212 protein-coding genes, 2 tRNA genes and 2 pseudogenes (2 of these 216 running past the window's edge) are annotated in these 224,476 nt (G+C 61.1%); 87 read left to right on the top strand and 129 right to left on the bottom strand.

The window, feature by feature from the left end; genetic code table 11:
- From zwf to ROSMUCSMR3_RS13965, 8 genes are all read right to left on the bottom strand, one after another.
- Window positions 1-379, bottom strand: partial view of a glucose-6-phosphate dehydrogenase gene (gene zwf, locus ROSMUCSMR3_RS14005; protein WP_081507689.1) — the start only. Its footprint begins 1,085 nt before the window's first position; the window shows 379 of its 1,464 coding nt (coding positions 1-379); it begins with the start codon at window positions 377-379; its stop codon lies beyond the left edge, outside the window.
- A gap of 598 nt (window positions 380-977) precedes the next feature.
- Window positions 978-2,597, bottom strand: coding sequence for a dihydroxyacetone kinase subunit DhaK (locus ROSMUCSMR3_RS13995; RefSeq protein ID WP_081507687.1), 1,620 nt, complete (start codon window positions 2,595-2,597; stop codon window positions 978-980).
- Between the two features lie 10 nt (window positions 2,598-2,607).
- Window positions 2,608-3,603 (bottom strand): ABC transporter ATP-binding protein, encoded by a 996-nt coding sequence (locus tag ROSMUCSMR3_RS13990; RefSeq protein ID WP_081507686.1) that lies wholly within the window; start codon window positions 3,601-3,603, stop codon window positions 2,608-2,610.
- Window positions 3,596-4,693 carry an ABC transporter ATP-binding protein gene (locus ROSMUCSMR3_RS13985; RefSeq protein ID WP_081507685.1) on the bottom strand — a complete coding sequence of 366 codons (1,098 nt, stop codon included), beginning with the start codon at window positions 4,691-4,693 and terminating at the stop codon, window positions 3,596-3,598. Before ROSMUCSMR3_RS13985 ends, ROSMUCSMR3_RS13990 begins: the two co-directional genes overlap by 8 nt.
- 2 nt (window positions 4,694-4,695) lie before the next feature.
- Window positions 4,696-4,884 (bottom strand): hypothetical protein, encoded by a 189-nt coding sequence (locus ROSMUCSMR3_RS13980; RefSeq protein WP_081507684.1) that lies wholly within the window; start codon window positions 4,882-4,884, stop codon window positions 4,696-4,698.
- Entirely contained in the window at window positions 4,881-5,819 is a 939-nt protein-coding gene (locus tag ROSMUCSMR3_RS13975; RefSeq protein WP_008281709.1) for a carbohydrate ABC transporter permease, read from the bottom strand. The genes ROSMUCSMR3_RS13980 and ROSMUCSMR3_RS13975 overlap by 4 nt, the downstream gene beginning before the upstream one ends.
- Window positions 5,816-6,763, bottom strand: a complete 948-nt coding sequence (locus tag ROSMUCSMR3_RS13970) for a carbohydrate ABC transporter permease (RefSeq protein WP_008281708.1) — start codon at window positions 6,761-6,763, stop codon at window positions 5,816-5,818. The genes ROSMUCSMR3_RS13975 and ROSMUCSMR3_RS13970 overlap by 4 nt, the downstream gene beginning before the upstream one ends.
- 128 nt (window positions 6,764-6,891) lie before the next feature.
- Entirely contained in the window at window positions 6,892-8,214 is a 1,323-nt protein-coding gene (locus tag ROSMUCSMR3_RS13965; protein WP_081507683.1) for an ABC transporter substrate-binding protein, read from the bottom strand.
- A 123-nt stretch (window positions 8,215-8,337) separates the two neighbouring features.
- Here ROSMUCSMR3_RS13965 and ROSMUCSMR3_RS13960 point away from each other — a divergent pair, with 123 nt between their 5' ends.
- Window positions 8,338-9,456: a LacI family DNA-binding transcriptional regulator gene (locus ROSMUCSMR3_RS13960; protein WP_081507682.1), complete on the top strand. Its 1,119-nt coding sequence runs from the start codon at window positions 8,338-8,340 to the stop codon at window positions 9,454-9,456.
- A 537-nt stretch (window positions 9,457-9,993) separates the two neighbouring features.
- On the opposite strand, the gene ROSMUCSMR3_RS13955 is transcribed toward ROSMUCSMR3_RS13960, so the two are convergent.
- The 5 genes from ROSMUCSMR3_RS13955 to ROSMUCSMR3_RS13935 form a co-directional block, all read right to left on the bottom strand.
- Entirely contained in the window at window positions 9,994-10,299 is a 306-nt protein-coding gene (locus tag ROSMUCSMR3_RS13955; protein ID WP_008281705.1) for a DUF6958 family protein, read from the bottom strand.
- The gene (locus ROSMUCSMR3_RS13950) at window positions 10,292-10,828 is read right to left on the bottom strand and encodes a GFA family protein (RefSeq protein WP_081507681.1); all 537 of its coding nucleotides are present in this window, start codon (window positions 10,826-10,828) and stop codon (window positions 10,292-10,294) included. The genes ROSMUCSMR3_RS13955 and ROSMUCSMR3_RS13950 overlap by 8 nt, the downstream gene beginning before the upstream one ends.
- Window positions 10,821-11,303: a VOC family protein gene (locus ROSMUCSMR3_RS13945; RefSeq protein ID WP_081507680.1), complete on the bottom strand. Its 483-nt coding sequence runs from the start codon at window positions 11,301-11,303 to the stop codon at window positions 10,821-10,823. Before ROSMUCSMR3_RS13945 ends, ROSMUCSMR3_RS13950 begins: the two co-directional genes overlap by 8 nt.
- Before the next feature lie 64 nt (window positions 11,304-11,367).
- Entirely contained in the window at window positions 11,368-11,790 is a 423-nt protein-coding gene (locus ROSMUCSMR3_RS13940; RefSeq protein WP_081507679.1) for an SRPBCC family protein, read from the bottom strand.
- Window positions 11,787-12,446, bottom strand: a complete 660-nt coding sequence (locus ROSMUCSMR3_RS13935; protein WP_081507678.1) for a TetR/AcrR family transcriptional regulator — start codon at window positions 12,444-12,446, stop codon at window positions 11,787-11,789. Before ROSMUCSMR3_RS13935 ends, ROSMUCSMR3_RS13940 begins: the two co-directional genes overlap by 4 nt.
- A 40-nt stretch (window positions 12,447-12,486) precedes the next feature.
- Between ROSMUCSMR3_RS13935 and ROSMUCSMR3_RS21685 the strand changes: the two genes are divergently transcribed.
- The 3 genes from ROSMUCSMR3_RS21685 to ROSMUCSMR3_RS13920 all read left to right on the top strand — a co-directional run bounded on the left by ROSMUCSMR3_RS21685 (window position 12,487) and on the right by ROSMUCSMR3_RS13920 (window position 15,196).
- Window positions 12,487-12,918, top strand: a complete 432-nt coding sequence (locus tag ROSMUCSMR3_RS21685; RefSeq protein ID WP_237183452.1) for a hypothetical protein — start codon at window positions 12,487-12,489, stop codon at window positions 12,916-12,918.
- A 295-nt stretch (window positions 12,919-13,213) separates the two neighbouring features.
- Complete coding sequence (locus ROSMUCSMR3_RS13925; RefSeq protein WP_157667304.1) at window positions 13,214-14,167, top strand: hypothetical protein; 954 nt, start codon at window positions 13,214-13,216, stop codon at window positions 14,165-14,167.
- A gap of 48 nt (window positions 14,168-14,215) precedes the next feature.
- Window positions 14,216-15,196: a calcium-binding protein gene (locus ROSMUCSMR3_RS13920; RefSeq protein WP_198385527.1), complete on the top strand. Its 981-nt coding sequence runs from the start codon at window positions 14,216-14,218 to the stop codon at window positions 15,194-15,196.
- 50 nt (window positions 15,197-15,246) lie between these two features.
- Here the strand turns inward: ROSMUCSMR3_RS13920 and ROSMUCSMR3_RS13915 are convergent, their stop codons facing one another.
- Window positions 15,247-16,257: a calcium-binding protein gene (locus ROSMUCSMR3_RS13915; protein WP_081507676.1), complete on the bottom strand. Its 1,011-nt coding sequence runs from the start codon at window positions 16,255-16,257 to the stop codon at window positions 15,247-15,249.
- A gap of 182 nt (window positions 16,258-16,439) precedes the next feature.
- Window positions 16,440-17,984: an IS3 family transposase gene (locus ROSMUCSMR3_RS13910; protein ID WP_081507675.1), complete on the bottom strand. Its 1,545-nt coding sequence runs from the start codon at window positions 17,982-17,984 to the stop codon at window positions 16,440-16,442.
- A 460-nt stretch (window positions 17,985-18,444) separates the two neighbouring features.
- On the opposite strand from ROSMUCSMR3_RS13910, the gene istA reads away from it, so the two are divergent.
- The 4 genes from istA to ROSMUCSMR3_RS13890 all read left to right on the top strand — a co-directional run bounded on the left by istA (window position 18,445) and on the right by ROSMUCSMR3_RS13890 (window position 22,829).
- Window positions 18,445-19,983: an IS21 family transposase gene (gene istA, locus ROSMUCSMR3_RS13905; protein ID WP_081508579.1), complete on the top strand. Its 1,539-nt coding sequence runs from the start codon at window positions 18,445-18,447 to the stop codon at window positions 19,981-19,983.
- On the top strand, window positions 19,973-20,764 hold the full coding sequence (istB, locus tag ROSMUCSMR3_RS13900) for an IS21-like element helper ATPase IstB (protein ID WP_081507008.1): 792 nt from the start codon (window positions 19,973-19,975) through the stop codon (window positions 20,762-20,764). The genes istA and istB overlap by 11 nt, the downstream gene beginning before the upstream one ends.
- Window positions 20,765-21,350: 586 nt before the next feature.
- Window positions 21,351-21,893, top strand: a complete 543-nt coding sequence (locus ROSMUCSMR3_RS13895; RefSeq protein ID WP_081507674.1) for a hypothetical protein — start codon at window positions 21,351-21,353, stop codon at window positions 21,891-21,893.
- A gap of 87 nt (window positions 21,894-21,980) precedes the next feature.
- A complete protein-coding gene (locus ROSMUCSMR3_RS13890; RefSeq protein WP_081507673.1) occupies window positions 21,981-22,829 on the top strand; it encodes a nuclease-related domain-containing protein in 849 nt (282 codons plus the stop codon).
- A 159-nt stretch (window positions 22,830-22,988) separates the two neighbouring features.
- On the opposite strand, the gene ROSMUCSMR3_RS13885 is transcribed toward ROSMUCSMR3_RS13890, so the two are convergent.
- The 4 genes from ROSMUCSMR3_RS13885 to ROSMUCSMR3_RS13870 all read right to left on the bottom strand — a co-directional run bounded on the left by ROSMUCSMR3_RS13885 (window position 22,989) and on the right by ROSMUCSMR3_RS13870 (window position 26,653).
- A complete protein-coding gene (locus ROSMUCSMR3_RS13885; protein ID WP_198385526.1) occupies window positions 22,989-23,783 on the bottom strand; it encodes a PhzF family phenazine biosynthesis protein in 795 nt (264 codons plus the stop codon).
- Between the two features lie 164 nt (window positions 23,784-23,947).
- A complete protein-coding gene (locus ROSMUCSMR3_RS13880; RefSeq protein WP_081507671.1) occupies window positions 23,948-25,117 on the bottom strand; it encodes an aminotransferase class V-fold PLP-dependent enzyme in 1,170 nt (389 codons plus the stop codon).
- 62 nt (window positions 25,118-25,179) lie between these two features.
- Window positions 25,180-25,887, bottom strand: a complete 708-nt coding sequence (locus ROSMUCSMR3_RS13875; RefSeq protein WP_081507670.1) for an HAD-IA family hydrolase — start codon at window positions 25,885-25,887, stop codon at window positions 25,180-25,182.
- 10 nt (window positions 25,888-25,897) lie between these two features.
- On the bottom strand, window positions 25,898-26,653 hold the full coding sequence (locus tag ROSMUCSMR3_RS13870) for a class II aldolase/adducin family protein (protein ID WP_157667302.1): 756 nt from the start codon (window positions 26,651-26,653) through the stop codon (window positions 25,898-25,900).
- 108 nt (window positions 26,654-26,761) lie between these two features.
- Here ROSMUCSMR3_RS13870 and ROSMUCSMR3_RS13865 point away from each other — a divergent pair, with 108 nt between their 5' ends.
- From ROSMUCSMR3_RS13865 to metG, 3 genes are all read left to right on the top strand, one after another.
- The gene (locus ROSMUCSMR3_RS13865) at window positions 26,762-27,649 is read left to right on the top strand and encodes a LysR substrate-binding domain-containing protein (RefSeq protein ID WP_081507668.1); all 888 of its coding nucleotides are present in this window, start codon (window positions 26,762-26,764) and stop codon (window positions 27,647-27,649) included.
- Between the two features lie 319 nt (window positions 27,650-27,968).
- A complete protein-coding gene (locus ROSMUCSMR3_RS13860; RefSeq protein WP_081507667.1) occupies window positions 27,969-29,204 on the top strand; it encodes an MFS transporter in 1,236 nt (411 codons plus the stop codon).
- 55 nt (window positions 29,205-29,259) lie between these two features.
- The gene (gene metG, locus ROSMUCSMR3_RS13855) at window positions 29,260-30,978 is read left to right on the top strand and encodes a methionine--tRNA ligase (protein WP_081507666.1); all 1,719 of its coding nucleotides are present in this window, start codon (window positions 29,260-29,262) and stop codon (window positions 30,976-30,978) included.
- Between the two features lie 67 nt (window positions 30,979-31,045).
- Here metG and ROSMUCSMR3_RS13850 read toward each other — a convergent pair whose 3' ends face one another.
- Together ROSMUCSMR3_RS13850 and ROSMUCSMR3_RS13845 are read right to left on the bottom strand one after the other, a co-directional pair.
- On the bottom strand, window positions 31,046-31,282 hold the full coding sequence (locus ROSMUCSMR3_RS13850) for a YdcH family protein (RefSeq protein ID WP_008279141.1): 237 nt from the start codon (window positions 31,280-31,282) through the stop codon (window positions 31,046-31,048).
- 109 nt (window positions 31,283-31,391) lie between these two features.
- Entirely contained in the window at window positions 31,392-32,198 is an 807-nt protein-coding gene (locus ROSMUCSMR3_RS13845; protein ID WP_008279142.1) for a pseudouridine synthase, read from the bottom strand.
- 62 nt (window positions 32,199-32,260) lie between these two features.
- On the opposite strand from ROSMUCSMR3_RS13845, the gene ROSMUCSMR3_RS13840 reads away from it, so the two are divergent.
- Window positions 32,261-32,722: a nucleoside deaminase gene (locus ROSMUCSMR3_RS13840; RefSeq protein WP_008279143.1), complete on the top strand. Its 462-nt coding sequence runs from the start codon at window positions 32,261-32,263 to the stop codon at window positions 32,720-32,722.
- Here ROSMUCSMR3_RS13840 and ROSMUCSMR3_RS13835 read toward each other — a convergent pair.
- The 4 genes from ROSMUCSMR3_RS13835 to ROSMUCSMR3_RS13820 form a co-directional block, all read right to left on the bottom strand.
- Complete coding sequence (locus tag ROSMUCSMR3_RS13835) at window positions 32,714-33,679, bottom strand: LysR family transcriptional regulator (RefSeq protein ID WP_008279144.1); 966 nt, start codon at window positions 33,677-33,679, stop codon at window positions 32,714-32,716. The genes ROSMUCSMR3_RS13840 and ROSMUCSMR3_RS13835 overlap by 9 nt on opposite strands.
- A gap of 6 nt (window positions 33,680-33,685) precedes the next feature.
- Window positions 33,686-34,243, bottom strand: coding sequence for a polyhydroxyalkanoate synthesis repressor PhaR (gene phaR / locus ROSMUCSMR3_RS13830; protein ID WP_008279145.1), 558 nt, complete (start codon window positions 34,241-34,243; stop codon window positions 33,686-33,688).
- Between the two features lie 138 nt (window positions 34,244-34,381).
- Window positions 34,382-34,831: a hypothetical protein gene (locus ROSMUCSMR3_RS13825; RefSeq protein WP_008279146.1), complete on the bottom strand. Its 450-nt coding sequence runs from the start codon at window positions 34,829-34,831 to the stop codon at window positions 34,382-34,384.
- A gap of 140 nt (window positions 34,832-34,971) precedes the next feature.
- A complete protein-coding gene (locus ROSMUCSMR3_RS13820) occupies window positions 34,972-36,774 on the bottom strand; it encodes a PHA/PHB synthase family protein (RefSeq protein WP_008279148.1) in 1,803 nt (600 codons plus the stop codon).
- A gap of 108 nt (window positions 36,775-36,882) precedes the next feature.
- Between ROSMUCSMR3_RS13820 and phaZ the strand changes: the two genes are divergently transcribed.
- The gene (gene phaZ / locus ROSMUCSMR3_RS13815) at window positions 36,883-38,157 is read left to right on the top strand and encodes a polyhydroxyalkanoate depolymerase (protein ID WP_037296657.1); all 1,275 of its coding nucleotides are present in this window, start codon (window positions 36,883-36,885) and stop codon (window positions 38,155-38,157) included.
- Between the two features lie 36 nt (window positions 38,158-38,193).
- Here phaZ and ROSMUCSMR3_RS13810 read toward each other — a convergent pair whose 3' ends face one another.
- The 3 genes from ROSMUCSMR3_RS13810 to ROSMUCSMR3_RS13800 form a co-directional block, all read right to left on the bottom strand.
- Complete coding sequence (locus tag ROSMUCSMR3_RS13810) at window positions 38,194-38,922, bottom strand: alpha/beta fold hydrolase (RefSeq protein ID WP_008279150.1); 729 nt, start codon at window positions 38,920-38,922, stop codon at window positions 38,194-38,196.
- An 83-nt stretch (window positions 38,923-39,005) separates the two neighbouring features.
- Window positions 39,006-39,749 (bottom strand): alpha/beta fold hydrolase, encoded by a 744-nt coding sequence (locus ROSMUCSMR3_RS13805; RefSeq protein WP_081507665.1) that lies wholly within the window; start codon window positions 39,747-39,749, stop codon window positions 39,006-39,008.
- Window positions 39,750-39,836: 87 nt separating this feature from the next.
- The gene (locus ROSMUCSMR3_RS13800; protein ID WP_008279152.1) at window positions 39,837-40,061 is read right to left on the bottom strand and encodes a hypothetical protein; all 225 of its coding nucleotides are present in this window, start codon (window positions 40,059-40,061) and stop codon (window positions 39,837-39,839) included.
- 249 nt (window positions 40,062-40,310) lie between these two features.
- On the opposite strand from ROSMUCSMR3_RS13800, the gene thrS reads away from it, so the two are divergent.
- Complete coding sequence (thrS, locus tag ROSMUCSMR3_RS13795) at window positions 40,311-42,257, top strand: threonine--tRNA ligase (protein ID WP_081507664.1); 1,947 nt, start codon at window positions 40,311-40,313, stop codon at window positions 42,255-42,257.
- A gap of 12 nt (window positions 42,258-42,269) precedes the next feature.
- Here the strand turns inward: thrS and ROSMUCSMR3_RS13790 are convergent, their stop codons facing one another.
- Entirely contained in the window at window positions 42,270-42,986 is a 717-nt protein-coding gene (locus ROSMUCSMR3_RS13790; protein ID WP_081507663.1) for a GNAT family N-acetyltransferase, read from the bottom strand.
- Window positions 42,987-43,053: 67 nt separating this feature from the next.
- Window positions 43,054-44,835 carry an aspartate--tRNA ligase gene (gene aspS, locus ROSMUCSMR3_RS13785; RefSeq protein ID WP_081507662.1) on the bottom strand — a complete coding sequence of 594 codons (1,782 nt, stop codon included), beginning with the start codon at window positions 44,833-44,835 and terminating at the stop codon, window positions 43,054-43,056.
- Window positions 44,836-45,072: 237 nt separating this feature from the next.
- Here aspS and ROSMUCSMR3_RS13780 point away from each other — a divergent pair, with 237 nt between their 5' ends.
- Window positions 45,073-46,299, top strand: a complete 1,227-nt coding sequence (locus ROSMUCSMR3_RS13780) for an SAM-dependent methyltransferase (RefSeq protein ID WP_081507661.1) — start codon at window positions 45,073-45,075, stop codon at window positions 46,297-46,299.
- 6 nt (window positions 46,300-46,305) lie between these two features.
- On the opposite strand, the gene ROSMUCSMR3_RS13775 is transcribed toward ROSMUCSMR3_RS13780, so the two are convergent.
- Window positions 46,306-47,430, bottom strand: a complete 1,125-nt coding sequence (locus ROSMUCSMR3_RS13775) for an aminodeoxychorismate synthase component I (RefSeq protein WP_081507660.1) — start codon at window positions 47,428-47,430, stop codon at window positions 46,306-46,308.
- A gap of 422 nt (window positions 47,431-47,852) precedes the next feature.
- On the opposite strand from ROSMUCSMR3_RS13775, the gene carB reads away from it, so the two are divergent.
- From carB to ROSMUCSMR3_RS13750, 5 genes are all read left to right on the top strand, one after another.
- On the top strand, window positions 47,853-51,152 hold the full coding sequence (carB, locus tag ROSMUCSMR3_RS13770) for a carbamoyl-phosphate synthase large subunit (protein ID WP_037296663.1): 3,300 nt from the start codon (window positions 47,853-47,855) through the stop codon (window positions 51,150-51,152).
- A gap of 148 nt (window positions 51,153-51,300) precedes the next feature.
- On the top strand, window positions 51,301-51,567 hold the full coding sequence (locus ROSMUCSMR3_RS13765) for a hypothetical protein (RefSeq protein WP_008279161.1): 267 nt from the start codon (window positions 51,301-51,303) through the stop codon (window positions 51,565-51,567).
- Window positions 51,568-51,658: 91 nt separating this feature from the next.
- Entirely contained in the window at window positions 51,659-52,039 is a 381-nt protein-coding gene (locus ROSMUCSMR3_RS13760) for a helix-hairpin-helix domain-containing protein (RefSeq protein ID WP_081507659.1), read from the top strand.
- A gap of 598 nt (window positions 52,040-52,637) precedes the next feature.
- On the top strand, window positions 52,638-52,976 hold the full coding sequence (locus ROSMUCSMR3_RS13755; RefSeq protein ID WP_081507658.1) for a hypothetical protein: 339 nt from the start codon (window positions 52,638-52,640) through the stop codon (window positions 52,974-52,976).
- A gap of 234 nt (window positions 52,977-53,210) precedes the next feature.
- Window positions 53,211-54,899: a type I secretion protein gene (locus tag ROSMUCSMR3_RS13750; RefSeq protein ID WP_081507657.1), complete on the top strand. Its 1,689-nt coding sequence runs from the start codon at window positions 53,211-53,213 to the stop codon at window positions 54,897-54,899.
- A gap of 13 nt (window positions 54,900-54,912) precedes the next feature.
- Here ROSMUCSMR3_RS13750 and ROSMUCSMR3_RS13745 read toward each other — a convergent pair whose 3' ends face one another.
- Window positions 54,913-55,698 (bottom strand): ABC transporter permease, encoded by a 786-nt coding sequence (locus ROSMUCSMR3_RS13745; RefSeq protein ID WP_087148904.1) that lies wholly within the window; start codon window positions 55,696-55,698, stop codon window positions 54,913-54,915.
- A 223-nt stretch (window positions 55,699-55,921) separates the two neighbouring features.
- Between ROSMUCSMR3_RS13745 and ROSMUCSMR3_RS13740 the strand changes: the two genes are divergently transcribed.
- A complete protein-coding gene (locus ROSMUCSMR3_RS13740) occupies window positions 55,922-56,524 on the top strand; it encodes a GcrA family cell cycle regulator (protein WP_008279166.1) in 603 nt (200 codons plus the stop codon).
- A gap of 18 nt (window positions 56,525-56,542) precedes the next feature.
- Here the strand turns inward: ROSMUCSMR3_RS13740 and ROSMUCSMR3_RS13735 are convergent.
- Together ROSMUCSMR3_RS13735 and dapE are read right to left on the bottom strand one after the other, a co-directional pair.
- Window positions 56,543-57,125: pseudogene (locus ROSMUCSMR3_RS13735) on the bottom strand (TIGR04282 family arsenosugar biosynthesis glycosyltransferase).
- Window positions 57,125-58,276, bottom strand: coding sequence for a succinyl-diaminopimelate desuccinylase (dapE, locus tag ROSMUCSMR3_RS13730; RefSeq protein WP_081507655.1), 1,152 nt, complete (start codon window positions 58,274-58,276; stop codon window positions 57,125-57,127). Before dapE ends, ROSMUCSMR3_RS13735 begins: the two are co-directional and overlap by 1 nt.
- Before the next feature lie 354 nt (window positions 58,277-58,630).
- Between dapE and ROSMUCSMR3_RS13725 the strand changes: the two genes are divergently transcribed.
- Together ROSMUCSMR3_RS13725 and ROSMUCSMR3_RS13720 are read left to right on the top strand one after the other, a co-directional pair.
- The gene (locus ROSMUCSMR3_RS13725; RefSeq protein ID WP_008279169.1) at window positions 58,631-60,211 is read left to right on the top strand and encodes a Hint domain-containing protein; all 1,581 of its coding nucleotides are present in this window, start codon (window positions 58,631-58,633) and stop codon (window positions 60,209-60,211) included.
- A 3-nt stretch (window positions 60,212-60,214) separates the two neighbouring features.
- A complete protein-coding gene (locus tag ROSMUCSMR3_RS13720; protein WP_081507654.1) occupies window positions 60,215-61,303 on the top strand; it encodes a Hint domain-containing protein in 1,089 nt (362 codons plus the stop codon).
- Here the strand turns inward: ROSMUCSMR3_RS13720 and ROSMUCSMR3_RS13715 are convergent.
- Both ROSMUCSMR3_RS13715 and ROSMUCSMR3_RS13710 read right to left on the bottom strand, forming a co-directional pair.
- Window positions 61,275-62,582 (bottom strand): sensor histidine kinase, encoded by a 1,308-nt coding sequence (locus ROSMUCSMR3_RS13715; RefSeq protein WP_237183451.1) that lies wholly within the window; start codon window positions 62,580-62,582, stop codon window positions 61,275-61,277. The genes ROSMUCSMR3_RS13720 and ROSMUCSMR3_RS13715 overlap by 29 nt on opposite strands.
- Window positions 62,583-62,915: 333 nt before the next feature.
- Entirely contained in the window at window positions 62,916-63,248 is a 333-nt protein-coding gene (locus ROSMUCSMR3_RS13710; RefSeq protein WP_008279172.1) for a hypothetical protein, read from the bottom strand.
- A 130-nt stretch (window positions 63,249-63,378) separates the two neighbouring features.
- Between ROSMUCSMR3_RS13710 and ROSMUCSMR3_RS13705 the strand changes: the two genes are divergently transcribed.
- Both ROSMUCSMR3_RS13705 and ROSMUCSMR3_RS13700 read left to right on the top strand, forming a co-directional pair.
- A complete protein-coding gene (locus tag ROSMUCSMR3_RS13705) occupies window positions 63,379-63,771 on the top strand; it encodes a rhodanese-like domain-containing protein (protein ID WP_008279173.1) in 393 nt (130 codons plus the stop codon).
- Window positions 63,772-63,837: 66 nt separating this feature from the next.
- Window positions 63,838-65,076, top strand: a complete 1,239-nt coding sequence (locus ROSMUCSMR3_RS13700; protein WP_081507652.1) for an NAD(P)/FAD-dependent oxidoreductase — start codon at window positions 63,838-63,840, stop codon at window positions 65,074-65,076.
- Between the two features lie 33 nt (window positions 65,077-65,109).
- Here ROSMUCSMR3_RS13700 and ROSMUCSMR3_RS13695 read toward each other — a convergent pair whose 3' ends face one another.
- The 9 genes from ROSMUCSMR3_RS13695 to ROSMUCSMR3_RS13655 all read right to left on the bottom strand — a co-directional run bounded on the left by ROSMUCSMR3_RS13695 (window position 65,110) and on the right by ROSMUCSMR3_RS13655 (window position 74,348).
- Window positions 65,110-66,330, bottom strand: a complete 1,221-nt coding sequence (locus tag ROSMUCSMR3_RS13695; protein ID WP_081507651.1) for a phenylacetate--CoA ligase family protein — start codon at window positions 66,328-66,330, stop codon at window positions 65,110-65,112.
- 41 nt (window positions 66,331-66,371) lie between these two features.
- Window positions 66,372-67,196: an ABC transporter ATP-binding protein gene (locus tag ROSMUCSMR3_RS13690; RefSeq protein ID WP_081507650.1), complete on the bottom strand. Its 825-nt coding sequence runs from the start codon at window positions 67,194-67,196 to the stop codon at window positions 66,372-66,374.
- 106 nt (window positions 67,197-67,302) lie between these two features.
- On the bottom strand, window positions 67,303-68,589 hold the full coding sequence (locus ROSMUCSMR3_RS13685; RefSeq protein WP_037296671.1) for an ABC transporter substrate-binding protein: 1,287 nt from the start codon (window positions 68,587-68,589) through the stop codon (window positions 67,303-67,305).
- A gap of 100 nt (window positions 68,590-68,689) precedes the next feature.
- A complete protein-coding gene (locus ROSMUCSMR3_RS13680; RefSeq protein ID WP_081507649.1) occupies window positions 68,690-69,766 on the bottom strand; it encodes a branched-chain amino acid ABC transporter permease in 1,077 nt (358 codons plus the stop codon).
- Complete coding sequence (locus tag ROSMUCSMR3_RS13675) at window positions 69,767-70,018, bottom strand: hypothetical protein (protein WP_008279179.1); 252 nt, start codon at window positions 70,016-70,018, stop codon at window positions 69,767-69,769.
- Between the two features lies 1 nt (window position 70,019).
- Window positions 70,020-71,006: a branched-chain amino acid ABC transporter permease gene (locus ROSMUCSMR3_RS13670; protein ID WP_081507648.1), complete on the bottom strand. Its 987-nt coding sequence runs from the start codon at window positions 71,004-71,006 to the stop codon at window positions 70,020-70,022.
- The gene (locus tag ROSMUCSMR3_RS13665; RefSeq protein ID WP_157667301.1) at window positions 71,006-71,563 is read right to left on the bottom strand and encodes a hypothetical protein; all 558 of its coding nucleotides are present in this window, start codon (window positions 71,561-71,563) and stop codon (window positions 71,006-71,008) included. The genes ROSMUCSMR3_RS13670 and ROSMUCSMR3_RS13665 overlap by 1 nt, the downstream gene beginning before the upstream one ends.
- The gene (locus ROSMUCSMR3_RS13660; RefSeq protein ID WP_081507646.1) at window positions 71,556-72,374 is read right to left on the bottom strand and encodes an ABC transporter ATP-binding protein; all 819 of its coding nucleotides are present in this window, start codon (window positions 72,372-72,374) and stop codon (window positions 71,556-71,558) included. The genes ROSMUCSMR3_RS13665 and ROSMUCSMR3_RS13660 overlap by 8 nt, the downstream gene beginning before the upstream one ends.
- A gap of 27 nt (window positions 72,375-72,401) precedes the next feature.
- Complete coding sequence (locus tag ROSMUCSMR3_RS13655; protein ID WP_081507645.1) at window positions 72,402-74,348, bottom strand: AMP-binding protein; 1,947 nt, start codon at window positions 74,346-74,348, stop codon at window positions 72,402-72,404.
- A gap of 229 nt (window positions 74,349-74,577) precedes the next feature.
- On the opposite strand from ROSMUCSMR3_RS13655, the gene ROSMUCSMR3_RS13650 reads away from it, so the two are divergent.
- Together ROSMUCSMR3_RS13650 and ROSMUCSMR3_RS13645 are read left to right on the top strand one after the other, a co-directional pair.
- The gene (locus ROSMUCSMR3_RS13650; RefSeq protein WP_008279183.1) at window positions 74,578-76,485 is read left to right on the top strand and encodes a PAS-domain containing protein; all 1,908 of its coding nucleotides are present in this window, start codon (window positions 74,578-74,580) and stop codon (window positions 76,483-76,485) included.
- Complete coding sequence (locus ROSMUCSMR3_RS13645) at window positions 76,482-77,183, top strand: response regulator transcription factor (RefSeq protein WP_008279184.1); 702 nt, start codon at window positions 76,482-76,484, stop codon at window positions 77,181-77,183. The genes ROSMUCSMR3_RS13650 and ROSMUCSMR3_RS13645 overlap by 4 nt, the downstream gene beginning before the upstream one ends.
- Window positions 77,184-77,190: 7 nt before the next feature.
- On the opposite strand, the gene ROSMUCSMR3_RS13640 is transcribed toward ROSMUCSMR3_RS13645, so the two are convergent.
- Together ROSMUCSMR3_RS13640 and ROSMUCSMR3_RS13635 are read right to left on the bottom strand one after the other, a co-directional pair.
- Entirely contained in the window at window positions 77,191-77,844 is a 654-nt protein-coding gene (locus ROSMUCSMR3_RS13640) for an alternative oxidase (RefSeq protein ID WP_008279185.1), read from the bottom strand.
- A gap of 90 nt (window positions 77,845-77,934) precedes the next feature.
- The gene (locus ROSMUCSMR3_RS13635) at window positions 77,935-78,252 is read right to left on the bottom strand and encodes a 4Fe-4S dicluster domain-containing protein (RefSeq protein WP_008279186.1); all 318 of its coding nucleotides are present in this window, start codon (window positions 78,250-78,252) and stop codon (window positions 77,935-77,937) included.
- Window positions 78,253-78,654: 402 nt separating this feature from the next.
- Here ROSMUCSMR3_RS13635 and ROSMUCSMR3_RS21785 point away from each other — a divergent pair, with 402 nt between their 5' ends.
- Window positions 78,655-78,789, top strand: a complete 135-nt coding sequence (locus ROSMUCSMR3_RS21785; protein ID WP_257788534.1) for a hypothetical protein — start codon at window positions 78,655-78,657, stop codon at window positions 78,787-78,789.
- 77 nt (window positions 78,790-78,866) lie between these two features.
- Window positions 78,867-79,577, top strand: a complete 711-nt coding sequence (locus tag ROSMUCSMR3_RS21895) for a calcium-binding protein (protein ID WP_420541233.1) — start codon at window positions 78,867-78,869, stop codon at window positions 79,575-79,577.
- Here the strand turns inward: ROSMUCSMR3_RS21895 and ROSMUCSMR3_RS13630 are convergent.
- Window positions 79,530-79,604: transfer RNA gene (locus ROSMUCSMR3_RS13630), tRNA-Thr, on the bottom strand. The two genes, ROSMUCSMR3_RS21895 and ROSMUCSMR3_RS13630, sit on opposite strands and share 48 nt — an antisense overlap.
- Before the next feature lie 85 nt (window positions 79,605-79,689).
- Between ROSMUCSMR3_RS13630 and ROSMUCSMR3_RS21475 the strand changes: the two genes are divergently transcribed.
- The 10 genes from ROSMUCSMR3_RS21475 (at window position 79,690) to ROSMUCSMR3_RS13585 (ending at window position 89,690) form a co-directional block, all read left to right on the top strand.
- Window positions 79,690-79,857, top strand: a complete 168-nt coding sequence (locus ROSMUCSMR3_RS21475; protein WP_008279228.1) for a hypothetical protein — start codon at window positions 79,690-79,692, stop codon at window positions 79,855-79,857.
- Window positions 79,858-79,862: 5 nt separating this feature from the next.
- Window positions 79,863-81,131: a UDP-N-acetylglucosamine 1-carboxyvinyltransferase gene (gene murA, locus ROSMUCSMR3_RS13625; RefSeq protein WP_008279229.1), complete on the top strand. Its 1,269-nt coding sequence runs from the start codon at window positions 79,863-79,865 to the stop codon at window positions 81,129-81,131.
- A complete protein-coding gene (locus tag ROSMUCSMR3_RS13620) occupies window positions 81,128-81,598 on the top strand; it encodes a DUF2948 family protein (protein WP_008279230.1) in 471 nt (156 codons plus the stop codon). Before murA ends, ROSMUCSMR3_RS13620 begins: the two co-directional genes overlap by 4 nt.
- 103 nt (window positions 81,599-81,701) lie before the next feature.
- Entirely contained in the window at window positions 81,702-83,003 is a 1,302-nt protein-coding gene (hisD, locus tag ROSMUCSMR3_RS13615; RefSeq protein WP_081507644.1) for a histidinol dehydrogenase, read from the top strand.
- Between the two features lie 133 nt (window positions 83,004-83,136).
- The gene (locus ROSMUCSMR3_RS13610; RefSeq protein WP_037245879.1) at window positions 83,137-84,183 is read left to right on the top strand and encodes a rod shape-determining protein; all 1,047 of its coding nucleotides are present in this window, start codon (window positions 83,137-83,139) and stop codon (window positions 84,181-84,183) included.
- A gap of 31 nt (window positions 84,184-84,214) precedes the next feature.
- Window positions 84,215-85,144: a rod shape-determining protein MreC gene (gene mreC / locus ROSMUCSMR3_RS13605; RefSeq protein WP_008279233.1), complete on the top strand. Its 930-nt coding sequence runs from the start codon at window positions 84,215-84,217 to the stop codon at window positions 85,142-85,144.
- A complete protein-coding gene (locus tag ROSMUCSMR3_RS13600; RefSeq protein ID WP_198385524.1) occupies window positions 85,137-85,676 on the top strand; it encodes a rod shape-determining protein MreD in 540 nt (179 codons plus the stop codon). Before mreC ends, ROSMUCSMR3_RS13600 begins: the two co-directional genes overlap by 8 nt.
- Window positions 85,673-87,616: a penicillin-binding protein 2 gene (mrdA, locus tag ROSMUCSMR3_RS13595; RefSeq protein WP_008279235.1), complete on the top strand. Its 1,944-nt coding sequence runs from the start codon at window positions 85,673-85,675 to the stop codon at window positions 87,614-87,616. Before ROSMUCSMR3_RS13600 ends, mrdA begins: the two co-directional genes overlap by 4 nt.
- Complete coding sequence (gene rodA / locus ROSMUCSMR3_RS13590; protein WP_008279236.1) at window positions 87,613-88,752, top strand: rod shape-determining protein RodA; 1,140 nt, start codon at window positions 87,613-87,615, stop codon at window positions 88,750-88,752. Before mrdA ends, rodA begins: the two co-directional genes overlap by 4 nt.
- A gap of 5 nt (window positions 88,753-88,757) precedes the next feature.
- Window positions 88,758-89,690, top strand: coding sequence for a 2-hydroxyacid dehydrogenase (locus ROSMUCSMR3_RS13585; protein WP_081507643.1), 933 nt, complete (start codon window positions 88,758-88,760; stop codon window positions 89,688-89,690).
- Between the two features lie 10 nt (window positions 89,691-89,700).
- Here the strand turns inward: ROSMUCSMR3_RS13585 and ROSMUCSMR3_RS13580 are convergent, their stop codons facing one another.
- Genes ROSMUCSMR3_RS13580 through pncA form a run of 3 tightly spaced genes read right to left on the bottom strand, consistent with a single transcriptional unit; the run spans window position 89,701 to window position 91,706 of the window.
- Entirely contained in the window at window positions 89,701-90,486 is a 786-nt protein-coding gene (locus ROSMUCSMR3_RS13580) for an SseB family protein (RefSeq protein ID WP_081507642.1), read from the bottom strand.
- Window positions 90,479-91,066 carry a uracil-DNA glycosylase family protein gene (locus ROSMUCSMR3_RS13575; protein ID WP_081507641.1) on the bottom strand — a complete coding sequence of 196 codons (588 nt, stop codon included), beginning with the start codon at window positions 91,064-91,066 and terminating at the stop codon, window positions 90,479-90,481. The genes ROSMUCSMR3_RS13580 and ROSMUCSMR3_RS13575 overlap by 8 nt, the downstream gene beginning before the upstream one ends.
- 43 nt (window positions 91,067-91,109) lie before the next feature.
- Window positions 91,110-91,706 carry a bifunctional nicotinamidase/pyrazinamidase gene (pncA, locus tag ROSMUCSMR3_RS13570; RefSeq protein WP_081507640.1) on the bottom strand — a complete coding sequence of 199 codons (597 nt, stop codon included), beginning with the start codon at window positions 91,704-91,706 and terminating at the stop codon, window positions 91,110-91,112.
- 175 nt (window positions 91,707-91,881) lie between these two features.
- Between pncA and ROSMUCSMR3_RS13565 the strand changes: the two genes are divergently transcribed.
- Together ROSMUCSMR3_RS13565 and ROSMUCSMR3_RS13560 are read left to right on the top strand one after the other, a co-directional pair.
- Window positions 91,882-92,271: a hypothetical protein gene (locus ROSMUCSMR3_RS13565; protein ID WP_237183450.1), complete on the top strand. Its 390-nt coding sequence runs from the start codon at window positions 91,882-91,884 to the stop codon at window positions 92,269-92,271.
- Between the two features lie 75 nt (window positions 92,272-92,346).
- Window positions 92,347-93,261: a rhodanese-related sulfurtransferase gene (locus tag ROSMUCSMR3_RS13560; protein ID WP_081507639.1), complete on the top strand. Its 915-nt coding sequence runs from the start codon at window positions 92,347-92,349 to the stop codon at window positions 93,259-93,261.
- A 274-nt stretch (window positions 93,262-93,535) separates the two neighbouring features.
- Here ROSMUCSMR3_RS13560 and plsY read toward each other — a convergent pair whose 3' ends face one another.
- The 6 genes from plsY to ROSMUCSMR3_RS13530 form a co-directional block, all read right to left on the bottom strand.
- Window positions 93,536-94,144: a glycerol-3-phosphate 1-O-acyltransferase PlsY gene (plsY, locus tag ROSMUCSMR3_RS13555; protein WP_081507638.1), complete on the bottom strand. Its 609-nt coding sequence runs from the start codon at window positions 94,142-94,144 to the stop codon at window positions 93,536-93,538.
- Window positions 94,135-95,421, bottom strand: a complete 1,287-nt coding sequence (gene pyrC / locus ROSMUCSMR3_RS13550; protein ID WP_081507637.1) for a dihydroorotase — start codon at window positions 95,419-95,421, stop codon at window positions 94,135-94,137. The genes plsY and pyrC overlap by 10 nt, the downstream gene beginning before the upstream one ends.
- Window positions 95,418-95,849 (bottom strand): hypothetical protein, encoded by a 432-nt coding sequence (locus tag ROSMUCSMR3_RS13545; protein WP_217521276.1) that lies wholly within the window; start codon window positions 95,847-95,849, stop codon window positions 95,418-95,420. Before ROSMUCSMR3_RS13545 ends, pyrC begins: the two co-directional genes overlap by 4 nt.
- A gap of 158 nt (window positions 95,850-96,007) precedes the next feature.
- Entirely contained in the window at window positions 96,008-96,427 is a 420-nt protein-coding gene (locus ROSMUCSMR3_RS13540) for a hypothetical protein (protein ID WP_050775721.1), read from the bottom strand.
- A gap of 20 nt (window positions 96,428-96,447) precedes the next feature.
- Window positions 96,448-96,978, bottom strand: coding sequence for a hypothetical protein (locus ROSMUCSMR3_RS13535; protein ID WP_081507635.1), 531 nt, complete (start codon window positions 96,976-96,978; stop codon window positions 96,448-96,450).
- Entirely contained in the window at window positions 96,975-97,919 is a 945-nt protein-coding gene (locus ROSMUCSMR3_RS13530; protein ID WP_037296930.1) for an aspartate carbamoyltransferase catalytic subunit, read from the bottom strand. Before ROSMUCSMR3_RS13530 ends, ROSMUCSMR3_RS13535 begins: the two co-directional genes overlap by 4 nt.
- A gap of 179 nt (window positions 97,920-98,098) precedes the next feature.
- Here ROSMUCSMR3_RS13530 and ROSMUCSMR3_RS13525 point away from each other — a divergent pair, with 179 nt between their 5' ends.
- The 8 genes from ROSMUCSMR3_RS13525 to ROSMUCSMR3_RS13490 all read left to right on the top strand — a co-directional run bounded on the left by ROSMUCSMR3_RS13525 (window position 98,099) and on the right by ROSMUCSMR3_RS13490 (window position 107,473).
- Window positions 98,099-98,902, top strand: coding sequence for a uracil-DNA glycosylase (locus ROSMUCSMR3_RS13525; protein WP_081507634.1), 804 nt, complete (start codon window positions 98,099-98,101; stop codon window positions 98,900-98,902).
- A complete protein-coding gene (locus ROSMUCSMR3_RS13520) occupies window positions 98,902-99,519 on the top strand; it encodes a LysE family translocator (RefSeq protein WP_198385618.1) in 618 nt (205 codons plus the stop codon). The genes ROSMUCSMR3_RS13525 and ROSMUCSMR3_RS13520 overlap by 1 nt, the downstream gene beginning before the upstream one ends.
- Window positions 99,520-99,523: 4 nt before the next feature.
- Window positions 99,524-100,066, top strand: coding sequence for a molybdenum cofactor biosynthesis protein B (gene moaB, locus ROSMUCSMR3_RS13515; protein WP_008279251.1), 543 nt, complete (start codon window positions 99,524-99,526; stop codon window positions 100,064-100,066).
- Between the two features lie 105 nt (window positions 100,067-100,171).
- On the top strand, window positions 100,172-101,623 hold the full coding sequence (locus tag ROSMUCSMR3_RS13510; RefSeq protein ID WP_081507632.1) for an efflux RND transporter periplasmic adaptor subunit: 1,452 nt from the start codon (window positions 100,172-100,174) through the stop codon (window positions 101,621-101,623).
- A gap of 5 nt (window positions 101,624-101,628) precedes the next feature.
- Complete coding sequence (locus ROSMUCSMR3_RS13505; protein ID WP_081507631.1) at window positions 101,629-104,979, top strand: efflux RND transporter permease subunit; 3,351 nt, start codon at window positions 101,629-101,631, stop codon at window positions 104,977-104,979.
- A 42-nt stretch (window positions 104,980-105,021) separates the two neighbouring features.
- Window positions 105,022-105,960 (top strand): bifunctional riboflavin kinase/FAD synthetase, encoded by a 939-nt coding sequence (locus tag ROSMUCSMR3_RS13500; protein ID WP_081507630.1) that lies wholly within the window; start codon window positions 105,022-105,024, stop codon window positions 105,958-105,960.
- A complete protein-coding gene (locus ROSMUCSMR3_RS13495; RefSeq protein ID WP_008279255.1) occupies window positions 105,957-106,427 on the top strand; it encodes a YcgN family cysteine cluster protein in 471 nt (156 codons plus the stop codon). Before ROSMUCSMR3_RS13500 ends, ROSMUCSMR3_RS13495 begins: the two co-directional genes overlap by 4 nt.
- Entirely contained in the window at window positions 106,427-107,473 is a 1,047-nt protein-coding gene (locus ROSMUCSMR3_RS13490; RefSeq protein WP_081507629.1) for a threonine aldolase family protein, read from the top strand. Before ROSMUCSMR3_RS13495 ends, ROSMUCSMR3_RS13490 begins: the two co-directional genes overlap by 1 nt.
- Window positions 107,474-107,603: 130 nt before the next feature.
- Here the strand turns inward: ROSMUCSMR3_RS13490 and ROSMUCSMR3_RS13485 are convergent, their stop codons facing one another.
- The 8 genes from ROSMUCSMR3_RS13485 to ROSMUCSMR3_RS13450 all read right to left on the bottom strand — a co-directional run bounded on the left by ROSMUCSMR3_RS13485 (window position 107,604) and on the right by ROSMUCSMR3_RS13450 (window position 114,874).
- Complete coding sequence (locus tag ROSMUCSMR3_RS13485) at window positions 107,604-108,152, bottom strand: fasciclin domain-containing protein (RefSeq protein WP_081507628.1); 549 nt, start codon at window positions 108,150-108,152, stop codon at window positions 107,604-107,606.
- A 372-nt stretch (window positions 108,153-108,524) separates the two neighbouring features.
- Window positions 108,525-108,600, bottom strand: a tRNA-Val gene (locus tag ROSMUCSMR3_RS13480).
- 97 nt (window positions 108,601-108,697) lie between these two features.
- Window positions 108,698-110,140, bottom strand: coding sequence for an NCS1 family nucleobase:cation symporter-1 (locus ROSMUCSMR3_RS13475; protein WP_081507627.1), 1,443 nt, complete (start codon window positions 110,138-110,140; stop codon window positions 108,698-108,700).
- A 92-nt stretch (window positions 110,141-110,232) separates the two neighbouring features.
- Window positions 110,233-111,051 (bottom strand): bifunctional allantoicase/(S)-ureidoglycine aminohydrolase, encoded by an 819-nt coding sequence (locus tag ROSMUCSMR3_RS13470; RefSeq protein ID WP_081507626.1) that lies wholly within the window; start codon window positions 111,049-111,051, stop codon window positions 110,233-110,235.
- Window positions 111,048-111,545, bottom strand: a complete 498-nt coding sequence (locus tag ROSMUCSMR3_RS13465; RefSeq protein ID WP_081507625.1) for an ureidoglycolate lyase — start codon at window positions 111,543-111,545, stop codon at window positions 111,048-111,050. Before ROSMUCSMR3_RS13465 ends, ROSMUCSMR3_RS13470 begins: the two co-directional genes overlap by 4 nt.
- Window positions 111,542-112,696, bottom strand: a complete 1,155-nt coding sequence (gene puuE / locus ROSMUCSMR3_RS13460) for an allantoinase PuuE (RefSeq protein WP_081507624.1) — start codon at window positions 112,694-112,696, stop codon at window positions 111,542-111,544. The genes ROSMUCSMR3_RS13465 and puuE overlap by 4 nt, the downstream gene beginning before the upstream one ends.
- A gap of 81 nt (window positions 112,697-112,777) precedes the next feature.
- A complete protein-coding gene (locus ROSMUCSMR3_RS13455; RefSeq protein ID WP_232279147.1) occupies window positions 112,778-114,154 on the bottom strand; it encodes an NCS1 family transporter in 1,377 nt (458 codons plus the stop codon).
- A gap of 21 nt (window positions 114,155-114,175) precedes the next feature.
- Window positions 114,176-114,874: an aspartate/glutamate racemase family protein gene (locus tag ROSMUCSMR3_RS13450; RefSeq protein WP_008279263.1), complete on the bottom strand. Its 699-nt coding sequence runs from the start codon at window positions 114,872-114,874 to the stop codon at window positions 114,176-114,178.
- Window positions 114,875-115,000: 126 nt separating this feature from the next.
- On the opposite strand from ROSMUCSMR3_RS13450, the gene ROSMUCSMR3_RS13445 reads away from it, so the two are divergent.
- Window positions 115,001-115,687 carry a GntR family transcriptional regulator gene (locus ROSMUCSMR3_RS13445; protein WP_081507623.1) on the top strand — a complete coding sequence of 229 codons (687 nt, stop codon included), beginning with the start codon at window positions 115,001-115,003 and terminating at the stop codon, window positions 115,685-115,687.
- Window positions 115,688-115,699: 12 nt separating this feature from the next.
- Here ROSMUCSMR3_RS13445 and modC read toward each other — a convergent pair whose 3' ends face one another.
- The 5 genes from modC to ROSMUCSMR3_RS13420 all read right to left on the bottom strand — a co-directional run bounded on the left by modC (window position 115,700) and on the right by ROSMUCSMR3_RS13420 (window position 119,679).
- Entirely contained in the window at window positions 115,700-116,782 is a 1,083-nt protein-coding gene (modC, locus tag ROSMUCSMR3_RS13440) for a molybdenum ABC transporter ATP-binding protein (protein WP_081507622.1), read from the bottom strand.
- Window positions 116,782-117,477 carry a molybdate ABC transporter permease subunit gene (gene modB / locus ROSMUCSMR3_RS13435; RefSeq protein WP_081507621.1) on the bottom strand — a complete coding sequence of 232 codons (696 nt, stop codon included), beginning with the start codon at window positions 117,475-117,477 and terminating at the stop codon, window positions 116,782-116,784. The genes modC and modB overlap by 1 nt, the downstream gene beginning before the upstream one ends.
- Window positions 117,478-117,480: 3 nt before the next feature.
- The gene (gene modA / locus ROSMUCSMR3_RS13430; RefSeq protein WP_081507620.1) at window positions 117,481-118,257 is read right to left on the bottom strand and encodes a molybdate ABC transporter substrate-binding protein; all 777 of its coding nucleotides are present in this window, start codon (window positions 118,255-118,257) and stop codon (window positions 117,481-117,483) included.
- A 65-nt stretch (window positions 118,258-118,322) separates the two neighbouring features.
- Window positions 118,323-118,691 carry a winged helix-turn-helix domain-containing protein gene (locus ROSMUCSMR3_RS13425; RefSeq protein WP_037296936.1) on the bottom strand — a complete coding sequence of 123 codons (369 nt, stop codon included), beginning with the start codon at window positions 118,689-118,691 and terminating at the stop codon, window positions 118,323-118,325.
- A 79-nt stretch (window positions 118,692-118,770) separates the two neighbouring features.
- On the bottom strand, window positions 118,771-119,679 hold the full coding sequence (locus ROSMUCSMR3_RS13420) for a hypothetical protein (protein WP_081507619.1): 909 nt from the start codon (window positions 119,677-119,679) through the stop codon (window positions 118,771-118,773).
- Window positions 119,680-119,934: 255 nt separating this feature from the next.
- Between ROSMUCSMR3_RS13420 and ROSMUCSMR3_RS13415 the strand changes: the two genes are divergently transcribed.
- Window positions 119,935-120,981, top strand: a complete 1,047-nt coding sequence (locus ROSMUCSMR3_RS13415; protein WP_081507618.1) for a DMT family transporter — start codon at window positions 119,935-119,937, stop codon at window positions 120,979-120,981.
- 72 nt (window positions 120,982-121,053) lie between these two features.
- Here the strand turns inward: ROSMUCSMR3_RS13415 and ROSMUCSMR3_RS13410 are convergent, their stop codons facing one another.
- The 9 genes from ROSMUCSMR3_RS13410 to glpD form a co-directional block, all read right to left on the bottom strand.
- The gene (locus ROSMUCSMR3_RS13410) at window positions 121,054-122,283 is read right to left on the bottom strand and encodes a glycosyltransferase (protein ID WP_081507617.1); all 1,230 of its coding nucleotides are present in this window, start codon (window positions 122,281-122,283) and stop codon (window positions 121,054-121,056) included.
- A gap of 137 nt (window positions 122,284-122,420) precedes the next feature.
- Entirely contained in the window at window positions 122,421-123,908 is a 1,488-nt protein-coding gene (gene glpK / locus ROSMUCSMR3_RS13405) for a glycerol kinase GlpK (RefSeq protein WP_081507616.1), read from the bottom strand.
- Between the two features lie 134 nt (window positions 123,909-124,042).
- Entirely contained in the window at window positions 124,043-125,761 is a 1,719-nt protein-coding gene (locus tag ROSMUCSMR3_RS13400; RefSeq protein WP_198133554.1) for an ABC transporter substrate-binding protein, read from the bottom strand.
- 43 nt (window positions 125,762-125,804) lie between these two features.
- Window positions 125,805-126,077, bottom strand: a complete 273-nt coding sequence (locus ROSMUCSMR3_RS13395; RefSeq protein WP_008279274.1) for a DUF2160 domain-containing protein — start codon at window positions 126,075-126,077, stop codon at window positions 125,805-125,807.
- 13 nt (window positions 126,078-126,090) lie between these two features.
- Window positions 126,091-126,933: a carbohydrate ABC transporter permease gene (locus ROSMUCSMR3_RS13390; protein WP_008279275.1), complete on the bottom strand. Its 843-nt coding sequence runs from the start codon at window positions 126,931-126,933 to the stop codon at window positions 126,091-126,093.
- Window positions 126,933-127,805: a carbohydrate ABC transporter permease gene (locus tag ROSMUCSMR3_RS13385; RefSeq protein ID WP_008279276.1), complete on the bottom strand. Its 873-nt coding sequence runs from the start codon at window positions 127,803-127,805 to the stop codon at window positions 126,933-126,935. Before ROSMUCSMR3_RS13385 ends, ROSMUCSMR3_RS13390 begins: the two co-directional genes overlap by 1 nt.
- Entirely contained in the window at window positions 127,805-128,899 is a 1,095-nt protein-coding gene (locus tag ROSMUCSMR3_RS13380) for an ABC transporter ATP-binding protein (RefSeq protein WP_081507615.1), read from the bottom strand. The genes ROSMUCSMR3_RS13385 and ROSMUCSMR3_RS13380 overlap by 1 nt, the downstream gene beginning before the upstream one ends.
- A 9-nt stretch (window positions 128,900-128,908) precedes the next feature.
- A complete protein-coding gene (locus ROSMUCSMR3_RS13375) occupies window positions 128,909-129,997 on the bottom strand; it encodes an ABC transporter ATP-binding protein (RefSeq protein ID WP_081507614.1) in 1,089 nt (362 codons plus the stop codon).
- A gap of 16 nt (window positions 129,998-130,013) precedes the next feature.
- Complete coding sequence (gene glpD, locus ROSMUCSMR3_RS13370) at window positions 130,014-131,675, bottom strand: glycerol-3-phosphate dehydrogenase (RefSeq protein WP_081507613.1); 1,662 nt, start codon at window positions 131,673-131,675, stop codon at window positions 130,014-130,016.
- Window positions 131,676-131,913: 238 nt separating this feature from the next.
- Between glpD and ROSMUCSMR3_RS13365 the strand changes: the two genes are divergently transcribed.
- Window positions 131,914-132,699, top strand: a complete 786-nt coding sequence (locus ROSMUCSMR3_RS13365) for a DeoR/GlpR family DNA-binding transcription regulator (protein WP_008279280.1) — start codon at window positions 131,914-131,916, stop codon at window positions 132,697-132,699.
- Here ROSMUCSMR3_RS13365 and ROSMUCSMR3_RS13360 read toward each other — a convergent pair.
- Window positions 132,687-132,941, bottom strand: a complete 255-nt coding sequence (locus ROSMUCSMR3_RS13360; RefSeq protein ID WP_081508633.1) for a DUF167 domain-containing protein — start codon at window positions 132,939-132,941, stop codon at window positions 132,687-132,689. The two genes, ROSMUCSMR3_RS13365 and ROSMUCSMR3_RS13360, sit on opposite strands and share 13 nt — an antisense overlap.
- 113 nt (window positions 132,942-133,054) lie before the next feature.
- On the opposite strand from ROSMUCSMR3_RS13360, the gene ROSMUCSMR3_RS13355 reads away from it, so the two are divergent.
- On the top strand, window positions 133,055-133,633 hold the full coding sequence (locus ROSMUCSMR3_RS13355; RefSeq protein WP_081507612.1) for a nitroreductase family protein: 579 nt from the start codon (window positions 133,055-133,057) through the stop codon (window positions 133,631-133,633).
- Window positions 133,630-134,337 carry an EI24 domain-containing protein gene (locus ROSMUCSMR3_RS13350; RefSeq protein WP_081507611.1) on the top strand — a complete coding sequence of 236 codons (708 nt, stop codon included), beginning with the start codon at window positions 133,630-133,632 and terminating at the stop codon, window positions 134,335-134,337. The genes ROSMUCSMR3_RS13355 and ROSMUCSMR3_RS13350 overlap by 4 nt, the downstream gene beginning before the upstream one ends.
- On the opposite strand, the gene ROSMUCSMR3_RS13345 is transcribed toward ROSMUCSMR3_RS13350, so the two are convergent.
- Together ROSMUCSMR3_RS13345 and mce are read right to left on the bottom strand one after the other, a co-directional pair.
- Window positions 134,303-134,587 carry a DUF1467 family protein gene (locus ROSMUCSMR3_RS13345; protein WP_008279284.1) on the bottom strand — a complete coding sequence of 95 codons (285 nt, stop codon included), beginning with the start codon at window positions 134,585-134,587 and terminating at the stop codon, window positions 134,303-134,305. The genes ROSMUCSMR3_RS13350 and ROSMUCSMR3_RS13345 overlap by 35 nt on opposite strands.
- Complete coding sequence (mce, locus tag ROSMUCSMR3_RS13340; RefSeq protein WP_008279285.1) at window positions 134,587-134,991, bottom strand: methylmalonyl-CoA epimerase; 405 nt, start codon at window positions 134,989-134,991, stop codon at window positions 134,587-134,589. Before mce ends, ROSMUCSMR3_RS13345 begins: the two co-directional genes overlap by 1 nt.
- Before the next feature lie 147 nt (window positions 134,992-135,138).
- On the opposite strand from mce, the gene ROSMUCSMR3_RS13335 reads away from it, so the two are divergent.
- From ROSMUCSMR3_RS13335 to pdeM, 3 genes are read left to right on the top strand one after another with little or no spacing between them, the layout of a single operon-like run.
- On the top strand, window positions 135,139-135,840 hold the full coding sequence (locus ROSMUCSMR3_RS13335) for a response regulator (RefSeq protein ID WP_081507610.1): 702 nt from the start codon (window positions 135,139-135,141) through the stop codon (window positions 135,838-135,840).
- A gap of 44 nt (window positions 135,841-135,884) precedes the next feature.
- A complete protein-coding gene (locus ROSMUCSMR3_RS13330; protein WP_081507609.1) occupies window positions 135,885-138,293 on the top strand; it encodes a ligase-associated DNA damage response DEXH box helicase in 2,409 nt (802 codons plus the stop codon).
- 43 nt (window positions 138,294-138,336) lie between these two features.
- A complete protein-coding gene (gene pdeM, locus ROSMUCSMR3_RS13325; RefSeq protein WP_008279288.1) occupies window positions 138,337-139,014 on the top strand; it encodes a ligase-associated DNA damage response endonuclease PdeM in 678 nt (225 codons plus the stop codon).
- Here the strand turns inward: pdeM and ROSMUCSMR3_RS13320 are convergent.
- Window positions 139,002-139,868, bottom strand: coding sequence for a LytTR family DNA-binding domain-containing protein (locus ROSMUCSMR3_RS13320; protein ID WP_081507608.1), 867 nt, complete (start codon window positions 139,866-139,868; stop codon window positions 139,002-139,004). The two genes, pdeM and ROSMUCSMR3_RS13320, sit on opposite strands and share 13 nt — an antisense overlap.
- Before the next feature lie 90 nt (window positions 139,869-139,958).
- Here ROSMUCSMR3_RS13320 and ROSMUCSMR3_RS13315 point away from each other — a divergent pair, with 90 nt between their 5' ends.
- Window positions 139,959-140,372 (top strand): PaaI family thioesterase, encoded by a 414-nt coding sequence (locus tag ROSMUCSMR3_RS13315; protein WP_081507607.1) that lies wholly within the window; start codon window positions 139,959-139,961, stop codon window positions 140,370-140,372.
- Between the two features lie 27 nt (window positions 140,373-140,399).
- Here ROSMUCSMR3_RS13315 and ROSMUCSMR3_RS13310 read toward each other — a convergent pair whose 3' ends face one another.
- Window positions 140,400-141,086: a class I SAM-dependent methyltransferase gene (locus ROSMUCSMR3_RS13310; protein WP_081507606.1), complete on the bottom strand. Its 687-nt coding sequence runs from the start codon at window positions 141,084-141,086 to the stop codon at window positions 140,400-140,402.
- 91 nt (window positions 141,087-141,177) lie between these two features.
- On the opposite strand from ROSMUCSMR3_RS13310, the gene aat reads away from it, so the two are divergent.
- Window positions 141,178-141,819, top strand: coding sequence for a leucyl/phenylalanyl-tRNA--protein transferase (gene aat / locus ROSMUCSMR3_RS13305; RefSeq protein ID WP_008279292.1), 642 nt, complete (start codon window positions 141,178-141,180; stop codon window positions 141,817-141,819).
- Here the strand turns inward: aat and ROSMUCSMR3_RS13300 are convergent.
- The 5 genes from ROSMUCSMR3_RS13300 to ROSMUCSMR3_RS13280 all read right to left on the bottom strand — a co-directional run bounded on the left by ROSMUCSMR3_RS13300 (window position 141,786) and on the right by ROSMUCSMR3_RS13280 (window position 145,204).
- Window positions 141,786-142,145 (bottom strand): DUF2155 domain-containing protein, encoded by a 360-nt coding sequence (locus tag ROSMUCSMR3_RS13300; RefSeq protein WP_037296714.1) that lies wholly within the window; start codon window positions 142,143-142,145, stop codon window positions 141,786-141,788. The two genes, aat and ROSMUCSMR3_RS13300, sit on opposite strands and share 34 nt — an antisense overlap.
- A complete protein-coding gene (mlaD, locus tag ROSMUCSMR3_RS13295; RefSeq protein WP_008279294.1) occupies window positions 142,142-142,603 on the bottom strand; it encodes an outer membrane lipid asymmetry maintenance protein MlaD in 462 nt (153 codons plus the stop codon). The genes ROSMUCSMR3_RS13300 and mlaD overlap by 4 nt, the downstream gene beginning before the upstream one ends.
- Before the next feature lie 10 nt (window positions 142,604-142,613).
- Window positions 142,614-142,997, bottom strand: a complete 384-nt coding sequence (locus tag ROSMUCSMR3_RS13290; protein WP_008279295.1) for an NADH:ubiquinone oxidoreductase subunit NDUFA12 — start codon at window positions 142,995-142,997, stop codon at window positions 142,614-142,616.
- Window positions 142,998-143,156: 159 nt separating this feature from the next.
- Window positions 143,157-144,425, bottom strand: a complete 1,269-nt coding sequence (clpX, locus tag ROSMUCSMR3_RS13285) for an ATP-dependent Clp protease ATP-binding subunit ClpX (protein ID WP_008279296.1) — start codon at window positions 144,423-144,425, stop codon at window positions 143,157-143,159.
- Window positions 144,426-144,571: 146 nt separating this feature from the next.
- Window positions 144,572-145,204 carry an ATP-dependent Clp protease proteolytic subunit gene (locus tag ROSMUCSMR3_RS13280; RefSeq protein WP_008279297.1) on the bottom strand — a complete coding sequence of 211 codons (633 nt, stop codon included), beginning with the start codon at window positions 145,202-145,204 and terminating at the stop codon, window positions 144,572-144,574.
- Between the two features lie 262 nt (window positions 145,205-145,466).
- Here ROSMUCSMR3_RS13280 and ROSMUCSMR3_RS13275 point away from each other — a divergent pair, with 262 nt between their 5' ends.
- Window positions 145,467-145,805 carry an ArsR/SmtB family transcription factor gene (locus tag ROSMUCSMR3_RS13275; protein ID WP_008279298.1) on the top strand — a complete coding sequence of 113 codons (339 nt, stop codon included), beginning with the start codon at window positions 145,467-145,469 and terminating at the stop codon, window positions 145,803-145,805.
- A 21-nt stretch (window positions 145,806-145,826) separates the two neighbouring features.
- Here ROSMUCSMR3_RS13275 and ROSMUCSMR3_RS13270 read toward each other — a convergent pair whose 3' ends face one another.
- The 7 genes from ROSMUCSMR3_RS13270 to ROSMUCSMR3_RS13240 form a co-directional block, all read right to left on the bottom strand.
- Window positions 145,827-147,062 (bottom strand): acyl-CoA dehydrogenase family protein, encoded by a 1,236-nt coding sequence (locus tag ROSMUCSMR3_RS13270; RefSeq protein ID WP_081507605.1) that lies wholly within the window; start codon window positions 147,060-147,062, stop codon window positions 145,827-145,829.
- A 70-nt stretch (window positions 147,063-147,132) separates the two neighbouring features.
- Window positions 147,133-148,161 (bottom strand): GlxA family transcriptional regulator, encoded by a 1,029-nt coding sequence (locus ROSMUCSMR3_RS13265; protein ID WP_081507604.1) that lies wholly within the window; start codon window positions 148,159-148,161, stop codon window positions 147,133-147,135.
- Complete coding sequence (locus ROSMUCSMR3_RS13260) at window positions 148,142-149,248, bottom strand: ABC transporter ATP-binding protein (RefSeq protein ID WP_081507603.1); 1,107 nt, start codon at window positions 149,246-149,248, stop codon at window positions 148,142-148,144. The genes ROSMUCSMR3_RS13265 and ROSMUCSMR3_RS13260 overlap by 20 nt, the downstream gene beginning before the upstream one ends.
- The gene (locus tag ROSMUCSMR3_RS13255) at window positions 149,245-150,045 is read right to left on the bottom strand and encodes an ABC transporter permease (RefSeq protein ID WP_081507602.1); all 801 of its coding nucleotides are present in this window, start codon (window positions 150,043-150,045) and stop codon (window positions 149,245-149,247) included. Before ROSMUCSMR3_RS13255 ends, ROSMUCSMR3_RS13260 begins: the two co-directional genes overlap by 4 nt.
- On the bottom strand, window positions 150,042-150,884 hold the full coding sequence (locus ROSMUCSMR3_RS13250; protein WP_081507601.1) for an ABC transporter permease: 843 nt from the start codon (window positions 150,882-150,884) through the stop codon (window positions 150,042-150,044). Before ROSMUCSMR3_RS13250 ends, ROSMUCSMR3_RS13255 begins: the two co-directional genes overlap by 4 nt.
- 73 nt (window positions 150,885-150,957) lie before the next feature.
- Window positions 150,958-152,070 (bottom strand): polyamine ABC transporter substrate-binding protein, encoded by a 1,113-nt coding sequence (locus tag ROSMUCSMR3_RS13245; protein WP_375552930.1) that lies wholly within the window; start codon window positions 152,068-152,070, stop codon window positions 150,958-150,960.
- A 46-nt stretch (window positions 152,071-152,116) separates the two neighbouring features.
- Window positions 152,117-152,917: a creatininase gene (locus tag ROSMUCSMR3_RS13240; RefSeq protein ID WP_008279305.1), complete on the bottom strand. Its 801-nt coding sequence runs from the start codon at window positions 152,915-152,917 to the stop codon at window positions 152,117-152,119.
- Window positions 152,918-153,011: 94 nt separating this feature from the next.
- Between ROSMUCSMR3_RS13240 and ROSMUCSMR3_RS13235 the strand changes: the two genes are divergently transcribed.
- Window positions 153,012-153,902 carry a LysR substrate-binding domain-containing protein gene (locus ROSMUCSMR3_RS13235; RefSeq protein WP_008279306.1) on the top strand — a complete coding sequence of 297 codons (891 nt, stop codon included), beginning with the start codon at window positions 153,012-153,014 and terminating at the stop codon, window positions 153,900-153,902.
- A gap of 102 nt (window positions 153,903-154,004) precedes the next feature.
- Window positions 154,005-155,222: a M24 family metallopeptidase gene (locus ROSMUCSMR3_RS13230; RefSeq protein ID WP_081507599.1), complete on the top strand. Its 1,218-nt coding sequence runs from the start codon at window positions 154,005-154,007 to the stop codon at window positions 155,220-155,222.
- A gap of 131 nt (window positions 155,223-155,353) precedes the next feature.
- Here the strand turns inward: ROSMUCSMR3_RS13230 and ROSMUCSMR3_RS13225 are convergent, their stop codons facing one another.
- Window positions 155,354-156,268: a serine/threonine dehydratase gene (locus ROSMUCSMR3_RS13225; protein ID WP_081507598.1), complete on the bottom strand. Its 915-nt coding sequence runs from the start codon at window positions 156,266-156,268 to the stop codon at window positions 155,354-155,356.
- 80 nt (window positions 156,269-156,348) lie between these two features.
- On the opposite strand from ROSMUCSMR3_RS13225, the gene ROSMUCSMR3_RS13220 reads away from it, so the two are divergent.
- Window positions 156,349-157,164 carry an LOG family protein gene (locus ROSMUCSMR3_RS13220; protein ID WP_008279310.1) on the top strand — a complete coding sequence of 272 codons (816 nt, stop codon included), beginning with the start codon at window positions 156,349-156,351 and terminating at the stop codon, window positions 157,162-157,164.
- 78 nt (window positions 157,165-157,242) lie between these two features.
- Here ROSMUCSMR3_RS13220 and ROSMUCSMR3_RS13215 read toward each other — a convergent pair whose 3' ends face one another.
- Window positions 157,243-158,277, bottom strand: a complete 1,035-nt coding sequence (locus tag ROSMUCSMR3_RS13215; protein WP_008279311.1) for a succinylglutamate desuccinylase/aspartoacylase family protein — start codon at window positions 158,275-158,277, stop codon at window positions 157,243-157,245.
- A gap of 114 nt (window positions 158,278-158,391) precedes the next feature.
- Here ROSMUCSMR3_RS13215 and ROSMUCSMR3_RS13210 point away from each other — a divergent pair, with 114 nt between their 5' ends.
- Entirely contained in the window at window positions 158,392-159,024 is a 633-nt protein-coding gene (locus tag ROSMUCSMR3_RS13210; protein ID WP_237183449.1) for a methyltransferase, read from the top strand.
- Between the two features lie 239 nt (window positions 159,025-159,263).
- Here the strand turns inward: ROSMUCSMR3_RS13210 and ROSMUCSMR3_RS13205 are convergent, their stop codons facing one another.
- Window positions 159,264-159,917 (bottom strand): peroxiredoxin, encoded by a 654-nt coding sequence (locus tag ROSMUCSMR3_RS13205; protein ID WP_008279313.1) that lies wholly within the window; start codon window positions 159,915-159,917, stop codon window positions 159,264-159,266.
- 132 nt (window positions 159,918-160,049) lie between these two features.
- Here ROSMUCSMR3_RS13205 and ROSMUCSMR3_RS13200 point away from each other — a divergent pair, with 132 nt between their 5' ends.
- Both ROSMUCSMR3_RS13200 and ROSMUCSMR3_RS13195 read left to right on the top strand, forming a co-directional pair.
- A complete protein-coding gene (locus ROSMUCSMR3_RS13200; RefSeq protein ID WP_008279314.1) occupies window positions 160,050-161,492 on the top strand; it encodes an aldehyde dehydrogenase family protein in 1,443 nt (480 codons plus the stop codon).
- Window positions 161,493-161,496: 4 nt separating this feature from the next.
- Window positions 161,497-162,219, top strand: coding sequence for a glycosyltransferase family 25 protein (locus ROSMUCSMR3_RS13195; protein WP_081507596.1), 723 nt, complete (start codon window positions 161,497-161,499; stop codon window positions 162,217-162,219).
- Between the two features lie 4 nt (window positions 162,220-162,223).
- Here ROSMUCSMR3_RS13195 and preA read toward each other — a convergent pair whose 3' ends face one another.
- The 4 genes from preA to mnmD all read right to left on the bottom strand — a co-directional run bounded on the left by preA (window position 162,224) and on the right by mnmD (window position 166,576).
- The gene (gene preA / locus ROSMUCSMR3_RS13190) at window positions 162,224-163,528 is read right to left on the bottom strand and encodes an NAD-dependent dihydropyrimidine dehydrogenase subunit PreA (RefSeq protein ID WP_008279316.1); all 1,305 of its coding nucleotides are present in this window, start codon (window positions 163,526-163,528) and stop codon (window positions 162,224-162,226) included.
- Between the two features lie 3 nt (window positions 163,529-163,531).
- Window positions 163,532-164,860 (bottom strand): NAD(P)-dependent oxidoreductase, encoded by a 1,329-nt coding sequence (locus ROSMUCSMR3_RS13185; protein WP_081507595.1) that lies wholly within the window; start codon window positions 164,858-164,860, stop codon window positions 163,532-163,534.
- Window positions 164,861-165,021: 161 nt separating this feature from the next.
- Window positions 165,022-165,888 carry a DMT family transporter gene (locus ROSMUCSMR3_RS13180; RefSeq protein WP_008279319.1) on the bottom strand — a complete coding sequence of 289 codons (867 nt, stop codon included), beginning with the start codon at window positions 165,886-165,888 and terminating at the stop codon, window positions 165,022-165,024.
- A 10-nt stretch (window positions 165,889-165,898) separates the two neighbouring features.
- Window positions 165,899-166,576: a tRNA (5-methylaminomethyl-2-thiouridine)(34)-methyltransferase MnmD gene (gene mnmD, locus ROSMUCSMR3_RS13175; protein ID WP_081507594.1), complete on the bottom strand. Its 678-nt coding sequence runs from the start codon at window positions 166,574-166,576 to the stop codon at window positions 165,899-165,901.
- A 64-nt stretch (window positions 166,577-166,640) separates the two neighbouring features.
- Between mnmD and ROSMUCSMR3_RS13170 the strand changes: the two genes are divergently transcribed.
- Both ROSMUCSMR3_RS13170 and ROSMUCSMR3_RS13165 read left to right on the top strand, forming a co-directional pair.
- A complete protein-coding gene (locus tag ROSMUCSMR3_RS13170) occupies window positions 166,641-167,669 on the top strand; it encodes an NAD(P)/FAD-dependent oxidoreductase (RefSeq protein WP_081507593.1) in 1,029 nt (342 codons plus the stop codon).
- A complete protein-coding gene (locus ROSMUCSMR3_RS13165; RefSeq protein ID WP_081507592.1) occupies window positions 167,666-168,079 on the top strand; it encodes a VOC family protein in 414 nt (137 codons plus the stop codon). The genes ROSMUCSMR3_RS13170 and ROSMUCSMR3_RS13165 overlap by 4 nt, the downstream gene beginning before the upstream one ends.
- Before the next feature lie 4 nt (window positions 168,080-168,083).
- Here the strand turns inward: ROSMUCSMR3_RS13165 and ROSMUCSMR3_RS21780 are convergent, their stop codons facing one another.
- The 4 genes from ROSMUCSMR3_RS21780 to lgt form a co-directional block, all read right to left on the bottom strand.
- Window positions 168,084-168,215, bottom strand: coding sequence for a hypothetical protein (locus tag ROSMUCSMR3_RS21780; protein ID WP_257788533.1), 132 nt, complete (start codon window positions 168,213-168,215; stop codon window positions 168,084-168,086).
- A gap of 244 nt (window positions 168,216-168,459) precedes the next feature.
- Window positions 168,460-169,215: a peptidoglycan editing factor PgeF gene (gene pgeF, locus ROSMUCSMR3_RS13160; RefSeq protein WP_008279324.1), complete on the bottom strand. Its 756-nt coding sequence runs from the start codon at window positions 169,213-169,215 to the stop codon at window positions 168,460-168,462.
- A complete protein-coding gene (locus tag ROSMUCSMR3_RS13155; RefSeq protein WP_081507591.1) occupies window positions 169,212-170,273 on the bottom strand; it encodes a class I SAM-dependent methyltransferase in 1,062 nt (353 codons plus the stop codon). The genes pgeF and ROSMUCSMR3_RS13155 overlap by 4 nt, the downstream gene beginning before the upstream one ends.
- Complete coding sequence (gene lgt / locus ROSMUCSMR3_RS13150; protein WP_081507590.1) at window positions 170,270-171,160, bottom strand: prolipoprotein diacylglyceryl transferase; 891 nt, start codon at window positions 171,158-171,160, stop codon at window positions 170,270-170,272. The genes ROSMUCSMR3_RS13155 and lgt overlap by 4 nt, the downstream gene beginning before the upstream one ends.
- A gap of 95 nt (window positions 171,161-171,255) precedes the next feature.
- Here lgt and ROSMUCSMR3_RS13145 point away from each other — a divergent pair, with 95 nt between their 5' ends.
- On the top strand, window positions 171,256-171,513 hold the full coding sequence (locus ROSMUCSMR3_RS13145; RefSeq protein ID WP_008279327.1) for an accessory factor UbiK family protein: 258 nt from the start codon (window positions 171,256-171,258) through the stop codon (window positions 171,511-171,513).
- Here ROSMUCSMR3_RS13145 and epsE read toward each other — a convergent pair.
- On the bottom strand, window positions 171,498-172,715 hold the full coding sequence (gene epsE / locus ROSMUCSMR3_RS13140) for an exopolysaccharide biosynthesis GT4 family glycosyltransferase EpsE (RefSeq protein WP_081507589.1): 1,218 nt from the start codon (window positions 172,713-172,715) through the stop codon (window positions 171,498-171,500). The genes ROSMUCSMR3_RS13145 and epsE overlap by 16 nt on opposite strands.
- A gap of 92 nt (window positions 172,716-172,807) precedes the next feature.
- On the opposite strand from epsE, the gene ROSMUCSMR3_RS13135 reads away from it, so the two are divergent.
- The 7 genes from ROSMUCSMR3_RS13135 to ROSMUCSMR3_RS13105 all read left to right on the top strand — a co-directional run bounded on the left by ROSMUCSMR3_RS13135 (window position 172,808) and on the right by ROSMUCSMR3_RS13105 (window position 189,218).
- A complete protein-coding gene (locus tag ROSMUCSMR3_RS13135) occupies window positions 172,808-173,650 on the top strand; it encodes a glycosyltransferase family 2 protein (protein ID WP_081507588.1) in 843 nt (280 codons plus the stop codon).
- 78 nt (window positions 173,651-173,728) lie between these two features.
- Complete coding sequence (locus ROSMUCSMR3_RS13130; protein WP_081507587.1) at window positions 173,729-175,096, top strand: oligosaccharide flippase family protein; 1,368 nt, start codon at window positions 173,729-173,731, stop codon at window positions 175,094-175,096.
- A 104-nt stretch (window positions 175,097-175,200) separates the two neighbouring features.
- The gene (locus ROSMUCSMR3_RS13125) at window positions 175,201-181,590 is read left to right on the top strand and encodes a type I polyketide synthase (RefSeq protein WP_237183448.1); all 6,390 of its coding nucleotides are present in this window, start codon (window positions 175,201-175,203) and stop codon (window positions 181,588-181,590) included.
- The gene (locus tag ROSMUCSMR3_RS13120; RefSeq protein ID WP_081507585.1) at window positions 181,587-182,549 is read left to right on the top strand and encodes a glycosyltransferase; all 963 of its coding nucleotides are present in this window, start codon (window positions 181,587-181,589) and stop codon (window positions 182,547-182,549) included. The genes ROSMUCSMR3_RS13125 and ROSMUCSMR3_RS13120 overlap by 4 nt, the downstream gene beginning before the upstream one ends.
- On the top strand, window positions 182,546-187,036 hold the full coding sequence (locus ROSMUCSMR3_RS13115; RefSeq protein ID WP_081507584.1) for a MupA/Atu3671 family FMN-dependent luciferase-like monooxygenase: 4,491 nt from the start codon (window positions 182,546-182,548) through the stop codon (window positions 187,034-187,036). The genes ROSMUCSMR3_RS13120 and ROSMUCSMR3_RS13115 overlap by 4 nt, the downstream gene beginning before the upstream one ends.
- On the top strand, window positions 187,033-187,692 hold the full coding sequence (locus ROSMUCSMR3_RS13110; RefSeq protein WP_081507583.1) for a 4'-phosphopantetheinyl transferase family protein: 660 nt from the start codon (window positions 187,033-187,035) through the stop codon (window positions 187,690-187,692). The genes ROSMUCSMR3_RS13115 and ROSMUCSMR3_RS13110 overlap by 4 nt, the downstream gene beginning before the upstream one ends.
- Window positions 187,693-187,919: 227 nt before the next feature.
- Window positions 187,920-189,218, top strand: coding sequence for a Wzz/FepE/Etk N-terminal domain-containing protein (locus ROSMUCSMR3_RS13105; RefSeq protein ID WP_081507582.1), 1,299 nt, complete (start codon window positions 187,920-187,922; stop codon window positions 189,216-189,218).
- Between the two features lie 6 nt (window positions 189,219-189,224).
- On the opposite strand, the gene ROSMUCSMR3_RS13100 is transcribed toward ROSMUCSMR3_RS13105, so the two are convergent.
- From ROSMUCSMR3_RS13100 to ROSMUCSMR3_RS13040, 13 genes are all read right to left on the bottom strand, one after another.
- Complete coding sequence (locus ROSMUCSMR3_RS13100; protein ID WP_081507581.1) at window positions 189,225-189,698, bottom strand: CoA-binding protein; 474 nt, start codon at window positions 189,696-189,698, stop codon at window positions 189,225-189,227.
- Between the two features lie 201 nt (window positions 189,699-189,899).
- Entirely contained in the window at window positions 189,900-190,199 is a 300-nt protein-coding gene (locus ROSMUCSMR3_RS13095) for a hypothetical protein (RefSeq protein WP_081507580.1), read from the bottom strand.
- Window positions 190,200-190,269: 70 nt separating this feature from the next.
- Window positions 190,270-192,336, bottom strand: coding sequence for an exonuclease domain-containing protein (locus ROSMUCSMR3_RS13090; protein WP_081507579.1), 2,067 nt, complete (start codon window positions 192,334-192,336; stop codon window positions 190,270-190,272).
- On the bottom strand, window positions 192,329-192,712 hold the full coding sequence (locus tag ROSMUCSMR3_RS13085) for a response regulator transcription factor (RefSeq protein WP_008279339.1): 384 nt from the start codon (window positions 192,710-192,712) through the stop codon (window positions 192,329-192,331). The genes ROSMUCSMR3_RS13090 and ROSMUCSMR3_RS13085 overlap by 8 nt, the downstream gene beginning before the upstream one ends.
- A gap of 30 nt (window positions 192,713-192,742) precedes the next feature.
- Complete coding sequence (locus ROSMUCSMR3_RS13080; RefSeq protein WP_081507578.1) at window positions 192,743-193,249, bottom strand: hypothetical protein; 507 nt, start codon at window positions 193,247-193,249, stop codon at window positions 192,743-192,745.
- Between the two features lie 3 nt (window positions 193,250-193,252).
- Window positions 193,253-195,091, bottom strand: coding sequence for a DUF294 nucleotidyltransferase-like domain-containing protein (locus ROSMUCSMR3_RS13075; RefSeq protein WP_008279341.1), 1,839 nt, complete (start codon window positions 195,089-195,091; stop codon window positions 193,253-193,255).
- Window positions 195,092-195,209: 118 nt separating this feature from the next.
- Window positions 195,210-196,973, bottom strand: a complete 1,764-nt coding sequence (locus ROSMUCSMR3_RS13070) for a sodium:solute symporter family protein (protein ID WP_008279342.1) — start codon at window positions 196,971-196,973, stop codon at window positions 195,210-195,212.
- A 15-nt stretch (window positions 196,974-196,988) separates the two neighbouring features.
- Window positions 196,989-197,249 carry a DUF4212 domain-containing protein gene (locus ROSMUCSMR3_RS13065; RefSeq protein WP_081507577.1) on the bottom strand — a complete coding sequence of 87 codons (261 nt, stop codon included), beginning with the start codon at window positions 197,247-197,249 and terminating at the stop codon, window positions 196,989-196,991.
- A gap of 68 nt (window positions 197,250-197,317) precedes the next feature.
- Window positions 197,318-198,004: an adenylate kinase gene (locus ROSMUCSMR3_RS13060; RefSeq protein WP_081507576.1), complete on the bottom strand. Its 687-nt coding sequence runs from the start codon at window positions 198,002-198,004 to the stop codon at window positions 197,318-197,320.
- A 13-nt stretch (window positions 198,005-198,017) separates the two neighbouring features.
- Window positions 198,018-199,958 carry an acetate--CoA ligase gene (gene acs, locus ROSMUCSMR3_RS13055; RefSeq protein ID WP_008279345.1) on the bottom strand — a complete coding sequence of 647 codons (1,941 nt, stop codon included), beginning with the start codon at window positions 199,956-199,958 and terminating at the stop codon, window positions 198,018-198,020.
- A 318-nt stretch (window positions 199,959-200,276) separates the two neighbouring features.
- Window positions 200,277-200,567 carry a DUF6525 family protein gene (locus ROSMUCSMR3_RS13050; RefSeq protein WP_081507575.1) on the bottom strand — a complete coding sequence of 97 codons (291 nt, stop codon included), beginning with the start codon at window positions 200,565-200,567 and terminating at the stop codon, window positions 200,277-200,279.
- Window positions 200,557-201,168 (bottom strand): DUF1826 domain-containing protein, encoded by a 612-nt coding sequence (locus ROSMUCSMR3_RS13045; RefSeq protein WP_237183446.1) that lies wholly within the window; start codon window positions 201,166-201,168, stop codon window positions 200,557-200,559. The genes ROSMUCSMR3_RS13050 and ROSMUCSMR3_RS13045 overlap by 11 nt, the downstream gene beginning before the upstream one ends.
- A gap of 18 nt (window positions 201,169-201,186) precedes the next feature.
- Entirely contained in the window at window positions 201,187-202,404 is a 1,218-nt protein-coding gene (locus tag ROSMUCSMR3_RS13040) for a GTP-binding protein (protein ID WP_081508632.1), read from the bottom strand.
- Between the two features lie 128 nt (window positions 202,405-202,532).
- Here ROSMUCSMR3_RS13040 and uvrB point away from each other — a divergent pair, with 128 nt between their 5' ends.
- Together uvrB and ROSMUCSMR3_RS13030 are read left to right on the top strand one after the other, a co-directional pair.
- On the top strand, window positions 202,533-204,731 hold the full coding sequence (gene uvrB, locus ROSMUCSMR3_RS13035; protein ID WP_081508631.1) for an excinuclease ABC subunit UvrB: 2,199 nt from the start codon (window positions 202,533-202,535) through the stop codon (window positions 204,729-204,731).
- Between the two features lie 265 nt (window positions 204,732-204,996).
- Window positions 204,997-205,368: a CopM family metallochaperone gene (locus ROSMUCSMR3_RS13030; protein WP_008279352.1), complete on the top strand. Its 372-nt coding sequence runs from the start codon at window positions 204,997-204,999 to the stop codon at window positions 205,366-205,368.
- Window positions 205,369-205,462: 94 nt separating this feature from the next.
- Here the strand turns inward: ROSMUCSMR3_RS13030 and ROSMUCSMR3_RS13025 are convergent, their stop codons facing one another.
- Window positions 205,463-206,203 carry a YebC/PmpR family DNA-binding transcriptional regulator gene (locus ROSMUCSMR3_RS13025; protein ID WP_008279353.1) on the bottom strand — a complete coding sequence of 247 codons (741 nt, stop codon included), beginning with the start codon at window positions 206,201-206,203 and terminating at the stop codon, window positions 205,463-205,465.
- 154 nt (window positions 206,204-206,357) lie between these two features.
- Between ROSMUCSMR3_RS13025 and bchE the strand changes: the two genes are divergently transcribed.
- Together bchE and bchJ are read left to right on the top strand one after the other, a co-directional pair.
- On the top strand, window positions 206,358-208,019 hold the full coding sequence (bchE, locus tag ROSMUCSMR3_RS13020) for a magnesium-protoporphyrin IX monomethyl ester anaerobic oxidative cyclase (RefSeq protein ID WP_081507573.1): 1,662 nt from the start codon (window positions 206,358-206,360) through the stop codon (window positions 208,017-208,019).
- Window positions 208,012-208,608 (top strand): bacteriochlorophyll 4-vinyl reductase, encoded by a 597-nt coding sequence (gene bchJ / locus ROSMUCSMR3_RS13015; RefSeq protein WP_081507572.1) that lies wholly within the window; start codon window positions 208,012-208,014, stop codon window positions 208,606-208,608. Before bchE ends, bchJ begins: the two co-directional genes overlap by 8 nt.
- 3 nt (window positions 208,609-208,611) lie before the next feature.
- On the opposite strand, the gene ROSMUCSMR3_RS13010 is transcribed toward bchJ, so the two are convergent.
- The 3 genes from ROSMUCSMR3_RS13010 to uraH all read right to left on the bottom strand — a co-directional run bounded on the left by ROSMUCSMR3_RS13010 (window position 208,612) and on the right by uraH (window position 211,748).
- Window positions 208,612-210,384 carry an SLC13 family permease gene (locus ROSMUCSMR3_RS13010; RefSeq protein WP_081508630.1) on the bottom strand — a complete coding sequence of 591 codons (1,773 nt, stop codon included), beginning with the start codon at window positions 210,382-210,384 and terminating at the stop codon, window positions 208,612-208,614.
- Between the two features lie 152 nt (window positions 210,385-210,536).
- Window positions 210,537-211,349 (bottom strand): TIGR00282 family metallophosphoesterase, encoded by an 813-nt coding sequence (locus ROSMUCSMR3_RS13005; protein WP_008279357.1) that lies wholly within the window; start codon window positions 211,347-211,349, stop codon window positions 210,537-210,539.
- Between the two features lie 54 nt (window positions 211,350-211,403).
- Complete coding sequence (gene uraH / locus ROSMUCSMR3_RS13000; RefSeq protein ID WP_081507571.1) at window positions 211,404-211,748, bottom strand: hydroxyisourate hydrolase; 345 nt, start codon at window positions 211,746-211,748, stop codon at window positions 211,404-211,406.
- Between the two features lie 112 nt (window positions 211,749-211,860).
- On the opposite strand from uraH, the pseudogene uraD reads away from it, so the two are divergent.
- Window positions 211,861-212,367 (top strand): annotated as a pseudogene (gene uraD, locus ROSMUCSMR3_RS12995) (2-oxo-4-hydroxy-4-carboxy-5-ureidoimidazoline decarboxylase); the annotation flags it as partial.
- A gap of 38 nt (window positions 212,368-212,405) precedes the next feature.
- On the opposite strand, the gene ROSMUCSMR3_RS12990 reads toward uraD, so the two are convergent.
- Window positions 212,406-213,443, bottom strand: coding sequence for a hypothetical protein (locus tag ROSMUCSMR3_RS12990; protein ID WP_008279360.1), 1,038 nt, complete (start codon window positions 213,441-213,443; stop codon window positions 212,406-212,408).
- Window positions 213,444-213,765: 322 nt separating this feature from the next.
- On the opposite strand from ROSMUCSMR3_RS12990, the gene hutG reads away from it, so the two are divergent.
- From hutG to ROSMUCSMR3_RS12960, 6 genes are all read left to right on the top strand, one after another.
- Window positions 213,766-214,512, top strand: coding sequence for an N-formylglutamate deformylase (hutG, locus tag ROSMUCSMR3_RS12985; protein ID WP_050775724.1), 747 nt, complete (start codon window positions 213,766-213,768; stop codon window positions 214,510-214,512).
- 128 nt (window positions 214,513-214,640) lie between these two features.
- Complete coding sequence (locus tag ROSMUCSMR3_RS12980; protein WP_081507569.1) at window positions 214,641-215,654, top strand: TAXI family TRAP transporter solute-binding subunit; 1,014 nt, start codon at window positions 214,641-214,643, stop codon at window positions 215,652-215,654.
- A gap of 84 nt (window positions 215,655-215,738) precedes the next feature.
- On the top strand, window positions 215,739-217,772 hold the full coding sequence (locus tag ROSMUCSMR3_RS12975; RefSeq protein ID WP_081507568.1) for a TRAP transporter permease: 2,034 nt from the start codon (window positions 215,739-215,741) through the stop codon (window positions 217,770-217,772).
- On the top strand, window positions 217,769-218,440 hold the full coding sequence (locus ROSMUCSMR3_RS12970) for a class I SAM-dependent methyltransferase (protein ID WP_081507567.1): 672 nt from the start codon (window positions 217,769-217,771) through the stop codon (window positions 218,438-218,440). Before ROSMUCSMR3_RS12975 ends, ROSMUCSMR3_RS12970 begins: the two co-directional genes overlap by 4 nt.
- Before the next feature lie 76 nt (window positions 218,441-218,516).
- Window positions 218,517-219,224 (top strand): DUF484 family protein, encoded by a 708-nt coding sequence (locus tag ROSMUCSMR3_RS12965; RefSeq protein ID WP_081507566.1) that lies wholly within the window; start codon window positions 218,517-218,519, stop codon window positions 219,222-219,224.
- Window positions 219,221-220,141, top strand: coding sequence for a tyrosine recombinase XerC (locus ROSMUCSMR3_RS12960; RefSeq protein WP_081507565.1), 921 nt, complete (start codon window positions 219,221-219,223; stop codon window positions 220,139-220,141). Before ROSMUCSMR3_RS12965 ends, ROSMUCSMR3_RS12960 begins: the two co-directional genes overlap by 4 nt.
- A gap of 22 nt (window positions 220,142-220,163) precedes the next feature.
- On the opposite strand, the gene ROSMUCSMR3_RS12955 is transcribed toward ROSMUCSMR3_RS12960, so the two are convergent.
- The 3 genes from ROSMUCSMR3_RS12955 to ROSMUCSMR3_RS12940 form a co-directional block, all read right to left on the bottom strand.
- Window positions 220,164-220,886, bottom strand: coding sequence for a CpsD/CapB family tyrosine-protein kinase (locus ROSMUCSMR3_RS12955; RefSeq protein WP_198385522.1), 723 nt, complete (start codon window positions 220,884-220,886; stop codon window positions 220,164-220,166).
- 555 nt (window positions 220,887-221,441) lie between these two features.
- On the bottom strand, window positions 221,442-223,547 hold the full coding sequence (locus ROSMUCSMR3_RS12945; protein WP_081507563.1) for an NAD-dependent epimerase/dehydratase family protein: 2,106 nt from the start codon (window positions 223,545-223,547) through the stop codon (window positions 221,442-221,444).
- Window positions 223,548-223,558: 11 nt separating this feature from the next.
- Window positions 223,559-224,476 carry the 3' portion of a glycosyltransferase gene (locus ROSMUCSMR3_RS12940; RefSeq protein WP_081507562.1) on the bottom strand. It continues 42 nt past the right edge of the window, so 918 of the gene's 960 nt are visible here — the last part of the coding sequence; its start codon lies off the right edge, out of view; its stop codon occupies window positions 223,559-223,561.

Raw genomic sequence — 224,476 nt, 5'->3', positions numbered from 1 at the left:
TGCCGAAAAGGGATGTGGAGACCGACAGATAGAAGGCGCGCACCGCTGATCTGCGCAGCAATCCGACCAATTCGGACCAGCCTTCTTGGCTCATTACATCAAGATGAATGTACACAATCGTCGCAAGGAACTGGTCCAGCATTTCCGCATCGCCCGAAATGCATGGCGCAAACTCGGCGAGGCTTGTCCTGAGATCAGCCCGGAACATGTCCGTATCAATTTCTGACCGAGCCGTGGCAATGATGCGCGCGTCTCTCGGCATCTGGCCAACTGAAAAGCGGCGGAAAAGACCCGGCAGGATCTTGCGCTGTGCCAGATCGCCAGTGGCCCCGAAAATGACCAGATCAAAGGATGATACTGGGATGACGCGAGAGACCATTCCCTCAGCTCGCCAACTTCAGGGGACGGCCATGTATCAAGACGCGTAGGACACAACGTCCAATCCGCCCAAATCCGTTGATTGCGAGTCTGGTGGCCATGCTTTTCTCCCTCCCTATTTCTGGTAAATGTTAGCGCTAACATCGCTTTGAGACAAGCTACCTTTTGGGGCTCTGCCTCAATCCGTGTGGTGCCACTATCCTGAGACAGGAAAATTCAGGACGGATAGCCGTGAATTCGAAAAGCACTGGTCGCACGGGCGCGAAGTTTCGGTTCAAACCAGTGAGCGAAATGTTTCTGGCGGCGGATTGTATCCGGCAGCTTGACGCCAATCGGCATCTACCCAGACTGTGAATTCCAGTCTCCACGACGTCACGGCTGGCGATGTCGGCGGCTGCAGGATTATCCCGCGCATGGAGACGAGGTAACGGTGGATCTCGCGGTTTGCTCACCGCATCGCCTGAATCAACGAAGAAGTCGTTGCGGGTGCCGCACAGACTCTCGTCATCGGAAACGCCAATTACCGATCAAAAACCCCGCCACATAGCGATCAAGCTCCCAAACGGGCGAGGTAATTGCTCGGCGTGATGTCGCCCTTTTCAGCTGGCCAGATGCTCGAACAAACGGGCGACAGCCTCGGCACCCGGATCGATATGGCCCTCCAGTTGCTCGGCATTGATATAGCTCGCACGGCCAGCCTTTGCCGATGTCAGCGTCGCGGTGTATTTCGCCCCCTTGCGCGCCGCAGCAGCCGCTTGCGGCAAACCAGCACTCAGTGCATTCAGCGCGGGCAGCAAGGCATCGACCATCGTCCGGTCGCCAGGGTTGGCACCACCGATCTGGCGCATCCGGTCAAGGCCCGCCATCAGCGCATCCCGCATCGTCATCCCCGACGATGACGCATCCCCCGCTGCCGCAAAGAAAATCGCAAGCAGCACCCCCGACGATCCGCCCATGGTCTGGCTCAGCTCCAGCCCGATCGCACGGTAAAGCTGCGTGTGATCGGCCAAGGGCAGCCGGTCCATCGCATCAATCAACGCCCTTGCCGCACCAGCCAGAGTCGAGCCTGTATCCCCATCCCCGGATTTCGCATCGAGAAGGTTCAGATCGTTCTCGGCCGCGATCAGCACCTTGCAGCAATCGGTCAGAAATTCCCGTGTCGGCGCATGTGCTGACGCCGGCGCGCGGATCGGGGTCAAGCCATCCGGCAGCGGTAAAACGGCAGGCGTAGTCACGCTGTTACACCCCGGCCAGCCCGTCACCTTGGCAGGCGCTTTCAGGAACCCTTCGTCTCCGTCCGCGAGTTCGCATAGCGAAATCGAAAATCCGTGCATATCGAGCGCCGTCATCATCGCGCTGGGACCAACGACCAGCCGAATATACTGGCCAATCTCCGAGCCAAGCAGATTGTTGGTCAGAATCGCCATTTCAAGGCAGGACGCCCCGCCAAGGTTGTTGATCAGCGCCACATGTGGCGTCCTTGGCATATCCGCAACAAGAGCCTCAATCATCTTGGCAATCGCATCCGCTGCGCCCGCGGAGGCGACTTGCGCCACACCAGCTTCGCCATGAATACCCAGCCCAAGCTCGGCCATGCCAAATGGAATACGGTCTTCTTTCAGCGATCCGGGAACCGAACAGGTATCAAGCGAAAGCCCGATACTGCGCGAGCCTGCAATCACCCGCTTGGCGGCAATCGTGCAGGCCTCTAGGTTGGCCCCCCCTTCGGCCATCGCCCCCACGATCTTGTGGACAAACAACGTCCCCGCAAGACCGCGCGCCTGTGGCAGGTTCGGCAAGGCGACATCATCATCCACGATCACCACGCTGACCTTGTGGCCAAAGGCCCGCGCCCGCTCCGCCGCCAGACCAAAGTTCAGCCGGTCGCCCGTGTAATTCTTGACGATAAGCAGACACCCCGCCGGCCCGGTCACCGCAAGGATCGCCGCCAGAACAGCATCCACCGAAGGCGAGGCAAACACGTCGCCGCAGACCGCTGCCGTCAACATGCCCTCGCCCACAAAGCCCGCGTGGGCAGGTTCGTGGCCCGAACCGCCGCCCGAAACCAGCGCAACCTTGGATTTGTCCCAATCGGACCGCACCACCACGCGGATATGCGGATAGCCATCCAACCGCGTCAGCTTGCCCCCCGAAGCCGCAATCGTGCCGTCGATCGCTTCGGTCACCATGTCGTGCTTTTCATTGATAAAATGTTTCATGGTGGATCTCCTAGGATATGCGAGCGCCAGAGGCGTCAAAAAAGAAGGGGTTGTTCGGGCGGATCTGGATGATGTCGCCTTCCTTGAGCGTCGTATGGGCATCCGTAACCGTGATCAGGTCGTGCGACTTGAACTTCAGATGCAGGCGCGTCTGGTCACCAAGGTGCTCAACCCGCTGCACAAAACTGTCCTCGCCCTCGCCCTGCAAGATCTGCTCGGGGCGCAGACCGATCTGGGCCGCCCCGCGCGGAGCCCCACCGAACACGTCTGACGGCAACACATTGATGCGCGGCTGACCCAGACGGCTGGCGGCATACACGCTCACGGGGTTTTCATATATCTCGCGCGGGCTACCGAATTGGACCAGCTTGCCGCTGTCCAGTACCCCCACATGCGTGGCCATGGTCATGGCTTCGGTTTGGTCATGGGTCACATAAAGCATGGTTGCACCTGAATCGGCCTGAATGCTTTTCAACTCGATACGCAGGTCAGAACGCAGTTTCGCATCAAGCGAACTTAGCGGCTCGTCCATCAGATAGACCGACGGTTCCCGAACCAACGCCCGCCCAATCGAAACGCGCTGCATCTCGCCCCCCGACAAGGCGGTGGCCTTGTTGTCAAGCTTGTGACTGATTTGCAGGACCTCCGCGACCGCGCCTACCTTGCGGTCAATCTCTGCCTGAGGGGTCTTTAGGATCGGAGACTTCAAAGGAAACTCAAGGTTCTGGCGCACCGTCAGATGCGGATAGAGCGAATACTGCTGGAACACCATCGCCACATCCCGCTGGGCAGGCGTGAGCGTGGTCACATCGCGGCCCCCGATGGTCACCGATCCGCTGTCAGGCTTGTCCAGACCAGAGACCATCCGCAGCGTCGTCGTCTTGCCTGCGCCGGTTGGCCCGAGCAGTACCACAAAGGCTCCGTCTGGAATGGTCATGGTCACTTCATCAAGGGCCATTTGGGCGCCAAAGGATTTGGAAATCCCCTTTAGGATCACTTCAGCCACGGAACAGCACTCCTTGATTGGCTTGCGAGCGCAGCGCGGCACCGGTGTCTGCATTAAACAGCGTGATCGTGCGCGCATCGAACGCCAGTCCGGTCTGGTCGCCCACGCCGATCCGGTCCGAACTGGCCACGCGGGCTTTGACCTCTCCGTTGGCGGTCTCCAAGGTGACGATCTGGGTGGTGCCGAGGTATTCGGTTGTCTTGACGCGCGCGCGGTAAGGGGCTGCATCGTCCAGTCTCACATGCTCGGGACGCACCCCGAACGTCAGTGCGCCATTGGCACCGTCAAGGCTGGCGGGCACAGCCAGAGCCACATCATTCAGCCGAACCTCGGTTCCGCCCTTGCCGACCATTCCGTTGAATTCGAGGAAGTTCATCGGTGGCGATCCGATAAACGCTGCCACGAACTTTGTCGCGGGCCAGTCGTAGATATCTTGCGGTACGCCGAACTGTTCAACAACACCGTGGTTCATCACCACAATCTTGTCACCCATCTGCATGGCTTCAAGCTGGTCATGCGTCACATAAACCGTGGTCGCACTCATCCGGTCATGTAGGGCGCGCAATTCCTTGGACATATGCTCGCGAAACTCTGCATCCAGTGCGCCCAACGGTTCGTCCATGAAGAACGCCTTTGGATCGCGGACGATCGCCCGCCCAAGCGCCACCCGCTGCCGGTCGCCACCGGACAAACCGCCGACAGGCTTGTTCAGAATGTCCGTAATGCCGAGGATCTCGGCAATCTCGTCAACCTTCTTCTTTATCTGGGCCTTGGGCATCCCTTGGGACTTTAGCGGATAGCTGATGTTCTTACCGACGTTCATATGCGGATAGAGCGCGAACATCTGGAACACAAAGGCGATATCGCGCTGGGACGCGGGCTTCATCCCGACCTCTTCATTGTCGATGTAAATCTCGCCAGAGGTCGGCAGCTCAAGTCCCGCCATCATCCGCAGCGTCGTGGTCTTGCCACAGCCCGAGGGCCCCAGCAGCATAAAGAACTCGCCGTCCTCGATGGTGAATGTTGACGACTTTACAGCATTGAACGCTCCGAAGTCCTTGCGCACGTTTTCTATTCGTATCTGTGCCATGATTACTCCGGGAAATGGCTGACGATGATGAACATCACCGTGCCGACAAGGGTGACAATGAACGAATAGCTATAAAGGCCAATCGCGAAGGGCTGCATCAGCATGATGACCCCAAGTGCAATCAGAATGGTTGCCAGCATTTCCCAGGGGCCACGGCGAAACCGCAGCAGGCGGTAGATGATGTTCATCATTTGCGGACCGCTCCGAATGTGATCCCGCGCAGCAGGTGCTTGCGCAACAGGATGGTGAAGACCATGACCGGCACGAGAAAGATCGTCGCCCCCGCCGCAACGGCAGGCCAGTCCTTGCCACTTGTCCCGATGATGGTCGGAATGAACGGTGGCGCGGTTTGCGCAGTGCCCGAGGTCAGCAGAACCGCAAAGGCATATTCATTCCACGCAAAGATCAGACAGAAGATCGCCGTTGATGCGATGCCTGTGGCCGCCTGCGGCAGCACCACCTTGTAGAATGCCTGAAACCTTGTGTAGCCGTCGATCAGGGCTGCTTCTTCGTATTCGATAGGAATTTCATCAATGAAGCCCTTGAGCAGCCAGACCGACAGCGAAAGGTTGACCGCTGTATAAAGCAGGATCATTCCAAGATGCGTGTCATTCAGCCCCAGCGTCCGAAACATCAGAAAAATCGGGATCGCGACCGCAATGGGCGGCATCATCCGCGTTGAGAGGATAAAGAACAGCAGATCATCCTTCAGCGGCACCTTGAACCGGCTGAATGCATAGGCCGCCATCGTGCCAAGGATCATGCACAGCGCGGTCGAGCCGAACCCGATGATGACCGAATTCAGAAACCGCTCACCATAGCGCGACGGGCCGGAAATAACCGTGCCACGATCCCGCGCAATCTGGTCATACCATGTCTCGGCAGGACCAGCAGCTTCAAGCATATCCTCGGTAGCGCGGGTCCGGTCGGTGAACAGGTTGACATATCCTTCCAGCGTCGGCTCGAACACCACGACCGGCGGATAGGCGATTGAATCCGTGGGCGATTTGAAACCCGTCGCAATGATCCAAAGCAGCGGAACGAGGGTGATGCAGGCATAGGTAACGACCAGAATTCCGGCGAACCACTTGGTGCCCTTTGTCGGTTCTGTGACGGAAAAGCTCATCTTTCTTTCACCTTGTTCAGGGCTTTGACATAGATGCTGGCAAGGCCGAAGACGGTCACGAACAGGATCACCGCATAGGCCGAGGAATAGCCCGTGCGCCATTTCTCAAAGGCTTCCCGTTTCAGATCAATCGAGGTCAGCGTGGTCGTATTTCCCGGCCCGCCGCCTGTAAGCTGCACCACCAGATCGAACATCTTGAAATTCTCGATCCCGCGGAACAGAACGGCCAGCATCAGGAACGGCAAGGCCATCGGCAGGGTTATGGTCCAAAACTGCCGCCATTTGCTCGCGCGGTCGCACTCGGCTGCCTCATAGATACTGTCGGGAATGGATCGCAACCCCGCCAGACAGATCAGCATCACAAAGGGTGTCCACATCCATGTGTCGGCAATAATGATCGCCCAAGGGGCCAGATTGACATCGCCGATCATCGAAAAACTGGCCGGATCAGCACCGGTAAAGAACGCGACCACGTAATTGAACAAACCGATCTGCGGCTGATAAAGGAACGTCCAGAAATTGCCGACCACAGCGGGCGACAGCATCATCGGGAATACGATGATCGTCGTCCACATGTCGTTACCCCTGAACTTCTTGTTGATCAGATAGGCGAGGGTAAAGCCGATCAGTACCTGTAGCGCGATCGTCCAGATCAGGAAATGCGCCGTCGCCTGCATCGTGTTCCAGACGTCAGGGTCGCTCAGAATGCGCTCGTAATTGCGCAAGCCGACCCACTCCACATCGTTATTGGGGCGGTTGACGCGAAAATCGGTAAAGCTCAGCCGGATCGTCCAGATCAGCGGAAAGATATTGACGGCCAGCAATAGAAAAATCGTAGGCGCCACGAAGATCCAGGCGATGGTCCGGTCAGACAGGCCGCGAATGCGTTTCGCGATGCCGTCGGGCGTTTTTGCCGCCGCTCTTTCCATGGGGGGAAGTGTCATGGTGTGTGTCCTTTTCGCGAGGTGAACCCCCTCGCAAATGTCCATGAAGGGTGGTCCAGCCAATCCGCAGATCGGCTGGAGCATACGTCGTCCACCCCCTCAGGAAGGGCGCCCGACAGAGAGGAGGATTACAGCTTGCCTTCGTCCTCGAACACTTCGGTCCAGTCACGCACCAGGCCGTCAAGCGCCTCTTGCGCTGTGCCTTCGCCGGCAATGACGTAGTTGTGCATCCGCTCCTGCATCGGGATCAGCAGGTCCGCATAGGCAGGTTCGGCCCAGAAATCCTTGACGATGGCCATGCTGTCCAGAAACGCCTGTGCATAGGGCTGGCTGGCCGCAAAGCCCTCGGCCTCAACGACCGCGCGCAGTGCTGGTGCGCCGCCCAGATCCCACCAGCGCTGCTGGATTTCAGGCTGTGCGAACCACTTGATGTATTCCAGCGCGGCGTCCTGTTTCTGGGAATACGCCACCACCGAAATGCCCTGCCCGCCCAACTGCGCGAACTGGCCCGCTGGCCCTGCGGGGTTCGGGAAATAGCCTGATTTGCCTCCGCCCACGTTTTCATCCGCTTCAACACCCGGCCAGATGAAAGCAAAGTTCATCTGCATCGCGACCTGCCCCGAGCGATAGGCGTCGATGTTCTCGCCCATATACCAGTTCGACGATCCCGGAGGGGTGCCTGTGTCGTAAATTTCTTTGTAAAGCTCCAGACCGGCGACCGCCCCTGCCGAGTTCACGAACCCCTCGAGGTCATAGGGCTTTTCTGGGTTTTCATATTCGAACCCGTAGTTATAGAGCACATTCGTCACGCCCATCGTGATCCCTTCGGACCCACGCTCGGTGTAGATCGCAGCGCCGTAAACGGTCGTGCCGTCAATCTCGCGCCCCTGAAAGAATGCGGCGATGTCGCGCAATTCCTCAAGCGAGGCCGGAACATCCAGTGCGCGGCCGTGTTTTTCCATGAATTCAGCCTGAAGCTCGGGACGCTCGAACCAGTCCTTGCGATAGGTCCAGCCCACAACGTCTGCATAAGCAGGCAGCGCATAGTAGTTCGGCGTGCCCTTGGGCCATTCGGCATAGCCCGTCACGGTGGCCGGCAAGAAATCATCCATGCTGATCCCGTTGGCCTCAAAGAAATCGTTGAGCTTGACGTAATGGCCGTTCTCGGCACCGCCGCCGATCCACTGGCTGTCACCGATCATCAGATCACACAGCTGCCCGCCCGAGTTCAGCTCGTTCAACATACGATCAGCAAAGCTGGTCCATGGCACGAATTCAAAGCTCATGGTGTGGCCGGATTGCGCCTCGAAATCCTTGGACAGCTCGATAAGCGCATTCGCAGGGTCCCATGCGGCCCAACACAGGGTCAGGTCCTCGGCCATAGCGGTTGTCGCCACACCGGATGCAACAATTGCACCCGCCGCAGCCGTGGTGAACAGGGTCTTTCTCATCGGGTAACTCCTCCCAGTTATGGCGGGCGCGGCTCCCCGCCACGACTCTCGCTCGCAATATTGCTAAATGAGACACGTGCCTCACTGCAAGATATTTTTGAGACACCTGCCTCATTTTGAGCTATGCAGTACTTTGAAGCGTTGTCGAAAGCCGCTATTGTGGCAGAACAAGGGTCTGATAAGTTCATGAAATTCGCGCTGATCAACGCCAAGGACATCATGCAAAGACCGACGACAAAAGATCTCGCCAAGGCTGCCGGGGTTAGTCGCGCGACCGTTGATCGGGTACTCAACAATCGCGAGGGCGTCAAAAAGCACACCGTCGATCGCGTAAACAAGGCGATCGAAGAACTCGGATTCGTCCGGAATATCCAAGCTGCCAATCTCGCGCGATCACAACGCTACCGGTTCGTGTTTGCCCTGCCCCGCTCTGGCGATCTGTTCCTAGAAGAGATCATTCGCCACATCAACGAAGCCAACGAAACCTTCGCCGCCGACCTCATCTGGTGCGACGCCGAGCATATCAACGAAAACGACCCCCATAGCATTTCCGCGTTCCTCGCAACCCTTGATGCAAGCGAGACAACCGGCGTAGCGATCATGGCGCCGGAATCCCCTCAGGTTCGCGATGCGATCTACCGGCTGCAACAGCGCGGCGTCGCGGCCCTGCCCTTCATCGCCGACCAGTCCAGCATGGAAGAACACTGGGTCGGCACCAACCACACCGCCGCAGGTGCCACAGCGGCAACGCTCATCGGTCGGTTCAGTGCTCGTGCCCATGGCGCAGTTCTCGTAATCTCGGAAAGCATGCGATCGCGGGACAGCCTCGAGCGGCGTATTGGGTTTGACGCAGAACTCAACCGGTATTTCCCAAATCTCACCGCGCTCCCTTCGCTAGAGACCTACGGGGATGAAGCCCGCGCCGAGCAGGTCATCCAGAACGCGCTCAAGAACAACCCCGATCTGGTGGGCGTCTACATCTTGTCATCCGAGGCGCGCATCCCGTTGACGATCCTCAACGGGATTGGCGGCACATCGAGCCTCATCAAGATTGTCCATGAAAGAACACCATTTACCGAGACCGCACTGCGAGAAGGCAAACTGGACGCAGTTATTGCACAGGATCCGGGGCACCTTGTGCGAAGTGCGGTCCGGAAACTCAAGGCCATCACCGACAAGCGCGTCGCAAAAGGTTCCCAAGAGCGGATCCGTGTCGAGGTCTTGATGCGGACGAACATTTAGTTGAATCTATGCTCGTCGGACTGGCCGCACGGATTTTCGTCGCAGGCGCTACGAAATCTCATCCTACGTCTTCGCACCGCCCGATAACCTGGGCATTCGGCCTGTTCGATTGCCGGCCTGGTACGCACTTGCAAAGACACCAGAGGAAGAGACGACAGTAAGCGCCGCAGCAGTACGGCTCGAGGGCAAAGCTCTCTTTCGTCATGTAGACGCGTTGCATGACCCGATGGGTGATCCGCCGTTTGAGGGGCCCGAGATTTGCAGGCGCTTCGCTTGGTAGTTTTGGAACCAAGATGAGTCCACGCCGAGTCCCGAATGACCGCCTCGGCAACCCCGCGCCGCAGTGCCGACGAGGACAGCGCGTGTCAGTTCAGGGACGTTTGTGGCGGTTCCAACCTCGCTTTAGCGGGTAATAATGCCCGGCAGAGAATGACGGCATGGGCGCGACGTCACGGATGCTGCACGTCGCAGCAATGTCGGGTTTGGCGATGTCGCTTTGGGCATGGCGACCATGCGCGATGTCCAATCGCATCTGGCTCATTTGCCCGTTCTGACCAACCGCACCGGCCTCTTGCCGTCACGCGCGATCACGCCCTTGGCCTCAAGATCGAGCTGCACGGCCTTCAGCCACCAGCCTGCCTTCTCACCGCCGGGAAACAACTCCTGCGACAGGTTTGGCAGCAAGGCGGCTTTCGCCTCGGCGACAGTCATGCCGGGGCCCTCGGACGGCAACACCGGAAGCAAGGCGTCGCGCATGGCCATGAATTTCGCCTTGTTCACCCGTTGGACGTGGTTCGGCGATGTGATGCTCTCGATTTCGATCTTCTCGTCGGTGTCAGACATTGATCTCTCCCGTATTGGACATTTTCGGGCTACGGAACCCCATGGCGACCCAAGCCCCGAAGAGCTTGGCGAAGAAGCCAAGGCTATGCTTCTTGGCGTTGGGGATGTCGTTTGGCAGAGTGCTACCTTCCGGCAGATCCGAGGTCATCGTACGCATCGTGGGCGCAGGCTTTGTGCCGACCGGCCAAAGTCCACTGTAGAAGCTCAGCCAATGACCGCCTTTGAACTCCAAATAGACTGGCGTGTTGCAGCAGGTAGCGATCACCCGCCTGCTTGAGGCCTCAGGCGACAAGCGGAACCCGGCCAAGGTGTTGGCCCCCGCAAGAAAACGCACGCGATCCTTGCGATACATGACGAAGGGCGTCGTGCCGTGATCCGTCACGGTTCTGGGCGCGCCCTCAAGGCGCTGCATCCTGTCTGCTGCTTCGCGGCAAGATGTGCAGCAGCATTCGACGCTTTTGATGGGCTTGCCCTCGACTTCAAGGCGGGTCTGGCCGCATTTGCAAGCGATGCGTGTTGTCTCACCCATGAGCTGGCCCCTTCGCGGCAGCAGCATCGAGGGCGGCAATGTCGATCTTGCCCATCCGCATCATGGCCTCGCTCACACGGACCACCACAGCCGGATCGTCGCTGGCCAACAGGTCTGGCATCCGCTTCGGCACGATCTGCCAGGACACACCAAAGCGATCCACGAGCCAACCGCAAGGCCCGGCCTCGCCTCCATTTCCAGTCAGGGCACCCCAAAGCCGGTCTGTCTCGTCCTGATCCTCGGTCAACACGCTGATCGAGACAGCGGGCGTCAATTTGTGGTGAGGCCCTGCCGTCAGAATCATCATTGGCGCACCGGCCAGCGTGAACTCGACAATCATCGGATCGTTCGGCTGGCCGTTCTCGCGCACGGCTTCGATCCGACTATCTGGCACGAGCGCAACGTATTCCTGCGCGGCATCATGTCCGCCCTTCTCGAACCAGAGGCAGGTTCGAACTTTCGAGGCATGTTCCATTGTTCTGTTCTCCCGTGTAGTGGTTTGGGGTGCAGCATCAAAGCCAGACCGCCCCGCACGCAATTCAGCCCTCCTTACCGTCTACGTGGGCCTTGAAATTGTTCAGGATTGCCTGCCACCCGTCGCGCTGCATGTCGGTTGGGTTCTGTGTCTCGGCGTCGAACGTGGTAGCGACCTTGGTCGTGTCACTATTCTCGGTAAAGGTCGTGCGGGACTTGCGGCCGTCATCGAGAACAAGTGAGAGTTCCTTGTGTAGCTCGATCTTCTCGTAGGTTCCCTGGAAGTCGAAACCCATGCTGCCGTCCTTCGCCTCCATGCGTGCGATATACTTGCCGCCGGGGCGCAGATCGCTTTCGACGCGCGGGCAGCACCAGTCGTCGTTTGCGAAATTCCACTGTGTGATGTCATCCGGGGTCGTATAGGCACTCCAGGCCTCTTCCAAAGAAACGGAAACGGTCGTTTCCACGGTGATCTGCTGGCGGGTCATGATGATCTCTCCCCCTTGCTGATTTCGGATGTATTTGGCCCCAGCCCGAACAGGCCGCGCACATAGCGGACCAGGTGGTCGACGCTCTCACGGGCCAGGTCCGAGTCTCCGGTGGCCTTGGCGAGGATGAAGCCGCCCTGAAGGACCGCCTGTGTGTGGCGGGCAAGGCTGGCGGCAGTCCAGTCCGCGTCAATCCCGCGCTTTGCTCTGGCCGCTTCGATGTCGGCCTCCAGCGTGGCGGCATGGCCAAAAATGCTGGCGGCGCAGGCATCCCGGATCGCGGGCGCGCTGTCATGCACCTCCTGCGTCATGGTCCCCACGAGGCAGGTGTATTCAAAGGTCTCGCCGCCAATGATGGCTCTGCGGAAATCCAGATAGGCCAGAACCCTGTCCAGCGGATCGTCTGGCTCATGGTAAGGGGCGCTCGCAAATAGTGCGCTGGTTGTCTCGGCCCAGAAATTCGCTGCCGCCACACCGAGCGCGTCCTTCGTCTTGAAGTGATGGAAGAACGCACCCTTCGTGACACCGGCCGACTGGCACAGGTCATCGACTGAGGTTGCGGCAAAGCCCTTACGGCGGATCACGTCGCGCGCGGCTTCCAGAAGGCGGGTACGCGCATCGCCGCGCTCGGGGTATTGCTTGGTTGGTCTTGGCATAGTCGATACATACCATACAGTTGGTATTTATTCAACACGATTGAAAAAAGCCACCTACCGCGCCACCGGAGGCACCAAGGCTGGCACCTGCGTATTTGAGGAGCGATACCACGCGTTCAATCGGAAGCAGCTTATTCAACTCTCGTGCAGATCGACATTGCGCCCGGATGGCTTCGCCTTGAGCCCCCGCCATTGCGCCGCCTGGGAACACATGCTGGAGGCCAAAGAGGCGATCCGTGGCCTGATCGACAAGATCGTGATCACGCCTGTCCCCACGGGCGGCAAGCGCATGGAGCCGCAGCTGGACCTGCACGGCGCACTTGCGGGCATTCTGGCATTGAGCCTTGGGGGTGCGGGGAAGTCCGGACAGCAAAAAACCTCCCTTGAACAGGAGGTTATGCAAAGTATAGTATTTATGGTTGCGGGAGGACGCAACCGCCGTAGCCTACCTAATCTTCGTTGCATGATTTGACAAAGTATCTACGTCGTGGGGTCGTTCCGGACCCGCAAAGCGCGCACTAACAACCAGTTATCGCCGAGAGAGTGGCATGGCCTCCGGATAAATACCTGTTAGCCCTTGATATGTGCCGGATAGAAACATCCGCGTCACCCAAGCCGAGCACTTGACTGTCTTCACAAGGAAATTCTACCATAAGTCGTGCGGTGATATTAGATTCAATTATGAGAAATTCCCATCGCATGAACAGTCATTCGAGAGAATGACAGGTAGGTATGATTGAAAGGGTTTTGTCATGCCAAACGTGCAAATGACACTCACCAACTTTACTCTTACAAATCAAATGGCCACAGCTGAACTATTTGGCGGTAACGCGGTCATCGGTCCCAACACCAACACAGGGACTCCAACCTCTGAATTCACGAGTGCGCAAACAGCTATAGGCATTACAAATGTTCGCTTTCCAGGTGGGGATACGCAGAGCCTGTATCAGAACGGGCTGCTCAAACCCAATGGAGAACTGATTGACGAAGTCACCAATTTCCTAAACTGGGCGCAGGCGAACGGCAAGAAAGTATCACTCGTTACACCTATACAAAACGGCATCTTCCCGCAAAATATTCAGGACCTGACAGATTTCGTTGAACTTGTGCTGCAGAACTATGGCGATGTGATCGCGCAGTTTGAAATCGGCAATGAATTCTGGGGCGAAATGGGCGAAACTCTATATGGCCAGCGAGCCAACGCGTCAATCATTGCAATCCAGAATGGCATAACGGGGTCTGGTCATGATCCTGACATCCTAATTCAGATGGCAAATGTCACGGCATCCAACTCCGAATTCCCCCGCCCAGACGGCCCTTCAGACAACTTCGAACCCCGCACTGAAAGCGCGAACCAAACGATCATCAACCAACTCTCTCCCGCTGCCAGAGGCGCGCTGGATGGCGTCATCGAGCATTACTACTTCAAGGATGACGGAGATATTACCTTCGATGGCAGCAGTCGAGAAATGGGTTGGATCGATAAATCCATGACGCGGTGGAACGCAACATTCGGCTCCGATTTTGGTTTGCACATAACGGAGTGGAATATCAACCGAGACTCAAACCACCTAAATGGCATCCGTGCTGCATCGACCATTCTTGAACAATTCGAATACATGTTAGACCTCGGTGTTGACAGCGCCTACGTTTGGCCCGTCCAGATGAACACACGAACCGACCTCGCCGGTCATCCGGGAGACAATCTTGTGATAGACTAGGCCACGGGCATCCTGCTCAACACCGTGCGTGGGGCCATATTCGACATGATGACCAATAGTATCATCGGGATGGAAAGGGTCGAAGCTGACTTTTCAAATGATAACGGTTCCATTGAGATCAACACCTTTCAATCCAACGAGAAGGTGGTTTTCTATGTTTCTTCCCGATCTTTAGAAAAGCAAACAGTCGATCTCGACTTCAGTCAGATGATCGGTGCCTACGATAGCGTGTCGGGAATACAGTTGGGATATGATCCAGCCTCGTCGAACGGTCAGCATTGGAATGGTGATACCAATATTGCATCTGAATTCGTGACCATTGATGGCACGCGCTATTATTGGAATGAACACGACGTTCGAGCGAAAATAACCCAGTTGAACGAGACCCAACTTGGGGGCGGAACAGATCTGACGGTGACATTCAAGCCCTACGAAGTGATTGAAATCACTTATGAGTTGTCACAAGTCAATATCGTCAACGGGACGAATGGAAACGACGTGGCGCTTGTGGGGACGAATGGCGTTGATAAGATTTTCGGATTTGCAGGGGCCGACACGCTTGACGGCCGCGATGGCGATGACGAGCTTCAGGGAGGGCTTGGCAATGATAAACTCTATGGCAGGGCGGGCGCTGACACGCTTTTCGGGGGTGATGGCCAAGACGTCCTGTATGGTGGCAATGATAATGATCAGATCTTTGGCGAAACGGGAAATGACAAACTGATTGGCGGGAGAGGTCGCGACACGGTCACGGGGGGAGCCGGCGCGGATACTTTTATATTCTTGCAATCAGAAATGGTGGCCGACGAGCGGATCACAGATTTTGAACCGGGAACAGACCTGATTAAACTCGATGTCGACGGCGTCAACAGCCGAAGCGATCTGAAAATTTACCTCGTGGGCGGCGATGTCGATGGTTATAAAATCTCGTTCAGCAAAGTTGGGCAGAGCTTCTCAATTTTACTGGAAGATACCAGTCAATATTCTTGGAGCGAGATTGCAAATAGCGATAATTTTATCTTTGTCTGATGGTCAGACCTCTCCGCCATAATGGCGGGGAGGCCCACAAGATTACGAGTTCAAAGCGGCTCCAATTCATCAAGGCGAAAGTTGGCGATCCATATGTCGCTACTCAAGACTCTGCTCAGGGTCGTGTCTTGCAGAAAGACCACTGGCTGATTATTGACCAGAACCATGGTTCCGTCACCCTGCTCAAAGAAATTGATACCATTGGGTCCGCTCAGCGCATCGGCCGATAGGAAATTTCCATCCGGGTTGGAGAAAATGACCCGACCGTTCTCTGGGAAGATTCCCACACCCTCGGGCCTCGTCCCGAAGAGATCGGTGATCACCACAGGCTCGGTAGCTGCCGGATCGACAATCACTTCGAACACATCAAACCCTTCATCGCCGTTGAGCGTGTCGCCAGCGTCGCCGCGCAACCGGTCGTCGCCCAAGCCACCAAAGAGGGTATCGGGCGCATCCGTCGCGCCGTCCATGGCATCGAGGGTATCATTTCCATCGCCACCAGACAGGAAGTCCGCGCCCTGATTGTCACGAACGAAATCATCGCCGGCCTGCCCGAACAACATATCCGCGCCCTGCCCGCCGGTTAGCGTATCATCATCATCGCCACCAAAGATTTCGTCGTCTCCGAAACCACCATCGAGATCGTCCGCACCGCGCCAGCCCCCAATGCTGTCATCACCCAGTCCGCCTTGCACCGTATCGTCCCCAGTGCCAGCGCGCAGCGTGTCATCTCCATCATTCCCCTGGATCAAATCGTTCCCGCCAAACGCCTCGACGCTGTCATTCCCGTCATCGCCCCGGATGACATCGTCACCAGCAGCCGTCACGATTGTGTCGTCGCCGCCTCGCCCCTCGATTGTATCATTGCCGCCCTGGCCATCAATCGACTGCGCGCTCGGACCACCGAAAATGATCTCATTCAAGGAGGTGCCGACAATCTCGCTCGCATCATCGGGCTCCGGCTGACTTTCCTGGCGAGCGTCCGAGTCTTCGTCATCGTCGAAAAGTTCGTATAGGCTGACCCCCACCAAAGCAGCCGCTGCCAGCGCAATCAACAACATATGAAACACCCTTCTATGACACACGCCACGACAATGTTGAAAAAATACAAGAACCGAATAAGTTGCGCCATACATAAACTTCGCCTTTTCTTGTAAGGCTTGTTGACGTTTGAGTGTTGATTTTCGTGTCGGATTGATTCGGCGGGGTGCGAGCGGGGTGCGGACAAAAGCTTGGACTGTTTTTACGTCATAAGTCCTAGGCTTTTACGGTATTCGATTGGGCTTCGACCACCAAGGGACATCTTGATGCGCGTTTCGTTATACCAGCGGATGTAGGCGTCAACCTCGTCAATGAACTGGGCCGCGGTGAAAGCCCGCCAATCACGAGGATAGAAGAACTCAGTCTTCAAGCGCCCGAAGAAGCCTTCACATGCGGCATTGTCTTGGGAGCTCGCCTTTCGTGACATCGAACGAACGAGCTTTGCTGCATCTACACGTTCCAGCCAGCCAGGCCAGCGATAGTGGCCTCCGCGATCGCTGTGGATTATGGGCCGCGTTTCGCTGTCCGCGATGGTCTCGACTGCTGCATCAAGCATGGTGTTCACCAAATTAGCATCCGGCTTGGTCCCGATGGCCCAACTAATGACAAGGCCATCGAAGCAGTCGATGATGGGCGAAAGATAAACCTTACCAGCGCGGATGTGGAATTCGGTGATGTCAGTCAGCCATTTCTCATTTGGCGCGGCCGCCTGGAATTCTCGGTTGATGATATTCTCCGGCGCAAGGCTAATCTCCCCCAGATATGAGCTGTAACGCTGCCGCTTGGGCTTTGGGACGACCAAAGCTTCCTGTTTCATCAGGCGCCGCACCACTTTTTCGGAGATCAAGATAGAGTGCCGTGTCATATAAGCTCTGAGGCGCCGGTAGCCATAGCAGTGATGGTTGCTTTCAAAGGCCTCCTTCATGGCGTGGCGAACGGGAAGATACTTATCTTCCAGTGTGATACGAGCGCGATGGTAGAAGTAAGAACTGCGCGCGAGACCCAGCCGGGCCAATAGTGCCGGTGCCTTATACCGATTTTTTAGGGCGACGATCAGCATGGTTTTTTCCCGATTGCTCAGGCCCTGCAGATCGCCGCCAAGATCCTTTTTTATCAGTTCACTCGCTGTCTTCAGCAGGTCATGCTCAATCTGAAGTTCGCGGATGTCGCGTTGCAGGGCTTCACGCTGACGTTCCAATTCTTCGATCTCTGGATCCAAGGAAGCATTTTTCTTGCGTTTCATCGTGGCAGGAGCCTCCGAGCCAAGGAGCTGGTTTTTCCAAGCATACAGCGTCGGCCTGCTAACTCCGACCTTTTCTGCCAAAGCCTGCGCACTTTCTTGACGACTATAAAGCCCAACCACGCCGGCCTGCTCCACAGCGTCAGAGTAAGTTCCACGGCCTCGGGCACGGGCACCGACCGTAACCGTTCTGGTTTCGGGAAATGCCTCGCGCACCCAAGCAGTCAGCGTCGCCCGACCAGGATAGCCTAAGGCACGCAGCGTCCATGAAATGCAGCGCCCCTGGCTGGCATAATGATCTAACGCCATCTGCTTCTGTGCCGCCGAAAACTTGGGCGGGCGCGGCATTGAACGTGTCGGCAAATCCTGCCGACGCTCATATTCTCCATACCAGACCTTCAAGGCATTCTTCGTTGGATATCCCAACTCACGGATGGTGGCACGCAAGCGTTTGCCGAGCTTGATATAAAGCTCAACCGCGCGCATTCGCTCTTCGTAGCTATACATGAACTATCTCCAAGACAGTCCAACTTTTCGTCCGCACCCCCCTTTGCCGGGTCAATTCTCAGTGGCAATCAACACTGAATAGGGAATTTTCACAGCGCGGCTGCTGAGTTTTTGTCAGATTGTTAACGCAAAGGGCGGAGGCTGTGTAAAAACAAGGTCGACCATGGTTGGTCGCGGAAGAACGTTCTCCCCAACGCACGGCGGGCAGATGTTTTTCCAGGCTGGACCGCCACCGGCGACTTCCCAAGGAAAACGTTCTTCGCAGGTTGTCGAGATTTGAGGTTTCACACAGTCTCGGCCGAAAGCGACCGGTGAGACTGCCGCACTGCAAACGCAGCAACACTGGTTGTTGATTGCCACTGAGAATTGACCCGGCAAAGGCTAAAATTGTCACTGAGAATTGACCCATGTGCAACCTTGCCCCGGCTTGAACCAGCTGGGGGCATTTGGAGTGATCGACATGGGATTTTTGAAGGTTATCAGGACATGGGCGCTGCGAGACAAGATGCCCATTCGCGAGATTGCTCGGCGCACGGGCATATCGCGTAACACAATCAAGAAGTATTTGCGGGAGGGGATTGTTGAGCCTGCGTTTCAGACGCCGGATCGTCCGAGCAAGCTGGATCCCTATGCCAAGCAACTGACAGCATGGCTCACGACCGACCAGCGCAAATCACGCAAAGAACGCCGGACGGCGAAGCTGATGCACGCCGATCTGGTAAAGCTTGGATATGACGGCTCCTACGAGCGCGTTGCAGCCTTCGTTCGCCAATGGAAAGGCGAACGGCAGCGCGCGCATCACACGACGGATCGGGGAACTTTCGTGCCGCTGGTGTTTGCACCTGGCGAGGCGTTCCAATTCGACTGGAGCGAGGACTGGGCCTATGTCGGGGCTGAGCGCATCAAACTACAGGTCGCGCATATCAAGCTATCCCACAGCCGCGCCTTTCTGGTTCGGGCGTATTTGCTGCAAACACATGAGATGCTGTTTGACGCGCATTGGCATGCGTTCCGCGTCTTCGAAGGCGTCCCGGGCCGCGGCATCTATGACAATATGAAGACCGCCGTCGACAAAGTTGGACTTGGTAAGAAGCGCGATGTGAATGCGCGGTTCACGGCGATGACCAGTCATTATGTCTTCGATCCCGAGTTCTGTAACCCGGCCGCAGGATGGGAGAAAGGGCAGGTCGAGAAGAATGTGCGCGACGCGCGCCATCGCATGTGGCAGCTGATGCCGACCTTTCCGGATCTGGGCGCGCTGAATGACTGGCTGGAAGAGCGCTGCAAGCTGCTGTGGGCTGAGACGGCCCATGGCAGGTTGCCTGGAAGCATCGCCGATGTGTGGGAGGCTGAGAAGCCTGCGCTTATGCCGCTCCCCACAATGTTCGATGGTTTTGTCGAGGAAAGAAAGCGCGTCTCGCCGACCTGCCTGATCACCTTTGATCGCACCCGTTATTCTGTGCCCGCCAGTTTTGCGAACCGCCCTGTCAGTCTGCGCATTTACCCTGAGCGGTTGATAGTTGTCGCCGAGGGGCATGTGATTTGCACGCATGAGCGCATCATCGACCGGTCGCACCGCCAGCCTGGGCGCGTCATCTATGACTGGCGCCATTATCTGGCCGTGGTCCAGCGCAAACCCGGGGCGCTGCGCAATGGGGCACCCTTTGCCGAGATGCCAGAGGCCTTCCGCAAGTTGCAGGGACAGATGCTGCGCAGGCCTGGTGGGGACCGTGAGATGGTCGATATTTTGTCGCTTGTTCTGCACCATGACGAGCAGTCTGTGCTTCGCGCAGTGGAAATGGCTCTGGAGGCCGGCGTGCCCACAAAGACCCATGTGCTGAACCTGCTCCACAGGTTGGTAGACGGAAAACCGACCGACCAGCCCGATATAACGCCGCCGTCGGCCCTCTCTCTGAGCAAGGAACCTGAGGCCAATGTTGCACGCTATGACGGACTGCGACAGGCTCAGAATAAGGGAGGCACGCGCCATGCGTCATGATCCCGCCGGAGCAGCCATCGTCATCATGCTGCGTAGCCTCAAAATGCCCGGGATGGCGCAGGCCGTGGGCGATCTCATCGAGCAAGGGTCGCCCGCGTTCGTGTCCGCCATGCCGATCCTGTCGCAACTGCTCAAGGCCGAAATGGCCGAGCGGGAGGTGCGCTCGATCGCCTATCACATGAAGGCTGCCCGCTTCCCGGCATACAAGGACTTGTCCGCCTTCGACTTCGCGGCCAGTGAAATGCGGGAAGCTCTGGTCCGCCAGCTCCATCGATGCGAGTTCATGGATGCCGCTGAAAATGTGGTCCTGATCGGCGGTCCCGGCACGGGGAAATCGCATGTGGCTACGGCCCTCGGCATCCAAGCCATCGAACATCACCGCAAGCGCGTGCGCTTCTTCTCAACGGTCGAGTTGGTTAATGCCCTGGAGCAGGAAAAGGCTCAGGGCAAGGCCGGAAAGATTGCCGAGGCGCTGGTCAAAACCGACCTCGTGATCCTCGATGAGTTGGGATATTTGCCGTTCAGTGCCTCCGGCGGGGCCTTGCTCTTCCATCTTCTGAGCAAACTCTACGAGCGCACCAGCGTCATCATAACCACCAACCTGAGCTTCGCCGAGTGGGCTACGGTCTTTGGTGACGCCAAAATGACCACCGCGCTGCTCGATCGCCTCACCCACCGCTGCCACATTCTGGAGACCGGCAATGACAGCTACCGCTTCAAGGCCAGCTCAGAAACAGCGAAAAAGAAACGGAAGGAAACACCAGCATTGACGCCATCATGATACGCAGAACATAACCACTGGGCGGGTCAGTTCTCGGTGACAATGCCGGGTCAATTCTCAGTGGCAATCAACATCCCAAGCGACCTGGCGGGTGTTACTACCATTCCCTACAGCTATCAGGCCGGCAAAGATGCTGCAGCACTTATGGCACCGGCATGCAATGCACTCCGCTCCCACATCAAAGAATTAGGTCCATTTAACGGGTGAGGTAACGCTGCATATCAACGATAGCGTGAATGTGGAAAACACACCCGGCGTCTTGTTCGTTCGCAGTGCAGAAACTCCGCCAGCCAAAGCTTTACGCCAAGCCTCAAGCCACCGCTTTCGGAAAGCAGCAACGCAACGTCTGAGAGGATCGAATGCTTGCGTTCCGCCCTTCTCGAAGGCAAACTGCAGGTGGGCGCGCCCGACCAAAATCGTTAAAGGGAACACACCAGTTGCGTGATGGCTTCTCTATACAAGGCATTGGGGATCGCTGCGAAAAGATCAAAAAAGAAAAGATTGGTGTGATAGTTAGCTAAGACGTCCATCTTGCGTCGGCTGCTTCACGCGTCATAAACTTGGAAATTTAAGAAGAGTAAAAAGCGTGGCGCAGTATTTCACCGTTTATTGCAAACAAGACATAGATGAGCATCTGGGCGCTATTCACTCCTCTGCTGAACTGTCTTACAATTGGATCAAGCAGCATTCTGGCAGCCCAATGGAGCTGCTTCGAGCAATCAAGTTCGATGCTGTGGGATTTCACCCATTAGCAGGCCACGCGCTTAACTTAATCGAACAGGTCAATCAGACTGCAACTTACATCGTCGCCTTAGAAGGTGCACGACTGTTGTTTGATCTCCATCCGGGAGAGCCAGGATACGTGATTGCACCAGGCGCATATATGTCGCACCCTCTCGACATCATGAGCATCAACGAGGGGCAAGTTGGCGCTGAGACCTTTGCCGCAGTCGATCCGCGTAACAATAATAAGCTGAAAAAAGATTTGGTGAAGTTGTCGACCAGAACAGAGGGCAGCCGATACGTCTTCTTCTCATCGCCACGCTATCCCGAAACCAAGCGTAGAATAGAACTTGAGACTAATGGAATCCATGTTTGGTCCATAGCAACAAGTTTGTCGGTGCGATGACAAAAGCAAACCGTCTCGGCCCCTAAGCAGCCAGTCGAGCGCTGTTGGAGCTGCGCTGCGGCCTCCTCCAAAGCGGACACGCAACTGTTGCTTCAGCCAGATGCGACCTTGTGTCTTGTATTTATCAAACGCTCCAAATCGAATACTGCTCAACGGATTAGACACAAGGCAGAGAACTGGACGCAATTGGAAATACTGTGGATTCTTTTCGCGCTCGGCGTCGGGGTTCTATACTTCTATCTGAAGTCCCCATCGGTGATCGGCGCTGCCGGCGAGAGACGTGTGAATGCAACGCTTAGCCAAAAGCTGGATGAACAGGACTACACCCTCATCGAAGATCTCACCTTGCCGACACTGCAAGGAACGACACAAATCGATCACATCGTTCTGTCACGCTTCGGCGTATTCGTGATCGAAACCAAGAATATGTCAGGTTGGATCTTCGGAGGGGAAGACCAAGTGAGTTGGACGCAGGTTATGCGTCGCCACAAGTCACGGTTTCAGAACCCATTGCGCCAGAACTACCTTCACGTGCGGGTTGTGCAAGACCTACTTGGTATTCGGCTTGATCAACTTGAAAATCTCGTCGTGTTCGTCGGCTCCGCTGAGCCAAAAACCGAAATGCCGTGGAATGTGTTTTGGAGCCGAGGCGATCTATACAACTATGTTGCATCGCAACGGACCGTTCAGTTCACTGACGCCGAAGTGCGTGAGTTTGCCCACCAGTTGCGAAACAGCACCTTGCAGGCGAGCAAGGAACAAAGACGCGCCCACGTCCAGCACGTCAAAGAAAAGGTCAGCAAAAAGGAAACTGACCTTACAGTATGCCCTCGATGTGGAGAGAAGATGATTGAACGAACTAGTCGTAAGACAGGACAAACATTTTTCGGCTGTTCGCGCTACCCGAAATGCCAAGGCACACGAAAAGTGAAGTGATCCATCGCGCCGGTAAACGCCGCTTGTCCCGGCCCATTCCTGCCTTTCACCGACCATACAAGATGCTGCGGTCGCAGCCCGCTTTGCGGTCATTCGCTGCAAGCGCGATATCTGGACGAGGCTGAACTCAAACTGTGCGGGACGAAGCGGACGGTCAAATTACACGGTGTCCGGTAGGAAAATCGTAGCCTCCATGAATGTCACCGCATCGCCAGCCAGTAGGACGCGCTTTTCGGTCAGTTCACAGTCAAGCCAGCCACCGCGCATCGAAGCTTGACAGGCCATGAGCCTGTTGCGGCCTAGCTTCTCAGCCCAATAGGGCACCAGAGTTGCGTGAATAGAGCCCGTGACCGGATCTTCAGGAATGCCCGCACCGGGTGCGAAATAGCGGGACACGAAATCCGCCCGCGCTTCCTCGGTATCAGCCCCCGTCACCACAAGACCGACAGGGCCGAGCTTCGCAATTGCCGCGAAATCGGGTTCGAAGCTGCGGACGGCGTCGGCACTGCCGAGGTCTACGAAAAAATTCTCGAAGTTGCGAAAGATGCTACTGGGCGGTGCCGGAAAAATGTCCGCGAATTCATTAGGCAGGCTCTCGACGGCTTCGGGAACCAAGCGGGGAATATCGAGCCGGTATCCCTGCGCTTCCTTCGACACTTTTAACTCACCGACGCGGGTATGAAAAACAAGATCGGAAGCGGCCCCTTGCTTCGTCAACAAGATATGCGCCGTTGCCAGGGTGGCGTGCCCGCAAAAATTCACCTCATGCGCAGGGGCGAACCAGCGTAAATCCCACGCGCCATCCGGACGCGGTTTGACAAAGGCCGTCTCGGCGAGGTTGTTTTCCTGCGTGATCGCCAGCATCAGGTCGTCAGGAAGCCAGTCTTCAAGGACTAAAACAGCAGCCGGATTGCCCGCGAAAAGCTGATCGGTAAACGCATCGACCTGATACATTCGCATGGATAGACCTCACATTGGACGGCATTTCCTGATGGTATAGCGGGAATCAACGGCCGTCCGCAAAGGGCTCTTCACGTCCAAGCAAGTGCGCCGCCCTGGCGACAGCTATGCGGGACGAAGTGTGAATTCGCTGCGTGTACACCAATGTCAACTTGCGCTTAGGCCTGCTTGAGAACGTTGGCAAATCGGTCGGTTTCGTCGTCCGTGTTGAAGTAGTGAACGGACGCCCGCACCATTGCCGGTAATTTGCGCGCTTCGAAATCAAGACGGGCGGCGGTGATGGGAGCGACAGAAACATTGATCCCCAGATCACGACAGGTTTCCGCGATCACCCTGGAGTCGATGCCGTCTTTCGTGAATGTGACAATCCCGGATTTTTTGCAGCCGAGGTCATGCACTTCGACGCCTGCAATCTCTGAAAGGGCTTCGCGAAGGCTCGCCGCGAGTTGAGCCACACGGGCCTCGATCTGAGCAAGCCCTACCTTGCGAGCATATCGCACAGCTTCCATCAGACCAACGCGACCCGCGATGTAGCTCTCCCAGTTCTGGAACCGTCTCGCGCCATCCGCCAGTTCATATCCGTTTGCCTCGGTCCACGTCGCGGAGTGCAGGTCGACAAATGGCGGGTCGATTTGATCGAGGATTTCTTTTCGGACATAGAGAAACCCCGTTCCTCTGGGGCCCCGCAGAAACTTGCGCCCGGTGCCGGAAAGAATGTCGCAACCGATCTCTACGACATCTACGTCAATCTGTCCGACGGACTGGCAGGCATCCAGCATATAGAGGACGCCATGTTTCTTCGCGACTTTCCCCGCTTCGGCGGCAGGGTTAATCAAACCGCCTTGTGTTGGAACATGGGTAATCGCGATCAGCTTTGTCTTTGGTCCTATCATGTTGTCCAATGCCGCGACGTCGATCTGGCCGAACTCATCGGAGGGCACCAGGTCAATTTCAAATCCGAGACGCCGTGACTGTTGCAGAAACGCGAGATAATTGGACGCATATTCTGACTCGTGGGTAATTACCCTGTCCCCCGGCCTCAAATCCAGCCCATAGAAGGCCATATCCCAGGCGCGCGTTGCGTTCTCGATGTAGGCAATTTCGTCCGGGTTGGCGTTCAGCAGCCCCGCAAATTCGGTGTAGAACGCTTGAATGTCATCCTGAGCGCGCCGCTCCGCCTCATATCCACCAACCTCGTTTTCGTCGCGCAGAACACGTTGCAGCGCATCGAAAACCGGCGTGGGCATCAGCGATGACCCCGCATTGTTAAAGTGAAGCACGCGCTGGCAGCCGGGGGTTTCCGCGCGAATTTTTTCAATATCAATCATGGATTACCTGTTTTGAGTGTGTTGATAGGCGCTTGGCCCGAAAAAAGGGGGTAAGCACGGCACTATGTCGCCATGCCGGACTGAGCGGCTTCAACAATCTCCATAAGACTGGGTGCTTTGGCATGTGGCGTGGCGTTGCTGCCGTCATCCGACCGCGATGACCGTTCCACCCAGATGCTCTTCATGCCCAACGACTTTGCGGGTTGGGCTTCGCCAAGCCCTTCAGCGATGTGGATGATCCTGTCTGGCGCTTCATCCAGTTTGCGAATGGTCACCTCGAAGATCGGCATGTCAGGCTTGTAGCACCCTGCCTGCTGCGATGTGACAACTTCGGCAAAGGTCGCGTCGATGCCCGTTAGGGTCGTCGAGATAAGATCGTCGTCGACATTTGAAATAACCGCCAGACGAAAGTGCTTCGCCAGATGTGCCAGAGCCTCATTTGTTTCAGCGAAGACAGGCCAAGTTGGGAGTGATTGCGAAAAAGCCTTGCTCAGTTCAGGGTCTGCTTTGCCAAGTAGCTTGTCGGCGATCTGATCGGCAACACTCTGCAAGACAGCGCTGTAGGGAAAGATGTCTTTGCGGATTTCAGCCGCGTCCAGCGCCAGAAACATGTCGATCAGTGCGGCATCAGAAACGAGCTGATCCGAAAAACCATAGAATCTGCGCAGCGCTTTGGCTGCTCCACCCTCCCAATCCACAAGCGTTCCGTAGCAGTCGAACGTAAGTGTCGTTGGCCTGTTCTCAGAAAACAGTCTCAGCAAATCATCCATGTGACACGTCCTATTCTTTAAAATTTGGTTGAGTCCGTTCAAGCAGGCGCTTCATGCCGTCCAGATAGTCCGGCTCGCCGTTGCACTCTTCGCGGGCCAGCAATTCAGCGTGTTCCTCGCTCATCGGTTCGGTTTCTGCGCCGGTCGCCGCCGCCAGGAGCTGAATTCGAGAAGCCCGTTCGAGCTGGTAGGCTGACACGGATGCGTCTGCCAGGGACGAAGCAGCGATCAACACGCCGTGGTTCTTCATGAAAAGAACCTTCTTGTCGCCGAGCGCATGAGCCATTTCCTCGCCTTCCTCAGTATTGGTGCGCGGTACGGCGTAGGTGTCGAGGTAAGATACCTTCCCATGGAAATAGGCCGCAGTTTGGCTCAGGCGGGTGTCAAAACGTATCTGTTTAAACACGGTCAGCGCGGTCGCATGTGGAGAGTGGAAGTGCAGGATGCAGTTCACATCTGACCGAGCTTCATAAATCGGAAGGTGGATAGGCAGCGCATCATGGTTCGCTTGGCCATTGCCGGAAATCAGTTCTCCATCTCGGCCATACAGAAGCAGAGAGCTTGCGCTCACCATTGAAAAATGGGTGGAGCCGGGCGTCACCAAATATTGCACGCCATTCCCGATCTTGCAGCTGAAATGGTTCCACGTGCCTTCGTTCAAACCCTCCATCGCAAGTATCCGATGGACGGATGCTAGGTCCAGCCGAGCTTCTGCCTCATTCATTTTCTGTTCTCCCCAGTCTTGGCGCACTTTGGCTTTTTCCATTGATCGGGCACAGCGTACGCTACCGATATGGACCCGTGTTAACGCCCTTCCGATCATAGCGGAAACGAATTACACTTGTCATGTTGATGAGCATAGGGAATATGTGAGATGCATCGTGATCTGGAAATTGCCCTGTTGCGGTCGTTCATGGCGGTTGCAGCCCACCTGAGTTTCACAAAGGCAGCACATTCGGTGTCGCGGACGCAATCCGCTGTCAGCCTTCAGATAAAGCGCCTGGAGGAGATCGTAGGAAAACCGTTGTTCGAGCGGACGCGCCAATCCGTCTCGATCACGCCGACCGGCGAAGCATTGAAGGTCTTCGCGAAGCGCATACTGATAGCGAACGATACTGCGCTGTCGCAGATACGGCACCCCGAGGCAGAAGGACGCGTTCGCATCGGTGCGCCGGACGATTACGCTACACTCGTTTTGCCAATATTGCTGTCGATCATAAATGCAGAACACCCGCGACTTCAGATCGAGGTCGTCTGCGAAAACACACCCGACTTGCTCCGTATGATTGATAGTGGGGACCTGGATGTCGCCGTCGGGGTCCACACGCCAGAGTCAGTGTCGGGGCAGATCATCTGCTATGAGCCACTGCATTGGGTTGCCTCACCAGGCTATACGGATGACCCCGAGACCGCTCTGTCATTGGTTCTGTGGCCGCCAGACTGCGCGAGCCGTGTCGTCGCACTGGACGCACTAAAGCAGACAGAAAGAAAGTGGCGCATTGCGTATTCAACCAGAAGCATGGCCTTGATCGAAGGTGCGCTTCTCAACGGTTCCGGGATCGGGGTCATGGAAGCCTCCTGCATTCCGGCGTCGTTGCAAATTGTTGATGGGCAGATCGGTTTGCCGCCGCTACCTGATATCGCGATTTCTATTCATTGTTCGAACGATAACGAGCCGAACAATGACCTCGTTTCAAGAATCATCAAGGGTTCATTCGCCTCATCTTTGCGCCAGGATGCTAGGAGGCTTCAGCGCAGCTGACGCGGAAGCCGACATTCGTGCGCCGTGCAGCATCTGGAAAAATGGGCTCGAACCAGACATTCGCCGCACGGGGCACGAAAGGCCTCTATCGGGAAACGACACCACCTTTGCATATCCCGTTTCCCGCGCCTTGCTGCCATTCGCATAGACTACAACCACAGATCAGACACGCGTCCCTCCAAGTGGCCCCATTCCCACCGCCCCCCAATCCCCATCCTTCCCCCACCTCTCCCCCATTCGCACCCCCCTGCCCGAAACCGACGCGGGATGTCGAAAACATCTGGTCCCTCATCCTTCGTCCTGCCATGGTAGCCCCACCATGCGCCTGCTCATTTCCTTCGCCGCCCTCTTTCTCTCGGTCGTGCTCCTGCAACTCTCGACAGGCGGCGTGGGGCCACTTGATGCGCTCTCAGGTCTGGCACTGGATTTCACCACGGCCCAGATCGGACTCCTCGGCTCGGCGCATTTCGTGGGTTTCTTCATCGGCTGCTGGTTCGCCCCTCGCCTGATGGGCACCATCGGGCATAGCCGCGCCTTCGCCGCCTTCACCTCGGCGGGGGCCATCGGCCTTCTGGCACATATGCTGGTGATCGACCCCTACGCTTGGGCGCTGATGCGCGTGGCCTCTGGCCTCTGCGTGGCGGGCTGTTACACTGTGATCGAGGCTTGGCTTCAGGCCAAGGTCACGAATGAAACACGCGGGCGCGCCATGGGCATTTACCGCGTGGTCGACATGGGCGCATCTCTCGCCGCCCAATTGCTGATTTCTGTTTTAGCACCGGCCTCTTACGTCTCTTACAACCTGCTGGCGCTCCTGTGCTGTGCTGCGCTTTTGCCGCTCACCCTGTCGCGCCTGCGCGAACCCGAAACGCCAGACGCCCCCCGCCTGCGCCCCATGCTGCTCATCGCCTGCTCGCCACTGGCGGCGGCGGGCGTGCTGGTCGCGGCCCTCTCCAGTGCCTCGTTCCGCATGGTCGGCCCCTTGTACGGCCAGCAGGTGGGTCTAGCCGTGGACCAGATCGCAGGCTTTCTCGCCGTCTTCGTTCTGGGCGGCGCGGTCGCGCAATACCCGGTCGGCTGGCTCGCGGATCGCTATGACCGCCGCTGGGTCCTGATCGGACTCTCGATCGCGGCGATCCTGTCCTCGGTCGCCACCGCCATGACCGAAAATCTCGACACCTTCGGCATCCTGATGACCGCCTTCTTCTTTGGCATGACCACCTTTCCCATCTATTCGGTCAGTGCCGCCCACGCCCATGACTTCGCCGAGGCGCATGAACGTGTGGAACTTTCCGCCGCCCTCATGTTCTTTTTCGCCGTGGGCGCCATCGCGGCCCCCCTCATGGCCTCCACCCTGATCGAGGCCTACGGCCCCCCCGCCATGTTCGTGATGATCGCCGCTGGTCACGCCCTCCTTGTCGTCTTTGGCCTTGTTCGCATGCGCGCCCGCCCAGTCGCCGAACGCCGCACCGCCTATGTCTGGTCGCCGCGCACCTCCTTCCTGATCGGTCGCCTCACCGGGCGCAGCCGCGACAAAGACGGGAACGAACGCTAGAACTGCCTGCAAAACCAAGCTAAACGGGGCCAAACCGTCAAGGAACAGGCGCGATATGGCACGGCATCTCATCACCTCGGCGATCCCCTACATCAACGGGATCAAGCACCTCGGCAATCTCGTGGGCTCGCAACTTCCCGCCGATCTCTTTGCCCGCTACTGCCGCGCCCGCGGCCACGAGGTGCTGTTTCTCTGCGCCACAGACGAGCATGGCACCCCCGCTGAATTGGCAGCCGCCAAGGCAGGCCAGCCAGTCGCGGACTATTGCGCCGAAATGCACGCCGTTCAGGCCGAAATCGCGCGCGGTTTTCGCCTCAGCTTTGACCATTTCGGGCGCTCCTCCTCATCCCAGAACCGCCGCCTGACCCAGAATTTCGCCAAGCGCCTGCATGATCAGGGGCTGATCCGCGAAGTCTCGGAAACGCAGATGTATTCGCCCACCGACGGGCGCTACCTGCCTGACCGCTATATCGAGGGCACCTGCCCAAATTGCGGCTACGAGAGCGCGCGGGGCGACCAATGCGACAACTGCACCAAGCAGCTTGACCCGGTCGATCTGATCAACCCGCGCTCAGCGGTGTCGGGCGCCACCGATCTCGAGATGCGCGAGACCAAGCATCTCTACCTGCGCCAGTCACAGATGAAAGACGCGCTTGAGGCTTGGATCGACAGCAAGACCGACTGGCCAATCCTCACCACCTCTATTGCCAAGAAATGGCTCAATGACGGCGATGGCTTGCAGGATCGCGGCATCACCCGCGATCTTGACTGGGGCATTCCGGTGCAGTTCGACGATGCCCCGTGGCAGGGGATGGACGGCAAGGTTTTCTACGTTTGGTTCGATGCCCCGATCGAATACATCGCCTGTGGGGCCGAATGGGCCGAGGCGCATGGGCTTGAGGCCTCCGCTTGGGAACGCTGGTGGCGCACCGACAAGGGGGCTGACGATGTCCGCTATACGCAATTCATGGGCAAGGACAATGTGCCCTTCCACACGCTCAGCTTTCCCGCCACGATCCTGGGTTCCGCAGAGCCGTGGAAGCTGGTCGACTACATCAAATCCTTCAACTACCTCAACTACGACGGTGGCCAGTTCAGCACGTCGCGCGGGCGCGGCGTCTTCATGGATCAGGCGCTCGAAATCCTGCCCGCCGATTACTGGCGCTGGTGGTTGCTCAGCCATGCACCCGAAAGCTCGGACAGCGAGTTTACATGGGAAAACTTCCAGGCATCAGTGAACAAGGACCTTGCCGACGTTCTGGGCAATTTCGTGTCCCGCGTGACCAAATTCTGCCGCTCGAAATTCGGCGAGGTGGTGCCAACGGGCGGCGCTTATGGCGCGCAGGAAACAGCGCTGATCGAGCGGCTCACAACCCGCATCCGCGAATATGAAGCCCATATGCAGGCGATGGAGGTGCGCAAATCCGCAAGCGCCTTGCGCGCCATCTGGGTTGAGGGCAACGAGTACCTGCAAGAAGCAGCCCCTTGGTCTACCTTCAAAGCAGACCCCGAGCGCGCCGCCATGCAAACGCGCCTCGCGCTCAACCTCATCCGCCTTTACGCGGTCCTCAGCGCGCCATTCATCCCCGATGCCGCCGCCGCCATGCTGACCGCGATGCAGACGGATGATGACAATTGGCCCGACGATGTGCCCGCCGCCCTCGAAATGCTCGGCCCCAACCACGCCTTCACAACCCCCGATGTGCTCTTTTCCAAGATCACCGACGAGGCCCGCGAAGATTGGCAAACCCGGTTTTCGGGGATACGCACCTAAGCCGCGAAAAGCAAAACGCGCAAGACGGGCCCACCGCCTTGCGCGCTATCTTCACCGAAGTGCCGTCTCAGGCCGTCAGCATCCGGTATAGCTCATCCTTCAGCGCCGCGCGCTTCTTGCGCATCTCGACTTCGGTCAGCTCCTCCACCGGTTCGACCAGCGTTTCGGCCCGGTGAACCGCGCGGTTCAGCGCGTGATATTCCTCGGCCAACTTGGCAAAATGCGCATCCGACTGCTTGAGTTCGCTGATCTTGTCAGCCAGTTGCGGAAATTCTTCCAGCAGTTCGTGGGGGGTGTTGGACATCGCGCATCTCTCCTTCTTGATTGCTCGCCCCTGACCCTAGGCGTCAAGAGCCGACCGATCCTTGATCCGGATCAACACACACGAATTACGCAATCCTCTTGGAGCGTTCTCAGCGCCGCCGTCGCTGTGGCTTGGGGCGGGCGGGCTTGGCGGGTTCGGCCTCGGGCTCTTGCGGCATGCCCAACTGATCGCGCATCACGCGCGGCCGAATCTCTTCCACCGCACCGGGCTTCAACTGACCCAGTTGAAACGGGCCATAGGACAGCCGGATCAGCCGGTTCACCACCAGCCCCACCGCCTCCATCGCGCGCCTGATTTCACGGTTCTTGCCCTCACGAATGGCCACCGTGATCCAGGCATTGGCCCCCTGCTGACGATCAAGACTGACGATCATCGGCTGAAACGCCTCGCCATCCACCACCAACCCTTTGCGCAATGGCTCAAAACTGGCATCCGTGGGCCGTCCATTCACCCGCACCCGGTAACGGCGCAGCCAGCCGGTCGAGGGCAGTTCAAGCTTGCGCTTCAACTCGCCGTCATTGGTCAAGAGCAGCAGCCCTTCGGAATTAAGGTCAAGCCGACCCACACTCATCACGCGCGGCATGTCCTCGGGAAGATCGTCATAGATCGTGCGGCGCCCCTTCTCGTCGCGCGTCGTCGTCACAAGGCCCGTGGGCTTGTGATACAGCCAAAGCCGCGCCGGCTCTGCTGCCTCAAGCGCGCGCCCGTTCACCACCACCTTGTCAGCGGGGGTGACATTAAGCGCAGCGCGCAGCACCTTTTGCCCGTTGACCGTGACGCGCCCCTCTTCGATCAATCGCTCAGCCTCGCGGCGGCTGGCAATCCCGGCGCGGGCGATGACTTTGGCGATACGCTCGCCCTCGGGGGGCTTTTTCTCTGGGGTTTTGTTGTTCATGCGCCGCGCATAGCGCAATTGCAGCGCTTGCGAAAGCGTCTTGCACGCGGCACAAGCGGCACATGACATTTCGCAGCTATATGGATATCGCTCTCGACGAGGCCCGCGCCGCCGCCGCGCGGGGAGAGGTGCCAGTGGGCGCGGTCATCGTCACCCCGTCAGGTGCCATTGCGGCACGTGCAGGCAATCGCACCCGCGAATTGAGCGATCCAACTGCCCATGCCGAAATACTGGCTATTCGCGCCGCCTGCGCCGCCCTTGGCTCGGAACGTCTGCCGGGGCATGATCTCTACGTGACACTCGAGCCCTGCGCCATGTGCGCCAGTGCCATCGCAGCCACCCGCATTGCCCGGCTCTATTACGGTGCCGCCGATCCGAAATCTGGCGGCGTGGCCATGGGCGCGCGGGTGTTCAGCCATCCGCAATGCCACCATGTGCCCGAAATCTATGACGGCATCGCCGCGACAGAGGCCGAGACCCTGCTCAAGACCTTCTTTCGCGACCGCCGCAGCGGCTCAGAATAGCGACAGACCGTCACCCAGAAACGGATGCCGCGCCACAATCGGCGTGACAATCGTATCACGCAGAATGGGTTTCAGCTTTTCCGCCAAGGTCGCGGGCATGTCCTGCAAAATCCCCTTGCGGGCCGTCACGCTGATCGTACGTGTCAGAGGGGCCATCGGCAATTCGAACACATCAATCTGATCGGCAAAGCGCCGCGCCCGCATCAGCGCCAAAGGCGTCAGGATCGACCACCCCGCCCCCTGCCCCACAAGGGCCAGAATGGAATGATAGCTGTCCAACTCAAACCGGTGTGGAATACTTAGATTCTGCCGCGCCAGATGGGACGATATCAGCCGCCCCATATAATGCCGCTGCGTGTATTGAATGAGCGGCAGGCGTTTAAGCTGCCGCAAAACATCGCGCTCGGGTCGGATCACGCCACGCGGGGCCACCACAGCAAAGCCTTCGCGCAGCACCGGATGCACCTCTACCCAATCCGCCTCACCGCCCAGTTCCGCCGCAACGATCACGTCTAGCGCGCGCGCATCAAGCTGATCATAAAGATGATGGCTGGCCCCAGTCTCCAGCAGAAACTGACAGCCTTTCAACTCACCCGCCATATGGGTCAAAAGCTGCGGCGTCACATCTGCCTCCAGATCCTCGATCATGCCCAGCCGGAACCGCGTCAGCGTCGACAGATGCGACATCGCCAGCTCTGCCCGCGCCTGCGCCGCCTCGTTGAGAATGGCCAAGGCACGCCGATGCATGATCTCGCCCGCAGGCGTCAGGCGGATGGGCCGCGCGTTGCGCTGCAACAGCGTGGCCCCGACCGCCCCTTCGAGATTGGTCAACTGCTGGCTCACCGCCGAAGGGCTTGCCCCCAACCGCCGCGCCGCAGCGGAAATAGAGCGCTCATCAGCCGCCGCCATGAACACTTCGATCCCCCACAGGGTTATCCGCCCCGGGCTCTCAACCATGTCGGCTTATTTGCCCAGCTTCGACAGTTTGTCCTGCAATTCGGCGAGCTGTTTCTTGATGTCATCCAGCCCCTCCTTGCTCTCACCTGCGGGCGTTTCGGACTGGGGCGCACTTGTGCCCATGCCCTTGAACCCACCTGTCATCGCTTTCATAAAGGCCTCTTGCTGCGCGCGCATCGCCTCCATGCCCGGCATCGAAGCCAGAGGATTCGCCTTGGTCATATTCTCAAGGATCTTGGATTGCCCGTCGCGCAGCATCTCGAAACTGGCGGCAAGGAACTCGGGCACAACGCTGGTCGCCTGCGTGGTATAGCTGCGCACCAGATCATTCAGCACATTGATCGGCAGCACGCTTTCACCCCGGCTTTCGTGTTCGGCAATGATCTGAAGAAGGTATTGCCGCGTCAGATCATCCCCGGATTTGAGGTCGATGATCTGCACCTCACGCCCTTCCCGGATGAATTCCGAGATATCCTCAAGGGTCACGTAATCGGATGTCTCGGTATTGTAGAGCCGCCTGCTGGCGTAGCGTTTGATCAGCAGCGGTTTTTTGGAGTCGGCCAAGGGGTATCCTCCCGGAGAATGCAGCGCTGCAGCACAGCTTAGACACAAGCGCCACAAAAAGAAAGGGCGAGCCGCATGGCTCGCCCTTCGCAGTCCATACCCCTCAAGGGAGGGGATCAGGGTATGGGTCTGCTAACCTTACTTGGCCGCTGCGGTTGCCTTCTGGGTCGCTGCGGTCACGTCGTCTGCGGCTTTCTTGACAACCTTGGTGGCGTCTTCCTGCATGGTCTTGCCAGCAGCAAGCATCAGCTCAACGGTTTCCATCTGAACTTTCTTCGCCACTTCGGCAAAGGCTGCCATGTTTTCGGCGGCCACTTCGGCATTGGCCGATGCGAAATCGGTCATCGCCTTGGCGTAATCAGCGGGCTCAGCTTTGGCTTTGGACATTTCGCTCAGCTTGGCGAGCGTGTCTTTGGTCCACTTGTTCGAAATCTCTGCCGACTTCTCGGCAGCGGTCAGAGCCACACCCGAGAGCTTCTCGCTCAGGGTTGCTTGGTTCTTGAACGCGTCTTCCAGAGCTTTGGTGTCAACCGGGAATGTGCCCATGACATCTTTGAACATCGCGGTGAAATCTTGTGCTTTTGCCATTGGTTCGGTCCTTTCGGCTAGGGCGGATCAGTCCGCCGGTTCTGTAACTGCACTTAGATATACATGCTGCACTGCAGCATTTCAAGCTTTTTCTGCACTGCAGCATTTTCACCGGGAGCTTAATAAAAAAGCGTAAAAGATCAAAGCGTTGCCTTTTTACGCACATAGGTGCCAGGGGCCGGGGCCAATGCCGGATGCTCCGAATCGCCCGGTTCACGTGCCGAAATCATCTTGCCAGATCGCTTGGCCAACCACGATTCCCACCGCGGCCACCACGATCCGGCGGTATATTCCGCCCCTTCCATCCACGCCTCGGCATCGGCGCTCAGATCCGGATTGGTGTAATGGCCATACTTCTTCTTGGTGGGCGGATTTACAATTCCGGCGATATGGCCCGACTCCGAAACAATGAATGTCCGGTCCTTGGCCCCAGTCTGCTGGAACCCGCGATAGCAATCTTTCCACGCGGCGATGTGATCGGTCTCGCAGGTGATCGACATCAGCGGCACTTTGACATCGCGGATATGCAACCGCTCGCCGCAAATCTCGAATCCATCGGTCACAAAGTGGTTGCCCTGACACAGACCACGCAAATATTGCACCGTCATCTTGCCCGGCAGGTTCGCCCCATCGCCATTCCAATACAGCAGATCAAACGCGGGCGGGGCCTCGCCCATCATATAGCTGCGCACGGCGGGCTGATAAATCAGATCACGCGACCGCAGAAAAGACATGGTCCGCCCCATGATAAAGGATCGCAGCACGCCCTGCTGTGTCACCTCATCCTCGATCCCGTCGATGAAATCATCCTGCAGGAAGGGCGTAAATTCCCCCTGCTCCGAAAAATCCGTGAGCGCGGTAAAGAACGTCGCGGACTTGACCGACTTATCCCCGCGCTTGGCCATCAACGCCAGAGTCATATGCAGGGTGGTGCCCGCGATGCAGTAGCCGACGGCGTTCACCTCTTTTTGGCCCGTGATCGCCTTGGCCTCGCGAATCGCAGTCAGAAAGCCCTCTTCGATATAATCTTCCATGCCCACCTCGGCATGGCTCGTATCGGCATTCACCCAACTCACGACAAACAGCGTGTAACCCTGATCAACCACCCATTTGATCATGCTGTTGTCAGGCTTGAGATCGAGAATATAGAATTTGTTGATCCACGGCGGAAAGATCACAACCGGAATCTCATGCACCTGCTCGGTCGTGGGGCTGTATTGGATCAGCTCCATCATGCGGTTGCGGTAAACAACCTCGCCCTGCGTGGTGCCGATATTCTCGCCCAGCTTGAACGCCTTGTCATCGGCCAGCCGCACCACCAATTCGCCGCTGTTGGCCTCTAGGTCCGCGATCAGGTTTTCCAGCCCCTTGACCAGGCTTTCGCCCTCAGTCGCCACGGCCCGTTCCAGGGCATCGGGATTGGTGCCCAGAAAATTGGTGGGCGACATCATGTCGATGATCTGATGCGCGAAATAGTCCAGCCGCCGCTTGTCCTTAGGCGGCAGGTCCTCGACATCGCCCACCGCATTTTCGATGGCCTGTGCGTTCAGCGCGTATTGCTGTTTGATGTAACGGAAATAGGGGTGCGTGTTCCACAGCGGGTTGGAAAACCGCTTGTCGCCCGCCAAGGGATCGGGCTCTGCTTCCTCTGCCACCGGTTCGCCCCGCAGCATGACCTGCTGCGCCTCTAGAAAATGGCGCACCGACTTGCCCCAATATTCCAGCTGCTGCTCATAGATCTTGCCGGGATTCTCAACCGCCTCGGCCCAATAGGATTTTGCCGCCTTGGCAAAAAGCTCTTGATTGGGGCCGTTCAAAGTGGGGTTGGCAGGATTACGCGCAGCAAGTGCTTGAATCAGCCGCTGAGAAAGCTGCTCGACCTTGGCAAGGTTCTCGTTGAGTTTTTCCAGATTCTGCCCTGCGACATCGTCTTGCGTTGCCATTTTGACTATTTCCCCTTAACATTTTCTGCTATGCAGCATAGCGTCATATTGATCGGAGGGGATCATACGACGAGCAAACCGGGCCACCCGCCCGAACAGGAGACGAACATGCGCTACATGGCCACATACGACCTGATGGAATCCCTCCGAAATACCAATCAATGGCTGGGTGCCTCCGCCCTCTCACTCGCATCCTATCCGCTTTTCAGTATGGTGCCAAACCCTGCTTTGCAATGGATGGCAGCTTGGGGTGAAGTAACAGAACGCAGCTTCAAGCGTATGGTGTCCAAGCCTGACTGGGGCATTCGCACCTTTACCCATGAGGATGGCCGCGATCACCTCGTGAACATTGAAACCGTCGTTTCGCGCCCTTTTGGCGATCTCATCCACTTCAACGTCTCGGGCCGCCCGGAACAACCGCGCAAGATCTTGCTGGTCGCGCCGATGTCGGGCCATTACGCCACGCTTCTGCGCTCGACGGTGAAATCGCTCATCGTGAATTGCGAGGTCTATGTCACCGACTGGCATAACGCGCGCGATATTCCCGTGTCCGAAGGCAAATTCGATATCGAGGATTACACCCTCTATCTTGTCGATTTCATGAAGGCACTGGGCCCAGACGTCAATGTGATCGCCGTCTGCCAGCCCGCGCCGCTGACACTGGCCGCCACCGCCTATCTGGCGGAACTGGACCCAGACGCACAGCCCAGCACGCTGACCTTGATCGGCGGGCCGATCAACCCCGATGCCACCCCAACCGATGTGACAGACTTTGGCCGCCGCGTCACCATGGGCCAGCTAGAGGAAACCATGATCCAACGGGTCGGGTTCAAGTATAAAGGCGTCGGCCGTCAGGTGTATCCTGGCCTGCTGCAACTTGCCTCGTTCATGTCAATGAATGCCGAACGCCACTCCACGGCCTTTTCGGATCAGATCATGCGTGTCGCGGGCGGCGAAGCCTCTGACAACGACGCCCACAACCGCTTTTACGATGAATATCTGGCCGTCATGGACATGACCGCCGAATTCTACCTCTCCACGGTAGAGCGTATTTTCAAAGGCTTGGAAATCGCGCAAAACCGGTTTGTCGTGAACGGGCACAAGGTGGATTTGGGCAAGATCACCCGCGTCGCCGTCAAGACCGTCGAAGGCGGCAAGGATGACATCTCGGCCCCCGGTCAATGCGTCGCGGCGCTGGATCTGTGCACCGGCCTGCCCGACAGCCTCAAGGCCAGCTATCTGGAACCCGAGGCCGGGCATTACGGCATCTTCGCGGGCCGCTCCTGGCGCAACAACATCCGGCCCTTGGTGCTCGATTTCATCGACGCCAACGCGCGCAAAGATCCCAAGCCGGCGAATAAGAACGCCCGCGCAACCGGCTAAAACATAAGGCGGCGGGTTCACCCGCCGCCACTTTCCTCACGCATCCACCCGCCGTTGCAGCACCAGCGGCTGCCGCAGCCACCCTCGCAACGCCGCCGTCGTCGTCTCGGGCTGCTCCAGCACCGGCAAATGCCCCGCCCCCGGCACCACCACCAGATTGGCATAGGGGATGAGATCGGCCATGAACCGATGCCGTTTGACCGGCGTCAGCCCATCCTCTTCTCCGCACAGCACCAGCACCGGCACCTGACACCGCCGCAGCACCGCCTGATAATCGCGCCGGCGCTGCAACGCCCGCGTCTGCCGGATAATCACCTCCGGCCCAATCGCCTCGGCCATCCGCACCACCTCGGCCATCACCTCCGCCCGCCGTGGCCCGGATGCCAGATACTCTGGCCGCAGCAACATTTGCGCCGCCGCGGCCACCGCCCCGGTTCTCAGCTTGATGATGAACGGCTCATAGGCCGTGGCCGATTGCGGCGTCTCGGCCAGCGCATTGGTATCCATCAGCGCCAGCCGCGTCACACGATCCGGCGCGCGGCGTAAAATCTCCATCGCCACGATCCCACCCATCGACAACCCCGCAAGCGCAAACCGGCGCGGCAGCACATCAAGCAGGTCCGAAGCGATTTCCTCGATCCGGTCCCCGCCCGTGATTGGCGCAACGGTCACGGCCATATCCGGGCTCAACGCGGTTATCTGCGGCGCGAAAAGCCGTGCGTCGCACATCATTCCGGGCAAGAACACGACTGGTTCACTGCTCATCCGTCATCCTTGTCTCTGACCCGTCACATATGGAAACACACTGACGCCAGCATGACACCAGATAGGCACCCCCGACAAGGGGCTCACCCGCTCACCTCTGCCACGGTCGCGCCAATCAGCGCCAAACACTCTGGATCGGAAAACCGGTGATCCGCTCCCTTGACCAGACACAGCCGCATATCCGGCCCCGTGGCATGGTCCAACAGCCGCATAGCCACCGACATATCCACATCCCTATCGCAGGTGCCTTGCAGAAATCGAACCGGAAAGGGCAAATTGAGCGGGCTGCGCAACACCAGATTGTTGCGCCCCTCCTCGATCAGCCGCCTTGTGACAATATAGGGCTCGCCATAGTCTGACGGCAACGCAACCTGCCCGTCTTCGATCAGCGCATGCCGTTGGTCGGCGTCAAAACTGCCCCACATTCCGTCTTCTGTGAAATCGGGCGCGGCGGCAATTGTGACCAAGCCTGCAACCCGCTCTGGCATCGCCCGCGCCAGCAAAAGCGAAATCCAGCCCCCCATAGAGGACCCGACCAGAATTTGTGGCCCCTCCGTCAGGGCTTCGATGACCGCCCGCGCATCCGTCGCCCAATCGCCAATCGCGCCGTCTTCGAAACGGCCTGAGGATTGCCCATGCCCGGAATAGTCAAACCGCAGGAAGGCCCGCCCCTTTGCGCGCGCCCAGTCTTCCAACCACAGCGCCTTGGTGCCCTGCATGTCCGACTTGAACCCACCAAGGAACACCACACCCGGACCGCTCCCTGCGCTCCGGTGATAGGCCAGATTGCGGCCCTCTGGACCAGCCAAATAGTCAGGGTCCGCCATCGCGCCCTCCGTTTCTGCAACGGCACAATCATGCACGCTGCAACACAGAGGCGCAAACCGGAATTACCGCAGGCGTGGCACCCGGGATCAGCCGCCGATATAGGCGCCGCGACGTGGCCGGTAGAACACTTTTTGATTGTGGAGCCGCCCCAGCAGATCGTGGATCTTGCGCAGGGTCTCATCCGCGCAGGCCAATCCGTCGGCCATACGGTCAGGTTGTGTCGTTAGATCCGCCTTGGTCTTGAGCAAGGCACTTTCGATCAGCTCCATGTCTGCGACCGACAACTCAAAATTCGAATTATACTTCGGCATGTCAGGCCCCCTTCTGGTTGCGCACGCAAGAATCTTGCGTGTCCGATATACGGCATTTAGGGCCTCATATCCGACATGTCCATAGATTTTTTCTGCACTGCGACAAAAGGAGAAACGTATGCTTTTGCATGCAAAATTCCGTGCGAAAAAGCCCTCCTATTGACCTTGCCCGCCTGAACGGGCATGTGACGCGTATCAAACCCGCAACCGGGCGTTCCGTGGGCGCCAAACCGACGAGGAGCCAAGAAAATGGCCCAGATTTCCCTCAGCTTTCCCGATGGCAATGCGCGCGAATACAGCGCAGGCGTAACCCCCGCAGAGGTGGCCGCCAGCATCTCGCCGTCACTGGCCAAGCGCGCCATTTCCGCCCATGTGGACGGCGCACATTGGGACCTGCAATGGCCCATTGATCGCGACGCAGCCATCAGCATCAACACGATCAAGGATGACGCGCCCGCGCTCGAACTCATCCGCCACGACCTTGCCCATATCATGGCCCGCGCGGTGCAGGAAATCTGGCCAGATGTGAAGGTCACGATCGGTCCGGTCATCGCGAATGGCTGGTATTACGATTTTGACCGCACAGCCCCCTTCACCCCCGAAGATCTCGGCCTCATCGAGAAAAAGATGAAAGAGATCATCAACCTGCGTGATCCGGTGCGCACCGAAATCTGGGAGCGCGAACGCGCGATCCAGCATTACCGCGACACAGGTGAGCCCTATAAGGTCGAGTTGATCGAGGCGATCCCCGGCTCTGAACCGCTGCGCATGTATTGGCACGGCGACTGGCAGGATCTCTGCCGGGGTCCGCATTTGCAAAACACCGGGCAGGTGCCCGCCGACGCCTTCAAACTCATGAGCGTGGCCGGCGCCTATTGGCGTGGCGACAGCACCCGGCCAATGCTGCAACGCATCTATGGTGTCGCGTTCCAGAACCGCGACGCACTCAAGGATTACCTGAACTTCCTTGAAGAGGCCGACCGCCGCGACCACCGCAAATTGGGCCGCGAAATGGACCTTTTCCACATGCAGGAAGAGGCCCCCGGTCAGGTGTTTTGGCACCCCAACGGCTGGACCGTCTACACCACGCTTCAGGATTACATGCGCCGCCAGCAACGCCGCGGCGGCTATGTCGAGGTGAACACGCCCCAAGTGGTCGACCGCAAGCTGTGGGAAAGATCCGGCCATTGGGAAAAATATCAGGAAAATATGTTCATCGTCGAAGTCGACGAGGATCACGCCCGCGAAAAAGCCGTGAACGCATTGAAGCCGATGAATTGCCCCTGCCATGTGCAGATTTTCAATCAGGGCCTCAAATCCTACCGCGACCTGCCCCTGCGCATGGCTGAATTCGGCTCGTGCAACCGCTACGAACCCTCGGGTGCGCTGCATGGCATCATGCGCGTGCGGGGCTTCACGCAGGATGACGCGCATATCTTCTGCACCGAGGATCAGATCGAATCGGAAACCGCACGCTTCATCACCTTTCTGTCGGGTATCTACACCGATCTGGGCTTTCCGAATTTCGAAGTTCTCTTTTCCACCCGCCCCGATGTGCGCGCCGGATCAGACGAGGTCTGGGACAAGGCCGAAGCCGCCCTTCTATCCGCCACCCGCGCCGCAGGCATCGAACCCAAGGTTAACCCGGGCGAAGGCGCGTTCTACGGGCCCAAGCTCGAATTCACCCTGACCGATGCCATCGGGCGCAAATGGCAATGCGGCACGCATCAGGTGGATTTCGTTCTGCCCGAACGGCTGGATGCAAATTACATCGGCACCGACGGGGCCAAACACCGTCCCGTGATGCTGCACCGTGCGGTTCTGGGCAGCTTCGAGCGCTTCATCGGTATCCTGATCGAAGAGCACGCAGGCCGCCTGCCCTTCTGGTTGGCCCCCCGTCAGGTGGTGGTCGCCTCCATCGTGTCTGAGGCCGACGACTACGTTACAAAAGTCGCCCAAAACCTTACAGACCTTAACATCCGCGCCGAGGCCGACACCCGCAACGAAAAGATCAATTACAAGGTCCGCGAGCATTCCTTGGGCAAGGTTCCTGTGATCCTCGCCTGCGGCCCGCGCGAGGTCGAGGATGGCACCGTATCCCTGCGCCGCTTGGGTGAAAAGGACAGCCGCATCGTGCCTTTGGATCAGGTTGCCGCAGAACTGGCACGAGAGGCCACACCGCCTGACCTTTTGTAATATAAGGGAAATTCAGCGCTGCGCCGGATCAGAGGCCACCCGAACCAACCGCGTGAGGCTGCCAAGGCTCTCGCGCTGTTGGCCCTGAGCGTCAAAATTTGACGGGTCCAGCCAAAGCGTAAAGGCCTCTTTCAACGCAGGCCATTCGGCGTCAATCGCGGCAAACCACGCCGTGTCGCGATTGCGCCCCTTGACCACCGTCGCCTGCCGGAAAACCCCCTCGTAACTCAGCCCAAACCTCTGCGCCGCCCGTCGCGAAGGCATGTTAAGCGCATCGCATTTCCATTCGAACCGGCGATAGCCCGCTTCAAAAGCCCATTGAATCAAAAGGAAAATCGCCTCGGTTGCGGCACGGGTGCGCTGAAGAGAGGCGGCAAAATTGATATGCCCCACCTCAATTGTGCCCGCCTGCGGCGTGATCCGCAAATAGCTGGCAACGCCCCCCAAATGCCCGCTGTCGAGGTCGGTAATGGCATAAAACAGCGGATCACTCCCCGCCGCCATCTCCCGCGCCCACCGGTGCAACTGCGCCGAGGACGAAAACGGCCCATAGGGCAGATAGTCCCAAATTGCATCATCCACCGAAAACGCGCGGTGCAGATCTGCCGCGTGGCGATCCGAATCCAGCCTGTCCAACCGTGCATATCGCCCAACAAGCGGCGCACCATCCGGCGCGGGCGGCGGGGTCCAATTCACCAGCTTTGGCCCAACTGGCCTATTTTGCGTCATTTTTTCGGGCCTTGCACAGTTCCTTGGCGCGACATTGCCCGAATATCACGCCAAGGGAAAGCCCCGCCTAGTCTTGTGGAATGATCCGCAATCCCAGCTCCATCAACTGATCCGAGGTTGGATCAGAGGGCGCATTCATCATCAGGTCTTCGGCCCGCTGGTTCATCGGGAACATGATAACCTCACGGATATTCGACGTACCCGCCAGCAACATCACGATCCGGTCAATGCCCGCAGCACAGCCGCCATGCGGCGGGGCGCCGTATTGAAACGCGTTGACCATCCCGCCAAACCGCTTGCGCACCTCTTCCTCGCCATACCCCGCCAGCTCAAATGCCTTGATCATGATGTCGAGCTTGTGGTTTCGGATCGCGCCCGACACCAGCTCATAGCCGTTGCAGGCCAGATCATATTGATATCCCAAGACTTTGAGAGGATCACCGCTCAGCGCGTCAATCCCACCCTGCGGCATCGAAAACGGGTTATGCGAGAAATCGACCTTGCCGGTGGTCTCATCGGCCTCATACATCGGGAAATCGACGATCCAGGCAAAGGCAAAGCGGTTCTGATCCGTCAGCCCCAATTCATCGCCAATCACCGTGCGCGCCTTGCCCGCCACCCGCTCGAAGGCCTGCGGCTTGCCGCCAAGGAAAAACGCGGCATCGCCCACACCAAGCCCAAGCTGCTGGCGGATCGCTTCGGTGCGTTCCGGGCCGATATTCTTGGCAAGGGGGCCTGCGGCCTCCATCGCGCCATCGGCCTCGCGCCAGAAAATATACCCCATCCCCGGCAGGCCCTCTTTCTGGGCAAAGGCGTTCATGCGGTCGCAGAACTTGCGGCTGCCGCCCGTGGGCGCGGGAATGGCGCGAATTTCTGTGCCGTCTTGCTCCAACAGTTTGGCGAAGATCGCAAAACCGGACCCCAGGAAATGCTCGGAGACATCCTGCATCTTGATCGGGTTGCGCAGGTCGGGCTTGTCGGTGCCATACCAGAGCGCTGAATCCGCATAGGAAATCTGCGGCCAGGCCTCGGGCGCATCCACCGTCTTGTCGCCACCGAACTCTTGGAACACACCTGCGATCACCGGCGCGATGGTGTCAAAGACATCCTGCTGCTCGACAAAGCTCATCTCAAGGTCGAGTTGGTAGAAATCCGTGGGCGAACGGTCGGCGCGCGGGTCTTCATCCCGGAAACAGGGCGCGATCTGAAAATACTTGTCGAAGCCCGACACCATGATCAGCTGCTTGAACTGCTGCGGTGCCTGTGGCAGCGCATAGAACTTGCCCGGATGCAAACGCGACGGCACCAGAAAGTCGCGCGCGCCTTCAGGGCTGCTGGCCGTAATGATCGGTGTCTGAAACTCGCGGAATCCCTTGTCCCACATGCGACGGCGCATCGCGGCCACCACATCCGAGCGCAGCACCATATTGCGCTGCATCGCCTCACGGCGCAGGTCAAGATAGCGATAGCGCAGACGTGTTTCCTCTGGGTATTCCTGATCGCCGAACACCTGCAGCGGCAATTCAGCGGCAGAGCCCAGAATCTCCATGTCGCGGATGAACACCTCGATCTCGCCAGTCGGGATCTTTGCGTTGATCAACCCAGCATCGCGCGCTTTGACCGCCCCATCGATTCGGATGCAATATTCGCTGCGCAGCTTTTCCACTTGCGCAAAAACCGGGCTATCGGGGTCACAAATGAGCTGAGTTACGCCGTAATGATCGCGCAGGTCGATAAAAAGAACCCCGCCATGATCGCGGATACGGTGCACCCAACCGGCAAGGCGCACATCCGCGCCCACGTCCGTTTTTGTCAGGTCTGCGCAGGAATGGCTGCGATATGCGTGCATGTTGGCTCTCCGGTCCCAAGTCTGGGCTGTCGTTTCGGGTTCGGGCCGATACACCTTGGCGGGGCGGCAAAGTCAAGGGCGTGGGGCCGTGCACGCCGCAAAACCGTTTACACAAAAGGCAATCTGCGCGAAAATACCCGCCACATGAGCAGGCAGGCCCAGAGAACTCGGGCCGAGGGACAAGTTTGGTACGCCGTTGAACTGCGCCGGGTTAGGCGCGCGGACATGGGGTGTGACATGTGGACAAGGGCTCTGGACGGGTTGCTGACCCATCTTTTCAAGCAAGGACATCTAAGCGTGACTTACCCCGACGGGGTCACGCGGCACTATGGCGAGCAGGGCGACGGCATTGCGGTGACGCTGCATGATCCCACGTTGCCCCGGCGCATCGTGCTCTCGCCGGATATGGCGGCGGGCGAAGGCTATATGGATGGGACGCTGACGATCGCGGGCGATGATCTTTACGGCTTTCTCAGCCTCGCGATCACCAATATCGCGGCGCAGGGGCAGCCATGGTTCCGGCGTCCTATGGAAACGCTGCGCTGGCTCAAGCGGCGTCTGGATCAGTTCAACCCGGCGGCGCGGTCGCGCGCCAATGTAGCGCATCATTACGATCTGTCTGGCGCGCTATACGATCTCTTTCTCGATGCCGACCGGCAGTATTCCTGCGCCTATTTCGCCCGCCCCGACATGACACTGGAAGAGGCGCAGGCCGCCAAAAAGGCGCATATCGCCGCCAAGCTGCTGATCCGTCCGGGCATGCGCGTGCTCGACATCGGCTGTGGCTGGGGCGGCATGGGGTTGACGCTTGCGCGCGATTTTGGCGCGCAGGTGACGGGCGTGACCCTATCGCAGGAACAGCATGCGGTGGCCAATCAGCGTGCGCAACAGGCGGGGCTGGCGGACAAGGTGCGGTTCCACCTCATGGATTACCGCGATGTGAAGGGGCAGTTTGACCGCATCGTATCCGTGGGCATGTTCGAGCATGTGGGCGTGCCCCATTACGATGCCTATTTCGCCACGGTTCAACGGCTGCTGGCCCCCGATGGCATAGCTCTTATCCATACCATCGGGCGGGCGGGGCCGCCGGGTGCAACAAGCCCCTGGATCACGAAATACATCTTTCCGGGGGGCTATTGCCCGGCCATGTCCGAGGCGGTGGCCGCCGTGGAACGGCACGGGCTGGTGACGACGGATGTTGAGGTGTGGCGCCTGCACTATGCGGAAACGCTGCGCCATTGGCGCGACCGGTTCGAGGCAAATCTCGACAAAGTCCGCACGCTCTATGATGAGCGCTTTTGTCGGATGTGGCGCTATTACCTGATCGCCAGCGAGCTTACCTTTCGCCTTAACAATCAGGTGGTGTTCCAGTTCCAACTGACACCGAAACAGGATGCCGTGCCACTGACCCGCGATTACCTATACAGCAACAGGGCTAACGGCCTGCGACACGCTGCCGAATAGGCCCTATCAGGCAGGAACAGGCGCAAGCGCACGGGCGAACCGCGCCTTCCACAGCGCCTCTTCATATTCGCCCCAGGCCGTGCTGTCATAGACCACGCCGCCCCCCACGTTGAGGGTTGCGCGCCCATCCTCGAGCATCAGCGTGCGAATGGCCACATTGAATTCGGCCCGTCCATCCGGTGCGGCCCAACCGATAGCGCCGCAATAGATATCGCGGGCGTGGTGCTCCAACTCGGCCAAGATTTGCATCGCGCGCAGTTTCGGCGCGCCAGTGATCGAGCCACAGGGAAAAAGCGCGCGCAAAATATCCGACAGTCCCATATCGGGCATGAGATCAGCGGTGATGAGCGAGGTCATCTGATGCAGCGTCTCATAGGTCTCGACCGAGAATAGCTCGGGCACGCGCACGCTGCCGGGCAGGCTGACCCGGCTGATGTCATTGCGCAATAGGTCCACGATCATCAGGTTTTCGGCGCGGTTTTTGGCGTCCGATTGCAGGAAAAACCGACGCCGCGCATCCTCGGCCGCGTCGGTGCTGCGGGGCTGCGTGCCCTTCATGGGCCGGGTTTCGATCCGCCCATCGGCATGGGTGCGAAAGAACAACTCGGGCGAACGCGACAGGATCGCGGGCAGGCCTGCCGCCTCGATCAACGCGCCATACCGCACCGGTTGAATGGCGCAGAGCGCGGCATAAAGCGCCTGCGGCGTGCCTTGGGCCGTCATGCGCAGCGGAAAGGTCAAATTGGCCTGATAGATATCACCCGCACAGATATACTCATGCACCGCCTGAAAGGCCCGCGCATAGCGGGCCTGATCCCAGTCAGGCACCAGATCGCCAAGCGAGGCCTGCCCCGCCTTGAGCGGCGCGGCTTTGATGGGGGCGGCATAGGTTCCAAATTGCAACAGCGGCAAACGACGGGATGCGGGCATGGACGAGGCCAACCGTGGCTCCAGCGCATGACCAAGTTCATAACTTGCAAAGCCCGCCAGCCAAAAGCCCTCTGCCCGCGCCTCGTCAAGCACTGCAAGTGCGGCGGGCACCTCTTCGGGCGTCTGCGCCACGATCAGGCGTTCGGGCTGAGCAAACTGGCAGGCGTCGGTGTTGGGCCCATGATCGAAACGAATCTGCACGTCGCATCCTCTTGGCAAGTGGGATGTATTTAGGCGCGTGATCCACAAAGCACACCCTTAAATACGTCGGTTTGAACCAGTTTTGCGGTCACAGGCGCCCTTGGCTGCGCTTCAAGTCGGGGAAACGCTGGATAAAGGCGTTTTCAGGGGGCTCAGCAAGCGCGCAAAAGGGCGGCGGCGGCTTGATCAGTGTCTGGTGTTCTGTCGCACCGGTGCAAGTTGGGCAAGTGTTGATGGACGTCAAGGAGAGCGCGAAAGGCGCGCTCGACCGGGTCTTTCTAAAGGATGCGGCAGAGTTGCCCGAAACCTCCTGAGCATGGCACGGGTTTGCCCCTTGCACCCCGGCCCGTGATGGCTATAACCCCACCAATTTGCGCAGGTGGGCCAGCCCCTCCTGCCCTTCCAGCTGCCCGGGGACCGATATGCCGAAAAGAACCGATATTTCATCCATCATGATCATCGGAGCGGGGCCAATCATCATCGGACAGGCCTGTGAATTCGACTATTCCGGCGCTCAGGCCTGCAAGGCATTACGCGAAGAAGGGTATCGGGTGATCCTCGTCAACTCGAACCCGGCCACGATCATGACCGACCCAGAATTGGCCGATGCGACCTATATCGAGCCGATAACCCCCGAAGTGGTCGCCCGTATCATCGAAAAGGAACGCCCCGACGCGCTCTTGCCAACGATGGGTGGGCAAACCGGGTTGAACACCGCCCTTGCGGTGGCGGATATGGGCGTGCTCGAAAAATTCGGCGTGGAACTGATCGGGGCCAACCGTCAGGCCATTGAAATGGCCGAAGATCGCAAGCTTTTCCGCGAGGCGATGGACCGGCTCGGGATCGAGAATCCCAAGGCGACCATTGCCAACAACATGGATGAATGTATGGCGGCGATTGATTACGTCGGCCTGCCCGCGATCATCCGCCCCGCCTTTACCCTTGGTGGCACCGGCGGCGGCGTGGCGTATAATCGCGACGATTATATCCACTTCTGCAAGACCGGCCTTGATGCCTCCCCCGTAAGCCAGATCCTGATCGACGAAAGCCTTCTGGGATGGAAGGAATTCGAGATGGAGGTGGTCCGCGACAAGGCGGACAACGCAATCATCGTCTGTGCTATCGAAAACATCGACCCGATGGGTGTGCATACGGGCGATTCGATCACCGTGGCCCCTGCGCTGACCCTCACCGACAAGGAATACCAGATCATGCGCAACGGCAGCATTGCCGTGCTGCGCGAGATCGGGGTGGAAACCGGCGGCTCCAACGTGCAATGGGCGGTGAACCCCGAAGATGGCCGCATGGTGGTGATCGAGATGAACCCGCGCGTGTCGCGGTCGTCGGCGCTGGCAAGCAAGGCCACGGGATTTCCGATTGCCAAAATCGCGGCCAAACTGGCGGTAGGCTATACGCTCGATGAGTTGGACAATGACATCACCAAGGTGACACCGGCCAGCTTCGAGCCGACCATCGACTATGTCGTCACCAAGATTCCGCGCTTTGCCTTTGAAAAATTCCCCGGTGCCAAGCCGCATCTGACCACCGCGATGAAATCGGTGGGCGAAGCGATGGCGATTGGGCGCACCATCCACGAGAGCCTGCAAAAGGCGTTGGCGTCGATGGAAACCGGCCTCACCGGCTTTGACGAGGTCGAGATCGAGGGGGCCCCTGACAAGGCCGCCGTGATCCGCGCGCTCTCGGTTGCCACCCCAGACCGTATGCGCACCATCGCACAGGCTATGCGCCACGGCCTGAGCGACGACGAAATCAACGCCGCAACCGCGTTCGATCCGTGGTTCCTTGCCCGTATCCGAGAGATCGTTGACGCCGAAGAGCGCATCCGGCGCGACGGCCTGCCGCTGACTGAGAATGGCCTACGCCAGCTTAAGATGCTGGGCTTTACCGATGCACGTCTGGCCAAGCTGACGGGTCGCGATGAAGGTCAGGTGCGCCGTGCCCGCGTCAATTTGGGGGTGCGTGCCGTGTTCAAGCGGATCGACACATGCGCCGCCGAGTTTGAGGCACAGACGCCCTACATGTATTCCACCTACGAGGCCCCGATGATGGGCGAGGTCGAATGCGAGGCGCGCCCATCCGGCGCCAAAAAGGTGGTCATTCTGGGGGGCGGCCCCAACCGGATCGGTCAGGGGATCGAGTTCGACTATTGCTGCTGCCATGCCTGCTTTGCCCTGTCCAAGACCGGGTATGAGACAATCATGATCAACTGCAACCCCGAGACAGTCTCGACCGACTATGACACGTCAGACCGCCTCTATTTCGAGCCTCTGACGTTCGAGCATGTGATGGAAATCCTGACCAAAGAGCAGGAAAACGGCACGCTTCATGGGGTCATCGTGCAGTTTGGCGGGCAAACGCCGCTCAAACTTGCCCGTGCGCTTGAAGCTGAGGGAATTCCAATCCTTGGCACCACCCCCGACGCGATTGATCTGGCCGAAGACCGGGAACGGTTTCAGACGCTTGTCACCAAACTTGGCCTCAAACAGCCGCATAATGGCATCGCCAGCACCGGGGCGCAGGCCCTTGCGATTGCCGAAGACATCGGTTTTCCATTGGTCATCCGCCCCTCCTATGTCTTGGGTGGCCGCGCAATGGAGATCGTGCGCGACATGGCGCATCTGGAACGCTACATCAACGAGGCGGTCGTGGTGTCGGGCGATAGCCCCGTGCTGCTCGACAGCTATCTCTCTGGTGCCATCGAATGTGACGTAGACGCGCTCTGCGATGGCAGCCGCGTTCATGTGGCGGGCATCATGCAACATATCGAAGAAGCGGGCGTGCATTCAGGCGACTCCGCCTGCTCATTGCCCCCCTATTCGCTGAGCGATGCAACCATTGCCGAGATCAAGAAGCAGACCGAAGCCCTAGCGCTCGCGCTCAACGTTGTAGGGCTGATGAATGTGCAATTCGCGGTCAAGGGCGACGACATCTATCTGATCGAGGTCAACCCCCGCGCAAGCCGCACCGTGCCTTTCGTGGCCAAGGCGACCGACAGCGCCATTGCATCAATCGCCGCGCGCCTCATGGCGGGTGAAACGCTCGACGCATTTCCCTTCCGCGGCCCCTACCCCAAAGATACCAAGCCCGGCACATTGCCAATGGCCGATCAGATGACGCTGGCTGATCCCAATATGCCGTGGTTCTCTGTCAAAGAGGCGGTTCTTCCCTTTGCCCGCTTCCCCGGTGTGGACACGATCCTTGGTCCGGAAATGCGCTCGACCGGCGAGGTAATGGGCTGGGATGTGTCCTTCCCGCGCGCCTTCCTCAAGGCGCAGATGGGCGCGGGCGTGGACCTTCCTGAAAGCGGGCGTGTGTTCATATCGATCAAGGATATGGACAAGCAACCGCAGATGATCGAAGCGGCACAAGTACTGGTCGACCTTGGGTTCGAGATCATCGCCACGCGCGGCACAGCGGCCTTTTTGTCAGAAGCAGGCATTGCGTGCGAAATCGTGAACAAGGTCTATGAGGGACGCCCCAATATCGTCGATCTGCTCAAGGATGGTCAGATAGCGCTTGTGATGAACACAACCGAAGGCACGCAGGCAGTCGAGGACAGTCGCGAAATCCGCTCGGTCGCGCTTTACGACAAGATCCCCTATTACACGACCATGGCCGGCTCTCATGCCGCCGCCCTTGCTATCAAGGCGCGGCAAGAGGGGGAATTGACGGTGCTACCGTTGCAGGGCGGCACCGCCTGACCCGGCAGGCTTACTATCCTTCAAGACAAGCAAGCGGCGCGCCAATGGCGGGCCGTTTTTTATTGGCGAACGCTCGGGGTCACATTAAGAATGTATATACATTGCATAGGCATTGTGTTACTTTTCGGGCATTTAAGGACGCCGCCACATGGCAGATGGACCACTCAACAAGAAAGACCGCAAGGACAGCCAGCTCATTCTGCGTATCAACGGCAAGGAACGTGATGACTTCATTGCGCTTTGCGAAGCCTTGGATACGAGTGCGGCACGCGAGATCCGCGCTTTCATACGTGGCTTTGTCAAATCCCATGAAACACAGGCGTCGCCCCCAATTCCGACACCTACCATCCCGAATGACATAGCTGAGACCCAAGAGAAAAAGCGCAAAGCCAAACGAGATAAAAAGCGGAAATGACGACCCTCAAATACTGAAACAGCCCATATATAAAGACCTCACAGACCCGCATTCATTCAACTGCAACTCACGACTTCACAGGACAAAATCCATGTCAGATCTCAACGACATCCCCGGCGTCGGCCCCGCTATCGCCCTTGGCCTTGCCAATATCGGCATCACGACCACCGAACACCTGAGCAAAGCCAATGTGGCGACACTCATCCAAGTGCGCGGCATCTCAGAGGCGCGCGCCGAGCGGTTCATCGCCGTGGCCAATATGGTTCTCGCCGCCCCAGAGCTGCCCAAAGCGGCCCCGGTCAATGCAAAAAAGACCGCAGAGACCAAACCATCTGAGGACAAGCCAAAGTCCAAGAAAGGCGGGGGCAAAAAGGATAAGAAGCCCAAGAAAGACAAAAAGAAAGATAAGAAGAAGAAGGGCGACAAATCCGGCTCCGATAAGAAGTCCAAAAAAGGCAAGAAGAAGAAATAGCGCCGAGCTCGTGGACCGAACGGCAGGTTGGAGCGTCAATCTGCCGGTGTCCGATGAGCCAGGCGCATGCCCGCACTTCGAACCTTCGTCCCGATGGGCCACAGACCGACAATGCACAAGACTAGAGGCTGTCCACCGTGATGCGGCAGTCTTTCGCGCTTGGCACGTGGCTGACATCTGTGCCGCAGCCCCTGCTTTCTGGATCACCAGCGACTTCTCCCGCCGCCCGGTGCCTGTGCGGATAGGCGCAAACGCAGTTCTGTACGACCAAGAATGGCGCGCAAGACAGGCGTGGCGCGATACGGCTAAACCTTTGCTCCGCCATGGGAAAGGCGGAGAAGAACACGCGGAATAGACATCCCATTCATCGCAAAAATCTTAGGCGATACCAATACCGCCATTGGCCTCCTAGGGATACTTTGGGGATCGGGAAAAGCAGGCTATAGAAATACACTCTGCTCAGTCGGCTTAGAGACCTTGTGTTAACTATCGTGGGCCAGAGCATTGTTGCGAATTGAAGAATCTCGGTAATTCAGGCAAACATTCCGAATAACAAAGCCCACAACCGGGCGGACCAAACGAGCAAGAGGCGCGGGCTATGAAGCATTGGGTGATGTTGGGTGCGGTTCTGGCACTTGCAGGATGTGGCGGGGGTGATGGCGGTCGTGGGACCAGCGGTGCCACGCCGATGGCCAGCGGCCCGATCAGCTCAGCGTGCATGCAATCCGACCGCAAGGCGCGCTCACGTGCCCTATGCGGCTGCATTCAGGCCGTTGCCAATGATACACTCAGCAGTGCTCAGCAACGCCGCGCTGTCCGGTTCTACCGCGACCCGCAAGTGGCGCAAGATATCCGTCAATCCAAACGCCCCGGCGACGAGCGATTTTGGGACGCCTACAGCGCCTATGCGCAACGCGCCGAGCGGGTCTGTCGCTAAGCCCTGCCAATCCAGATCATAACCTAAACAGCATCGCGCCTATGGCTGCGGCCAAAGGCGCTATCGCAACCCCTCAGACTTGGCTTATCAGCCCCGCCAAGAGGCGGCTTAGACCTTGCAATACAACGATAATCACTTTAAAGTTGTATTGTGATTATTGATTTATCCCTTAAATAGTATCTTCAGGCGAAACAATGCTGTGTCGGTTCGTTTCAGACACATTGGAGCCGTGGGATGCCGTTCATTCTGTCGATCGAGGACGTCGGGGGTCCGTCTTTTACTGCCGCGCATTTTGGGGGCAACCTGCTTGCGACACGCGATGTCGTCGGCACCAATGGCACCTTTGCGGACACCGCTGCAACACTCGGAATGGCGCATCTGCGTTATCCCGGTGGCGCATTGACAGAAAATTGCGCCTGCATTTATGAGGCGGATCGTCTGTCAGAGCCGCCGCGCACCACTGACGAACCGGTCCAGACCTCCGTGACCGAGATGTTCAGCTATGCCACCCAAGCGGGCATTGCGCTGACCCTTGTTCTGCCGACCCGTGACTTTCTGACTGATGTCAGCGATGAAAATGGCCATCGTTTTGCGGATGTTGACGAGACGGCCGTCCGACAATTCATCGCGGATATCGCCGAGGGCAACTTCGGCACTGCACCCGTCATTCAGGCCTTTGAAATCGGCAATGAATATTGGGGCAGCGGTGAGATGAACACTGTCGAATATGGGCGTCTGGCCTCTGAAATGGCGCTGATCGTCGAGGAAGAGATGTCACGGCATCCCGCAAGCCCGCAATTTGCGGATACTGATATTCTCGTGCAGATGGGAACGAACCACGGGGTATCGGACTTGTCCGGCCTCTTTGACGGCACAGGCTCAGAACAGCTTGCCGCTGCGAACCAGATGTTTGGCCTGTCCCTGTCCGAGGAGGGATACATCTACTCGTCCGGCGAGGTCGCATGGTCCAAGGTGAACAACGCAATCCTCATGGACCAGTTCGATACCGACGCAGAGCGCGCGGCAGTGGATGGGATCGTCGCACATATCTACTCGCGCGGTGAGGATGTACCGGGTAGCCGCTACTTTGAATTATCCCAAATCGGGGATACCTGGCTCGAGGAAATGCCAGACCTCAAGGTCTATGCCACAGAGTGGAACCTCAAGCGCACGGTCGGGGACACCCGTGAAGAAGAATTTGGCCTGAAACAGGCCCATGAAATGCTCAACATCGTCGAAGCGTTTCATTGGGGCGGGGTTGATGCCGCGCATGCCTGGGCGCTTCAGCTGAACAGCCGCACCGCCCTAGCCGAGGTTGAGGGAGACGCCGAAATGCGCGTCGCCGGAGAGATGTTTCGGCTGATGAACGAGGTTCTTCCGGGCACACGACCCCTGGCGCTTGTTGGCAGCGCAGGACGAGAAACCGAATTGCAAGGCACCACTGCCGATGTGCACAGCTTTTATGCCCAAGACCGGCTCGTGACCTTCATCGCCTCAACCTCTGATGGGCAGAGCGAGCAGATTGTCGACTTCAACAATCTGGTGACGCAGAGCGGCGAGGTCTCAATCACACGGCTCGGCGTGGCCGAGGGGGAAAATCCTACTTTCACATCAGCAGAACCACAGATCACCCACGAAGACGCGAGTGCGCTTTTGGCGGATGGTATTCTGATCGCGGATCTGGCCCCTCGGGAAATCCTGATGATCGAGATGTCCAACCCCACCTATACCGACGCGGTGCGAGAGATCGCAGCACAGGATGTGCCGGCTGATGATCCGGTCCTGCCCATGCTGCCCCCCGAAGCCCCGCCACAAGACCAAAACAACCCACCAGATCAGCAAGCTGAAGATGAGGGCAAAGATGACGGCGGATTCGTGTCCACGTTGCTCGGCGTGCTCCCCCTCTTGTTCTTTGCAGGGTAGCCGATATTGCCCCTCAAGCCTTGAGCCGATATCCCGTGGCCAGCATTCGCCAAGCCGTCAGGCAGATCACGAGGGTCGCCGTAGCGCCCACCGACAGCCCAAGCAGCGGATCGCTGTCCGACACGCCGATCACCCCATAGCGCGCGCCGTCGATCAGGTAGAAAATCGGGTTAAAATGCGTGACCGTGTAGAGCACAGGGGGCAGTGCCTCGACCGAATAAAAGGTGCCCGACAGAAATGCCAGCGGCGTCACGATGAAATTGGTGATCGCCGCCATCTGATCGAATTTATTGGCAAAAATCCCTGCGACAATGCCAATCCCACTCAGAAATGCCGCGCCAAGCAGCACAAAGCAGAGCGCCCACATCGGATGCGCAAGCCCGATCCCAAGAAAAACCCACAGCCCAAGCCAGATCGCAACAGCCACCAGCAGGCCGCGCCCCACGCCCCCCGCAAGATAGCCAAGCACCAACTCCCCCGCTGAGAGCGGCGGCATCAAAGTATCCACAATATTGCCCTGCACCTTCGAGATGACGATGGACGAAGAGGTATTGGCAAATGCGTTCTGAATGACCGTCATCATCAGAATGCCCGGCGCGATAAAGGTGGTAAAAGGCACGCCCATCACATCGCCCCGTGTCGGACCAATGGCGATGCTGAAAATCAGCAGAAAAAGACCCGCCGTCACCAAAGGCGCCATAATGGTCTGTGTCCAAACTGCCATGAAGCGGCGTGTTTCACGCTCTGCCAGCGTGGCCAGCCCCAACCAATTGACGCGCCCGAACCGCCGCGATCCCATTGCCGCCGTGACGGGCGATCCCTCGTGTCGTGCGTGATCTGTCATTTATCGCTCCTTGCCTGCGTGGTCTGGCTCTTTTGGGCGCGTTTCCACCACGATGTGCTGCCTGCCCGCGATTCGATGCCTTGTAACTCACACGCCAGTGACTAGAATAGAGGCTTGATCAGATTTGCAAGGCGGCGGGCCCGGGGCCCGGTCCGCCTTTTGACCGAAGGAAGCCCCGATGTCCTGGAACGACGAACGCGTTGAAATGCTAAAGAAGATGTGGGGAGAAGGTCAGTCCGCGAGCCAGATCGCCAAGGAGTTGGGCGGCGTGACCCGCAATGCGGTGATTGGCAAGGTGCATCGCCTTGGCCTGTCCAATCGCAATGGCACCGGGCCCACAGGGGCCCCTGCCCCCAGCACCCCAGACCCCAAGGCCAAACCCGCTGCGGCCAAGACCGCCGAAGCGCCTGCGCCCAAGCCTGCACCCAAGCCCGCAGCACGGGCCGAGGAACAGCCGGAACCCGCGAATGAACCGGTCGCCGTGGCCCCCATCAGCCGGATCAAGGCGATCATTCCTGCGGGCCAGCCGCTGCCACCGCAGCCTTCGGCCAACGAAATCGACCCCGCAGCCTTGGCCAAGGTCAGCGAGATCGAAAAGAAGGCCAAAAAGCTCACGCTGATGGAATTGACCGAACGCACCTGCAAATGGCCGGTGGGTGATCCCGCCACGCCAGATTTCTGGTTCTGCGGACTGCCGGTTCAATCCGGCAAACCCTATTGCGAGGCGCATGTGGGCGTCGCGTTCCAACCGATGAGCAGCCGCCGCGACCGCAAGCGCTGAGCAGGATGATCCGCGCGGCTACCGGCGCGGACCCAGATCACTCACCGTGTCTACATCGCGCAGGATATCGACCTGCGCGATGCGCGCGCCCGGCAGTGTTTTCATTGTGTCGCTCAAGGCATGTTCGGTTGACCAACGCACGCCATGAAAGAGCGTAGACGGGACAGCCTGAACCCGTTTCAGACCGACAAGCCAATAGCCCCCATCAACCGCAGGGCCAAATACGGCATCGCAGCGTCCAAGCGCTGCAAAGGCACGGGCGATACTTGCCGGGGTGATCCCCGGAACATCCGCACCAATGATGCAGACGGGACCGGGTGGCATACCGCGCAACAGCCGCCCCATCCGGTCGCCCAGATCGCCCCGGCCCCTGCGCCACGCGGGGCAAATGATCTGGCCAGACGCCGCTTTTGAAGCCCGCATGGTCAGGAGCCACCGCAAGAACCACCTGCCAACGGGGATCGTCAAGCTGCCGCAAAAGGCGCGCAACCTGATGCCGGAACCACCATGCCGCCGCGACCATGCCGATGTCACGACCCAGACGGGTTTTAACCCGTCCGGGGCGCGGTTCCTTGACCATGACGATCAAATAGCGGCGCATTATTCGAAATAGTCGCGCAAAACACGCCCGTAAATCGCCTTGAGCTGATGGATCTGCGCCACTTCGACCCGCTCATCGACCTGATGCATCGTCTGGCCAACAAGGCCGAACTCCACCACCGGGCAGTGATCCTTGACAAAGCGGGCATCCGAGGTGCCGCCGGTGGTCGAGAGTGTGGGCACCACGCCGGTTTCCGCCGCAACCGCGCGCGCAACCAGGTCCGAGAGCGGCCCCGGCGGGGTCAGGAAACTCTCGCCAGACACCTTGACGCGCATCTCGCCGGTGATCTCGAAATCGCCGCAAACGCGATCCAACTCTGCCTGCATCCATTTGATCAGATCCGTGCTGTGATGGGCGTCATTGAAACGGATATTGACCGTCGCACGGCATTGCGCGGGGATCACATTGGTTGCGGGATTACCTGTGTCGATCGTCACGACTGCGAGGGTCGAGGGATCAAAATGTGCCGTTCCCGTATCAAGCTGGTGCGAGGCCAGCCGATCCATCAAACGCGCCATTGCGGGGAGCGGATTGCGGGCGCGGTGCGGATAGGCGGAATGGCCCTGCACCCCTGTCAGCGTGAACCACGCCGAAAGCGAGCCGCGCCGCCCGATCTTGATCATCTCGCCCATCCGCTCGGGGCAGGTCGGCTCTCCGACAAGACAAGCGGTCATAGCCTCGCCATGGGCGGTCATCCAATCGAGCAGGGCGACCGTGCCATCCACGGCATCGCCCTCCTCATCTCCGGTGATCGCCAAGATAACAGCCCCGTCGGGGGGCGTGTCTCGCACGAAATCCACCGCCGCAGCAGCAAAGGCAGCCACGCCCGATTTCATATCTGTGGCTCCGCGCCCCCAGATCATTCCGTCTTTCTCGACCCCGCCAAAAGGCGGCACTGACCACGCCGCCAGATCCCCCACCGGCACCACATCCGTATGCCCGTTAAAGCCAAAGCTGCGCGCTGCTCCCTTCGGTCCCCACCGGGCAAAGAGATTGGGCACCTCTCCTCGATCCACACGGACACATGAAAATCCGGCATCTGTCAAAACCTGCTCCAGCAGGCGCAGTGCCCCCCCCTCTTCGGGCGTGACCGACGCACAGCGAATGAGGTCGGCCGTCAGCTGGGCGGGATCGAGCGGGGTGTGAGGCATGAAAAGCGTCCTGTGCGGCAGTTTTGTCCGAGGCCTAGCGTGGATCGCGCACAAAGGCAAATCGCGCCGCAACCAAGGCTATCGGGCCACAGATTCCACGCACCTCTAGCCAAAGGCGATTAAACCTTAACAACGCGGGAATTGTTTGCTATCCAAAAGGATATAATAAACCCGAGGCAGGGCAAACATACCACGTCAGGGCCACCAGATCCGCAAAGGACAGACTGGCCCGCGACATTCGAGCAGCACGGCGCAGCACAGGCAAAGTTATGCGCCGTCGCATCCCGGATCGGGCAGTCTGATAGACTGCGCGTGCGCGTGTCGGCGCTGCCTCTACAAGGGGCAGGCAGTGATATGGTGGCAGGCGTCGAACTTCCGATCAATCTGAACGCATCCGCGAATCAGATGGCGCAGACAATCTTTGGTGACGGCGTTCAGGTGGTCAACGCCTCCTACACCGGAGACCGCGATTCGTCGGGCATCTACAGCAATGGCAATGCTATATCCCCCGGCGTGGTGCCAAGCGATAGTGGCGTCCTGTTCTCGACCGGCGATTTGCGCGGCTTCACCAATAGCAACTTCTTTCAATCAAACCTGAGCGCAAGCACAACCACCACATCAAGCGGGCCGAATGGCGTGGCGGATTTCAATGCCGCTGCCGGCGCTCAGACCTTTGACGCCTCATATCTCGATGTGGATTTCATCCCTACCGGCGATGTGATGACCATGCAATTCGTCTTCGCCTCCGAGGAATACCCAGAATTCGCCGTCGGGGCGTTTCAGGATTTCTTTGGCGTTTGGGTCAATGGCAGCCTTGTGCCGCTCAGCGTGGGGGATGGCGATATTGACCCCAACAACCTCAACTCGGGGTCTAACGGCAACCTTTTCATCGACAACACCCAAGATCAGTTCAACACCGAGATGGACGGGTTTACCGTTACTTTGACCCTGACCATCCCAGTCAACTCCGGCGAGGTGAATTCCATCCGCATCGGCATTGCGGATGTGACAGATGCCAACTACGACTCGACCGTTCTGATTGCGGCGGACAGCGTGCAAACCACGCTTGTTGCGATGAATGATACAACCACGCTCTTTCCTGATGGCACCCGCATTCTCGACCTGCTTAGCAATGATGTGAATAACACCGCGGGCACGTTGACGATCACCCATATCAACGGCAAGGCCGTTGTCGCTGGCGGCATCGTCACCCTGAATTCCGGCCAGCAAATCCTCCTGAATGCGGACGGCACTATCGAGATAATCGGTGATGGTGATACCGAAGTTTTCAATTTCACCTACGAGGTCCAAAGCAGCACCGGCCAAACCGATATCGGGTTTGTCACCGTCAATTCGGTGCCCTGCTTTGTCGCAGGCACGATGATCCGCACGCCCAAGGGTGAAGTGCCCGTAGACAGGCTGCAACCCGGCGATCTGGTGGTGACACAAGATGACGGCGCACAGCCCTTGCGCTGGATCGGGCGTCGACGGGTGGCAGCTGTCGGCGATTTCGCCCCTATTCGTATCGCATCGGATACCTTTGGACGGCACCGGGCGCTGTTGCTCTCGCCCTTGCACCGGGTTCTGATCCGCGACTCTCTGGCAGAGTTGCTCTTTGGCGAGCGTGAGGTTCTGATTGCCGCGCGCGATCTGGTCAATGGCCGTTCCGTGCAGAGGATCGAAGGAGGAGAGGTAGAATACGTTCACATCCTTTTTGACCGCCATCAGGTGGTATTTTCCGAGGGCCTGCCAACCGAGAGCTTTTTACCCGGCCCACAAACCACCCGCAGCTTTGAATCCGAGATCGTCGCAGAGATTTGCGCACTTTTCCCGGAAATCGACCCCGAGACCGGCGCAGGCTATAGCCCCGCCGCCCGTCGCATGCTCAAGAGTTATGAGGCGCGACTCTTGGTGGCTCAGGGCGTGGCGGCCTAAAGGATGGGGTGGATCGGGATATCCGATCAGGAGGGCGGGCGGTTCGCCGTGAACGGGCTTGACGCGCCGCAAGCCGTGTCTGCCCCGCCGGATGAAACCGCCTTGCTGACACGTGGCACGTTGATGATCGAAACCCGACTGTCCACCGAAGGGCGGCCGCAAACCCTGCTGGCCTTTCGTCGCAGCCATCCTTGGAGCGGCGGCTTTTCGATCCAGGCGCTACCGGGTGGGGGGATTGTCCTGATCGAGACGCAGGCCGGGGATGTACGCCATGCCACCCTGCCCTATCAGGCCGATGACCGCACGGATACATTGCGCCTGACCTATGCTTGGGATGCTCCCGCCCGGTGGGGGCGGCTGTCGCTTGAGCGCCCGGAAATGGACCGCGTGCACAGCATTGCGCTGCCGCCGCCGCATCCCATGCCGCTTGCGGATCTGCGCACGCTGCTGACCGATCCCAGGCAACGCCAGATGGACCCCGACGTTATCTTTGTCGCCCTGTCAAACCGGATCGAACCCATCGGCCCGATGCCGGGATTGACTGCGAACGTGCCGGTCTGCACGCCAAGCGGCTATGTGCCCGCGGGGCAACTCAAACGCGGGCATCTGATAGATACCGACGAAGGGCAGATTGTCCCTGTGCTTCAGACAGTCTCGCGGCGGGTGCCTGCCATGGGCAGTTTCCGCCCGGTCCGGCTGCGCGCACCCTATTTCGGCCTGCGCCGCGATGTCGTTGTCTCACCACAACAGAGGCTTGTGATCCGGGGGTCCGAAGTGGAATACCTCTTTGGATGCGAGGCCGTTTTGGTTCCAGCGCGGCATCTGATCAACGGGTTTTCGGCGCTCTATGCTCAGACAGGTGATATCGTCAGCTATCATCACGTGCTGTTGCCCGGCCACGAAGAGATCATCGTCGCAGGCACGCGCACAGAGAGCCTCTATATCGGGCGGCTCCGGCGCAATCCTGACCTGTTGGGTGCCAGCGTTCTGGCCGGATTCGACCGTGCCCGCCTGCCAGAACACCCTCGACCAATCTGGCCGGTGCTCAAGCCCTATGAGGCGATCACGCTTGCAATGAACCGCGCGGCTTAGGAGCGGTCCGGGTTGCTCCCTCGTCAAAAAACGCCGGCAATTCGATCCAGACGCGCGCCCCTTTTGGCACGTCAAAATCTATCCCAACACTGCCAGACATCGCTTCGGCCTTGATCCGCGCAAGAGCAAGCCCCATCCCCGCGCCAAAGGTCGTGCCGGTCGCATGGGCCAAGCGTTCAAAGGGCGCAAAGGCCAATGCAGGATCGACCGCACCGAACCCCGGCCCGTTATCCGTCACCGTGATCCGGTGATACCCTGACCGTTCGCCAGCGACCGCGACCTTGACGCAGCCCCCGGCACCGCAATACCGCACACCATTTTCCACCAACTGCGCCAACGCCTCTTGGAAGAGGGTTGCATCCGCAAGAACAAGCGTGCCGGTTTGCTCAGCCAAGATCGTGACATCCCGTTGTGCAGCCTCGTCGCGATAGGCCTCCAAGACCAACTCAACCACATCCGCAACGGCCACCGGCTCCAGCGTCACCGCGGAACGACGTGCCGCGATATCGGCGAAATGCATGGTCTTTTCCACAGTCGCCAAGAGCGTCTCGCCAGATTGCATGATGCGACTGGCAAAATCGGCCTGCTGCGCATCGCCTTTGGTCACGCCATCTTCCCGCAAGAGCTCGGCAAGACCGATGACCGCGTTCAGAGGTGTGCGCATTTCGTGGCTGATGCCCGAGAGCAACACGGTTTTGGCACGGCTTGATTGTTCGGCGTCTTGCCGGGCGCGCTTGATTTCGGTCGAATGCTGCGCCGAAACGATGGCAAAGTAGAAAACCGGATAGACGATGATACTAAACGCGGTCAGCGCAGACATTGGCGCATAAAATCGCACGGCCGTTGCCTGATCAATGATCGGGTTCCAGTCTTCGTGCCAGAAAAACCACGTGGCCCAGAGAATGATCGGCAAGGCCACCATAGCGGCGATGTGAAACCTGTCCCGATAGATCGAGAAGACAGCAAAGGGAAAACCCACCATCGGAACCAGCATGATGTCGATATGCCCATCAACGTGCACGACACAGGCGCCAAGAAAGATCGCGACATTGGTCGATGTCAGCCAGCAGGTATTCACCCAGACCAGCGGCAACTGGTTTTTGAGCACGCGCACAAGGGCAAAGCCGGAAAAGGCGAGCGCCCCGACAAGGAAAACCTCAAGCTCACCACTCAGCCCGGTAAGCACCATCCAGACAGACGTGAACAAAAGCCCAAGCCAGACAAAGGCAAAAGACAACTTGCGACGGCGCGCGCCCGCCTCAAGTCGGCTGTCCATCATGGCCTGTTCTCTCATTGGAACTGCTGCCTCTTCGTCACTTTTCACAACAAACCCTAGCACAGGTCGTGCCATCCCAATCGCGCTTTGCGATATGGTTTCACCCACGCGTTTTTTAGTTTACGCTTTAATACGTTCCCAACGATCATTGTGAAATGGAATTTTACTCCAGGTCCCACGCTCGTTCGCGTCCTTGACACACTGGCAGCCAGTCGCACCCCGATAGATTGCACGAGGCCCTGCTGGCCCCAACGTTCCGCAATCGTAGATAGAGTTTACCTAACGGAATTCCACCCCTGTTGCGCTGCTAGGTCGCAGGCAAAAATTCAGACATGATCAGTCAAAGAACGGGGTCATCTGCGCGACGATCACAGAATTCTCATCCAAGGCACGCTGCATCAACGCCCGCTCCTCGTCCGAGATGTCGTGGCCTTCGGCCTCGCGTTCCGCCAACGTACCGTAACCCGACACATCCAGAGGCGCGCAATCGGCCTGTTTCAGGATCGCCACCGTTTCGCGCACAGCCTCTGCCTCGTCGACGCCCGAGGCATAGATCATCAGCGCAGCGCCCGTCGCCTTGTCCGGCAAACCATCGCCGGTCTTGCGCCCGATTTCGACCAAGAGCGTGTAGACCTGCTGCCGATTGGGTTTCTTTTGCGTGTCGCTCATGTCCGGCTCTCCAACGGCCTTTCGTCGCGCGCAGCCCTGAGCCAAGGCGCACGCAAAGTCAAGCACAGCCGCTTTCCTTCCGTCTTTGCGAGCGTTAGCTTACTGCGGAAACACCAAGGGAGGGAACTGAATGAAACACATCAAAGACATGGTGGCAGAGGCAAACGCAGTGGTCAGCCACGCGCCCGCAGCCGAGATGTTGGATAGGCACGGAACCGATGACGTAATCTTTGTCGATCTGCGCGACCCGCGCGAGTTAGAGCGCGACGGCATGATCCCGGGCGCGTTTCATTGCCCGCGCGGGATGCTGGAATTCTGGATCGACCCCGAAAGCCCCTATGCCAAACCCCAATTCCAAAGCGGCAAGCGGTTTGTGTTCTACTGCGCCTCCGGCTGGCGTTCGGCCCTGTCAGCGCGCACCGCGCAGGACATGGGACTAGAGGGCGTAAGCCATATCAGCGACGGGTTCAAAGGCTGGCAAGCAGCAGGTGGCCCGGTCGGGGAAAAGCCCACCAAGGGCTGATCACGCCTCTTGCATCCGCCGCGCGCATTGCGCAACGTGGCGCGCAATCCAAAGAGGGCGCAAGTCATGTCGAGCAGGATCATTGTCATCGGCGCGGGCATCTGCGGGCTGAGTGCCGCCATCTGGCTGCGCCGCGCGGGCCATGATGTGACCCTGCTCGACAAGGATAGGCCGGGGGCCGGGGCGTCTTTTGGCAATGCCGGGCTCTTGGCGCAATGGGCCATCGTACCAGTCAACACGCCCGGCGTTCTGACGACAGGGCTGAAATACGCCCTCAACCCCAACAAGCCGCTTTTCCTGCAATGGTCCTATTTTCCACGCCTGATCCCGTGGTTGATGAAATTTGCGGCCAACGCCAATGATCGCGATACGCGGCGGATGGTGGCGGGGATCACAGGCATTGTCGCAGACAGCCTCGACCAGCATCTCGCCCTGACGCGGGGCACGCGCGCAGAAAAATGGGTGGCCTCCAGCGATTTCTCCTATGCCTATGAAAGCCGCGCCGATTTTGAGGCAGATGCCTATGGCTGGGCGCTGAAACGTGCAGCAGGCTATATCCCCGAGGTCTTGGAAGGCGGCGCAGTGCAAGAGGCAGAGCCAATTCTTGGTCCCGCCATCCGCTGCCTTGCAACACTCAAGGGGCATGGCCACATCCTCAATCCCGGCGCCTATATGGCCGATCTCGCAGCCGTGTTGCTGGACGAGGGCGGGCACTATGTGCAGGCCGAAGTACAATACATCACCCTGACCGATGGGCGGGTGAGCGCCGTCGAAACAGATCGCGGCACGATGCCCTGCGATGCGGCAGTGTTGGCGGCGGGCATCTGGTCTAAGCCGTTGATGCGAAAACTGGGCCTCAAGGTGCCACTAGAGGCCGAGCGCGGCTATCACCTTCATTTCACGGCCCCCTCTCAGATGCCACGCAATCCGATGATGATCACGACCGGAAAATTCGCGGTCAACCCGATGGCGCATGGGCTGCGCTGCGCGGGCACGGTGGAATTGGGCGGGATCACCAAAGGACCATCGCGCGCGCCCTTGGATCTCATCCGGCGCGGTGCGGCGCGTGCCTTTCCAGACCTGACCTATGAGGGGGTTGAGGAATGGATGGGCTTTCGCCCTTCCACCCCAGACAGCCTGCCGCTTATTGGCGAGATCGGGGGAACGGGCGTACATGCGGCGTTTGGGCATCAACATGTTGGCCTGACAGCCGGGCCCAAGACAGGGCGGATCGTGGCCGACCTTCTCAGCGGCAAGCGCCCGAATATCGACCTTGCACCTTATGACGCAAACAGATTTTCCTGACTGTGCCGCGATCTTTTCAACACTTCGTTGGCGTCACTCGTAGCTGCGCAAGTCTTCGATCACCTTGCCGTCATTGGGCAGGCTACCGGGCGGTACAATCTCGATCCGTCCCTTGAGCTTGAGCGTTTCAATCACTGATCCCGCAAAATGCTCGGCCTCACCGCCCGCAGTCTCGATGCGCACCGTCATCACATCCGCCTCACCTTCGCGGCTGGCAATCACGCGGGCGCGCGCAATACTGTCGTGTCGCGCCACAAGGGCGGCCACCTGTTCGGGACGCACGAACATGCCCTTGATCTTGGTTGTTTGATCGGCACGTCCCATCCAGCCCTTGATACGCAGGTTGGTGCGCCCACAGGGGCTTTCCCCCTCCATCACGGCGCTGAGATCGCCGGTGGCGAAACGGATGAGCGGGTAATCGGGATTAAGCGTCGTCACCACAACTTCGCCCACGTCGCCGGGGGCAACCGGATTGCCGGTGCCGGGCGTCACAATCTCGACGATCACCCCCTCATCCACAATCATCCCCTCCATCGCGGCGCTTTCATAGGCGATATTGCCCAAATCGGCGGTCGCATAGCATTGCAGACAGGCGATACCGCGCGCCGCATACTCCGCGCGCAGCGACGGGAAAAGCGCACCACCACCGACCGCAGCCTTGGTGATCCTGAGGGGCAAACCCATCTCGTCGGCCTTGTCGAGAATGACTTTGAGATAGTCGGGCGTACCGGCGTAGGCGGTAACGCCCACGTCATGCGCGGCGCGCGCCTGCAACTCGGTCTGGCCCGTCCCGGCAGGCAGCACCGCCGCCCCCACCGCCCGTGCGCCATTTTCAAAGATCATGCCGGCAGGGGTCAGGTGATAGCCAAAACAGTTCTGCACGATATCGCCGCGGCCCACGCCACAGGCATGCAGAAAGCGGCCCATCCGCCACCAGTCATGGCCAACGCCGCCCGGCTCATAAATCGGGCCGGGGGATTGAAAGATATGGGCAAACCCGGCAGCAGGCAGGCTGGTCAGCCCGCCAAACGGTGCCGCTGCCCCCTGCGCACGGCCCAGATCGGATTTGCGCAGGACCGGCAGGCGTGCCAAATCCGCGATCTCAGTAATCTGCGATGCGGCGACCCCATCAAGCGAACCACCATAACCGGGCAAAGCCTGCGCGCGGGCAATCTGTTCCGGCAGAGCGCGAGCTAAGGCCTCGGCGCGCGCCTCGGGACTGCGGGTTTCAAGAGGGTCGAAATACTGGGTCATGCCATTATCCTTGGGGGCGGTGTCTTGGTGCGAAGAATAGGTCACGCCAGCCAACGCTTGCGGCGCCGATAGCTGCGCACATCGCGAAAGCTCTTGCGCCCCTCGTCGGACATCCCGAGGTAGAATTCCTTGACGTCCGGGTTCTCGCGCAGACTGCGGGCGTCACCATCCATCACCACACGCCCCGACTCGAGGATATAGCCGTAATGCGCGAACCTGAGCGCGACATTGGTGTTCTGCTCGGCAAGCAAAAACGTATAGCCCTGCTCTTCGTTGAGCGATTTCACAATGCCGAAAATCTGCTCGACCAGTTGCGGCGCCAGCCCCATCGACGGCTCATCCAAAAGGATTGTCTCGGGGCGGCTCATCAGGGCGCGGCCAATGGCGCACATCTGCTGCTCACCGCCCGATGTATAGCCTGCTTGGCTCTTGCGTCGCTCCTTGAGGCGCGGAAAATAATCATAGACCATGTTGAGATCGGCATCAATTTCACCCCGGCTGGAACTGCGGGTGTACGCGCCGGTCAAAAGGTTCTCTTCGACTGTCAGATGCTCAAAACAGTGCCGCCCCTCCATCACCTGCACCACGCCCTTTTTAACCAGATCCGAGGGCATCAGATCCTGAACGCGCTCGCCGCGATAGGTGATCGTGCCCTTGGTCACTTCGCCACGTTCGGATTTGAGCAGGTTTGAAATCGCCTTGAGCGTTGTTGTCTTGCCCGCGCCATTCCCCCCCAACAGCGCGGTAATCCCGCCCTTGGGCACAGTCAGGCTGACGCCCTTGAGAACAAGTATGACGTGATTGTAGATCACCTCGATGTTGTTGACCTCAAGCAGGGTCTCGTCGCGTGGGGTGGCATCCAGCATCGCAATTCTCCGTCCCGGAAAGGCGGGCACGCCCGTCCTGATATTGCCAATAAATCCAAGGTGCCCCGGCCGCAGCACATACTGCGGCCGGGACAGGGTCACAGGCTTAGCAGCCCGGTGTGATCCCGCTTTCGGCAGCGAAGGCCGCGCTATCCTCAGCCACAAGCGCCGAGATGATCTCTTGATCCGACTGGAAGTAGTCAGTGATCAGCTTGAAATCACCCGCTGCGGCATCCCATTGCGACACGGCACCATAGCCGTTCCCGCCGTGGTTCTGACAGCTGACCTTGAACTCGGGGCCAAAGTTGGGCAGGCCCAACGCGGTCATCTTGGCCTCGGTCATCTCGAGGTTCTCCATGCCATCCCGCATCTGTGCCGCATTGATCGCGGTCACGCCATGCATCTCCTGCGCGGTCTTGATCGCCTCTGCAGCCAGCATCGCGGCATACATGCCCCGGTTATAGAGCACGCTGCCCACCTGATCGCCCGCACCTGCAGCCTTGCCAGCATCAACGACATGCTTGCGCAGATCGTCATAGAGCGGATAGTCATCGCCGAGGTTGTGGAAGGTCAGCGCCTTATAGCCATTGGCCGCATCGCCGGCAGGTTTCACGTCATTCTCAGAGCCAGACCACCAGATGCCGATAAAATTCTCCATCGGGAAACGGATATTCACCGCCTCTTGGATCGCGACCTGATTCATCACGCCCCAGCCCCACATCAGCACATAGTCAGGACGGTCGCGGCGGATTTGCAGCCACTGCGATTTCTGTTCTTGGCCGGGATGATCGACCGGCAGAAGGATCAGTTCAAACCCGTGCTTCTTGCTCAGCTCTTCCAGGGTGCGGATGGGCTCTTTGCCGTAGGCAGAGTTGTGGTAGACAAGCGAGACTTTCTTGCCGCTGATGTCGCCACCGTTCTGGTCAAGGATATGGGTGATCGCGTGGCTGGCACCATCCCAGTAGTTTGCGGGATAGTTGAACACCCATTTGAACACTTCGCCATTCTTGGCAGAGGTCCGGCCATAGCCCATGGTGTGCATCGGGATGCCATCAGATGTCACCTTGGGGATCAGCTGATAGGTGATGCCAGTGCTGAGCGGCTGATAAATCAGCGCGCCATTGCCTGCGGATTTGGTGGCTTCATAGCATTCCACACCCTTTTCGGTGTTATAGCCGGTCTCGCATTCCACCAGATTGATCTTTTCGCCGCCGATGCCACCATCACGCTCGTTCAGCAGGGTAAAGTAATCTTGGTAGCCGTCCGAGAACGGGATGCCATTCGCGCCATATGGCCCGGTGCGATAGCTGGTGTCGATGATCGTCAGCTCGGCGAGAGCCGGGCTTGCGACCAGCATGGCGGCGGTCAGGGCCGTCATCAGTCTCTGTCTCATCGGTTTATTCCTCCCTTGGTTTTTCCGATGTTTCGTCTTGAACGCGATGTCTTGCGCCCAACCTCCTAGGGTGGGTTTTCAGCCCACCAATGGCCCGCCCCTAATGTGGAAAGGGCCAAAGTCTGAGTTTTTCCTTGGCGACGCGCCAGAGCTGCGCCAGCCCATGTGGCTCGGCGATCAGGAAAATGATGATCAGCGCCCCCACGATGATGAACTCCAGATGCGCCGCAAGATCCGTGGGCCAGCCCAAACCGCCCACCAGCGTATTCTTGAGCAACACAGGCAGCAGCACGAGAAACGCCGCCCCCGCAAAACTGCCAAAGATAGACCCAAGCCCGCCGATAATCACCATGAAGAGCACGAGAAACGACTTGTTGATACCGAACGCCTCGCCCACCTCGACCGCGCCCAGATAGACAGCAAAGAAAAGCGCGCCAGAGATACCCACGAAGAACCCCGAAACCGCAAAGGCCGTGAGCTTCGCCTTGAGTGGGTTTACCCCGATGATCTCGGCGGCAATATCCATATCGCGAATGGCCATCCATTTGCGCCCCGCCATGCCGCGCGTCAGGTTGCGGGCGATGATCGCGGCCGCCACGGTAAAGACGAGGCAAAAGAGATAGGCCGACCAAGGCGGATTATTGGCACCGGTGACGGCAATCCCGAATACCGTCCGCTCAGGCGCAGTAATCTGGCCAGACGCCGAGTAGTTGTAGAACCAGCCCACACGGTTGAACAGCCACACCAAAAAGAACTGCGCCGCCAAGGTCGCCACCGCGAGGTAAAACCCCTTGATCCGGAGCGAGGGCAGGCCAAAGAGCACGCAGACAATCGAGGTGATGCCCCCCGCAAGGATGATGTGAAAGAAGATGCTGACCTCTGGAAAGGCAGTCATCAGCTTGTAGCTGGCATAGGCCCCAACCGCCATGAAACCGCCCGTCCCAAGCGACACCTGCCCGCAATATCCCACAAGGATATTGAGACCGATGGCCGCGATGGAATAAATGAGGAACGGCAGAAAGACCGCGTTGACCCAGTAGTCGTTGATGACAAACGGCACCACGGCAAAGGCCGCGACCAGCACTGCGTAATAACGATACCGATCAAACCGGATCGGAAAGGTCTGGCTGTCCTGCTCGTAGGAGGTCTTGAAATCCCCTGCTTCCCGGTAAAACATCTAGAGAACCTCCCCATGAATATCATCCTCGCGCTTGATCGCGCGATTGGCTGGCCGGGCATAGCCCGTCGCCTCGGTGTGGCGCACCAGCCAGAGATAGGCGAGCATGCCCACGCCCCCGCCCATGGCGGCCAAAAGCGCCGCTATGACCATCTGCCCGGTGTTCTCTACCTGTGCCGAGAGAGCCAGATAGCCAAACGACCAGAACCCGGCCCAAGCGATCACATTGACGATGGCAATCAGCTTTTGCATCTTACACCCTCTCGATGATCTTTTCGCCGAACAGGCCCTGTGGCCGGAACACGAGGAACAGAAGCGCCAGCACATAGGCGAACCAGTTTTCAGTGGCCCCGCCCACCAGCGGACCGACGGTGAACTCGAACAGCTTTTCGCCGACACCGATGATCAAACCGCCCACAATCGCGCCGGGGATCGACGTAAAGCCGCCCAGCATCAGCACTGGCAGCGCCTTGAGGGCAATCAGCGAGAGCGAGAATTGCACGCCCGATTTGGTGCCCCACATGATCCCCGCCACAAGCGCCACAAAGCCCGCCAGCGACCAGACCATGACCCAGATGAAATTGAGAGAGATACCAACCGACAGCGCCGCCTGATGGTCATCCGCCACCGCACGCATGGCGCGCCCCTGTTTGGAGTATTGCGCGAAGATAACCAGCGCGATCACCAGAAGCGCCGCAACACCGGTCGCCACCAGATCTAGATTGTCGATAAAGAACCCATAGCCAAAGATGTTGAACGTGGTCTCGTCAATGATCAGGTTGATGCCTTGCGGCAGTCCAACATCCAGCTTCTTGATGTCGCTGCCCCACATCATATCCCCGAAACCTTCAAGGAAATAGGCCAGACCAATCGTCGCCATAAAGAGAATGATCGGTTCTTGGTTCACCAGATGCCGGAAAATCAATTGGTTCACGATCCAGGCGAGCGCCACCATCACGACCATGGTCAAGAGGATCGCCGCCAGCCCCGGCAGGTGCCAGCCGAAGTGATGGATCTCGGTTCCGAAAATCGCGTTGATAAGATGGCTGAAGGGCACACGCCCTTCCATCATCCCCACCAGCGTCATCGCCGCAAAGAGCGCCATCACCCCTTGGGCATAGTTGAAAATGCCCGAGGCCTTGTAGATGAGCACAAAACCAAGAGCGACCAGCGCATAGAGCACCCCGGCCATGAGGCCGTTCAAAACGACCTCCATCCCGAAAATCAACTGATCAGGCATTAGCGGCACTCCTCTGGGAAAAGATTGCAGGCGAATTCGGTTTCGACGACGTGAAACGCGACAACGCTCGTGAAGCTCAACGATGGGTTGCCCGCAAAGTTCATCATGACGTGGACAAAGTTTTTTTCAGTCGTGTGAATGGCCCCGGACGCCGCGCCAAAATCCTCGATCTTCGTCCCGGCGAGCGGAGCGGTGGTCAATTCTGCCGTACCCCGCAGACCCTCATAGCGACTGATCCGGTCCCAAATCTGAATTGCATCCTCGGTCGAAGCTCTGAAGCTAAAGACCCTACAGGCATCACCGCCCTGTCGAATACCTAGAACATGCTGCGCCTGCGCATCGGTCCACAGCGTCCAGCTTTCAAAAGACTCGCCGATATTGCGGCCAAGCTGTTCGGACTGCTCCGAGGTGAACTGTGTTAGATCGGCAGTCACAGGCGTGGTCGCATCCTTGATCGGGGCGAGGCAGCGCTCTTCCAGAAATGTAGCGAACTGATCCGATGGCGCGGCATTGGCTGCGATTGGCAGCATGCCGGCCATCACCAATGCCCTAATCATGCGCCACCCCCAGATAGGCGCCGATCACGTCTTGATTGCTGCGCACTTCGTCGGGGGTGCCGTCGCCGATTTTCTTGCCATAATCCATCACGACCACCCGGTCGCTCAGGTCCATGACCACGCCCATGTCATGCTCGATGAGGGCAATCGTGGTGCCGAATTCGTCGTTCACATCGAGGATGAAGCGGCTCATATCCTCTTTCTCTTCGACGTTCATGCCCGCCATCGGCTCATCTAGCAGAAGGATCGACGGCTCTGCCGCAAGCGCGCGCGCCAGTTCCACCCGCTTTTTCAGACCATAGGGCAAACGGCCCACCGGGGTCTTGCGGATATGTTGGATTTCAAGAAAGTCGATAACCTTTTCAACGACTTCACGGTTAGCAACCTCTTCCCGCTCGGCCCGACCCTTCCAGATCGCTTGCGCAAAAAGCCCCGCCTTCATCTCTCGGATGCGGCCCGTCATCACGTTGTCGAGCACGGTCATGCCTTCAAAGAGCGCGATGTTCTGGAATGTGCGGGCAATGCCTTGTTGTGCCACCTGATAGGGCTTCATCGGCGGTCGCCGCGCGCCCTGATACCAGACCTCGCCTTCTTGCGGGTGGTAAAAGCCGCTGATCACGTTCAGCATCGAGGATTTACCAGCCCCGTTCGGCCCGATGATGGCGCGGATTTCGCCCTGACGGATGTCAAAGCTGATGTCCTTGATCGCAACCACACCGCCGAACCGCAGGGTGATGTTCTTCATCTCCATCACCACGCCGCCGATCTTGCGACCGTCCTCGGTGGTGTAGCCTTCGCTTGCGTCAAGCATGACAGCCCCCTTGTTGCACCGGCCCGCTCATTCTGCCGCCACCCTTTGCATCGTCGCCACCGAGGCCACCTTGGCATCGACGATCTTGAGCGTCGCGCTGATCGCCCCCTTGCGGCCATCCTCATAGGTCACTTCAGTGGTGGTGTAGATTTCAGGCGACCCGTCATAGAGCGCGGTCAGCAGGTCATCGAATTTCTCAGAGATCACACCACGCCGCACCTTGCGAGTGCGCGTCATCTCGCCATCGTCGGCATCCAGTTCCTTGTGTAGCACGAGGAAGCGATGCACCTGGCAATGCGACAGCATGGGATCATCCGCGAGGCTGCGATTGACCTCTTCCACATGGGATTTGATCGTCTCCAACACCTTGGGATGCCCGGCCAATTCCTGATAGGACGCATAGCCGATATTGTTCCGCTCGGCCCAATTTCCGACTGCCGTGAGGTCGATGTTGATAAAGGCGGTGCAGGCGTTGCGCCCGTTGCCAAAGACGACCGCCTCGAGAATATTGGGATAGAACTTGAGCTTGTTTTCCACATATTTGGGCGCGAACATCCGGCCATCAGCCATCTTGCCCACATCCTTGGCGCGGTCGATGATCCGTAGATGCCCACTGCCTTCCTCGAAAAATCCGGCATCACCGGTGGCGACCCAGCCTTCGGAGTCTTTGGTTGAGGCCGTGCTTTCAGGATTCTTGTAGTAATATTCAAACGTGCCCGCTGAACGATAGAACACCTCGCCGGTGTCGCTGATACGGATTTCCACGCCGGGGGCAGGCACGCCCACGGTATCGGAGCGCACTTCGCCATCGGGTTGCAGGGTGATAAACACCGAAGCTTCGGTTTGCCCGTAGAGTTGTTTGAGGTTGATGCCAAGCGAGCGGTAGAAATCGAAAATCTCCGGCCCAATCGCCTCACCCGCAGTATAGCCCACGCGCACGCGACCAAGGCCAAGCGTGTCCTTGAGTGGACCATAGATAAAGAGATTCCCAAGCCGGTATTTGAGGCGGTCCAGACCGCTGACCGGCTTACCATCGAGGATCGCAGGGCCGACGCGGCGGGCATGGGACATGAAATGGTCAAAGAGCCATTTCTTGACACGGCCCGCATCCTCCATCCGGATCATCACATTGGTCAACTGCGTCTCGAACACGCGGGGCGGCGCAAAGAAATAGGTGGGCCCAATTTCACGCAGGTCGGTCTGCATGGTCTCTGGGCTCTCAGGACAGTTGACACAAAACCCGCACCAATAGGCCTGCCCGATGGAGAAAATGAAATCGCCCACCCAAGCCATCGGCAGATAGGCCAGCACCTCTTCGTCCTTGGTCAGATGGTCAAACTCGGAAGACGATTTGGACGCCTCGATGATGTTGCGATTGCTCAGCACCACGCCCTTGGGCTTGCCCGTGGTGCCCGAGGTGTAAAGCATGACGCAAACGCTGTCATAGGTCAGTTTCGCGCGTCGCGCCTTAAGATCTTCGATCCATTCGTAATAGGCGGCGCGGCCCTGCTCCTGAATGTCGATGAAGCGGTGCAACTTGTGGTGATCATATTTGCGCAAGCCGCGCGGATCGACATAGATCATATGCTCCAGTTGGTGCAGCCCCTCCTGCACCTCGATCAGCTTGTCGACCTGTTCTTGATCCTGAACGATGGCAAAGCGTGCCCCACAATGCTCCATCACATAGGCCATCTCGGGGGCGGCAGCATCTTGGTAGAGCGGAACGGGGATTGCACCGACAGATTGCGCGGCGACCATGGACCAGTAGAAATGCGGACGGTTGCGGCCGATGACGGCGACGAAATCGCCCTCATTCACACCAAGATTGATGAGCCCGAGCGCAAGCGCCTCGATCTCCTTCTCGGCCTCGGCCCATGTCCAGCACTGCCAGATCCCATATTCCTTTTCGCGATAGGCCGGTCTATCGGCAAATCGCGTGGCGTTACGTTGCAAGAGCGCCGGAACGGAATCCATCCCGTCCGTCGCTTGTGACGGCTGTGCCAAGTTATATCCTCCCTTTGCTCGCCTGCGCGAACATCCGACCACCTAGGGGCGATTCTTCTTCCCCCAGAGGGTGCGAGGATCACACTCGCCGTCAACTTTTTCCTGAACATTTCGCAATCCTTACGAATTGTAACAGGCCCAAGATTGGCCTTTGCGGACCGGTTTTCCGGTGTTAGCCAAGATGCGGGAGGAGACTGTAATGGGTACAAGCCGCGCCGATCATGACGCCATGACGATGGCCGGCCTGAACCTCATTCAGCAGGCGCTTACGATCTATGACCGGGATTTGCGCCTTGCGGTCTGCAACCGACGGTTTCAAGAAATGTTTGCCCTGCCTGATGTGCTGGTGACACCGGGCGCCGATTTCGCGGATACGATCCGCTATCTGGCAACGCGCGGCGATTATGGCGACGTGGGCGATGTGGAAGGGTTCGTAACGACCCGCGTCGATATCGCCCGCGCGTTCGAGCCGCATTACATGGAGCGCACGCGCGCCAATGGCCGCACCATCAGCGTCGAGGGCACGCCGCTGCCGCAGGGGGGATGGGTCACGGTCTATACCGACATCACCCGTGCCAAACGACAAGAGGCGTTGTTGCGCGCCCGTTCAGAAGAGTTGTCCGATCAATTGGTCGGTTATTCAGAAGAGCTGTCTGCCACCAACCGACAGTTAGAGGCCACAATCACGGCCCTCGAAGAGGCCAAGCGCCAGATTTCCGAGGCCGAGGCCCGCACCAGAATGACCGCCGAGATGATGCCCGCCCATATTGCGCATGTCGGTCCAGACCGTTGCTATACCTATTCCAACCGGCGGCTTACCTCGGTCATGCCCGGATCACGCGCCGATCTGATCGGGGTGCACGCGGCGCAGGTTCTCGGGCCACAGCCGTGGTCGATTATAGGTCCCGAACTGGACAAGGCCTATGCCGGACAGGCTTCGGTGTTCGAATTCACCCATGAGCCCAGTTCACGGCGTATCCGGGTGGCGCTGACCCCGGATCACACCAGTGGCGGGGTTTACATCCTGTCGATGGACATCACCGAAGAAAGCCAGACACGCGCCGCCCTGCAACAGACGCGGCGGCGGGAAATGGCGGCACAACTCACTTCGGGCCTTGCGCATGATTTCTCAAACCTCTTGACGATCATCCTTGGGATGCAGTCGCGCCTTGGCCGCATGGGCCTAAAGCCCGAGGCGCAGGAATTGATCAACGCCACCCTCGCGGCGGCGCGGCGAGGTGGCGGGCTGCTCAATCGCATCGCCGACATGACCGGCCCGCGCGAGCATGAACCCGTGCCCACCGATCTTGCCGCCTTTCTCGACGATCTAGAGACACTGGCGCGCTCGGCCCTGCCCACGGGTATCGCTTTTGAGATCATCTGCGTCGGCCTTGCGGATCGCTATCTGCTGGATCCCGGCATGTTGCAGGACTCGCTGCTCAATCTGGTGCTGAACGCCCGCGATGCCTGCGCAGGAAGTGGCGCAATCACCCTTACAGCCCAGCCGGTGCAGGATACATGGCTCGAGCTTGCCGTGGACGACACCGGGCCCGGGTTCAGCCCCGAGGCGCTCAAACATGCGCTTGATCCGTTTTTCACCACGAAGGGTGGCGAGGGATCGGGGCTTGGCCTGCCCATGGTCTATGACATGACCAAGCTGGCGGGCGGGCGTATCCTAATGGGCAATACCGACACAGGCGGGCGCGTGGCGCTGCGCTTGCCCCTGCGCCGCGCGGCGGCGGCGCGTCCTCCGGGCCTTGTTCTTTTGGTCGAAGACAGCCCCGATCTGCGCTCTACCCTGCGCGATATGTTGCGGGGCGCAGGCCATAGCGTGATTGAGGCCGCCAGCGTGGACGAGGCCGCAGCGCTGATCGCCAATCTGCCGGAAATCTCGGCCGTTCTGTCGGATATCGTGCTTGAGGGCAACCGCACCGGAATTGATCTGGCGCGACTGCCCCGACGCGGTGATTGCGCGCTCGTGCTGATGACCTCGTTGCCCCCAGACGATCCGCTACACCGGCAAGCGGCAGACCTTGCCCCGGTGCTGCGCAAACCCTTTTCCGCCGCACAGCTTGACGCGGCCCTCAACACCGGAGCGCAGCCATGACAGCGCCGCTTGTGGCCATTCTTGATGATGAACCGGCGATCCGTTCAATGCTGGCGCAGGCGCTTTCCGAGGCGGGATTTCGCACCATGGCCTTTGGCCGCGCCACAGAGTTCGAGGCCGCCTTGCGCAGCACCACGCCCGATGTTTGCCTTGTCGATCTGTCGCTGCCAGATCGTGACGGGCTGAGCCTTGTGCATCGGTTGGCATTGGAGCAGGGGGCAACGGTGATCATCATCTCGGGCCGCGCACAGGTGCAGGACAGGGTGACAGGGCTGGAACTGGGCGCGGATGACTATATCATCAAACCGTTCGATCCCGCCGAAGTGGTGGCACGCGTCCGCGCCCGACTGCGCCGGGGCATTCCCAGTACACAAACCGGCGAGGTGGCGCGGTTCAACGGCTGGGTCGCACATTTTGACCGCTACATGCTTGAAGATGATACGGGAACGGAAACGCCCTTTTCCCATGCCGAAGGAGAGGTGCTGCGCCTCTTTCTGGAACGTCCCAAGCGCTTGATCTCCCGCCAAACGATGCAAGAGACGCTTGGCGGCGCGGCAGGTGAAAGCTTTGACCGCGCCATGGATGTGCGCATCTCGCGCCTGCGCACCAAACTGCGCGAAGACCCCAAGAACCCGCGCCTGATCAAAACGATCTATGGCGCAGGCTATATTTTTCTGGGGGATGTAAGTTGGGGCTAAGGCTCCGTTACGGGTGCCGCCCTTCCATGATCTGATTGGCAAAGCCGTGGTTTGTGTCACGGTGATGCGCCTCATCAGCGCGCACAGCGATGACGACGTCGCGCAAGCGCGCATCTTGGGACAGCTTCCAGTAGTCGATCGCGATTTGCGGTGCCGGCACATTATCCTGCCGTCCGGCATCAATCTCTGCCAGATATTGCGTATAGCTGACCACCGCCTCTTCCTCGAGATAGCCCACAATCCGATGCGCCGTGCGCGGAGCAAGGAGGTAGGTGAAGAAGAACACGTTATAGAAAATCGCCTGCGCTATCATGATCAACCACCGCTCGCCGCGTGACGGCTGCGCGATTTGGACAAAGGTCATCAAATGCATGCGCTCATTCTCGGCCTCATCTAGCAATTCGCGGATCCAACCCTGATCTTCGCGGATGTGCCGTAATGATTTGAGATGCTGCAAGAGCCCCCCCACCATCCCCGGCACGGCAGCCACAGTTTCAAGCACCACAGCACGATGCCCGTAGCGCTTTGAGAAAAAGGCGTCGGCAAAAACCCGCATGATTTTCACAATCCGCAGCGCGATCCGATCATGGATATCGCGCGGACTATGGTGAACCTCCAGTGTTGCGGTCTCGTCGGTCTCAAATTGCCTTTCGGGTCTCATCTTTCACTCCATTCATGGCTAAGTGTCAGATGGGGATGAAAGATGACTCTTGAATGCGACATATCGTGCCGCCCACAAACGCGTCAAACGTCAGCCAGCGCGCTGCCCTAGGCCGTCGCCCTTCAGAATGCGTTCCAGCCCAAGCCGCGTTTCCTTTGTCAATTCGATGGCACCACGGGTGCAGACATCGGCGCAGAGGCCACATCGGCCGCAAGCGTCAATCGCGGTCACAACTGGCAAAACCTCTTTATCAAGGGCGACAATCGCCTTTGGGCACACCGCAACGCAATCGCCGCACCCCGTGCACATATCGGCCAGCCGCCATTCCCGCACCGTTCCGGGCGGGCGCGGCAAGACAGCATGACCTTCGGAACTTGGCAGGGAACGATCCCGCAATTCGTACCACATGGCCTCCAGCCTCCTCCGTCCGGACCGTCAAACCTCTCAACCTCGTAAAAATGAAAAAACAGGACGACCGACTCGCCCATGATGTAGATCAATCCATACTGCGGAAAAAATTTGATCTGTCACGCGGCGGCGCGGCGTTTGCGATACCACCGGGCGTATAGCGCTTGGATGTTCCTAACCTTTGCCGCCTGCGTTAGGTAAACTAAAGTCTTTTCAGGGTCAGAGAGGCGTTGTGATGGATGATTTTGCGAGCGATGTCAGCACCACCGGACGTATTGAACCGGGGGAAGCGTAACCGGCACCATTGACAACCAAGACGACCGCGATTGGTTCGCCATTAGCCTGCAAGAAGGCACCGCCTACAGGTTTGGTCTCAAAGGCGCGCTTTCGGGGCAAGGAACATTGCTCGATCCTTTTCTGGGGCTGTACGATGCGGATGGCCACCCGCTTGTCCAACCGCTCGCAGCCGTCAATTTGATCGGCAGCGATGATGCCGAGACGCTGACAGACGGTTTGGGGGATGATGCGTTGTCGTGACTTGGCGGCGATGGGGTGACGGTATCCGCGCCGGGCAGGGCAATGATTTCGGATCAGGCGGAGAAGGCGCAGATCGTATGTCTGGCGGCGCAGGCCGGGATATTGTCTTGGGTGGCTACGGCAACGACATGATCGGTGCCGGTTTTGACGCTGATCTTGTCTATGCCGGACGTGGTAACGACAGCGTTGGCGGCGGTTCCGGGGGTAACATCCTGTTTTTGATCGCGGGCAATGACACCCTCACCGGTGGCCAGTCTTCTGATGTGTTTGTCGTCAATACCTTCACTGCGGGCGGAATCGACACGATTGCGGATTTCAATCCAATCGCATTTAAAACCAGTGCTTTCTTTACTCCGCCATCAAGCAGGTTGCAGTTTCATATCGGCGTCGATCCTGACGAACTTGATCCGTTGACCGCATTCGCCAGTCTTGACACCAGCGACGCGGACACAGGCGCGACGATTACGATCGCGGAACATACAGTTGTTTTTGAGGGCGTTTTTGCCGCCGACATTTCGGTCGGAGATTTCATCTTTTTATCGGGTCCGATGGACGCTGGCATTTTGGAAAAACCCATGCTCCGGGTGCCAGCCCCGAACGTGGCGGATGTTGGGACTCACATGGTTTTCAGAGCCGGGGGAAACATCCGCTTTCGGGACGCCAGTTTTGGCGTTCATTGCCGTAACCATTCACTGCCCCTGCGGGCAAGTGGCATGATCGCGGTATTTACAAGATTTAACTGGTGCTGCTGGGGAGGATTGAACTCCCGACCTCGTCATTACCAATGACGCGCTCTACCACTGAGCTACAGCAGCACGTGTGGCGCGCTGATTAGACGCTAATCGCTGATGGCGCAAGGGGTAACTGGACGGTTTTTCACACCTCCTGTAAGAGAGAGCCATGAGCAAAAAACAAACACCGGATAAAGGCGCGAAACAGAGCCCAAGCCGCGAGGACAGGCTGAAATCGGCGTTGAAGGCCAATCTCGCACGGCGTAAGGCGCAGGTACGCGCCAAGGCGGACGGCCTGTCCACGCCAAAGCCAACCGGTACAAAGGATGAGGGGTAGAGCAGATGGATTCGATCGTCGTCACAGGCAATGGGCCGCTTGAAGGACAAATTCCCATCGCGGGGGCCAAGAATGCCTGTCTGACGCTGATGCCCGCCACATTGCTAAGCGATGAGCCGTTGACCCTGACCAATGCGCCGCGTCTGTCGGATATCAAGACAATGACAACGCTGCTGCAATCCTTGGGCGCAGAGGTGGTGCAGATGCAGGGTGGGCAAGTTTTGGCGCTGTCGTCGCATAATCTGAACAACCACGTCGCCGACTATGACATCGTGCGCAAGATGCGGGCCTCGATCCTCGTGCTGGGGCCAATGCTGGCGCGGGATGGTCATGCTGTGGTCTCGCTGCCGGGCGGATGCGCCATCGGAGCGCGGCCCGTTGATCTGCATTTGCGCGCATTGGAGGCGATGGGTGCCGAACTTGACCTGCGCGAGGGCTATGTACATGCCAAGGCCCCCGGCGGCCTGAAGGGGGGAATGTTCGAATTCCCCATCGTCTCGGTCGGGGCCACGGAAAACGCCCTGATGGCGGCGACCTTGGCCAAAGGTACGACCGTGCTCAAGAATGCTGCGCGCGAGCCTGAGATCGTTGATCTGGCCCACTGCCTGCGCCGCATGGGCGCGCAAATCGAAGGCGAAGGCACAGGCACGATTACCATTCAGGGGGTAGACCGGCTTGGAGGTGCGACGCATCCCGTGGTGGTCGACCGGATCGAGCTTGGGACCTATATGCTGGCCCCGGCGATCTGCGGAGGTGAGGTAGAATGCCTCGGCGGACGGCGGGATCTTGTGGGCGCTTTTTGTGACAAACTTGAAGAGGCGGGCATCAGCGTCACCGAAACTGACGCGGGTCTCAAGGTCAGCCGCAAGAATGGCAAAGTGCGCGCTGTCGATGTAGTGACAGAGCCGTTTCCGGGCTTCCCCACAGACCTGCAAGCGCAGATGATGGCGCTGATGTGCACCGCCGAAGGCACCTCGGTACTGGAAGAGCGTATCTTTGAAAATCGCTTCATGCATGCACCGGAACTGATGCGAATGGGTGCGAAAATCGACGTGCATGGCGGCACCGCCACCGTAACCGGCATTGATCGCCTCAAGGGCGCGCCGGTGATGGCCACCGATCTGCGCGCCTCGGTGTCGCTCATTCTTGCGGGGCTGGCGGCAGAAGGCGAAACCATCGTCAACCGGGTGTATCACCTTGATCGCGGCTACGAGCGGGTCGAGGAAAAGCTGGGCAACGTCGGCGCCAAGATCGAAAGGATCAGTGGCAAATGACCGAAGACGCCAAATTCGAAGACGGGCGCGAAGCCCCTCTTAATCTGGGCGCGATAGAAGAGGACGACCTAAAGGTCATCTCATCGCTCGCACAAGACGCGGTCTTTCCCATCACCGAGATGACGTGGCGACCGGGCCAGCGGCGCTTTGGCCTTTTGCTCAACCGCTTTCGTTGGGAAGATCAGGGGCTTAAGCGACATGGGCCGGAGCGGGTGCAGGCGCTCTTGGTGGTGGACAATGTGCTGCGCGTGGCCAGCCAAGGCATCAACCGGCATGACAAAGACACGATCCTGTCGTTGCTCGCGATCACCTTTGAGCCGGGGTCGGAGGGGGCGGGTCATGTGCTTTTGACGCTGGCGGGTGACGGCGCGTTGCGCCTAGAGGTCGAGGCGCTCGAAGTCACGCTCAAAGATGTGACGCGGCCCTACCGCGCGCCATCAGGCAAGGTGCCGCACCACGAGAGCTGAGACGCTTGGCATAGCGCAGAATTTGAGTATTTGGACCAAGAAGAAGACCGGGGCTTGAGACAGTGGCCACGCACCGCTATGTCCCCCGGCGAAAGGAACCGCAATGCCAATCACGCTTGACGCCACCGCGCCCGATTTCGAAGCCCGCTTTGCGGAGTTGCTCAGCGCCAAGCGCGAAGACAGTCCCGATGTAGACGATATCGTCGCGGGCATCATCGCGGATGTGCGGCAACGGGGGGATGCAGCAGTGATTGCATTGACCGAGCGCTTCGACCGTGTCGCGCTGACACCTGAAACGCTGCGCTTCTCGCCCGAGGAAATCGTGCAGCTTATTGGCGAAGTGCCCCCCGCTGAGCGGGACGCGCTGGAACTTGCGGCAGAGCGCATCCGCGCCTATCACGCGCGGCAGATGCCCGAGGATGCCAGCTGGACCGAAGAGAGCGGCGCCATGCTGGGCTGGCGTTGGACACCGGTCTCGGCGGCGGGGCTTTATGTTCCCGGTGGCTTGGCCTCTTATCCTTCCTCCGTGCTGATGAACGCCATTCCCGCCAAGGTGGCTGGGGTGGAACGGCTGGCGATCGTCGTTCCCACGCCAGATGGCAAGGCGAACCCGCTGGTGCTTTTGGCCGCGCAGATCGCGGGCGTAGATGAAATATACCGCATTGGCGGCGCACAGGCGATTGCAGCGCTTGCCTATGGCACCGAGAGCATTGCCCCGGTGGACAAGATCACCGGACCCGGTAATGCCTTTGTCGCCGCCGCCAAGCGCCGGGTGTTTGGCAAAGTGGGCATCGACATGATCGCTGGTCCCTCTGAAATCCTTGTGATTGCGGACAGGGGGCAGAACCCAGACTGGATCGCGCTCGACATGCTGAGCCAAGCTGAACATGACGAAAGCGCGCAAGCCATCCTGATCACGGACGATGCCGAGTTGGCCGAAGCGGTCAGCGCCGCCATTAACCGCCACCTCGAAACGCTGGAACGGCGCGCCATCGCAGGGGCAAGCTGGCGCGACTACGGCGCGATTGTTCTGGTGCCCGACATGGCCACCGCAGCCACCCTCTCGAACCGCATTGCGCCAGAGCATTTGGAGCTGTGCGTGAGCGATCCTGACGCCTTGTCGGCGCAAATCACTCATGCCGGAGCGATCTTTCTCGGGGCGTGGACGCCTGAGGCGATCGGCGATTACGTCGGTGGCCCCAATCACGTTTTGCCGACTGCGCGCTCGGCCCGGTTCTCGTCTGGTCTGTCGGTCATGGATTTCCTAAAGCGCACCACTTTGGCCCGGATGACACCGGAAGCCCTGCGCGCCATTGGCCCCGCCGCCGAAACCCTGGCCATCTCCGAGAGCCTTGAGGCGCATGGCCTATCGGTGCGGGCAAGATTGGACCATCTCAACGGCTGAAACGGCGATTTGACGCCGGTTGGTCCGAAACTGCCCCTTTCGCCCCTGCGGCACGCCCACTATAAGGACAGATGCCCCGGACCCCCGAGTCGCGGGGCTCATCATTATTTCGGGCGACAGGGCACAGGCGCATATGTCTATATTTGATAGGATTCCCAGTCTGTTTTCATCAGACATGGCGATTGACCTGGGCACGGCCAACACGCTGGTTTACGTCAAGGGGCGCGGGATCATCCTGAGCGAGCCTTCGGTTGTGGCCTATCACGTCAAGGACGGAGTTCGCAAAGTGCTGGCCGTGGGCGAGGATGCCAAGCTGATGTTGGGGCGGACCCCCGGCAGCATCGAGGCCATAAGGCCGATGCGCGAAGGTGTGATCGCCGACTTTGACACCGCCGAAGCGATGATCAAGCATTTCATCCGCAAGGTGCACAAGCGTTCAACCTTTTCCAAGCCCAAGATCATCGTCTGCGTGCCGCACGGGGCGACACCTGTGGAAAAGCGCGCGATCCGGCAATCAGTGCTCTCCGCAGGTGCGCGCCGGGCGGGTTTGATCGCAGAACCCATTGCCGCCGCTATTGGTGCCGGCATGCCGATCACAGATCCCACCGGGAACATGGTGGTTGATATCGGCGGCGGCACGACCGAGGTCGCGGTGCTCAGCCTTGGCGATATCGTCTATGCGCGCTCGGTGCGTGTTGGGGGCGACCGGATGGACGAGGCGATCATCAACTATCTGCGTCGCCAGCAAAACCTGCTGGTGGGTGAATCCACGGCTGAGCGGATCAAGACCAGCATCGGCACGGCCCGTATGCCCGACGACGGGCGCGGCACGTCGATGCATGTGCGCGGGCGTGACCTGCTCAATGGCGTGCCCAAGGAAATCGAGATCAGCCAAGCGCAGATCGCCGAGGCGCTTGCCGAACCCGTACAACAGATTTGCGAGGCGGTGATGACCGCGCTTGAGGCGACACCACCCGATCTGGCGGCGGATATCGTAGACCGAGGCGTGATGCTGACCGGCGGGGGCGCGCTTTTGGGCGATCTTGATCTGGCGCTGCGCGAACAAACCGGGCTGGCCGTATCCATTGCGGATGACAGTCTCAATTGCGTGGCACTTGGCACTGGCAAAGCGCTTGAGTTTGAAAAGCAGTTGCGCCACGCGATTGACTACGACAGCTGAACCACCCACCTTTGCCTAAAAGGGGGATTTCGTGGCGAGAGACCGCGGACAAGGCGAGGATTACAGTGGCCCGCTGAAGCGCCTGCTTCTGGGGGTTCTCCTATTGTGTCTGCTCGGCATCTTCCTGGTCTGGCGGATCGACAGCCCGCGGGTCGAAAGATTTCGCGCGCAGGTGGTGGATCGGGTCGTGCCCTCATTCGACTGGGCGATGGCACCGGTCACCGGGGCGGTGAATATCTTGCGCGATTTCCAGAGCTATCAGCGCATGTATCAGCAAAATCAGGATCTACGCCGCGAGTTGCAACAGATGAAAGCGTGGAAAGAGGCCGCGCTGCAGCTGGAGCAGGAAAACGCGCGCCTCTTGGACCTCAACAATGTGCAACTTGACCCGCGCCTGACATTTGTGACGGGCGTGGTCATGGCCGACAGCGGGTCGCCCTTTCGGCAATCCGTCTTGATCAACGTGGGCGCGCGCGATGGCATCAAGGATGGCTGGGCTGCGATGGACGGTCTGGGGCTGGTGGGGCGGATTTCCGGCGTCGGGCGGAACACTGCGCGGGTAATCCTGCTGACCGACACCTCGAGCCGGATCCCCGTCACGATCCAGCCCTCGGGACAGCGTGCGTTGATCATTGGCGACAATTCCATCGCTCCGGTGGTTGATTTCGTTGAAGCCCCGGATCAGGTACGCCCCGGCGATCGGGTGCTGACCTCGGGCGATGGCGGGGTGTTTCCGGCGGGCTTGCTGGTCGGTCAATTGGCCGAAGATCCCGGCGGGCGGATGCGCGTGCGGATCTCTGCAGATTACGAGCGGCTGGAATTTCTGCGCGTGCTGCGCAGTTACGAGAACGAGCGCCTGACCGACCCCGGACGGCTGATTTCCCCATCAAGCCTGCCCGGCAGCGAGAATCCCGAGACCGCCCCAGATGCGACCGAAGCGGCGGAGGCTGAGAATGGTTGATGCGCTCTTGCCTCGTGCCTGGGTCATGCGTGCGCTTTATCTGGCGCTTTGTATTGCCCTGTTGTTTCTGCATCTTTTGCCGTTGGCGCATACGCCTCCGAAATGGGCCGGGCCCGATCTGGTGATGGCGCTGACCTTTGCTTGGGCGGTGCGCCGGCCTGACTATGTGCCGGTGCTGTTGGTTGGGCTGGTGGCACTTGGACTTGATCTTATGTTGCAGCGCCCACCGGGCCTGTGGGCGGCACTGATGGTAATCGGCACGCAGACCCTACGCAATCGTGCATCCGCATTGCGCGATCTGACATTTGCGGCAGAATGGGCCTCGGTCGCCAGTTCCATGATCGTGATGACCGTGGCGAACCGCGTTATCTTGGCCATTCTGATGGTGGATCAGGCACCCCTTGGCCTGAGCCTTATGCAACTGATGTCAACCTTGATCGCCTATCCTGCCATCGCCTTTCTGTCACATGCCCTGTTTGGTGTGCGGAAACGTGCGCCCGGTGATCTTGATCCTGCGGGGATGCGGCCATGAGGCGCCCGCCCCGCGATACCGCCGAGAGCCAGCGTCGGATCACCCGGCGCGGGCTGGTCGTGGGCGGGCTACAACTGGGCGTGATGGGCGCGCTTGCGCTGCGCATGCGGTATATGCAGTTGGAACAGGCCGATCAGTTCCGCCTCTTGGCTGACGAAAACCGCATCAACATTCAACTGATCCCCCCCACGCGCGGGCGGATTTTTGACCGCGAAGGTCGGATCATCGCCGAGAATGTGCCCAGCTACAGGATCACCATGATCCGCGAACAGGCGCGGGACGTGGACGAGGTGATCGCCCGGCTGGCGCGTTTGGTCGAGTTGGACCCCGGAGAGCTGGAAAAGGCCCGTCGCGAGTTAAAAGAGCTGCGTGGCGATACCCCTGTGACAGTGGCAGATCGTGTCACCTGGGAGGATATCAGCCGGGTTGCGGTCAATGCCCCTGCCTTACCCGGGGTTCATCCAGAGGTGGGGCTGTCTCGCCGCTATCCGCTGCGGGATGATCATGCCCATGTGGTGGGCTATGTCGGGCCAGTCAGCGACCGCGATCTGGATCGGATCGACGCGCCAGAACAGCTTTTGCGCTTGCCTCGTTTCCAGATCGGCAAGATCGGGCTTGAAGCGCAGCGTGAGAACCTCTTGCGTGGCTCTGCGGGCACGCGACGGGTTGAGGTGAACGCCGCCGGGCGCGTGATGCGCGAATTGGACCGCCAAGAGGGGCAACCCGGCTCGGATATCCAGTTGACGCTCGACAACGAATTGCAAACCTATGCCAATGCCCGCCTAGATGGCGAGAGCGCCGCCGTGGTGATGATCGACTGTGAGACAGGCGATATTCTGGCCTGTGCCTCTTCGCCCAGCTACGATCCCAACCTCTTTGTGCGTGGTATCTCGGTTGCGGATTATCGCGCCTTGCTGGACGATCCCTATCGCCCCCTGCCCAACAAGGCAGTGCAGGGCATCTATCCTCCGGGCTCTACCTTTAAGATGGTGACAGCGCTTGCGGCGCTTGAGGCGGGGGATGTTTCGCTTCAGGATACGGTCTATTGCCCCGGCCATCTGGAAATCAGTGGCCGCCGCTTTCACTGCTGGAAACGCGGCGGGCACGGCAACATGGACCTCCACCTTTCGTTGCGCGAAAGTTGCGACGTCTATTACTACGAACTCGCCCTGCGGACCGGTATCGAGAATATCAGCGCGATGGCCGAGAGGCTTGGTCTTGGGGTGCAGTTCGACCTGCCCATGACCAGTGTTGCCAAAGGGTTAGCACCGACCCGCGAATGGAAAGTGGCCAATCGTGGCGAGCCGTGGGTTGTGGGGGACAGCGCCAATGCCTCGATCGGACAGGGGTTCGTGCTGGCCTCGCCGCTGCAACTGGCAGTAATGACCGCACGTTTGGCCACCAGCCGAAGCGTGACGCCCCGACTGGTCAAATCCATCGACGGAGTCGAGCAGCCCTCAGGCCATGGCGAACCTATGGGCCTGAACGAGAACCTTCTGCGCGAGGTGCGGCGCGCGATGTATGCCGTCACCAACAGCAACCGTGGCACCGCCTATCGCAGCCGCATCATCGAGGATGCCTTTCGCCTTGCGGGCAAGACCGGCACAAGCCAGGTGCGCAACATCTCGACCGGTGAGCGGGCGACAGGCGTGCTCAGCAACGATGCCCTGCCCCGCGAACAGCGCGATCACGCGCTTTTTGTCAGCTTTGCACCCTATGATGCCCCAAAATATGCCGTGGCAGTTGTGGTGGAACATGGCGGCGGCGGTTCAACGGCGGCAGCACCGATTGCCCGCGACATCACCCTTCAAGCGCTCTATGGCGAGGACCCACCGCTGGCCGCCTATCCCGAGGCAGACCGCCCCCGGATCAAGGCACAACAGGAAAAACTGCGCGCGGCCCGCTCTCGACCGACACCAGAGGACAGCGACCGCGCATGAGCTATCTCGAGCACTCCATCAAGACAGCCCCGTCTGGCGCACGCAAGATCCTGTACCTCAACTGGCCACTGGTGCTCTTGCTCTGCACTGTTGCGGGCGTGGGATTTCTGATGCTCTACTCGGTTGCGGGCGGGAACCTGTCAATCTGGGCAGAGCCGCAAATGAAACGCTTTGCCCTCGGGTTGGCGGTGATGCTGATTGTGGCCATGGTCCCAATCTGGTTCTGGCGGAACATGTCGCTGCTTGCCTATCTCATTTCCCTGGCCCTGTTGATTGCCGTGGCGCTGGTCGGGGTGGAGGGCAAGGGCGCACAGCGCTGGATCGACCTTGGGTTTATGCGACTTCAGCCCTCGGAATTGGTCAAGATCACGCTCGTGATGCTATTGGCCGCCTATTACGATTGGTTGCCGATGTCGCGGGTATCGCGGCCCATTTGGGTGTTGATCCCGGTGGGGCTGATCCTGACCCCGGTGGCTCTCGTGCTGCGTCAGCCTGACCTTGGCACCTCGATCCTGCTGTTGGCGGCAGGAGGGGTGGTTATGTTTGTGGCGGGGGTGCATTGGGCCTATTTCGCCACGGTCATCCTCGCGGTGGTCGCGCTTGTGTTTGCAGTGTTCGAAAGCCGCGGCACAGACTGGCAACTGCTTGAAAATTATCAATATCGCCGGATCGACACCTTTCTCAATCCCGACAACGATCCACTTGGCGCGGGCTATCACATCACCCAATCCAAGATCGCGCTTGGCTCTGGCGGCTGGACCGGGCGGGGCTTTATGCAGGGTACGCAATCGCGGCTCAACTTTCTGCCAGAGAAGCATACGGACTTTATCTTCGTGACCCTTGCCGAGGAATTCGGTTTTATCGGCGGGATTTCCATTCTGGGACTTTATACGCTGATCCTGGTGTTCTGCGTCTCTGCGGCGTTCAGTAACAAGGACCGCTATTCATCCCTGCTTATCCTAGGGGTCGCGATGACGTTTTTTCTGTTCTTCGCCGTTAATATGGCGATGGTCATGGGCCTTATGCCCGTGGTCGGGGTGCCGCTGCCACTGGTCAGCTATGGCGGATCGGCGATGCTTGTGCTCATGGTCGGTTTTGGCCTTGTCCAGAGCGCGCATATTCACAAACCAAGGTAGGACAAATGACACCCAATATTCTTTTTGCTGCTCGGCCCGAGCAGTGGGACATCTATGAAAACCCTTTGAAATCAGCCCTCTCTGAGGCAGGTATCACGGCGAACCTCGCGCTTGATCTGCCACCCGAAGAGGTGGATTACATGATCTACGCGCCCAATAGCGCGGTGCAGGATTTTACCCCCTATACGCGCCTCAAGGCGGTTCTGAACCTCTGGGCTGGGGTAGAGAATATCGTTGGAAATCAAACGCTAAAGGTTCCGTTGGCGCGGATGGTCGATCATGGGCTGACGCAAGGGATGGTGGAATGGGTCACGGGCCATGTGCTGCGGCATCATCTGGGGATGGATGCGCATATTCTTGGGCAGGACGGGGTCTGGCGCAAGACCATCCCCCCTCTGGCCGAGGATCGCCCGGTTACCGTGTTGGGGCTGGGCGTTCTGGGGCAGGCCTGCGCCAAGGCGCTGCGCGGTCTTGGGTTTCCGGTTACGGGCTGGAGCAGAAGCCCGCGCGAGGTGTCGGACATCGCCTGTCTTTCGGGGGATGATGGGCTGCTCAAGGCGTTGCAAAGCGCTGAAATCCTTGTGCTTTTGCTGCCTTTGACAGCTGAGACCGAAAACCTTTTAAACGCCGAACGGCTGGCCCTTCTGCCAGAGGGCGCGATGATCGTGAACCCTGGACGCGGGCCACTGATAGACGATGATGCGCTTTTGGCTGCGTTGGACGCAGGGCATATCGGACATGCCACGCTGGATGTGTTCCGGGTAGAGCCGTTGCCGCCCGCGCATCCCTATTGGGCGCATCCACGTGTGACGGTAACGCCGCATATCGCCTCTGAAACGCGGGCCATCACGGCGGCGCGGGTGATCATCGAGAATGTCCAGCGCGGTGAGGCAGGTGAGCCGTTTTTGCATCTGGTGGATCGCAGCAAAGGGTATTGAACCCAGCTAACTATCTGAGAAGTGGCGGTTTATCCGGGTCAGAGCCGGGTGCCGCGCGGACCGTTGGCCGGGGCGGTTCGGGCAGATCAAAGCGCAATCCGCAGTGTGCCAGACATGCCGCGACCGGATCGGAGGCGGCAAAGAAGGCCACATCAAGTGCGGCCGCCTCGAGCCCCGAAAAGATCAGCACCTCGGACACGGCACGGGCCAAGGCGCTTTGCGCCTGCGGGTCCGCCCCGACAAAGCCCAGCAAATGCCCCTGCGCACCGGTGTCATAGGTCACGCGGGCGAGATAGGCGAGGTCCGCGAGCCCTGCCATCGTGGCCAGTCGCGCATCGAGTGCAATCAAGAGGTTTTCGGGCAAGCCTTTGGGCGCGCTTAGCTTTTCCGGCTTCGCCTCGATCTCTGAGGGGGCATCGGAGAGGGTTTCGGCCAGCCAATCCACCGCCTCTGGCGGAAGCAGGATGGAGGAAGGTGCCACGTCGAGATTGACACCAAGGCCCACCCCCTGCCCCGCCAGCATGGTCACGATACTGCGCCCACTGAGTGCCGCGTAGGGCACGATGCGGCCTGCGAATTGCGCCAAGCGGTCTTCGCGATCAAACACGAGAACGAAAGAATGATATGATAAATCAAATACTTCCGGGTCGAGTTGGTCGCCCTCCACCTCGGATTTGAGCAAGAGATACAGCTCGCTTGCCACCAAGGTCTCGTAAAACCGCAAGCGGGCGGTGGCGTCCTCGGGGGCGGCCTCCATCGCGGCATGGGCGATGTCGAGCGGGGTTAGGTCAGTCATGGATAACCCTTTGAATTTGTGCGCGTAATTCCGGCAGAACGTCGGCCTCGAACCACGGATGCTTCTTGAGCCAAGCGGTATTGCGCCACGAGGGATGCGGCAAGGTGAAAATCCGCGGTGCATGGTCGCGCCATGCCTGAACGGTTTGAGTTACACCGGTCTTGACGCCCAAGTGATACTTGTGGGCATAGCCGCCGACAAGCACGGTTAACCTCACGTTTTCAAGGGCTTGCATGACGCGCTCATGCCATGTGCTGCCACAGATGCGCGGCGGCGGCAGATCTGATCCCTTGGCATCGTAGCCCGGAAAGCAAAAGGCCATTGGCACGATCGCGACGCGGGATTTATCGTAGAATTCACAGGCACTTAGCCCCAGCCAATCGCGCAGCCGGTCCCCCGAAGGATCATCAAATGGCTTGCCCGACTGATGCACCCGCAGCCCCGGTGCCTGTCCGGTGATGAGCAGTCGGGCGGAGGGGCTGAACCATGCCACCGGGCGGGGCGCATGCGCGGTATGCGTGGCTGCGAACCGCTCCGCGCAGAGGCGACAGGCGCGGATCTCGGCGGTGAGGTCGGACATGACGAACCTTACGTTTTGTAAGGTGATTTTGTAAGGTTGGCCCTCATAAGAGGGTAACCCCCGCCGCCGTCATCCCCGCCTCTGCCGCAGCCAGTGATCCGCCAAGGTCGATGCCGCGCGCCAGATCGCGCCGGACGGTGACGCGGTAGCCCAGCCGGGCGGCGTCGAGCGCTGAGTAGTTGACGCAGAAATCGATGGCGAGGCCGACCATGGTGAGGTCGGTGATACCGCGCGTTTGCAGATAGCCATGCAGCCCGGTCGGGGTGGCGCGGTCATTCTCGAAAAACGCCGAATAGCTGTCGATGGCGGGGTTATACCCTTTACGCAGAATGAGGTCGGCGCGCGCTGTGTTCAGATCTTGGTGAAAGGCGGCCCCATGGCTGCCCTGAACGCAATGGTCGGGCCAGAGCACTTGGGGGCCATAGGGCATCTCGGTCATTTCATAGGCAGATTTTCCGGGATGCGAGGACGCGAAGGAAGAATGGCCCGAGGGATGCCAATCCTGTGTGAGGATCACTGCCGGGAATTCCGGCATGAGGGCGTTGATGCCGGGCACGATCTGATCCCCCTCTGGAACGGCGAGCGCACCACCGGGGCAGAAATCATTTTGCAGGTCGATCACAATGAGGGCAGATGTCATGGCATGGCTCCTTCAAGCGCAGAGGTAAGGGCCATGGAAACGGGCGTCAATCACCTCGCGCCGTCTATTCTGCCGCGTGCCGACCGGTGTGATACCCTCAAAGTTGCCCCTCAATGCAGAACATGCCAGTCTGAACGCAACTATTCCGGATCGTCATTTTCAGCAGGGGAAAAACATGAAACGCATTCTAGCCATGATTTTTGGGGCATGTCTGACCGCATCGCCCAGTGTCGCGCAAGAGTTGATCGCGGAATATTACACCTCTCTCGGGGTCGAGGATATGCGGAATTCGCAAGGGCAACGATTGGGGGATTTCTGCGCGGTTGTTCAGCAAGACCGGGCAAATTTTCACCGCTTTGGTATCCGCCATGACGGCGATCAATCGGACCCGGTCTTTGCCTCGCGCGAGATGCGCGCCCGAATTGCCGGGCGCTGTCGCATCATGCCCGGTTCTGAATATCTGCCCGAGTGGGTGCTGACAGGGCGGAGCCGCTATATCTGGGTGCGGGTTTATGGAATTGGCGGCCAGCCGACAGAGCTTTTGATCTCGGAAGGGGCGGGGTGACGCGCGGCCCTTGCAGGCCAAAAGCGTCGGAATGCCCTCTTGCGAGGGCCTGCGCGGGGGCGTAAATCGCGCGGCATGTACAAGATTGCAGCCCTCTATCATTTCACCCGCTTTGACGATCCCGCCGCCGTGCAGGGGCCGTTGCAGGCGCTGTGCGACGCGGAAAAGATCAGCGGGTCGCTCTTGCTCGCGCGCGAGGGCATCAATGGCACGATTGCCGGGCCTGCGGCGGGGATTTCTGCTGTGCTGGCGCATATCCGCGCCCTACCCGGCTGCGACGGTCTGGAATGGAAGGAAAGCGCGGCGGCAACGCAGCCCTTTCGCAGGATGAAGGTGCGGCTGAAGAAAGAGATTGTGACCATGGGGCAGCCGGATGTCGATCCGCGCGCGCGGGTCGGGCATTATGTTGAGCCTGCCGGATGGAATGATCTGATCCGCAGTCCGGATGTGGCGGTGATCGACACGCGGAATGATTACGAGGTGGCGATTGGCTCCTTTGAGGGGGCGGTTGATCCGCAGACGGCGACATTCCGCGATTTCCCGGCGTGGTGGGAGGAAAACAAGCACCGCTTTCACAACAAGCGGATCGCGATGTTCTGCACGGGGGGCATTCGCTGTGAGAAATCCACCAATTACCTTTTGGGACAAGGGGTTGAGGAGGTCTATCACCTCAAGGGCGGTATTCTGAAATATCTCGAAGAGGTGCCGGAAGCGGAGAGCACGTGGCGCGGGGAGTGTTTCGTGTTTGATGGGCGCGTGTCGGTGGGGCACGGGCTGAAAGAAGGGCCGCATCGGTTGTGTCATGCCTGTCGGCGGCCGATCCTGCCTGCCGATATGGACCGGCCCGAGTATGAAGAGGGCGTCGCCTGTCATCACTGCGTGAACGAGACCAGCGACGAGGACAAGGCGCGGTTTCGTGAGCGGCAAAAGCAGATGGGTCTGGCCGAGGCGCGGGGCGCGCGGCATATCAAGATTGTTCACGAAGGGTGAGAGGCGGTGCCTCTTGTCGCAAGCTGCGCGGTGCCCGACCGCCGGGTGGGCGCAGCAACAGAAGTGATGGGCACTTTATGCCTGCCAACTCTTCCGCCTTCTCGCTGAGGAGATACGTTGCAAAAGCGCCCGCCCGAGGGGGCGGTCGGGCGCTGCGCGGCGGTGCCTGCGGCACCTTGATCCCGCGCGACGGTGATTGGGGCGAATGTCCGTTAAACCCCCCCGCGCGGAACAAGGCGCGAAGCGCCGCCGCGCGGATCGCTGGGCCGTCCCCCTACCCCTTTTGCCCGATCCGGGGTTCTGTGCCCGCCTTGATCCGGGCGATATTGTCGCGGTGCCGCCAGAAGACCAGCAGCGATAGCACGAAGGCCAGAAGCATGCCCGTGCCGTATCCCAGCACCACCATCCAGCCGGTCGAGAGCGCCGCCGCCATGATCGCGGCCTTGGACGAGACCCGCGTGACCAGCGCCGTCACCAGCCATGTGGCGCAGCAGGCCAGACCCACGGGCCATGCGAGGGCAAGGAAAATTCCCAGAAAGGTTGCAACCCCCTTGCCGCCGCGAAACCCGATCCAGACCGGGTAGCAATGGCCAATAAAGGCGCTGAGCGCCGCCAGTTGCGCCGCATCCTCGCCGGCCATGGCACGCGCCAAGAGCACCGCCACAGCCCCCTTGCCACCATCGAGAAGAAGGGTGAGCGCAGCGGCGGTTTTGTTGCCGGTGCGCAAGACATTCGTGGCCCCGATATTGCCCGATCCGATCTCGCGCAGGTTGCCAAGCCCCATGACCCGCGCCAGCACCATGCCAAAGGGGATGGAGCCCAAGAGATAGCCGATCACGGCCCAGAGGATCAGCAAAGTGGTGGTGGTTTCGATCAGGGGCATGTGTCGGCCTCATATACGCGGGTGCCTGCGACATAGGTCGCGCAGACCTTACCTTGCAGGCGCGCGCCATCAAAGGGGGTGTTCTTGGATTTTGACCGGAGCGCGAAGCGGTCGAGCACGAAGGGTTTCATCGGATCAAAAAGCACCAGATCGGCAGGCGCGCCGATGCTGAGCCGCCCCGAAGCCAGCCCCAGACGTTTGGCAGGGTTGAGCGACATGGCGCGAAAGAGGGCGGGCAAATCGAGCGCCTCGGCATGGTAAAGCCGGAGTGCGACGGGCAGCAGGGTTTCAAGCGCCACGGCACCGCTCGCCGCTTCTTCGAAGGGCAGGCGTTTGGATTCTTCGTCCTGCGGCGTGTGCATTGAGGAGATGATGTCGATCAGCCCTTCGCGCAGCGCCTCGATCACCGCTTGGCGATCATCCTCGGAGCGGAGCGGCGGTTTGAGTTTGAAGAAGGTGCGGTAATCCGACACGTCGAGTTCATTGAGCGTGAGGTGGTGGATGGACGTGCCTGCGGTGATGTCGAGCCCGTTCTTCTTGGCGCGGGCCAAGGCGGGCAGCGCGCGGGCGGTGGTGATCTGGTCGGCGTGATACCGCGCGCCGGTCATTTCCAAGAGGGCGATGTCGCGGTCGAGCCCCATCCGCTCGGCCATGGGCGAGACGGCAGGCAGGCCGCGCAAGCTCGCGAATTTGCCAGAGGTGGCCGCCGCACCGGCGCTTAGGCCGGGATCTTGGGGATGGCCGATGACGAGCGCGCCCAGACTGCGGGCATAGGTCAGCGCGCGGCTGAGAACCTTGGTATCGCTGACCACATGGTCGCAATCGGTAAAGGCCACGGCCCCTGCGTCCATGAGAAAGCCGATTTCGGTCATCTCGCGGCCCTGTCGCCCCTTGGTCAGGGCCGCCATCACCAGCACATTGACCGGCGCGGCCTCATTGGCGCGGCGGGCGACGAATTCCAGCACCTCGGGGCTGTCGATGGCGGGGGATGTATCGGGGCGCGTGACCATCGTGGTCACACCGCCCGCCGCCGCCGCAAGGCCCGCAGAGCGATAGCTTTCCTTGTGCCGCTCGCCCGGTTCGCACACCTTGACGCCGATATCGACGATACCGGGGGCAAGGCAATGGCCGCTGCAATCCATCACGACCTCGGCCTGCGGTGGGGCATCCGTGCCGCGCGCGGCAATCACGCCCTTGTCGATCAGGAGCCAGCCGGGAGCATCCGTTCCTGCCTCGGGATCAATCAGGCGGGCGTTTGTGAAAAGGGTTTGGGTCATACGGTTACTTTCTTTCGACTGCGGATCAGATCCCGCAGCAATTCGCGCGTCTCAGCCGCGTTCTCAACTTTCATCAGTCTTACGTTCATCCAGCCCGTATCGGGCCGTATCAAGACAACGTCGTGCCCCCATCCACGGACATGGCTTAAATCCGCGATGGAAATATTGGGCCGGTTGTTGAAATGAATGGCGGATGCCGTGATCGCCCACTCTCGCCCAGCGTTCCATCGCATACGGCGATAGAGGACGGGCACGCCGAACAGGAAGAAAAGAAAAAGCGCCATCGTCTTTCCCCAGAACCGATCCAGGCGCTCGGGCGCGTTCTGCGAAATGTACAGCCACCCAAGAAAAAGGATAAACAGGCCAGCCACGATTTCGAGCGCGGTTCGCCAAAGCGGCGGGACATAAGAATTGCTGGCCCCGCGCAAGAGGATGTCTTGCGGGTCAAGATGCGCGTCCCACCGCGACCCCTCGCTCATCCCGCCACCCAGACCATGACCACGGTCAGGGCGGCGATCACCAGAAGGGCCAACATCGCGATCTTGCCGGACATGCGTGGGTCTTTGGGTTCCTGCATCCTGTCCTCTTATAGTCCTGCGGCGGCGCGTATCCGCGCCTCGGTGCCGGCGCGGTCGGCCTGATATTTGATCAGGTGCTTGTCGCCCGTGGCGGTGATCACCTGCACGGCGCTGCCCAAGCCCCGGACCGTCTTGATCTCTGAGAGCCGCACAACGCGGGTTTGGGGGCCAAGGAGCCGCCGGTCGGTCAGATCCCAGCGTGCCTTCAATTCATCCGAGGCGACATAAAACCCCCGCACGGCAATCGCGGCAAGCCCGCCCACGGCCCCGGTCCAGACATGCGGATTGCCAATAGCCCAAAGGATCGCCATGCCAAGCGCCATGGCCCCCGCCGCAAGCCAAGCGTGGTCACGGCGATAGGCGGCACGGTCGGGGTGAAAGCTTGTGATCACGTGCTCACCCTCTGCCAGCGGGGTGGTGGGGGTCATGGAATGAATGAGCCCCTCGCTCATAGTTTCACCGCAAGGCCAATGGCGACGGCCGCGCCGATGGCCATGAGCGCCAGCACGGCAAAGGCCATGAGCCGCAACCGCCCCGCACCCTGCGGGCGGGCATTGGCGCGGGGGGTGAGCAGGCCCTCGGCGCTGCCGGTAGGCAGGGGGGTGAAACGCACCGGCACCACCTCTTCGGAAAAGCGCGCAACAAGGCGCAGGGGGGCATGCGGGCGCATTTCCTGAGCGCGCCCTTCAAAAGCGCGTGAGGGCAGGATCAGCACGCGACCCTTCAGGCCATTGACCTGCGGCTGCATGGGCGAAAGTTCAGCGGCGGCGATGCCATGCCCCTCGGCCAGATAATCGGTGAGCGTCATGCCTTGCAGATCCGCCAGATCGAAAAGCTCGATTTCCGACGTCTTGAGCGGGCCTGCGCCCAGCGCGGCAAGGATGGCATCATCGGCATGGGGGTTGGCGCGATCCTCGTCCACGGCAAAGAGGCGCACGACATGCGCCTCACCGGCGGGGATGCGCAGAACCGTGCTCATGCCGCCGCCCGGCGGGCGCGCAGGTTGCGCGCCAGAAGGTCCATCGCGGCCATGCGCACGGCGACGCCCATCTCGACCTGATCCTGAATGACCGAGCGGTTGATGTCATCGGCAATCTCGCCGTCGATTTCAACGCCGCGATTCATCGGGCCGGGATGCATGACGATGGCGTCGGGCTTGGCATGGGCCAGTTTCTCGGCATCGAGCCCGTAGCGGTGGTAATATTCGCGCTCTGACGGGATAAAGCCGCCATCCATGCGTTCCTTTTGCAGCCTCAGCATCATCACCACATCAGCGCCCTCTAGCCCGCGGCGCATGTCGTCATAGACTTCGACGCCAAAGGCGTCGATGCCAGCGGGCATGAGCGTGGGCGGGCCGATGAGGCGGACGCGGTTTTCCATCCGGCCCAGCAACAGGATATTCGAGCGCGCGACGCGGCTATGCGCGATGTCGCCGCAGATGGCGATGGTCAGCCGGTGCAACCGCCCTTTGGCGCGGCGGATCGTCAACGCATCCAAGAGCGCCTGAGTGGGGTGTTCATGCCGCCCGTCGCCCGCATTGAGCACCGCGCAGCGCACCTTTTGCGCCAAGAGGTCGACCGCGCCGGAATGGGGATGGCGCACCACCAGAAGATCGGGGTGCATGGCGTTGAGCGTGAGGGCGGTATCAATCAGGGTTTCGCCCTTTTTGAGGCTGGAGGCCTGCATCGCCATGTTCATCACATCCGCGCCAAGGCGCTTGCCTGCCAGCTCAAAACTGGCCTGTGTGCGGGTGGAATTCTCGAAGAACATATTGATCTGCGTGAGCCCCGCCAAGGCATCGCCATGTTTGGTGGCGCTGCGGTTGAGGGTCACGTATTCCTCGGCCAGATCAAGGATCGCGGTGATATCCGCCGGGGATAGCGGCTCGATCCCCAGAAGATGCGCGTGTGGAAATGTCATGCCGCCCTCCAGAGCCGTTCCGCCCTGCTTTGTAAGACCGCAGGTGTCGCAGGGCAAGGCGCGGATTGCGCGCAGGTGATTGCCTTTCATCGTTCTGCAGATACTCAAATTCCCGACGGGCCGAAGCTGCGCGATCATGGCTCTTTCACCGGGGCGCGCCACGGGGTAGCGTCTGGCGCATGGAATCGATGCTCAGCCCCCATGATGCCTTGGCCAGTCTGATCTGGCAGATCGAGCTTGGCGCGACCGAGGCGATTGGCGATGCGCCCATCAATCGGTATGAGCTGCCCGAGAAAGTCGCAAAGCCTGCGGTGGTGCCCAAGACAGAGGTCAAACCCGCCGCGCTGACAGCGCCAAGCCTAGGCGCGGGCGTTGATCCGGTAGAGGTTGCGCGCGCAGCAGCGGCGGCGGCCATGGATTTGGAGGGGCTGCGCGCGGCCCTTGGGGCCTACCCGCATTGCGACCTGCGGCGCGGGGCGCGCAATCTGGTGTTCGGCGATGGCAATCCTGCGGCGCGGGTGATGATCATCGGTGAAGCGCCGGGGCGAGATGAGGATCAGCAGGGCAAGCCCTTTGTCGGTCGGGCGGGGCAATTGCTGGACCGGATGGTGCAGGCGATTGGGCTGAGCCGTGGGGCGCAAGCGCCACAAGACGCGGTCTATATCACCAATGTTCTGCCGTGGCGCCCCCCCCAGAACCGCGATCCGAACGCAGAGGAAATCGCCATGATGCGGCCCTTTGTGGCGCGGCATGTGGGATTGGTGAATCCGGCGGTGATCGTGCTGATGGGCAATATCAGTTGTGAGGCGGGATTGGGCCAACGCGGGATCACACGGCTGCGCGGGCAGTGGGCCGAGGCCTATGGCAAACCGGCCTTGCCGATGTTTCACCCGGCCTATCTCTTGCGCAACCCTGCGGCCAAGCGCGAGGCCTGGGCGGATTTATTGGCACTCAAGGCGCGGTTGCGGGAGGCGGGCGCGTGATCGTCGATCCTTTGACCCTTTTGGCGTTCATCCCGGCGGGTCTTGCGCTGAACCTTACGCCGGGGGCGGATATGATGTTCTGCCTCGGTCTTGGGTTGCGGTCGGGGCCACGTTCGGCGCTGGCGGCAAGTGCCGGGATTTCGGCGGGGGGCATAGTACATGTGACCCTTGCGGGGCTGGGGTTGGCCGCCGCGATTGCCGCCTTGCCGGTTCTGCTCGACATTATTCGCTGGCTGGGGGTGGGCTATCTCTTGTGGCTGGCTTGGGGCGCGCTGCGGATGGGGCCGATGCGCCCGGATGCGCCTGCTTTGGGCGTGGCCCGCGCCTTTCGAGAGGGGATGCTGGTGAACCTGCTCAATCCCAAGGTCATTCTTTTTGTGCTGGCCTTTGTGCCGCAATTCATCGACCCGGCGCGCGCGATCCTGCCGCAGTTTCTGATCTTTGGTCTGATCCTTGCGGTGGGCGGGTTTGTGATCAATGGCGCGGTCGGGGTTTTTGCCGGAGGGTTGGGGCGTCGATTGGCCACCTCGCCGAGGTTCACGCGCGGGCTGGGCCTTGCCTCGGCCACCATCTTTGCGGCGTTGGCCGCGCGCCTCGCGTTCATGCAAAGGAGTTGATCCCATGTCCCGTATTGACGAGAGCAAGGAGTTCATCCCTGTCCGTATCGCGGTTCTGACCGTATCGGACAGCCGCGATATGTCTGATGATCGCTCGGGCGATACGTTGGTCGCGCGGATCGAGGAGGCGGGGCATATCCTCGCGGATCGCATGATCGTGCGCGATGAGCGGGATCAGGTGGCCGAGCAATTGCGCGAATGGATTGCCGATCCTGAGGTTGATGTGGTGATTTCAACGGGCGGCACGGGTCTGACGGGGCGCGATGTGACGGTTGAGGCGCATCGCGATGTCTATGAGAAGGAAATAGACGCCTTTGGCACGGTCTTTACCATTGTGTCGATGCAGAAGATCGGCACCTCTGCGGTGCAGAGCCGCGCCACGGGAGGCGTGGCGGGGGGCACGTATTTGTTTGCGCTGCCCGGAAGCCCGGGGGCGTGCCGGGATGCCTGGGACGAAATCCTGAAATATCAGCTCGATTATCGGCATCGGCCCTGCAATTTTGTGGAGATCATGCCGCGACTTGACGAGCATAAGCGCCGGAAGTGACGGGCGGCGGCGTATGACCTGTGCGCCCGGCTTGGCATTCTGTAGGTCGGGGTTACATTACAGGGGTCAGCCCGTCTGCAGGGCCGGTTCAAGAGGTTGCGCACTATGCGGTTTTTGCGTCAAGGGCTGATCGGGCTCTTTCTGGTCTCGCTCACCTTGGGCCTGCTGGCCTATGCCGGACAGACCGTTGTCAGCGCGGTGCAAGAGCGTATGGCACGCGAGGTGCGGGTGCCTGAGCGCAATGAGCGCAGTTTTACCGTGCGCACGGTGCGCGCGGTTGAGGCCGAGATCGCGCCCACCCTGACCGCCTTTGGCCAGATCGAAAGCCGCCGTACGCTGGAAATTCGCGCGCAGGCAACGGGGGTGATCACAGAGTTGGCGCCCGAGTTTGTCGAAGGCGGCATGGTGCGCGCCGGGCAGTTTCTGGCGCGGATTGATCCCGCCGATGCCCAGAGCGCGTTGGAGCGGGCACGCACCGACCTGATGGATACCCGCGCCGAGGCGCGCGAGGCGGCGCGCGCGCTGGAACTGGCGCGCGACGAGTTGACCGCCCGGCGCGAGCAGGCCGATATTCAAGACCGTGCCTTGGCGCGGCAACGTGATCTGGAGGCGCGCGGCGTGGGCACGCTGACCGCTGTGGAGAGCGCCGAATTCAACGTGGTGCAGGCGCGTCAGGCGGTGCTGGCCAGCCGTCAGGCGCTGGCCTTGGCCGAGGCGCGGATAGATCAGGCGGCAACCGCCACGGCGCGTGCCGAACTGGCGCTGTCCGAGGCGGAGCGGCGGTTGGCCGAGACGCGGATCACCGCCGGATTCACCGGCACGCTGAGCGAGGTGAGCGTGGTTGCGGGCCGTTTGGTGGCGGCCAATGAGCAACTGGCGCAATTGGTGGATGGCACGGCGCTGGAAGTGGCGTTTCGCGTCTCGACCGCGCAATATGCGCGGCTTTTGGATGAGAGCGGCGGGTTGATTGACGCGGTGGTGACGGTGACGCTGGATACCGGCGGGGTGAATCTGAACGCGGTGGGGCGGATCACGCGGCAGGGCGCGGCGCTGGCCGAGGGCGAAAGCGGGCGGCTGATCTTTGCCACGCTGGAGACGGCACCTGCGATGAAGCCCGGCGATTTTGTAACTGTCAGCGTCGAGGAGCCGGTGTTGGCGGCCGCCATTCGCCTGCCTGCCACGGCGCTGGGGCCGGATGGGCAGGTGTTGGTGATTGATGCCGAAGAGCGGCTGGAGGCGGTGGCGGTCACGCTTTTGCGGCGGCAGGGCAATGACATTCTGGTGTCGGCGCCGGGATTGGCGGGGCGCGATGTGGTGGCCGAGCGCACGCCGGTTCTGGGCGCAGGGATCAAGGTGCGCAAGCTGGAGAGCGCCGAGGCCGTGCCAGAGGCGGGCACTGTCACCCTCAGCCCAGACAGGCGCGCGCGGCTGAGGGCCTATGTTGAGGCCAGCACCGATATGCCCGAAGAGGCCAAGCGCCGCCTTTTGGCGCAGTTGGAACAGCCCGAGGTGTCGCTGAGCACGGTGGAACGGCTGGAACGCCGCATCGGGGGCTGAGCGGGATGGCGGGGCTGATTTCATGGTTCACGCGGCACCGGACGGCGGCCAATCTGTTGTTGGTGCTGATGGTGGCCTTGGGGCTGATGGCCTTGCCGAAAATGCGGGCGCAGTTCTTTCCCGATGTGGTGATCGACAATGTAAGCGTGTCGGTCGCATGGGAGGGGGCAAGCGCCGAAGATGTGGACGGCGGCATCGTGCAGGTGCTGGAACCGGCGCTGTTGGCGGTTGAGGGGGTCGAAGCGGCCACTTCGCTCAGCCGTGAGAATAGCGCGCTGGTCACGCTGGAATTCGAGCCGGGCTGGGATATGGGCCGCGCGGCGGATGAGGTGCAGGCCGCGCTTGATATCATCACCACCCTGCCCGAAGAGGCCGATGAGCCGGTGGTCCGACGCGGGGCATGGCGCGATCAGGTGACGGATGTGGTGATCACCGGGCCGGTCGGCACCGAGCAACTGGCGCGGCTGGCGGATGAGCTGGTCACGCGCCTGTTCGATGCGGGCGTGACCCGCACCACGATCGAGGGCGTCGCGGCCCCTGAAACGGTGATCGAGGTGCCGGGGCAAGCGTTGATTGCCCACGACATCACCATGGCCGAGATTGCCGCCGCTATCGCCGCCGAGATCACCACCGATCCGGCAGGGGATATGACCGGGGCCAATACGCGCCTGCGCACCGGCACGCAGAAACGCAGCGCCCGCGATATTGCCGCGATCACCCTGCGGATTGCCCCCGATGGCAGCGCGCTGACAGTGGGCGATGTGGGCCGGGTGCGGGTTGAGGGCGCGACGCGGGCACTGGCCTATTATGTGGGCGAGGCCCCGGCGATGAGCGTGCGGGTGGACCGCTCTGCGCGGGGCGATGCGCTCGATATTCAGGCCGAGGTGCAGCGGGTGGCTGACCGCATGGCCGACACCCTGCCCGAGGGCGTGAGCATCGACCTGATCCGCACGCGGGCCGAGGCGATTTCCGGCCGGATTGCGATGCTGGTGGAAAATGCGCTGACGGGTTTGGCGCTGGTGGTGGGGCTGCTGTTTTTGTTCCTCAATGCCCGCACCGCATTCTGGGTGGCGGCGGGGATTCCGGTGGCGATGCTGGCGGCGATGGCGTTCATGTACGCGGCCGGTCTGACGCTCAACATGATTTCGCTGTTCGCCTTGATCATCACGCTGGGGATCGTGGTGGATGATGCCATCGTGGTGGGCGAACATGCCGATGCGCGGCATCGTCGCCTGCGCGAGCCGCCGATGGTTGCGGCGGAGCGTGCCGCCGCGCGCATGGCGCTGCCGGTCTTTGCCGCCACGCTGACCACGCTGATTGCGTTTTTCGGGCTGGCGGTGATTGGCGGGCGGTTCGGGGATCTGATCTATGACATTCCCTTTACTGTGATTGCCGTGCTGGTGGCGAGCCTGATCGAGTGTTTCCTGATCCTGCCCAACCATATGGCCCATGCGCTGGCCCACTCCGCCCGCGAGCATTGGTATGACATTCCAAGCCGGGTGGTGAACCGGGGGTTCCGCGTGTTTCGCGACCGTGCCTTTCGCCCCCTCATTGGCTGGGTGATCCGGGGCCGCTATGCGGTGTTGGCGGCGGCGGTACTGCTGTTGGCCACGCAAGTGGCGAGTTTCGTGCGCGGCGATGTGACATGGCGGTTTTTCAACGCGCCCGAGCAGGGCAGTGTCACGGGCAATTTTGCCATGCTGCCGGGGGCCACGCGCGAGGATACGCTGGCACAGATGCGCGCGTTGCAGCGCGCCGCCGAGGAGTTGGGCGCGGAGTATGAGGCCGAGCATGGGGCAAACCCGCTTGCCTATGTGGTAGCGCAATTGGGCGGCGCTGCGGGGCGCGGGCTTTCGGGGTCGGACACGCGCGAGGCGGATTTGCAGGGGGGGATTTCCATCGAGTTGATTGATGCCGATCTGCGGCCCTATTCCAGTTTCGCCTTTGTCGCCGATCTGCAAGAGCGGGTGGTGCAGCATCCCCTGACCGAAACGCTGAGCTTTCGCGGATCGCGGGCGGGGCCGGGGGGCGATGCGCTGGATATCCAGCTTTATGGCGCGGAGGCGGAGCAGCTCAAATCCGCCGCCGAAGCGCTGAAGGCGGCATTGGCGCGGTATCCGGAGGTGTCGGGGCTGGAGGATTCGCTCGCCTATGACAAGGCCGAGTTGATTTTGGACCTGACACCGCAGGGGTCCGCGCTTGGCTTTACCATCGACGATTTGGGGCAAACCCTGCGCAACCGGGTGAGCGGGATCGAGGCCGCCACCTACCCGGACGGGCCACGGTCGGCAGAGGTGCGGGTTGAACTGCCCGAGGGCGAGTTGACCGCCGATTTTCTGGAGCGGATGCAATTGCGCACGCCGGGCGGGCAATATGTGCCGCTGGTCGATGTGGTCAGCGTTGAGGCGCGCACCGGCTTTGCCTCGGTCCGGCGGGAAAACGGCCTACGGCTGGTGACGGTGACGGGCGATATCTCCGAGGATGACCCCGCGCGCGCCGCCGAGATTTCCCGCGCGCTGGAGGCGGAAATCCTGCCCGATGTCGCGGCGCGCTATCAGGTGGAATACCGGCTGGCGGGGCTGAATGAGCAAGAAAATGAATTCATGGCCGATGCGCGGCTGGGGCTGATGGCAACCCTTTTGGGGGTGTATCTGGTGCTCTCGCTGGTCTTTGCCAGTTGGACCCGGCCCATGGTGGTGATGGCGATCATCCCCTTTGGTCTGGTGGGCACGATCTGGGGCCATGCGCAATGGGACGTGCCGCTGTCGATGTTCACAGTGGTGGGATTGCTGGGCATGACGGGCATCATCATCAACGATTCCATCGTTTTGGTCACGTCGATAGACGAGCATGCCAAGACGCGCGGGCTGATCCCGGCGATTATCGAGGGCACCGCCGACCGGCTGCGCGCGGTGGTGCTGACCACGCTGACGACGGTTCTGGGGCTGGCCCCGCTGCTTTTTGAACGATCCACACAGGCGCAATTCCTGAAACCTACGGTCATCACGCTGGTTTACGGTTTGGCCTTTGGCATGATTTTGGTGCTGTTGGTGGTGCCTGCCCTTTTGGCCATCGGGCAAGACCTGTCACGGCCTGTGACCGCGCTTCGGCGGGGATTGCGCGGGCGGCGCGCCGGGTTGCAGGGGGTGCTGGGGGCAGCGGTGGCGATGGTGCTGGGCTGGTTCGGGGCGACGATGGGATGGGTCGTGGTGACAGGGGATTTGCCGGGGCTGCTGGCGGGGATGATACCGCTGCCGCCGATGGGCGCTGCGCTGGTGCTCTTTCTGTTGGGCAGCGCGCTTGGTCTCGTGCTGGTCTATCTTGCCACTGCGTTGCGCCGCCCGCGCAGCGCTTGAACGCTCTTGCACCGGCGGCGCTGCGGCGCTACCCCTCTGGCCATGCGTATCATCCGTGATTACACCTATGTCACCGACGCCGACCGGGGCGCGAGCGTCGCCATCGGCAATTTCGATGGTGTCCATATTGGCCATCGGTCGGTGATCGAACTGGCGCGCGCGGCGGGAGAGCGCATCGGTGCGCCTTTGGGTATCCTGACATTCGAGCCGCATCCGCGCGAGTATTTTGCGCCTGACGCGCCCCCCTTTCGCCTCATGGGCCGCGAAGCGCGGGCGCATCGGCTGCAAAAGCTGGGGGTTGAGCGGCTTTATGAGATCAAGTTCAACGCGGGTCTGGCGGCGCTGAGCCCGCGCGCCTTTGCGGAAAATGTCATTCGTGATGGGCTGGGCCTGAAGCATGTGGTGGTGGGGTCGGATTTCTGTTTTGGCAAGGGACGGGCGGGCAATGCCGCAATACTGCAAGAGTTTGGCGACGAGATGGGGTTTGGCGTGACCATCGCCACGCTGTTGGAGGGCGAAAGCGGGCAAGTGTCCTCGACCGCGATCCGTGCCGCGCTGAGCGAAGGCGCGCCACGCGCCGCTGCGGCCATGCTGGGCCATTGGCACCGGATCGACGGGCCGGTGATTGGCGGCGAGCAGCGGGGGCGCACGCTGGGCTATCCCACGGCCAATATGTCGATCAAGGGGCTGCATCCGCCCAAGTTCGGGATTTATGCGGTGCTGGTCGATGTGCTGGATGGGCCGCATAAGGGGCAGTATCACGGCGCGGCCTCACTGGGCGTGCGGCCGATGTTTCAGGGCGAAGAGGCCAATATCGAGACCTTCATCTTTGACTTTACCGGCGATCTTTATGGGGCCAACCTGTCGGTCGGGCTGATAGAATACCTGCGCCCCGAGGCCACATTCGACAGCCTGGAAGCATTCATCGCGCAGATGGATGCCGATTGCCTGCGCGCTCGCAGCGTTTTGGCCGCATTATGAGTGAGCCTATCAATCGCAGCGGATTGCGCCCGCGCTATTGGGAGACAACCCGCCTTGACCGCATGACGCGCGCGGAATGGGAGGCGCTGTGCGATGGGTGCGGCAAATGCTGCATGAACAAGCTGGAGGATGAGGAGAGCGGCGAGGTGGCCTTTACCCGCGTGGCCTGTCGTCTGTTTGACGACACCAGTTGTCTCTGTGCGCAATATCCGATCCGGCATCAATTCGTGCCCGAATGCATCACGCTCAAGCCGCATACGATTGAAAGCCATGCCTATTGGCTGCCGGAAACCTGCGCTTACAAGCTGCTGTATCTGGGCAAGCCGCTGTTTGACTGGCACCCGCTGATTTCCGGGGATGCGAACAGCGTGCATGAGGCGGGCGTGTCGATGCGGCACCGCACCCTGCCCGAATTCGAGGTGCCCGAAGAGGATTGGGAAGATCACATCATCGAGGAGCCGCTCTGATGCAATTCGCCTCTGACAATTCCGGCCCGGCATTGCCCGGCGTGATGCAGGCGATGGCGGAGGTCAATATCGGGCATATGCCCTCTTATGGCACAGACGCACCGATGAACGAGGTGCGAGACCGGCTGCGCGATGTGTTCGAGGCCCCGCAAGCCAGCGTTTATCTGGTGGCCACCGGCACAGCGGCCAATGCGCTGGCATTGGCCACGCTGTCCGAGCCCTGGCAGACGGTGTTTTGCACGCCGCTGGCGCATATCCACACCGATGAATGCAACGCGCCCGAGTTTTTCACCGGCGGGGCCAAGCTAAGCCTTGTGGGCGAGGCGGACAAGATGACGCCCGAGGATCTGGCCCGCGCGATTGCGCTCTGGCCCGCGGGCGATGTGCATAATCCGCAGCATGGGCCGCTGGCCCTGACGCAGGCAACAGAGCGCGGGCGCATTTACACCTGCGCCGAGATTGCGGCGCTCTGCGGGATCGCGCGCGGTCACGGGCTGCCCTGCTATATGGACGGGGCGCGCTTTGCCAATGCGGTGGCGGCCTTGGGCTGTACCCCTGCGGAAATGACATGGAAGGTGGGTATTGACGCGGTATCCATGGGCGGCACCAAGAATGGCTGTCTGGGCGTTGAGGCGGTGATTTTCTTTAACCCCGAGAATGCCTGGGAATTCGAGTTGCGGCGCAAACGGTCGGCGCATCTGGTGTCAAAGCATCGGTATTTGTCGGCGCAGATGCTGGGGTATCTGCGCGAGCACCTGTGGCTGCGCACCGCACAAGAGGCCAATGCCCGCGCCGCGCTGTTAGAGGCTGGATTGCGCGATGTGCCGGGGGCTGAGATGGTGTTTGGGCGCGACGTCAACATGATCTTTGCCCGCCTGCCCCGCGCCACGCATCAGCGCCTCAAGGCGGCAGGGGCGGTCTATGGGCTCTACGAAGGGCCGCTAGAGAGCGGGGCCGCAGACGAGCCCTTGATGGCGCGGTTCGTGTGCGATTGGTCTGTGACAGAGCAACAGATCGCACGGTTTCTGGAGATTGCGCGAGGCTGAGGCGACCGACGCTCACCCGACACCGATCGGCGCGCGCATGGGTTTTCAGAAAGTGTAACCGCATCAAGCTGCGTAAACCCCCCCGCCATCCGTGCGGCGGAGGGGCAGATCCCGTGCCAGTGTGGGGGTATTACTTTGGCACGAGAACAGCGTTGATCACGTGGATCACGCCGTTGGATTGGTCTACATCCGCCACCGTTACACGGGCCGCATTGCCGCTTTCATCAAGGATGTAGACGTTGTTGCCTTTGACCTGCGCCGACAGCGCGTCGCCCGACACGGCGTTGAAGTGGTAAAAGCCATCTTTGCTGGCGCGCGCGGCGGCGATGATATCGGCGGCAGACCAGTCACCGGCAACCACATGAGCCGTCAGGACCTTTTGCAGCATGGCCTTGTTCTCTGGCATCAGCAGCGTGTCGACCGTGCCGGCGGGCAGGGCCGCAAACGCATCGTTCACCGGCGCGAACACGGTAAACGGCCCCGGCCCCTGCAATGTGTCGACCAGATCGGCGGCTTTCACCGCCGCAACCAGCGTCGTGTGGACCGGCGAATTGACAGCATTCTCGATGATGTTGCGCTCTACGAGCATCGGCGCGCCGCCGACTGTTGGATTGGCGGCATAAACGGCAGTGCCAAGGGCAATGGCGGTGGCCGTGCTCAGAAAGGTCTTGAAGGTCATTTGTCGTTCTCCCTTGTTGTCAAAGGCTCGTCTGAGCCGCTGATGGGAAAGCCACGTCAGCCAAGACGCAAAAGTTTCAGACCGCCCAAAGTTTATTTCACCAGAGCATCCGAACCCCGCCTTACAAGGCGAGATTTGTAGGAGTTGAAGCGCTGATCATTGGGCAGACGAAACGATCTGGAAGACATTGCGGTGCCCTTGACCCGGAAGGATCGCACAACGACCCTGACGCCTGACCCGAGTTTGCGCGCCACACCCAAAGCGGCCATGCGGGCGCAGACGGAAACACACCATTGGCAAAGAACAGTAAATCCCTGCGCGACTAGCGAAGAGGGCAGTGCCAAGCACATGAAAGCATTGAGAAAGTGGGGATGGTGGGTGATGAGAGACTCGAACTCCCGACATCTTCGGTGTAAACGAAGCGCTCTACCAACTGAGCTAATCACCCGTGGGCTGCGTGATAGCCAAGCGGCGGGGCCAACGCAAGGGGTTTGAATGCGGCGGGCACAGGGTTTTGTGCCGGCCCGCCGCGTAGGGCGTGGGGCCTAGACCCGTGCGGGGCTCTTGGCCAGCAGGGTGTAGAGCCCGCCGCCCAAGACTGCGCCGATCACCCAGTTATAGCCCGAGAGAAAGCCGAACCACGGCACCCAGACGGTTGCCACCGAAAAGACCGCCGCGAGGCCAAAGGCCATCACCGCCGTGCGGTTCCAGCCGTCCTGATAGTGATAGCGCCCGCCTTGCATGTCGTAGAGATCGTCAAGGTCGAGATGGCCTTTGCGGTGAACATAGAAATCCACGATCATGATGCCAAAGATCGGGGCCAGCGTCGCACCCAATGTGTTGACAAAGCCGCCGATGCCGAATTCGCTGATGAAACTTGTCCAGAGCCCGCCGATGATAAGCGCGAAGGCCGACGTAATCAGCCCCGCCTGACGAAAGCTGATCTTGCCGGGGGCGAGATTGGCGATGCCGTTTACAGCCGGGATGAAATTGGCAACAAGGTTGATGCCAACGGTTGCGGCAAAAAAGGTGATCGCGGCGATGATGCCCAAAAGCACAGAATCGGTGCGCTCGACAATCTCGCTCGGGTTGGTGATTTCCTCGCCAAAGACCACCGCGGCCCCCGCCGTGGTCAGAAGCGCCAGTGCCGAGAAGAGGATCATGTTGAAAGGTAGGCCGGTGAGGTTGCCCAAGAGCATGGTGGGTCGGTCCTTGGCATAGCGGGAAAAGTCGCTGAAGTTGATCATCACGGCTGCGAAATAGGCCACCATAGTGCCGACAATGGCGACAAACCCGTTGAATTCACTGGCAAAGCTCGCGTCCGGATTGGCAAAGATCGTGCCTGCGGCGGACAGAAGTTGCCCGTCAGAGCGTTGCCAGAGCACGATAACTAGGCCGATCATCACAAGATACACGAAGGGGCCCGCGATGTTGAGAAAGGTCTCGACCCAGTTCATGCCGCGCCAGAAGATCACGATGTGAAAGGCCCAGACGATGAAGAACGACAGCCAGTCGATACCGGTGAGACCGAGGATTTCCGCGCCGCCGCTCGCGCCGGTGATCGAGCGGATCAGGAGCGCCACCGCCGTTGAGGCAAAATAGACCTGCACGCCGTACCAGAACACCGCCACGGTCGCACGCAGGATCGCGGGCAGTTTCGCGCCGCTGGTGCCAAGGCTGGCACGGGCCAGCACCGGATAGGGGATGCCGTATTTCTCGCCCGCCGCCCCTGAAAGGTTGACCATCCACATGGTAAAGAGCCCCGCCGCGATAAGGGCGGCAAAGGCGGTCCAGCCGCTGACCCCGTACGAGATGAAAAGCGACGCCACGAGCGAATAGCCAAAGAGCGACTGCACGTCATTGGCCCAAACGTTGAAGATGGCGAACCAGCCCCATGTTTTCTCATTCGCGCCAACCGGATTGAGGGTGTTTCCCTCTGGGTCCATCGTGTTGCCTGTGGGCACATGCCCGTGGTCTATGCTTGTCATTCCGTCCTCCCTGACCGATCGCATTTTTGGATTTTCTCTGACGTTTCATCTGGCCCGAAATACCTCGGGGGTCCGGGGGCAGCGCCCCCGTATCACAACGCCATATGCCGGTTCACATCCTTGTAGAGCAGATAGCGAAACGGCCCTGGACCGCCCGCGTAACAGGCCTGCGGGCAGAAGGCGCGCAGCCACATGAAATCGCCCGCCTCGACCTCGACCCAATCCTGATTGAGGCGGTAGACCGCCTTGCCCTCCAGCACGTAAAGCCCGTGTTCCATCACATGCGTTTCGGCAAAGGGGATCACTGCGCCGGGCTGAAAGGTAACGACGGTGATATGCATGTCGTGACGCAGGTCGGCGGGGTCCATGAAACGGGTCGTGGCCCAGCCGCCATCGGTGTCGGGCATCGGCACTGGCGCGATGTCGTTTTCGTTGACGACCATCACCGGCGGATGGTCGAGACCGGACACCGCTTGATAGGCCTTGCGCAGCCAGTGGAACTTGACGGCTGTATCGCCTGTGTTGCGCAGCGTCCACGGGGTGCCCGGCGGGATATAGGCAAAGCCGCCCTCCGTCATCTCATGCGCCTGCCCGTCCACTGTCAGGCGCAGCGCGCCTTCGACCACGAAAAGCGCGGCCTCGACCCCCTGTTCGGTTTCGGGCTGATCCGAGCCACCGCCCGGCTGCACCTCGGCGATATATTGCGAGAAGGTCTCGGCAAAGCCCGAGAGGGGCCGCGCCAGAACCCAGAAGCGCGCCTTGTCCCAGAAGGGCAGATAGCTGGTGACGATATCGCTCATGGTGCCGCGCGGGATCACGGCATAGGCCTCGGTAAAGACGGCGCGCCCCGTCAAAAGCTGGGTTTGCGGCGGCAGGCCGCCTTGGGGGGTGTAATAGCTGCGCTTGGTCATGGCTGTGGTCCTTCCACGGTCAGAGGCTGGTCAAAGTGATATTCTTCGAGATTGTCACCGGGGCCGATCCGGTCGATCACCGCATAGCGCCCGGCCCGCCCGATGGGGGCCAGCACGCCGTGCCAGACATTGCGCAGGAGATTGATCCCCTGCCCCGGCTGGCTGAGAAAGGCGCGCGGGGTGGTGGGGCGGCCATGGGTATCCGCGGCCACGCAGATCAGCATTGGCACGTTGTCGAGCGGGATGAACGCCTGAGAGCCCAGAGGGTGCCGTTCCATCAGGTCGAGCGCATAGGGAAGGTGCCGGGCCTCGGCATCAAAAAGGCTGATACCGGCGCGCCCGTCGAGAAATTCGAGCCGCGCGCGGTCGTGGAACCGCCCGCAGAGGTTCGCATTGATCATCCGGTCGGGGGCGCCCGCCACCTCAAGAACATCGCCGTAGGGGGCAAAGGCGGCGGCGGTCAGCGGTTGGGCTATGAGGCCTGCGCCGGTCATGGCAAAAGCGCCTGTAGGCGGGGCAAAGTCTGCGCCTCAAGCGCGGCACAGGTCAGGTCGCCGCGTTCGGACGGGGTGGCCTGTCGGAGTATCCGGCTAAAGGCGTTGAGCAGACCCACCGCAGTGTCATGGGCGGGGCCAAGCTCTATCTGCCATGCGCGGTCCGCGATCCACGGGGCGGGCAGCAGCGGGCCGAACACCTCTACAAAGCGCGCGTGGTCCATCTGGCTGGGACGCTCAAAGCGGCGGTGCGGATGTGTGGCCGCCCAGTGATCGGCAATGTCGATCCGGCGGGGGCACCAAACGTCTGTGTGACGCTGCACATGGTCGATAAAGCGGCGCAGGCCCGCTATTTTGCCCGGCCGGCCAATCAGGCGGCAATGCAGGCCCACGGTCATCATCCGGGGGGCACCCGCCTGCCCTTCGGCATAGAGCGTGTCAAAGGTATCGGTCAGGTAGGATTCAAAGTCGCGGCCCGTGACCCATCCGGGCGACGCGGCAAAGCGCATGTCGTTGCATTCAAGCGTATAGGGGATCATCAGCTGATCGCAGGTGCCGAATTCCATCCAATGCGGCAGGTCATCGTCATAGCAATCCGAGATGTAATCAAAGCCGCCCTCTTCGGCGACAAGGCGCACGGTATTGACGCTGCATCGGCCTGTATACCAGCCGCGTGGGCGGGTGCCGGTCACCTCTGTATGCAGGCGCACCGCCTCGGCGATGGCGGCACGTTCCTCGGCCTCGGGCATGTCTTTGTGATCGACCCATTTAAGACCATGGCTGGCGATTTCCCAGTCGGCCTCTTGCATGGCGGCGACCTGTTCGGGGCTGCGCGCAAGGGCTGAGGCGACGCCGTATATGGTCAGCGGAACGCCCATCCCGGTGAAGAGGCGATGCAGCCGCCAGAACCCCGCGCGCGCGCCGTAGTCATAGATCGATTCCATATTCCAATGGCGCTGACCGGGCCAAGGCGTGGCCCCCGGAATATCCGACAGAAATGCCTCTGACGCGGCATCGCCATGCAGCAGGCAGTTTTCACCGCCCTCTTCGTAGTTGAGCACGAATTGCACCGCGATCCGCGCCCCACCGGGCCAGTGCGGATCGGGGGCGTTTGGGCCGTAGCCACGCAAATTTCTGGGATAGCGGATCATGTCATCACCTCCGGGGGTCGTGTCTTGGGGAAACGAAAGGACAGGGGGCGATTGGCCCCCTGCCTTTTGTCAGACTGCGCCTCAGCGGTCGAGGAACCGCTGTGCGGCGGGCAGGTGCCGCATCAGCAGGTAATAGGTGACACCCGCCGGGATCAAGCTGGCATACCATGACACCGCCGAAAAGGTCAGCGCCGCGATCACGCCTACCGCCATGGCGATCAGGGCTGCCGGGTTATAGCCCGCATAATCGCCGCTCTCGTCATAGAGTTTCTCGAGATCGAGCGTCTGACGCCGCAGCACGTAGTAATCCACCACCAAGATCGCAAAGATTGGCCCCAAGAACGCGCTGTAGGTCTGGATGAAGAGATTGAGACCCGCGGCGGATTCGTTCTTGACCAATTCCCACGGGAAGGTGGCGAAGGCCAAGAGACCGACGACCACGGCAGCGGTCTTGTAGTTGAGTTTGAACACATCCATCAGCGCATAGGCGGGCGGCACAACATTGTTGAGAATATTGGTGGTGACCTGTGCAAAGGCGATGAAAAGCAGGGTAACGACGAGCAAGAGCTTGTTATCGACCGCGTTCGAGAAGACGCGGATAGGATCAACCTCGCCTGTCGCGCTGGAGACCATGAGACCGATGAGGCCCATGAAGAGCGTCGCGGGCAGAATGGAATTGGCATAGATCACCACTTGGCGCACACGCCCGACATCCTGCCGCAATTCGCGGCTATAGTCCGAGACATTGAGCATCATCGTGGCATAGATGCCCAGAAAGAGCATGGTCGCCCCCCAGAATGGCGCGCCCCATGTGCCCTCGACATTGATGAGGTTGGTGCTGATTTCTTCGCCATATTTGCCGATGACAGAGGTGAACATGTAAATCAGCGCGCCGATGATGAAGACCGAGCCGATATTCTCAAGCCATTTGATGCCGTGAAAGCCCAGAACCGACAGCATGATTTGCAGCGCCTGAAAGCCTATGAAAAAGACGACGATGTTGGAGTAGCCAAAGAGCGTCTCGCTTACCAGGTTGAGCGCGCCCGCACCGATCCAGCTTTGAAAGCCGAACCAGACGAGGGCGGGGACAGAGCGCACCAGCGCCGGGATGCGCGCGCCGGAAAAGCCGAAGGCCGAGCGCAATTGCACCATCATCGGGATGCCGTATTTGTGCCCCGCCGCCCCGTTGATCATCAGAGCCAGGCCGATGACGGTGCAGCCGATGGCGATGGCCAAAAACACCTGTAGCAGATTGAGCGTGCCCACGAGGCCCGAGCCGATGGTAAAGGTGCCAATCGACACACAGCCACCGAGCCAGGCAAAAAGATAGGACCACGGGTCCATGATCCGCGTTTTCTGGGGGGCCAGCGATTCCTCGCCCAGACCCTTGTGTTCGATCACCTCGGGCATTTGCCCGTCATGCGGCAAAACACCCCCGTTTGTATCTGAAATTGTCATGACTCTCCTCCCTGAGATGCATTATTTCGGGTTTGGTGGCGCGTAGGCGCCGATCTTGCTGGTCTTGATACCGGCCCCAACCAAGGCTTCGGCGAATTTGGTGGCGACGGTCACACCGTCGATCACGGGAATTCCGGTTTCTTCGGTCAGCCATGCGGCAAGATCCGCCATGCCGGCACAGCCTAGAACCACGGCCTCGCAACGATCCTCCTCGATCGCCCTGAGGATTTCGGCGCGCACCAGAAGGCGAGCGTTTGATCCGGGTTCTTCCAGCGCCAGCACCGGGATCGCCGCCGAGCGCACGCGGCGGCATTGGTGATCAAGCCCGTAGCGGCGTACCATTTCCTCGATAATAGGGACCGAGCGCGGGAGGGTCGTGACCACGCTGAAGGAGGTGGCCACCATGCTGGCCGCCTTGACCGCCGCCTCGCAGATGCCGATCACCGGGCCGGTGGCAATCTCGCGGCACGCGCCGATGCCGGGGTCGTCGAAACAGGCAACCACGATTGCATCGGCCTTTTGCGCCTCGGCCTCGCGGACCTGATCAAGCAGGCGCGGCACTGCCATCGCCTCGTCATAATGGCCCTCGATGCTGGCGGGGGCACCTATGCCCGAGCGCGCCTCGATCACAACGCCCGGTGCCGTGACCGCCCGCGCGGAGGCCGCGATCTTGTCGGTCATGCTCGTGGTCGAGTTGGGGTTGATGACAAAAATTTTCATGGGCTCCTCCACTTGAGTCCTCACTTTAGTAACATAAATTGTTAACAATTTAAACAGACAATTTTTATAGTCGATTCTGATCCTCAAAAATGCCATTTTCCGAGAAACGCAGCCGGGAGCCTCAGAATGTCCGAAACGCCGGAAAACGTGCTGGTTGAGCATGTGCTGGATGCCATCTCGGACCAGCGGCTTCGGGCTGGGACCAAGCTGGGCGAACAGGCGCTGAGCGACCTTTTTTCCTGTAATCGCGCGCATGTACGCCGCGCGCTTGCGACGCTTGCGGCCTATCAGGTGGTTGACCTGATCCCCAACCGGGGGGCGTTTGTCTCTACCCCCTCTGAGGACGAGGCGCGGGACGTGTTTCAGGCCCGGCGCGCCATTGAGGCCACGATCATCCGCAATGTCGTCCGCCGTGCTGACGAGGCGGATATCGAGCGACTGCGCGCGCATTTGGCGACCGAGGATGAGATTCGACAGCACAATGACCGTCCCAAGGCGATTCGCGCCTCACGGGCGTTTCACATGCTGTTGGCGCGGATCGGGCGCAATTCGGTCTTGGAGCATTACCTTGCGGAACTGACCATGCGCACCTCGCTGATCATCGGGCTGTATGGCTCCAAAACCGCGAGCCTTTGTTCGGATGACGAGCATGCGCGCATTGTCCAGAGCATCATAGACCGGGATGAGGCGCGCGCTCAGGACATGGTGGATCATCACCTGCGCCATATCGAAGGGGAAATCGCATTTGGCGACGAGGCCCCGCGTGTCGGGCCGCTGTCGATGATCTTTCCCCCGGATCGCGCGACCGAGTAGAATGTGGGCTTTTTAGCCTGCGCCAATGTCTGTTGCGGCGACCGCAACGGCCTTGACCACGGCATGCACGTCTTGGCCCACTGCAAGACCCATTGCCGTTGCCGAACGGCGCGTGACGCGCGATAGAATCCGGCCAGCGGCGGTATCAATCGCCACGATGGCACCGGGCCCACCACCGGGGCGGATTTCGTGGATGAGGCCGGGCAGGATATTCAGCGCCGAAAGCCCCTCGGGCCGGGTATGCGACAGGATCACGTCATGGGCGGCGATGCGGATGCGCAGGCTGGCACCGGGGTTGGCTGCGACGCGCGGTAGAAAAAGGGGGATACCCCCCGCCGAAAGCTCGGACAGCCCGTCGTCGTGATGGGCGATGACCCGCGCGCTGAGCACGGCTCCGGCATCGCGGGCACCGGTGGGCAACACGGCGGGATTGCTCAGCACTTCGGCGGCGGGGCCCTGTGCAATCACACGCCCGGCCTCAAGCGCAACAACGGTTGTTGCCAGACGCGCCACCTCCGAGGCGGAATGGCTGACATAGAGGATGGGCACGCCCGCCGCGTCGCGCAAACGCTCGAAATAGGGCAGGATCTCGGCTTTGCGGGCCTCATCAAGGGCGGCCAACGGCTCATCGGCAAGGATGAGCTGCGGCGCGGACAAAAGCGCGCGGCCAATGGCAACGCGCTGCTTCTCTCCACCTGAAAGGGCACCGGGCCGCCGATCCAGTAGCGCGCCAAGGCCCAAAAGATCGACGACCTGCGCCAGATCGGCGCGCGCAGCCCCCTTGGGGGCGAACCATGCGCCATAGCCGAGGTTCTGGCGCACGGTGAGATGAGGGAACAGCCGCCCTTCCTGAAAGATATAGCCCAAACGGCGGCGGTGCGGTTTCAGGCGGACCCCGGCGGCCGTATCGAGCAGCACCCGGTCGCCAGATACGATCCGGCCCTGATCGGGCATGAGCAGCCCCGCCACAGCGTTGACGATGGTGGTCTTGCCAGAGCCGGAGCGGCCAAAAAGCACGGTGACACCCGGTGGTGCCCGAAACTGTGCATCCAACGTGAAGGCCCCAAGGCTATGGCGCAGCGCAACATCCAGCATCAGCGCCCCCCGACCCGTGCCGCGACACGACGCCCGATCCCCTCGGAGAGCAAGAGCGCGCCCATGGCCACCACCACCGAAACGATGACCAGTTTCATGGCCGACCCTTCACCGCCCGGCACCTGCAGAAAGGCGTAGATCGCCGAGGGGATGGTGCGTGTTTCCCCCGGAATATTCGAAACAAAGGTGATCGTGGCCCCAAATTCACCCATCGCCTTGGCAAAGGCCAAAATCGTGCCTGCAACGATGCCCGGAAGGGCCATGGGCAGGGTTACGGTGAAAAAGACCCATAGGGGCGCAGCCCCCAGCGTGGCGCTGGCCTCTTCCAGTTTGGGATCCACCGCCTCGATCGAGAGGCGGATCGCCCGCACCATCAGGGGGAATGCCATGATCGCTGCCGCCACCGCCGCCCCCGTCCAGCGAAAGGCAAAGACAAGGCCCCAATCCGCCAGCACAGAGCCCACCGGCCCGCGCGTGCCCAGCACCAGCAGGAGCAGGTAGCCCGTGACAACCGGCGGCAGGATCAGCGGCAGATGCACCAGCCCGTTGACGATCTGCTTGCCCGGAAAGGACCAGCGTGCCAGCGCATAGGCCGTGAGAATTCCCAAGGGCAGGCTGGCCAGAGTGGCCCAGAAGGACACGCGAAGGGACAGGGACACCGCCTTCCATTCTTCGGGGCCAAGCCAGTCTGTCATGGGTCAGCGCGCAAGGACGGTAAACCCCTGCCGCTCAAAGGCGGCGCGCGCCTCGGGGCCTTGCAGATAGGCGAGAAAGGCGTTTTCAGCGGGCGTGTCGCGGTTGGCAAGATCGGCGACCGGATAGACGATAGGGGGGTGGCTGTCCTCGGGGAAGGTGCCGACGATGGTGACACGATCCTCGGCGGTGGCGTCTGTTGCGTAGACGATGCCATAGGGGGCCTCGCCGGTGGCGACAAAGGCAAGGGCGGCACGCACATTGTCGGCTTGGGCCACCTGCGGTGCGATGCCCTGCCAGAGGCCCAAGTTTTGCAGCGCGGCCTTGCCATAGATGCCTGCAGGCACGGAATCGACCAGCGCCATGGCCAGCCGCCCCTCGCCCAAGAGGGCGGCCAGATCAAGGTCTGGGCCGATGTTGCGCGGTGCGGCATCCCCATGGGACACCAGCACAAGGCGGTTGCCCAAGAGGTCAAAGCGCGCGCCCGGCTCGATCAGCCCGTCCACTTCGATCTGGTCCATCCAGTCGGCACTGGCGGAGATGAAAATATCCGCAGGCGCGCCCTGCTGGATCTGACGGGCGAGGGATGAGGAGCCCGCGAGCGCTGTCACAAGGTCATGATCGCTGGCCGCCTCGAACCCTGCCTCGATCTCGGCCAAGGCAGTGGTCAGGCTGGCGGCGGCAAAGACAGTGACGGTGTCGGCGCGGGCGGTGGTTGCGAGGATGGGCGCAAGGGCAAGCAGGCAAGCGGCTAACGTGATTGGAGGTTTTGGCCGGATCATCCCTGTTTCCCTGCGCTGATATGGTTCCAAAAACATATCGCAAGGCGGGGGATCAGAGGCAAGCGTTATTTTCCACCGGGAATATCCCTAAGCAAGGATTGGATCGCAGCAATCCGTGCGGCCCCGGCCTCGGCCATGATATCCTCAAGTTTGCGATACTGGGCCAACACTTCGATGCCTGTGTCGGTCAGATGGGCACCGCCGCCCTTGGCGCCCCCTCGGCTCGAGTCTACAAGCGGTTCGCGAAAGGCTGCATTCATGGACTCCACCAACATCCAAGCGCGTTTATAGCTCATGGACATGCTGCGCCCGGCAGCGGCGATGGAGCCTGTATCGCGAATACGCTCTAACAGATCGGCCTTGCCGGGGCCCAGCATTGCCTCGTCACCAAAGACGATACGAATCCGAAGGCTGGGTGGCTCTGGCTGTGTCATGATGCGGGTATGCCAAATTTTCGTTAAGTCTTACAAGACATATCGAAAACCCTCAACTCTGTCGATAGAGGCCTGCACCTCAAAGATCGGCAGGGGCCGCGCCATCCGCCATGGGCGGCACGTCTAGGGGCATCGACCAGTCGGCGGGGTCGGTACATTCTGCCTCGGGACGCGCCAGAAGGATCTGCGCGTGGAAGTGACCGGTGGTTTCCACGCCTTCGGTGTCATGCCCTGCGGCCTGCGCATTGGCGATGGCACGGGCCTGTTCCTCGGGGCTTTCAAATCGGCGGTGGATAAAGGCCGGGATCGGCAGACGTTCAACCACAAGACCGTGGGCGCGCAGCACCTCTGTTGCCTCGGGCCGCTCGTTGCCCCGGATGGGCGACGTCATGACCCAAGGCTTGACCGGGCCGCAAGCCGCCAGCATCCGGTCGAGCGCGCGGGGCATAAGCTGGGCAACAGAGCCGCATTCAACGATCATGTCACAGCGCGCCAGTTCCCGGCCAAGCCCCTCGGATGGTTCTGCACGTTCCAGATCCTCGACAAAGCCGGATTGAAAGAGGCCAACCGCGCGCCCATAGGCAACCGCGTTGGGCATCACGTCAATGCCGGTGACATGCAATGCGGGCGCAGGGCGGCGCAGCCCCGACAGCCAGCCGCGATCCAAATCAATCACCTCTGCGGAAGACGCGCTGTCGAACACCGGCTGACGGTAGCGGGCAAACACCTGTTCGAGGCTCAGCTCATGGGCCATGAGTGCGGAAACGATGCCATAGCTGCTGGCGAAATCAACGATCCTTGCCTGCTCAAGACCACGCAGGCGCATCATTTCCGCCAGGCCGGCCCGAAACCCCGCAACCGCGTGATGTTGGTTGCGATAGCCCAGCCGGTCCATCATGCGGAAATAGGCCCGACAATCGGGCTGATCATAGGTGTCGTCAAAGATGGTGACAAAGCCGGAGGTAGGCGTATCAGAGGGGGCGGTCATGGAAATGTCCCTTGGGGATCAGGGGGGCACATGGCCCGATGGTGCGCAAACTTGCCTCCCGCGCCGTGATTTACAACAGAAATCACGAGAATTTTCACCGTTTCCCACGCAAGCGTGACCCGCGCGCCGTCGTTGAAACAATATTTCGCGGCCATCAGAGGAACGTGACCATCTGTGCGCGGGCGTGGATTGCACCAATCACGGTTAGGGCGCAAGGTAAAGTCAGGTTTCGGTATCACGGTTCAGGAGCGCGCCATGACTAACGCCAGCACACAGATTGTTCCCGATGCCTCCAAGGTCATGATGGGTGCCACGCTCGCTTGGGTGGCGGTGTTGATCTATGCTTCGTCAAATTCCCTCGTCTCGCTGTTGGCCGATATCGGATCACAGAACCTCGTGATGGGGCGCAATGTCATCACCTATTGCAACCTGCTGTTTGTCGGCTCGCTCATGTCGATGGTGCCGATGGTTTTCATGTTCTGGCGCGACTGGACTTTTGAGAACCTGCGCGCGCTGACACGGAAAAACTGGGCGATCCTGACGCTTTCGGCGTTCTTTTCTTCCGCTTTGACACCGGGGCTGTTCTTTTACGCGCTGGAGCATACCACGGTCACGAATGTTGTGTTGATGGGCCGGATCGAACCGCCACTTTTTTTGCTGGCGGCCTGGCTGGTCTTGCGCGAGGAGTTCGAGCCTTGGGCCTTTGTTGCCGGTCTGGTGGCGCTTTGCGGGGCGGCGGTGATGATCCTGATGAACAGTGAGGGCACATCGCTCAACCTTGGCAAGGGCGAGATTGGCGCGCTTTTGGCGACGCTGTCCTATATTGCCTCGACTTTGATTGCCCGCACAGGTCTGCGCGACATTCCTATGGGGATTTTCGCGATCTACCGCACGGCGGTGGGCACGACGGTCTATTTCTTTGTGGCCCTATACCTGTTTGGTCCGAACCATTTTCAGGATGTGTTTGATCCGGTGGTCTGGCAATGGGTTTGGATCTATGCGGTGGTGGTGATCATGGGCGGGCAATTCGCCTGGGCGTTCGGGCTTAAATATGCGCGCTCGGGTGATGTGTCATTGGCCACGTCATTTTCGCCGCTGGCGGCAATTCTGATCGCGATGGTGATGCTGGGCGAAGACCCCGGACCGGGGCTGATCCCCGGCGGCGCAATCATCCTTTTGGCGGTGGGCATCGGCCAGTATGGCCGCCTGCGCCGCCGCCGTCGCGAGGATGACACGATGCGCAAGCAGGCGCAGGAGCGCGCGCTGGAACATGAGGGCGCGGTAAACTTCAAAGGGGTCTGAGGACGGGCTCAAAGGCAAACGCCCCGATTGTCACGGGGCGTTTTGCACTTTTTCGGCAGGCAAGATCGGCTGTCAGAAATTCCCGACCGAAGGGTGACGGTGCCCGGCAAGCGACCCATAGGCGGGACGCAGGGCATCAGGCAGGGAGGCATAGCTCTGAAAAAGTTCGCGGGCGAGACCGGCAAGCGGCGGAATAGAGACCCCCAACGCACCAAGCGCGGCTTGCTTGAGCGCCAGCCCATCCGCCACCTCAGGCAGCATATCGGGTGCAAAGCCAGTGATCTCGCGTCCGGCGTCATGGACTGGCATCAACCAGACAGCGCCGGGCAGGTGATCATGGTTCGCCTCAAACAGAGCAACCGCCTCTGACAGGGCCGATCCCCCGCCTGCGCGGGGATAGGGGGCCAGCACACACAGCCCGGTGGCATTGGCATGGGCAGAGAATGCAGACCTGTCGTCAAGCGGCAGCACCCGGACGGTGGGATAGGCCCCAAGCAGTTCGTGCAGCACGCGCGACCCAAGAGCGTTCATATCCTCAAGATAGACCGTGACGCGCACCCCTGCTGCAAGCCGGTGGCCAATGGTCCCCAGCGCGTGATGGATCACCTGCGCACCGTCCTGCGCCAGAACAACCATCTCGCGGGTCAGCATCCGGGGCTGACGGCTGAGGAAAAAGGCAAAGATCTGTTCAGCCATGCCATTGTAATGCGTGACATCACGGGTGTCGTGGACGATGCGGCCAATATCCACCTCGGCCACGTCATACCCCGCCGCATGCACCCGCAGCATGATATCAAGATCGACCGCGTAATCAGTCGCGAGACCGTTGTAGGCGATCAGAGACCGATCAAAGACATAGAGCCCGGAATTGGGTGCGCGCAGATGCGACAAGCCCGGAAACATCTGATGCAGGGCCGGCCGCACCAAAAGGCGGGTCATCGGCATGTTATCGGCGGGGTCGTGCCACGCCCCCTTGATCAAGCCCACACCGGGGCCGCGGGCAGCGGGCATCTGAGCAAACAGATCAGTGTCGAACCTGTCGAGATCGGCATCGACCTTCATCACCCAGTCATGGCGGGCGGCGGAGACACCTGCGCGCACCGCGTGGCCCATGCCGGTTTGTGTCTCTGAGATAACTGTCGCACCCGCCCCGCGCGCCAATTCTGCCGTCGCATCGGTCGAGCCGTTGTCGACCACCACGACCTCGCCCACATCCGGCATATCCGCAAGCACCGACACGACGCGGGCAATGGTTTGCGCCTCGTTTCTGGCCGGGACAATGACGCTGACCGGGGCGGTCATGGCAACTCCTTGGGAAACAGGAAATACATTCCTTTGTCGAGAACCTAGTCTTTGGCGGCCTTGATCACAATATGAGACGTGTCACGAGAGTAAAATCTCTCGTGAAAGACTGTAACCTGAGCAGAAGGTTAGAACAACTAAAAGGCGAGTGTGGCCGAAACCGCGCGTGTCCAACCCTCAACCTTGGCGGTGCGCAGCTCGGTCGACATCTTTGGCAGAAACTGCTGTTCCAATGCCCAAGTATCGGCAAATCCGGCCTGATCGGGGTATAGACCGATCTGCATCCCCGCCAGCCAAGCCGCCCCAAGCGCGGTGGTTTCCAGCACTTGCGGACGATCCACAGGCGCGTCGATAATGTCTGACAGGAACTGCATGGCCCAGTCAGACGCGCTCATTCCGCCATCCACCCGCAATACCGCATCGGCCCCGTGCCCGGCCCAATCATCGCGCATCGCCCGCAAGAGATCGCGGGTCTGGAACCCCACGCTTTCCAGCGCCGCACGGGCCAGTTCCGCAGGCCCGGTGCTGCGGGTAAGCCCAAAGATCGCCCCCCGACAGTCAGGCCGCCAATAGGGCGCGCCAAGCCCGGTAAACGCAGGCACCAGAACGACTGTTTGATTGGGGTCGGCCTGTTCGGCGAGGGGCTGCGTTTCACTGGCGTGGCGGATCATCTTGAGCCCGTCGCGCAGCCATTGCACCACGGCCCCCGCGACAAAGATCGAGCCTTCGAGCGCATAGGTCGGCTTGCCATCCAATTGATAGGCAATGGTGGTGAGCAGCCGGTTTTGCGAGACAACCGGCGTATCGCCCGTGTTGAGCAGTGCAAAACAGCCGGTGCCATAGGTGGATTTGAGCATCCCCGGCTTGAAGCACGCCTGCCCCACAGTGGCCGCCTGCTGATCGCCCGCCACACCGCGAATGGGGATTTCGCGGCCAAAGAGATCGGCGCGGGTGTGGCCATAGTCATCGGCGCTGTCGCGCACCTGAGGCAGCATTTGCATCGGGATGCCCAAGAGATCGCAGATCGTTGCGCTCCAGCGCCCTTTGCGGATATCGTAAAGCAGGGTGCGCGCGGCATTTGTGGCGTCGGTTGCGTGCACGCGACCGCCGGTGAGTTTCCAGATAAGATAGCTATCGACGGTACCAAAAAGCAGATCGCCCGCTTGGGCGCGGGCGCGCGCGCCCTCGACATGATCGAGAATCCAGCGCAGTTTTGTTCCGGAAAAATAAGGATCAAGCAAAAGCCCGGTGCGCCCGGCCACCATCGGTTCGTTGCCTGCGGCGCGCAATTCGGCGCAATACTCTGCTGTGCGCCGGTCTTGCCAGACAATCGCGCGGTGAATGGCCTGCCCGGTGTGGCGATCCCAGACCACCGTTGTCTCGCGTTGATTGGTGATGCCGATGGCGGCGATGTCGGCCCCGGTCAGCCCGGCCTTTTCGATCACCGCGCGGCAGGTGCCCGCTGTGGTCGACCACAGATCATTCGCGTCATGCTCGACCCAGCCCGATTGCGGAAAATGCTGGGCGAATTCCTCTTGTGCCGTGGCCGTGATGCGCATCTGCGCATCGAACAGGATCGCGCGACTCGACGTGGTGCCTTGGTCGATAGCGAGGATATGGGTCATGAGAGTGGGTCCGTAGGTTTGAGTGGTCATCCTCGGGCTTGACCCTAGGATCGCCCTACCCCGTCATCCTCAGGCTTGACCCGAGGATGACGGAAAGGTCCGGGGCGCGCGGCACGCGCCCCGATGCATTTCACTTACTGCCAGGACTTGATCAACTCGTCATAGGCGATGGTGACCGGCTCTTCGTCTTCGTTCTCAAGTTTGGCCTTGGGGGCACCGGGCTGGCTCAGCCAATGCTCGGGGTCCATTTCCTCGTTGAGTTTCGGGCCGATGTCGCCTTGGATGCCAGCGCGCTCAAGCCGCTCAAGCACGCGCTCTTGATCCGCGCAGAGCGCATCAAGCGCCTCTTGCGGGGTTTTGGCACCCGACATGGCATCGCCGATATTCTGCCACCAAAGCTGTGCCAGTTTCGGATAGTCGGGCACGTTGGTGCCGGTGGGCGACCACTGAACGCGCGCGGGTGAGCGGTAGAATTCCACAAGGCCGCCCAGCTTGTCGGCGCGCTCGGTAAAGCTGTCGTGCTGGATCGTCGACTCGCGGATGAAGGTGAGGCCGGTGTGGGCCTTTTTCACATCCACGGTTTTCGAGGTCACGAACTGCGCATAGAGCCACGCCGCTTTGGCACGGTCGACGGGGGTGGATTGCATCAGGGTCCAGCTACCGGCATCCTGATAGCCCACTTTCATGCCCTCTTCCCAATAAACGCCATGTGGGCTGGGGGCCATGCGCCATTTCGGCGTGCCGTCTTCGTTCATCACCGGCAGGTCGGGTTTCACCGAGGCTGCGGTAAAGGCGGTGTACCAGAACATCTGTTGCGCAACGTTGCCCTGCGCGGGGATTGGGCCCGCCTCAGAGAAGGTCATGCCAGCGGCGGCAGGGGGCGAGTATTTCTGAAGCCACTCAATCGCCTTGGTGACGGCATAGACCGCCGCAGGACTGTTGGTGGCACCGCCACGCGCGACACAGGACCCCACAGGCTGCGAATTTTCATTCACACGGATGCCCCATTCATCGACCGGCAGGCCGTTGGGTTCACCCTTGTCGCCCATCCCGGCCATGGACATCCACGCGTCGGTATAGCGCCAGCCAAGGCTGGGGTCTTTCTTGCCATAGTCCATGTTGCCAAAGACTTCGCCCTCGACGCCCAAATGGCTGAGGTCACGGCCGGTAAAGAATTCGGCGATATCCTCATAGGCCGACCAATTGACCGGAACGCCCAGATCATAGCCGTATTTCTCTTTGAAATCGGCCTTGTTCTTGTCGTCGTTGAACCAATCGTAGCGGAACCAGTAAAGGTTAGCGAATTGCTGGGTTGGCAGTTGATAGACCTTGCCATCGGGGCCGGTGGTGAACGACAGGCCCACGAAATCGTCGATATCGAGCGTCGGGCTGGTCACATCCGCGCCCTCGCCTGCCATCCAGTCGGTCAGGTTGCGCACCTGCTGATACCGCCAATGGGTGCCGATAAGGTCACTGTCGTTGACATAGCCGTCATAGATATTCTCGCCCGACTGCATCTGGGTTTGCAGTTTTTCGACCACATCGCCTTCGCCGATGAGGTCATGCGTGACCTTGATGCCGGTGATGGCGGTAAAGGCGGGTGCCAGCACCTTGGATTCGTAGCTATGCGTGTCGATGGTTTCCGACACAACCTTGATTTCCATGCCGGAAAAGGGCTGAGCGGCGTCGATGAACCACTGCATTTCCGCCTCTTGCTCGGCGCGGGTAAGCGACGACAGATCGCCGATTTCCGCATCAAGAAACGCCTTTGCCGCCTCCATATCGGCGAAGGCAGGCGAGGCCATCAGGCCCAGCGACACCAGCGCGGTGGTTGTTTTCATTCGAAAGTTCATGGTTTCCCTCCCTAGGTGAACTTTGTTGGTGATTGATCCCGGTCTAAACCCAGCGAAACACCGCCGCGGCATAGATCAGGCAGAGGATCAGCGCATAAGGCTGGTTCGCGCCGACAATTCCGAGCCAGGCCAGGTTGAGAAAGGCCGAGCCGAGAAGCGTGATGAAAAGACGATCGCCGCGCGTCGTCTCGATCCTGAGGATGCCAACACGCGGGGTTTCGGGGAATTTGATCGCCAGCACCGTGAAGGTGATGAGCAGCGCCGCGATGACCCCGAAGAAGATCGCGGTGGGGAGTGTCCAAGCCATCCAGTCCATGTTTAGTCCTCCCTCAGACGCGGCCTAGGGCGAAGCCCTTGGCGATGTAGTTCCGCACGAAATAGATCACGAGCGCGCCCGGCACGATGGTGAGCACCCCTGCCGCCGCGAGCACGCCCCAATCGAGACCGCTTGCCGACACCGTGCGCGTCATGGTGGCGGCGATGGGCTTGGCATCGACGCTGGTCAGCGTGCGGGACAAGAGCAATTCCACCCATGAGAACATGAAGCAGAAGAACGCGGCCACCCCAACGCCCGATGCAATCAACGGCATGAAAATCTTGACGAAAAACCGCCCAAAGGAATAGCCGTCGATATAGGCGGTCTCGTCGATCTCTTTGGGGACGCCGCGCATGAACCCCTCTAGAATCCACACGGCCAGCGGCACGTTGAAGAGGCAATGCGCCAGCGCCACGGCGATATGCGTGTCAAACAACCCCACGCTTGAATAAAGCTGAAAGAACGGCAGCGCAAAGACCGCAGGCGGAGCCATCCGATTGGTCAAAAGCCAGAAGAAGAGATGTTTGTCGCCCAAGAAACTATAGCGCGAGAACGCATAGGCGGCAGGCAGGGCCACGGCAATCGACAGAACCGTGTTCATCACCACATAGATCAGCGAATTGACATAGCCCATATACCAGCTGGCATCGGTGAGGATGGTGGCATAATTCGCCAGCGTCGGGCTCTGCGGCCAGAGCGAGAAGGTGCCAAGGATCTCGTCGTTGGTCTTGAAGCTCATGTTCACGAGCCAATAGATCGGCAAGAGCAGGAACACGAGGTAAAGCACCATCACCACGTTGACGCGCGGCAGGGCAAGGCCACGTGTGGTGCTGCGGGTCGCGGTCAGATCGGCCATCACTTGCCCTCCCGTTTGTCGAGATTGACCATGACGGTGTAAAACACCCATGAAATCAGCAGGATCACGAGGAAATACATGATCGAAAAGGCGGCGGCTGGGCCGAGGTCGAACTGCCCGAGCGCCATTTTCACGAGGTCGATGGAGAGGAACGTCGTGGCATTGCCCGGACCGCCGCCCGTGACCACGAAAGGCTCGGTATAGATCATGAAACTGTCCATGAAGCGCAGGAGGATGGCGATCATCAGCACCCCCGTCATCTTGGGCAATTCGATATAGCGGAACACGGCCCAGCGGCTGGCCTGATCAATCTTGGCGGCCTGATAATAGGCGTCGGGGATAGATTGCAGCCCGGCATAGGCCAGAAGGGCGACCAGCGATGTCCAGTGCCAGACATCCATCACGATCAGCGTCACCCAAGCATCCACCGCATCCTGAGTATAGTTATAGTCCACCCCCAGCGCCGCCAGCGTATGCCCCAAGAGGCCGATATCGACCCGGCCAAAGATTTGCCAAATGGTGCCCACCACGTTCCACGGGATCAAGAGCGGCAAGGACATGAGCACAAGGCAGACCGACACCCAGATGCCGCGCTTGGGCATATTGAGCGCCACCAGAATGCCCAGCGGCACCTCGATGGCAAGGATGATCGCGGAAAAGATCGCCTGCCGTTGCAGCGCGTCCCACATGCGTTCCGAGGCGAGCATTTCTTCGAACCACTCCAGCCCCGCCCAGAAGAACTGGTTGTTTCCAAAGGTATCCTGCACCGAATAGTTGACCACGGTCATCAGCGGGATCACGGCAGAGAACGCCACGAGGATCAGCACAGGCAGGACAAGGAACCATGCCTTTTGATTGACGGTCTTCTCCATCACGCGGCCTCCTGCGCCTGAGATTTCGGCGTGACGCGCCAGTCATCGGCATAGACGTTGATCGCCGCCGGATCAAAGGTGAGGCGCGTCATTTCGGGTGAAATCAGCGCGCCCTCGGCGGCAATGGCGTTGATCTGAACCCCGGCCAATTCGCAGCGGACGATCTTGTGACGGCCCACATCCTCGATCCGCCGCACGGTCACTGGCAGGCCATCAGGCCCCGCCGTCAGACGCACGAATTCCGGCCGCACACCGATTTGCACCCGGCCTGTGGGGCGGGCATAGTCGGCACCCAGCGGGATTTCGACGCCCTGCACCACGGCCTTGTTGCCCATCACCTGCGCGTCGAGCAGGTTCATGCCCGGCGAGCCGATGAAATAGCCCACGAATGTATGTTCTGGCCGCTCAAAGAGTTCCTGTGGGGTGCCCATCTGCACGACTCGACCGTCATGCATGACCACCACCTTGTCGGCAAAGGTCAGCGCCTCGGTCTGATCGTGGGTGACGTAGATCATCGTATGGCCAAACTCGTGATGCAGCGCCTTGAGCTGCGTTCTGAGTTCCCATTTCATATGCGGGTCGATCACCGTCAGCGGTTCATCGAAGAGAAGCGCGTTGACGTCTTCGCGCACCATGCCGCGCCCAAGGCTGATTTTCTGCTTGGCATCTGCTGTAAGGCCGCGCGCCTTGCGGCCTAGCTCTGCCTCCATCCCGATCATGCGGGCGATGGTTTGAACCCGCTCGGCGATATAAGACGCCTCTGCCCCGCGATTGCGCAGCGGAAACGCGAGATTGTCGCGCACGGTCATGGTGTCATAGACCACCGGAAACTGGAACACCTGCGCAATGTTGCGCGCGGCGGTGGCCTGATCGGTGACGTCCTGATCGTTGAAGAGGATACGGCCTTGGCTAGGGCGCAAGAGGCCTGAAATGATGTTGAGCAGCGTGGACTTGCCACAGCCTGACGCCCCCAAGAGCGCGTAAGCCTCGCCATCGCCCCAGACGTGATTGAGTTCCTTGAGCGCGAAATCCGCCTCGGACGCGGGGCGCGAGAGGTAGCTATGCGCGAGATTATCAAGCGTGATCTTGGCCATGGTTCCCCCTCACGCCGCCTCGGCATAGGGCGCGGGTGCGACCAGCGCGCCATCTGCCCCGAATACATAGACATGCGACGGATCAAGATAGACCCGCAACGCCGCCCCCAGTTTCAGATCGCGCACCCCGTGGATAAGACCCACCCAGCGCTCGCCATGGTGATCCAGATGCACAAAGGTTTCTGACCCGGTGATCTCGGTCACGTTGAGGCGTGTGTCAAAGGTCAGCGCATCGGCGGTATGCCGATCAAGTTCCAGATGATTGGGCCGGAAACCCGCCGTATAGGTGCCGTCCGCCAGAGCGGCCATGCTGCCCAGCGCCTCGGCCGATTGCCCATCGCCAAAGAGGATGCGGTTGCCGGTCTTGGTGACGCTGAGGAAATTCATCGGCGGATCGCTAAAGACGCGCGCGGTCGTGGCATCGCGCGGTTGGCGGTAGACCAGCGGCGTGGGGCCGAACTGCGTGACACGCCCCTCCCACAGGGTTGCGGTATTGCCGCCCAAAAGCAGCGCCTCTTCCGGCTCGGTTGTGGCATAGACAAAGATGCTGCCAGCAGCCTCGAAAATCTTGGGAATCTCCGCGCGCAATTCCTCGCGCAGCTTGTAATCAAGATTTGCCAGCGGCTCATCCAGCAGCACCAGCCCCGCCTCTTTGACCAGCGCGCGGGCCAGCGCGCAGCGCTGTTGCTGGCCGCCGGACAGCTCTAGCGGTTTGCGCGCCAGCATCGGGGACAATTGCATGAGGTCGGCGGTTTTCTTGACCGCTGCGTCGATTTCGGCGCTGGATTTGCCCATCAGGCGCAGGGGCGAGGCGATGTTGTCGTAGACGGTCATCGACGGGTAGTTGATGAATTGCTGATAGACCATGGCCACGCGGCGATCCTGCACGCGCATCCCCGTCACATCCGCGCCGTTCCACAGAATGCGGCCTGTTGCAGGCACATCAAGCCCCGCCATCAAGCGCATGAGCGAGGTTTTCCCCGAGAGGGTCGGGCCCAGAAGCACGTTCATCGTGCCAGCCTCGAGCGTGAGATCGGTCGGGTGAATATGCACCTGCCCGTTCACACGTTTCGATACCCCCTTGAGTGTCAGCGCCATGCGGTCGATCCCTCCGTTATCCCTTGGCAGCCACGGGGGCAGCCCGATCAAGGCCGCGCTCGTGCTGCATCCAGTCGTCGAGCGCTGCAATCTGCGCCTCGGTCATCTTGAGGCCCAGACGGGTGCGCCGCCAGACCACATCCGCCGCCGTTCGGGCGTATTCATGGTCCATCTGCCAACGCACCTCGGCCCCGGTCAAACCGGCCCCGAAATCGGGGCCAAGATCGGCTGCTTCGCGCGCTTGGCCCAGAATATCCTGCGCCTCGGTGCCATAGGCGCGCACCAAGCGGCGCGCCCCTGCCGCCGTCAGAAACGGATAGGCCCGGTGCAGACTCTCTGTCAGCGAGTCAAACCCGTCAACGGGGAAATTACCCCCCGGCAGGGCGACGCCTGCGGTCCAATCCGCGCCCGCCTCTGGAAAGAAGGGCCGCAGTTTGGCCAGCGCTGCCTCGGCCAATTTGCGGTAGGTGGTGATCTTGCCGCCAAAGATGTTCAAAAGCGGCGCGCCCGGCCCCTCGGCCAATGTCAGCACATAGTCGCGGGTGGCGGCGGTGGCGGATTTGGCCCCGTCGTCATAAAGCGGGCGCACGCCCGAATAGGTCCAGACGATATCGGCGCGTGTCACGGGCGTCTGGAAATACTCGGATGCAAAGCGGCAGAGATACTCAGCCTCTTCCGGTGTGCATTCCGGGCGGCTATCGGCCTGCCCATGTTCGGCATCGGTGGTGCCGATCAGGGTGAAATCCCCCTCATAGGGGATGGCAAAGATGATCCGCCCATCGGTGCCCTGAAAGAAATAGCATTTGTCATGGTCAAACAGGCGGTGCGTCACGATATGGCTGCCACGCACCAGCCGCACCCCCTCGGCAGAATTAAGGCGCAGCGTGCCCGAGATCACATCCTTGACCCAAGGTCCGGCGGCATTGACCAGCGCGCGTGCCTGCACCACCTCGGTGATACCGGTTTCCTGATCCTTGAGCGTTACCTGCCACAGATCGCCCGCACGCTCGGCTGATTGCACGCGGGTGCGGGTGCGGATGCGGGCACCACGCGCCGAAGCATCGCGTGCATTGAGCACGACAAGGCGGCTATCCTCGATCCAGCAGTCGGAATATTCATAGGCGCGGGTGAACTTGTCCTTGAGCGGCGCGCCCTCGGGCGTCTTGCGCAGATCAAGCGTAGAGGTCGCGGGCAGGATTTTCCGGCCCCCAAGATGATCGTAGAGAAACAGCCCCAGACGGATCAGCCAAGCGGGCCGCCGCCCCTTCATCCATGGCATGACCAGATTGAGGATGCGAGAGGTCGGCGTTTCGCCCTCGAACCGCATATCGCGGTGGTAGGGCAGAACAAAGCGCATGGGCCAGCTGATATGCGGCATCGCACGCAGCAGCGTTTCGCGCTCGATCAGCGCCTCGCGCACCAGCCGGATTTCGAAATACTCGAGATAGCGCAGGCCGCCATGGAAAAGCTTGGTCGACGCGCTTGACGTGGCCCAAGCGAGATCGTTCATCTCGGCCAGTTCGACCCGCAATCCACGCCCCGCCGCATCACGGGCGATGCCACAGCCGTTGATGCCGCCGCCGATGACGAACAGGTCGATCACTGTGTTCCCGCGGCCCTGCGACACGCACCCCTCCCACCGTAAGATGAGCGCAAACGAACCATTTTTTAACCACATCGGTCAAGAATGAATGTTCGTTTTGTTTCTTTTTAAAATACACCTATTGATTTTATTCAATAATTTTCCAAACCCACCTCACTTCAACGGGCGAACGAACGGATTTTGCCACCCAACACCGCGCCAGCAGGCGATCCGGGCTGTCGATTCGTCCGCCATGCCGCAGCGCGGCGGAGGCTTTGCTTGCAGAGATCCCCAAAACGAACATAATCGAACCTGTAACCGATCAAGGCCCGCCATGTCCCAGAGCTTTCGCCAACCCGACATTCTCGAAATTGCCCGCGCCGAAGGCAAGGTTACGGTCGAGGATCTCGCAGAACGCTTTGATGTCACCGTTCAAACCATCCGCCGCGACCTGACCGAACTTGCCAATGCGGGCAAGCTGGAGCGCGTGCATGGCGGCGCAATCCTGCCGTCTGGCGTGTCCAATATCCTGTACGAGGAACGCCGCCGCCTCAATGAGCCTGCCAAGGCCGCAATTGGCCGCGCCTGTGCGGCGGCTATTCCACATAATGCCTCGGTCTTTCTGGACATCGGCACCACGACCGAAGCGGTGGCGCGCGAATTGATGGATCATCGCAACCTCATGGTCGTCACCAACAATATGAACGTGGCGCAAATCCTGCTGACCAACAAGGATTGCGAGATTGTCGTGGCAGGCGGCGCGCTCAGGCGATCCGACAATGGCTTGGTCGGCAATCTGACCGCGCGCACCATCGAGAATTTCAAGTTCGATTACGCGATCCTGGGATGTTCCGCGCTGGACGAGGACGGCGACATGCTCGATTTCGACATTCAAGAGGTGGTGGTGGGCCAGACCCTGCTCAACCGCTCGCGCGAGGTGTTTCTGGTCGCCGATCACTCAAAATTCCAGCGCAGTGCGCCGGTGCGGCTTGGGTCTATTCGCGATGTCGATCAGGTCTTTACCGACCGCCCCTTGCCGGCACCTCTGGCTGAAAACTGTATTGGTTGGGGAACACGGGTGCAGGTGGCGGGCATGCCGGGCAAGCGTCAGTCGACCTGAAACACCTTGTCCCGGCTGGTGTGACGGCGCAGCAGGGTCAGGCGCGATTTTGGCACGCCCAGCGCCTTGGCCAAGAGTTTTTGAACGGCGGCATTGGCCTTGCCATCCTCGGGCACGGTGGTGACATAGACCCGCAGCACGTCATCCTCTGCAACGATGCGATTGCGCGCGGCCTTGGGCGTGACCCGCAGGGTAAGGGTGGTGCCGGGCTGGGCCAATGCGCTGAGGTCGGGGATGTCCATGGCACCGCAATAGCGGCTGGCTTGAGCCTGTCCAAGAGGATTTGCAGCATCGGGGCTTGACCCCGGGCGCGCGCTTGCCGACATGTGGGGGGCCTTGCAGGAGAAAGACACCGATGCCCACGCCCAATCCCGCCGCCCTTGATTTTCTGCTGTCGCGCCGCTCGCGCCCAGCCAAGACGCTGGGGCTGCCGGTGCCCGACAGCGACGCCCTGCGCCCGCTCTTGGCCGCAGCCACCCGCGTGCCCGACCACGGCAAGCTGGAGCCGTGGCGCCTGATCGTGCTGGAACGCGCGGCCCTCGTGCGGCTGGCGGGGCTGGTGGCCGAAGCAGGCGCGCGGCTGGGCAAATCCCCCGAGGATATCGCCAAGGCCGAGACGCAATTCGCCGATGCGCATCTGGCGGTTGCCGTGATCGAGAGCCCGAAACCCTCGGACAAGATTCCGGCGATCGAACAGACCTATTCGGCGGCCTGCGTCTGTCTTAGCCTCTTGAATGCTGCCCTTGCCGCAGGTTGGGGGGCCAATTGGCTGAGCGGTTGGCCCAGCCATGACCGGGGTTTCGCGCAGACCGCCCTTGGGCTGACCGAACACGAGCGTATCGCCGGTTTTCTCCATATCGGCACCGAAGGGGCCGCCCCGCCCGAGCGACCGCGCCCAGACATCGACACCATCACCACTTGGATTTCGGAATGATTTTCGCCAGTTTCTTCAAGGCTTTGGGTCAGATCGGCGACCCGCGCTTTCGCAAGGTGCTGTTCTTGGGAGTGGGTCTGACGCTGGCCCTGCTGATCGCGGCCTATGCTGGTGTGCTCTGGCTCATTCAGGTGGCTGTGGGCGACAGCACCACCCTGCCACTGCTCGGCGAGGTGACATGGCTGGGCGATCTTTTGAGCGGCGCGTCGTTCCTGCTGATGATCGTTCTGTCGGTATTCCTGATGGTGCCGGTCGCCTCTGCCATCACCTCGATGTTTCTCGATACTGTGGCGCAGGCGGTGGAGGACCGGCATTATCCGCACCTGCCCCCAGCCAGCATCGTGCCCTTTGGTGAGGCGCTGCGCGACACGATCAACTTTTTGGGCGTCATCATCGGTGCGAATATTGTGGCGCTGTTTCTCTACGCGCTTTTCACGCCCTTTGCGCTTTTCATCTTTTGGGGCTTGAACGGCTATCTGCTCGGGATGGAATATTTCCAACTTGTCGCCATGCGCCGGGTCGGGCGCGCGGGGGCCAAGACATTGCGAAAGAAACATCGTCTGACCATTTGGGCGGCTGGTGTCTTGATGGCGATGCCGCTTTCAATACCGCTGGTGAACCTGCTTATTCCGATCGTGGGCGCGGCCACCTTTACCCATATCTTCCACGCTACTCAGGCGCGGCGGGTGGGGCCATCCGGTTGAACATATCCAGATCGCGCACCGTGATCATTCCCGAAATGATCGTGCCACCGATAATGATCCACAGCACGATGGCGATGCCGGTGGTGATCCACGCCTTTTTCTTGAGGTGGTGATGTTCGGGTGATCCCGCATGGGTGCCGGGGACGATCTGACCCAGATCCCCTTGGGTCTGAATGCGGATCGGCAGCACGACGAAAAACGTCATGAACCAGATCACAGCAAAGAGCACGATGGCCGAGGTAACGCCCATCAGACCTGCTCCAGTTCCACGAGGCAGCCGTTGAAATCCTTGGGGTGCAGAAAGAGCACCGGCTTGCCATGCGCGCCGATCTTGGGCTCTCCGCTGCCCAGCACCCGCGCGCCGGTGGATTTCAGATGGTCACGCGCGGCAATGATGTCCTCGACCTCATAGCAGACATGGTGAATCCCGCCCGAGGGGTTCTTATCCAAAAACCCTTGGATCGGGCTGTTTTCGCCCAAGGGATAGAGCAATTCGATCTTGGTATTGGGCAATTCGATGAAGACGACGGTCACGCCATGATCCGGCTCGTCCTGCGGCGCGCCCACTTTCGCGCCAAGCGCATGGCGATACTGATCGGCGGCGGCGGTAAGGTCCGGCACGGCGATGGCAACATGATTGAGGCGTCCGATCATGGGGCAATCCTTTCGCATGAATTTTCCCTGTTATGGGGATGAACGCAGGAACTGACAAGCGACAGGGGGACGCAACCCGCGCATTAACCTTGCGTTCACCACAATCGGGCCATGCTGCGGGGATGTCGTGACAGAAGGATGCGCCCGATGACCGATCTTGACAGCCTTGCGCGCCCGCGCACCCCCAACGCCCAACGCCCGCTTTTGGGCATGACCGTTCTGGCGGTCGAGGATAGCCGCTTTGCCTCAGAGGCGCTGCGCCTGATGTGTCTGCGCAGCGGCGCACGCATCCGGCGCGCCGATTGCCTGACCTCGGCGCGGCGGCATTTGCAGGTCTACCGCCCGTCGGTGGTGATCGTTGATCTGGGCCTGCCCGATGGGCGCGGCGAGGATCTGATTGCCGAGCTTGCCCGCGCATTGCCCCGTGTGGGGGTGATCCTCGCGACCAGCGGCGATGCCGGGGCCGAGGCGCGGGCGCGCATGGCCGGGGCCGATGGGCTGTTGCTCAAGCCGGTGGCGAGCCTTGGCATCTTTCAGCAAGAGGTGCTGCGCCATGTGCCCGCCGACCGGCGGCCCCTTGGCCCCTATGCGGTGCAGGCCGAGGTGATCCATCCCGATCCGCTGGCGTACCGCGACGATCTTGACCATGTGCAAAACCTGCTGAGCCATGATCGCACGCCCGACATCCTAAGCTATGCGGCACAGTTTCTGGCCAGCGTTGCACGGGCCGCCGAGGATACCAGTCTGGCCGAGGCCGCGGCAGGGCTGACCGGGCATTGTCCCGAGGCGGGGATTGCGCGGGTCATGGGGCTGATCACGGCAAGGCTGGCGGCGCAGGCGGCGCTCTAGCAGGCCGCTTTGCTTTGCCGCAGCCCACCGCTAGATAGGGCGTCATGTGCGCCCTTCCCGCCCCTCTTGCCACGTGGTTTTCTGCCCGCAACTGGCAGCTTCACCCGCATCAGGCGGAGATGCTGGCGCGGGCGGATGATCCTGCGACGCTGCTTATCGCCCCCACAGGCGGGGGCAAGACGCTGGCGGGGTTTCTGCCATCCTTGGCGGATTTGGCAACAGGCGATCACGCCGGGCTGCACACGCTTTATATCTCGCCGCTCAAGGCGCTCGCGGCGGATATTCGGCGCAACCTGACCACGCCTGTGACAGAAATGGGCCTGCCCATCCGGATCGAGGATCGCACCGGCGACACCTCTGCCCATACCAAGCGCCGCCAACGCGCCGACCCGCCCCATATCCTGTTGACCACACCCGAGAGCCTTGCGCTGCTGACCTCTTACGAGGATGCGCCGCGCATTTTTGCAGGCCTGAAGCGCGTTGTGATCGACGAGGTGCATGCCTTGGCCGAGAGCAAGCGCGGCGATCAGCTCATGCTGGCGCTGACCCGGCTTCAGGCGCTCTGCCCCGACATGCGGCGCGTGGGCCTGTCGGCCACGGTCGAGGACCCGCCTGCCCTCGCGCGCTACATGGCGCAGGGCAGGTCAGATTGCGCGATCCTCATGGCCGATCCGGGGCCGGAACCAGATATCGCCATGTTGGAGACCACGGAGCCGCCCCCTTGGGCCGGGGGCGGTGCCGCCTATGCCATTCCCGCCGTGCTGGATGCGGTGCGACAGCACAAGACGACGCTGATTTTCCACAACACCCGCGCGCAGGCCGAGATTTTCTTTCACAACCTCTGGCTTGCCAATGACGACGCGCTGCCCATCGGCATTCATCACGGCAGCCTTGACCGGGTGCAGCGCGAGCGGGTCGAGGCGGCGATGGTGCGCGGCGATCTGCGCGCCGTGGTTTGCACCGGCAGTCTCGATCTGGGGCTGGATTGGGGCGATGTCGATCTTGTCATTCAGGTGGGCGCGCCCAAGAATGTCAAACGCCTTGTGCAGCGGATCGGGCGGGCCAATCACCGCTACAATGCCCCGTCCAAGGCGCGTCTGGTGCCTGCCAACCGGTTCGAGGTGGTGGAATGCCGCGCAGCCCTTGAGGCCGTGCGCGCCCGCGATCTGGATGGCGAGGCGCGCGGGCCGGGGCCACGCGATGTGCTGTGCCAGCATATCCTGATCCGCGCCTGTGCGGGGCCGTTCGAGGCGGATGTGCTCTTTGCCGAAGTGATCGGGGCCGGGGCCTATGCGCAGCTGACGCGTGCCGAGTTCGACGCCTGTCTCGAATTCTGCGCCACGGGGGGCTATGCGCTCCGGGCCTATGACCAATGGCAGCGCCTGCAACAGCGCACCGATGGCCTCTGGCAGTTGCGTGATCCGCGCTCTGCCCGGCTTATTCGTATGAATATCGGCACCATTCAGGACACAGACACGCTCAAGGTGCGGATGCGGCGGACGCGCGGCGGCAAACCCTTGGGGGAAATCGAAGAGGGCTTTGCCGCCACTCTCACCCCCGGCGATACATTCCTGATCGGCGGGCAGATCGTGCGCTTTGAATCGCTGCGTGAAATGGTGGTTGAGGTCAGCCGTGATCCCGGCCGCAAGCCCAAGATTGCCACCTATATGGGCACCAAATTCGCCACCTCGACGCAGTTGTCAGAACGTATCCTGCACATGCTCGGGGCCCCCGATTGGCCGGATTTGCCCACCCCGGTGCGCGATTGGCTGCACCTGCAACGGCAGGTGTCGCAAATGCCGGAACCTGACAGCCTGCTGATCGAAAGCTTTGCCCATGACGGGCGCGAACATCTGTGCATCTACGGCTTTGCCGGGCGCAACGCGATGCAGACACTGGGCCTTTTGGTGACAAAACGGATGGAGGAGACGGGCCTTGCGCCGCTGGGTTTCGTTGCCACCGATTACGCCACGCTGATCTGGGGGCTGGAGCCGGTGACGGATGCGGCCCCCCTCTTTGCCCCCGATGCGCTGCGCGAAGGGCTGGAAAGCTGGCTTATGTCCAATGCGGTGATGAAGCGCACTTTTCGCGCCTCGGCCACGATTGCCGGGCTTATTCAGCGCAACACCCCCGGCGCGCGCAAGAACGGGCGGCAGGCGACGCTCTCGTCGGATATTCTTTATGACACGCTGGTGAAATACGACCCAAACCATCTTTTGCTCGATATTACCCGACAAGAGGCGATGCGCGGGCTGGTGGACTTTGGCCGCATCGAAGAGATGCTGGCGCGCGTTGCAGGACGCATCACCCTGCGGCGGCTGGCACGGGTCAGCCCGCTTGCGGCGCCACTCTTCCTTGAAGCGGGACGCATGCCAGTGGAGGGGGCCGCGCAAGAGCGGCTTTTGGCCGAAGAAAGCGCGCGGCTCTTGGCGGCGGCGGGTCTTGCACCCTGAGCACGGTCTTGCCATTTCATCGGCAAAGCGGCACCAATGCCGCATGAACGGTTACGGATTCACCCTCGCTGGAACGGCGTTGACGGCCTTGCCCTCGGGTGCGCTGTATTGGGAGGCGCGCAATTTGCTGTGTGTCTCGGACCTGCATTTGGGCAAGGCGCTACGGCGTGCGCGCCTTGGCGAACCGCCCCTGCCCCCCTATGAAACCCGCGACACGCTGACCCGGCTCGAAAGCGATCTGCGCCGCACTGGGGCGGCAACGGTGATCTGCCTCGGTGACAGTTTCGATGACAGCGCCGCCGCCATGCATCTGCCCGAGGCGGAAAAGCTGTGGATCGCCAAATTGCAGGCGGGGCGACGATGGGTCTGGATCGAGGGCAATCACGATCCGGGTCCGATTGACCTTGGCGGGGCACATATGGCCGAACTGCCGGTGCCGCCGCTCTTGTTTCGCCATATCGCCCGCGCGGGGCACAGCGGTGAAATCTCGGGGCATTATCACCCCAAGGTGCGGCTGGCCCTCAAGGGCCGCAGCCTGAGCCGCCCCGCCTTTTTGATCGACAGCGACCGGATCATTCTGCCCGCGTTTGGCACCTATACCGGCGGTCTTTGGTCTGACGATCCGGTGCTTACCGGGCTGATGCGGCGGGATGCGGTGGCGGTGCTGACCGGGGCCATGGCCCATGCGGTGCCCATGCCCCGCGGCACTTATCGCGCCTGAAACACCGCATCGAGACTGTCGATCACCCCCGCCGCCTCGAGGTTGGGGCGGTATTTTCGGCTGACTGGCACGCGATCGCCATTCTTGAGCAGCAGGAATATCTTGCCACCGCTCTCGCGCTCGGTGCCGCTGATGGCAGCAAAAGCAACCCAGTGCGACCGATGGGTGCAAATGCCCGCAACCGGCTCCATCTCTTCGATCGCATCGACAAGGCGCAAGCGCAGCGTTTCGATACCATCGCTGGTTGCCACCTCGACATAATGGTTATTGGCGGACAGACGGTGTATTTCGGCAAAAGGCGGGCAGGACAGCCGCCGATGCAACCGGGTTTGCGCCGGCGTCTCCGGCTTGGGCGCAGGCTGCGACCAATAGCTGGTCGGCGCCTCGGCACCGATTTGCCGCCGCACAACAAAAACCCCGCAGGCAATCAGAAAACTGTTGAGGGTAATCTTGATCGGGTTCAGATCCTCATGCGCCAAAATCGGGTCCATCCAGCCGCGCAGAAACCAGATCAACGGACCAAGGGCGATGCCGACAAGAAAACTTGCGCCAAGATCGAAAAGCGCCGGATGCCGCCCCCCCAAGAGCGCCCGCATGGTCGCCCGGGCAGCAAAGCCAACCAGGATGGCCGCCGTGATGACCGCAGCCCAATAGGCGGTGCGGATCGGCCAGCTCATTGTATCATAGCTTCCGAACGGGCCGGCCAGAACCGCAAAGCCCAATGTGGCCGTCCAAACATAGAATGTCACGGACGAGAACAGCAGTGAAAACGTATCCACAAAATGCAGGCGCAGATCAGACCAGTTCAACGTGCCACCCTTGTCCGTTCCCATTTCATATGCATTTATCAGCATGATTGCTCTAGTCCAACCTAACGTCGCCAGAGTGGTTCAATTTACTGTCAACGTAACGTGACATCATAAACAATGGGAAAGCCTCGGAAAATGTCCCCTGACATTGAACAGAAAATTCGCCGCAGCTTTGCGGCGCAGGCGATGATGACCACCTTGGGCGCGCGTCTTGTGGCCCTTTCTGACGGGGCCACGGTGATCGAGGCCCCCATTCTGCCCGGCAGCCGGCAACAACACGGCTTTGGCCATGCCGGTCTGACCTTTGCCATTGGCGACAGTGCGGCGGGCTATGCCGCGCTCAGCCTGATGCCCGACGGGGCCGAGGTGCTGACCACCGAGATGAAAATCAACCTGCTCGCCCCAGCGCAAGGAGAGCGCCTGATTGCTCGTGGCAGGGTGATCAAGCCCGGGCGTCGCCTTGTGATCGTGCAGGCGGATGTCTATGCGCTGCAGGATGGGGTTGAGACCCATATTGCCCTGCTCACCGGCACGATGATCCCGATCTGAGTGTGGACGAGGAATCACCACGCGCCGTCAGGCTGTGATTTCCGGGGTCAGGGTGAAACTCGCGCGCATTCCCAGCCCTGTGACATAGTAATCTTCCAGCCCGATCCGCACCTCTGGGTCGAGCACGGACCAGTCGATCCAATCAAGATCAAAGCCGGTATCATAGGCCACCATGGCAACCGCCCCCCGCCCCGGCACAAGCGCCGGGCGCGCGCGCCCTGCCACCGCCTCGCGCGTGCGGTCAATCCACAGAACAGGATCTTCGGTATCTACAAATCGGCCATCCACCACCACGAGGCGCGGGTGCAGATCCCGGATCAATTCAAAAAGATCATGCAGGTCGGCCACCTTTTCCAAGAGATCAAAAAGCACAATCACATCATATTGCCGCCCGGCCCGCACCTCTGATCGGATTTCCTCGACCGGATCGGCACAGCGCAGATCAATCCGCTCGCGCAATCCGACATCAGGCAGCCGGCCAAACCGCTCGACCATGGTGGCATCCGTTTCGATCCCCACCACCTGCAAGGCCCCCGCCGCCGCCAACGCATAGCACCATGCCCCATCGCCAGCCCCGATCAGCATCACCGTCGAATCGGCAATCGCATGGCGATAGCTATCCACCAACAGCGCATGCCGCGCCTGCGCCCGGTTCAAGCCGCCGGTTTTGTCATCGTCCGCCTGCCGTTTGAACCCATACCCCATGATCGTCATCACACACCCATCAGCCTGTATCGCCTTTGGTCTTGTAACATGACAAAAGATAGCAAACCCTTAAGCGCGATTTGGTTCAGTACGCAGGCCCATGACAACACCCCTGACCCCCGCTCTCTTGCTTCAGGCCTATGCCTCTGGTGTGTTTCCCATGTCGGAACGCCGCGACGATCCCGAGGTGTTCTGGGTTGATCCGCACCGCCGGGGGATTCTGCCGCTTGATGGGTTCCACATTTCACGGTCGCTGGCGCGCCGGATGCGGCAAGGCCGCTATGAGGCCACGCTTGACCGTGATTTCGAGGCGGTGCTGCGCGGTTGCGCCGACCGCGCCGATACGTGGATCAGCCCGCCAATCCACCGCGCCTATATGGCACTGCATCGTCAGGGCTATGGTCATTCGCTGGAAATCTGGCAAGAGGGGCACTTGGTTGGCGGGGTCTATGGCGTGGCGCTTGGCGCGGCCTTTTTTGGCGAGAGCATGTTTTCACGGCGCACCGACGCGTCGAAACTCGCCCTCGCACATTTGACCGACCATCTTGCCCTCTGTGGATTTCGCCTGTTCGATACACAGTTCATCACGCCGCATCTGGGGCGGCTAGGTGCGTTGGAAATTCCGCGCACGCAATATCGCGCGCTTTTGGAGGATGCGATGGAGGAGGAGGCGGATATCACCCGCCCTGCGTTCGATCCTGATCCGCGTCAGATCTTGCAGCGCAGGACCCAGATGTCATAGCGCGGATGTTCCAACGCATTCAGCGCCGGAGAAGAGGCCAGCATCCAGCCGGAAAAGATCACCGCGCCACCCGCCTGTTCGGAAATTGTCAGATAGGCATAGGCGTCTGCGGCCGGGTCGTCTTGGGGATACCGGCACTCGCCCAAGACCACGTCGAGCGAGCCAAACACGCCCGATTGCCCGTTGGCCAGTTCCAGATCCTGTGCGCTGCCGTTGATCTTGTCGAGGCCACGCAACAACGCGCCTTGCGCAACTGCCGCCACTTCCTGCGCCGTTCCCACGCCCGCGCCTAGACAGAGCATAAGAGCGAGCCAGAGCGCTCTCATTGCGCCGTCTCTCCCTCGCCGCCCGAGACGAATTTCATCAGCAGAGATACAAGGCTGACCGACCCTTGGGTGAATTCGATCTCAGAGCCCGGTTCAACAGCAAAGGGCGAGCCGCCCGGCATGATTTCAACGTAATTGCCCCCCAACAGCCCCTCAGAGGAAATCGCGACAGCGCTGTCATCGGGCACGTTGATGCCTTCTTGCACGGTAAAGGTCGTCTTGGCGCGGTAGGTTTCCGGGTCAAGCGCGATCTGCGTGACCCGGCCAACCTTGACCCCAGCCAGACGCACATCGGTGCCCACGCTGACGCCATCAGCGCTGCGGAAGCTGGCGCTCAGTTGATATTCACGCGCGCTGCCCGTGGTCATGCCGGTGGTCTTGCCCGCATAGATCAAAAATCCGACTGCGACAGCCAGAACCACGCCGCCAACCAGAACCTCGGCTTTACTCTCAGACATTTTCCTGTCCCTATTCCGGTGACCATGCCTCGTAATCGCGCCGCTCTGCGGGCGCTGCGCGGCGGATCGACCCTGCGGGTGCATAGGCCAGCGGCGTGCCGGTCAGATTCTCGCTATGCGGCTTTTCCCAAGGCTTATGGGCAAGTGGTTTGTCGGTCGGCGGCTCTTTATAGGTATGATGCAGCCAACCGTGCCAATCGGGATCAACGCGGCTTGCCTCGGCCTCGCCATTGAAGATTACCCAGCGGCGCTTGTCGTCGCGGGTGCGGTAAAACACATTGCCCTGCGCATCCTCACCCACCCTGACGCCATTGCGCCAAGTGTAGAGCTGCGTATTGAGTGTCTGCCCGTTCCACCAAGTAACGGCGCGCAGCAAGGTGTTGAGAATGCCCATTCGACCCTCCGACATCATTCAATCCCGATATGGCGGATTTGATGGCGAAGGTCCAGTGCCCGCAACACCGCATGACAGGACAGGGGCCCCAACAAAAAGCCCGCAACACGACTGTTGCGGGCTTTTTGATTCGATTTTGGGTCGGCACGGCGGGCGGGATCAGCCCGCGCTGGCGCCTTCCTTCTTGCCCTTGCTTTCGGCGTAGATGACCAAAGGCGCGGCATCGGAATTGACCGCCTCTTCGTTGACCACAACTTCCTCGACATGGGACATGCTCGGCAATTCAAACATCGTGTCGAGCAAGATATCTTCGAGAATCGAGCGCAGACCGCGCGCGCCCGTCTTACGGGCAATGGCACGCTTTGCCACAGCTTTGAGCGCGTCCTCGGTAAAGCTCAGCTGCGCACCTTCCAACTCAAACAGGCGCTGATACTGCTTGACCAGTGCGTTCTTGGGCTGGGTCAGGATCGTCACAAGCGCCTCTTCGTCGAGGTCTTCCAGCGTTGCGATCACCGGCAAACGGCCCACGAATTCAGGGATAAGGCCAAACTTGAGCAGGTCCTCCGGCTCGAGATCGGTAAAGATCTCGCCGACGCCGCGCGCGTCATTATCACGCACATCAGCCCCAAAGCCCATGGCGCTGCCCTTGCCCCGTTGCGCGATGATCTTGTCCAGACCGGCAAAGGCGCCGCCGCAGATGAAGAGGATGTTTGTCGTGTCCACTTGCAGGAATTCCTGCTGCGGATGCTTGCGCCCGCCCTGTGGGGGCACGGCGGCCACTGTGCCCTCCATCAGCTTCAAGAGCGCCTGTTGCACGCCTTCGCCCGACACGTCGCGCGTGATCGAGGGATTCTCGGACTTGCGGGTGATCTTATCAACCTCGTCGATATAGACGATGCCACGCTGCGCGCGCTCGACATTATATTCGGACGACTGGAGCAGCTTGAGAATGATATTCTCGACATCCTCGCCGACATAACCAGCCTCGGTCAAGGTCGTGGCATCGGCCATGGTAAAGGGCACATCGAGGATTCGCGCCAAGGTCTGCGCCAGCAAGGTCTTGCCGCAGCCCGTGGGGCCGATCAGTAGGATGTTGGATTTGCTGAGTTCGATATCGCTCTTGCCGGAATTGTTCAGCCGTTTGTAGTGGTTATGCACCGCCACAGACAGAACCTTTTTGGCGCGCGCCTGACCGATCACGTAATCATCCAGCACCTTGCAGATATCGCGCGGTGCGGGAATCCCCTCACTCGACTTGATACCGGCGGTCTTGGTCTCTTCGCGGATGATATCCATGCAGAGTTCGACACATTCATCACAGATGAACACGGTCGGCCCTGCGATCAGTTTGCGCACCTCATGCTGGCTTTTGCCGCAAAAGCTGCAATAGAGCGTGTTCTTGCTGTCGCCGCCTGAGTTATTCGCCATTCCGTACCTTTCGGGCCCTGCGCCGTCTGCCGTGCATGCGCCCCGCGCGGGGCCTCGTCTGTGATCTGTGCTACCCTTCAGCTTAAGTCAGGCCGTATGGCACCACAATCCGAAAATATCCGGCCCGCCGTTGGGCCGGATCACGTTTACTTCGCGGCTTCGTCGCCCTTGTCGCGATTGGCCACGATCTCGTCGATCAAGCCCCAGGCCTTGGCCTCTTCGGGGGACATGAAATTGTCGCGCTCCAGCGCCTCTTCGACCTTTTTCAGGGTCTGGCCGGTGTGCTTGACATAAATCTCGTTCAACCGATCCTTGAGCTTTTGCGTCTCGCGCGCATGGATCATGATATCGGTCGCCTGCCCCTGATACCCGCCCGAGGGCTGGTGCACCATGACGCGGCTATTGGGCAGCGAGAAACGCATCCCCGGCTCGCCGGCGGTCAACAACAGACTGCCCATGCTGGCCGCCTGACCCACGACCAGCGTGCTGACCTTGGGCTTGATGTATTGCATCGTATCATAAATCGACAGTCCCGAGGTCACGACCCCGCCGGGGCTGTTGATGTACATGCTGATTTCCTTGGACGGATTCTCCGCCTCAAGATGCAAGAGCTGTGCCACGATCAGGCTTGACATGCCGTCATGCACCGGGCCGCTCAGAAAAATGATCCGCTCTTTAAGCAGGCGCGAGAAAATATCATACGCCCGCTCGCCCCGGCTGGTCTGTTCGACCACCATCGGCACGAGGGTGTTCATGTAGATGTCCATAGGGTCTTTCATTACAGCCCGCCTGTCCTGCGCCCGACCGTTGCCGTCAGGCTTTGTCAATCACTCCGACCATAGCCGGTCAGTTCCTAAAGGAGTCTTAGTGTTGCGCCCAAGGGGCTGCAAGGGCATCGCTCGATTTTGTAGCAGAGCCCCTGAGCGATGGCGCTTTGCGCGCCACATCTGCTCACTTTTTCGCGCGCAAATGCGGCCAAGTTTTGCACATCCGGCAAAAACGACCTAGATACACCCAAATCAGCATCAGGATCCTAGAAAAATGCCGCTTCCCATTCTCGATGACACGCTCGACGCCGCCGAAATGGATCGCATGGTCGAAAATGCGACCACCGCCGCCAATTTCCTCAAGGCCATAAGCCATGAGGGGCGGTTGATGATTCTCTGCCATCTGGTGTCTGGTGAGCGGTCCGTGACCGAGTTGGAAACCTTGCTCTCGGCGCGTCAGGCTGCGGTGTCGCAGCAGTTATCACGCTTGCGCCTTGAGGGGCTGGTGACCGCCCGGCGTGACGGCAAGACCATCTATTACAGCCTCGCCGATGACCGGCCTCGCAAGGTGCTCGAAGTCGTCTACGAATTGTTCTGCGCGCCCAAACCCTAAAACCGCGCGACCGTCACCCAATCAGACCTTTTCCTGCGTGTGCTTGCGCAACTCTGCCCGCGCCACTTGTCTGCGATGCACCGCGTCGGGGCCGTCGGCCAGACGCAGGGTGCGCAAATGGGTCCACATCGCCGCCAGCGGCACATCCTGCGAGATGCCCTGCGCGCCGAACATCTGCACCGCCTCGTCGATCACCTTGAGTGCCACGCGCGGGGCCACCACCTTGATCTGGCTGATCCAAGGGGCGGCGGCGCGCGCGTCGCCCTGATCCATCATCCACGCGGCCTTGAGGCAGAGCAAACGCGCCTGTTCGATCTCGATCCTAGATTCTGCGATGATGTCGTAATTCGCGCCCAATTGCGCCAGCGGCTTGCCAAAGGCCTCGCGCGCAAGGCTGCGTTTGCACATCATCTCGAGCGCCGCCTCGGCCTGCCCGATCGCGCGCATGCAGTGGTGAATACGCCCCGGTCCAAGCCGCCCTTGCGCAATCTCAAACCCGCGCCCTTCACCCAAGAGCAGGTTTTCCGCAGGCACCCGCACATCCGCAAAGTTGAAATGCATATGCCCATGGGGCGCGTCGTCATGGCCGTAAACCTGCATCGGGCGCAGTTTCTCGATACCGGGCGTATCGGCAGGGACGACAATCATCGAATGGCGCTGATGCTTGGGCAGGTCATCGCCGCCGGTTTTGACCATCACGATATAGACCTTGCAGCGCGGATCACCGGCCCCCGTGGCCCACCATTTCTGGCCATTCAGCACATAGTGATCCCCGTCGCGCACACAGGACATGGCGATATTGGTGGCGTCAGAACTCGCAACATCCGGCTCTGTCATGAGATACGCGCTGCGAATCTCCCCCTCCAAGAGCGGGGCCAGCCATGCGGCCTTCATCGCCTCGGTGCCATAACGCTCGAACACCTCCATATTGCCGGTGTCGGGGGCGTTGCAGTTGAACACCTCGGCCCCCATCGGGGTCTTGCCCATCTCCTCGGCGAAATAGGCATATTCGACCGTGGTCAGGCCAAAGCCCCGCGCGCTGTCAGTCAGCCAGAAATTCCACAGCCCCGCCGCCTTGGCACGCGCCTTGAGCCCTTCCAGAATCTCGGCCTGCCGGGAGGTATAGCCCCAGCGATCCCCTTTGCCGATCTCAGCGTGATACGCGGCCTCAAGCGGCATGATCTCGTCGCGCACCATGGCCGACACCCGCGCCAAAAGCGCGCGCATCTCGGGGCGCATTCCCAAATTCATATCCATATCACCGGCCCTTTGCTGTCAGTCGCCTCAATTGACAACATCAACCGCCCGGCGACAAGCGCTGTCGCACTCAGCCCGCGCGCCGATACTGCCCCGGCGAATGGCCAAAGCGGCTGCGGAATGTCTTGATGAACACCATGGGCGAGGCAAAGCCCGAGGCCATGGCAATCTCGGTCACGCTCAGGTCGGTCTCGCGCAACAGGCTGCGGCCATGATCCAGCCGCAGATCGCGGAAAAAGCGATAGGGCGTCTTTCGCAGATATTTCACGAAAAGCCGCTCCATCTGGCGGCGCGAACAGCCCGCCGCATCGGCCAATTCATCCATGCTGACCGGCGTTTCGATATTGGTCTGCATCACCTTGATCGCCCGCACCAACAGCGGATTGCGGCTATCCAGCGCATTGCTGATCGAGGCGCGCTGCGGGCTGCGCTCGGCCCGGCGTTGGCTATAGAGGCACATATCGGCCACCACATCGGCAAAGGGCCGGCCATAATCGGCCTCGATCATTTCCAGCATCATATCGGTGGCACCCACCCCGCCACCGCAGGTGAAAATCCCGCCATCCACCTCAAAGGTATTGCCCGTCACCTCGACCTCGGGGAATTTCTCGCGAAACGCAGGCTGGTTTTCCCAATGCAGCGTTGCACGCCGCCCCTCGAGCAGCCCCGCCTGCGCCAGCGAAATCGCCCCGGTGCAAATGCCCCCCACGCGCCCACCAAAGCGCGCATGCTGACGCAGCAGCGCCAGCAGGTCCTTGCTGCCCGTGCCCGTGCGCACGGTGCCGCCACAAACCACAAGATCGGTTTCACGCGCAAACGCCCCCAACGACTGATCGACATTCACCGACATGGCGCAAGAGCTGACCACCGGCCCCCCATCCTGAGAGGTGACGGTCCAGCGATAGAGCGGGCGTTGCGCCAGTTGATTGGCAATTCGCAGCGGATCAAGCGCCGCGCTGAACGCCAGCAGCGTGAAATCCGGCAGCAGGTGAAAGGCAAAATGCCGGGCAGGTTTGGTGGTCTCTATGGCAAAGAATGCCGCCCCCTGCGGCACAATCGCCTTGCGTGTGATATGGGCGTCATTCTCCGGGAAGGACATGACAGGCTTCGGGCTCCCAATGCAGGGTCAGGGGGCTTCCTGAATGCAGATCAATGGATGCCAGTTCACCATGACTTTTCTGCACCTTCAACTCCTCTCCTGCATCCGTCTCAAGAAAGACAATCGCCGAGGCACCGACAAACTCTTCGCCGACCACCCGCGCGCGAATACCCGGCACGCCCGCATCTGCCGCGCTGATCTGCATCTTTTCGGCGCTGACGACAAAAGACAGCGTATCGCCCACGGATTTTGCAGGGGTTTGAGGCGCTTTGACCGCAAATCGCCCATGCGCCGTCTCGACCTGCCACAGATCGCCCGTTTTCTCGACCAGCTTGCCGGTAAAGATATTGGCCGAGCCCAGGAATTCCGCCACGAACCGATTGCGCGGCGCATGATAGATTTCCTGCGGCGTGCCGATCTGTTCGATCTTGCCCCGGCTCATGATCACCACGCGGTCGGCCATGGAAAACGCCTCGGACATGGAATGGGTGACATAGACAAAGGTGATGCCCAGATCTTTTTGCAGATTGGACAGAACCGCCTGCATCCGCACCTTGAGATGCGCATCGAGCGCCGAAAGCGGCTCGTCCAGCAGCAGGATTTTCGGCTCTGTCACCAGCGCGCGCGCCAAGGCAACCCGCTGCCGCTGCCCGCCCGACAATTGCGAGATATTGCGATCCGCGAATTCAAGGATCTGCATCTTGTCCAGCCATTTGCGCGCCCGTTGCGCGCGCTCCGCCTTGCCCACACCGCGCATCTTGAGGCTGAATTCGACGTTCTCCTGCACGGTCAGAAACGGAAACAGCGCAAGGCTCTGCCAGACCATCGGCGTATCGCGGTCCCATGTTGCCTTGCCGTTTACCCGCGCCCCGTCGAGATAGATATTGCCCTCGCTCGGGTCCTCGAGCCCCGCCAGCATCCGCAGCGTCGTGGTCTTGCCACAGCCCGACGAGCCCATGATCGCCAGAAACTCGCCGCGTCCGATCTCGAAATCCGCGCGTTCCACGGCGGTGAACTCGCCAAACCTTTTGACCACACCTTCCAGCCTGACAATGGCGTCGGATTTCACAGGGGTTTGCATGTTCATGGCTTGTCCTTTGTCGAATTGCGCAACAGCATCTGCGCCAGAATGATAAGTGTGATCGAGCTGAGAAAGGCGAGCGAGCCGATGGCATTGATCCGCGGGCTGACCTGCCCCTGAAGAAAGCCCAGAATTTTCACCGGCAGCGTTTCATTGAGGCCCGAGACGAACCACGCCACCGCGAATTCATCAAACGACACCGCCATGGTAATGAAGAGCGCGGCAAAGATCGCGGGCTTGGTAAAAGGAATGATGACATGGCGCAGCGTCGCCCATTCATTGCCCCCAAGGTTCCACGATGCCGCCTCTAGATCCGGGTCCATCTGCGACAGACGTAGGCGGATGATCGCCATGGCAAAGGGGCTGCACATCACCCCATGTGCGATGATGATGGAAATCGCACTGCCCGACAGATTGACGCGCGACAGGAACGCCAGCATCGCCAGCCCCATGATCACCACCGGAATGGTCGGTGGCAAAAGCGCGAGCGCGAGATAGACGTTCTTGCCAAAGAAGTTGTAGCGAAAATCTGTATAGGCCCCGCCAAATCCCAGCACCGTGGCAATCACCGCCACGATCAACCCCACGACCACCGTGTTCAGGAACCCGGCCCAGACAAACGGATCTTCCCAGATCAGCCGATACCACTCGGTCGAGAAATGCCCCAAGGGCAGCGACGGGAACCGGTCGGAATTGAGCGAAAAGACGAAGCTGCCAAGGATCGGCGCAAAGATGAAGAGGACACAAACCGCGATATGCAGTTTCAAGGCGCCATTGATCAGGCGATTGTCATTGCCGGTCATTTGCCGCGCTCCTTATAGGCATAGGTGATGGCGGCAAAGGCCACGGTCAGCAGCGTGCCGATCATCATCAACGCGACCACGGCAGCGCGCGGCCATTGCTGCCCGGATTTGGTGATATCGGTGATCAGGATCGACAGCGTTGGCGGATTGCCCCCACCCAGATAAAGCGGGCTGATGAAATCGCCAAACGACAGGATAAAGGCAAAGAGTGCCGCAATCACAAGGCCAACGCGCGCCGATGGCACGATCACCGAAAACACCGTGCGCAGCCGCCCGCAGCGCAGATTATGCGCCGCCTCGACAAAATCGCGATTGACGAAATTGAGGCTGAAAACCTGCAACAGGATCACCAGCGGCAGACAGAGCGTGACCATGCCCACCAGCGTCCCGAACGTGGTGTTGAGCATGCCAAAGGGCCCAACCCCCAGCATCCCCAGCGCGGCATTGATGATGCCCCCATCCGACAGGAACACCTGTAGCGCATAGATACGCACCAGATAGCTGGTGAAGAACGGGATGATCAGCACGAAAATCACCCATTGCTTGACCCGCTCCGACAGCTTGAATGAAATCGCATAGGCCGCCGGGAAGGCGATGGCGCTGGTCAGAACCGCGCTTGCCGTGGCCAGAAGAGCGGTGCGCGCATAGGCATCCCAAAAGGTGCCGCGCGTCAGGATACGTTCCCAATTGCCGAAATTCAGATCCGGCATCATCTGGAAATTGCGCACCGTCCAAAAGCTGATGGCGATCAGGAAAAGCAGCGGCACCGCAAAGAACGCCAACTGCCAGATCAAAAGGGGCAGCGACAGGGTGAGAGAGAATAGGCTGGGTCGGGTCATGGAATGCGGCTTTCTCAGAGGCAAGAACAGAGGGGCCGGGGTCTGGGGAGAAGAGACCCCGGCCAAGCCCCTGTCAGGCGCCCTTGTAGTCGGACCAGAAGTCGTTCCAGTCCTCTAGGCTTTGTTGCACAGGCAATTGGCGATACTGGATACGCCCTTCGCGGATCATGTCCATCGCGTTATGCTGGCCCAGCACCATATTCTGCCGCTTGGCCTCGGCGGGGTTGGTGGCATTCAGCACCTCCCAGCCTTTCTTGTTGGGGATGAGCGCGGGATAGGCGGCCATATCGGCGGATTTTGCTTGCCCCTCGGCTGAGGTGATCCACTGAATCCACTTGCGCGCCATGTCGTAATTCTGCGTGCCCTTGCCAATCGAAAACGACTCGGTCCACTGCAACCCGCCCTCTTCGGGAATGGTGGTGCGGACCTTGGCACCGTTCTTTTCCAACACGCCGGTAATCCAGTCACCAATCCCGGCAAAGGCCACCATCTGCCCATCATTGAGCGACGAGAAGGTGCCGCCATAGTCAAAGAACCCGCCGACCTGCCCGCGCAGCGCCATTGTGGCCTCTTGCACCTTGTCCCAGCCTGCGTCGTCGATGTCATAGGCAGACCCATTGCCCGCCGAGAGGCTCAGTTGCCCGAGGTTGGGCAAATGCCAGTCGAAATGCCCCAGCTTGCCGGTCACGCGGGCGTCCGAGAACACCGCATAGCTGGCCGCGTCCTTTTCGCTCAGCACATCGGTGTTATGCGCCACCCCCAGAAACCCAAAGCGCGTGATCACGGAGTAGAGCGTGTCATCCTGCCAATGGCCGGGGAATTTCTGGAACTCGGGGTAAAAATCATCAAAGGCGTAATCGGCGGCATCGAGCGCCTCGATATAGCCCGCCGCGTTCAACTGCTGCACATATTCAGCATCCGACAGGATCACATCATAGGTGCCCGCCGGGGATTGCGCGATCAGGCCCAGCATATTGTCACCGCCGGTATAGTATTTCGGCGTGAATTTGACGTTGTTCTCTTCTTCGAACGCGCCAACGATGTCAGGCTCTGCATGGCCATACCAAGCCAGCATCGACAGGTTGACGGTCTGCGCCGACGCCCGGATCGACAGGAACGGCGTGGCCAGCGCCGCGCCTGCGGTCATTTTCAAGAGGTGGCGGCGGGTGGGGGTTCTCAGGGTCATTGTGGTCTCCTTGTTGGCATGCATTTGTTTTTAATTTTCAATCTCGTCACTCAGCCGCCACGCGGTCGCGCGTTGCAAACTCGGTGCGCAGCGCCGCGACGATGCCGCGCGTGCAGACATCAATCAGGATGTCGCCCTTTTCCGCCGTGGCATTCTTGGGCGAGGACAGCGTGCCGCTTGCGGGCGTCCACTCGGGATGCGGCGGATAGACATCGTAGGGCGGAAAACTCGCTGGCGCGTGATCCACCGCGCGCTCCAGCGATACAAGGTCTGGATAGAGCCGCAGCATGAGCGAGGTTTCCAGCACCCCGCCATGCTCGATATCCCAGCCCAGAAACCCCTCGGGGTATAGCTTGGCAATCGCCGCCTGATCGACAAAATCCCAGTAGGACAGCACCACGACCTTGGTGTCATGGATGCCCGACCAGCCCAATTCGCGCAGAGCAAGGTCGATCCCCTCGGCAATGAACCACGAATTCTCGAAATGACCATTCACGATGCAGATCTGACGGTTGCCGTGGCGCGCAAACTCGCGGATCACATCCTTGAGCGCATTCACAAGGCTCGCGCCATCAAGGCTGGTGGTGCCCGGAAAGAAATTGCCACCGCCGGATTTCTGCTGCGATTTATACCCATATGTAAAGGGTGGCGCGACCAGCCCGCCCACCTCAACCGCCGCGCGGCGCGCAAATTCGGTGGGCAACAGCACATCGACATGCATCGGCATGTGATGGCCATGCTGCTCCATCGACCCAAGCGGGATGAGAATCGGCACCCCGCCACGCGCGACCCGGCGCTGATACTCGGGCCAGGCTAATTCTGCTGCAAAAACCGTATCTTGGGCCATGTCATCCCCTTTTCTCTCGGATTGAGGGACCCTAGAACAGCTTGCCTCATGCGCAAAATTCATAGTAACAATGCATGAATAAGGATTCTTAATCATGCGCCATTTCGTCAATCTGCAAACCGACCTGATCCGCACGTTTGTGACGGTAGTAGACCTTGGCAACTACACCGAAACCGGTCAGGTTCTGGGCCGCACGCAGCCCGCGATTTCCCTGCAAATCAAACGTTTGGAAGATTTAGTGGGCGCCAAACTCTTGCATCACAAGGGCAAGGTTCTAGAGCTGACACCGCAGGGGCACGCCCTTATCGGCTATGCCCGCGAGATGTTGCGCCTGAATGATCGTGCGGTTGCCAACCTGCACGAGGCTCAATTCATGGGCACGCTGCGGGTGGGTTTGCCCACCGATTACGCGATTGGATATTTTCAGCGCATCATCGCCGATTTCGCCCGCGCCAATCCCGAGGTGACATTCGACATCCGCTGCGACTGGAGCCGCAATATCCTCAGCCAGCTGCATGTCGATGAATTGGACCTTGCCATCGCCATCACCGATACGATGCCCGCGCCCTATGTCTCGCTCTACTGGTCCGAGCGCCCATTCTGGGTCTGCGGGCGCGACTATCAATTCTCGCTCGACAAGCCGGTGCAAATCATTGCCCACCCCAAGGGCTGCTTCTATCGCAAACGGATGATCGACGCGCTGAACACCGAGGGGCGCGAATGGCGCATCTGCTTTGAGAGCCCTGGCATCACAGCCGTGCAAAACGCGGTGCTGGATGGGATGGGCGTGACGGCGCTGACCAAGAAAACGCTCCTGCCCGGCATGCGCGTGCTGTCACCCAAAGAGGGATTCCCACCGCTCGCCAATCTGCATGTCGGCCTCTTTTACAAACATATCAAAGCCTCTGACGCAGCGCTGAAACTGATCGAACAGATCACCGAAGGGGTCAGCGCGTTCCGCAAACCAACGCATGCGCGCAGCTAGCTTACATTTCATTTTCTTATTCTCAGATCAAACCTATTAATTTCTTGCAGAGCCTCTTTGCTGGTAGCGGATAAACATCCAAGCCAGTGAGGAGAGACCCAAATGCTTGACGACATGTTGCACGTCACGGAATGGCACAACGGCGAAAAGGAGTTTTCGCCCTTTTCCGACAATGAAATGGCCCGCCGCCAGAACGAATTGCGCGTCTGGATGGCCGATAACAACGTCGATGCGGCGCTCTTCACGTCCTATCACTGCATTAACTATTACTCAGGCTGGCTCTACTGCTATTTCGGTCGCAAATATGGCATGGTCATTGACCAAAAGAACGCCACGACCATTTCCGCAGGCATCGACGGCGGCCAGCCCTGGCGGCGGACATTCGGCAGCAATGTCACCTATACCGACTGGCGGCGCGACAATTTCTACCGCGCGGTGCAGGGCCTGACCAAGGGTGCCCGCCGCGTCGGCATCGAGTTTGACCATGTTTCGCTCGATTATCGCCAGCTTTTGCAGGATGCCCTGCCCGGCGTCGAATTGGTGGACGTGAGCCAACCCTCGATGTGGATGCGCACCATCAAATCCGCCGAGGAAATCAAGCTCATCACCGAAGGCGCGCGCATTTGCGACGTGGGGGGCTATGCCGTGGCGGGCGCTGTCAAGGCAGGCGTGCCCGAACACGAAGTGGCGATTGCGGGCACAAATGCGATGATCCGCGAGATTGCCAAATCCTTCCCCTTTGTCGAACTGATGGACACCTGGACATGGTTCCAGTCGGGCATCAACACCGATGGCGCGCATAACCCCGTGACCAACCGCGTGGTGCAATCGGGCGATATCCTCAGCCTCAACACCTTTCCGATGATCTTTGGCTATTACACCGCGCTCGAACGCACGCTTTTTTGCGATCACGTCGATGACGCCAGCCTCGACATCTGGGAGAAAAACGTCGCCGTGCATCGCCGCGGGCTGGAGTTGATGAAACCCGGCGCGCGCTGCATGGATATCGCGATTGAGCTGAACGAGATGTATCGCGAATGGGACCTGCTGAAATACCGCTCTTTCGGATATGGCCACAGCTTTGGCGTGCTCAGCCACTATTATGGCCGTGAGGCGGGCGTGGAACTGCGCGAGGATATCGACACCGTGCTGAAACCCGGCATGGTCGTGTCGATGGAACCGATGGTGATGATCCCCGAAGGCCAGCCCGGTGCCGGTGGCTACCGCGAGCATGACATTCTGGTCATCGGCGAAGAAGGTGCCGAGAATATCACCGGCTTCCCCTTCGGACCTGAACATAACATCGTCGGCAAAGGCTAAACGCCCTTGCGGGACGCGATTGAAATCGTGATTGCGGCGGCCAGTGTCCTTATGACGCTGGCCGCCTTGGCGCTTGCAGACCGGCCCGCCATGGCGCTCCTGTCCGGGTCGCGCGCCATGATCGTTCCCGGTTATGCCAGCGGGTCAGGCGCGATATTGCCACCACAGATCAGAACCGCCACCCGCTCCCCCGCCGCAGGCCGATAAGCGCCCGACAAAAGCGCCGCCAGCGCCGTGGCCCCCGCCGGTTCCACCAACTGCCGCACCTCCCGCCACAAAAGCGCCTGCGCCTCAAGAATTGCCGCGTCGCTCACCAGCACACTGGCCACGCCCTGCGCCTCGGCCAGACCATAGCACAGGCCTCCAATCCGCCGCGCCCCCAGCGCATTGGCCGCCACCCCCGACACCTCGACATCAACGGGCGCGCCCGCCGCCAGCGCGGCATGCAGCGCGCAAGAGGTCTCTGGCTCGACCGCCACCACCCGGCGACGCCCCTCAAGCCAGCCCAAAGCCCCGGCAATCAGCCCGCCACCGCCCACGGCAATCAGCACCGTGTCCGCGTCCAGTCCCTGATCCTCCCATTCCGCCATCACCGTGCCTTGTCCGGCCACGGTCGCCTCGGCGTCATAGGGATGCACCTGCATTGCCCCTGTCGCCGCCTGCCATTCAGCGGCGCGCGCCGCCGCTTCGGCATAGGCCCCGGGCACCACCTGCAAATCGGCCCCTTGGGCGCGGATGAGCGCAATCTTGGCCGGTCCAGCGATCTCGGGCACGGAGATCCGCGCGCGGTGGCCCAACCGCGCCGCCGCATAGGCCACCGCCGCCCCGTGATTGCCGCCAGAGGCCGCAACAATCCCCGCCTCCGGCACGGTCGCCTGCAAGAGCGTGTTGAACGCGCCGCGCGCCTTGAAACTGCCGGTATGCTGCATCTGCTCCAGCTTGAGCGCCACAGAATATCCACCAATCTCCGCCTGCATCACCGGCGTGCGCCGCACATGCGCAACAATGCGCTGGCCCGCCTCTCCAATACATCCCTGCCACGCCATCGCTTGCACCTCTTTGCCTTTTCTTGATGGGTCAAACCCTATACTCCTGAACTCAAAGACCCAAGCAAGGATCGCCCGCGATGAAAGACGACCGCCTCAGCCAATTCCGCGATGCCGGCTCCGACCGTTCCACCGCTGAACAGGTGCCGGACACGCCCCAGACCCGTGCGCCTGCCTATCGTCTGGCCTTTGCCGATCCCGATTTCATGTGCCGCGACGAATTGCGTCCCGTGCGCCTGCAACTCGAACTCTTGAAGCCCGAGATGATCCTGAACGAGCGCGGCATCCAGAGCACCGTCGTGCTCTTTGGCGGCGCGCGCATTCCCGAACCGTCGCAAAAGGACACGGCCCGCACCAAAACGCTCGCCGATCTCTCGCGCTATTACGACGAGGCGCGCAAATTCGCGCGGCTGATGACCGAAAAATCCATGGCCAGCGATGGGCGCGACTATGTGATTGCCACGGGCGGCGGTCCGGGCGTGATGGAGGCGGGCAATCGTGGTGCTGCGGATGCGGGCGGGGCCTCAATCGGCCTTAATATCGTCTTGCCACATGAACAGGCCCCGAACGAATATGTCACCCCCGGCCTGTGCTTCAACTTTCACTACTTCGCCATCCGCAAGATGCATTTCCTGATGCGCGCCCGTGCCATCTGCGTCTTTCCCGGCGGCTTTGGCACGCTCGACGAGATGTTCGAGGCGCTGACCCTTATTCAGACCGACCGGATGAAGCGCGTGCCGTTCCTGCTCTTTGGGGCCACCTTCTGGCAATCCATCATCAACTGGGAGGCGCTGTCCGAGGCGGGCACAATCAGCGCCGAGGATCTCGATCTCTTCCAATTCGTTGAAACGGCGGATGAGGCGATGCAGATCATCAACGACTGGCCCCAAGGCTGAGCGGCCCAAAACGCCTTTCCGCTTCTTCTTGGTGCAAATACTCAATTCCACCGCCGCCCAGCAACGCGGCGGTGCCGCTCAGATGATCTCATCCTCGTCAAAGAGCGCCGCCGCCTCGAGATGGGCGCTGATGCCCCCCGCCGCCGCTTCGGCACGCGGCGTTTCCGCCACATGGCACAGCGCATCACCCTCATAAACCACTGGCAGGTTGGTACGCCCGATGATGATGCCGGTCACATCCGCCACCACCTCGGTCTCGACATCGCCAAAGGCATTGGCCACCGCGCCCAGCACCGTGCCCGGCTGCACCGCATCACCCACCGCCAGATAGCCGCGAAACAGCCCGCCGCGCGGCGCACGATACCAACGCGAGCGCGCCGCCCGGATCGGCACACCGCGCGCACGCGGCACACCCTTGGCACCGATCATGCCCAGATGCTGCATCACCCGCAGGATACCGCTCACCCCCGCCCGCGCCGCGAATTCGTCAAACCGGAGCCCCTCGCCCCCCTCGTAGAGCAGCACGTCCACCCCTGCCTGTTCCGCGGCCATCCGCAACGATCCGTCGCGCAGCTTTGACTCCATCATCACCGGCGCGCCAAAGGCACGACCCAGCTCTTCCAGCCGCGTGTTGCCCGGCGTCAGCCGGATTTGCGGCAGGTTGGTGCGGTGAATGGCCGCCGAATGCAGGTCAATGCCCACATCCGCACGCCGCACCACCTGATCCATGAAAATATACGCCAGTTGCGACGCCATCGAGCCTTCGCTTACCCCCGGAAACACCCGGTTCAGATCGCGCCGGTCGGGCAGATAGCGCTTGTGATTGAGAAAGCCGAAGGTGTTGACAATCGGCACCGCCATCAGCGTTCCTGCCATCGAGGCCAGCGGTGCCGCCTTGAGCAGGCGGCGCATGATTTCGACCCCGATCACCTCATCGCCGTGGATCGCCGCCGAGACAAACAGCACCGGCCCCGCCCGCCGCCCATGGATCACCTCGACCGAAAGATTGACCGGCGTGTGATTGGACAGCGTGCTTACAGGGATATCCACCCGCGCCCGCGTGCCCGCTGCGACCGTTACACCGCCGATGTCAAAGGGTTTGCGCCGCGCCATGGCATCCTCGCTCTGTCTGACAGCAAGGCTTAGGCAAATAGGTTCGGCCTGTCCATGGGGCTTGGGGGGCGGCACGGCTCTGGCCTTTGCGCCGCGCGCATGGCACAGCGGCCCATGACCCGTGCCAACCCACAGAGGCCCGTTGTGACCACCGCTTTGCATGATGCCCGCCTTCAGGCAGTAGAGACCGCCGTGACCAAGACCGGCGCGCGCACGCTCCTTGATCTGGGCTGCGGCGCGGGCGATCTTTTGCTACGTCTGGCGCTTTTGCCCGGCCTCACCCGCCTGACCGGCATCGACATTGATCTACCCTCGCTGCGCGCAGCACAGGCGCGTCTGGCGGACCTGCCCCCCGAGACACGCGCCAAGGTGCAACTGGCGCAGGCATCCATGACCGTGGCCCACCCCAATTTGCGCGGCTATGACTGCGCTTGTCTTGTGGAAACCATCGAACATCTGCCGCTTGGTGATCTCAATCGGCTGGAACGCGCGCTCTTTGCCGATATGCGCCCCGGCCATGTGATCGTGACCACGCCCAACGCCGAATTCAACCCGGTGCTGGGCGTGCCCAGCCACCGCTTTCGCCATCCGGGGCATCATTTCGAATGGGATCGCGCGCGGTTCGCAGGCTGGGCCGAAGGCGTGGCGGCACGCCACGGCTACACGGTCACCTGCCACGCCATAGGAGAGGCCCACCCCGCCTTGGGCGGAGCAAGCCAGATGGCGGTGTTTGCGCCACTGGGGTAAGGGCGATGCAAGCAAACGGCAGCCCCAATCACCCACGCGCGGGATCAAGGCGCGGTACGCGCCGCCGCGCGATCGCTGGGCCGTCCCGCGGCCTAGCGATTTGGAGAGCAAGCGTATCACTGACGGGTCGCATAGCCTTGGCTGGCATAAAGTGGCAGCCAAGGCTGTTGCTTCGCTAGTCCCCGGCCCAGCAACCGCGCGGCTCCTCGCGCGGTGTCAAAGCCTTCCTCAGAGCCAACCTACCCCTTCAAGCTGGTCTTGCGCAGATACGGCAACACCTTCTCAAAGCTGCCAAACTTTGCTTCGGCATCGGCATCGCTCAGGCTGGCCGGGATGATCACGTCCTGCCCCACTGTCCAATCCGCCGGTGTCGCCACGCCATTGCGCGATGTGGTTTGCAGCGCATCAAGCGCGCGCAGAACTTCTGCGAAATTGCGCCCCACGGTCATCGGATAGGTCATGCTCAGTTTCAACTGCTTGTCCGGCCCGATGATAAAGACCGAGCGCACCGTGGCGCTGTCGTTGGGCGTGCGCCCGTCGGGCAAATAGGCCTCGGCGGGCAGCATGTCGAAGGCCTTGGACACCACAAGCCCCGCATCGGCGATAATCGGGAATCCCGCCGCACTGCCAGCAACCTTTTCAATATCGCCCTTCCACTTGCGATGGTCCTCAACCCCATCGACCGAGACGCCGATCACCTTGCAGCCGCGCTTCTCCCATTCCTCGGCCAAGCGCGCCACAGCGCCAAACTCGGTGGTGCAAACGGGGGTAAAATCCTTGGGGTGAGAAAACAGAATCGCCCAGCTGTCGCCAATCCACTCATGCAGTGAAATCGTACCCAGATCGGTTTCCACCGTCAGATTGGGGATCACATCATTGATTCGAAGGCCCATAGCCTATCCTTTCCTGATTTCCGCCTTGGGGTGCAGAAATTTGATCAAATTGCCCCAAAGCGCCCTATTTCAAACCTTGCAGCCCGGCATTACCCCTGACAGAGTGCCGCCAAATCACTGGAGGTCAATACCATGATCGAGAAACGTCAGTTCTACATCAATGGCGCGTGGGTCAACCCCCTCGCGGCAAAAGATCACAAGGTCATCAATCCCTCGACCGAAGAGCCCTGCGCGGTGATCTCTTTGGGCGGTCAGGCCGATACCGACGCCGCCGTCGCCGCAGCCAAAGCGGCCTTCCCGGCGTGGATGGCTACGCCAGCGGCAGAACGCATTGCTTTTGCAGAGAAAATTCTAGAGGCCTACAAGGCCCGCGCCGAGGATATGGCACAGGCCATCAGCCTCGAGATGGGCGCGCCCATCGACATGGCCCGCGAACAACAGGTCGGTGCCGGAAGCTGGCATATCGCCAATTTCATCGCGGCCGCGCGCGACTTTGCCTTTGACGAACCGCTTGGCGATCACGCCCCCAATGACCGGATCATCCACGAGGCGGTGGGCGTTGTCGGCATGATCACGCCGTGGAACTGGCCGATGAATCAGGTCACCCTCAAGGTGATCGCGGGTCTGGTCGCGGGTTGCACCATGATCCTGAAACCCTCTGAGGAATCGCCGCTCAACGCCGTGATCTTTGCCGAAATCGTTGATGCCGCAGGCCTGCCCAAAGGCGTCTTCAACCTCGTCAACGGCGATGGTGTGGGCGTGGGCAGCCAACTGACCGCGCATCCCGATGTGGACATGATCAGCTTTACCGGCTCGTCGCGCGCCGGGCGCATCATCTCCAAATCCGCCGCCGACACGCTCAAGCGCGTAAGCCTTGAGCTGGGCGGCAAAGGCGCCAACCTGATCTTTGCCGATGCCGATGACAAGGCGGTCAAGCGCGGCGTGATCCGCTGCATGAACAACACCGGCCAATCCTGCAACGCGCCCACCCGGATGCTGGTGCAGCGCGAGATTTACGACCAAGCGGTCGAGATTGCCGCCGAAACCGCGAATGCCATCCCCGTGGGCCCCGCCAACGAGGCCGGTCGCCACATCGGCCCCGTGGTCAACGAGGTGCAGTTCAACAAGATCCAAGACCTCATCCAGCAGGGTATCGACGAAGGCGCGCGGCTGGTTGCGGGCGGCACCGGGCGGCCCGACGGGCTCAACCGGGGCTTTTACGTGAAACCCACGGTCTTTGCCGATGTCACCAACGAGATGACCATCGCGCGCGAGGAAATCTTTGGCCCGGTCCTGTCGATCATCCCTTTTGATACTGAAGAGGACGGCATCCGTATCGCCAATGACACGCCCTATGGCCTCACCAACTATGTGCAGACCGGTGATCCGGCGCGGGCCAACCGGCTGGCGCGCGCCCTGCGCTCGGGCATGGTGGAAATGAACGGCCAGTCGCGCGGTGCAGGCTCGCCCTTTGGCGGGATGAAACAATCGGGCCATGGGCGCGAAGGCGGCAAATGGGGCATCGAGGATTTCCTCGAGGTCAAATCCGTCTCGGGCTGGACCCCCGGCGCCTGAGCCTATGGCGGGGCGCGCCTTTGCCCTGCACGGCGCGCGCGACGCCACGCGACGCGAGCGGGCGCGCGATACGCTCAACACCTGCGGGCTAGAGGGCGACCTCTGGCCCGAGGTTGAGGCCTCTGTGCTTTCCTCTACGGTGCTTTCGGCCACGGTCGGGGCGGGGCTCTTTGCCCCGCTCTATCCGTTCACGCTGACCACCCCCGAGATTGCCCGCTTTCTCAGCCATCGGCAAATCTGGGCCGAGATTGTCCGACAGGGTCTCGATTATGGGCTGATCTTCGACGAGGATGCCGCCCTTGACCCCCAAATCTTTGCAAGAGCGCGCGATCTGGCGCGCGACCATATCGACGATCTAGGGTATATCGCCTTCCAGCCCCAAGCTGTGCGCGGGCCTGCGCGCGTGATCGACACCAACGGCGGTTGCGTGCTTTGCCTGCCGGTGGTCAACGCCCCACGCAGCCCGGTGCAGATGGTTGGACAGGATGCCGCCGCCCACCTTCTGCACCTGACCGAAATCTTCGACCGCCCGGTCGAGTTTCTCATTCAAAGCCATTGGCACACGCATCTGCGCGCAGGCGCAGTCTATCCGTCCGGTGTATCACGGATCATGCAGGGCTCAGGGCACACCTCGCTTGCGGCGGCTTGGCCACGCTACCTTTATCGCCGTGCCGCCCGGCACGCGGCACGCGATAGCGCGGCACCGCTTACCGGTGGATTACTTTAATCCTTTACTCCGCCGCGCAGCGCCCCGGATTATTGGGATGGGTTGTCCAGTTGGCATACTCGTCCTGCACCACCTCGCCGGTGCGCGGATCGACCATGCCCGCCGCCATCCGTTCCATCGTGATGCATCCCTCAATCGGGCAGACATTGACGCAGAGGTTGCAGGCGACGCACTCGTCATCCTTGACGGTAAAGACCCGATCCTCGGACATCGCAATGGCCTGATGGCTAGTATCTTCGCAGGCGGCATAGCAGCGCCCACATTTGATGCAGTCATCCTGATTGATCCTGGCCTTGGTCACGTAATTGAGGTTCAGATCCTTCCAGTTGACCACATTGGGCACGGCGCGCCCAACCAATTGGTCAACAGAGGTAAAGCCCTTGTCATCCATATATTGCGACAGGCCCGAGATCATTTCCTGCACGATCTTGAACCCATAGGTCATGGCCGCCGTGCAGACCTGCACATTGCCCGCCCCCAGCGCCATGAATTCTGCCGCATCACGCCAAGTGGTGACGCCTCCAATACCGCTGATCGGCAGGCCCGCCGTGGCGGGATCGCGCGCAATCTCGGCCACCATATTCAGCGCGATGGGCTTCACCGCAGGCCCGCAGTAGCCGCCATGCGCGCCCCGCCCGTCAATCGTGGGCTCAGGCGCAAAGAGATCAAGATCGACGCTCGTGATCGAATTGATCGTGTTGATCAGGCTTACGGCATCCGCGCCGCCGTCCTTGGCGGCCTGCGCGGGTTTGCGGATATCGGTGATATTGGGGGTAAGCTTCACGATCACCGGCAGGTTCGAGTGTTTCTTGCACCAATGCGCCACCTGCCCCACATATTCGGGCACCTGCCCCACCGCGCTGCCCATGCCGCGCTCGCTCATGCCATGCGGACAGCCAAAATTCAGCTCCACACCATCACATCCCGTATCCTCGACCCGGTGCAATATCTCGCGCCAGGCGTCCTCATTGACCGGCACCATCAGGCTCGCAATCAGCGCCCGGTCGGGCCAGTCGCGCTTGACCCGGCGCATCTCTTCCAGGTTCACTTCCAGCGGGCGATCCGTGATCAACTCGATATTGTTGAGCCCCAGAAGCCGCCGATCCGCGCCGTAAATCGCCCCATAGCGTGGCCCGTTGACGTTCACCACGGGCGGCCCCGCCTCGCCCAATGTCTTCCAGACAACACCGCCCCAACCCGCCTCGAACGCGCGGCGGACGTTATATTCCTTGTCCGTCGGCGGCGCGGAGGCCAGCCAGAACGGGTTGGGCGATGTGATACCGATAAAGTTGGTTGTCAGATCCGCCATGGCTCAGCCCTCCGGCATCAAGGTTGCGTGGATGTCTTCGGCAGCGTCGCGCCCTTGGGCCACTGCCGTCACGGTCAGGTCATCGCCCCCCGCCGCGCAATCGCCCCCCGCCCAGACCCCGGGCAGGGAGGTACGCCCGGGGCCTGAAACGGCGATCTTGCGCCCGTCGAGCGCGGGCAAATCGGCCCCCTCAAGCGTCTGACCAATCGCCTTGAACACTTGATCAGCAGCAAGCCGGAACCGTTCGCCCGTGGGCCTGAGATCGTCGTCGGAATACTCAAACTCAACCTCGCGCACCGCACCATTGCCATGCACCGCGATGGGCGTGGCATTGGTCACGATCCGCACACCTTTGGAGGCCGCAAGATCCTGTTCATAGCGGCTGGCGTTCATCCGGTCGCGCCCCCGCCGATAAACCAGCGTGACATTGAGCGCGCCCAAAAGTTTGGCCTGCACAGCGGCATCCACCGCCGTCATGCCGCCCCCGATCACCACCACATCGCGGCCCACCGGCAAATCGCTCAGATCCTCGGCCTGCCGCAAAGCGGCAATGAAATCCACCGCATCGCGCATGCCCTCGCGGTCCTCGCCGCTCAGCCCCAGCGCATTGACCCCGCCCAGACCAATCCCAAGGAACACCGCGTCGTGATCTTCCTGCAATTCCGCCAGCGTCATCTCGCGCCCCAGACGCTGCCCGGTGGCCAGCGTGATCCCACCAATCTGCATCAGCCAGTCAACCTCGCGCGCGGCGAAACTGTCGGTGCTCTTGTAAGCGGCGATGCCAAATTCATTAAGACCGCCGGGCTTGTCGCGCCCATCGTAGAGCGTGACATCATGGCCTTTCATCGCCAGCCGGTGCGCGCAGGCCAGCCCCGCAGGCCCTGCCCCCACCACCGCCACCCGCCGTCCCGTCGGCGCAGCACGGGTAAAGGGATGCACGCCTTGGTCCATCACGGTATCCGTCGCATAGCGCTGCAACCGCCCGATCAGCACCGGCTGCCCCTCGGCCGCCTCCCGCACGCAGGCCTCTTCACAGAGGGTCTCTGTGGGGCAAACGCGGGCGCACATGCCGCCCAGGATATTCTGGCTCAGGATCGTTTTGGCCGCCGCCTCGGGCGTGCCGGTGGCGATCTGCCGGATAAAGAGCGGGATGTCGATCGAGGTGGGGCAAGCGGTGATGCAGGGCGCGTCATGGCAGAAATAACAGCGATCCGCCGCCACCAGCGCCTCGTGATCATCAAGGGGGGGATGCAAATCGGTGAAATTGCCCTGCAAGGCGGCGGGATCAAGCCGGCCTGCGACGATACCGGGGGCGAGTTGGCGGTCTCTCATGGCTGTCTCCGGTCATGGATGGCTGAGGATCAGTATTCCACGATTCGAAATTTTATCAATTGGTAAAATTTATCGCCGCGCGAAAAAGAACCCCCTGAAACACTCAGGGGGCAAAGCCGATGAAAATTGCAGCAAATGGCCAGTAACCCCAGCGCCCCGCCTCACCCCACCTTGCGCTGACGCCACAGCGTAAACAGACCCGCGCCAACCACCAGCGCGCCGCCCAAGGCCACGTTCAGCGCAATCGTTTCACCAAAGATGAAAATCCCGATGCCCGTCACAAAGAAAAGTTGCAGATAGGCAAAGGGTTGCACCGCGCTGGCCTCTGCCACTTCGTAGCATTTGATCAGCGTGTAATGCCCCGCCGCCCCGGTGATGCAGAGCGTGATCATCCACGCCCAGGCATCCGACGTCATCGGTTCCCAGAACCAGATCCCTGCCAGCGTCATGGCAACCGACCCGACTGTCCCGGTCCAGAAAAAACTCGTGGCCGCCGTGTCCTTGCGCGCCACATAGCGCGTCAAAAGCCCGTAGAGCGCAAACATCAAAGCGGCGATAAAAGGCACAATCGCCTTGGGGTCGATCACGCCCAGCCCCGGCTCCAGAATGATCAGCACGCCGATGAACCCGACCGCAATCGCCAACCACCGCCGCCAGCCCACTCGTTCGCCCAGAACCGGACCCGAAAGCGCGGCAATCAACAGCGGATAGCAGGCAAAGACCGCATGCACCTCGATCAGCCCCAGAAGGGTAAAGCCATAGACCATCACGCAGATTTCCGCCACCAACAGCACGGCGCGAAACCCCTGCATCAAGGGCTGCGATGTGGTGGCCGCGGCCCGAAGGCCCCCCGCCTTGCGCGCGGCGATCACCATCACAAAGGCGGCAAAGAACCAGAACCGGATCATCACCACCATCAGCACGTTGTAATTCTCGGCTAGGTGGCGGGAAATGCCGTCCTGCGCGGCAAAGATGACCGTGGTCAGCACCATCAACCAGATGCCCAAGCGGGTGTTTTGAACTGTCACGAGCGGTCTTTCATGGGTGGTCTTTCCGGGCCGTGGTCATATGCCGCTTGCGGCCATATCCCTGATCCCGCGTAACACAAAACCCAGCCGCCTCAAGCCCCCTGCGCACAAAGCCCGCCGCCGTGTAGGTGGCCGCCGTGCCCTTTGGCGCTGTATGCCGCGCCACCTCGGCCATCAACTCTGGCTGCCACAGTTCGGGGTTCTTGGCGGGGGAAAACCCATCAAGAAACCAGGCATCCGCCCTGCCCGGCCAAGCCTTTAGCGTCTCGCGCGCATCGCCTGCAATCAGGGTAAACTCCAGGTCCGGCAGGCTGATCCGCTGTGCCTGCCCCTGCCAATGCGGGGCCAGTTCCGCCGCGACCCCCGCCAGTTCCGCAAAGCGGGCTTGCGCGCGGCGCATGTCTTGCGGGGCCATCGGATAGGCCTCGAAACTGGTAAAGTGCAAACGCCCGGATACGCCCGCCGCCCGCCACGCCACCAAACTGGTCAAAAGGTTCAGCCCGGTGCCAAACCCCAATTCCGCAATGTGAAACCCGTCGCGAAACCGCGCTGGCAGGTCATTGCCCCCCAGAAACACATGCCGTGTTTCCGCCAACCCATTGTCGAGACTGAAATAGGGATCATCGAACCGCACCGATACCGGCACCTCACCCTCACGCCAGATCAGGTCTGCGGTCTGGTCCTGCATGGTACGATCCTCTAAAGCATGGCGAAAACGCGCGCGACCATCGCGCGACGGCAAAGGATTGGCAATGGTTGACATCACGGTAATGGGCGCGGGCATCTTTGGCCTGTCGGTGGCGTGGTCTTGCGCGCGGCGCGGCGCACGTGTGCGCGTCATCGACCCGCATGGCCCCGGCGCGGGTGCGTCGGGCGGTATTGTCGGTGCCATGGCCCCGCATGTGCCCGAGCTTTGGAATAGCAAAAAGGCGTTTCAACTCGACAGTCTGCTTATGGCCGCGGGGTTCTGGGCCGAGGTGGCCGAGGTCTCGAACCTCTCCCCCGGTTATGCCAGCCTTGGCCGCCTGCAACCCATCGCCGATGCCGCAGCCCTTGCCTTGGCGCAAGAGCGCAGCCAGAACGCCGCAACCCTCTGGCAGGGGCAGGCTGAATGGCGCATCATCCCCGCCAGCGGCCCGTGGTGCCCAGAAACAGACACCGGCCAGATCATCCATGACACGCTCACCGCGCGCCTGCATCCCCGTCAGGCCTGCACCGCCCTTGTCGCCGCCCTGCACGCGCGCGGTGCCGAGGTTGTGACCGAAGGCCCCATGACGGGTCGCATTCTCTGGGCCACCGGCATCGCGGGTCTCGAGGCGCTCAGCGCCGCGCATACCCGCTCGGTTGGCAACGGGGTTAAGGGGCAAGGCGCGCTTTTGGCCTTTGACGCCCGCAACCAGCCGCAAATTTTCGCCAATCAGGTGCATATCGTGCCGCATGAGGATGGCACAACTGCCGTCGGCTCCACCTCAGAGCGCAATTATGATGATCCCACCAGCACCGATGCCCAGCTTGACGATGTCATCGCACAAGCCGTGGCAGCGGTGCCTGCCTTGGCGGGTGCGCCCGTGATCGCGCGTTGGGCCGGGGTGCGCCCGCGCTCGCGGTCACGCGCACCAATGCTGGGCGCGCATCCCTTCCGACCGGGCGAATTTGTTGCGAATGGCGGCTTTAAAATCGGCTTTGGCATGGCCCCCAAGGTGGGCGCGGTCATGGCCGATCTGATGCTCGATGGCATCGACAGTATTCCCGATGACTTCAAACCAGAGGCGTCCCTATGACCCAGCCGACACTCGCCGCTCTTGACCATCTTGTGCTGACCGTGGCGGATATTGCGGCCACCTGCGCCTTTTACCGGGATGTGCTGGGGATGACGCCTGAGGTGTTTCACCCCGCCGATGGCAGCACACGCTGGGCGCTCAAATTCGGCGCGCAGAAGATCAACCTGCATCAATGGCGCGCGGAATTCGATCCCAAGGCGTCGCATGTCCAACCCGGCAGCGCCGATCTGTGCTTTCTCAGTGAAACCCCGCTAGAGGACTGGCAGCAGCATTTCGCAGCGCTTGGCGTAACGGTTGAGCTTGGCCCCTTGCCCCGCTCCGGGGCCACTGGCCCGATCCGCTCGCTCTATCTGCGCGATCCCGATGGCAATCTGATCGAGGTGTCGAACAGGGCCGAGAGCAGCGCCTGATCGCTCAGGCCGTCTTGACCGCCTTGGGCAGTTCCACGATCCGCACCGCAACCTTGCGCTGACCGCGCTGATACGGCAGCGCAACGGCGGCCTCTTTGCTGTGCTTCACAACCGATTTCAACCAACGTGCTTTCATGGCTCTTACCTCTTGCCTCTGGCCCCAATTTGCGGGGCTCATTGTTTCGTTACCAGCAACTATGCCGCCGGTTTGGGGCCAAGGTTTGACGGAAATCGTGAAAATTCAGACAAGATCAGGGCATGCAAGCCATCCAAGCCAAATCTCAATCCATTGAATTTAAATAAAATTTTTCAAAGACATCTTGGGGCATCCCCGATGCCGCCCGAATAGCCCCACAATTTCGGCCCAAATTGCGCCCCAATCAGAGACGGATCACCGAGATCAGCCGGCCATAATCGGCCTCACCGGCATGGGTGGTGCGGCGATAGGAATAGAATCGCTCGGGATCGGCATAGGTGCAATGCCGCGTCCATTCCGCCTGCCCGATGCCAGACTGCCGCAGCCGGTGCAGCCCAAAGCCCGGCAGATCGAACTGATACCGCCCGCCCTCGCCATTGGCAAAAAACCGGGCATTGTCCGAATCCTCTGCCAAAAACGCCTCGATAAACTCGGGTCCCACCTCATAGGCCGCTTGCGAAATCGACGGGCCAATAACGGCCCTGATGCGGCGGCGGTCCGCGCCCAGACCCTCCATGCCGACAACCGTCGCCTCCAGCACACCATCCAGCGCGCCGCGCCATCCGGCATGCGCCGCGCCGATCACCCCATTGGCCACATCGGCAAACAGCACCGGCTGGCAATCCGCCGTCAGCACCGCCAGCGCCACGCCCGGCACATCCGTCACCATCGCATCGGCGCGCGGGCGCGTCCCCATGGGTCCCGTGACTGTCACCACATCCGCCGAATGCACCTGATGCACCGTGATCAGGTGATCCGGGGCCACCCCCATCGCCTCGGCCACCCGCGCCCGGTTGATCTGCACGATCTCGGATTGATCCGACGAACCGGGGCCACAATTGAGGCCAGCAAACACGCCCGAAGACGCACCGCCCCTGCGGGTAAAAAACCCGTGGCGCAGCGGGGCCAGGCTGTCAGCAGTGAGAATTTCTAGCGTCATGGCTCCAATCCGGGTGGTGGTGCGGCCCCCTCGGGATAGAGGCCCATCACCTTAAAGAGCGTCCCCATTTCCTCTGCCCCGGTCAAGCGCTGATATGCCGCCAGATGCGTTTCCAACGCCGGGCCGCTCAGATTGCGCGCCAAGGCTTCGGCCCGCGCCGCGATCCCCAACCGCTCCAGAAACACCCCTTGCGGCGTCAATCGCGTGTGCATCGCAGGTGCCGCCGCCAGCGCCAGCGCCTCAAAATCCACATGCGCGGTCAGGTCCGCCGCCCCCGGCTCGGCCAAGGGATCAACCGGCTGATGCGCCTTGAGCGCCTGAAACGTATCGCCCAGTGATCGCCAATCGCCGTAATCCACAATCAGCGCGGCACCGCCCTGCCCCGCAATCCGCGCGCCAATCTCTGCCATGACCGCCGCCGCAGGCCCGCAAGTCTCGACAATATCGCCCTCGCGTGTGTCCGCCAACCGCTCGGCCAGCGCAGGCGGTGCCACCGGCCCGCCCAGACCCAGCAGCAACTGGCCCGCGCTCTGTCCCACGACCCGCTCGCGCCAGCCCTCGCCAGACCGCTGAAACTGCCGGATCGGCAGCGCATCGAAAAACTCATTTGCCAGCAGGTAAAGCGGGTCCTCCGGCAGGCTCTCAACCCGCTCATGCCAGATCACATCGCCCGCAATCGCCCGGCGTTGCGCCGCGCGCAAGACTGCCGATCCCTCGACCAGATGCACCTCGGCAGCCTCGCGAAACCCCGGCACGCGCTGCGTCGCGCGCAGCACATCCGCCATCAGCGTCCCGCGCCCCGGCCCCAACTCGGCCAGCAAAAACCGCGCCGGCCGTCCCTGATCCAGCCACACCTGCGCAAGGCACAGCCCCAGCAACTCGCCAAACATCTGGCTGATTTCAGGCGCGGTGATAAAATCGCCCCTTGTCCCAAACGGATCACGCGTTGCGTAATAGCCAAACTCGGGGTGCATCAGGCACGCCGCCATATAATCCGCAAGGCTCATCGGCCCAGCCTCGGCGATCCGCGCCAGAATATGCGCTCGCAGCCCGCTCATGCCGCCTGCGCGCGCCGCGCCCAGAGCACCATGCCAATTCCAAAGGCAATCATCGGCAACGACAGAATCTGCCCCATGGTCAGGCCAAATTCGCCCAGCTGAAGCGCCCAGCCCAGCGGGTTGCCTTCACCCACAAACTGCGCATCGGGTTGGCGCACAAATTCCACCATGAACCGCGCCACACCATAGCCTGCGAAAAACAGCCCCGTCAGCGTGCCGGGAACCCGCAGCGCGCCGCGCCGCCAGCCCAGCCACAACAGCACGGCCCCAAGGATCAGCCCCTCAAGCAGCGCCTCATAAAGCTGTGAGGGATGGCGCGCGCAAAGCCCGACAACCCCGGCACAATCCTGCGCCGCCGCCGAGGGAAAAACCACACCCCACGGCAGGTCCGTCGCCCGCCCCCACAATTCGCCATTGATGAAATTCGCGATCCGCCCCAGCAGCAATCCCACCGGCGTCACCATGCAGAGCGCATCAGCCACCGATAGCCACGCAATCCCCTGCTTGCGCGAAAACAGCAACACCGCCAGCACCACGCCCATAAGGCCACCGTGAAACGCCATGCCGCCTTGCCAAACCGCCAAAATCTCGCTGGGATTGGCAAGGTAGTAGCCCGGTTGATAGAACAGCACATAGCCCAGCCGCCCGCCCAGGATGACCCCCAGAATGACCCATGTCAGCAGGTCCTCGACCTGCTCGGGCCGCATCGGCGCCACACCCCCCGGCCACAGCCCCGGACGGCGCACGCTCGCCACCACCAGCCGCCAGCCGATCACGATACCCGCGATATAGGCCAGCGCATACCAGCGCAGCGCAAACTCCATACCAAAAAGCGAGATCGAAAAGATCTCGGGCGAAATGTCGGGAAAGGGGATCATGGCCTGCATATGCGTCTCTGTGCCTCTGGCTCTGGGCCAAGTCAACCTTGTGATCTGGTCCCGGCAACACATATAAGACAGCAAATGTAACGCCGGAGAAACCGATGCAGACCCGTAACAAAGTGCTCGACGATCTCAGCCAGTTGATGACCAATGCCATGGGCGTGGCCCAAGGCGCGCGGGCAGAGGCCGAAACCGCGATGAAATCGCTGATTGACCGCTGGCTCGCCGACCGCGATTTCGTCACCCGCGAAGAGTTCGACGCCGTGCGCGCCATGGCTCAGAAGGCGCGCGAAGAAAACGAAGCGCTCAAGGCGCGGATTGACGCGATGGAGTCAAACAGCGGTCAAAACCGCCCCTGAGCCGCCAAGGCCCGGCGCGCGCCCGCGATCAGCGTTTCGGCCCCTTGGGACGAACGAAAATCGTGCAAAACCCGCGCGCGCCCGGCCTCTGACAGGCGCGCGCAGAGGTCCGGATCAGCGGCCAGCGCCGCAATCGCATCGGCCAGCACCTCCGGCGCTTTGGGTGGCACCAATAGGCCACTCTCGCCCGAATCGATCAATTCGCGCACTCCGCCAGCATCCGTGCCAATCGTCGGCACGCCGCAGGCCATCGCCTCCATATAGGCCACGCCCAGTGGTTCGTGCCAACTGGCCAGCGCAAACACATCCGCCGCCAAAAGGTGCCGCCGCACCTCTGGCCCGCTGATCGCCCCAAGCAGGCGGGCATGCGCACCTAAATTCAACGCCTCCAGATGCGCCTGCAATTCGGCGCGATAGCCCGTGCCGCCCGCGTCATCCTCGCCCGCAATATCCAACTGCACGTCAATCCCGCGATCCAGCAACAATCGCACGGCGCTCAGCAAATCCTGATGCCCTTTGACCCGGTGCAATCGCCCACAGGAAAAAATCCGCAAAGGCGCGCCGGGGCGTGGCGGCTGATAGGGCGTGTCACGCTTGAAATCTTCGGTATCCACGCCCATTGGCTGCACCATCACGTCGACAGGCAGGTCAGGGCCGATGACCTCGCGCATTTCCGCCATCAGCTTGTGGGTGATGATCGTGGCAAAGCTGGCATGCCGCCACTTGAACCCCTGACCGGGGCCATAATCCGACAGCGCCCCATGCAGCGTCAGGCTATAGCTTGGCCCCCCCATCAGCCGCGCCAGCGCACAGATCAGCGCGGCACGCCCGCAGGAATGGGCATGCACATGGCCAATCCCCCGCGCGCGACACGCCGCACTCAACGCCCGCGCCGCAGGCAGGCAGATCAGCACATCCTTAAGGAATTCGCCCCCCTGCCCTTCGCGCAGGATCGCAGACCACGGCGCGCGCAAGAGACCCGCAAGCGCGTGACCGGGCGTGGGCCGCCCCAGATAGGTGGTGCGCGCAATCGCAGCGTCTGACCAGTCATGCGAGACAAGTCCGGGCGGCGGCGGCCGCGTGCTAAATAGATGCGGCACACACCCCAACCGCTCCAGATCCGCAATCTCGCGCCAAAAGAAAATATGCGTCTGCCCCGGAAACTGAGGCACAAGATAGCCAAGATTGATCGGTTCAGGCATTTTCGGTTCCGCTTGCCGCCGCTTTGTCGGATAAGCTCTAGCATGCCGCGCAGGCTCAGCACAGGCTCGCGGGCGATGGATTTGGAAACCCTTTGTTGACAGGCAAAACCGCACCCCGGCTCAGCGTCATCATCCCCGCCCATAACGAGGCGGGCATGATCGGCGCCTGCCTGCGCGCCCTCTTTGCCTCAGACCCGGTGCCGGGCGGGGCCGAGGTGATCGTGGTCGCCAATGGCTGCCGCGATACCACCCTGGCCGAGGCCGAGGCCTGCCGCGCAGCGGCGCGCGACTGGTCCCTCACCCTGCTCGACCTGCCGCAGGGCGGCAAACCCGGCGCGCTCAGCGCGGGCGAGGCCGTGGCGCGGGGCGCGGTGCTGGCCTATCTTGATGCCGATGTGATGGTCTCGCCCCCGCTCCTGCGCCAGATCGCCAAAGCCCTCGACCGCCCCGAACCACGCTATGCAAGCGGTCAGGTGGTCATCCCCGCCCCCACAAACCGCTTCAGCCGCCTCTATGCCAATTTCTATCGCCAAGTGCCCTTTTTCCACTCCGGCGTGCCGGGTTGCGGCCTTTTCGCGATGAACCGCGCAGGCCGCGCAAGGTGGGGCGATTGGCCGGGGATCATCTCGGACGACACCTTTGCCCGGCTGCAATTCACCCCCCGCGAACGCCATGCGGTGCCCGCGCGCTATGATTGGCCCCTTGTCGAGGGGTTCGGCGCACTCGTCCGGGTGCGCCGCAGACAAGATGCGGGCGTGGCCGAGATTGCGCGCCACTACCCGGCGCTCCTCGCCAATGACGACGCGCGGCCAAGTGGGCCGGGATGGGTGCTGCGCGCCGCCCTGCGCGCGCCTCTGGGCTTTCTCGCTTACGTCGCCGTGGCCTTGGCCGTTCGCGCAAGGCGGGGTGGCACGGATTGGGCGCGCGGGCGATAAATCCCCGAGATTTCAATCAAAGGCCGTCAAATGGCCGCAAATCTCGGACAAGAAACACCCAAAAGGCAGAGGGGGCAAATGCAGCAGGTCAAGGCGATATTCACGGGTGAGGGGCTTTTGGCACGCGCTCTACGCTCCTCTGCGCTGACCGTCGCGGGATTTGGCGGCGCGCAGGTGCTGCGACTGGCGTCGAACCTGATCCTTGCCCGCCTTCTCTTCCCCGAGGCCTTCGGCCTGATGGCCATTGTCTCGGTCATCATCCAAGGCCTTATGCAATTCTCTGACGTGGGCGTAAGCCCTGCCATCATGCAGAGCAAACGCGGCGACGATCCCGCCTTTCTCAACACGGCATGGACCATTCAGGTGCTGCGCGGCGCGGGCCTCTGGCTGGTGGCCTGTGCCTTGGCCTGGCCGGTGGCGGTGATCTATGACGAACCGCTCTTGATGCAGCTTTTGCCAGTGGCCGGGCTGTCGCTCCTGATCACCGGGTTCAACCCTACCGCGCTTGATACCGCCAAACGGCATCTGCGTTGGGGCCGGGTCACCGCCATCGAATTCGCCGTGCAGATCACCGGCATCGTGGCGGCGGTGGCGCTGGCGTGGTGGTGGCACTCGGTCTGGGCGCTGGTGGTGTCGGGCGTGCTCAGCGCGGGCGTGGCGCTGGTGCTTTTCTGGCTCTTCCTGCCGGGGGCTGGCAACCGCATGGGCTGGGAACGGCTGGCCGCCTCGGAACTCATCCACTTTGGCAAATGGATTTTCCTCAGCACCATTTGCGGGTTTCTGTTCAATCAGGCGGACAAGCTGATCTTGGGCAAATACCTCAGCTTCGATGTGTTCGGCGTCTATAACATCGGCTTTTTCCTCGCCTCCTTTCCGATGCTCTTGGGCCATATGCTGACTTGGCGGCTGCTTATTCCGATCTACCGCGAACTCCCCCCCCACGAGAGCGCCGCCAATTTCGCCAAACTGCGGCGCATGCGCTTTGCAGTGACAGGCGGGCTTATGGCGCTGTCGGCCGGGTTTGCCCTCCTTGGCGTCTGGCTGATCGGGATCATGTATGACGACCGCTATGCCATGGCGGGCGCGGTGGTGGTGCTGATGGCGCTCATGCAACTGCCGCAGATCATCGTGATGACCTATGATCAGGCCTCGCTTGCGGCGGGGGATTCGCGGCGCTTTTTCATCCTGACGCTGGCCAAGGCGGCGGCGATGATTCTGGCGCTCTTGCTGGGTCTCGAATGGGGCGGCCTCATGGGCGCGCTCTTGGGCTATGGCGCGGCGATGGTGCTGGCTTATCCGGTGGTGATCTGGCTCGCGCGGCACATGCGGGCCTGGGATCCGGTCCATGACGCCGCCATGACAGCGCTAGGGCTGGCGCTGGCGGCGCTGGCGCTATGGCTCAATGGCGCAGCCCTCACTGATCTGGCGCAGCTATCGGGCTGGTAGGGGCGAAAACACCATTATCGCCAAGGGCCTGCCGCAAAACAGTCGCATTGTCTGGCGATGCTGCACCCGATATGATTTGAGCAGTGGATTTGATGGCGGATGACATGACCCAACCGTCGCCCGACGGCACCGAGATTGCCATTGTCGGCATGGCCGCGCACCTGCCGGGGGCGCGGAACGTGGCGGAGTATTGGCAAAACCTCTGCGCCGGGCATCGCGCGATCCGCCGCATGACCGAGGCCGAGTTGCTGGCCGCAGGTGAGGGCGCGCAGACCCTCCGCCGCCCCGATTACGTGCCCTTCGCCGCCCCCCTTGACGGATTCGAGATGTTCGATGCCGAGTTCTTCGGCTTTGGCCCCAAAGAGGCCGCGATCCTTGATCCTCAGCACCGACGGTTTCTGGAGGTGGCATGGGAGGCGCTTGAGGATGCCGGTCACCCACCCGAGCATTTCCCCGGCGCCATCGGCGTTTTCGCGGGCTGCGGCCTGGGCAGCTATTTCTATTTCAACCTCTGTTCCAACCGCGATCTGGTCGACGATGTCGGCATGTTCCTGTTGCGTCACACCGGCAATGACAAGGATTTCCTGACCACCCGGCTCAGCCATATTCTTGATCTCAAGGGGCCCTCGCTCGGGCTGCAAACCGCCTGCTCCACCTCGCTTGTCGCGGTGCATGTGGCGGCGCAATCGCTGCTCAATGGCGAATGTGACATGGCGCTCGCGGGCGGTGTCACCATCGAGATGCCACAGGGGCGCGGCTATCTTTACAAAGAGGGCGAGATCCTGTCGCCCGACGGCGAATGCCACGCCTTTGACCACCGCGCGCAGGGCACGGTGTTCGGCTCTGGTGCAGGCGTCGTGGTGCTGCGGCGGCTCAGCGACGCCATAGCCGATGGCGATCACATCTGGGGCGTGATCAAGGGCTCTGCCGTCAATAATGACGGCGCAGCCAAGGCGGGCTATCTCGCCCCGTCGGTCGACGGTCAGGCCGCCGCCGTGGCCGAGGCGCAGGCGGTGGCAGGCATTTCCGCCGAGACCGTCGATTACGTCGAATGCCACGGCACCGGCACCTATCTGGGCGATCCGATCGAGGTCGCTGCCCTTACCCAAGCGTTCCGCGAAACCACCCAAGCGGTCGATTTCTGCCGCATCGGCAGCGTCAAAACCAACATCGGCCATTTGGATACGGCGGCAGGTGTGGCCAGCCTGATCAAGGCGACGCTCGCGGTCTATCACGGGCAAATGCCCCCCTCCTTGGGCTATGAGGCCCCCAACCCCGCGATTGCCTTTGACGGCAGCCCCTTTGCGGTCAATGACCGGCTGAGCGCTTGGCCGCGCCGCGACCACCCCCGCCGTGCGGGCGTGAATTCACTGGGCGTGGGCGGCACCAATGCCCATGTGGTTCTGGAAGAACCGCCCGCCCGCGCAGCCCCCGAGGCCAGCGATTGGCCGTTTCAGCCGCTGGTGATCTCTGCCCGCTCCAAAGCGGCGCTGGAGGAAAACTCTGCCCGCCTTGCCGCACATCTGCGCGCCCATCCCGAGCAGGACCTGGCCGATATCGCCTGGACGCTCAAGCAAGGTCGCCGCGCCTTTGAACGCCGCCGCGTGGTCGTGGCAAGCAGCCATGACGAGGCCGCAACCCTGCTGGAAAAGGGCGATCCGCGCCGCGTCTTCACCCATGAGGCGCTCAATGCCCCCGATGTCGTGTTCATGTTCCCCGGCGGCGGCGCGCAATATGCCGGCATGGCGCGTGACCTCTACGAGACCGAGCCGGTCTTTGCCGAATGGATGGATCGTGGCCTCGCGGTGCTGCAACCCAAACTCGATTACGACATCCGCGCGCTCTGGCTGCCTGCGCCCGCCGATATGGCCTCCGCCGCCGAACGGCTGAAACAGCCCTCGGTGCAATTGCCGTTGATCATGATCACCGAATACGCGCTGGCGCAGCTTTGGCAAAGCTGGGGCGTAACCCCCGCCGCCCTCATCGGGCATTCCATGGGCGAGAATACCGCCGCCTGTCTCGCGGGCGTGCTCAGCTTTGAGGATTGCATCGGGCTGGTGCATCTGCGCGGGCAGTTGTTTGACACTATCCCCAAGGGCGGATTGCTCAGCGTGCCGCTCGGGGCCGAGGCGCTGCGCCCCTATCTGGGCGAGGCACTCGACATTGCCGCCGTCAATGCGCCGGGCCTCAGCGTGGCCTCTGGCCCACAGGCAGCGCTGGATGATCTGGCCGCACGTCTGGCTGGGGACGGGATCGAAACCACCCGCATTCCCATCGACATCGCCGCGCATTCGCGCATGCTGGAACCGATCCTGGGCCGCTTTGGCGACTACCTGCACTCCATCCCCCTGCACGCACCCCAAATCCCGATCCTGTCCAACCGCACCGGCGATTACCTCACCGCGGCCGAGGCGACAGACCCCGCCTATTGGGTCGCCCACCTGCGCAACACGGTGCATTTCGCGGATGGTCTGGGGCGTCTGGCCGAGGGCGGCAAACACGTGTTTCTCGAGGTAGGGCCGGGCAAGGCGCTGAGCTCCCTCGCCCAAGCGCATGGCGCGATCAGCGCCAATCAGGTCATCGGCAGCCTGCGTCACCCCGACGACAACATTGCCGACGATGCTTATTTCATGGCGATGCTGGCGCGGATGTGGGCGGTGGGCGTCGATATAGACTGGGATCAGATCTGGGGCGAGGCGCGGCGCACCCGTGTGCCGCTGCCCTCTTACGCCTTTCAGCACAAACCCTATTTCATCGCCCCCGGCAAGGCGCGCAAACCCGAGCAAGACACCTGGCCCACGCGCCGCGACAACCTGACCGATTGGGGCTATCTGCCCCATTGGCGCCCCCATCTGGCCGAGGTCGAAATTGCCAGCGATGCCGATCTGGCCGCATTGCCGCCCGAGACATGGCTGATCTTCGAGGATGACACCGGGCTTGCCGCCGCCGTCGGCAAACGGCTGGAGGCCGCAAAGCATACGGTAACGTATGTTACGACGGGCGATGCCTTTGCCGCACTCGCACCGGGCCGCTACGCCCTTTCGCCGGAACGCGGGCGCGAAGGCTATGACGCGCTGATCCGCGCGCTGATGGCCGAGGGGCGCGCGCCCACCCGCATCGCACATTTCTGGCTTGTCACCCAAGACGCCCGCCACCGCCCCGGATCAAGCTTTTTCCACCGCGTGCAGGAACAAGGCTTCTACAGCCTGCTCTTTCTGGCACAGGCCATGGCGGATGAGGGGCTCTCGACCCCGTTGCACATCACGGCGATCAGCAATGGCGCGGCGCAGGTCCGCGACGAGGGATTGCGCGATCCGGCCAAGGCCACGCTGATGGGGCCGCTCCGGGTGATCCCCCGCGAATTGCCGGGGGTGACAGCAGCAAGCCTTGATCTGGCGCTGCCTGCGCGCGGGACCGACGCGGCGCTGGTGACGCAGGTGATCGAGGATCTGATGCAGCCGCCGCGCAGCCATGTGGCGGCGCAGCGCGGCGCGCGCCGCTATGAGGCGGGCTGGCGCGCGGCCCCCCTCCTGCCCCCTCAAACCCCTTTGTCACAGGGCCAGACGGTGCTCATTACCGGCGGCTTTGGCGGCATCGGCCTTACCTTGGCCGAGGATCTCATCACACAGTCCGCCGCCAAAATCGCGCTCATGGCCCGCAGCCCGCTACCGCCCCGCGCCGACTGGCCGCGCACACTGGCCACGCGCGGTGCAGGCGATCCGCTGGCCCGCCGCATCGCTGCGGTCGAGCGGCTAGAAGGCTTGGGCGGTCAAGTCATGGTCGTGGCAGGCGATGTCAGCAATATCGAGGATATGCACGCCGCCCGCGCCGAAATCGAGGCGCGTTTTGGCACGCTGCATGGCGTGATCCATGCCGCTGGCGTGATCAAGGACGCTCCCCTCCTCAGCAAAAGCCCCGACACAATCGAGGATGTGTTCACGCCGAAAATCCACGGCACGCAGGTGTTGGACGAGGTGTTTCCAGACGGCACACTCGGCTGGCTGGTGCTGTTTTCCTCCTCCTCCACCGCGACCGCCCCGGCGGGGCAGGTGGATTACGTCGCGGCCAACGCCTATCTCAACGCCTATGCCCGGAGCCGCGCCGGCGACAAAACCCGCGTGATTGCCCTCAACTGGGGTATCTGGTCCGAGGTGGGCATGGCCGCCGAAGCGGTGGCCCAGCAACGTGGCGAGACCATCGCCGCCCCGCGCCTGCCGGTTGCGGCCCCCTTGGTGCATGAGGCCAGCCATGATGCAACAGGAAACCGGGTGCTGCACGCCCGCTATGACGCCGGGCTTTGGCTGTTCGATCAGCACCGCACCAAATCCGGTCAGGCGCTCTTGCCCGGCACCGGCTATCTGGAATTGCTCGCCGAGGCGCTGAGGGCGCAGGGCGAGGATGGCCCGTTTGAAATCCACGATCTGTGGTTCCTGCGCGCCTTCGACATGCCCGAGGGTGGCAGCCGCGACATGCGCCTCACCCTCACCCGTAACGACACCGGCTATGCCGCCCGGATCGAGGGCGATCATGCACAGGCCGGGCGGCAAGGCTGGGTCACACTGGCCGAGGCGGGGCTGAGCCTGCTTCCTTTGAAACCGCCCACAACGTTGGACATCGCTTCCATACGTAATCGTATGGAAACTTGGCAGGAGGCGGGCGATACAGCCCTCCCAGCCCCGCAAGAGGTGCATCTTGAGTTCGGCCCACGCTGGCGCGTGCTGCGCGCCATGGGCTTGGGCACCGGCGAGGGTCTGGCGCATCTGCGCCTGCCCGAACCGGCCCAGCACGACCTTGCCGCAGGCTATCTCCTGCACCCCGCGCTGATGGATATCGCGACGGGCTGGGCCATGGGGCTGATTGCGGGCTATGACGGGGCAGACCTCTGGGTGCCCATGTCCTATGGCGCGCTACGCGTCCACGCCCCCTTGGGGGCCGAGGTCTGGTCTCATGTCCGCAACGCCGCCCAAAACAGCGCACGCGACGAAACCGCGCGCTTTGACATCACGCTTTGCGATGCCACGGGCCAGGTGCTGATCGAGATCACTGATTTTGCCATCCGCAAACAGGCGGGCGGGCTAACCCTCACCGCCCCGCGCGCCAGCGACGTCCGGTTCGAAGGCCAGACCGAGAGCGCACCCACAAGCCCCGCCGAAGAGCGCCTGCGCCATAACCTGCGCGAAGGGATTCGCCCTGCCGACGGGGCCGAGGCCTTTCGCCGTGCCTTGGCGCAACCCGCGCCGCAAATCCTCATCTCCTCGCTCGACCTGCCCGCGCTTATCGCGCAGGCCGAGGCGGGCGCAGAAGGCCCCGACACCGCCGGTCAACGCTTTGAACGCCCCGATCTCGACAGTGATTTCACCGCCCCCGAGGGCGAGATTGAGACCCGACTGGCAGGCTTCTGGTCTGACCTTCTGGGGCTGGAACAGGTCGGCGCCGAGGATTCCTTCTTTGACCTTGGCGGCCATTCCCTCATCGCCGTCCGCCTCTTTGGCATGATCCGCAAGGCCTATCGCGTCGATCTTCCCATCTCGATCCTGTTCGAGGCCCCCACAATCCGCGCCTGTGCCGCCCTCATCGAGGCGCAGATCGGCCCGCAAGAGGCCGGGCAAGACGCGCCCGCACCACAAGAACCGCAGCGCCGCTTTACCCACCTGGTGCCGATGCACCGGGGCGAAGGCGGGCCGAAAACCCCCTTCTTCCTTGTCGCGGGCATGTTCGGCAATGTGCTGAACCTGCGGCATCTGGCCCATCTCTTGGGCGAGGATCGGCCCTTCTACGGCCTTCAGGCACGCGGCCTTTATGGCGGGGCGGCCCCGCATGACGATCTGACCGAGGCCGCAACCGACATGATCGGCGAACTCCGGCAGATACAGCCGCACGGCCCCTATCTCTTGGGTGGCTTCTCTGGTGGTGGTATCACCGCCTATGAAATGGCGCAGCAACTGCACGCGGCTGGTGAAGAGGTGGCGCTCATTGTCATGCTCGACACGCCGCTGCCACAGCGCCGCCCCCTCTCGCGCCGCGACCGGCTGATGATCCAAGGGCAGGAACTCAAGGCTGGCGGCCCGCTCTATCCGCTGCGTTGGGCGGCACGCAGGCTGGCGTGGGAAATCACCAAACGCCGCCCCAAACCCGCGTCAGAAACCGACGCGCATCACTTCCACGACAGCGCCATCGAAGCCGCCTTTTACCGCGCCATCGCGAAATATCAGGTGCGGCCATGGGCGGGCGCGCTGCATCTCTTCCGCCCGCCGCTGGTGGGCAAATGGCAGGTCTCGGACGGGCGGTGGGTCAGCAGCGAGCGCGCTTATGTTCTGCCTGACAATGACTGGTCCGGCTTTGCCCCACAGGTGCAGGTGACAGAGGTGCCCGGAACGCATGACTCCATGGTGCTTGAACCCAATGTGCGCGTGCTGGCCGCGCGCCTGCGCCGGGTGATCGCGGCAGCCGAATCCCTACCCGCCGCCCCCGATCACCGGGAAGCCGCGGAATGACTGCCCCCCGCGTCCTTACAATCGTGCTCAACTGGCGCACACCCGACATGAGCCTCAAGGCGGCAGGGGCCGCTCTGCGCGCCATGCAGGGCATTGCCGGCGAAATCGTGCTGGTCGACAACAATTCCGGCGATGGCTCGTTCGAAACGATGAAGGGTGCCACAGCCGATTGGGACCGCGTGCGCGTGGTGCAATCCGGGCATAACGGCGGCTTTGGCGCGGGCAATAACGCAGGCATGCGCGCCGGTCTTAGCGACGGCACCCAGCCTGATTACGTCTATATCCTCAATTCCGATGCCTTTCCCGCCCCGGATGCGATCGCCGCCTTGCTCGACCATCTGGAAACCCATCCCAAAACCGGCCTTGCAGGCAGCTATATCCACGGCCCCGATGGGGCAGCGCATGTCACCTGCTTTCGCTTTCCCTCGATCTTGGGCGAATTCGAAGGGGCGGCGCGGATCGGCCCCTTCAGCCGCCTTTTGCGCAATCACACCGTGCCCCTGCCCGTGCCCCAGACCACACAAACCGTCGATTGGCTGGCCGGGGCCAGCCTGATGATCCGCCAAGACGTGCTTGATCAAATCGGCGGCTTTGACGAGCGGTTCTTTCTCTATTTCGAGGAAACCGACCTGTGCCTGCGCGCCGCGCGCGCGGGCTGGCGCACCGATTTTGTCGCCGACAGCCGGGTCGAACATATCGGCTCGGTCAGTACCGGCATGAAGGGATGGGGCCGCGTGCCCGCCTATTGGTTCGCCTCACGCCGCTATTATTTCACCAAGAACCACGGTGCGGCCTATCTCGCCCTTGTCACGCTGGCGCATGTGCTGGGGGCCGGGCTTGGCACGCTCTGGCGGCTTCTGCGCCGCAAGGGCGCAGGCAGCCCACCCTATTTCCTGCGCGATCTGGTGCTGGGCGATCTTGGCGCGGCGCTGAACAGACCAAAAAGGATCAAGCCATGATGCAGGCCCTCTTGATCGGCAACGAATCCCTTGCCCTGCACTGTGGCACTGCTTGGCTCGCGCGTGGGCATGGCATCGCGGCGGTGATCACCCGCCACGCGGATGTCGCGGCTTGGGCCGAGGCAAAGGGGCTGCGCATCGTGCCCCCCGGTCCGGGGCTGGCCGAGCGCTTGGGCGATCTACGCTGTGACTGGCTCTTGTCTATCGCCAATCTCGATCTTCTGCCGCAAACTGTGCTGGCGCGCGCCACAGGCGGCGCGGTCAATTTCCACGATGGCCCACTGCCGCGCTACGCCGGTCTCAATGCGCCGGTCTGGGCCATTCTGAACGCCGAGGCACAGCATGGCATCACCTGGCACCTGATCGAAGGCGGGGTAGACGAGGGGCGCATCCTGACACAGCGCATGGTCGACATCGCCGGGGATGAAACCGCCTTTACCCTCAACGCGAAATGCTATGCCGCAGCGCTCGACAGCTTTGCCGATGTGATCACGGCCCTTGAACAGGGGGCTGTCACGGCGCAGACCCAAGACCTCAGCGCGCGCAGCTATTTCGCCCGCGATCAGCGCCCCGAGGGGCTCTGCCTCGATTTCACCCAACCCGCCGAATCCTTGGCGCGGCTGGTGCGCGCGCTTGATCACGGCGGCTATGCCAACCCGCTCAACAAGACGCGGATCATTGCGGGCGGCCGCGTGCTTCTCGTGGGCCGGGCCGAGGTCGTGCCGGGCAGCGGCACACCGGGGCTGGTTCTCAGCGTCGAGGCCACCCGCCTGACCGTTGCCACCGCTTCTGGCGCCCTGCGGCTCAGCGCGCTGACCGGGCCAGAGGGTGGCGCGGTCGATCTTACTGAGGTCGCCGTGGGATCGGTGCTGACCACCGATGCCGTCACCGGCTTTTTGACAGAACTTGCGCCCCAGGATGGCTATTGGCGCAGCGCCTTGCGCGCCATGCGTCCCGTCACCCTGCCCTTGGGCTACGGTGCAGGCGCAGAAGAACGCCGCCCGCTTGATCTGCCCACCGATGCACTCGACGCCATCGGCCTCTGGGCCGCGCGCTTGGGCGGCGCAGAGGCCACGCATATCGCCTATGCAGGTGCGGCGGTCGAGGCCGCAGCCCGGCCGGGCCATGTCTGCCCTTGGGTGCCAGTAGCAATAACAGACCTGCCCGACGCCGTCGCAGAGGCCGAGGCGCGCGGGGCCTTCGCGCTTGATCTTTTTGCCCGGGACCCGGCGTTTGACGCAGCCCAAACCCCTCATATCGGCCTGCGTCTCGCGGGGCGTGGCCTTATCCCCGGCACGGCGCTGACCATCGACCTATCCGATAGGCCCACGCTCACCTATGACGCGGCGCGGCTCTCGCCCGCCATGGCCGATCTGCTGGCACGGCGGCTCGAGGCGCTTGCCCATGGCGACCGCGCCCCCATGCCCGAGACCGAGCGCAAGCTGGTCACAGAGGCGTGGAACCGCACCGACACCCCCTATGACGCCCGCCCCCTGCACCGCCTGATCGCCACCCAGATCACCAAGACGCCTCAGGCCCGCGCCGTGGTATTCGAGGCCGAAACCCTCACCTACGCAGCCCTAGACACCCGCGCCAACCGCATCGCCCATGTGCTGCGCCAGATGGGCGTTGGCCCCGGCGTGCTGGTGGGCCTCTGCCTGCCGCGCTCTGCCGATATGTTGGCCACCGCCTTGGCCATTTGGAAGGCGGGCGGGGCCTATGTGCCGATGGACCCGGCCTATCCCGCCGAACGTCTGGCGCTCTACCTCAGCGACAGTGGCGCGCGCGTGGTCGTCACCCGCTCTGACGTGGCCCATACCCTACCGCCAACGGCGCAGACCCTCACGCTCGACACCGACGCTCGACTTGCGCAGGCACCCGACACAGAGGTTGACGGCGGCGCAGGCCCCGACGATCTGGCCTATGTGATCTATACCTCCGGCTCGACGGGCCGCCCCAAGGGCGTCATGGTCACGCATCGCAACGTCGCCAATTTCTTTGCCGGGATGGATACCCGTATCCCGGCAGAACCAGGTGCCGTCTGGCTTGCGGTGACCAGCCTCAATTTCGACATTTCCGTGCTCGAACTCTTCTACACCCTCGCGCGCGGCTACACCGTGATCCTCAGCGGCGAGGAAAGCCGCGCATTGGTCTCGTCGGGGCAGCTCGCCACCTCTGACCGGGGGATGCAATTCAGCCTCTATTATTGGGGCAATGACGATGGTTCCGGGCGCGACAAATACAAATCCCTGCTCGAGGGCGCGCAATTCGCCGATACCCACGGCTTTTGCGCGGTCTGGACACCCGAGCGACATTTCCACGCCTTTGGAGGCCCCTATCCAAACCCCTCGGTAACCGGCGCAGCCGTCGCTGCCGTCACGCAGAACATCGCCGTGCGCGCGGGCAGTTGCGTGGCCCCGCTCCACCATCCTGCCCGCATTGCCGAAGAATGGGCGGTGATCGACAACCTCACCAACGGGCGCGCCGGGCTGGCGATTGCAAGCGGCTGGCACCCTGATGATTTCATCCTGCGCCCGCAAAATACCCCGCCCAACAACAAGCCCGCGATGTTCGAGGCGATCCGCGATCTGCGCCGCCTCTGGCGCGGCGAGGCGGTGGAATTCCCCCGCGCCGATGGCACGATGCACGCCGTGGTGACGCAACCGCGCCCGGTGTCCAAGGTGCTGCCCGTCTGGGTGACAACCGCCGGCAACCCCGAAACATGGCGCGAGGCGGGCGCACATGGGGCCAATGTGCTGACGCATCTCTTGGGCCAATCCATTGACGAGGTGGCGGGCAAGATCACGCTCTACCGCAACGCCCTGCGCGAGGCGGGCCATGATCCGGATGCCTTTACCGTGACCTTGATGCTGCATAGCTATGTGGCCGAAACCCGCGACGAGGCGCGGCGCGTGGCGCGCGAACCGATGAAGGATTATCTGCGCTCCGCCGCCGCCCTCATCAAACAATACGCTTGGGCCTTTCCCGCCTTCAAACGCCCCCAAGGTGTGAGCAACCCGTTTGAATTGGACCTTGGATCGCTCAGCGAAGAGGAACTCGACGGCATCCTCGATTTCGCCTTCGAGCGCTATTTCGAGGAGTCCGGCCTTTTCGGCACTGTCGAGGATTGCGTCGCCCGCGTCGAAGGGCTCAAACGCATCGGCGTGGATGAGGTGGCCTGCCTCATCGACTACGGTATTCCCGCGCGACAGGTGCTTGATGGGCTGCGCCCGCTCGCCCGCGTGCTGGAACGCTCGAACCGCGTGGGGGCCATCGCGCCCGATGACTTTTCCATCGCCGCACAAATCCTGCGCCACGGTGTCACGCATCTGCAATGCACACCGTCCATGGCGCGCATGATCGCCATGAATGACGAATCCCGCCACGCCCTCGGGCGGCTGCGGTATCTCATGCTGGGCGGCGAGGCGCTGCCCGGCTCTCTGGTGCAAGAGTTGCGTCAAGTTACGCGCGCCCGGATGACCAATATGTATGGCCCCACCGAAACCACCATCTGGTCCACCACCGGCCCCGCCGAAGACACACCCGGCCCCTGCCCCATCGGCACGCCCATTGTCAATACGCAGGCGTATGTTTTGGATTCCGCGATGCAGCCAGTGCCCGTCGGCATAGCCGGAGAGCTCTGGATTGGCGGCGATGGCGTCACGCGCGGCTATCTCGGGCGCGACGATCTGACAGCAGACCGCTTTCGCCCCGATCCGTTTCGCACGGGCGGGCGCATCTATGGCACCGGCGATCTGGTGCGCTGGCGCGCCGACGGGCGGCTCGATTTCATCGGGCGTGCCGATGCGCAAGTGAAACTGCGCGGCTACCGCATTGAACTGGGCGAGATCGAGGCCGCACTCGAGGGCTGCGCAGGTGTCGCACAAGCGGTGGTGCTGGCGCGCGAGGATACCCCCGGCGACATGCGCCTTGTCGCCTATCTGCGCGGTACAACCACACCCGAGGCCGCGCGCGCGCATCTGGCCACGCATCTGCCCGCCCACATGATCCCGGCGCATGTCATGCTGCTCGATCACTTCCCCCTCACCCCCAACCGCAAGGTGGACCGCAAAGCGCTGCCTGCGCCGGAAACGCAAGTGAAAGCGCCCCGCCCCGCCGCCGCCCCCAAGCCGGTCACGCCTGCCAATACGATAGAGCGTGATATCGCGGCGATCTGGGCGCGAATCCTTGGCGTGTCCGAGATCGGCGCGCAGGACAGTTTCTTTGATCTGGGCGGTCATTCGCTGTTGGCGGTGCAGGCGCATCGCGAAATCCGCAGCACGCTGGCGGTCGACCGGCTCAGCATCACCGATATCTTCCGCTGCCCGAAACTCGCCACTCTGGCCGCACGTGTGGCGGAATTGCGGGGCGACGTGGCCCCGACGCCCGCCAATACCCCCGCTGCGGCCCCGGCCCCCGGTCGGGCCGATGCGCGGGCCGATGCCATGGCCCGCCGCCGCGCCATGCGCGCGGCCCGGCACGGGTGAGCGAGGCGCTGATATCGGCGCTTCGCCCGCTTTTGCCCAAGGGGCTGGCACTGGCAGCCTGCGATCCTGCGGCAGAGGCAAAGGGCCTCTGGCCTATCGAGACCGCCGCCATCGCCCGCGCGGTGCCCGCACGCCGCCGTGAATTCGCGGCAGGCAGGCGTGCCACACGCGCCGCGATGGCGATACTCGGCCTTCCGCCGACCGCAATTGCCATGGCCCCGGACCGCGCGCCGCTCTGGCCTCAGGGCGTGACCGGCACGATCAGCCATAGCGCCGGAACCTGTATGGCCTTGGTGGGCCTGTCCGAACATTGGGCCGGGCTTGGTCTTGATCTTGAACCCGCCTTGCCCCTGCCCGAGGATATCCTGACCACGATCTGCACCCCGACCGAGCGCGCAGCATTGGCCCAAGACCCCAGCGGCCTCCTCTCCCGCCGCCTCTTTTGCGCCAAAGAGGCCACCTACAAGGCGCAATATGCCCAAAGCCGCAGGCTGCTGTCCTTCCACGACCTCGAAATCACCTTTGACGGATCGCACCGCTTTTCCGCCCAACTCCAGATCGCTTGCCCCCCCTTCGCCCGCGCCACGCGCTTTGCCGGCCACAGCCTGCAAGCCGGCGATATGCTAGCGGCCCTCGTCACGCTGCCCCGCCTCTGAACACAGTGTTTCCAAAGCTCGACAAATAACCTGTGGCGAAATTGTGGCACGATTGCTAGATTGTGGCCAAGTTGAGACCTAAATCTGTCAGGGCCGTTTGGGGGCATTCGGCTGATAGGATGGTAGCCCGCCTGCGCGGGCCCTTCCGTCAGCATGAAACATCCCGAGCGGCTTTTTGTTGTCAGCGACCAAGTTGATGACCTTGAAACGACACCGATAGGCAAGCCATGAGCGCGATTCAATCCATGCCCGATGTGATGCGGCTCCTGCGCCGCAGGCTGTGGCTTATCGCGCTTGTGGGTGTGGTGGGCGCGATCCTCTCGGTCATCATCGCCCTCAACCAGCCCAAGGTATTTCAGGCCACCGCCGTCATCCAGATCGAATCGCCACAAGTGGGCCGCGATCTGACCGGGCAGACCATCGCCACCGATGCCAACCACCGCCTGCAACTGATCGAACAGCGCCTGATGGCGCGTGACAATCTGGTCAAGGTGATCGAGCGGCATGGCCTCTTTGCCAATGTCCCGAATATGCCGCTTGCCGAGAAGGTGCATCAACTGCGCATTTCCGCCCGGATCACACCGATTACCGTTGGCATTCCCGGCATGGGCCCGGCAACCGCGCCTTCCGGTCTCAGCGTGACGGTCAATCTCAACGATCCGGTCAAGGCCGCCGAGGTCGCCAATGATTTCGTTGAAACCGTGATCACCCAGAACCGCGAGCGGCGCATGGACCTCGTGCGCGAAACGCTCGATTTCTTTAGCGCCGAAGAGGCCCGCGTCAGCGCCCAGATCGCCGAAGTCGAAGGCGTGATCGCCGATTTCAAACGCGCCAATGGCGCATCGCTGCCCTCCAGCATCACGCCGGTGCGCGAAGAATTGCGCACCCTGAACGAAACCCTGCTCGACCTTGACCAGCAGATCATCTCGTTGGAAACCGAATCCACCCGTCAGCGGCAAGAGGTGTTTGCCCGTCAGATCGGTCAATTGACGGATCAGCGCGCGCTGGTCTCGGCCCGCATCGCCCAGAACGAGGCCGCCCTTGCCGCCGCCCCCCGCGTCGAGCGGGAATTGGGCGCGCTCACCCGTGATCTAACGCAATTGCAGGACCAATTGAGCACGATCACCACCAGCCGGGTCGAGGCGGAAATGGCCAGCGTGCTGGAGTCGCGCCAGCAACAGGAACGCTTTGAAATTCTGGAAACGGCCATTCCGCCGCAATTCCCGGTCTCGGCCAGCCGCAAGAAACTGGCGATCGCCGGGGCACTGGCCAGCCTTGTCTTGGGCTTGGCGCTTGTCATCACACTCGAACTTCTCAATCCGGCGATCCGCAGCGCCGCCCAATTGGAAAAAGAGCTTGAGATCACGCCGGTCGTCACCATCCCCGTGGTGCGCCTGCGGCACGAGCGCCGCCGCCGCGCACTTCGGATTGCGGGAACGGTCCTGATGATCCTGTTGGTCGTGCCCATCGTCGTGCGTCTGGTCGAAGAACGCCTGATGCCGCTGCGCCTCTTGGGCGGCAATTGATGCGGCTCACAGCTTGGACGAAATCACGCCCGTGTTGAACCCGCCCATGCGCAGCTCACCGAACAGGCGCTGATACTCGATCTTGGGGCAGCGGTTCATCACCACGTCAACGCCGCGTGCCCGCGCCATTTCGGCCGCTTCTGCATTCTCAACCCCGATCTGCATCCAGACCGTGCGCAGCCCCGGCAAAACCTCCAACGCCTCTTCCACGATGGGCCCGACATGCTCGGATCGGCGGAAAATGTCGATCATATCGACCGGGCCTTCAATATCGCGCAAGCCCGCCACAACCGTCTGTCCAAACAGAACCTCCCCGGCATGGCCCGGATTGACCGGCACCACCGCGTATTTCTTAAGGCTGAGGTAGCGCGCCACATAATAACTCGGGCGCACCGGGTTCATGGACACGCCAATAACCGCGACACGCCGGGTGCGTGTCAGGATGTCGCGCAGATGGGAATCGCTGTAATTTTCGCTCATGCCCTATCAAACACGGATTGCGCCCAGAAAAAAGCGCCCAAGTTATCAACTTGGGCGCCAGTCGCGGAACGAGGGACAGTGATAGAAGGCAACGATGTTCCGTATCGAAGCCTCTGGGACAAATGTAGGTCCGATTCTAAGAATATAAAGGGATTGTAATATACCTGTGACTGCATGTGAGCGCCCGGCGCAGCCTTCGCGTCAGTCGAATATATCCTCGACCGTGTCCCAGATTTCCTCAAGCATCCGCCGCCCAAACCCCTTGCGCCGCTTCACTTTGCGGGCAGGGGGCGGCACCTGCCGCTCTGGCCCATAGTCCTGCCGGGGCAGCGGCATCGGTCGCGCTTTGGGCCGCACAGCCCCAGTCTCGCGCGTGGGCATCGCCTTCATCTCATGCAGCGGCGCGCCACAACTCGAACAGGCCAGCTCATGCCGGGCCCGGTCCAACACCAGAACCGCACGCGTGCCGCAATATGAACAGGTCGCAATCTTGTGTCCCATAGGTTCCATATCGGTCAGGGGGGCGGGATTGCCAAGAGGCGGGCGCAAAAATGCCTCAGGCCTGCGGGCTTCAGTAATTCTGCGCCTTGCGAATCTTGGTCATCCGCCCCTCTTCAGCAATAGCGCCCCCCAGCGTGGTGACACCCTTGGCCTGCAAGAGGCCCAGCATCCGCACAAAGACCTCAGCCGTGGCAACCGTATCGCCCATCGCCGTATGCCGCGCCTCAGGCGGGATGGTGATCCCGAACCGCTCGCAAAGCGCATCCAGCGTATGCTGCCCGCTATGGTCGAACAGCCCCGCCGACATCAGCACCGTGCACAGCACCGGATTGTCGAACCGCCGCCCGATCACCTTTTCCTTGAGCCGCAGAAACGCCAGATCGAACGGCGCGTTATGCGCGACCAGCACCGCCCCTTGGCAAAAATCATGAAACCGCCGCCCAGCCTCGATGATATCCGGCGCGTCCTGTACCATGTCATCGCTGATATGATGCACCCGCGTCGAGGCGGGCGGAATCGGGCGGCCCGGATTGACCAGCATATCGAAACTCTCGCCGCGCAGAATGCGCCCGTTGACGATACGCAGCCCGGCAATCTGCACGATCTCATCCCCGCCCCGTGGCGAAAGGCCGGTGGTTTCGGTGTCAAACACCACGAAACTCAGGTCAGACAGGGGCCGGTCAGCCAATTCCCCGCTTGCCACCTCAGGCAGGTTGAAATCATAAAACTCGGGCCGCGCATCTCCCGGCTCCAGCGGTGGCGCAGCGGTGGCCAAAGGCAGCACGATGCGATGCCCGCCTGCCCCCGCCTCGGCCCAGACATCGGTCTGATGCGCGCTCAGCGCATCACGGCCCGAATAATCCCCATAGGCGGTGGACAGTGGCGCCTTAAGCCAGCCGGTCAATTGCCCATCCGTCACCGCCTCGCCCTGCCAACTCAGGATCAGGCGCGTTTCCGCGCCGTCCGGCTCGGCACTCAGGCTGAATCCGTCGCGCGTGCCCTCCTCTGCGAGATGCCCAAGGATGCCGCCCAAAAGCGTGGTCACGGCAAAGCCATCGCAACTCAGCATCGCCTCGCTGCGCACCACCCCTAGCGGCACCGGCGCCTGCACGCTCAAGCCGTCGAACACATGCGCCGCAGCAACCGGCGACATCGGCCAGCTTCGGGATTTTATCCCGGCATGCCGCGCGCCCATCTCGCGCAGACACTCAAACAGCCGCGCCACCTCGTCCTCGATCCCTTTGCGAAACTTGGCGCGGCTCTCGGGGGGCAGATCCTCGGCGGATTGCAGCACATCCAGCAACGCACCAATGGTGGCCGCAGGTCGGCGCACCCCTTCCAACAGCCTGTTGAACAGATGATCCTGCTGCGCATGCGCGCTTAGATCCTCGGTCGCATCGCGGAAAATAAGCACATGCCCCGATAGTTCCTCATCCGACAGGATCGGGCTCACGCGGCCCAAAAGAAACCGCTTGCCGTTCGCAGAGGCCGCAAGGAATGTCTCGGCCTCGATGCGCCCGCGCACCCGCGCATCCTGCATCCGCGACAGCGCCTCCATGATCGGCTCGGGGCGCAGAACATTCGACAGCGGGCGATCAAGACCAATCTCCCCCAACAGCTCTTGCGCCATACGGTTATAAAGCATGACGCGGTTGTCGGGCGTGGCCACCACCGCCCCCTCGCCCAGATCACGAAACAGCGCCTCGAACAGCGCCTTTTCGCGGGCAATCCGCGCCGTCTCGCGCTCTACCGCGCGGGCGCGCGCGGCGCGCGCCTCTGAAAGGGCTGCGTTGATCGCATTGGCGGCAGGGGCCAGCGTGCTCAAATGCTTGGCCTGCGTCTCGTTGATCTGCAAATCCACATCGGCCCGCGCCCGCGTGGTCAGGTCCGAGGCGAGCGCGAGAATGGGCTTGGCCACGTTCTCATCAAACAAAAGACCGATCCACGCCGAAAGCCCCATCACCCCCAGCGTCGCAACCATTCCGCCGATGAGATAGCCATCCAGCGGCCCGCCCGCGCGCGCATAGCCAAACCACAGCGCGCCCGCGATTACCCCCGCGCCCCCCAACCCAAGAGCAGCAAAAAACAGCGCGAACCGGAGCCTGAGGCCCAAACGCGCTGTCAGGCGTTCAATCATGATCCGCCCCGGCCAGCAACTCACCGATCTGCGCGGTCAGATCAGCGGTGGCAAAGGGCTTGGTCATAAACGCATCCGCCCCAACCGCCAGCCCCTTGCGGCGCTCAACCTCGCCGCCGCCGGCGGTCATCATCAACACTTTGATCCCCTTGAGGGCGGCATCGGCGCGGATCATCTGGCATATCTCATAGCCCGACCGCTCGGGCAGCATCACATCCAGAACCACCAGATCGGGCCGGTCCTCGGCCATTGCCTCCAGGGCTGCATTGCCCGTGGCCACCCGCCGAAGCCGGTATCCCGCCCGCCCGATCAGATGCTCAAGCGCCAGCGCGATATTGTCCTCATCTTCCACCAGCAGAACGGTTTTTTCAGGCATGACGGGCCTCCTCTCCCGGTTACGACTGACTTAGCTTTGGCAAAGTGCCGTGATCACGGGGTCCTCCACCCCAACGACCAGCCACTCGGCCTGCGATGGATCGGCCAGCGCCGCCTCGCTTACATCGGCGCGCGCCGCCTTGGCGCAATCCACCAGTTGCGGGCGCTTGACCGGCACGGCCCAACGGCCAAAGAGATAGATATCCGCCAACAGGATTTCCGGCACCGTCGGGTTGGTCTGAACCCCGGCCCGGTCCAGCACCATCATCCGCGTGACCTGTGGCACCACATAGGTCCAAGGCTTCCAGAACCTTGATTCTTCTACAGCGCTCACCACTTCGACACTCTCTGGCAAGGTGCTCAGCGTGCGATCCGCCCAAGTGTATTCCGACCAGATCGCATAGCAGAGCATCGCAATACCCGCCAAGATCGGCGCGGAATACCGCGGCAACCGGCCCCGGCTCAGATGCCCCGCAACAAGGGCCAGACCGGCGGCGGCGATGCCAACGGCGAAAGTGGCGATCAATTCAAAAAACATAAGTTATCCCGGTGCTCCTCTGGATTGTGCAATGGCCGATTGCATGGTCTTGACCACCATGAACGCATCTCGCAAGTGGTTGCGCTCAAGGTCCGATAGATCGGCGGGGGCCATGAAATTGTCAGGGCTGCGCCCCGCGCGGATGCGCGCCGCCTGATGCCGCAACCGCGTTTCCGCGATCAGGTCATAGGCATCCAGCAAATCGCGCGCACCGCTCTCGGAAATCACTGCCCCCGCCCGTGCCCCCGTGATCCGCTCGCGCGTGCCCGCCACCTCAAGCGATCCCAAGAGCGCGTAAATCCGCCCCAGATCAACCACCGGCACCACGCCCGAATGTTTAAGGTCAATCGTGTTCTTATGCTCGCCCGACCGGATCAGGGCAAATCCGCGCAAAAGGCCCAAAGGCACCGTATGCTTCAGCGAATTAGACACCATATGCGCGACAAAGATCGAATTCTTGCGCGCACTTGCCAGCACTTCGGCCTGCAAATCGTCAAACAGCGCATTCTCTCCCGCAATCGCCCGCAGGTCGAACATGACCGAGGCCAGCATCTGCGCTTCTGTATCCGGCTGCGCGATCCAGCGTGCGAAATAGCTCCGCCAAACCCGGCGCGGCTGCCGCCAGCGCGGATTGGTCGCCATCATATCGCCGGGGCAATAGAAAAATCCGCAGGTGTTCAGCCCGTCGCTGACATATTTGGCCAGCGCGGCGAAATAGGCATCATGCTCGGGCAGGACACTGTCGTCGATGATCAGGCAATTGTCCTGATCACTCACCCCCGTCTGCTCGCGCCGCCCCTGACTGCCGCAGGCCGCCCAAAGGTAGGGCACCGGGGCCGGGCCAAGCTGCTGCTCTGCCAGCCTCAGCAAACGCCGGGTGATCGCATCGGTGATATCGGTAATGCGCCGCGTGATCGACTGTGGCCGCACCCCGGCCTGCACCAGTTGTACCAACAGCATCGGCACCCGCTCCATGACATGCGCCATGTCTTCGGCTGTGTCAGCGCTGGCAATATCGGCGACCATATGGCTTGCCGTTGCGGCCTGTTGGCGGAACAAATCGGTTTTGCCGATCATGCCCAGCACTCGCCCACCCTGCGCCACCGGCAGGTGATTGACCTTGAGTTCCGACAACAGCATCAACGCATCAAGGCCCAAACGCCCCGGCTCAATCGTCACCGGGTCCGGCGTCATCACCTGCGCCACGCGGATGTCACCGCCCAGCCCTTCGGCCAGCACCTTATTGGCCAGATCGCGCACGGTGATAATGCCCGCCAGACGTGCGCCCTCCATCACCACGACCGACGAAATCACATTGTCCCGCATCAGGCGCGCCACATCCTTGACCGTGGCGTCGGGGGTGCAGGTGATCGGCGTCGCGGTCATCAGATCCGACACCTGTAGCGCCGTCAGACCCGTGGCATAGGGGCCGTCATCGCCCTGCGCCGTGGGCCGTGCCCGCGCGAACCAGCGTGCGATCTCATCCGACTGCTCCATCAGGTCCAGAAACGCCTCGCGCGGCACGACGACCAACTCCGAGGGTTCGGCCGCCCGTGCCGTCAGCAGCGCATTGCCATCACGCAAAAGGCCGCGCTCGCCCATGATGTCGCCCGGCCCGCGATGCGACACCAGATCGGCATGCCCCGTTTCGATATCGAGCCCGCCAGTCTCGACCACGTAAAGCCCCGCCAGCGGCGCGCCCTTCTCAAAAAGCACAACACCCTGCTCCAGAACCACCCGTGCCAGCTTGGGGGCCAACGCACTGCGCAACACATGCGGCAAGCCGGAAAACGGCGCATGGCGTGTCAGGCTGTCAATGGGATCGGGTTTGACGTCGCTCATCGGGCGCGGCTCTCCTCGGATATGGTGGGAAATCACCTAAAAGCACCCGGTTTCCGGAAATATCGGCGGGCGGCAGAGGGAAAAGGGGCGGCACGCGCCGCCCCTGTCCATTGCTTGCTTAGTGGTTCACGGCCGTGCCGGCACCGCGCGGAATACGCACGCTTTCGACCAGGTCCTGAATTTCCTGCGGCGGTTCTGCCGTCATGCTTGCCACGATGAACGCAACACCAAAGTTCAGCAGCGCACCAATCGGCCCAAAGTGGGTCGGCGGAATACCGAACAGGTATTGATCCGGGGTCAACATGTTCGTGCCGGGGATAAAGAACCAACCCAGGAAGAGGAACAGGTAGAGCGTGGTCGAGAGCAGACCGGCCAGCATGCCAGCGGTTGCACCAGCAGAGTTCATCCGCTTCGAGAAGATGCCCATCATCAGTGTCGGGAAGAGCGACGCCGCCGCCAAACCGAACGCCAAGGCCACAACCTGAGCCGCAAAGCCCGGAGGGTTAAGGCCCAGATAGGTTGCCACCACGATCGCCGCCGCCATCGAAATACGGGCTGCCAAAAGCTCGCCTTTTTCCGAGATGCCGGGATTGATCGTCGATTTGATCAGGTCGTGGCTCACCGCCGAAGAGATGGCCAAGAGCAGACCCGCCGCCGTCGAGAGGGCTGCCGCGATACCGCCTGCGGCGATAAGTGCAATAACCCAACCCGGCAGACCCGCAATTTCCGGGTTTGCAAGCACCAGAATGTCCTGATTGAAGGTGACAAGCTCGTTGCCCTGCCAGCCACGCTCGGCCGCCAGCGCAGTCATCGCTTCGCTCTTTTCGTTGTAGTATTGGATCTTGCCGTCGCCGTTCTTGTCTTCCACAGCCAAGAGGCCAGTGGCAGACCAGGTCCGGAACCAATCGGGAAGTTCGTCCACAGCCACAGCTTCGCCCTGCACACCTTGCGGCCACATGGTGGTCATGATGTTCAGACGCGCCATCGCACCCACAGCCGGAGCGGTGAGATAGAGCAACGCGATAAAGACCAGCGCCCAACCAGCCGACCAACGTGCATCAGACACTTTGGGAACGGTGAAGAAGCGGATGATCACATGCGGCAGACCGGCGGTGCCGATCATCAGCGACAAGGTGAACAGCGCCATCAGCCACGGGCTGGACCCCGACGTATACTGATTAAAGCCCAGATCGTTCAGCAGGCCGTCCAGCGTCACCAGCAGATACTGACCCGACGCCGTGTGCTCACCAAACAGGCCCAACTGCGGCAGAACATGGCCGGTCAGCTGCAGCGAGATAAAGATCGCCGGAATCGTATAGGCGACGATCAAAACGCAATACTGTGCCACCTGCGTATAGGTGATGCCCTTCATCCCGCCCAGAACGGCGTAAACGAAAACCACAGCCGACGCGATCAAAAGGCCAGTGGTGTTGTCCACCTCAAGGAAACGCGAGAAGGCCACACCGGCACCCGCCATCTGACCGATCACATAGGTCACCGACATGGTGATCAGGGCGATAACGGCCACAACGCGGGCCTTGTTGCTGTAAAACCGGTCGCCCACGAACTCGGGCACCGTGTATTTGCCGAACTTGCGCAGATAGGGCGCAAGCAGCATGGCCATCAGCACGTAACCACCCGTCCAGCCCATCAGGAAGGTCGAGTTGTTGTAGCCGACAAAGGCGATGAGACCCGCCATCGAGATGAACGAGGCCGCCGACATCCAGTCCGCCGCCGTTGCCATCCCGTTGACGACCGGATTCACGCCGCGTCCCGCAGCATAGAATTCAGCCGTAGATCCCGCCTTGGCCCAGATCGCGATACCGAAGTAAAGCACGAAGCTGAGGCCAACGACGATGATATTGAGTGTTGTTTGATCCATTGTCCCTCCCCCTACTTATTCTTCACCGACGCCATGTTCGGCATCGAGTTTGTTCATCCGCCAGGCGTAGAAGAAGATCAAAATCAGAAAGACGATGATCGACCCTTGCTGCGCGAACCAGAACCCAAGATCGGTGCCGCCAATGGCGATCCCCGAGAGCATGGGCCGCAGCAAAATGCCAAAGCCAAACGAGGCAAAGAACCAGATCACGAGGCTCCATGTGATAAGACGCAGATTGGCCTTCCAATAAGCGTTCGCTCTTTCTTGATCGGACAAAGCGTGCCCTCCCTTTTATAACGGCTTCCTCCAGACCGCGCCGGGACCATCCCGGCACGGGCACTCCTTTACGCAACCGCCTTGGCGACGATGGCGTTCAGCTCTCTTGCAACGGCCTCGATCTCGGCCATCGCATCGACGCGGGCCAGAACGCCGCGCGATTCATAATAGGAAATCAACGGCGCGGTCTGCGCATGATAGGCGCGCAGCCGCTGTTCCACCGTTTCCGCATTGTCATCGGCGCGCCGCTTCATCTCGGTGCCACCGCATTTGTCACAGATGCCGGCAACGTTCGGCACCTTAAAGCTGTCGTGATAGCCTTCACCACAGCCGCCACAGGTGTAGCGGCCCGAAATCCGCGCCACCATCGCCGCGTCATCCACCTCTAGGCTGATCGCCGACCGGATGCCGTGACCGATTTCCGCCAAGAGACCATCCAACGCCTCGGCCTGCACCGTGGTGCGCGGGAACCCATCAAGGATCACGCCCTTGGCACAGTCCGGCTCGGCTAGGCGGTCGCGCAGAATGGCGATGACGATTGCGTCAGACACCAGATCCCCCGCCTCCATCACTGCCTTGGCCGCACGACCCGCCTCGGTGCCCGCCGCCACAGCCGCGCGCAATAGGTCGCCGGTCGACAGTTGCACCAGCCCGAATTGCTCCTCCAGCATCCGGGCTTGCGTGCCCTTGCCCGCGCCCGGCGGTCCAAGCAGAACAAGATTGGCGGCGTTACGGGGCGTGTCGCTTCCGTCCATCACGAGTCCCCTCTCAGGCTTTGGTGCGATTGGCAATCAGCTCGTCCACGACCGACGGATCGGCCAGCGTCGAGGTATCCCCAAGGCTGTCAAAGTCGTTCTCGGCGATCTTGCGCAGGATGCGGCGCATGATCTTGCCCGAACGGGTTTTCGGCAGGCCCGGTGCCCATTGGATAACATCCGGCTTGGCAATCGGCCCGATTTCCTGACGCACCCAGTTGCCCAGTTCCGTGCGCAGCGCCTCGGTGGCCTCAACCCCATCCATCAGCGTGACATAGCAATAGATGCCCTGCCCCTTGATGTCATGCGGATAGCCCACAACGGCGGCCTCGCTCACCGTGGCATGGGCGACCAACGCCGATTCCACCTCGGCGGTGCCCATCCGGTGGCCAGAGACGTTGATCACGTCATCCACCCGGCCCGTAATCCAGTAATCGCCATCCGCGTCGCGGCGGCACCCATCGCCCGAGAAATAATAGCCTTTGAACATCTCGAAATAGGTCGAGACAAACCGGCTATGATCACCCCAGACGGTGCGCATCTGCCCCGGCCAGCTATCCTTGAGCGCCAGAACACCCGAGGTCTCGCCGTCCAACTCGTTGCCCTGATCGTCCAGCACAACGGGCTTCACCCCAAAGAACGGCTTGGTCGCCGAACCGGGCTTGGGCGTGTCGATCACACCGGGCAGCGGCGTTATCAGAATGCCGCCGGTCTCGGTCTGCCACCACGTATCTACGATGGGGCATTTGCCCTTGCCCACATTCTCATTGTACCAGTTCCACGCCTCAGGGTTGATCGGCTCGCCGACCGACCCCAGAATGCGCAGGCTCGACAGGTCCGATCCTTCAACCGGCCCGGTGCCCTTGCCCATCAGCGCGCGAATGGCGGTGGGGGCAGTGTAGAACTGTGTCACCTTGTGGCGCTCGCACACCTGCCAGAAACGCCCGGCATCCGGATAGGTCGGCACGCCCTCGAACATCAGCGTGGTGGCCCCATTGGCCAGCGGGCCATAAACGATATAGCTATGCCCCGTGACCCAGCCCACATCGGCCGTGCACCAGTAAATATCACCCTCGTGATAGTCGAAAATATACTCATGCGTCATCGACGCATAGGTCAGATAGCCGCCCGTCGTATGCACCACGCCCTTGGGCATGCCGGTCGACCCCGAGGTGTAAAGAATGAACAGGGGGTCTTCTGCGTTCATTTCCTCTGGCGGGCAATCGGCACTGACCTTCTCGGCCTCTTCATGCCACCAGAAATCCAGATCACGCCGCCATGCGACCTGATCACCGGTGCGCTGCACCACAAGACACTTCACATCCGAGGTGTCATGCAACAGCGCCTGATTGACGTTATCCTTGAGCTTGGTCTTGCGGCCACCACGCGGCGCATGGTCGGCGGTGATCACCACCTTGGCATCGCAGCCATTGATCCGCGCGCCCAGCGCGTCCGGGCTGAAGCCCGCGAAAACGATCGAATGAATCGCCCCGATCCGCGCACAGGCCAGCATCGCATAGGCGGCCTCGGGGATCATCGGCATATAGATTACGACGCGGTCACCTTTGCCCACGCCCATCGCCTTGAGCACATTGGCCATCTTGCAGGTCTGCGCGTGCAGTTCCTTATAGCTGATGTGCTGCGGCGTCTCGTTGGGATCATCCGCTTCCCAGATGATCGCCGTCTGATCGCCGCGTGTTGCCAAATGCCGGTCGATGCAATTGGCCGACACGTTCAGCGTGCCATCTTCAAACCATTTGATCGACACATTGTCATACGCAAACGAGGTGTTCTTGACCTTGGTATAGGGCTTGATCCAGTCCAGCCGCTTGCCATGCTCCCCCCAAAACGCTTCAGGGTTACTGATCGAATCGGCATACATCCGCTCATACTTGGCCTGATCAATGTGAAATCCGGCTTTTTTTGCACCTGCGGTTGCGTTTGCGTCGCTCATGACTTGAAATCCTCCATCCCAACGGCCACCTGCTCCTCGTGACAGGCTCTGCCGCATTCCTTCGCATACCCTAGCCGAAATTGCGCAGAAATTAACAAAATCCTGACAAACGCCCATAAGATCAGTGAATTTCTTGCATTAATCGGGGCACAGCTTTGTAAATAAATTTTCCACTGCTGTTTTGCTGGCCTTTTGCCCGCCCTGAAACGACTCATGTGCTCAAAATTGCGACAGACCCACTTCCAAAACCCACGCGTGCCCAGTGGGTGCGGCACTATGCCCCGCGCCCGAATCGTATGACGCAGCGTCACAAACCCTCTACGATTCGTCACCTGTAAGGTCTGGCGTGGGATATCCCATCCCCCAAACTACAGAGGCCTCGCGCTCCAGCGCGCGCGCTTCGATCCGGTTCAGACGCGCCAGCGCCGCCGCCTCGCATCCCCCCGCCGCCCGCAACGCCCGCGCCCAGACCGCACGCACCGACCGCGCCGACCACGGCAGCGCCGCCTGTGCCACCCAGCGGCGCAGCGGCCCCGGCAAGCGGTCATACTCGGTCAGACCATGGGCGCGCCGACGGCGTATGGCGGGGCTGCGCAGGTTACCGGCCATGCTGCGACGCCCCCAACACGTCCAACACCAACAAAAGCCGCGCCGCGCCAAAACCGGCAAGCGGCGGCGAGCGATGCACCACACCGCTCATTTCGTCCCCGGACCACAGCGCGCCGCGAAAAATGCCCACATCCCCGGTTGCCATTCGACACACAGGTTGCGGATCGCCCTGCGCCCGCATCAACCCGTATTCCGTGCCTGCCCCGCGATAGCTGCACAGCAGCCGCGCAGGAACCTGATCCAAGTGAAACTTGCGGCAGGCATCGTCGCGCACCACCTCTAACCGCAGATGCAAGGCGCTCCGCCCCATGACCTGCCCAAACAGAACAGCCAGCGCGCCGATGTCATCACACAACACCTCACGCGCCCGCCCGATGGGCAAACCTGCGCCCTCACAGGCCGCCTGCGCCACCGCACGCGCACGCTGCGCCGTGCAATAGCATCGGGCCTGCGGCAAGTTTTCCACCGCTACACCGTCAATCCACTCGGCAAGCCCGGCCTCTCTCTGCCGCGTCCAGATCGCCGCCGCTTGTCCCGCCCTCGTCACCTGATGCAGGATACCGGGGCTATCCCCCCGCGCCACGCCGGTGGCCAGCGTCATGCCATGGTCCCGCATCGTTCACGCCGCCTCAGACCGCCGCCACACCGGGAAGGGATCAGGCAAGCCGCGAAACACCAGCGGATCAAAGACTGTCTCGCTGCCAACCAGCGCCGCATCCAAGGCAGCCGTAATCTCCGCTTGGTCCATGCCCGCGCCGATAAACACCAACTCCTGTCGCCGATCACCATAGGGCGCCGCCCAATGCCGCATCACATAGTCCCGCGCCTGCGGATGCGTGGGCCAGCGCTCTTCGGGCACCGACGCCCACCAGATGCCCAGCGGTCCCACCTTGCTCAAGGCCCCTGCAAGGCTGAATTCCGCCACCCACTCGGGCCGCGTCGCCACCCAGAAATGCCCCTTGGCCCGGATCACCCCCGGCAACGGCCCATTCAGAACCGCATGCACGGCTACCGGATCAAACGGACGCCGCGCCCGGTAGACAAAGGAAGTAACCCCATATTCCTCAGTCTCGGGCACATGCTCGGCAAAGCCATAAAGCTCTTTGGCCCAAAGCGGATGATCATGCGCCGTCGCAAAATCAAACAACCCGGTGTCAAAAATCCGCGCCGGATCGACCTGCGCATAATCCGTCTCGATGATCTGCGCATCCGGGTTGAGCGCCACGATGATACTGCGGGCCGCATCGCGCCGCGCGGGCCCGGCGTCACTGACCTTGTTGAGAACGATCACATCGGCAAACTCGATCTGATCGACCAGCAGGTCAACCAGCGTCCTCGTGTCGCCCTCGCCGGCCACCTCGCCCCGACCCGACAGGAAATCATGGCTTGAATAATTCTCGAGCAGGTTCACGGCATCCACCACCGTAACCAACGTGTCCAACCGCGCCACATCCGACAGGCTCTCGCCCGCTTCGTCGCGAAATTCAAACGTGGTCGCCACTGGCAACGGCTCTGACACCCCAGTCGATTCGATCAACAGATAGTCAAACCGCCCCTCACCTGCCAGTTTGCGCACTTCCTTGAGCAAATCGTCGCGCAGTGTGCAGCAGATGCAACCGTTCGACATCTCGACCAGCGCCTCATCCGTATGGCTGAGGTTTGCACCACCTTCTCGCACAAGGTCGGCATCAATATTCACCTCCGACATGTCATTGACGATCACCGCCACCCGGCGGCCGTCGCGGTTATTCAGCACTGCATTCAAAAGCGTGGTTTTGCCCGCCCCCAGAAATCCGGAAAGCACGGTCACGGGCAAGCGCAGGTCGCGGGGTTGCATCGGCATCTCCATTTGCGTTTATAATGTTATATCATTACATCACCAATCCCCCCGAACACAACCCGCTTTGGGGCTTGAACCCAACGCCAAAGAGAACAAATGTGGACATCGAGCCCAAGGAGCGCCCCATGCCCTATGCCCATTCCGACAAGACCCCAGCCGTGCTCAGCCATCCCGCGCCGGATGTGAAATCCCGCCCCAAGCTCGAAGGCGGCAAGCGCTTCCTGCTGGCCTCGGATTTTGAACCGGCGGGCGATCAGCCCACCGCCATTGCCGAACTGTCCCAAGGTCTCAATGAAGGCGAGCGCAATCAGGTGCTCTTGGGGGCCACCGGCACCGGCAAGACCTTTACCATGGCGAAAATCATCGAGGCGACACAGCGCCCCGCAATCATCCTGGCCCCGAACAAAACACTTGCCGCACAACTATACGGGGAATTCAAAGGATTTTTCCCGGAAAACGCGGTCGAGTATTTCGTCAGCTACTATGACTACTACCAGCCCGAGGCCTATGTCGCCCGCTCCGACACCTATATCGAGAAAGAATCCCAGATCAACGAACAGATCGACCGGATGCGCCACTCCGCCACCCGCGCCCTTCTGGAACGCGACGATGTGATCATCGTGGCCTCGGTCTCCTGCATCTACGGTATCGGCTCGGTCGAGACCTATGGCGCCATGACCCAAGACCTGACCGTCGGCGCGCAATACGACCAGCGCGCCATCATGGCCGATCTCGTCGCCCAGCAATACCGCCGCAACGATCAGGCGTTCCAACGCGGCTCTTTCCGGGTGCGCGGCGATAGCGTTGAAATCTTTCCCGCCCACCTTGAGGATCGCGCGTGGCGGCTGTCGTTCTTTGGCGAAGAGCTTGAGGCGATTACCGAATTCGATCCTCTCACTGGCGAGAAAACCGACACATTCGACAAAATCCGCATCTACGCCAATTCGCATTACGTGACGCCCAAGCCCACGATGCAACAGGCCATCATCGGCATCAAACGCGAATTGCGCACCCGCCTTGATCAGTTGGTCAACGAAGGCAAGCTGCTCGAGGCGCAGCGGTTGGAGCAACGCACCAACTTTGACCTTGAAATGCTCGAGGCCACCGGCGTGTGCAACGGGATCGAGAATTATTCCCGCTACCTCACGGGCCGCGCCCCCGGCGAACCGCCCCCCACCCTCTTTGAATTCATCCCAGACACGGCCATCGTCTTTGCCGATGAATCTCACGTCTCGGTGCCCCAGATCGGCGGCATGTATAAAGGCGACTACCGGCGCAAATTCACGCTGGCCGAACACGGCTTTCGCCTGCCCTCTTGCATGGACAACCGCCCCCTCAAATTCGAGGAGTGGGATGCCATGCGCCCGCAATCGGTCTTTGTCTCCGCCACCCCGGCGGCATGGGAAATGGAACAGACCGGCGGCGTCTTTACCGAACAGGTGATCCGCCCCACCGGGCTGCTTGATCCTCAGGTCGAAATTCGCCCTGTCGAAACCCAGGTCGATGACCTTTTGGACGAGGTGCGCCGCGTCGCCGCCGATGGCTACAGGGTGCTCGTCACCACCCTGACCAAGCGTATGGCCGAGGATTTGACCGAATACATGCACGAACAGGGCATCCGCGTCCGCTACATGCACTCTGATATCGACACGATCGAGCGGATCGAGATTCTGCGCGACCTGCGCTTGGGCGCGTTTGACGTGCTCATTGGCATCAACCTTTTGCGCGAAGGCTTGGACATTCCCGAATGTGGCCTTGTCGCCATTCTCGATGCCGACAAAGAAGGCTTCCTGCGGTCCGAAACCTCGCTGATCCAGACCATCGGCCGTGCCGCCCGCAACGCCGAAGGCCGCGTCATCATGTATGCCGACCGCATCACCGGCTCGATGGAGCGCGCGTTGGGCGAGACCAACCGCCGCCGCGATAAACAGATCGCCTATAATGAGGCGCATGGCATCACCCCCGCCACAGTGCGCAAGAATGTCGAGGATATTCTGGCCGGGCTTTACAAGGGCGACGTGGACATGGCCCGCGTCACGGCGCAGGTCGACAAACCCTTGGCCGGGGCAAACCTCGCAGCCGTGCTCGATGGCCTGCGCGCGGATATGCGCAAGGCTGCCGAGAATCTGGAGTTCGAAGAAGCCGCCCGCCTGCGCGACGAGGTCAAGCGCCTAGAGGCCGTGGATCTGGCAATCTCCGACGACCCTCTGGCCCGTCAATCCGCCGTCGAAGCGGCAAGTGCCGAAGCCGTCAAAGGGCGCGGCCGCTCAACAGCGGGCCGCCCGGGGCAGCGCGGGGGGAATGTAAAGCGGCGAGCGCGGTAGGGTGCGCATTCATTGCGCACCTGCGGCCTTCCCCCCTCTCTTCTGAGGTCTGGCTCCACGACCGCCTCACCCTCTAGCCAACGTAGGGTGCGCATTCATTGCGCACCAACCAACCACTCCCCAATCAACCCGGTGCGCAATGAAGGCGCACCCTACCTGCTTAACACCCCGCACTCTGCACTCACCTTTTCGCGCATCCTCTCTTGCCTTCCAGCAGGGGGAAGCTCCTATCTCTCCCTCAGTCACCACAGATAGGACAAACACGATGCGCATCCCCCTGACTGCCGCTCTGCTGGCTTTCACCCTTTCACCGGCCCTCGCCGATAGCCATGGTCACGGCACGGACCACAGCAACCACTCCGCGCATGCGACCCACGGCCTGCCCGCCTCGACCCAGGCCTATATCGAGGCGAACGCCGCCATGCATGGCGCGATGGACATCGACTTTACCGGCGACGCCGATGTGGATTTCCTGCGCGGCATGATCCCGCATCACGAGGGGGCCGTCGCCATGGCGCGGATCGTTCTCGAACATGGCAAGGACCCGGAGGTGCGCAAATTGGCCGAGGATGTGATCACCGCACAAGAGGCAGAGATCGCCTGGATGCGCGCGCGCCTCACCGAACTGGGCCACTAAGTTGGCGGGCCTTTCAGCCCCCCTCAAAGCGCCGCGTAAGGTTTGCACCAAATCCCTGTAAGAACCGTACAAACCTTACGCGCACGCCCGCGTTTTATAGCTGTTCCATCACCGCATCCGAGGCTTCGAAATTGGTGGTGACGCGCTGCACGTCGTCGTCATCCTCCAGCGCCTCGATCAGCTTCATCAGCTTCTGCATGCTCTCAAGGTCCATCTCGGTCGTGGTGGTGGGTTTCCACACCAGCTTGGTCGATGTGCTCTCGCCCAAGGCCCCCTCCAGCCCCGAGGCCACCTCGCTCAGATCGGTATCCGCACACCAGATGGTGTGGCCATCCTCCCCCGATTCCACATCTTCCGCCCCAGCTTCCAGCGCGGCCATCATCACCGTATCGGCATCGCCCACGCTCGCCGCATAGGTCACCTCACCCTTGCGCTCGAACATAAACGCGACACTGCCGGTCTCGCCCAGATTGCCGCCGTTCTTGGTAAAGGTCGAACGCACGTTCGACGCGGTGCGATTGCGGTTGTCGGTCATCGCCTCGACGATGATTGCCACACCATTGGGGCCGTACCCTTCATAGCGGATTTCTTCATAATCCTCGGCATCGCCACCCATCGCCTTTTTGATGGCGCGCTCAATATTGTCCTTGGGCATAGATTGCGCCTTGGCTTCCTTGATTGCCAGACGCAGGCGCGGATTCTTGTCCGGGTCGGGATCGCCCATCTTGGCAGCAACGGTTATCTCTTTGGAAAACTTGGAGAATAGTTTCGCCCGCACGGCGTCTTGGCGCCCCTTGCGGTGTTGAATATTCGCCCATTTGGAATGGCCGGCCATAGTGCCTTCTCCTGCATATCCGGGAATCTGCCGCCTTTTATACGCTTGCCGCACGCAGGGCAACGCCCCGCCCCACCGTGGTGTGGTTTGATTTACGTCAATTTTGTTAGACACATTACACTGTAACCTAAAACGATACACAGGGAGTCCCGCCATGCGCATCGTCTTGATCCATCCCAATTACCATTCCGGCGGGGCCGAAATCGCCGGCAGTTGGCCGCCCGCTTGGGTCGCTTATCTGGCGGGGCACCTGCGCGACGCAGGGTATACGGATGTCACATTCATCGACGCCATGACCAACCACCTTGACGATGACAGCCTGCGCGCCCGTCTCAGGGATCTGAACCCAGATGTTGTGGGGGTCACCGCAATCACCCCCTCGATCTATGTCGCGGAAAACATCCTCAAACTCGCACAAGAGGTGGTGCCAGATGCGCTGCGGGTTCTGGGCGGCGTGCATGCGACCTTCATGTATAAACAGGTCCTGTCTGAGGCCCCTTGGGTCGATGTGATCGTGCGCGGCGAGGGAGAAGAGATTTTCCTCAACCTCATCCGCGCCGCAGACTCTGGCCAATGGCTTGAAAAACGTAAATCAATCAAAGGCTTGGCCTATCTAGACGGTGAGACGATCACCGCCACCCCCGCCGCCTCAACCGTCAAGGACCTTGATGCGATCAACCCCGACTGGTCGTTCTTGGAGTGGGAGAAATACATCTACGTCCCCTTGGGCAAGCGCGTGGCCATCCCCAACATGGCGCGCGGCTGTCCTTTTACCTGTTCCTTCTGCAGCCAATGGAAATTCTGGCGTGATTACCGCGTGCGCGACCCGAAGAAAGTGGTGGACGAGATCGAGAACCTTGTGAACAACCACGGTGTCGGCTTCTTCATCCTCGCAGACGAGGAACCTACGATAAACAAAAAGAAATTTGTGCAATTCTGTGAGGAATTGATCGCCCGAGACCTGCCACGCCGCGTGCAATGGGGCATCAACACGCGCGTCACAGACATCTACCGCGACCGCGACTTGCTGAAATTCTACCGCAAAGCGGGGCTGGTGCATGTCAGTCTTGGCACCGAAGCGGCAGCGCAACTCAAACTCGACCAGTTCAACAAGGAAACCACCGTCGCCCAGAACAAAGAGGCGATCCAGCTGCTACGCGAGGCGGATATCTTTACCGAAGCTCAGTTCATCGTCGGTCTGGACAATGAGACCCCCGAAACGCTGGAGGAAACCTTTCAGATGGCTTGGGACTGGCAACCAGATCTGGCCAACTGGGCAATGTATACGCCTTGGCCCTTTACACCGCTCTTTCAGGAACTCCGAGATCAGGTCGAAGTCTTTGATTTCTCAAAATATAACTTTGTCACACCAATCATGAAACCAGCCACCATGACGCGCGGCGAACTCCTTGACGGGGTGATGAAAAACTATCGCCGCTTCTACATGCGCAAGGCGCTTTTTCACTATCCGTGGCGCGGCACCGGCTATCGGCGGCGCTATCTCTTGGGCTGTCTCAAGGCGTTTCTCAAGGCTGGCGTCAGCCGCACCTTCTATGATCTGGGCAAGGCAGGCTATTGGGGGCCCCAGACCAAGAACTCGGTCACGTTCGACTTTGACGAAACCCGCACCATCGCCGAGGCACAGATGGAGGATTGGGAAGCCAGCGCCGACCGAGCCGCCCGCGCGGCGGAACGCCGCGAAGCGGTGCGCACCCAGATGAAGGACCGCGCGTCCGAGCGCAACGAAGGGTTCAAGATGCCAAATGGGGCCGAAGTCCGCGCCTGCGGCGGCAGTACGCAGCAGATGGATGCCTGACGGCAGTCAGATAACGGCCCGCATCGGCCCAAATGCGGTCCTGCAACTGGCCCCCGCGATGGACCGCATCGTGGGGGCGGATACCCGCCGTGCCCTTTTTGCGCCTCTGGGATTTGATCCTCTGCCGGATTCAAACGCCATGATCAACGAGGCTCGCGTTGCGGCGCTGCATGGCGCGCTGCGGCAGCAACACCCTGAAAATGCGCGAAAAATCTCCATCGCCGCTGGTCAAGGCACGGGCGATTACATCCTCGCCCATCGCATCCCACGCGCCGCCCAGACCCTTCTGCGCACTCTGCCTGCGCGTGTCGCAGCCCCGATCCTGACCCGCGCCATCCTGGCCCATAGCTGGACATTCTGCGGCACGGGCACTTTGGCCGCAAAGTCCGGCCCGCCGGTGGTTTTTACTCTCTCTGACAATCCGATCATTCGGGGCGAACACGCAACGGCCCCGCTTTGCCATTGGCACGCCGCGGTGTTCGAGCGGCTTTTTTCCCGGCTCGTTCACCCACGTTCTCAGGCCATCGAAACCACGTGCTGCGCTACGGGGGCCTCCGCCTGTCGGTTCGAGATCGACTGGCGGCATTAGCCCTCAGAGTGGCCAGAAAAGCGGGATCAGCGCACTGGCCAAAAGGCCGATGCTCAGGTTGAGCGGAATACCCACCCGCAGGAAATCGGTGAATTTATACCCGCCGGGGCCATAGACCAGCGTGTTGGTCTGATAGCCGATTGGCGTTGCAAAGCTCGCGCTTGCCGCCACCATCACTGCCACCACCAGCGGTCGCGCGTCGATGCCCATGGCATCCGCCAACCCGATTGCAATCGGCGTGACCACCACAGCCACGGCATTGTTGCTGATCAGTTCCGTGAGGAATGAGGTCAAAAGGTAAATCGCCCAGACCACCAAGAACCCCGGCATAACCGACAATGTGGGGGCAATGCCGCCCACCAACAACTCGACCGCGCCCGAGGTCTGCAACGCCGCGCCGATGGCCAGCATGGCAAAGATAAGCGCTAGTAACTGCCCATCAATAAACGAAAAAGCCTCGTCGGCGTCAATGCAGCGCGCCAAAAGCACCATGGCCACCGCGATCACCGCAAGCGCCAGAATGGGCGCAACGCCAAGCGCTGCCAGCACAACGATGCCCGCGAGCGACAGCACCGCCAGCGGGGCATGCCCACGCCGAAATGCCCGTGCGGACGGGTGCGAGACATCCACCATCTCCATCTCGCGCGAGAGGCGCTGAATATCCTCAGGCGCCCCCTCCAGCAGCAGGGTATCGCCGACACGCACCACCAGTTCATCCAGTTGGCGCCCGATATTCTGGTTACGGCGATGCACCGCCAGCGGATAGACTCCGTACCGCCGCCGCAACCGCAGCGCGCCCAAGGAACGGCCCACCATCTTGCAGCCGGGCGTGATCAACACCTCAACCGTGGTCGTCTCCACCGCCGAAACCTGATCGACCCGCTTGAGGCTCTTGTTACGCTGCAGGCTCAAAAGCTCGGTCATCTGCGTGCGCAGAACCACCCGGTCGCCGACCTGCAGGGTGACATCTGCCAGATTACGACGCAGCGATTGATCCCCCCGGATCACGTCAATCAACCGCACACCTTCCCGCTTGAAAAGCTGCACACCGGTCACGTCACGGCCTATCAGGTTGCTTTCCGGGGGAATGACCGCCTCGGTAAAGAATTTCATCTTGGATCGGTCCGACAACAAGTCCGCCATGCTGTCGCGCGCGGGCAAAAGGAAGGGACCGAAAAAGCGCAGATAGATCGCCCCCCAAATGACCAGCACAATCCCAAGCGGCGTCACCTCGAAGATTGTAAATGGGGCCATGCCCGCCGAACGGGCCACACCATCAACCAAGAGATTGGTCGAGGTGCCAATCAGCGTTGTGGTGCCCCCAAGGATCGCAGCATAACTTAGTGGAATCAGCAGCTTGGATGCAGGTATCTTGAGCGTGCGCGCCAGTTGCACGAACACCGGGATCATCACGACGACAACCGGGGTATTGTTCATAAAGGCAGATCCGATCACCACCGAAATGAGCAGCATCGCAATCGCAAGGCGCGGGTTATGCTTGGCCTGCTGGTCGGCCAGCGTGGTAAAAGCATCCAGCGCGCCAGTGCGCACCAAGGCCCCCATAACGATGAACATCGCCGCAATGGTCCAAGGCGCGGGGTTGGAAAAGACGTCAAGCGCCGCGCCATAGGGCAGCACACCAAGGGCCAGCAACACCGCCACGCCCGCAATCGCCACCACCTCAGTCGGATAGATTTCGCGCACAAAAAGCACGAACATGGCCGCCACAACCAGCAGCGTCAGCAACGCCTGACCGGTCTGGGAAACGCCGAGCATCTCAATCACTTAAACGCACCTTTCATGGCCCTGCGCAAGTTTCCCCGATCCGTCGAGGGGCGGCAAGCGCCATATGTCCTATTGCCGGGAAGAAGGGAAAGGATGCACAACACGAACCACCAGTTGCCGGGTTTGTACCATTTATCGCCACCTCAGGGGCCAGACTGTTCCAATCGCCCGCCTTGGCGCACCATTTCAATCCGCGTGGCGCGGCCCGTGGCGTCGTCGGTTTCGATATAGACGCCCGATACCGTGACCGCGCCCATTGCAGGTGTAAACCGATCCTTGGTCATCCCGGTGACAAAGCGGCGCATCGGTTCGGCCTTATCCATGCCAATCACACTCAGGTAATCACCGCACATGCCCGCATCGCCCTGAAACGCGGTGCCGCCGGGTAAAATCTGCGCGTCCGCCGTAGGGATATGTGTATGGGTGCCCACCACAAGGCTTGCGCGGCCATCGCAGAAATGCCCCATCGCCATTTTCTCGGATGTGGCCTCGCAATGCATATCGACCACCGCAGCCTGCACCGCGCCCCCTAGGGGATGCACCCGCAATATCGCGTCAATTGCCGAAAATGGATCGTCATAGGCGCGGCGCATGAAAACATTACCCAGAACTTGTGCCACCAGCACCTTGCGCCCGCGCCCATCGGTAAACACACGGTGTCCGCGCCCCGGTGCCGCCTTGGCGTAATTGAGCGGACGGATCAAACGGCCCTCACGCTCGACGGCTTGCATCATGTCCTTTTGGTCAAAGGCATGATCGCCCAAGGTCACACAATCTGCCCCCGCTTCGAACAGGTCCTTGGCATGTGCCGCCGTCAAACCCATCCCACCCGAGGCATTCTCGCCATTGACCACCACAAAATCGAGCTTCCACGCGTCACGCAGCTTGGGCAGCCGTTCCGCCACCGCCGCACGCCCCGCGCGCCCCATCACATCACCGAGAAATAGTATTTTCATGGGTCATTGTGTTAGGCCCCTGCCACGCCAAGGGCAAGGGCCAATGCAGCCCCCTCAACTGCCGCGATAGGTCGTGTAGCCATAGGGCGAGAGCAGCAGGGGCACATGATAATGCACCGCTTGCGTCATACTGAACCGGATTGGGATCAGATCGAGAAAGCCACTCTCTACGCCCATGAGACGCAGATACTCGCCTGCATGAAACAGCAATTCATAGGGTCCGGCGGCAAAGTCGGCCTCGGTCAGAATAGGTCCATCGGTTCGACCGTCCGCATTGGTGCGCCTTTCACAGAGCGGCACCGGCCCGCTATCCGTGATCCGGCTCAAGCAGATCAAAAGCCCCGGCGCCGGGCAGCCGCGCGCGGTATCCAGCACATGTGTCGTCAAATAGCCTGACATTTCGGGGGCTCCTTGCGTGACATGACGAACGATGTCTGTATCTCCTTACGGAACGGCCCCAAGATCAACCCCAGAAATGCCGCAAGCCCATGTCGAAGGAATGCCCGTGGCCCAAGACCGCCCCTCGCAAATGGACCGTGACCGCTTCGTTGCCCAATTTGGCGGCGTGTTCGAGCATTCGCCGTGGATAGCCGAGCGCGCCTATGATCTGGGAATATCCCCCCGCCATGATAGCGCCTTGGGCCTGCATGATGCCTTGTGCCGTGTCTTTCGCGACGCAACAGAGGTGGAGCGGTTAACTGTGCTGCGCGCGCATCCCGACCTTGCGGGCAAGCTGGCACAGGCACGGCGGCTTACTGCTGCGTCGAGCCATGAGCAGGCCAGCGCAGGGCTCGATGCGCTGACCGATGCCGAGCGCGCCGCGTTCGAGCGCCTCAATGCCGCCTATATCGCGCGCCATGGCTTTCCTTTCATCATCGCCGTGCGCGACCATGACAAGGCGGGGATCAGAGATGCTTTTGCCCGCCGCGTCGATCAAGACAGCGCCACGGAACAGGCCGAGGCCTGTCGTCAGGTGGAACGTATCGCCTTTTGGCGGCTGCAAGACATGCTGCCGTGACGCAGGCCGCATCCGCGCCTGACACGTGAAGACTAGGATCAGCCGCCGCAAATCTCCTGCAAACGCAGCCAATCGGCATCGCTGAGCAAGGGCGGCGGCGGCGCGGTGCCGGCAAAGGGGTCTGCCTCGATCAACGTGACCGTCGTTTCCCCGGTGATGTCCTCCGCATAGGCATAAGGGCGTGCGCGCACCTGCCACTGGGCAAACCCTGCCAGCATTGCATCGGGGGCCACCGCCTCGGGCGCATCGCGCATCAGGCGTTCGGCATGGGCGCGCAACACATCGTCGGGCAAGAGCCCGGTTGCCAATAGTCGCAGCGTCGCCGACAGCCCCCCCTCTTCCAACAGCTTGGACAGGGGATCATGCGCCTCTGCGCGTAGATAGGCGGCGATGATGTGCCCTGCCAAAACATCGGGCTCGTTATGATCCTCAACCAGATCGGTATTGATCAGCACCGCCCCGCCCGGCAGGCGCAAGGCCCCTTCGATACCGCCGCGCACCACCAGAAACTCTGCCGCGCCTCCCGCGCGTGACGGGAGGCGGCGCGCCAGCTGCGCAAGGGCCGCGGCACCGCCCGGCCCCTCGCAGACCGGCCCGGTCACCCGTTGCAGATGCCCCAGCAGCGCGCGGCCGATTTCGGCCCGCTTGACCATCGGCACCACCTCTAGCGCGTGCTGCCGCGCGGCCCCCGGCAGCCAAAAAAGCACCAGCGCCGCAACCGCCGCCACACTTGCCAGCATGCCAACCAGCCTGAGCCGCCCCGGTTTGGGTCGTTGCCGCGCCACAGCGCCGCGCAATGTCTCGATGGCAGCGATCATGTCGGCCTCGTCCTCGGCCAGTTCCAGCGTCTCGCCGGGATCACCATCGGGGTTATAGATGGCGGGGTATTGCCCCGGATTGGCGCGCGCCACCGCCGCGATCGACCAATGCGCCTGAACCCGCTCGCGCATGTCGGTAATTGTCAGTGTCGCCTCGCCAACAGAGACGATCACATCCACCCGCTGCGCGTCCGGATTGGCCCGCCAAAGGCCCGCCGCCTCAAGCCTCTGATATCTGGTCAGTGCCGTCTTTTTCATGTTCCGGGGGCTGCCTGCCTTTATTTCCAGCACGCTAGCACGCCGGGGCAGAGGCGGGCAATCGCAAGAGTGCGACGCCAAGACACCGGATTTCGCGCGCCAGTCGGGATGATTGCGCCTATCTGCGCCCGCAACGGGCGTTGGACGGCAACAAACCGTGCGACAATCCCCGCACGGTTGCCATGGGCCCCCACCTTGACTCAATTATTATGTACAAGCATATTGCCGCCAAGCCCCTTTGAAAGGAAAGACGCACGTGCCAGCCTCCGCCACCGACAGCGTTGTCTCGGTGCATTCGGGCGAAAGCCCCCTTGTGCTGGCCATGCCCCATGCGGGCACTGACCTGCCAGCGGATATTGCAGCGCGGCTCAACGACACCGGGCGCGCACTCAGCGATACAGATTGGCATATCGACCGGCTCTATGATGGTCTCGTGCCGGAGGCGAGCGTGGTTGCCGCGCGCTTTCACCGCTATGTCATCGACGCCAATCGCGATCCGTCTGGGACAAGCCTTTATCCCGGACAAAACACCACGAGCCTAGTCCCTTTGACCGATTTTGACGGTGCGCCCCTCTGGTCCACACCCCCGACCGAGGCCGATACCGCAGAGCGGCTTGCCCAATTCCATGGCCCCTATCACGCGGCACTCAGCGCCGAACTTGACCGGGTACAGAGGCGGCACGGCTTTGCCATCCTCTATGATTGTCACTCGATCCGCTCGGAAATCCCGTTTCTCTTTGACGGGCGGTTACCCGATTTCAACATCGGCACCAACGACGGGGCCACCTGCGCCCCAGCACTTGCCGCCCTAACAGAGCGCCATTGCCATGCAGCATCCCGCTACACCACCGTCACCAACGGACGTTTTCGCGGCGGCTGGACCACGCGTCACTATGGCCGCCCCAAGGACGGGCTGCACGCCATACAGATGGAACTGGCGCAAGCCACCTATATGCACGAAGCGGCCCCGTGGGACTATGCCCCAGACCGCGCCACGGATTTACGCGCTGTGCTGGCCCCGATGCTGCGCGAGATTGCAACGCTCGATCTGAGCGCTTCGCACGCCTAAGCCCTTGCCGGTAACAGCCTTGCCTTGGCAGGGCGGTTTGCATAGCCTGATCGCAGTATTCCTTGTGAATGCTGGCTACAATGCGGGGAACACGCAGGACTGCGCCCTGCCAAATCAGGGAGAAACAGATGCAACAGCTTGTCAGGGGCGCACGCGGCCTCATCGTCGGGGCGGCGCTTGCGGTCGGAATGGCCACGGGCGCGCTCGCACAGGACCTCAAATTCTTTACCATCGGGACCGGCGGCACCGCCTATACCTATTACCCGGTGGGCGGCGTCCTCGCCAATGCCATCTCCAAACCCCCCGGATCGCGCCCCTGCGAAGAAGGCGGAAGCTGCGGTGTCGAGGGCCTCATCGCCTCTGCCGTGTCGTCACGCGGATCGGTGGACAACGTCAACGCAATCATGTCGGGGCTGCGCAACTCCGGCTTTGCCCAGTCGGATGTGGCCTATTGGGCCTATACCGGCACCGGCACGATGGCGGGCCAGCCGCCCGCCGAAAAACTGCGCACCATCGCGGCGCTTTTTGACGAGCATATCCACCTCGTTGCCCTCGCCGACAGCGGCATCGAGAGCGTCAAGGATCTTGCGGGCAAGCGTGTCTCGCTCGACGAGCCGGGATCGGGCACCTATGTTGATGCGGGTCTTATCCTTGAGGCCAATGGCCTCTCGGTTGACGACGTGACCGCCGAGGCGCTCAAGGGCGATGCCGCCTCCGAAGCGCTGCGCAACGGCAAGATCGACGCCTTCTTTGTTGTCGCAGGCTATCCGGCAGGCTCTTTGGTGGAACTGGCCTCTGCCGCCGATATCAAATTGGTGCCCATCGCAGGCGAGGGCGCGGCAGAATTGACCGCCAAATATAACTTCTTCTCGCAAAGCGCGATTCCCGAAGGGGTCTATGAAGGGGTCGGGGCCACGGAAACCGTCTCGGTCGGGGCACAGTGGTTCACCTCTGCCGATGAAGACCCCGACCTGATTTATGAAATCACCAAGGCGCTCTGGAATGAAAACTCGCGCATCCTTCTCGATGTGGGCCATGCCAAGGGCGCGACAATTACCCTCGACACCGCGATCAGCGGCGTGGGCGTTCCTCTACACGACGGGGCCGAACGCTTTTACAAAGAGGCCGGGCTGATCAAGTGATCCGCCGCGCCTGACCCCAAATCCCGGCCGCCGCACCCCGGTGGCCGGGATTTCCTTTTCGCCCCCCACAGCAGGACAGACCCTATGGCCGATCCCGACCTCACCGCCGAAGAGCTGCACGAGATCGAACGCAAATACGATCCCGAACTGGCGTTTCGCCCCACCGGGCGCGGCATTGCCATTCTGGTCTCGGTCTGCCTTGTGGCGATGTCGGCCTATCATTTCTACGCCTCGGGCTTTGGCCTTGTGCGCGAAGTGCTGCACCGGGGCATTCACCTGTCCTTCGTGTTGGGCCTCGTGTTCCTGCTCTTTTCATGGCGGCGCAGCACCAGCACCGCCTTGCCCGCGTCAACATGGTATCGGATTTCCGGCGTGCCGCTTCTCGATCTGGTTTTTGCAATCATGGCGGTGGCGGCGGCGATGTACCTGCCTCTCTTGCCCCCTGCCGCGCTCTCGGTCCGGGTTGGCAACCCTTCAGAGCTGGATGTGCTGATGGGCACGGCCCTTTTTGTGCTGACGCTCGAGGCTACGCGCCGCTCAGTCGGTCCGACCCTGCCGATCATCGCACTTGTGTTTGTGGCCTTCGCCATTTTCGGCCCCTACGCCCCCGGCGCGCTCAAACATGGCGGGGCCAGTTGGGAAGGGTTGATCAATCACCTCTACATGACCAACCAAGGCATCTACGGCATCGCCATCGGTGTGATGGCGCAATATGTGTTCCTCTTCATCCTCTTTGGCGTGCTGGCCACGCGCATCGGCCTTGGCCAGTTGTTCATCGACCTCGCGATGGTCATCGCTGGCCGTTACGCCGGTGGCCCGGCAAAGGTGGCGATCTTTTCCTCGGCCTTCATGGGGACCATCTCGGGCTCGTCCATCGCCAATACCGTGACCACCGGCGCGCTCACCATCCCGGCGATGAAGCGCGTTGGCTATCCCGCCCATTTTGCAGGCGCGGTCGAGGCCACTTCGTCGACCGGCGGCCAGATCACCCCACCGATTTTGGGCGCAGCAGCCTTTATCATGGTGGAATATCTGGAAATCCCGCTGCGTGACATTCTGGCGGCGGCCCTTTTCCCGGCCATGCTGCACTATTTCGGCATCTTCATCATGGTGCATCTTGAGGCGCGCAAGCTGGGCCTGCGCGGATTGCGCGCCGATGAACTGCCCAACGCGGGTTTGGTGCTGCGCCAGCACTGGCTGTCGATCATCCCACTTGGCATCCTTGTCTACCTGATCCTCAGCGGCAAGACGCCTGATTTCGCCGCTGTCTATGGTATCATCGCCTGTGTCGTGGTGGGCATTCTCAACCCGGTCAATCGGTTGACGCTGCGCGACCTGTGGCAGGCCTTGGCGGACGGCGCGCGCAACACGCTGGCTGTGGGGGCCGCCGCCGCCACGGTGGGCGTGGTCGTCGGCGTTGTCACCCTCACGGGCGTCGGCTTTCGTCTGGGCTATGTGGTGGTGCAAACCGCAACCGACATGGGCGCAATGCTCAGCGAAATGTGGTTACTCAGTTACTTCAGCCTGCAACAATGGGCGCTCTTTGTTTCGCTCATCCTGATCGCGGTATCCTGCATCATCATGGGCGCAGGCATTCCAACGACAGCCACATATATCATCCTTGTGGCGGTCGCAGCGCCTGCCCTCGCGCAGTTGCAGGTCGAGCCACTGGTGGCGCATTTCTTTGTCTTCTACTACGGCGTTCTGGCCGATATCACACCCCCTGTGGCGCTTGCGGCCTATGCGGCGGCAGGCATCGCCGGGTCCAATCCGTTTCGCACTGGCAACACCGCGTTTCGTCTCGGCATCGCCAAAGCGCTGGTGCCTTTCGTGTTTGTCTATTCACCAGCTCTCTTGCTGGTGACGGATGGGTTCACATGGTCCGCCTTTTCCATCACCTTGATAGGCGCGATGCTTGGGATTGGCGGGCTCGGAGCAGCCTTTTCCGGTTATCTGCTTGCCCCAATGCGCGGATGGGAACGTTGGGCCGTGGGGCTGACCTCGCTTCTCTTCATCGCGCCCGGGCTTATGACCATGGCAATTGGCCTCTTGCTCTGGTCACCCATCCTCGTCTTGCAATGGCGCAAAGCGCGCCTCAGCGCGGCATTGCCCGAATGAAAGCCCCGCAAAACCCCTATGACGTGGACGGCTTTCACGCCGAGGCGATTGCCGCCGGGCGGCATCGTGACGTGGTGGGCGGACGGTGGGAGGAAACCGGGCGGGTGCAGATGACGCTTTTGCGCGATGCGGGCCTCTTGCCGCATCATCACCTGCTGGACATCGGCGCAGGATCATTGCGGCTGGGATGCAAGGCGGTGCCCTATCTCGAGCCGGGGCATTACTGGGCCACGGATGCCTCGCGCGCCCTTATGCTCGCAGGGCATGCGGCAGAGCTGACAGACCCCGCACGCCTCAGCCCCGGTCACCTGATCGAAGATACCCGGTTCGACTATCCCGGCGTGCCGGGGTGCATCACCCATGCCATAGCGTTTGCGGTGTTCCCGCATCTGCCCATGGCGCATCTGCGGCGCGCGCTGACCAATCTGCGCCGCTTTGACCGGCTCGAGGCGTTTTTCTTTACCCTCTTCCTTGCCCCGGACGCCACGCATGCCGCCACAGCTTATCGTCAACCGGACGGCGTTGTGACCCATGACACCCGCCCGCCCTATCACATCCTGCCCGAGGATGTGGACCATATGGCCCATGTCACCGGCTGGCAGGCGGCGCGCAGCCCCCTGCGCCTGCCGCGCGGTCAGGTGCTCTATACCGCGCGGCCGATCCGTTGACTTGCCGCCGCTGCATTTTCTTGCGGCATATTATTTTTGCATCTGTTAAGGTGCTGCAAACCCGAAAGAGGTCGGAATGAGCAGCAAGCCCGAAATGAATGATGCCCTGCGCGAACATATCATCGCGCAACCCGATCTGATCCTCGAGGATCAAGATCTGATGCGTGCCCTGATCGCCGCCAACGAGCGGGCGATGGGCGGCAATATCGTGGACCTGCGCGGCATTGCGATGGATAGGCTCGAAGCGCGGCTTGACCGGCTTGAAGACACGCATCGCTCGGTGATCGCGGCGGCTTATGAAAACCTTGCGGGCACCAATCAGGTGCATCGCGCCATCTTGCGCATGCTTGACCCCGTCGAATTTGAAACCTTCCTACGGGATCTTGGCGGCGAAGTGGCGCATATCCTGCGGGTGGACGCCGTGCGCCTCGTGCTCGAATCCGTGCAAAATGACAGCGATCCCGCGGTGCGCCGTCTCGGCGATGTTTTGTCGGTCGCCGAACCCGGCTTTATCAGATCCTATCTCATCGGCAGTCGCGATGTGCCCGCGCGTCAGGTGACCCTGCGCCAGATTGAGGAGGGTGACATGCGCGTCTATGGCCGCGAGGCACCCTATCTGCGCTCCGAGGCGTGCCTATTGCTCGATTTCGGTGCAGACCGTCTGCCCGGCATGCTCGCCATGGGGGCCGAAGACCCGCATCAGTTCAGCCCGCAACAGGGCACGGATTTGTTGGCCTTTTTCGCGGGAGTTTTCGAGCGCACCATGCGCCGCTGGCTGTCATGATCTCAGAGGCCGCCCGCGACGCGCTGTCGACATGGCTGGCCACGCAAAAGGCGCTCAAGGGGGCCGCCGCCAATACAATTGATGCCTATGCGCGCGATGTTGGCGACTTCCTGCGCTTCATGACACTGCACAATGGCGAAATACAGGGCTTGGGCGCGCTCTCTCGCATCACCACCTCTGACATGCGGGCCTGGATGGCCCATACCCGTGGCGGCGATGTCGGGCCTCGCTCGCTCGCGCGGAAACTCTCGGCGGTCAAGAGTTTCTATCGCTGGCTGTCCGAGCGCGAAGGGTTTGAACCAACCGCCGTTCTCGCAACACGTTCGCCGAAATTCCAGCGCAAATTACCCCGCCCCCTTTCGCCCGAAGCAGCATCGGACATGATCAATACGCTCGACGCGCAGAGCCTCACGCCATGGATCGCCGCACGGGATCAGGCGGTCGTGACCCTGCTCTATGGCTGCGGGTTGCGGATATCCGAAGCGCTGAGCTTAACCGGCGCAGACCTGCCGCTGGGGCAGGTTTTGCGCATCATCGGCAAAGGCGGCAAGGAACGGCTGGTGCCGGTGATCGAGCCTGCCCGCGCGGCGGTGGCACAGTATGCCCGCCTCTGCCCCTATGACATCCCTCGCAATGGCCCACTTTTCTTGGGAGCTCGCGGCGGTGCGCTCAGCCCGCGCCTGATCCAGAAGGTTATGGAACAGGCCCGCGCGCAGCTTGGCCTGCCCGCCACCGCCACGCCCCACGCCATGCGCCACAGCTTTGCAACGCATCTTTTGAATGCGGGTGGCGACCTACGTGCCATTCAGGAACTTTTGGGGCATGCCTCGCTCTCGACCACACAGGCCTATACGGGCGTTGACACCGCCCGACTGATGGAGGTCTACGCCCGCGCTCATCCGCAGGGGGGCGGGTAGCGCCGGCATCACTTGGCCCCGATCAATACCCGTATTTCGCGATGCTCTCACCCTCGGCCCGGTTCATAACCACGCCCAAGAGCGGCGTATCCGAACCAAACCGCGCCTTCACATCGCGGATATGCTGCGCGGTCGTGCGACCGCCGCCAACCACGATCAGCACCCCGTCAAATTGCGGGCGGAACCCCAATACATCGTCGTAATAGAGTGCAGGCGGCATATCGAAAATCACCACATCCGGGGCAAGGTGGTGATACATATCCTGCAACACCTCACCGGTTTCCGGCGCATGTAGAATTTCGGCGGCATAGGGCTCTGCCCGGTCGTTGAGACCCATGGCGAGGGTTTGACCGATATTGAGCAGGTTATCCTCAGGACAGGTCAGAAAGCGTTGCAAAGGGATATCCCCGCTGAGAAACCCGGCCATGCGACCGGGATCGGGCTGGCCAAGGGTTTGGGCCAGCGAGGGGCGCCGCAAATCCATATCCATCAGAACGGTGCGCACACTTGATTGCCGCGACAGGCTGATCGCGAGATTGGCCGCAACAAAGGATTTGCCGCAATCGGGCGTGGGCGAGGTGATGGCAACCCGATGCCAGCCATGGGCGCGCAGCGCCGCCAAGAGTTTGGTGCGCAGCACGTCAAAGGCCACATGCGCAGGATCCTCACGCGTGGCGGAAATGAGCCGGTGCTTGGCCAGATGTTTGGGATCAAGCACGACACGGCGCAAGGCAGGCCAAAGCAAGGCTGCGGGGCGCGAGTCTGCCGGGGTCTCCAAAGCGGCCAAAGCAACCGGCTCAGGCTCAGGCTCAGGCTCAGGCTCAGGCTCAGGCTCAGGCTCAGGCTCAGGCTCAGGCTCAGGCTAGGCTCAGGCTCAGGCTCAGGCTCAGGCTCAGGCTCAGGCTCAGGCTCAGGCTCAGGCTCAGGCTCAGGCTCAGGCTCAGGCTCAGGCTCAGGCTCAGGCTCAGGAATGTTCAGCGATTCGGGGCTTAGGGCAAGCGGTGCCTCTTCTTCTGTCGGATCCGCCACTGGCATTTCGGGGAAATGCGCCGCGTTCTCTTCTGCCTCAGCCTCTAGCGCGGCCCGGCGCGCAGCGCGGCGGCGCATATATTCTTCATGTCGCGTCAGGCTCATGACCACATCCCACGGCACAGCCCCGCGCCAAGGCGCGCGCCTGTGTATCTGCTAAGGATGGCCTGTCCTGCCATTGCAAGGTCTCCTGCCCGTTGGAACGGGTATGCCCAGAGATTCCGGCAACAATGCGACCAAAACCGCAGGATTATATGCCCCATCTCCTTGTTCAGAACCCAATCAGCCCGGCACGGTCCACGGCCTCTTGCAAGAATTCTTCGCGGTTCGACACCGGTTTCCAGCCCAACAGCGCCTTGGGCTTGGCGTTGTCGAACTGCGCGTAATGCGCCCGCGATTGCCAGTCGCGCAACGAGGCCCGGATCACACCGGGGCGGCGAAGGGCATAGGTCTTGAGCGCCGATTTGACCGCATCCGCCGCCCACATCGCCGTCAGATTGCCCGAACTCACGCGAATTCCCGCACCCAACCGCATATGGATGGCATTAAAGTATGTGCGCGCTGTCAGGGGAACATCGCCGACGAGGTTAAAGGAGTGCCCCGGCGCGGCCACACTTTCGCCCATGCGGATCAGCGCGTCGGAAACGTCGCCGATCAGAACGAAAGGCAGGGGGTTATCCCCCGTCCCCCAAAGCCGCACAGCACCCGCCCCATGCCAACGCCCAATGCCCCAATGTTGCAACGGACCGCCATGCCCCACCACAATACCCGGTCGTGCGATGGTCAGTGGCAGGCCGTGATCACGCTGCATCTCCAAAAGCCGCCGCTCGCATTCCGCTTTGGAGCGGGCGTAGAGATTGCGGTCGGTCATATCCTGCGCGAAGGGCGTCGATTCGGTGATGACCGTCTGCGGGTTGGACATGTCATAAGAGGCAATCGTGCCGGTATAGACGAACCGCCTGACCCCCGCAGCCAGTGCTGCGTGCGCAATACGGTCCGATACGGCAACGTCATTGTCCAGACAGTCCTCCCATGTGGTGCCAAGCGCGCGGGCGAGGTTGTAAACGACGTTGATCCCCTCCATCGCGCGGCACAGCCCTGCCTCATCGCGCAAAGACACCGCGCAGGTCTCGACAGTCTCGGGAAGGTCGTCAAACGGGCCATGCGCACCGCGCGACAGCACCCGCACATCCTGCCCGCGCGCCACCAAGGCGCGCGTCAGGTCACGACCCAGAAATCCCGTGCCACCGATCACCAACGCCGTGGGCTTTGGATTGCGCTGCGCCTTGGGCGGTGCCCATGTCTCGCGGCCCTGATTGGGCATCACCGCAAGAGCCGCATCAATCGCACGCATGACACCCTCTGCGGCCATGCCATCAAACCGCGGATCAAGCGGCTTACCCTCGCGAATGGCAGTGTAAAACGCCTCAAATGTGCCAACAAACCCAAGCGCATAGGGTGATTTGCGATTCAGCGATCCGGTCTGGCGCGCCGCATTGCCCACGCCCTCGCGCAGGTGACCCCAAGCAGCGCCCATCTGGCGCAAGAACGGGTTGAGCACCAGATCAGCGGTGTTCTCATGGGTTACAGTCAGCACATCGGCGGCGTAATCCAACCGCGCAAGACCCGAAGACCCGCGTAGCGTGACAGAACGATCATCAACGCTCTCAACCAATTGCAGGTTAAAGGCGATATCAACGCCGCCCGCCTCTGCCGTGATCCGCCAGCTTTGCGGTCGTACGCCAGCCCCCGGTAGGGCCACAGGCTTGCCCAGATACACCCCGGAAACTGTGACTGAACCAAAAAGGTCATGCGCAAAGGCAAAAAGATGCGGCCCAAGCTCTAACAACAGATTACGAGGTTCGCGCAAGAGCCAGAGACCATAAGGGCCAGAGCGCAAAGGGGCCAATGGCAAGGCCCAGGTGATCTCGGCGCTGGAAATACGACCCAAGTCGCCGCGCCCGATCTGCGCCTTGAGGCGTTGATAGCCGGGCAGCCCAAGGAAATTGTGCCCGGCGGCAAAATGGCGGTTTGCCGCCCGTGCAACACTGGCAATCCCGGCGGTCTCTTCGCCCGAGAGGGCCACCGGCTTTTCCACCAGCACATGCAGCCCCGCCGCCAGACATTTGCGCGCCAGCACCGCATGGCTATCGGGAGGCGTAAGGATATGCACCGCCTCGACCGCGCCGCTTGCAATCATGTCATCGAGCGCGGTAAAGGCCCGCGCCCCATGCACAGCAGCCAAGACCTCGGCGGCGGAGGTCGACAGATCACAAACCGCCGCCAGCCGCACACCCGGCGTCAGCTTGAGCGCCTCGGCATGCCAGCCCGCGATATAGCCCGCGCCGATGAGACCCACGTTGATTGCTTTACTCATCACAGGTTTCCTTACTTATACTCGATAATTTGCATCGACGCGCCGCGCCATTTGCGCAGCTTGTAGGTCAGCATGCCGATCAGATTTGGAAATTTGGATAGGCTGAGAAAAATCGCCTGATGCAGCGCGCTTCGCGTGTCCATCCCCGAGGTGCGCAGCCCCTGCACCGTCTTGGCGTAGGACATCGCATAGGCCGACAAAACGCCGACCAGCAATGGAAACCAGAAAAGCCCTGCCACCGCCAACAAAGGCAGGGCCAGCCCATAAACCCAGACCCGTGCGCGTTCCCGCGCAAAGTAGCCGGGGTGCAATTCTCCCACCTGAGCAAAGCCATGCCCCGAGCGCGCTGCCCGCTGCCACCATTGGCCAAACGTCCGCATCGCGGCATCATGCCGGGTCATCGGTTCGGCCAAGCGGATCAGCCGCCAACCCGCCTTGCGCAGACGTTGGCAGAATTCTTCATCCTCAGAAGCGATGATTGTGCCGTCAAAGCCGCCAACACCTTGAAAGGCTGAGACCCGCAGCAACATATCGCCGCCGCAGGCTGTGATCTCACCCGCAGGCCGGTGCCATTCGTGATCGCACAGCGCATTGTAGACCGAGGCCTCAGGGTAGATTTCCGACCGCCAGCCGGTGACAAGGCCGATGCTGTCATCCGCCATCAGCGCCGCCGCAGCCCGGTCGATCCAGCCCGGCACCACGATGCAATCGCCGTCGATGAATTGCACCGCGTCGGGCAGGTCTGTGGACAGTGCGGCAAAGCCCGCGTTGCGTGCCCGCGCCGCGGTAAAGGGCATCATTGTATCCAATTCGACCACCTCAGCCCCCGCCGCGCGTGCCGCCGCCACGCTGCCATCGGTTGAGCCGCTGTCGACATAGACCAACCGCAGCCCCTGCCCGCTGAGCGACGCAAGGCTCGCCTCCAATCG

Source organism: Roseovarius mucosus (assembly GCF_002080415.1).
Lineage (GTDB): Bacteria > Pseudomonadota > Alphaproteobacteria > Rhodobacterales > Rhodobacteraceae > Roseovarius > Roseovarius mucosus_A.
Note: the sequence above shows the minus strand (reverse complement) of the source record. Positions and strands in the feature narration are given on the sequence as shown.

Bases quoted from the DNA above. Each gene is read 5' to 3' on its own strand.
- ROSMUCSMR3_RS13995 (WP_081507687.1), bottom strand. From the start codon at position 2,597: ATGAAACATTTTATCAATGAAAAGCACGACATGGTGACCGAAGCGATC.
- ROSMUCSMR3_RS13985 (WP_081507685.1), bottom strand. From the start codon at position 4,693: ATGGCACAGATACGAATAGAAAACGTGCGCAAGGACTTCGGAGCGTTC.
- ROSMUCSMR3_RS13980 (WP_081507684.1), bottom strand. From the start codon at position 4,884: ATGATGAACATCATCTACCGCCTGCTGCGGTTTCGCCGTGGCCCCTGG.
- ROSMUCSMR3_RS13975 (WP_008281709.1), bottom strand. From the start codon at position 5,819: ATGAGCTTTTCCGTCACAGAACCGACAAAGGGCACCAAGTGGTTCGCC.
- ROSMUCSMR3_RS13970 (WP_008281708.1), bottom strand. From the start codon at position 6,763: ATGACACTTCCCCCCATGGAAAGAGCGGCGGCAAAAACGCCCGACGGC.
- ROSMUCSMR3_RS13965 (WP_081507683.1), bottom strand. From the start codon at position 8,214: ATGAGAAAGACCCTGTTCACCACGGCTGCGGCGGGTGCAATTGTTGCA.
- ROSMUCSMR3_RS13960 (WP_081507682.1), top strand. From the start codon at position 8,338: ATGCAGTACTTTGAAGCGTTGTCGAAAGCCGCTATTGTGGCAGAACAA.
- ROSMUCSMR3_RS13955 (WP_008281705.1), bottom strand. From the start codon at position 10,299: ATGTCTGACACCGACGAGAAGATCGAAATCGAGAGCATCACATCGCCG.
- ROSMUCSMR3_RS13950 (WP_081507681.1), bottom strand. From the start codon at position 10,828: ATGGGTGAGACAACACGCATCGCTTGCAAATGCGGCCAGACCCGCCTT.
- ROSMUCSMR3_RS13945 (WP_081507680.1), bottom strand. From the start codon at position 11,303: ATGGAACATGCCTCGAAAGTTCGAACCTGCCTCTGGTTCGAGAAGGGC.
- ROSMUCSMR3_RS13940 (WP_081507679.1), bottom strand. From the start codon at position 11,790: ATGACCCGCCAGCAGATCACCGTGGAAACGACCGTTTCCGTTTCTTTG.
- ROSMUCSMR3_RS13935 (WP_081507678.1), bottom strand. From the start codon at position 12,446: ATGCCAAGACCAACCAAGCAATACCCCGAGCGCGGCGATGCGCGTACC.
- ROSMUCSMR3_RS13925 (WP_157667304.1), top strand. From the start codon at position 13,214: ATGACACTCACCAACTTTACTCTTACAAATCAAATGGCCACAGCTGAA.
- ROSMUCSMR3_RS13920 (WP_198385527.1), top strand. From the start codon at position 14,216: ATGACCAATAGTATCATCGGGATGGAAAGGGTCGAAGCTGACTTTTCA.
- ROSMUCSMR3_RS13915 (WP_081507676.1), bottom strand. From the start codon at position 16,257: ATGTTGTTGATTGCGCTGGCAGCGGCTGCTTTGGTGGGGGTCAGCCTA.
- ROSMUCSMR3_RS13910 (WP_081507675.1), bottom strand. From the start codon at position 17,984: ATGTATAGCTACGAAGAGCGAATGCGCGCGGTTGAGCTTTATATCAAG.
- istA (WP_081508579.1), top strand. From the start codon at position 18,445: ATGGGATTTTTGAAGGTTATCAGGACATGGGCGCTGCGAGACAAGATG.
- istB (WP_081507008.1), top strand. From the start codon at position 19,973: ATGCGTCATGATCCCGCCGGAGCAGCCATCGTCATCATGCTGCGTAGC.
- ROSMUCSMR3_RS13885 (WP_198385526.1), bottom strand. From the start codon at position 23,783: ATGTATCAGGTCGATGCGTTTACCGATCAGCTTTTCGCGGGCAATCCG.
- ROSMUCSMR3_RS13880 (WP_081507671.1), bottom strand. From the start codon at position 25,117: ATGATTGATATTGAAAAAATTCGCGCGGAAACCCCCGGCTGCCAGCGC.
- ROSMUCSMR3_RS13875 (WP_081507670.1), bottom strand. From the start codon at position 25,887: ATGGATGATTTGCTGAGACTGTTTTCTGAGAACAGGCCAACGACACTT.
- ROSMUCSMR3_RS13870 (WP_157667302.1), bottom strand. From the start codon at position 26,653: ATGGAAAAAGCCAAAGTGCGCCAAGACTGGGGAGAACAGAAAATGAAT.
- ROSMUCSMR3_RS13865 (WP_081507668.1), top strand. From the start codon at position 26,762: ATGCATCGTGATCTGGAAATTGCCCTGTTGCGGTCGTTCATGGCGGTT.
- ROSMUCSMR3_RS13860 (WP_081507667.1), top strand. From the start codon at position 27,969: ATGCGCCTGCTCATTTCCTTCGCCGCCCTCTTTCTCTCGGTCGTGCTC.
- metG (WP_081507666.1), top strand. From the start codon at position 29,260: ATGGCACGGCATCTCATCACCTCGGCGATCCCCTACATCAACGGGATC.
- ROSMUCSMR3_RS13850 (WP_008279141.1), bottom strand. From the start codon at position 31,282: ATGTCCAACACCCCCCACGAACTGCTGGAAGAATTTCCGCAACTGGCT.
- ROSMUCSMR3_RS13845 (WP_008279142.1), bottom strand. From the start codon at position 32,198: ATGAACAACAAAACCCCAGAGAAAAAGCCCCCCGAGGGCGAGCGTATC.
- ROSMUCSMR3_RS13840 (WP_008279143.1), top strand. From the start codon at position 32,261: ATGACATTTCGCAGCTATATGGATATCGCTCTCGACGAGGCCCGCGCC.
- ROSMUCSMR3_RS13835 (WP_008279144.1), bottom strand. From the start codon at position 33,679: ATGGTTGAGAGCCCGGGGCGGATAACCCTGTGGGGGATCGAAGTGTTC.
- ROSMUCSMR3_RS13825 (WP_008279146.1), bottom strand. From the start codon at position 34,831: ATGGCAAAAGCACAAGATTTCACCGCGATGTTCAAAGATGTCATGGGC.
- ROSMUCSMR3_RS13820 (WP_008279148.1), bottom strand. From the start codon at position 36,774: ATGGCAACGCAAGACGATGTCGCAGGGCAGAATCTGGAAAAACTCAAC.
- phaZ (WP_037296657.1), top strand. From the start codon at position 36,883: ATGCGCTACATGGCCACATACGACCTGATGGAATCCCTCCGAAATACC.
- ROSMUCSMR3_RS13810 (WP_008279150.1), bottom strand. From the start codon at position 38,922: ATGAGCAGTGAACCAGTCGTGTTCTTGCCCGGAATGATGTGCGACGCA.
- ROSMUCSMR3_RS13805 (WP_081507665.1), bottom strand. From the start codon at position 39,749: ATGGCGGACCCTGACTATTTGGCTGGTCCAGAGGGCCGCAATCTGGCC.
- ROSMUCSMR3_RS13800 (WP_008279152.1), bottom strand. From the start codon at position 40,061: ATGCCGAAGTATAATTCGAATTTTGAGTTGTCGGTCGCAGACATGGAG.
- thrS (WP_081507664.1), top strand. From the start codon at position 40,311: ATGGCCCAGATTTCCCTCAGCTTTCCCGATGGCAATGCGCGCGAATAC.
- ROSMUCSMR3_RS13790 (WP_081507663.1), bottom strand. From the start codon at position 42,986: ATGACGCAAAATAGGCCAGTTGGGCCAAAGCTGGTGAATTGGACCCCG.
- aspS (WP_081507662.1), bottom strand. From the start codon at position 44,835: ATGCACGCATATCGCAGCCATTCCTGCGCAGACCTGACAAAAACGGAC.
- ROSMUCSMR3_RS13780 (WP_081507661.1), top strand. From the start codon at position 45,073: ATGTGGACAAGGGCTCTGGACGGGTTGCTGACCCATCTTTTCAAGCAA.
- carB (WP_037296663.1), top strand. From the start codon at position 47,853: ATGCCGAAAAGAACCGATATTTCATCCATCATGATCATCGGAGCGGGG.
- ROSMUCSMR3_RS13765 (WP_008279161.1), top strand. From the start codon at position 51,301: ATGGCAGATGGACCACTCAACAAGAAAGACCGCAAGGACAGCCAGCTC.
- ROSMUCSMR3_RS13760 (WP_081507659.1), top strand. From the start codon at position 51,659: ATGTCAGATCTCAACGACATCCCCGGCGTCGGCCCCGCTATCGCCCTT.
- ROSMUCSMR3_RS13755 (WP_081507658.1), top strand. From the start codon at position 52,638: ATGAAGCATTGGGTGATGTTGGGTGCGGTTCTGGCACTTGCAGGATGT.
- ROSMUCSMR3_RS13750 (WP_081507657.1), top strand. From the start codon at position 53,211: ATGCCGTTCATTCTGTCGATCGAGGACGTCGGGGGTCCGTCTTTTACT.
- ROSMUCSMR3_RS13745 (WP_087148904.1), bottom strand. From the start codon at position 55,698: ATGGGATCGCGGCGGTTCGGGCGCGTCAATTGGTTGGGGCTGGCCACG.
- ROSMUCSMR3_RS13740 (WP_008279166.1), top strand. From the start codon at position 55,922: ATGTCCTGGAACGACGAACGCGTTGAAATGCTAAAGAAGATGTGGGGA.
- dapE (WP_081507655.1), bottom strand. From the start codon at position 58,276: ATGCCTCACACCCCGCTCGATCCCGCCCAGCTGACGGCCGACCTCATT.
- ROSMUCSMR3_RS13725 (WP_008279169.1), top strand. From the start codon at position 58,631: ATGGTGGCAGGCGTCGAACTTCCGATCAATCTGAACGCATCCGCGAAT.
- ROSMUCSMR3_RS13720 (WP_081507654.1), top strand. From the start codon at position 60,215: ATGGGGTGGATCGGGATATCCGATCAGGAGGGCGGGCGGTTCGCCGTG.
- ROSMUCSMR3_RS13715 (WP_237183451.1), bottom strand. From the start codon at position 62,582: ATGATGGACAGCCGACTTGAGGCGGGCGCGCGCCGTCGCAAGTTGTCT.
- ROSMUCSMR3_RS13710 (WP_008279172.1), bottom strand. From the start codon at position 63,248: ATGAGCGACACGCAAAAGAAACCCAATCGGCAGCAGGTCTACACGCTC.
- ROSMUCSMR3_RS13705 (WP_008279173.1), top strand. From the start codon at position 63,379: ATGAAACACATCAAAGACATGGTGGCAGAGGCAAACGCAGTGGTCAGC.
- ROSMUCSMR3_RS13700 (WP_081507652.1), top strand. From the start codon at position 63,838: ATGTCGAGCAGGATCATTGTCATCGGCGCGGGCATCTGCGGGCTGAGT.
- ROSMUCSMR3_RS13695 (WP_081507651.1), bottom strand. From the start codon at position 66,330: ATGACCCAGTATTTCGACCCTCTTGAAACCCGCAGTCCCGAGGCGCGC.
- ROSMUCSMR3_RS13690 (WP_081507650.1), bottom strand. From the start codon at position 67,196: ATGCTGGATGCCACCCCACGCGACGAGACCCTGCTTGAGGTCAACAAC.
- ROSMUCSMR3_RS13685 (WP_037296671.1), bottom strand. From the start codon at position 68,589: ATGAGACAGAGACTGATGACGGCCCTGACCGCCGCCATGCTGGTCGCA.
- ROSMUCSMR3_RS13680 (WP_081507649.1), bottom strand. From the start codon at position 69,766: ATGTTTTACCGGGAAGCAGGGGATTTCAAGACCTCCTACGAGCAGGAC.
- ROSMUCSMR3_RS13675 (WP_008279179.1), bottom strand. From the start codon at position 70,018: ATGCAAAAGCTGATTGCCATCGTCAATGTGATCGCTTGGGCCGGGTTC.
- ROSMUCSMR3_RS13670 (WP_081507648.1), bottom strand. From the start codon at position 71,006: ATGCCTGATCAGTTGATTTTCGGGATGGAGGTCGTTTTGAACGGCCTC.
- ROSMUCSMR3_RS13665 (WP_157667301.1), bottom strand. From the start codon at position 71,563: ATGATTAGGGCATTGGTGATGGCCGGCATGCTGCCAATCGCAGCCAAT.
- ROSMUCSMR3_RS13660 (WP_081507646.1), bottom strand. From the start codon at position 72,374: ATGCTTGACGCAAGCGAAGGCTACACCACCGAGGACGGTCGCAAGATC.
- ROSMUCSMR3_RS13655 (WP_081507645.1), bottom strand. From the start codon at position 74,348: ATGGATTCCGTTCCGGCGCTCTTGCAACGTAACGCCACGCGATTTGCC.
- ROSMUCSMR3_RS13650 (WP_008279183.1), top strand. From the start codon at position 74,578: ATGGGTACAAGCCGCGCCGATCATGACGCCATGACGATGGCCGGCCTG.
- ROSMUCSMR3_RS13645 (WP_008279184.1), top strand. From the start codon at position 76,482: ATGACAGCGCCGCTTGTGGCCATTCTTGATGATGAACCGGCGATCCGT.
- ROSMUCSMR3_RS13640 (WP_008279185.1), bottom strand. From the start codon at position 77,844: ATGAGACCCGAAAGGCAATTTGAGACCGACGAGACCGCAACACTGGAG.
- ROSMUCSMR3_RS13635 (WP_008279186.1), bottom strand. From the start codon at position 78,252: ATGTGGTACGAATTGCGGGATCGTTCCCTGCCAAGTTCCGAAGGTCAT.
- ROSMUCSMR3_RS21895 (WP_420541233.1), top strand. From the start codon at position 78,867: ATGTCTGGCGGCGCAGGCCGGGATATTGTCTTGGGTGGCTACGGCAAC.
- ROSMUCSMR3_RS21475 (WP_008279228.1), top strand. From the start codon at position 79,690: ATGAGCAAAAAACAAACACCGGATAAAGGCGCGAAACAGAGCCCAAGC.
- murA (WP_008279229.1), top strand. From the start codon at position 79,863: ATGGATTCGATCGTCGTCACAGGCAATGGGCCGCTTGAAGGACAAATT.
- ROSMUCSMR3_RS13620 (WP_008279230.1), top strand. From the start codon at position 81,128: ATGACCGAAGACGCCAAATTCGAAGACGGGCGCGAAGCCCCTCTTAAT.
- hisD (WP_081507644.1), top strand. From the start codon at position 81,702: ATGCCAATCACGCTTGACGCCACCGCGCCCGATTTCGAAGCCCGCTTT.
- ROSMUCSMR3_RS13610 (WP_037245879.1), top strand. From the start codon at position 83,137: ATGTCTATATTTGATAGGATTCCCAGTCTGTTTTCATCAGACATGGCG.
- ROSMUCSMR3_RS13600 (WP_198385524.1), top strand. From the start codon at position 85,137: ATGGTTGATGCGCTCTTGCCTCGTGCCTGGGTCATGCGTGCGCTTTAT.
- mrdA (WP_008279235.1), top strand. From the start codon at position 85,673: ATGAGGCGCCCGCCCCGCGATACCGCCGAGAGCCAGCGTCGGATCACC.
- rodA (WP_008279236.1), top strand. From the start codon at position 87,613: ATGAGCTATCTCGAGCACTCCATCAAGACAGCCCCGTCTGGCGCACGC.
- ROSMUCSMR3_RS13585 (WP_081507643.1), top strand. From the start codon at position 88,758: ATGACACCCAATATTCTTTTTGCTGCTCGGCCCGAGCAGTGGGACATC.
- ROSMUCSMR3_RS13580 (WP_081507642.1), bottom strand. From the start codon at position 90,486: ATGACTGACCTAACCCCGCTCGACATCGCCCATGCCGCGATGGAGGCC.
- ROSMUCSMR3_RS13575 (WP_081507641.1), bottom strand. From the start codon at position 91,066: ATGTCCGACCTCACCGCCGAGATCCGCGCCTGTCGCCTCTGCGCGGAG.
- pncA (WP_081507640.1), bottom strand. From the start codon at position 91,706: ATGACATCTGCCCTCATTGTGATCGACCTGCAAAATGATTTCTGCCCC.
- ROSMUCSMR3_RS13565 (WP_237183450.1), top strand. From the start codon at position 91,882: ATGAAACGCATTCTAGCCATGATTTTTGGGGCATGTCTGACCGCATCG.
- ROSMUCSMR3_RS13560 (WP_081507639.1), top strand. From the start codon at position 92,347: ATGTACAAGATTGCAGCCCTCTATCATTTCACCCGCTTTGACGATCCC.
- plsY (WP_081507638.1), bottom strand. From the start codon at position 94,144: ATGCCCCTGATCGAAACCACCACCACTTTGCTGATCCTCTGGGCCGTG.
- pyrC (WP_081507637.1), bottom strand. From the start codon at position 95,421: ATGACCCAAACCCTTTTCACAAACGCCCGCCTGATTGATCCCGAGGCA.
- ROSMUCSMR3_RS13540 (WP_050775721.1), bottom strand. From the start codon at position 96,427: ATGACCCCCACCACCCCGCTGGCAGAGGGTGAGCACGTGATCACAAGC.
- ROSMUCSMR3_RS13535 (WP_081507635.1), bottom strand. From the start codon at position 96,978: ATGAGCACGGTTCTGCGCATCCCCGCCGGTGAGGCGCATGTCGTGCGC.
- ROSMUCSMR3_RS13530 (WP_037296930.1), bottom strand. From the start codon at position 97,919: ATGACATTTCCACACGCGCATCTTCTGGGGATCGAGCCGCTATCCCCG.
- ROSMUCSMR3_RS13525 (WP_081507634.1), top strand. From the start codon at position 98,099: ATGGAATCGATGCTCAGCCCCCATGATGCCTTGGCCAGTCTGATCTGG.
- moaB (WP_008279251.1), top strand. From the start codon at position 99,524: ATGTCCCGTATTGACGAGAGCAAGGAGTTCATCCCTGTCCGTATCGCG.
- ROSMUCSMR3_RS13510 (WP_081507632.1), top strand. From the start codon at position 100,172: ATGCGGTTTTTGCGTCAAGGGCTGATCGGGCTCTTTCTGGTCTCGCTC.
- ROSMUCSMR3_RS13505 (WP_081507631.1), top strand. From the start codon at position 101,629: ATGGCGGGGCTGATTTCATGGTTCACGCGGCACCGGACGGCGGCCAAT.
- ROSMUCSMR3_RS13500 (WP_081507630.1), top strand. From the start codon at position 105,022: ATGCGTATCATCCGTGATTACACCTATGTCACCGACGCCGACCGGGGC.
- ROSMUCSMR3_RS13495 (WP_008279255.1), top strand. From the start codon at position 105,957: ATGAGTGAGCCTATCAATCGCAGCGGATTGCGCCCGCGCTATTGGGAG.
- ROSMUCSMR3_RS13490 (WP_081507629.1), top strand. From the start codon at position 106,427: ATGCAATTCGCCTCTGACAATTCCGGCCCGGCATTGCCCGGCGTGATG.
- ROSMUCSMR3_RS13485 (WP_081507628.1), bottom strand. From the start codon at position 108,152: ATGACCTTCAAGACCTTTCTGAGCACGGCCACCGCCATTGCCCTTGGC.
- ROSMUCSMR3_RS13475 (WP_081507627.1), bottom strand. From the start codon at position 110,140: ATGACAAGCATAGACCACGGGCATGTGCCCACAGGCAACACGATGGAC.
- ROSMUCSMR3_RS13470 (WP_081507626.1), bottom strand. From the start codon at position 111,051: ATGACCAAGCGCAGCTATTACACCCCCCAAGGCGGCCTGCCGCCGCAA.
- ROSMUCSMR3_RS13465 (WP_081507625.1), bottom strand. From the start codon at position 111,545: ATGACCGGCGCAGGCCTCATAGCCCAACCGCTGACCGCCGCCGCCTTT.
- puuE (WP_081507624.1), bottom strand. From the start codon at position 112,696: ATGATCCGCTATCCCAGAAATTTGCGTGGCTACGGCCCAAACGCCCCC.
- ROSMUCSMR3_RS13455 (WP_232279147.1), bottom strand. From the start codon at position 114,154: ATGACAATTTCAGATACAAACGGGGGTGTTTTGCCGCATGACGGGCAA.
- ROSMUCSMR3_RS13450 (WP_008279263.1), bottom strand. From the start codon at position 114,874: ATGAAAATTTTTGTCATCAACCCCAACTCGACCACGAGCATGACCGAC.
- ROSMUCSMR3_RS13445 (WP_081507623.1), top strand. From the start codon at position 115,001: ATGTCCGAAACGCCGGAAAACGTGCTGGTTGAGCATGTGCTGGATGCC.
- modC (WP_081507622.1), bottom strand. From the start codon at position 116,782: ATGCTGGATGTTGCGCTGCGCCATAGCCTTGGGGCCTTCACGTTGGAT.
- modB (WP_081507621.1), bottom strand. From the start codon at position 117,477: ATGACAGACTGGCTTGGCCCCGAAGAATGGAAGGCGGTGTCCCTGTCC.
- modA (WP_081507620.1), bottom strand. From the start codon at position 118,257: ATGATCCGGCCAAAACCTCCAATCACGTTAGCCGCTTGCCTGCTTGCC.
- ROSMUCSMR3_RS13425 (WP_037296936.1), bottom strand. From the start codon at position 118,691: ATGACACAGCCAGAGCCACCCAGCCTTCGGATTCGTATCGTCTTTGGT.
- ROSMUCSMR3_RS13420 (WP_081507619.1), bottom strand. From the start codon at position 119,679: ATGACCGCCCCCTCTGATACGCCTACCTCCGGCTTTGTCACCATCTTT.
- ROSMUCSMR3_RS13415 (WP_081507618.1), top strand. From the start codon at position 119,935: ATGACTAACGCCAGCACACAGATTGTTCCCGATGCCTCCAAGGTCATG.
- ROSMUCSMR3_RS13410 (WP_081507617.1), bottom strand. From the start codon at position 122,283: ATGACCGCCCCGGTCAGCGTCATTGTCCCGGCCAGAAACGAGGCGCAA.
- glpK (WP_081507616.1), bottom strand. From the start codon at position 123,908: ATGACCCATATCCTCGCTATCGACCAAGGCACCACGTCGAGTCGCGCG.
- ROSMUCSMR3_RS13400 (WP_198133554.1), bottom strand. From the start codon at position 125,761: ATGAACTTTCGAATGAAAACAACCACCGCGCTGGTGTCGCTGGGCCTG.
- ROSMUCSMR3_RS13395 (WP_008279274.1), bottom strand. From the start codon at position 126,077: ATGGACTGGATGGCTTGGACACTCCCCACCGCGATCTTCTTCGGGGTC.
- ROSMUCSMR3_RS13390 (WP_008279275.1), bottom strand. From the start codon at position 126,933: ATGGCCGATCTGACCGCGACCCGCAGCACCACACGTGGCCTTGCCCTG.
- ROSMUCSMR3_RS13385 (WP_008279276.1), bottom strand. From the start codon at position 127,805: ATGGAGAAGACCGTCAATCAAAAGGCATGGTTCCTTGTCCTGCCTGTG.
- ROSMUCSMR3_RS13380 (WP_081507615.1), bottom strand. From the start codon at position 128,899: ATGGCCAAGATCACGCTTGATAATCTCGCGCATAGCTACCTCTCGCGC.
- ROSMUCSMR3_RS13375 (WP_081507614.1), bottom strand. From the start codon at position 129,997: ATGGCGCTGACACTCAAGGGGGTATCGAAACGTGTGAACGGGCAGGTG.
- glpD (WP_081507613.1), bottom strand. From the start codon at position 131,675: ATGTGGTTAAAAAATGGTTCGTTTGCGCTCATCTTACGGTGGGAGGGG.
- ROSMUCSMR3_RS13365 (WP_008279280.1), top strand. From the start codon at position 131,914: ATGTCCCAGAGCTTTCGCCAACCCGACATTCTCGAAATTGCCCGCGCC.
- ROSMUCSMR3_RS13360 (WP_081508633.1), bottom strand. From the start codon at position 132,941: ATGGACATCCCCGACCTCAGCGCATTGGCCCAGCCCGGCACCACCCTT.
- ROSMUCSMR3_RS13355 (WP_081507612.1), top strand. From the start codon at position 133,055: ATGCCCACGCCCAATCCCGCCGCCCTTGATTTTCTGCTGTCGCGCCGC.
- ROSMUCSMR3_RS13350 (WP_081507611.1), top strand. From the start codon at position 133,630: ATGATTTTCGCCAGTTTCTTCAAGGCTTTGGGTCAGATCGGCGACCCG.
- ROSMUCSMR3_RS13345 (WP_008279284.1), bottom strand. From the start codon at position 134,587: ATGGGCGTTACCTCGGCCATCGTGCTCTTTGCTGTGATCTGGTTCATG.
- mce (WP_008279285.1), bottom strand. From the start codon at position 134,991: ATGATCGGACGCCTCAATCATGTTGCCATCGCCGTGCCGGACCTTACC.
- ROSMUCSMR3_RS13335 (WP_081507610.1), top strand. From the start codon at position 135,139: ATGACCGATCTTGACAGCCTTGCGCGCCCGCGCACCCCCAACGCCCAA.
- ROSMUCSMR3_RS13330 (WP_081507609.1), top strand. From the start codon at position 135,885: ATGTGCGCCCTTCCCGCCCCTCTTGCCACGTGGTTTTCTGCCCGCAAC.
- pdeM (WP_008279288.1), top strand. From the start codon at position 138,337: ATGAACGGTTACGGATTCACCCTCGCTGGAACGGCGTTGACGGCCTTG.
- ROSMUCSMR3_RS13320 (WP_081507608.1), bottom strand. From the start codon at position 139,868: ATGCTGATAAATGCATATGAAATGGGAACGGACAAGGGTGGCACGTTG.
- ROSMUCSMR3_RS13315 (WP_081507607.1), top strand. From the start codon at position 139,959: ATGTCCCCTGACATTGAACAGAAAATTCGCCGCAGCTTTGCGGCGCAG.
- ROSMUCSMR3_RS13310 (WP_081507606.1), bottom strand. From the start codon at position 141,086: ATGACGATCATGGGGTATGGGTTCAAACGGCAGGCGGACGATGACAAA.
- aat (WP_008279292.1), top strand. From the start codon at position 141,178: ATGACAACACCCCTGACCCCCGCTCTCTTGCTTCAGGCCTATGCCTCT.
- ROSMUCSMR3_RS13300 (WP_037296714.1), bottom strand. From the start codon at position 142,145: ATGAGAGCGCTCTGGCTCGCTCTTATGCTCTGTCTAGGCGCGGGCGTG.
- mlaD (WP_008279294.1), bottom strand. From the start codon at position 142,603: ATGTCTGAGAGTAAAGCCGAGGTTCTGGTTGGCGGCGTGGTTCTGGCT.
- ROSMUCSMR3_RS13290 (WP_008279295.1), bottom strand. From the start codon at position 142,997: ATGGGCATTCTCAACACCTTGCTGCGCGCCGTTACTTGGTGGAACGGG.
- clpX (WP_008279296.1), bottom strand. From the start codon at position 144,425: ATGGCGAATAACTCAGGCGGCGACAGCAAGAACACGCTCTATTGCAGC.
- ROSMUCSMR3_RS13280 (WP_008279297.1), bottom strand. From the start codon at position 145,204: ATGAAAGACCCTATGGACATCTACATGAACACCCTCGTGCCGATGGTG.
- ROSMUCSMR3_RS13275 (WP_008279298.1), top strand. From the start codon at position 145,467: ATGCCGCTTCCCATTCTCGATGACACGCTCGACGCCGCCGAAATGGAT.
- ROSMUCSMR3_RS13270 (WP_081507605.1), bottom strand. From the start codon at position 147,062: ATGGATATGAATTTGGGAATGCGCCCCGAGATGCGCGCGCTTTTGGCG.
- ROSMUCSMR3_RS13265 (WP_081507604.1), bottom strand. From the start codon at position 148,161: ATGTCCTTCCCGGAGAATGACGCCCATATCACACGCAAGGCGATTGTG.
- ROSMUCSMR3_RS13260 (WP_081507603.1), bottom strand. From the start codon at position 149,248: ATGAACATGCAAACCCCTGTGAAATCCGACGCCATTGTCAGGCTGGAA.
- ROSMUCSMR3_RS13255 (WP_081507602.1), bottom strand. From the start codon at position 150,045: ATGACCGGCAATGACAATCGCCTGATCAATGGCGCCTTGAAACTGCAT.
- ROSMUCSMR3_RS13250 (WP_081507601.1), bottom strand. From the start codon at position 150,884: ATGACCCGACCCAGCCTATTCTCTCTCACCCTGTCGCTGCCCCTTTTG.
- ROSMUCSMR3_RS13245 (WP_375552930.1), bottom strand. From the start codon at position 152,070: ATGACCCTGAGAACCCCCACCCGCCGCCACCTCTTGAAAATGACCGCA.
- ROSMUCSMR3_RS13240 (WP_008279305.1), bottom strand. From the start codon at position 152,917: ATGGCCCAAGATACGGTTTTTGCAGCAGAATTAGCCTGGCCCGAGTAT.
- ROSMUCSMR3_RS13235 (WP_008279306.1), top strand. From the start codon at position 153,012: ATGCGCCATTTCGTCAATCTGCAAACCGACCTGATCCGCACGTTTGTG.
- ROSMUCSMR3_RS13230 (WP_081507599.1), top strand. From the start codon at position 154,005: ATGCTTGACGACATGTTGCACGTCACGGAATGGCACAACGGCGAAAAG.
- ROSMUCSMR3_RS13225 (WP_081507598.1), bottom strand. From the start codon at position 156,268: ATGGCGTGGCAGGGATGTATTGGAGAGGCGGGCCAGCGCATTGTTGCG.
- ROSMUCSMR3_RS13220 (WP_008279310.1), top strand. From the start codon at position 156,349: ATGAAAGACGACCGCCTCAGCCAATTCCGCGATGCCGGCTCCGACCGT.
- ROSMUCSMR3_RS13215 (WP_008279311.1), bottom strand. From the start codon at position 158,277: ATGGCGCGGCGCAAACCCTTTGACATCGGCGGTGTAACGGTCGCAGCG.
- ROSMUCSMR3_RS13210 (WP_237183449.1), top strand. From the start codon at position 158,392: ATGACCCGTGCCAACCCACAGAGGCCCGTTGTGACCACCGCTTTGCAT.
- ROSMUCSMR3_RS13205 (WP_008279313.1), bottom strand. From the start codon at position 159,917: ATGGGCCTTCGAATCAATGATGTGATCCCCAATCTGACGGTGGAAACC.
- ROSMUCSMR3_RS13200 (WP_008279314.1), top strand. From the start codon at position 160,050: ATGATCGAGAAACGTCAGTTCTACATCAATGGCGCGTGGGTCAACCCC.
- ROSMUCSMR3_RS13195 (WP_081507596.1), top strand. From the start codon at position 161,497: ATGGCGGGGCGCGCCTTTGCCCTGCACGGCGCGCGCGACGCCACGCGA.
- preA (WP_008279316.1), bottom strand. From the start codon at position 163,528: ATGGCGGATCTGACAACCAACTTTATCGGTATCACATCGCCCAACCCG.
- ROSMUCSMR3_RS13185 (WP_081507595.1), bottom strand. From the start codon at position 164,860: ATGAGAGACCGCCAACTCGCCCCCGGTATCGTCGCAGGCCGGCTTGAT.
- mnmD (WP_081507594.1), bottom strand. From the start codon at position 166,576: ATGCAGGACCAGACCGCAGACCTGATCTGGCGTGAGGGTGAGGTGCCG.
- ROSMUCSMR3_RS13170 (WP_081507593.1), top strand. From the start codon at position 166,641: ATGGTTGACATCACGGTAATGGGCGCGGGCATCTTTGGCCTGTCGGTG.
- ROSMUCSMR3_RS13165 (WP_081507592.1), top strand. From the start codon at position 167,666: ATGACCCAGCCGACACTCGCCGCTCTTGACCATCTTGTGCTGACCGTG.
- ROSMUCSMR3_RS21780 (WP_257788533.1), bottom strand. From the start codon at position 168,215: ATGAAAGCACGTTGGTTGAAATCGGTTGTGAAGCACAGCAAAGAGGCC.
- pgeF (WP_008279324.1), bottom strand. From the start codon at position 169,215: ATGACGCTAGAAATTCTCACTGCTGACAGCCTGGCCCCGCTGCGCCAC.
- ROSMUCSMR3_RS13155 (WP_081507591.1), bottom strand. From the start codon at position 170,273: ATGAGCGGGCTGCGAGCGCATATTCTGGCGCGGATCGCCGAGGCTGGG.
- lgt (WP_081507590.1), bottom strand. From the start codon at position 171,160: ATGCAGGCCATGATCCCCTTTCCCGACATTTCGCCCGAGATCTTTTCG.
- ROSMUCSMR3_RS13145 (WP_008279327.1), top strand. From the start codon at position 171,256: ATGCAGACCCGTAACAAAGTGCTCGACGATCTCAGCCAGTTGATGACC.
- epsE (WP_081507589.1), bottom strand. From the start codon at position 172,715: ATGCCTGAACCGATCAATCTTGGCTATCTTGTGCCTCAGTTTCCGGGG.
- ROSMUCSMR3_RS13130 (WP_081507587.1), top strand. From the start codon at position 173,729: ATGCAGCAGGTCAAGGCGATATTCACGGGTGAGGGGCTTTTGGCACGC.
- ROSMUCSMR3_RS13125 (WP_237183448.1), top strand. From the start codon at position 175,201: ATGACCCAACCGTCGCCCGACGGCACCGAGATTGCCATTGTCGGCATG.
- ROSMUCSMR3_RS13120 (WP_081507585.1), top strand. From the start codon at position 181,587: ATGACTGCCCCCCGCGTCCTTACAATCGTGCTCAACTGGCGCACACCC.
- ROSMUCSMR3_RS13115 (WP_081507584.1), top strand. From the start codon at position 182,546: ATGATGCAGGCCCTCTTGATCGGCAACGAATCCCTTGCCCTGCACTGT.
- ROSMUCSMR3_RS13105 (WP_081507582.1), top strand. From the start codon at position 187,920: ATGAGCGCGATTCAATCCATGCCCGATGTGATGCGGCTCCTGCGCCGC.
- ROSMUCSMR3_RS13100 (WP_081507581.1), bottom strand. From the start codon at position 189,698: ATGAGCGAAAATTACAGCGATTCCCATCTGCGCGACATCCTGACACGC.
- ROSMUCSMR3_RS13095 (WP_081507580.1), bottom strand. From the start codon at position 190,199: ATGGGACACAAGATTGCGACCTGTTCATATTGCGGCACGCGTGCGGTT.
- ROSMUCSMR3_RS13090 (WP_081507579.1), bottom strand. From the start codon at position 192,336: ATGATTGAACGCCTGACAGCGCGTTTGGGCCTCAGGCTCCGGTTCGCG.
- ROSMUCSMR3_RS13085 (WP_008279339.1), bottom strand. From the start codon at position 192,712: ATGCCTGAAAAAACCGTTCTGCTGGTGGAAGATGAGGACAATATCGCG.
- ROSMUCSMR3_RS13080 (WP_081507578.1), bottom strand. From the start codon at position 193,249: ATGTTTTTTGAATTGATCGCCACTTTCGCCGTTGGCATCGCCGCCGCC.
- ROSMUCSMR3_RS13075 (WP_008279341.1), bottom strand. From the start codon at position 195,091: ATGAGCGACGTCAAACCCGATCCCATTGACAGCCTGACACGCCATGCG.
- ROSMUCSMR3_RS13070 (WP_008279342.1), bottom strand. From the start codon at position 196,973: ATGGATCAAACAACACTCAATATCATCGTCGTTGGCCTCAGCTTCGTG.
- ROSMUCSMR3_RS13060 (WP_081507576.1), bottom strand. From the start codon at position 198,004: ATGGACGGAAGCGACACGCCCCGTAACGCCGCCAATCTTGTTCTGCTT.
- acs (WP_008279345.1), bottom strand. From the start codon at position 199,958: ATGAGCGACGCAAACGCAACCGCAGGTGCAAAAAAAGCCGGATTTCAC.
- ROSMUCSMR3_RS13050 (WP_081507575.1), bottom strand. From the start codon at position 200,567: ATGGCCGGTAACCTGCGCAGCCCCGCCATACGCCGTCGGCGCGCCCAT.
- ROSMUCSMR3_RS13045 (WP_237183446.1), bottom strand. From the start codon at position 201,168: ATGACGCTGGCCACCGGCGTGGCGCGGGGGGATAGCCCCGGTATCCTG.
- ROSMUCSMR3_RS13040 (WP_081508632.1), bottom strand. From the start codon at position 202,404: ATGCAACCCCGCGACCTGCGCTTGCCCGTGACCGTGCTTTCCGGATTT.
- uvrB (WP_081508631.1), top strand. From the start codon at position 202,533: ATGCCCTATGCCCATTCCGACAAGACCCCAGCCGTGCTCAGCCATCCC.
- ROSMUCSMR3_RS13030 (WP_008279352.1), top strand. From the start codon at position 204,997: ATGCGCATCCCCCTGACTGCCGCTCTGCTGGCTTTCACCCTTTCACCG.
- ROSMUCSMR3_RS13025 (WP_008279353.1), bottom strand. From the start codon at position 206,203: ATGGCCGGCCATTCCAAATGGGCGAATATTCAACACCGCAAGGGGCGC.
- bchE (WP_081507573.1), top strand. From the start codon at position 206,358: ATGCGCATCGTCTTGATCCATCCCAATTACCATTCCGGCGGGGCCGAA.
- bchJ (WP_081507572.1), top strand. From the start codon at position 208,012: ATGCCTGACGGCAGTCAGATAACGGCCCGCATCGGCCCAAATGCGGTC.
- ROSMUCSMR3_RS13010 (WP_081508630.1), bottom strand. From the start codon at position 210,384: ATGCTCGGCGTTTCCCAGACCGGTCAGGCGTTGCTGACGCTGCTGGTT.
- ROSMUCSMR3_RS13005 (WP_008279357.1), bottom strand. From the start codon at position 211,349: ATGAAAATACTATTTCTCGGTGATGTGATGGGGCGCGCGGGGCGTGCG.
- uraH (WP_081507571.1), bottom strand. From the start codon at position 211,748: ATGTCAGGCTATTTGACGACACATGTGCTGGATACCGCGCGCGGCTGC.
- ROSMUCSMR3_RS12990 (WP_008279360.1), bottom strand. From the start codon at position 213,443: ATGAAAAAGACGGCACTGACCAGATATCAGAGGCTTGAGGCGGCGGGC.
- hutG (WP_050775724.1), top strand. From the start codon at position 213,766: ATGCCCCATGCGGGCACTGACCTGCCAGCGGATATTGCAGCGCGGCTC.
- ROSMUCSMR3_RS12980 (WP_081507569.1), top strand. From the start codon at position 214,641: ATGCAACAGCTTGTCAGGGGCGCACGCGGCCTCATCGTCGGGGCGGCG.
- ROSMUCSMR3_RS12975 (WP_081507568.1), top strand. From the start codon at position 215,739: ATGGCCGATCCCGACCTCACCGCCGAAGAGCTGCACGAGATCGAACGC.
- ROSMUCSMR3_RS12970 (WP_081507567.1), top strand. From the start codon at position 217,769: ATGAAAGCCCCGCAAAACCCCTATGACGTGGACGGCTTTCACGCCGAG.
- ROSMUCSMR3_RS12965 (WP_081507566.1), top strand. From the start codon at position 218,517: ATGAGCAGCAAGCCCGAAATGAATGATGCCCTGCGCGAACATATCATC.
- ROSMUCSMR3_RS12960 (WP_081507565.1), top strand. From the start codon at position 219,221: ATGATCTCAGAGGCCGCCCGCGACGCGCTGTCGACATGGCTGGCCACG.
- ROSMUCSMR3_RS12945 (WP_081507563.1), bottom strand. From the start codon at position 223,547: ATGAGTAAAGCAATCAACGTGGGTCTCATCGGCGCGGGCTATATCGCG.